Origin of the sequence: Enterobacter chinensis (assembly GCF_034008295.1) — a bacterium.
Classification (GTDB): domain Bacteria; phylum Pseudomonadota; class Gammaproteobacteria; order Enterobacterales; family Enterobacteriaceae; genus Enterobacter; species Enterobacter chinensis.
Map to the genome: position 1 here is coordinate 1 of NZ_JARDVI010000005.1, position 230686 is coordinate 230686.

Annotated in this window: 204 protein-coding genes, 1 riboswitch and 1 other annotated feature (1 of these 206 cut by a window edge); of the genes, 86 read left to right on the top strand and 118 right to left on the bottom strand. The window is 54.0% G+C overall.

Annotated features, from left to right (window positions below):
- Window positions 1–286: 286 nt before the first annotated feature.
- Window positions 287–853: a D-glycero-beta-D-manno-heptose 1,7-bisphosphate 7-phosphatase gene (gmhB, locus tag PYW49_RS15145; RefSeq protein ID WP_045907848.1), complete on the bottom strand. Its 567-nt coding sequence runs from the start codon at window positions 851–853 to the stop codon at window positions 287–289.
- Window positions 854–1041: 188 nt separating this feature from the next.
- On the opposite strand from gmhB, the gene metN reads away from it, so the two are divergent.
- The 6 genes from metN to proS all read left to right on the top strand — a co-directional run bounded on the left by metN (window position 1042) and on the right by proS (window position 6620).
- On the top strand, window positions 1042–2073 hold the full coding sequence (gene metN / locus PYW49_RS15150; protein ID WP_134349730.1) for a methionine ABC transporter ATP-binding protein MetN: 1032 nt from the start codon (window positions 1042–1044) through the stop codon (window positions 2071–2073).
- The gene (locus PYW49_RS15155) at window positions 2066–2719 is read left to right on the top strand and encodes a methionine ABC transporter permease MetI (protein ID WP_014168730.1); all 654 of its coding nucleotides are present in this window, start codon (window positions 2066–2068) and stop codon (window positions 2717–2719) included. Before metN ends, PYW49_RS15155 begins: the two co-directional genes overlap by 8 nt.
- A 40-nt stretch (window positions 2720–2759) precedes the next feature.
- A complete protein-coding gene (metQ, locus tag PYW49_RS15160) occupies window positions 2760–3575 on the top strand; it encodes a methionine ABC transporter substrate-binding lipoprotein MetQ (protein WP_134349729.1) in 816 nt (271 codons plus the stop codon).
- A 106-nt stretch (window positions 3576–3681) separates the two neighbouring features.
- Entirely contained in the window at window positions 3682–4086 is a 405-nt protein-coding gene (gene rcsF / locus PYW49_RS15165) for an Rcs stress response system protein RcsF (protein WP_032649711.1), read from the top strand.
- Window positions 4083–4790: a tRNA (N6-threonylcarbamoyladenosine(37)-N6)-methyltransferase TrmO gene (gene tsaA, locus PYW49_RS15170; RefSeq protein ID WP_320386872.1), complete on the top strand. Its 708-nt coding sequence runs from the start codon at window positions 4083–4085 to the stop codon at window positions 4788–4790. The genes rcsF and tsaA overlap by 4 nt, the downstream gene beginning before the upstream one ends.
- A 111-nt stretch (window positions 4791–4901) precedes the next feature.
- On the top strand, window positions 4902–6620 hold the full coding sequence (gene proS / locus PYW49_RS15175; RefSeq protein WP_320386873.1) for a proline--tRNA ligase: 1719 nt from the start codon (window positions 4902–4904) through the stop codon (window positions 6618–6620).
- Between the two features lie 47 nt (window positions 6621–6667).
- Here the strand turns inward: proS and nlpE are convergent, their stop codons facing one another.
- Genes nlpE through PYW49_RS15190 form a run of 3 tightly spaced genes read right to left on the bottom strand, consistent with a single transcriptional unit; the run spans window position 6668 to window position 8365 of the window.
- Window positions 6668–7366: an envelope stress response activation lipoprotein NlpE gene (nlpE, locus tag PYW49_RS15180; RefSeq protein ID WP_134349725.1), complete on the bottom strand. Its 699-nt coding sequence runs from the start codon at window positions 7364–7366 to the stop codon at window positions 6668–6670.
- 34 nt (window positions 7367–7400) lie between these two features.
- The gene (gene arfB / locus PYW49_RS15185) at window positions 7401–7823 is read right to left on the bottom strand and encodes an alternative ribosome rescue aminoacyl-tRNA hydrolase ArfB (protein WP_320387069.1); all 423 of its coding nucleotides are present in this window, start codon (window positions 7821–7823) and stop codon (window positions 7401–7403) included.
- Window positions 7820–8365 (bottom strand): YaeQ family protein, encoded by a 546-nt coding sequence (locus PYW49_RS15190; RefSeq protein ID WP_320386874.1) that lies wholly within the window; start codon window positions 8363–8365, stop codon window positions 7820–7822. Before PYW49_RS15190 ends, arfB begins: the two co-directional genes overlap by 4 nt.
- 196 nt (window positions 8366–8561) lie before the next feature.
- Between PYW49_RS15190 and PYW49_RS15195 the strand changes: the two genes are divergently transcribed.
- Window positions 8562–8762, top strand: coding sequence for a YaeP family protein (locus tag PYW49_RS15195; RefSeq protein WP_032667327.1), 201 nt, complete (start codon window positions 8562–8564; stop codon window positions 8760–8762).
- Window positions 8749–9009, top strand: coding sequence for a Rho-binding antiterminator (rof, locus tag PYW49_RS15200; protein ID WP_134349723.1), 261 nt, complete (start codon window positions 8749–8751; stop codon window positions 9007–9009). The genes PYW49_RS15195 and rof overlap by 14 nt, the downstream gene beginning before the upstream one ends.
- Before the next feature lie 28 nt (window positions 9010–9037).
- Here rof and tilS read toward each other — a convergent pair whose 3' ends face one another.
- From tilS to rpsB, 20 genes are all read right to left on the bottom strand, one after another.
- Window positions 9038–10327, bottom strand: a complete 1290-nt coding sequence (gene tilS / locus PYW49_RS15205) for a tRNA lysidine(34) synthetase TilS (RefSeq protein WP_320386875.1) — start codon at window positions 10325–10327, stop codon at window positions 9038–9040.
- Between the two features lie 58 nt (window positions 10328–10385).
- On the bottom strand, window positions 10386–10775 hold the full coding sequence (locus PYW49_RS15210; RefSeq protein ID WP_134349720.1) for a VOC family protein: 390 nt from the start codon (window positions 10773–10775) through the stop codon (window positions 10386–10388).
- 65 nt (window positions 10776–10840) lie between these two features.
- Window positions 10841–12973, bottom strand: a complete 2133-nt coding sequence (locus PYW49_RS15215) for a lysine decarboxylase LdcC (protein ID WP_320386876.1) — start codon at window positions 12971–12973, stop codon at window positions 10841–10843.
- 99 nt (window positions 12974–13072) lie between these two features.
- On the bottom strand, window positions 13073–14032 hold the full coding sequence (gene accA, locus PYW49_RS15220) for an acetyl-CoA carboxylase carboxyl transferase subunit alpha (RefSeq protein WP_008501895.1): 960 nt from the start codon (window positions 14030–14032) through the stop codon (window positions 13073–13075).
- Window positions 14033–14044: 12 nt separating this feature from the next.
- The gene (gene dnaE, locus PYW49_RS15225; RefSeq protein ID WP_320386877.1) at window positions 14045–17527 is read right to left on the bottom strand and encodes a DNA polymerase III subunit alpha; all 3483 of its coding nucleotides are present in this window, start codon (window positions 17525–17527) and stop codon (window positions 14045–14047) included.
- Between the two features lie 38 nt (window positions 17528–17565).
- Complete coding sequence (rnhB, locus tag PYW49_RS15230) at window positions 17566–18162, bottom strand: ribonuclease HII (RefSeq protein ID WP_134349716.1); 597 nt, start codon at window positions 18160–18162, stop codon at window positions 17566–17568.
- Window positions 18159–19307, bottom strand: coding sequence for a lipid-A-disaccharide synthase (lpxB, locus tag PYW49_RS15235; RefSeq protein ID WP_320386878.1), 1149 nt, complete (start codon window positions 19305–19307; stop codon window positions 18159–18161). Before lpxB ends, rnhB begins: the two co-directional genes overlap by 4 nt.
- On the bottom strand, window positions 19307–20095 hold the full coding sequence (lpxA, locus tag PYW49_RS15240; RefSeq protein WP_237425543.1) for an acyl-ACP--UDP-N-acetylglucosamine O-acyltransferase: 789 nt from the start codon (window positions 20093–20095) through the stop codon (window positions 19307–19309). The genes lpxB and lpxA overlap by 1 nt, the downstream gene beginning before the upstream one ends.
- Window positions 20096–20098: 3 nt before the next feature.
- Window positions 20099–20554: a 3-hydroxyacyl-ACP dehydratase FabZ gene (gene fabZ / locus PYW49_RS15245; RefSeq protein WP_134349713.1), complete on the bottom strand. Its 456-nt coding sequence runs from the start codon at window positions 20552–20554 to the stop codon at window positions 20099–20101.
- Between the two features lie 102 nt (window positions 20555–20656).
- Window positions 20657–21682 carry a UDP-3-O-(3-hydroxymyristoyl)glucosamine N-acyltransferase gene (gene lpxD, locus PYW49_RS15250; protein ID WP_320386879.1) on the bottom strand — a complete coding sequence of 342 codons (1026 nt, stop codon included), beginning with the start codon at window positions 21680–21682 and terminating at the stop codon, window positions 20657–20659.
- Window positions 21683–21685: 3 nt separating this feature from the next.
- Complete coding sequence (gene skp, locus PYW49_RS15255) at window positions 21686–22180, bottom strand: molecular chaperone Skp (protein WP_029741200.1); 495 nt, start codon at window positions 22178–22180, stop codon at window positions 21686–21688.
- Between the two features lie 122 nt (window positions 22181–22302).
- On the bottom strand, window positions 22303–24720 hold the full coding sequence (gene bamA / locus PYW49_RS15260) for an outer membrane protein assembly factor BamA (protein ID WP_134349711.1): 2418 nt from the start codon (window positions 24718–24720) through the stop codon (window positions 22303–22305).
- Window positions 24721–24749: 29 nt separating this feature from the next.
- Complete coding sequence (rseP, locus tag PYW49_RS15265) at window positions 24750–26102, bottom strand: sigma E protease regulator RseP (RefSeq protein WP_320386880.1); 1353 nt, start codon at window positions 26100–26102, stop codon at window positions 24750–24752.
- 11 nt (window positions 26103–26113) lie between these two features.
- A complete protein-coding gene (gene cdsA, locus PYW49_RS15270) occupies window positions 26114–26971 on the bottom strand; it encodes a phosphatidate cytidylyltransferase (protein WP_047346413.1) in 858 nt (285 codons plus the stop codon).
- A gap of 12 nt (window positions 26972–26983) precedes the next feature.
- Window positions 26984–27742: a (2E,6E)-farnesyl-diphosphate-specific ditrans,polycis-undecaprenyl-diphosphate synthase gene (ispU, locus tag PYW49_RS15275; RefSeq protein WP_048339029.1), complete on the bottom strand. Its 759-nt coding sequence runs from the start codon at window positions 27740–27742 to the stop codon at window positions 26984–26986.
- 186 nt (window positions 27743–27928) lie between these two features.
- Window positions 27929–29128, bottom strand: coding sequence for a 1-deoxy-D-xylulose-5-phosphate reductoisomerase (gene ispC / locus PYW49_RS15280; RefSeq protein ID WP_134349708.1), 1200 nt, complete (start codon window positions 29126–29128; stop codon window positions 27929–27931).
- A gap of 95 nt (window positions 29129–29223) precedes the next feature.
- Entirely contained in the window at window positions 29224–29781 is a 558-nt protein-coding gene (gene frr / locus PYW49_RS15285) for a ribosome recycling factor (RefSeq protein WP_023334573.1), read from the bottom strand.
- A 167-nt stretch (window positions 29782–29948) separates the two neighbouring features.
- Window positions 29949–30674: a UMP kinase gene (pyrH, locus tag PYW49_RS15290; RefSeq protein WP_047346409.1), complete on the bottom strand. Its 726-nt coding sequence runs from the start codon at window positions 30672–30674 to the stop codon at window positions 29949–29951.
- Between the two features lie 150 nt (window positions 30675–30824).
- A complete protein-coding gene (gene tsf, locus PYW49_RS15295; RefSeq protein ID WP_014882627.1) occupies window positions 30825–31676 on the bottom strand; it encodes a translation elongation factor Ts in 852 nt (283 codons plus the stop codon).
- Between the two features lie 117 nt (window positions 31677–31793).
- Complete coding sequence (gene rpsB / locus PYW49_RS15300) at window positions 31794–32519, bottom strand: 30S ribosomal protein S2 (RefSeq protein WP_134349707.1); 726 nt, start codon at window positions 32517–32519, stop codon at window positions 31794–31796.
- 321 nt (window positions 32520–32840) lie between these two features.
- Here rpsB and map point away from each other — a divergent pair, with 321 nt between their 5' ends.
- The 4 genes from map (at window position 32841) to PYW49_RS15320 (ending at window position 37732) form a co-directional block, all read left to right on the top strand.
- Window positions 32841–33635: a type I methionyl aminopeptidase gene (gene map, locus PYW49_RS15305; protein WP_047346408.1), complete on the top strand. Its 795-nt coding sequence runs from the start codon at window positions 32841–32843 to the stop codon at window positions 33633–33635.
- A gap of 63 nt (window positions 33636–33698) precedes the next feature.
- Window positions 33699–36374, top strand: a complete 2676-nt coding sequence (glnD, locus tag PYW49_RS15310) for a bifunctional uridylyltransferase/uridylyl-removing protein GlnD (protein WP_320386881.1) — start codon at window positions 33699–33701, stop codon at window positions 36372–36374.
- Between the two features lie 32 nt (window positions 36375–36406).
- A complete protein-coding gene (dapD, locus tag PYW49_RS15315) occupies window positions 36407–37231 on the top strand; it encodes a 2,3,4,5-tetrahydropyridine-2,6-dicarboxylate N-succinyltransferase (protein ID WP_008501915.1) in 825 nt (274 codons plus the stop codon).
- 111 nt (window positions 37232–37342) lie between these two features.
- Window positions 37343–37732 (top strand): DUF3461 family protein, encoded by a 390-nt coding sequence (locus PYW49_RS15320; protein WP_008501916.1) that lies wholly within the window; start codon window positions 37343–37345, stop codon window positions 37730–37732.
- 92 nt (window positions 37733–37824) lie between these two features.
- Here PYW49_RS15320 and cdaR read toward each other — a convergent pair whose 3' ends face one another.
- The 3 genes from cdaR to dgt form a co-directional block, all read right to left on the bottom strand.
- Window positions 37825–38982 carry a DNA-binding transcriptional regulator CdaR gene (gene cdaR, locus PYW49_RS15325; RefSeq protein ID WP_134349705.1) on the bottom strand — a complete coding sequence of 386 codons (1158 nt, stop codon included), beginning with the start codon at window positions 38980–38982 and terminating at the stop codon, window positions 37825–37827.
- 154 nt (window positions 38983–39136) lie between these two features.
- Window positions 39137–40573, bottom strand: coding sequence for a serine endoprotease DegP (degP, locus tag PYW49_RS15330; RefSeq protein WP_134349704.1), 1437 nt, complete (start codon window positions 40571–40573; stop codon window positions 39137–39139).
- Between the two features lie 131 nt (window positions 40574–40704).
- Entirely contained in the window at window positions 40705–42219 is a 1515-nt protein-coding gene (gene dgt, locus PYW49_RS15335) for a dGTPase (protein WP_320386882.1), read from the bottom strand.
- 82 nt (window positions 42220–42301) lie between these two features.
- Here dgt and mtnN point away from each other — a divergent pair, with 82 nt between their 5' ends.
- From mtnN to PYW49_RS15350, 3 genes are read left to right on the top strand one after another with little or no spacing between them, the layout of a single operon-like run.
- Window positions 42302–43000 carry a 5'-methylthioadenosine/S-adenosylhomocysteine nucleosidase gene (mtnN, locus tag PYW49_RS15340; protein ID WP_320386883.1) on the top strand — a complete coding sequence of 233 codons (699 nt, stop codon included), beginning with the start codon at window positions 42302–42304 and terminating at the stop codon, window positions 42998–43000.
- Window positions 42993–43793, top strand: coding sequence for a vitamin B12 ABC transporter substrate-binding protein BtuF (btuF, locus tag PYW49_RS15345; protein ID WP_320386884.1), 801 nt, complete (start codon window positions 42993–42995; stop codon window positions 43791–43793). Before mtnN ends, btuF begins: the two co-directional genes overlap by 8 nt.
- A 21-nt stretch (window positions 43794–43814) precedes the next feature.
- The gene (locus tag PYW49_RS15350; protein ID WP_023310447.1) at window positions 43815–44438 is read left to right on the top strand and encodes a TRIC cation channel family protein; all 624 of its coding nucleotides are present in this window, start codon (window positions 43815–43817) and stop codon (window positions 44436–44438) included.
- A 100-nt stretch (window positions 44439–44538) separates the two neighbouring features.
- Here the strand turns inward: PYW49_RS15350 and erpA are convergent, their stop codons facing one another.
- Together erpA and clcA are read right to left on the bottom strand one after the other, a co-directional pair.
- Window positions 44539–44883: an iron-sulfur cluster insertion protein ErpA gene (gene erpA / locus PYW49_RS15355; protein WP_013095643.1), complete on the bottom strand. Its 345-nt coding sequence runs from the start codon at window positions 44881–44883 to the stop codon at window positions 44539–44541.
- An 85-nt stretch (window positions 44884–44968) separates the two neighbouring features.
- Window positions 44969–46369 carry a H(+)/Cl(-) exchange transporter ClcA gene (clcA, locus tag PYW49_RS15360; protein ID WP_134349700.1) on the bottom strand — a complete coding sequence of 467 codons (1401 nt, stop codon included), beginning with the start codon at window positions 46367–46369 and terminating at the stop codon, window positions 44969–44971.
- 177 nt (window positions 46370–46546) lie between these two features.
- Between clcA and hemL the strand changes: the two genes are divergently transcribed.
- Window positions 46547–47827, top strand: coding sequence for a glutamate-1-semialdehyde 2,1-aminomutase (hemL, locus tag PYW49_RS15365; RefSeq protein ID WP_134349699.1), 1281 nt, complete (start codon window positions 46547–46549; stop codon window positions 47825–47827).
- 83 nt (window positions 47828–47910) lie between these two features.
- On the opposite strand, the gene fhuB is transcribed toward hemL, so the two are convergent.
- The 6 genes from fhuB to hrpB all read right to left on the bottom strand — a co-directional run bounded on the left by fhuB (window position 47911) and on the right by hrpB (window position 59172).
- On the bottom strand, window positions 47911–49893 hold the full coding sequence (gene fhuB, locus PYW49_RS15370; protein ID WP_320386885.1) for a Fe(3+)-hydroxamate ABC transporter permease FhuB: 1983 nt from the start codon (window positions 49891–49893) through the stop codon (window positions 47911–47913).
- Window positions 49890–50780 (bottom strand): Fe(3+)-hydroxamate ABC transporter substrate-binding protein FhuD, encoded by an 891-nt coding sequence (gene fhuD, locus PYW49_RS15375; RefSeq protein ID WP_320386886.1) that lies wholly within the window; start codon window positions 50778–50780, stop codon window positions 49890–49892. Before fhuD ends, fhuB begins: the two co-directional genes overlap by 4 nt.
- Window positions 50780–51577 (bottom strand): Fe3+-hydroxamate ABC transporter ATP-binding protein FhuC, encoded by a 798-nt coding sequence (fhuC, locus tag PYW49_RS15380; RefSeq protein ID WP_320386887.1) that lies wholly within the window; start codon window positions 51575–51577, stop codon window positions 50780–50782. The genes fhuD and fhuC overlap by 1 nt, the downstream gene beginning before the upstream one ends.
- 50 nt (window positions 51578–51627) lie before the next feature.
- Entirely contained in the window at window positions 51628–53838 is a 2211-nt protein-coding gene (gene fhuA, locus PYW49_RS15385) for a ferrichrome porin FhuA (protein ID WP_320386888.1), read from the bottom strand.
- Window positions 53839–54072: 234 nt separating this feature from the next.
- Complete coding sequence (gene mrcB / locus PYW49_RS15390) at window positions 54073–56598, bottom strand: bifunctional glycosyl transferase/transpeptidase (protein WP_134349695.1); 2526 nt, start codon at window positions 56596–56598, stop codon at window positions 54073–54075.
- Window positions 56599–56742: 144 nt separating this feature from the next.
- On the bottom strand, window positions 56743–59172 hold the full coding sequence (gene hrpB / locus PYW49_RS15395) for an ATP-dependent helicase HrpB (protein WP_320386889.1): 2430 nt from the start codon (window positions 59170–59172) through the stop codon (window positions 56743–56745).
- A gap of 73 nt (window positions 59173–59245) precedes the next feature.
- On the opposite strand from hrpB, the gene thpR reads away from it, so the two are divergent.
- From thpR to PYW49_RS15475, 16 genes are all read left to right on the top strand, one after another.
- On the top strand, window positions 59246–59800 hold the full coding sequence (gene thpR / locus PYW49_RS15400) for an RNA 2',3'-cyclic phosphodiesterase (RefSeq protein ID WP_134349693.1): 555 nt from the start codon (window positions 59246–59248) through the stop codon (window positions 59798–59800).
- Entirely contained in the window at window positions 59790–60494 is a 705-nt protein-coding gene (gene sfsA, locus PYW49_RS15405; RefSeq protein WP_134349692.1) for a DNA/RNA nuclease SfsA, read from the top strand. The genes thpR and sfsA overlap by 11 nt, the downstream gene beginning before the upstream one ends.
- A gap of 176 nt (window positions 60495–60670) precedes the next feature.
- Window positions 60671–61126: an RNA polymerase-binding protein DksA gene (dksA, locus tag PYW49_RS15410; protein ID WP_003829221.1), complete on the top strand. Its 456-nt coding sequence runs from the start codon at window positions 60671–60673 to the stop codon at window positions 61124–61126.
- Window positions 61127–61185: 59 nt separating this feature from the next.
- Window positions 61186–62076: a tRNA glutamyl-Q(34) synthetase GluQRS gene (gene gluQRS, locus PYW49_RS15415; protein WP_320386890.1), complete on the top strand. Its 891-nt coding sequence runs from the start codon at window positions 61186–61188 to the stop codon at window positions 62074–62076.
- 42 nt (window positions 62077–62118) lie between these two features.
- Window positions 62119–63516 carry a polynucleotide adenylyltransferase PcnB gene (gene pcnB / locus PYW49_RS15420; RefSeq protein WP_320387070.1) on the top strand — a complete coding sequence of 466 codons (1398 nt, stop codon included), beginning with the start codon at window positions 62119–62121 and terminating at the stop codon, window positions 63514–63516.
- A complete protein-coding gene (gene folK, locus PYW49_RS15425; protein WP_320386891.1) occupies window positions 63513–63992 on the top strand; it encodes a 2-amino-4-hydroxy-6-hydroxymethyldihydropteridine diphosphokinase in 480 nt (159 codons plus the stop codon). The genes pcnB and folK overlap by 4 nt, the downstream gene beginning before the upstream one ends.
- A 123-nt stretch (window positions 63993–64115) precedes the next feature.
- Window positions 64116–64907 (top strand): 3-methyl-2-oxobutanoate hydroxymethyltransferase, encoded by a 792-nt coding sequence (gene panB / locus PYW49_RS15430; protein ID WP_320386892.1) that lies wholly within the window; start codon window positions 64116–64118, stop codon window positions 64905–64907.
- Between the two features lie 11 nt (window positions 64908–64918).
- Window positions 64919–65770: a pantoate--beta-alanine ligase gene (gene panC / locus PYW49_RS15435; protein WP_134349688.1), complete on the top strand. Its 852-nt coding sequence runs from the start codon at window positions 64919–64921 to the stop codon at window positions 65768–65770.
- Between the two features lie 31 nt (window positions 65771–65801).
- The gene (gene panD / locus PYW49_RS15440) at window positions 65802–66182 is read left to right on the top strand and encodes an aspartate 1-decarboxylase (RefSeq protein WP_006810068.1); all 381 of its coding nucleotides are present in this window, start codon (window positions 65802–65804) and stop codon (window positions 66180–66182) included.
- A 401-nt stretch (window positions 66183–66583) separates the two neighbouring features.
- Window positions 66584–67171: a fimbrial protein gene (locus tag PYW49_RS15445; protein WP_320386893.1), complete on the top strand. Its 588-nt coding sequence runs from the start codon at window positions 66584–66586 to the stop codon at window positions 67169–67171.
- 60 nt (window positions 67172–67231) lie between these two features.
- Entirely contained in the window at window positions 67232–67969 is a 738-nt protein-coding gene (locus PYW49_RS15450; protein ID WP_320386894.1) for a fimbrial chaperone, read from the top strand.
- Between the two features lie 65 nt (window positions 67970–68034).
- Window positions 68035–70614 carry an outer membrane usher protein gene (locus PYW49_RS15455; protein WP_320386895.1) on the top strand — a complete coding sequence of 860 codons (2580 nt, stop codon included), beginning with the start codon at window positions 68035–68037 and terminating at the stop codon, window positions 70612–70614.
- A gap of 13 nt (window positions 70615–70627) precedes the next feature.
- The gene (locus tag PYW49_RS15460) at window positions 70628–71206 is read left to right on the top strand and encodes a fimbrial protein (protein WP_134349684.1); all 579 of its coding nucleotides are present in this window, start codon (window positions 70628–70630) and stop codon (window positions 71204–71206) included.
- 24 nt (window positions 71207–71230) lie between these two features.
- Complete coding sequence (locus PYW49_RS15465; RefSeq protein ID WP_320386896.1) at window positions 71231–71788, top strand: fimbrial protein; 558 nt, start codon at window positions 71231–71233, stop codon at window positions 71786–71788.
- A gap of 29 nt (window positions 71789–71817) precedes the next feature.
- Window positions 71818–72420, top strand: coding sequence for a fimbrial-like protein (locus PYW49_RS15470; RefSeq protein ID WP_134349682.1), 603 nt, complete (start codon window positions 71818–71820; stop codon window positions 72418–72420).
- Window positions 72421–72454: 34 nt separating this feature from the next.
- Complete coding sequence (locus PYW49_RS15475; RefSeq protein WP_320386897.1) at window positions 72455–73537, top strand: fimbrial protein StkG; 1083 nt, start codon at window positions 72455–72457, stop codon at window positions 73535–73537.
- Window position 73538: 1 nt separating this feature from the next.
- On the opposite strand, the gene PYW49_RS15480 is transcribed toward PYW49_RS15475, so the two are convergent.
- The 4 genes from PYW49_RS15480 to PYW49_RS15495 all read right to left on the bottom strand — a co-directional run bounded on the left by PYW49_RS15480 (window position 73539) and on the right by PYW49_RS15495 (window position 77088).
- On the bottom strand, window positions 73539–74786 hold the full coding sequence (locus PYW49_RS15480) for a polysaccharide deacetylase family protein (protein WP_320386898.1): 1248 nt from the start codon (window positions 74784–74786) through the stop codon (window positions 73539–73541).
- A 62-nt stretch (window positions 74787–74848) separates the two neighbouring features.
- Window positions 74849–75289, bottom strand: a complete 441-nt coding sequence (locus PYW49_RS15485) for a PTS sugar transporter subunit IIA (protein ID WP_320386899.1) — start codon at window positions 75287–75289, stop codon at window positions 74849–74851.
- 105 nt (window positions 75290–75394) lie between these two features.
- Window positions 75395–76165, bottom strand: a complete 771-nt coding sequence (locus tag PYW49_RS15490; protein ID WP_023334536.1) for an ABC transporter permease — start codon at window positions 76163–76165, stop codon at window positions 75395–75397.
- Window positions 76162–77088 (bottom strand): ABC transporter ATP-binding protein, encoded by a 927-nt coding sequence (locus tag PYW49_RS15495; protein ID WP_023332105.1) that lies wholly within the window; start codon window positions 77086–77088, stop codon window positions 76162–76164. The genes PYW49_RS15490 and PYW49_RS15495 overlap by 4 nt, the downstream gene beginning before the upstream one ends.
- Window positions 77089–77195: 107 nt before the next feature.
- Here PYW49_RS15495 and can point away from each other — a divergent pair, with 107 nt between their 5' ends.
- The gene (can, locus tag PYW49_RS15500) at window positions 77196–77858 is read left to right on the top strand and encodes a carbonate dehydratase (protein ID WP_134349677.1); all 663 of its coding nucleotides are present in this window, start codon (window positions 77196–77198) and stop codon (window positions 77856–77858) included.
- A gap of 100 nt (window positions 77859–77958) precedes the next feature.
- Here the strand turns inward: can and hpt are convergent, their stop codons facing one another.
- Entirely contained in the window at window positions 77959–78495 is a 537-nt protein-coding gene (hpt, locus tag PYW49_RS15505) for a hypoxanthine phosphoribosyltransferase (RefSeq protein ID WP_166790954.1), read from the bottom strand.
- 208 nt (window positions 78496–78703) lie between these two features.
- On the opposite strand from hpt, the gene PYW49_RS15510 reads away from it, so the two are divergent.
- Window positions 78704–81094, top strand: coding sequence for a glucose/quinate/shikimate family membrane-bound PQQ-dependent dehydrogenase (locus PYW49_RS15510; protein WP_320386900.1), 2391 nt, complete (start codon window positions 78704–78706; stop codon window positions 81092–81094).
- Between the two features lie 85 nt (window positions 81095–81179).
- On the opposite strand, the gene cueO is transcribed toward PYW49_RS15510, so the two are convergent.
- A complete protein-coding gene (cueO, locus tag PYW49_RS15515; protein WP_320386901.1) occupies window positions 81180–82748 on the bottom strand; it encodes a multicopper oxidase CueO in 1569 nt (522 codons plus the stop codon).
- A gap of 145 nt (window positions 82749–82893) precedes the next feature.
- On the opposite strand from cueO, the gene PYW49_RS15520 reads away from it, so the two are divergent.
- The 3 genes from PYW49_RS15520 (at window position 82894) to speD (ending at window position 85022) form a co-directional block, all read left to right on the top strand.
- Window positions 82894–83241, top strand: coding sequence for a YacC family pilotin-like protein (locus PYW49_RS15520; protein WP_014882582.1), 348 nt, complete (start codon window positions 82894–82896; stop codon window positions 83239–83241).
- Window positions 83242–83357: 116 nt separating this feature from the next.
- Window positions 83358–84227 carry a polyamine aminopropyltransferase gene (gene speE / locus PYW49_RS15525; RefSeq protein ID WP_320386902.1) on the top strand — a complete coding sequence of 290 codons (870 nt, stop codon included), beginning with the start codon at window positions 83358–83360 and terminating at the stop codon, window positions 84225–84227.
- Window positions 84228–85022 carry an adenosylmethionine decarboxylase gene (gene speD / locus PYW49_RS15530; protein WP_023334531.1) on the top strand — a complete coding sequence of 265 codons (795 nt, stop codon included), beginning with the start codon at window positions 84228–84230 and terminating at the stop codon, window positions 85020–85022. It abuts the gene before it with no gap.
- Between the two features lie 31 nt (window positions 85023–85053).
- Here speD and yacL read toward each other — a convergent pair whose 3' ends face one another.
- The gene (gene yacL, locus PYW49_RS15535; RefSeq protein ID WP_134349672.1) at window positions 85054–85416 is read right to left on the bottom strand and encodes a protein YacL; all 363 of its coding nucleotides are present in this window, start codon (window positions 85414–85416) and stop codon (window positions 85054–85056) included.
- A gap of 206 nt (window positions 85417–85622) precedes the next feature.
- On the bottom strand, window positions 85623–88220 hold the full coding sequence (gene acnB / locus PYW49_RS15540) for a bifunctional aconitate hydratase 2/2-methylisocitrate dehydratase (protein ID WP_320386903.1): 2598 nt from the start codon (window positions 88218–88220) through the stop codon (window positions 85623–85625).
- 891 nt (window positions 88221–89111) lie between these two features.
- On the opposite strand from acnB, the gene PYW49_RS15545 reads away from it, so the two are divergent.
- Window positions 89112–90671 carry a DUF3300 domain-containing protein gene (locus PYW49_RS15545; protein ID WP_134349670.1) on the top strand — a complete coding sequence of 520 codons (1560 nt, stop codon included), beginning with the start codon at window positions 89112–89114 and terminating at the stop codon, window positions 90669–90671.
- Between the two features lie 10 nt (window positions 90672–90681).
- The gene (locus PYW49_RS15550; RefSeq protein ID WP_134349749.1) at window positions 90682–91473 is read left to right on the top strand and encodes a DUF2950 domain-containing protein; all 792 of its coding nucleotides are present in this window, start codon (window positions 90682–90684) and stop codon (window positions 91471–91473) included.
- Window positions 91474–91536: 63 nt separating this feature from the next.
- On the opposite strand, the gene traT is transcribed toward PYW49_RS15550, so the two are convergent.
- From traT to pdhR, 5 genes are all read right to left on the bottom strand, one after another.
- Entirely contained in the window at window positions 91537–92268 is a 732-nt protein-coding gene (traT, locus tag PYW49_RS15555; protein ID WP_134349669.1) for a conjugal transfer complement resistance protein TraT, read from the bottom strand.
- Window positions 92269–92466: 198 nt separating this feature from the next.
- A complete protein-coding gene (gene lpdA / locus PYW49_RS15560) occupies window positions 92467–93891 on the bottom strand; it encodes a dihydrolipoyl dehydrogenase (protein ID WP_320387071.1) in 1425 nt (474 codons plus the stop codon).
- A gap of 197 nt (window positions 93892–94088) precedes the next feature.
- Entirely contained in the window at window positions 94089–95984 is a 1896-nt protein-coding gene (gene aceF, locus PYW49_RS15565; RefSeq protein WP_320386904.1) for a pyruvate dehydrogenase complex dihydrolipoyllysine-residue acetyltransferase, read from the bottom strand.
- Window positions 95985–95998: 14 nt separating this feature from the next.
- Window positions 95999–98662, bottom strand: coding sequence for a pyruvate dehydrogenase (acetyl-transferring), homodimeric type (aceE, locus tag PYW49_RS15570; protein WP_059310644.1), 2664 nt, complete (start codon window positions 98660–98662; stop codon window positions 95999–96001).
- Window positions 98663–98785: 123 nt separating this feature from the next.
- On the bottom strand, window positions 98786–99550 hold the full coding sequence (gene pdhR, locus PYW49_RS15575; protein ID WP_008501960.1) for a pyruvate dehydrogenase complex transcriptional repressor PdhR: 765 nt from the start codon (window positions 99548–99550) through the stop codon (window positions 98786–98788).
- Window positions 99551–99813: 263 nt separating this feature from the next.
- Here pdhR and PYW49_RS15580 point away from each other — a divergent pair, with 263 nt between their 5' ends.
- The 4 genes from PYW49_RS15580 (at window position 99814) to PYW49_RS15595 (ending at window position 103981) form a co-directional block, all read left to right on the top strand.
- Window positions 99814–100041, top strand: coding sequence for a hypothetical protein (locus tag PYW49_RS15580; protein ID WP_134349667.1), 228 nt, complete (start codon window positions 99814–99816; stop codon window positions 100039–100041).
- Between the two features lie 46 nt (window positions 100042–100087).
- Window positions 100088–101458 carry an aromatic amino acid transporter AroP gene (gene aroP, locus PYW49_RS15585; protein WP_134349666.1) on the top strand — a complete coding sequence of 457 codons (1371 nt, stop codon included), beginning with the start codon at window positions 100088–100090 and terminating at the stop codon, window positions 101456–101458.
- A 164-nt stretch (window positions 101459–101622) separates the two neighbouring features.
- Window positions 101623–103020: a glycoside-pentoside-hexuronide (GPH):cation symporter gene (locus tag PYW49_RS15590; protein ID WP_320386905.1), complete on the top strand. Its 1398-nt coding sequence runs from the start codon at window positions 101623–101625 to the stop codon at window positions 103018–103020.
- 10 nt (window positions 103021–103030) lie between these two features.
- Window positions 103031–103981, top strand: a complete 951-nt coding sequence (locus PYW49_RS15595) for a glycoside hydrolase family 43 protein (protein ID WP_320386906.1) — start codon at window positions 103031–103033, stop codon at window positions 103979–103981.
- Between the two features lie 18 nt (window positions 103982–103999).
- Here the strand turns inward: PYW49_RS15595 and ampE are convergent, their stop codons facing one another.
- Both ampE and ampD read right to left on the bottom strand, forming a co-directional pair.
- A complete protein-coding gene (gene ampE / locus PYW49_RS15600; RefSeq protein ID WP_320386907.1) occupies window positions 104000–104854 on the bottom strand; it encodes a beta-lactamase regulator AmpE in 855 nt (284 codons plus the stop codon).
- 9 nt (window positions 104855–104863) lie between these two features.
- Window positions 104864–105415: a 1,6-anhydro-N-acetylmuramyl-L-alanine amidase AmpD gene (gene ampD, locus PYW49_RS15605; protein ID WP_320386908.1), complete on the bottom strand. Its 552-nt coding sequence runs from the start codon at window positions 105413–105415 to the stop codon at window positions 104864–104866.
- Between the two features lie 87 nt (window positions 105416–105502).
- Between ampD and nadC the strand changes: the two genes are divergently transcribed.
- The 6 genes from nadC (at window position 105503) to PYW49_RS15630 (ending at window position 111487) form a co-directional block, all read left to right on the top strand.
- A complete protein-coding gene (gene nadC / locus PYW49_RS15610) occupies window positions 105503–106396 on the top strand; it encodes a carboxylating nicotinate-nucleotide diphosphorylase (RefSeq protein ID WP_134349662.1) in 894 nt (297 codons plus the stop codon).
- A gap of 174 nt (window positions 106397–106570) precedes the next feature.
- Window positions 106571–106633 (top strand): prepilin-type N-terminal cleavage/methylation domain-containing protein, encoded by a 63-nt coding sequence (locus PYW49_RS23390; protein WP_407057616.1) that lies wholly within the window; start codon window positions 106571–106573, stop codon window positions 106631–106633.
- A 171-nt stretch (window positions 106634–106804) separates the two neighbouring features.
- The gene (locus PYW49_RS15615; RefSeq protein WP_116773258.1) at window positions 106805–108202 is read left to right on the top strand and encodes a 3'-5' exonuclease; all 1398 of its coding nucleotides are present in this window, start codon (window positions 106805–106807) and stop codon (window positions 108200–108202) included.
- Window positions 108203–108868, top strand: a complete 666-nt coding sequence (locus tag PYW49_RS15620; RefSeq protein ID WP_099441403.1) for a DarT ssDNA thymidine ADP-ribosyltransferase family protein — start codon at window positions 108203–108205, stop codon at window positions 108866–108868.
- A gap of 9 nt (window positions 108869–108877) precedes the next feature.
- Window positions 108878–110563 (top strand): ADP-ribosylglycohydrolase family protein, encoded by a 1686-nt coding sequence (locus PYW49_RS15625; RefSeq protein WP_320386909.1) that lies wholly within the window; start codon window positions 108878–108880, stop codon window positions 110561–110563.
- A 291-nt stretch (window positions 110564–110854) separates the two neighbouring features.
- Window positions 110855–111487, top strand: a complete 633-nt coding sequence (locus tag PYW49_RS15630) for a recombinase family protein (protein ID WP_117032622.1) — start codon at window positions 110855–110857, stop codon at window positions 111485–111487.
- A 207-nt stretch (window positions 111488–111694) separates the two neighbouring features.
- Here PYW49_RS15630 and PYW49_RS15635 read toward each other — a convergent pair whose 3' ends face one another.
- The 3 genes from PYW49_RS15635 to PYW49_RS15645 form a co-directional block, all read right to left on the bottom strand.
- Complete coding sequence (locus PYW49_RS15635; protein WP_320386910.1) at window positions 111695–112111, bottom strand: lysozyme inhibitor LprI family protein; 417 nt, start codon at window positions 112109–112111, stop codon at window positions 111695–111697.
- 15 nt (window positions 112112–112126) lie between these two features.
- Window positions 112127–112987 carry a hypothetical protein gene (locus tag PYW49_RS15640; protein WP_320386911.1) on the bottom strand — a complete coding sequence of 287 codons (861 nt, stop codon included), beginning with the start codon at window positions 112985–112987 and terminating at the stop codon, window positions 112127–112129.
- Between the two features lie 186 nt (window positions 112988–113173).
- Complete coding sequence (locus PYW49_RS15645) at window positions 113174–113437, bottom strand: helix-turn-helix domain-containing protein (protein WP_099441398.1); 264 nt, start codon at window positions 113435–113437, stop codon at window positions 113174–113176.
- 99 nt (window positions 113438–113536) lie between these two features.
- Here PYW49_RS15645 and PYW49_RS15650 point away from each other — a divergent pair, with 99 nt between their 5' ends.
- Complete coding sequence (locus PYW49_RS15650; protein WP_181933235.1) at window positions 113537–114148, top strand: XRE family transcriptional regulator; 612 nt, start codon at window positions 113537–113539, stop codon at window positions 114146–114148.
- Between the two features lie 1278 nt (window positions 114149–115426).
- Here PYW49_RS15650 and PYW49_RS15655 read toward each other — a convergent pair.
- Window positions 115427–117079: a recombinase family protein gene (locus PYW49_RS15655; RefSeq protein ID WP_320386912.1), complete on the bottom strand. Its 1653-nt coding sequence runs from the start codon at window positions 117077–117079 to the stop codon at window positions 115427–115429.
- Window positions 117080–117123: 44 nt separating this feature from the next.
- Between PYW49_RS15655 and ppdD the strand changes: the two genes are divergently transcribed.
- Genes ppdD through hofC form a run of 3 tightly spaced genes read left to right on the top strand, consistent with a single transcriptional unit; the run spans window position 117124 to window position 120092 of the window.
- The gene (gene ppdD / locus PYW49_RS15660) at window positions 117124–117525 is read left to right on the top strand and encodes a prepilin peptidase-dependent pilin (protein ID WP_320386913.1); all 402 of its coding nucleotides are present in this window, start codon (window positions 117124–117126) and stop codon (window positions 117523–117525) included.
- A gap of 10 nt (window positions 117526–117535) precedes the next feature.
- Window positions 117536–118918: a type II secretion system protein GspE gene (gspE, locus tag PYW49_RS15665; protein ID WP_320386914.1), complete on the top strand. Its 1383-nt coding sequence runs from the start codon at window positions 117536–117538 to the stop codon at window positions 118916–118918.
- Window positions 118908–120092, top strand: coding sequence for a protein transport protein HofC (gene hofC, locus PYW49_RS15670; protein ID WP_320386915.1), 1185 nt, complete (start codon window positions 118908–118910; stop codon window positions 120090–120092). Before gspE ends, hofC begins: the two co-directional genes overlap by 11 nt.
- Before the next feature lie 41 nt (window positions 120093–120133).
- On the opposite strand, the gene PYW49_RS15675 is transcribed toward hofC, so the two are convergent.
- Window positions 120134–121177, bottom strand: coding sequence for a GMP reductase (locus PYW49_RS15675; protein WP_320386916.1), 1044 nt, complete (start codon window positions 121175–121177; stop codon window positions 120134–120136).
- 228 nt (window positions 121178–121405) lie between these two features.
- Between PYW49_RS15675 and coaE the strand changes: the two genes are divergently transcribed.
- The 3 genes from coaE to yacG are packed head-to-tail and all read left to right on the top strand — an operon-like array spanning window position 121406 to window position 122973.
- The gene (gene coaE / locus PYW49_RS15680) at window positions 121406–122026 is read left to right on the top strand and encodes a dephospho-CoA kinase (RefSeq protein WP_320386917.1); all 621 of its coding nucleotides are present in this window, start codon (window positions 121406–121408) and stop codon (window positions 122024–122026) included.
- On the top strand, window positions 122026–122769 hold the full coding sequence (gene zapD / locus PYW49_RS15685; RefSeq protein WP_134349656.1) for a cell division protein ZapD: 744 nt from the start codon (window positions 122026–122028) through the stop codon (window positions 122767–122769). Before coaE ends, zapD begins: the two co-directional genes overlap by 1 nt.
- A gap of 9 nt (window positions 122770–122778) precedes the next feature.
- Complete coding sequence (gene yacG, locus PYW49_RS15690; protein WP_320386918.1) at window positions 122779–122973, top strand: DNA gyrase inhibitor YacG; 195 nt, start codon at window positions 122779–122781, stop codon at window positions 122971–122973.
- Window positions 122974–123007: 34 nt separating this feature from the next.
- On the opposite strand, the gene mutT is transcribed toward yacG, so the two are convergent.
- The 23 genes from mutT to leuO form a co-directional block, all read right to left on the bottom strand.
- On the bottom strand, window positions 123008–123400 hold the full coding sequence (mutT, locus tag PYW49_RS15695; protein WP_320386919.1) for an 8-oxo-dGTP diphosphatase MutT: 393 nt from the start codon (window positions 123398–123400) through the stop codon (window positions 123008–123010).
- 57 nt (window positions 123401–123457) lie between these two features.
- On the bottom strand, window positions 123458–126163 hold the full coding sequence (secA, locus tag PYW49_RS15700; protein WP_320386920.1) for a preprotein translocase subunit SecA: 2706 nt from the start codon (window positions 126161–126163) through the stop codon (window positions 123458–123460).
- Window positions 126164–126222: 59 nt separating this feature from the next.
- Window positions 126223–126726 carry a secA translation cis-regulator SecM gene (secM, locus tag PYW49_RS15705; RefSeq protein WP_166790953.1) on the bottom strand — a complete coding sequence of 168 codons (504 nt, stop codon included), beginning with the start codon at window positions 126724–126726 and terminating at the stop codon, window positions 126223–126225.
- Between the two features lie 278 nt (window positions 126727–127004).
- Window positions 127005–127922, bottom strand: a complete 918-nt coding sequence (gene lpxC, locus PYW49_RS15710; RefSeq protein ID WP_061099229.1) for a UDP-3-O-acyl-N-acetylglucosamine deacetylase — start codon at window positions 127920–127922, stop codon at window positions 127005–127007.
- Window positions 127923–128023: 101 nt separating this feature from the next.
- A complete protein-coding gene (ftsZ, locus tag PYW49_RS15715) occupies window positions 128024–129175 on the bottom strand; it encodes a cell division protein FtsZ (RefSeq protein WP_008501978.1) in 1152 nt (383 codons plus the stop codon).
- 63 nt (window positions 129176–129238) lie between these two features.
- Complete coding sequence (gene ftsA / locus PYW49_RS15720) at window positions 129239–130495, bottom strand: cell division protein FtsA (protein ID WP_006173845.1); 1257 nt, start codon at window positions 130493–130495, stop codon at window positions 129239–129241.
- Window positions 130492–131334: a cell division protein FtsQ gene (gene ftsQ, locus PYW49_RS15725; protein ID WP_025756756.1), complete on the bottom strand. Its 843-nt coding sequence runs from the start codon at window positions 131332–131334 to the stop codon at window positions 130492–130494. Before ftsQ ends, ftsA begins: the two co-directional genes overlap by 4 nt.
- A gap of 1 nt (window position 131335) precedes the next feature.
- Window positions 131336–132256, bottom strand: a complete 921-nt coding sequence (locus PYW49_RS15730) for a D-alanine--D-alanine ligase (RefSeq protein WP_134349651.1) — start codon at window positions 132254–132256, stop codon at window positions 131336–131338.
- A complete protein-coding gene (gene murC, locus PYW49_RS15735) occupies window positions 132249–133724 on the bottom strand; it encodes a UDP-N-acetylmuramate--L-alanine ligase (protein ID WP_134349650.1) in 1476 nt (491 codons plus the stop codon). Before murC ends, PYW49_RS15730 begins: the two co-directional genes overlap by 8 nt.
- Before the next feature lie 57 nt (window positions 133725–133781).
- The gene (murG, locus tag PYW49_RS15740; RefSeq protein WP_320386921.1) at window positions 133782–134846 is read right to left on the bottom strand and encodes an undecaprenyldiphospho-muramoylpentapeptide beta-N-acetylglucosaminyltransferase; all 1065 of its coding nucleotides are present in this window, start codon (window positions 134844–134846) and stop codon (window positions 133782–133784) included.
- Entirely contained in the window at window positions 134843–136087 is a 1245-nt protein-coding gene (gene ftsW / locus PYW49_RS15745; protein ID WP_134349648.1) for a cell division protein FtsW, read from the bottom strand. Before ftsW ends, murG begins: the two co-directional genes overlap by 4 nt.
- The gene (gene murD / locus PYW49_RS15750) at window positions 136087–137403 is read right to left on the bottom strand and encodes a UDP-N-acetylmuramoyl-L-alanine--D-glutamate ligase (RefSeq protein ID WP_134349647.1); all 1317 of its coding nucleotides are present in this window, start codon (window positions 137401–137403) and stop codon (window positions 136087–136089) included. The genes ftsW and murD overlap by 1 nt, the downstream gene beginning before the upstream one ends.
- A 2-nt stretch (window positions 137404–137405) precedes the next feature.
- Window positions 137406–138488, bottom strand: coding sequence for a phospho-N-acetylmuramoyl-pentapeptide-transferase (gene mraY, locus PYW49_RS15755; protein WP_008501985.1), 1083 nt, complete (start codon window positions 138486–138488; stop codon window positions 137406–137408).
- Window positions 138482–139840: a UDP-N-acetylmuramoyl-tripeptide--D-alanyl-D-alanine ligase gene (gene murF / locus PYW49_RS15760; protein WP_320386922.1), complete on the bottom strand. Its 1359-nt coding sequence runs from the start codon at window positions 139838–139840 to the stop codon at window positions 138482–138484. The genes mraY and murF overlap by 7 nt, the downstream gene beginning before the upstream one ends.
- The gene (gene murE, locus PYW49_RS15765; protein ID WP_320386923.1) at window positions 139837–141324 is read right to left on the bottom strand and encodes a UDP-N-acetylmuramoyl-L-alanyl-D-glutamate--2,6-diaminopimelate ligase; all 1488 of its coding nucleotides are present in this window, start codon (window positions 141322–141324) and stop codon (window positions 139837–139839) included. The genes murF and murE overlap by 4 nt, the downstream gene beginning before the upstream one ends.
- Window positions 141311–143077: a peptidoglycan glycosyltransferase FtsI gene (locus tag PYW49_RS15770; RefSeq protein ID WP_029741225.1), complete on the bottom strand. Its 1767-nt coding sequence runs from the start codon at window positions 143075–143077 to the stop codon at window positions 141311–141313. Before PYW49_RS15770 ends, murE begins: the two co-directional genes overlap by 14 nt.
- 15 nt (window positions 143078–143092) lie before the next feature.
- Complete coding sequence (gene ftsL / locus PYW49_RS15775) at window positions 143093–143458, bottom strand: cell division protein FtsL (protein ID WP_014830643.1); 366 nt, start codon at window positions 143456–143458, stop codon at window positions 143093–143095.
- The gene (rsmH, locus tag PYW49_RS15780) at window positions 143455–144396 is read right to left on the bottom strand and encodes a 16S rRNA (cytosine(1402)-N(4))-methyltransferase RsmH (RefSeq protein ID WP_134349644.1); all 942 of its coding nucleotides are present in this window, start codon (window positions 144394–144396) and stop codon (window positions 143455–143457) included. The genes ftsL and rsmH overlap by 4 nt, the downstream gene beginning before the upstream one ends.
- Before the next feature lie 2 nt (window positions 144397–144398).
- Window positions 144399–144857, bottom strand: a complete 459-nt coding sequence (gene mraZ / locus PYW49_RS15785; RefSeq protein ID WP_021240528.1) for a division/cell wall cluster transcriptional repressor MraZ — start codon at window positions 144855–144857, stop codon at window positions 144399–144401.
- Window positions 144858–145457: 600 nt separating this feature from the next.
- Window positions 145458–146465 (bottom strand): catabolite repressor/activator, encoded by a 1008-nt coding sequence (gene cra, locus PYW49_RS15790; RefSeq protein ID WP_008501993.1) that lies wholly within the window; start codon window positions 146463–146465, stop codon window positions 145458–145460.
- A gap of 179 nt (window positions 146466–146644) precedes the next feature.
- Window positions 146645–147136 (bottom strand): acetolactate synthase small subunit, encoded by a 492-nt coding sequence (gene ilvN, locus PYW49_RS15795; RefSeq protein WP_008501994.1) that lies wholly within the window; start codon window positions 147134–147136, stop codon window positions 146645–146647.
- Window position 147137: 1 nt separating this feature from the next.
- Entirely contained in the window at window positions 147138–148862 is a 1725-nt protein-coding gene (ilvI, locus tag PYW49_RS15800; protein ID WP_320386924.1) for an acetolactate synthase 3 large subunit, read from the bottom strand.
- A gap of 380 nt (window positions 148863–149242) precedes the next feature.
- Complete coding sequence (gene leuO / locus PYW49_RS15805; RefSeq protein ID WP_286164376.1) at window positions 149243–150205, bottom strand: transcriptional regulator LeuO; 963 nt, start codon at window positions 150203–150205, stop codon at window positions 149243–149245.
- Between the two features lie 588 nt (window positions 150206–150793).
- Here leuO and leuL point away from each other — a divergent pair.
- The 5 genes from leuL to leuD all read left to right on the top strand — a co-directional run bounded on the left by leuL (window position 150794) and on the right by leuD (window position 155653).
- Window positions 150794–150880, top strand: a complete 87-nt coding sequence (leuL, locus tag PYW49_RS23395) for a leu operon leader peptide (protein ID WP_071530973.1) — start codon at window positions 150794–150796, stop codon at window positions 150878–150880.
- 91 nt (window positions 150881–150971) lie between these two features.
- Window positions 150972–152543, top strand: a complete 1572-nt coding sequence (gene leuA / locus PYW49_RS15810) for a 2-isopropylmalate synthase (RefSeq protein WP_134349642.1) — start codon at window positions 150972–150974, stop codon at window positions 152541–152543.
- Window positions 152543–153634, top strand: a complete 1092-nt coding sequence (gene leuB, locus PYW49_RS15815) for a 3-isopropylmalate dehydrogenase (protein ID WP_047346341.1) — start codon at window positions 152543–152545, stop codon at window positions 153632–153634. Before leuA ends, leuB begins: the two co-directional genes overlap by 1 nt.
- Before the next feature lie 2 nt (window positions 153635–153636).
- Window positions 153637–155037 carry a 3-isopropylmalate dehydratase large subunit gene (leuC, locus tag PYW49_RS15820; RefSeq protein WP_320386925.1) on the top strand — a complete coding sequence of 467 codons (1401 nt, stop codon included), beginning with the start codon at window positions 153637–153639 and terminating at the stop codon, window positions 155035–155037.
- A gap of 10 nt (window positions 155038–155047) precedes the next feature.
- Window positions 155048–155653 (top strand): 3-isopropylmalate dehydratase small subunit, encoded by a 606-nt coding sequence (leuD, locus tag PYW49_RS15825; RefSeq protein ID WP_320386926.1) that lies wholly within the window; start codon window positions 155048–155050, stop codon window positions 155651–155653.
- 92 nt (window positions 155654–155745) lie between these two features.
- On the opposite strand, the gene PYW49_RS15830 is transcribed toward leuD, so the two are convergent.
- From PYW49_RS15830 to sgrT, 3 genes are all read right to left on the bottom strand, one after another.
- Window positions 155746–155898, bottom strand: coding sequence for a Hok/Gef family protein (locus PYW49_RS15830; protein ID WP_010427008.1), 153 nt, complete (start codon window positions 155896–155898; stop codon window positions 155746–155748).
- Window positions 155899–156115: 217 nt separating this feature from the next.
- The gene (locus tag PYW49_RS15835; protein WP_134349639.1) at window positions 156116–157294 is read right to left on the bottom strand and encodes a sugar efflux transporter; all 1179 of its coding nucleotides are present in this window, start codon (window positions 157292–157294) and stop codon (window positions 156116–156118) included.
- A gap of 120 nt (window positions 157295–157414) precedes the next feature.
- A complete protein-coding gene (sgrT, locus tag PYW49_RS15840; protein ID WP_032672519.1) occupies window positions 157415–157567 on the bottom strand; it encodes a glucose uptake inhibitor SgrT in 153 nt (50 codons plus the stop codon).
- An 88-nt stretch (window positions 157568–157655) separates the two neighbouring features.
- On the opposite strand from sgrT, the gene sgrR reads away from it, so the two are divergent.
- The 4 genes from sgrR (at window position 157656) to thiQ (ending at window position 162728) form a co-directional block, all read left to right on the top strand.
- The gene (gene sgrR / locus PYW49_RS15845) at window positions 157656–159311 is read left to right on the top strand and encodes an HTH-type transcriptional regulator SgrR (protein WP_320386927.1); all 1656 of its coding nucleotides are present in this window, start codon (window positions 157656–157658) and stop codon (window positions 159309–159311) included.
- Window positions 159312–159347: 36 nt separating this feature from the next.
- A riboswitch (TPP riboswitch) is annotated at window positions 159348–159448 on the top strand.
- A gap of 31 nt (window positions 159449–159479) precedes the next feature.
- Entirely contained in the window at window positions 159480–160463 is a 984-nt protein-coding gene (gene thiB, locus PYW49_RS15850; protein ID WP_320386928.1) for a thiamine ABC transporter substrate binding subunit, read from the top strand.
- Window positions 160439–162049: a thiamine/thiamine pyrophosphate ABC transporter permease ThiP gene (gene thiP, locus PYW49_RS15855; protein WP_320386929.1), complete on the top strand. Its 1611-nt coding sequence runs from the start codon at window positions 160439–160441 to the stop codon at window positions 162047–162049. The genes thiB and thiP overlap by 25 nt, the downstream gene beginning before the upstream one ends.
- On the top strand, window positions 162033–162728 hold the full coding sequence (gene thiQ, locus PYW49_RS15860) for a thiamine ABC transporter ATP-binding protein ThiQ (protein ID WP_320386930.1): 696 nt from the start codon (window positions 162033–162035) through the stop codon (window positions 162726–162728). Before thiP ends, thiQ begins: the two co-directional genes overlap by 17 nt.
- Here thiQ and PYW49_RS15865 read toward each other — a convergent pair.
- Window positions 162725–163492 (bottom strand): DedA family protein, encoded by a 768-nt coding sequence (locus PYW49_RS15865; protein ID WP_320386931.1) that lies wholly within the window; start codon window positions 163490–163492, stop codon window positions 162725–162727. The genes thiQ and PYW49_RS15865 overlap by 4 nt on opposite strands.
- A 128-nt stretch (window positions 163493–163620) precedes the next feature.
- On the bottom strand, window positions 163621–164466 hold the full coding sequence (gene araC / locus PYW49_RS15870; protein WP_116342460.1) for an arabinose operon transcriptional regulator AraC: 846 nt from the start codon (window positions 164464–164466) through the stop codon (window positions 163621–163623).
- Between the two features lie 337 nt (window positions 164467–164803).
- On the opposite strand from araC, the gene araB reads away from it, so the two are divergent.
- The 6 genes from araB (at window position 164804) to rluA (ending at window position 174907) form a co-directional block, all read left to right on the top strand.
- Window positions 164804–166513, top strand: a complete 1710-nt coding sequence (araB, locus tag PYW49_RS15875; protein ID WP_320386932.1) for a ribulokinase — start codon at window positions 164804–164806, stop codon at window positions 166511–166513.
- A gap of 10 nt (window positions 166514–166523) precedes the next feature.
- Window positions 166524–168026, top strand: coding sequence for an L-arabinose isomerase (gene araA / locus PYW49_RS15880; protein WP_134349632.1), 1503 nt, complete (start codon window positions 166524–166526; stop codon window positions 168024–168026).
- 47 nt (window positions 168027–168073) lie between these two features.
- Window positions 168074–168769 carry an L-ribulose-5-phosphate 4-epimerase gene (araD, locus tag PYW49_RS15885; RefSeq protein ID WP_134349631.1) on the top strand — a complete coding sequence of 232 codons (696 nt, stop codon included), beginning with the start codon at window positions 168074–168076 and terminating at the stop codon, window positions 168767–168769.
- A gap of 74 nt (window positions 168770–168843) precedes the next feature.
- The gene (gene polB, locus PYW49_RS15890) at window positions 168844–171201 is read left to right on the top strand and encodes a DNA polymerase II (protein WP_320386933.1); all 2358 of its coding nucleotides are present in this window, start codon (window positions 168844–168846) and stop codon (window positions 171199–171201) included.
- A gap of 127 nt (window positions 171202–171328) precedes the next feature.
- The gene (rapA, locus tag PYW49_RS15895; RefSeq protein ID WP_320386934.1) at window positions 171329–174235 is read left to right on the top strand and encodes an RNA polymerase-associated protein RapA; all 2907 of its coding nucleotides are present in this window, start codon (window positions 171329–171331) and stop codon (window positions 174233–174235) included.
- Between the two features lie 12 nt (window positions 174236–174247).
- On the top strand, window positions 174248–174907 hold the full coding sequence (gene rluA, locus PYW49_RS15900; RefSeq protein WP_320386935.1) for a bifunctional tRNA pseudouridine(32) synthase/23S rRNA pseudouridine(746) synthase RluA: 660 nt from the start codon (window positions 174248–174250) through the stop codon (window positions 174905–174907).
- Between the two features lie 29 nt (window positions 174908–174936).
- Here rluA and djlA read toward each other — a convergent pair whose 3' ends face one another.
- A complete protein-coding gene (gene djlA, locus PYW49_RS15905) occupies window positions 174937–175752 on the bottom strand; it encodes a co-chaperone DjlA (protein WP_320386936.1) in 816 nt (271 codons plus the stop codon).
- 239 nt (window positions 175753–175991) lie between these two features.
- Here djlA and lptD point away from each other — a divergent pair, with 239 nt between their 5' ends.
- From lptD to apaH, 6 genes are read left to right on the top strand one after another with little or no spacing between them, the layout of a single operon-like run.
- Window positions 175992–178349 carry an LPS assembly protein LptD gene (lptD, locus tag PYW49_RS15910; RefSeq protein WP_320386937.1) on the top strand — a complete coding sequence of 786 codons (2358 nt, stop codon included), beginning with the start codon at window positions 175992–175994 and terminating at the stop codon, window positions 178347–178349.
- 53 nt (window positions 178350–178402) lie between these two features.
- Window positions 178403–179689 carry a peptidylprolyl isomerase SurA gene (gene surA / locus PYW49_RS15915; protein ID WP_320386938.1) on the top strand — a complete coding sequence of 429 codons (1287 nt, stop codon included), beginning with the start codon at window positions 178403–178405 and terminating at the stop codon, window positions 179687–179689.
- Window positions 179689–180675, top strand: coding sequence for a 4-hydroxythreonine-4-phosphate dehydrogenase PdxA (pdxA, locus tag PYW49_RS15920; protein WP_320386939.1), 987 nt, complete (start codon window positions 179689–179691; stop codon window positions 180673–180675). The genes surA and pdxA overlap by 1 nt, the downstream gene beginning before the upstream one ends.
- Window positions 180672–181493: a 16S rRNA (adenine(1518)-N(6)/adenine(1519)-N(6))-dimethyltransferase RsmA gene (rsmA, locus tag PYW49_RS15925; RefSeq protein WP_010427042.1), complete on the top strand. Its 822-nt coding sequence runs from the start codon at window positions 180672–180674 to the stop codon at window positions 181491–181493. Before pdxA ends, rsmA begins: the two co-directional genes overlap by 4 nt.
- A gap of 3 nt (window positions 181494–181496) precedes the next feature.
- The gene (gene apaG, locus PYW49_RS15930) at window positions 181497–181874 is read left to right on the top strand and encodes a Co2+/Mg2+ efflux protein ApaG (protein WP_134349623.1); all 378 of its coding nucleotides are present in this window, start codon (window positions 181497–181499) and stop codon (window positions 181872–181874) included.
- 4 nt (window positions 181875–181878) lie between these two features.
- Window positions 181879–182727, top strand: coding sequence for a bis(5'-nucleosyl)-tetraphosphatase (symmetrical) ApaH (apaH, locus tag PYW49_RS15935; protein WP_134349622.1), 849 nt, complete (start codon window positions 181879–181881; stop codon window positions 182725–182727).
- A 39-nt stretch (window positions 182728–182766) separates the two neighbouring features.
- Here the strand turns inward: apaH and folA are convergent, their stop codons facing one another.
- The 12 genes from folA to ribF all read right to left on the bottom strand — a co-directional run bounded on the left by folA (window position 182767) and on the right by ribF (window position 197906).
- Entirely contained in the window at window positions 182767–183246 is a 480-nt protein-coding gene (folA, locus tag PYW49_RS15940) for a type 3 dihydrofolate reductase (RefSeq protein WP_008502023.1), read from the bottom strand.
- Between the two features lie 114 nt (window positions 183247–183360).
- Window positions 183361–185226: a glutathione-regulated potassium-efflux system protein KefC gene (kefC, locus tag PYW49_RS15945; protein WP_320386940.1), complete on the bottom strand. Its 1866-nt coding sequence runs from the start codon at window positions 185224–185226 to the stop codon at window positions 183361–183363.
- Window positions 185219–185749 (bottom strand): glutathione-regulated potassium-efflux system oxidoreductase KefF, encoded by a 531-nt coding sequence (gene kefF, locus PYW49_RS15950; RefSeq protein ID WP_023310358.1) that lies wholly within the window; start codon window positions 185747–185749, stop codon window positions 185219–185221. The genes kefC and kefF overlap by 8 nt, the downstream gene beginning before the upstream one ends.
- A gap of 103 nt (window positions 185750–185852) precedes the next feature.
- Entirely contained in the window at window positions 185853–186086 is a 234-nt protein-coding gene (locus tag PYW49_RS15955) for a YgdI/YgdR family lipoprotein (RefSeq protein WP_010427047.1), read from the bottom strand.
- A gap of 139 nt (window positions 186087–186225) precedes the next feature.
- Window positions 186226–189450, bottom strand: coding sequence for a carbamoyl-phosphate synthase large subunit (gene carB / locus PYW49_RS15960; RefSeq protein WP_134349620.1), 3225 nt, complete (start codon window positions 189448–189450; stop codon window positions 186226–186228).
- Between the two features lie 18 nt (window positions 189451–189468).
- Window positions 189469–190617, bottom strand: a complete 1149-nt coding sequence (carA, locus tag PYW49_RS15965; protein WP_109845591.1) for a glutamine-hydrolyzing carbamoyl-phosphate synthase small subunit — start codon at window positions 190615–190617, stop codon at window positions 189469–189471.
- A gap of 453 nt (window positions 190618–191070) precedes the next feature.
- The gene (dapB, locus tag PYW49_RS15970; protein WP_320386941.1) at window positions 191071–191892 is read right to left on the bottom strand and encodes a 4-hydroxy-tetrahydrodipicolinate reductase; all 822 of its coding nucleotides are present in this window, start codon (window positions 191890–191892) and stop codon (window positions 191071–191073) included.
- A gap of 205 nt (window positions 191893–192097) precedes the next feature.
- A complete protein-coding gene (ispH, locus tag PYW49_RS15975) occupies window positions 192098–193048 on the bottom strand; it encodes a 4-hydroxy-3-methylbut-2-enyl diphosphate reductase (protein WP_320386942.1) in 951 nt (316 codons plus the stop codon).
- A gap of 1 nt (window position 193049) precedes the next feature.
- Window positions 193050–193499, bottom strand: a complete 450-nt coding sequence (gene fkpB / locus PYW49_RS15980) for an FKBP-type peptidyl-prolyl cis-trans isomerase (RefSeq protein ID WP_003856450.1) — start codon at window positions 193497–193499, stop codon at window positions 193050–193052.
- Between the two features lie 118 nt (window positions 193500–193617).
- Entirely contained in the window at window positions 193618–194118 is a 501-nt protein-coding gene (gene lspA / locus PYW49_RS15985; RefSeq protein ID WP_047346316.1) for a signal peptidase II, read from the bottom strand.
- A complete protein-coding gene (ileS, locus tag PYW49_RS15990) occupies window positions 194118–196934 on the bottom strand; it encodes an isoleucine--tRNA ligase (protein ID WP_320386943.1) in 2817 nt (938 codons plus the stop codon). Before ileS ends, lspA begins: the two co-directional genes overlap by 1 nt.
- A 45-nt stretch (window positions 196935–196979) precedes the next feature.
- Window positions 196980–197906 carry a bifunctional riboflavin kinase/FAD synthetase gene (gene ribF, locus PYW49_RS15995; protein ID WP_134349616.1) on the bottom strand — a complete coding sequence of 309 codons (927 nt, stop codon included), beginning with the start codon at window positions 197904–197906 and terminating at the stop codon, window positions 196980–196982.
- 327 nt (window positions 197907–198233) lie between these two features.
- Between ribF and rpsT the strand changes: the two genes are divergently transcribed.
- The gene (gene rpsT / locus PYW49_RS16005) at window positions 198234–198497 is read left to right on the top strand and encodes a 30S ribosomal protein S20 (protein ID WP_003856458.1); all 264 of its coding nucleotides are present in this window, start codon (window positions 198234–198236) and stop codon (window positions 198495–198497) included.
- Between the two features lie 57 nt (window positions 198498–198554).
- Here rpsT and nhaR read toward each other — a convergent pair whose 3' ends face one another.
- From nhaR to dnaK, 4 genes are all read right to left on the bottom strand, one after another.
- Entirely contained in the window at window positions 198555–199454 is a 900-nt protein-coding gene (nhaR, locus tag PYW49_RS16010) for a transcriptional activator NhaR (RefSeq protein WP_003856462.1), read from the bottom strand.
- A 58-nt stretch (window positions 199455–199512) separates the two neighbouring features.
- Entirely contained in the window at window positions 199513–200688 is a 1176-nt protein-coding gene (gene nhaA, locus PYW49_RS16015) for a Na+/H+ antiporter NhaA (protein ID WP_134349615.1), read from the bottom strand.
- 172 nt (window positions 200689–200860) lie between these two features.
- On the bottom strand, window positions 200861–202006 hold the full coding sequence (gene dnaJ / locus PYW49_RS16020) for a molecular chaperone DnaJ (protein WP_059312605.1): 1146 nt from the start codon (window positions 202004–202006) through the stop codon (window positions 200861–200863).
- A gap of 87 nt (window positions 202007–202093) precedes the next feature.
- Window positions 202094–204007, bottom strand: a complete 1914-nt coding sequence (gene dnaK, locus PYW49_RS16025; protein WP_134349613.1) for a molecular chaperone DnaK — start codon at window positions 204005–204007, stop codon at window positions 202094–202096.
- A gap of 296 nt (window positions 204008–204303) precedes the next feature.
- Between dnaK and satP the strand changes: the two genes are divergently transcribed.
- Window positions 204304–204870, top strand: a complete 567-nt coding sequence (satP, locus tag PYW49_RS16030; protein ID WP_023334461.1) for an acetate uptake transporter — start codon at window positions 204304–204306, stop codon at window positions 204868–204870.
- On the opposite strand, the gene PYW49_RS16035 is transcribed toward satP, so the two are convergent.
- The 3 genes from PYW49_RS16035 to tal form a co-directional block, all read right to left on the bottom strand.
- A complete protein-coding gene (locus PYW49_RS16035; RefSeq protein WP_320386944.1) occupies window positions 204847–206169 on the bottom strand; it encodes an MFS transporter in 1323 nt (440 codons plus the stop codon). The two genes, satP and PYW49_RS16035, sit on opposite strands and share 24 nt — an antisense overlap.
- Window positions 206170–206291: 122 nt before the next feature.
- On the bottom strand, window positions 206292–206879 hold the full coding sequence (gene mog / locus PYW49_RS16040) for a molybdopterin adenylyltransferase (protein ID WP_320386945.1): 588 nt from the start codon (window positions 206877–206879) through the stop codon (window positions 206292–206294).
- A gap of 110 nt (window positions 206880–206989) precedes the next feature.
- Window positions 206990–207943, bottom strand: a complete 954-nt coding sequence (gene tal, locus PYW49_RS16045) for a transaldolase (protein WP_023334458.1) — start codon at window positions 207941–207943, stop codon at window positions 206990–206992.
- A 262-nt stretch (window positions 207944–208205) separates the two neighbouring features.
- Between tal and PYW49_RS16050 the strand changes: the two genes are divergently transcribed.
- The gene (locus PYW49_RS16050; RefSeq protein WP_134349610.1) at window positions 208206–209636 is read left to right on the top strand and encodes an alanine/glycine:cation symporter family protein; all 1431 of its coding nucleotides are present in this window, start codon (window positions 208206–208208) and stop codon (window positions 209634–209636) included.
- Between the two features lie 66 nt (window positions 209637–209702).
- Window positions 209703–210476, top strand: a complete 774-nt coding sequence (yaaA, locus tag PYW49_RS16055) for a peroxide stress protein YaaA (protein WP_134349609.1) — start codon at window positions 209703–209705, stop codon at window positions 210474–210476.
- A gap of 31 nt (window positions 210477–210507) precedes the next feature.
- On the opposite strand, the gene PYW49_RS16060 is transcribed toward yaaA, so the two are convergent.
- The 7 genes from PYW49_RS16060 to yjjY all read right to left on the bottom strand — a co-directional run bounded on the left by PYW49_RS16060 (window position 210508) and on the right by yjjY (window position 217373).
- A complete protein-coding gene (locus PYW49_RS16060) occupies window positions 210508–210810 on the bottom strand; it encodes a DUF2502 domain-containing protein (protein WP_320386946.1) in 303 nt (100 codons plus the stop codon).
- A 292-nt stretch (window positions 210811–211102) separates the two neighbouring features.
- Entirely contained in the window at window positions 211103–212389 is a 1287-nt protein-coding gene (thrC, locus tag PYW49_RS16065; protein WP_320386947.1) for a threonine synthase, read from the bottom strand.
- Window positions 212390–212392: 3 nt separating this feature from the next.
- The gene (gene thrB / locus PYW49_RS16070; RefSeq protein ID WP_134349606.1) at window positions 212393–213322 is read right to left on the bottom strand and encodes a homoserine kinase; all 930 of its coding nucleotides are present in this window, start codon (window positions 213320–213322) and stop codon (window positions 212393–212395) included.
- A gap of 1 nt (window position 213323) precedes the next feature.
- Window positions 213324–215786, bottom strand: a complete 2463-nt coding sequence (gene thrA / locus PYW49_RS16075; protein WP_320386948.1) for a bifunctional aspartate kinase/homoserine dehydrogenase I — start codon at window positions 215784–215786, stop codon at window positions 213324–213326.
- A 24-nt stretch (window positions 215787–215810) separates the two neighbouring features.
- Window positions 215811–215928: a sequence feature (Thr leader region), on the bottom strand.
- Window positions 215867–215935: a thr operon leader peptide gene (gene thrL, locus PYW49_RS16080; RefSeq protein ID WP_015572623.1), complete on the bottom strand. Its 69-nt coding sequence runs from the start codon at window positions 215933–215935 to the stop codon at window positions 215867–215869. (Overlaps the previous feature by 62 nt.)
- Before the next feature lie 211 nt (window positions 215936–216146).
- Entirely contained in the window at window positions 216147–216833 is a 687-nt protein-coding gene (locus PYW49_RS16085) for a tRNA/rRNA methyltransferase (protein WP_320386949.1), read from the bottom strand.
- 399 nt (window positions 216834–217232) lie between these two features.
- The gene (gene yjjY / locus PYW49_RS16090) at window positions 217233–217373 is read right to left on the bottom strand and encodes a YjjY family protein (protein WP_085928893.1); all 141 of its coding nucleotides are present in this window, start codon (window positions 217371–217373) and stop codon (window positions 217233–217235) included.
- Window positions 217374–217468: 95 nt separating this feature from the next.
- Here yjjY and arcA point away from each other — a divergent pair, with 95 nt between their 5' ends.
- Window positions 217469–218185 (top strand): two-component system response regulator ArcA, encoded by a 717-nt coding sequence (gene arcA / locus PYW49_RS16095; RefSeq protein ID WP_003856501.1) that lies wholly within the window; start codon window positions 217469–217471, stop codon window positions 218183–218185.
- Between the two features lie 46 nt (window positions 218186–218231).
- On the opposite strand, the gene creD is transcribed toward arcA, so the two are convergent.
- From creD to creA, 4 genes are read right to left on the bottom strand one after another with little or no spacing between them, the layout of a single operon-like run.
- Entirely contained in the window at window positions 218232–219584 is a 1353-nt protein-coding gene (creD, locus tag PYW49_RS16100; RefSeq protein ID WP_320386950.1) for a cell envelope integrity protein CreD, read from the bottom strand.
- A 56-nt stretch (window positions 219585–219640) separates the two neighbouring features.
- The gene (creC, locus tag PYW49_RS16105) at window positions 219641–221065 is read right to left on the bottom strand and encodes a two-component system sensor histidine kinase CreC (RefSeq protein ID WP_320386951.1); all 1425 of its coding nucleotides are present in this window, start codon (window positions 221063–221065) and stop codon (window positions 219641–219643) included.
- On the bottom strand, window positions 221065–221754 hold the full coding sequence (gene creB, locus PYW49_RS16110; protein WP_320386952.1) for a two-component system response regulator CreB: 690 nt from the start codon (window positions 221752–221754) through the stop codon (window positions 221065–221067). Before creB ends, creC begins: the two co-directional genes overlap by 1 nt.
- Window positions 221755–221768: 14 nt before the next feature.
- Window positions 221769–222239 (bottom strand): protein CreA, encoded by a 471-nt coding sequence (creA, locus tag PYW49_RS16115; protein ID WP_134349600.1) that lies wholly within the window; start codon window positions 222237–222239, stop codon window positions 221769–221771.
- Window positions 222240–222450: 211 nt separating this feature from the next.
- On the opposite strand from creA, the gene robA reads away from it, so the two are divergent.
- A complete protein-coding gene (gene robA, locus PYW49_RS16120) occupies window positions 222451–223320 on the top strand; it encodes an MDR efflux pump AcrAB transcriptional activator RobA (protein ID WP_025758049.1) in 870 nt (289 codons plus the stop codon).
- On the opposite strand, the gene gpmB is transcribed toward robA, so the two are convergent.
- Window positions 223317–223964 (bottom strand): 2,3-diphosphoglycerate-dependent phosphoglycerate mutase GpmB, encoded by a 648-nt coding sequence (gene gpmB / locus PYW49_RS16125; protein WP_008502057.1) that lies wholly within the window; start codon window positions 223962–223964, stop codon window positions 223317–223319. The two genes, robA and gpmB, sit on opposite strands and share 4 nt — an antisense overlap.
- A 49-nt stretch (window positions 223965–224013) precedes the next feature.
- Here gpmB and yjjX point away from each other — a divergent pair, with 49 nt between their 5' ends.
- Window positions 224014–224529 carry an inosine/xanthosine triphosphatase gene (yjjX, locus tag PYW49_RS16130; protein WP_320386953.1) on the top strand — a complete coding sequence of 172 codons (516 nt, stop codon included), beginning with the start codon at window positions 224014–224016 and terminating at the stop codon, window positions 224527–224529.
- Window positions 224530–224556: 27 nt separating this feature from the next.
- On the opposite strand, the gene trpR is transcribed toward yjjX, so the two are convergent.
- Together trpR and sltY are read right to left on the bottom strand one after the other, a co-directional pair.
- Entirely contained in the window at window positions 224557–224886 is a 330-nt protein-coding gene (gene trpR, locus PYW49_RS16135; protein ID WP_047346298.1) for a trp operon repressor, read from the bottom strand.
- A 55-nt stretch (window positions 224887–224941) separates the two neighbouring features.
- Window positions 224942–226879, bottom strand: a complete 1938-nt coding sequence (gene sltY / locus PYW49_RS16140; protein WP_320386954.1) for a murein transglycosylase — start codon at window positions 226877–226879, stop codon at window positions 224942–224944.
- Between the two features lie 228 nt (window positions 226880–227107).
- Between sltY and ettA the strand changes: the two genes are divergently transcribed.
- The gene (ettA, locus tag PYW49_RS16145; RefSeq protein ID WP_063143296.1) at window positions 227108–228775 is read left to right on the top strand and encodes an energy-dependent translational throttle protein EttA; all 1668 of its coding nucleotides are present in this window, start codon (window positions 227108–227110) and stop codon (window positions 228773–228775) included.
- 92 nt (window positions 228776–228867) lie between these two features.
- Here the strand turns inward: ettA and PYW49_RS16150 are convergent, their stop codons facing one another.
- Entirely contained in the window at window positions 228868–229767 is a 900-nt protein-coding gene (locus tag PYW49_RS16150) for a LysR family transcriptional regulator (RefSeq protein WP_320386955.1), read from the bottom strand.
- Between the two features lie 108 nt (window positions 229768–229875).
- On the opposite strand from PYW49_RS16150, the gene PYW49_RS16155 reads away from it, so the two are divergent.
- Window positions 229876–230686: the 5' portion of a zinc-binding alcohol dehydrogenase family protein gene (locus tag PYW49_RS16155; RefSeq protein ID WP_320386956.1), read on the top strand. Its footprint extends 191 nt past the window's final position; the window shows 811 of its 1002 coding nt (coding positions 1–811); its start codon is at window positions 229876–229878; the stop codon falls past the right edge of the window.

Below are 230686 nucleotides of genomic sequence, written 5' to 3' on the forward strand. Positions count from 1 at the left end.
CGTTAAGAATCCATGTCACTTTGAGTGCCCACACAGATTGTCTGATAAATTGTTAAAGAGCAGTGCAACGCGGCTTTCGCTCACCGTTGCGAGGTGGCGTATATTACGCTTTCCTCTTTCAGAGTCAACCCGTTATTTCAGGATTTTTTCTCTTCAACCGACCGGGTTGTTTGTGAAGTGATTCACATCCGCCGTGTCGATGGAGGCGCATTATAGGCAGCCGCCGAGGAATGACAAGCGGAAAAATGCATTTTTATTCCAACCGCTCACCTTTTCACCAAAAAGGCTATTTTTGGTGCTTTTTAATCTCTTTTGGCAGCTCTGCCAGACTATTAATCACCCAATCTGCTGCATTCTCTGCTTCTGGCGTCACTGGCTTACCGGTACGCACTAATATTTTGGTTCCTACGCCCGCAGCCGCTGCCGCCTGCATATCTTCCAGTTTATCGCCCACCATATAAGAAGCAGCCATATCAATGTGCAGGAACTCCTGCGCAGAGATGAACATCCCCGGATGCGGCTTACGGCAATCACACGTCTGACGATACTCTTCTACTGTTCCCTGTGGGTGGTGTGGACAATAATAGATACCATCGAGATCCACACCGCGATCGGCCAGGGACCAGTCCATCCATTCCGTCAGCGTCTCGAACTGCGCTTCAGTGAATTTACCGCGTGCAATACCGGACTGGTTTGTCACAACCACCAGCGCATAACCCATCTCTTTCAGCTGGCGCATGGCATCTATTACGCCCTCGATAAACTCGAACTCATCAATCTCATGGACATAACCGTGATCCACATTAATAGTGCCATCACGATCGAGAAAAATTGCGGGTACTGATTTTGCCACCGGTTTGCTCCTGAAAAAGGCATGTTCGGCTAGTATCTCATGAATCGCAGCGCAATAAAGTGCTCATCGTACAGAGTTGGATTGATTTAGACGTCTGGATGCCTTAACATCCGTTTTGTTTACGGTCATCACCCGTATCTGGCAGAAGAAAATGCCACGGCTAACTTACATACGATAAAAATAATCTAATGATTAAACTTTCCAATATCACCAAAGTGTTCCAGCAGGGGAACCGAACCATTCAGGCGCTGAACAACGTCAGCCTGCATGTTCCTGCTGGTCAAATTTATGGCGTCATTGGCGCATCGGGTGCAGGTAAAAGTACGCTGATCCGTTGTGTTAACCTTCTTGAGCGCCCAACCCAGGGCAGCGTAGAAGTGGGTGGGCAAGAACTTACCGCCCTTTCAGAGAAAGAACTCACCAAAGCGCGTCGTCAGATTGGCATGATTTTCCAGCACTTTAACCTGCTGGCATCCCGCACCGTTTTCGGCAACGTCTCCCTGCCGCTTGAGCTGGATAATACGCCGAAAGAAGAAGTGAAGCGTCGCGTCACCGAACTGCTCGACCTTGTGGGTCTGGGCGACAAACATGATAGCTACCCGGCAAATCTGTCCGGCGGGCAAAAACAGCGTGTGGCCATTGCCCGCGCACTGGCCAGTAATCCAAAAGTACTGCTGTGCGATGAAGCCACCAGCGCATTAGACCCGGCCACCACGCGTTCTATTCTGGAACTGCTGAAGGACATCAATCGTCGTCTGGGCCTGACGATTCTTCTGATTACCCACGAGATGGATGTCGTAAAACGTATCTGTGATTGCGTCGCAGTGATCAGCAACGGCGAACTGATTGAGCAGGACACAGTAAGTGAAGTGTTCTCGCATCCGAAAACCCCGCTGGCGCAGCAGTTCATCCAGTCCACGCTGCACCTGGATATTCCGGAAGACTATCTGGAACGTCTGAAAACAGAACCGACTGCAGACAGCGTCCCGATGTTGCGCATGGAGTTCACCGGTCAGTCCGTTGATGCTCCCCTGCTTTCCGAGACCGCGCGTCGCTTTAACGTGAATAACAACATCATCAGCGCGCAGATGGATTACGCCGGTGGCGTGAAGTTCGGCATCATGCTGACAGAAATGCACGGAACACAAGAAGAAACCCAGGCTGCCATTGCCTGGCTGCAAGAACACCACGTAAAAGTAGAGGTACTGGGTTATGTCTGAGCCGATGATGTGGCTGCTGGTTCGCGGCGTTTGGGAAACGCTGGCAATGACCTTTGTCTCTGGCTTCTTTGGTTTTGTGATTGGCCTGCCGGTCGGCGTCTTGCTGTACGTGACGCGTCCGGGTCAAATCATTGAGAATGCGAAACTGTATCGGACGCTCTCTGCGCTGGTGAACATCTTCCGTTCTATCCCGTTCATTATCCTGCTGGTGTGGATGATTCCGTTTACCCGCGTGATCGTCGGTACATCTATCGGTCTGCAGGCGGCAATCGTTCCGCTGACCGTAGGCGCCGCGCCGTTTATTGCCCGTATGGTGGAAAACGCCCTGCTGGAAATCCCGACTGGCCTGATTGAAGCCTCACGCGCGATGGGAGCCACACCGATGCAGATCGTACGCAAAGTCCTGCTCCCTGAAGCACTGCCGGGGCTGGTGAACGCGGCAACCATTACGCTTATCACCCTGGTAGGGTATTCCGCGATGGGGGGTGCCGTCGGTGCCGGTGGTTTAGGTCAGATTGGTTATCAGTACGGCTATATTGGATATAACGCTACCGTGATGAATACCGTTCTGGTATTGCTGGTTGTTCTGGTTTACTTAATCCAGTTCTCTGGCGATCGCATCGTCCGGACTGTTACTCACAAATAACGTTACACACAACACAAACTCTACGAGTTAAGGATAAAACATGGCGTTTAAATTAAAGACCATTGCAGCGGTAGGCGCGCTGATCGGCTCTCTGGCACTGGTGGGTTGCGGTCAGGACGAAAAAGATCCAAACCACATTAAAGTGGGCGTTATCGTGGGTGCAGAACAACAGGTTGCTGAAGTCGCTCAGAAAGTGGCAAAAGAGAAGTACGGCCTGGACGTTGAGCTGGTGACCTTCAACGATTACGTTCTGCCAAACGAAGCGCTGAGCAAAGGCGATATCGACGCTAACGCCTTCCAGCATAAGCCTTACCTTGATCAGCAGATCAAAGATCGCGGCTATAAGCTGGTTGGTGTAGGTAACACCTTCGTTTATCCGATTGCCGGTTACTCTAAGAAAATTAAATCGCTGGACGAGCTTCAGCCGGGCTCTCAGGTTGCCGTGCCTAACGACCCAACCAACCTCGGTCGTTCCCTGCTGCTGCTGCAGAAAGTGGGCCTGATCAAACTGAAAGACGGTGTTGGTCTGCTGCCAACCGTTCTGGATGTCACTGAAAACCCGAAAAATCTGAAAATTGTTGAACTGGAAGCACCACAGCTGCCACGTTCCCTGGACGATGCCCAGATTGCCCTGGCCGTGATTAACACCACTTACGCCAGCCAGATTGGCCTGACGCCAGCCAAAGACGGTATCTTCGTTGAAGATAAAGACTCCCCGTACGTTAACCTGATTGTGACTCGCGAAGACAACAAAGACGCGGAAAACGTGAAGAAGTTCGTGCAGGCCTATCAGTCTGATGAAGTTTACCAGGAAGCCAACAAAGTGTTTAACGGCGGCGCTGTTAAAGGCTGGTAATCTCACCTCAGTGTAATATCATCAGGACGGGCTTATGCCCGTCTTGTCATTTGTGCAGTCAACTGATTCAATATCTGACGTTTTGATTATCCATTGAGGAAATATTATGCGTGCTTTACCGATCTGTCTTTTAGCACTCATGCTGAGCGGCTGTTCTATGCTAAGCAGATCTCCCGTTGAACCTGTTCAAAGCACGGCAACCCCGCCAAAAACAGAGCCTGCGAAACCGAAAGTGGTTCGCCCTGCGCCGGTTCGCATTATCACTAAAGCAGACGAACTCGTCGGTAAACCGTTCCGTGAACTGGGTGAAGTGAGCGGCGATTCCTGTCAGGCGACCAATCAGGACTCACCACCGAATATCCCGACAGCGCGTAAACGTATGCAGATTAATGCCGCAAAAATGAAAGCCAATGCGGTACTGCTGCACAGCTGCGAAGTCACCAGCGGCACACCGGGCTGCTACCGTCAGGCGGTTTGCATCGGTTCGGCGCTGAACATTACGGCAAAATGAGTGCATTTCAGTTCGAGCAGATAGGCGTTATCCACTCTCCTTATAAAGAGAAGTTTGCCGTACCTCGCCAGCCCGGTCTTGTCACCAGCGGCGGCGGTGAGCTTCACCTGATAGCGCCTTACAATCAGGCCGATGCGGTACGCGGGCTCGAGGCTTTCAGCCATTTATGGGTAGTATTCGTGTTTCACCAGACGATGGAAGGTGGCTGGCGTCCTACCGTGCGTCCTCCTCGTCTTGGCGGAAATGCAAGAATGGGCGTGTTTGCGACTCGTTCGACCTTCCGCCCAAACCCCATCGGTATGTCGCTGGTTGAACTGAAAGGCATACGTTGCCAGAAAGATCAGGTGATACTGGAGTTAGGTAGCCTGGACCTGGTAGATGGTACGCCGGTTATCGACATCAAACCCTATTTGCCCTTCGCCGAAGCACTCCCGGACGCGCGCGCCAGTTACGCTCAGGACGCACCGCAGGCAGACATGCCTGTCTATTTTACGCCTGAAATAGCCTCGCAGCTCAGTCAACTGGAGAAACGCTATCCTCGATTGCGGAATTTCATCACCGAAGTTCTGGCCCAGGACCCCCGTCCGGCCTATCGTAAAGAAGAGGAAGCAGGAAAAACGTACGCCGTCTGGCTGCTCGATTTTAACGTTCGCTGGCGCGTCACTGGGGCAGGTTTTGAAGTGTTTGCCCTTGAACCCAGGTAATTTTGTTCTCCTCTCTTTTGGCATCTTTGCCACACTGGTAAACTAAACCACTTTTTTGTGTCAGGCTGGTGTTTCAGCCTGTTCCAATCGTCGAAATGGAACCGTAACAACATGCGTACTAGCCAATATTTGCTCTCCACTCTGAAGGAGACGCCTGCCGACGCCGAAGTGATCAGCCATCAGCTGATGCTGCGCGCCGGGATGATCCGCAAGCTGGCCTCCGGGTTATATACCTGGCTGCCGACCGGCGTGCGCGTCCTGAAAAAAGTCGAAAACATCGTGCGTGAAGAGATGAACAACGCCGGTGCTATCGAGGTGTCCATGCCTGTGGTTCAGCCCGCTGACCTGTGGCAGGAGAGTGGCCGCTGGGAGCAGTATGGTCCGGAACTGCTGCGCTTCGTCGATCGCGGCGAGCGTCCGTTCGTTCTCGGCCCAACGCATGAAGAAGTCATTACCGACCTGATTCGTAATGAGCTGAGCTCATACAAACAGCTGCCGCTGAACTTCTTCCAGATCCAGACCAAGTTCCGTGACGAAGTCCGCCCACGTTTCGGCGTCATGCGCTCTCGCGAATTCCTGATGAAAGATGCTTACTCTTTCCATACTTCTCAGGAATCCCTGCAAGAGACCTACGACAAAATGTACGAGGCATACAGCAAAATCTTCTCCCGCATGGGTCTGGATTTCCGCGCTGTGCAGGCTGATACCGGTTCCATCGGCGGTAGCGCATCCCATGAATTCCAGGTGCTGGCACAGAGCGGCGAAGACGATGTGATCTTCTCTGACTCCTCTGATTACGCGGCGAATATCGAATTTGCAGAAGCGCTGGCACCAAAAGCACCGCGCGGCGCGGCAACGGAAGAGATGAAGCTGGTTGATACGCCAAACGCGAAAACCATTGCCGAGCTGGTTGAGCAGTTCAACCTGCCTGTCGAAAAAACCGTTAAAACGCTGCTGGTGAAATCCACCGAAGGGAGCGCTTACCCGCTGGTTGCCCTGCTGGTACGTGGCGATCACGAGCTTAACGAAGTCAAAGCTGAGAAGCTGCCGCAGGTCGCCAGCCCGCTGACGTTCGCAACGGAAGCGGAAATCCGTGCCGTGGTAAATGCAGGTCCAGGCTCGCTGGGTCCGGTGAATATGCCGGTTCCTGTTGTCATTGACCGCACGGTAGCCGCGATGAGCGACTTCTCCGCCGGTGCGAACATCGACGGTAAACATTACTTCGGCATTAACTGGGATCGCGACGTGGCGACGCCTGAAGTGGCAGATATCCGTAACGTGGTCGCAGGCGATCCAAGCCCGGACGGCCAGGGTACCCTGATGATTAAGCGCGGTATCGAAGTCGGTCACATCTTCCAGCTGGGAGATAAATACTCTCGTGCGCTGAACGCTGCTGTTCAGGGTGAAGATGGCCGTAACCAAATCCTGACCATGGGTTGCTACGGTATCGGGGTGACGCGTGTGGTAGCTGCAGCAATTGAGCAGAACTACGACGAGCGTGGCATCGTCTGGCCGGACAATATCGCGCCGTTCCAGGTTGCGATCCTGCCAATGAACATGCACAAGTCTTACCGCGTGCAGGAGCTGGCCGAGAAACTTTATGCCGAGCTGCGCGCGCAGGGTATCGAAGTGCTGATGGACGATCGTAAAGAGCGTCCGGGCGTGATGTTTGCCGATATGGAACTGATCGGTATCCCGCATACCGTCGTTATCGGCGACCGCAACCTCGACAGCGATGAGATTGAATACAAATACCGTCGCAGCGGTGAAAAACAGATGATCAAGACCGGCGACATTCTTGATTACCTGCTGAAAGCCATCAAAGGCTAAACAAAAAACCCCGCTCAGGCGGGGTTTTTTAATGGATAATCGTCAGCTTATTTACTGTTACAGTCTTTGCCCGCAACAAATTTCGCGTCTTTATCTGCCACCAGCGTTTTCACCATCTCACCGCTATCCGGGTTTGGCTCCAGCGTAAAGTGACCGTCAACCGTCAGCAGTACCGGCTTGCTGTCATTGCCGCGCGCAACCGCGTAATCACGCTCAAGCTGCGCATTGTTTGCTACGCTGACTTTCCTGCCGGTTGCGCAGTCGGTAAAGATCGCCGCATCAGCCATATAGAAGTACATTCCCCGCATTGCCATCGGCGTGGCAGGCAGGGCCGCTTTCACCGGGGCCAGCGTGTAGTTGAACTGCGATTCAATCGGATTGCCTTCGCGGTCAAGCATCTCCATCCCCTCGCCTTTGGCACGGAAATAGGTTTTCTCGCCAGCGGTATCCGTCAGAACCAGCTTCTCAGCCGTACGCGCCCATGTCCCGTAAGCCGCAAATGACGAAGGTTCTTTAGCGCCCTGATAACGCTGATTCATGACCCAGGTCCCGTCTTTTTGCAGGAACAGAGATGTTTCGATGCCTTCACAGTCCGCGCAAGGCAATACGCCGCGCCAGCTCTGCTGCATTGGCTTTAACTCTTCATTCTGCGCGGGCTGCATTACCTGCGTTTCAGAACGGTTGTTACACCCGAAAAGCGCAAACAGCGTACTCACTGCCAGCGCTGATAATAATGCTTTTTTCACAATGAATTCCTTATGAAAATTGTGTTCCCTTTCGTCACTCTGTCGAGCGACGAACTTTACCGCGTAGTGCTTTCACTGTGGATTTTTGGGCCTTCGAGGACAGCCGACGCTCTTTCGATGCGCGGGTTGGTCGCGTTGCCCGGCGGCTTTTTTGTACTGCCGTTAACTCTTTAATGACTGCCACCAGCCTGGCTATCGCCGCTTCCCGGTTTAACTCCTGGCTGCGGTATTCCTGAGCTTTGATCACAATCACGCCATCGCTGGTGATAAGGTGATGACTGGCGGCGAGCAGGCTTTCTTTATAATACTCTGGCAGGCTTGAGGCCCGAATGTCAAAACGCAAATGGATAGCCGTGGAAGCCTTGTTAACGTGCTGTCCGCCTGCCCCCTGAGCCCGAATGGCGGTGATCTCCAGCTCATTGTCAGGAATGCTGACGTTTCGGGACAAGACGATCATGACGCGGGTTGCCACGCCGTCAAATGAATTTCCAGATTATTCTGAGAATCAGAGAGCCAGATTGCGCCGTCCTGAATCGTCGCCTGCAACACCATGGTCCGGCCGGCAAACTCGCTCAACTGCGCCAGCTGCTCATCATCCAGATACCAGACCGTAAGATTTTTAAACTGTCCGCACTTGCTCTTGCTTTGCTGCCACCAGATCTCCGCAGCGCGCTGGTTATACGCGAATAACGCCACTTTAGCGGACTGGGTGCAGGCCTTCTTTATCCTGCGCTCGTCCGGCAGGCCGAGTTCGATCCACAAGTCGATACCCAGATGATCGTTACGCAGCCAGGCTTCAGGCTCGTCTTCCGCGCTTAACCCACGGGTAAATTGCAGACGCTCGTCAGCGTACTTTATCCACGCCAGCAGGCGCAGAATCATGCGCTCCTGGGTTTCAGAGGGGTGGCGTGCCAGAGTAAGCGACGCATCCAGGAACTGGTTGCGATCAAGATCGGCCACATTGACCACTGCTTTATAGATTGTCGCTTTCAGCGCCATGAGAGAACTCCATTCGAATCAGGCGCCCATTGTAGCGAAAACAGCGGCAAAAGGCTGTTATGGGGTGTTAAATAGACCGCTATCAAGGCTCTGATATTGCTTAAATGAGTATGGTATAGTCACCTTGCTAAACCGAGTTTATCTTCGTAGGCTTAATGATATCTCACAGTAGGTCAGTGCGCTGGCGGGAGGGGATGTGAATAATTATTGTGAGTTAATTCGCAAACGGTATGCGGAAATCGCCAGCGGAGATCTGGGGTATGTCCCGGACGCGTTGGGCTGTGTATTGAAGGTGCTTAATGAAGTGGCCTCTGATGAGGGCCTTTCGGAGTCGGTCAGGGAAAAAGCAGCGTATGCTGCGGCGAATTTACTGGTGAGCGATTATGTCGATGAATGATACTTATCAACCTATCAATTGTGATGACTATGACAACCTCGAACTCGCCTGCCAGCAGCATTTAATGCTGACGCTGGAATTAAAAGATGGCGAAGTGCTGAAGGGGAAAGCCAGCGATCTGGTTTCACGTAAGAATGTGGAATATCTGATAGTGGAAGATGCCGGCGCAACGCGTGAGTTGCGTCTGGATAAAATTGCCAGCTTCAGCCACCCGCAAATCGGCACCGTCGTGGTGAGTGAATCCTGATGACACCAACGGGCAGCAAGGCTGCCCGTTACGCTTTCTGCCATTCAAAACTGACACCCTCTTCCGACCATCCCTCTTCCGTGATGAAGACGCCCGCAGCAGCAATCAACGCTTCACCGTAGAACAGTAGCGGCGTGGTGTCGCGCAGCCACGGCGGCACGTTACTCTCCTGCCATATTTTCTTCAGCTTGCGTCCCCCCTTACGCCCGACGATATGCAGCATACCGCCAACCTTAAAGCGCACGGTTACCGGTTCGCCGGGCTTCGGCAGCCGCACATGACCAGACGGTATGAGAGAAACACGTCCCGCCTCACAAGGCAATATCAGCGGTGCCTCAGGAGAAAGCCAGTCGAGCACCACATCAGTCAGTGAGGGCGTGGATTTTATCCACCAGAGTTCCCCTTTATAGCGCCTTACGTCAAAACCATTCAGGTGTACGCACGGGGAAGCGTCATCCCGCGCCAGTGCGACTTCGTCCCAGATGCGGCTCAGCATCGTCCGCGACGGCATCGCTGCGTGATGAGAGGCCAGCCAGCGTCGTAACAGTGCGGCGCGCCGTACCGGGCTCATTTCTTTCAGCGGTGCAATCGCCAGCGCCCCGTCTTCAGAAATCAGTTCATCCAGCTCTTCACTCAGCAACTCATCCAGCAAGGATTCCTGTTCGGCGCACAGCATGGCGCTTCTTGCTGTCGCATCAGCAAAATGCGGCCAGCGTTCGGTCAACAGCGGGAGAACGCGCAGACGCAGGAAGTTACGGTCGTAGCTATCATCCTGATTGCTCTCATCTTCAATCCAGCTCAGCTGATGTTCTCGCGCCCACTCTTCCAGCGACGCACGCGTCTCGCCAAGCAGCGGACGCAGTAATGTTGTGCCGGCAAAGCCAGAACGCTCAGGCATAGCAGATAGACCCGCCGGCCCGCTGCCCCGCTTAAGCGCCAGCAAAAATGTTTCGCACTGGTCATCCAGGTGCTGGGCCGTGACAAGCACTTCGCCGGGCTGCAATGCACCGGTAAAAGCGGCATAGCGGGCTTTACGCGCCTGCGCCTCAATGCCCAACCCTTCATCCACAAGCGTGACGCGCTCAACGAGAAGCGGGATCGCCCATGCCGCACACAAGGCTTCGCAGTGCACCACCCACTCCTCTGCATAAGGACTTAATCCGTGATGGATATGCATAGCCCGAAGCTGGACGTCAGGCTCCCGGTCGCGCCAGAGTTTAAGACGATGGAGTAGAACGGTGGAATCCAGGCCACCGCTAAACCCCACCAGCAGCTGGCGGTACGGTGAAACGGCTTGTGCGATAGCGGGTAAGGTCATAGGAAATTACACATAAAAAATGCCCGAACTGAGCGGGCATTATCACACAGGACAAACATTACTGCTGGTAAAGCTCCAGCGGCAGGCCGTCCGGATCGTTGAAAAAGGTAAAACGCTTGTCGGTAAACGGATCGACACGGATCGGTTCGCACGTTACGCCGTGAGACTCCAGATGTTTTACCGCGCTATCCAGGTCATCAACGCTGAAGGCAAGATGGCGCAGTCCACAGGCTTCCGGACGGGACGGACGGGCAGGCGGAAAAGGAAAAGAGAACAGTTCAATCACATATTGCCCGTTTAATGCGAGATCCCCCTTCCAGGAGTCACGCTCCTCGCGGTACGCTTCGCTCAACAGCGTAAAGCCAAGGATGTCGCAGTAGAAGGCCTTACTTTTTGCGTAATCGGTCGCAATGATCGCAATATGGTGAACCTGTTTTAAACCCAGCATAGCTTCTCCTTTTTATGATGCCTGAACGTTACAACCGAAAACCCGCACCTTGCAAGCGGTCACCCTTATTTTAGGACTCGCACCCAGTAAACACCGTTCTCGTCGCGCTTCGCACCGTGAATATCCGTTTCAAAACCGGGGTAGTGACGCCCTACCGAACAGAGCATCAGCAGAAAATCGAGCACGGCCCGACTCTCTTCGGTAATCATCTCTCCTGGCATCAGGAGCGGCACGCCCGGCGGGTAAGGCAGGATCATATTGGCCGATACGCGCCCGACCAGATTTTCCAGCTCGACGGTCTCGACCTCCCCTTTCACCTGGCGCTGCCACGCCTTGTGCGGGGTAAACTTCATCTCCGGCAATACATCGAACGCCTGAAGCATTAGGCGCGGCAGATCGTGCTGGCGGATCAACCTGTGGATCCCCTGGGCCAGATCCTGAATACGCATATTGCGATAGAAGTCAGGATCTTCCGCGTAGAGATCCGGCAGCATGTTCTTCACCCGCAGGTTAAGATCGTAGGCGCGCTTAAACTCCATCAGGCCGCGCAACAACCCCATCGCACGGGTTTTATCGATCCCTATACTGAACAGGAACAGCAGGTTATAGGGGCCGGTTTTTTCCACCACCACACCCCGTTCATCAAGGAATTTCGCGACCAGCGCAGCCGGAATACCTTCATCGCTCATCTTGCCCAGTTCATCCATGCCCGGCGTCAGGATCGTCACTTTCACCGGGTCGAGGAACATATGATCGCTATCGGCATCCCGGAAGCCATGCCAGCCTTCCCCGGGCGAGACCGGCCAGCACTCCGCTTCATCAATCTCTTCCGGCTGCCAGATATCAAAGAACCAGCCGTCGGCTTCATCTTTTAGCCGCTGAACCTCTTTGCGGAAATGCAGCGCCCGCTCTACCGAACGATTGATGAGGCGTTTGCCGGGGTTGCCGCGCAGCATTGCCGCAGCTGTTTCAATGGAGGCCACCAGCGGATAGCTCGGTGAGGTAGTGGTATGCATCATAAAGGCTTCGTTAAAAGTCTCTTCGTCGTACTCGCCTTTGATGTGAATAAGCGAAGCCTGGGAAAAGGCGGCCAGCATTTTGTGCGTCGACTGCGTTTCGAAGAACACTTTACCCGGCACGCGTTCACCGCTCATGCCGCTTTTACCGGCGTAAATCGGGTGGAAGTTGGTATACGGCACCCACGCGGAATCGAAGTGGATCGACGGCACGTCCAGCGTTTCTTTAATCCAGTTAGTGTTGTACAGCAGACCGTCATAGGTCGAGTTGGTGATCACCGCATGGACAGGCCAGCTTGCGCCGGGCACTGCCGCGACCTTGCTTTCAATGGCTTCATGCGTAAACTCCCGGCGCGGAATGCCGCCAAGAATACCGAGCGCGTTACGCGTGGGTGACAGCCAGAGCGGTACGACGTCGCTCATCATGAGCAAGTGGGCCAGCGATTTATGGCAGTTACGGTCAATCAGTAAGGTACTGCCAGCAGGGGCAGCATACATACCGACGATTTTGTTCGAGGTCGAGGTGCCGTTGGTCACCATATAGCTCTGCTCGGCACCAAAAGTGCGGGCAATATACTCTTCGGCTTCGAGGTGCGGACCGGTGTGGTCGAGCAGAGAGCCTAGCTCAGTGACCGAAATTGACACGTCCGCTTTCAGCGTGTTGCCACCGAAGAAATCATAGAACAGGCAGCCCACCGGGCTTTTTTGGTAGGCCGTCCCCGCCATATGCCCTGGCGTACAGAAGGTATATTTGCCCTCCTTCACGTAAGTGAAGAGCGCGCGGGTAAACGGTGGCGTAATGTTATCGAGATATTCACCGGTGTATTGCTGAATGCGGGTCGCAATATCTTCCGCCACACCGAGCGAATATTCAAAGAACCACAGCGCCATACGCATATCATTGGCACTGACGTCCATGGTCGAGTGGGTATTAATAAACGCGTACAGTGGGAGATATTCGTTCAGCTTGTTGATATCGCTGCACAGTTCGAGGTCATATTCATCCCAGTCGAAGATCACGCCGCAGATACGCGGATTATGCTCGATGAACTTCAGCAGGTCGGCGCTATTGTGCGGCCAGATCAGCTGATACCCGCGCGACTGCAGGGCGTGTTCCAGCTCCTTGATGGGCTCGTCTTTATAGAAGACGCCGTGCGGCCCCATAATGGCAATGATATTCACGGTTACCTCCTTGAAAAACATTAGCTAAGCATAGTTAAGGTAAACGGCAGGTATAAAAAAAGCCGCAACATTGTGCGGCTTTTCAGATAATTGTGAAGCTTACGCGTAACCGTAGGTCATCAGACGCTGGTAACGGCGGTTGAGCAGATCTTCTTTGCTCAGCACGTCCAGATCCGCCAGGTCAGCCAGCAGCTGCGCTTTCAGGGAAGCAGCCATCACTTCCGGCTTACGATGCGCACCGCCCAACGGTTCCGGGATGATGGAATCGATTAGCTTAAGCTCTTTCAGGCGCGGCGCAATGATGCCCATCGCTTCTGCGGCCAGAGGTGCTTTGTCGGCACTTTTCCACAGAATAGACGCACAGCCTTCCGGGGAGATAACGGAATAGGTGCTGTACTGCAGCATATTCACTTTATCGCCCACGCCAATCGCCAGCGCACCGCCGGAACCACCCTCACCGATAACGGTACAGATGACCGGCACCTTCAGGCGAGACATTTCACGCAGGTTACGCGCGATAGCTTCAGACTGACCGCGCTCTTCCGCACCCACACCTGGGTATGCACCCGGAGTGTCGATGAAGGTGATGATGGGCATGTTGAAACGCTCAGCCATCTCCATCAGACGCAGGGCTTTACGGTAGCCTTCTGGTGCTGGCATACCGAAGTTACGACGGATTTTCTCTTTGGTTTCACGGCCTTTCTGATGACCAATGATCATCACCGGGCGTCCGTCCAGACGCGCGATACCACCAACGATAGCTTTATCGTCAGCGTATGCGCGATCGCCTGCCAGTTCGTCAAATTCGTCAAACGCCAGGCGGACATAATCCAGGGTGTACGGACGCTGTGGATGGCGAGCCAACTGGGCTACCTGCCATGCGCCGAGATCGGCAAAGATTTTGCGCGTCAGTTCTACGCTTTTCTCGCGCAGACGATGCACTTCTTCGTCGATGTTAATATCCAGTTTTTCATCCTGACGGCTTACCGCTGTCAGAGAATCGATTTTCGCTTCCAGCTCAGCAATCGGCTGTTCGAAATCAAGGAAATTCAGACTCATAGTATTCCTGTATTAGTCAAACTCCAGTTCCACCTGCTCCGAACCAATGAGGCCACGGAGATCGTTAAGTAAACGATCGCTCGGAGAGACACGCCACGTTGCACCAAAGCGCAACCGCGCACGTGCATCCGCCCTCTGATAGTAGAGATGTACTGGAATTGTCCCCGAGCGGTGGGGTTCCAGAGACTGACGGAGTCGGTTTAAAAGCTGGTCATCAATTTGCCTGTCCGTCAGCGAGATAGCAAGCCCGCGAGCATATTTTTCCCGGGCTTCGTCAATGTCCATCACTTCGCGGGCGGTCATTTTAAGCCCCCCGCTGAAGTCATCAAAGCTGACCTGTCCGCTGACGATAAGTATGCGGTCTTTTTCCAGCAAGTGCTGGTATTTATCCAGCGCGTCGGTGAACAACATCACCTCCAGACGCCCGGAACGGTCATCCAACGTACAGATGCCGATACGATTGCCGCGCTTGGTGACCATAACCCTTGCAGCAATCACGAGCCCCGCAGCCGTGGTGATTTTACCACGTTCTGTCGGATGCATGTCTTTCAGCCGATAGCCTCCGACATAGCGCTCAATTTCTTTAATGTACTGGTTGATCGGGTGACCCGTCAGGTACAGTCCCAACGTTTCACGCTCGCCATCCAGCACCACTTGTTCTGGCCACGGCTGGCAGCTGGCATAAGACTGCTCGATCTGCTCCGGTTCTTCCGCCAGTACGCCGAACATATCCGCCTGACCAATGGCTTCCGCTTTTGCGTGCTGATCCGCCGCTTTCAGGGCGTCGCCGAGAGAGTTCATTAGCGCGGCCCGGTGCGGGCCCAGCCTGTCGAACGCGCCGGACATGATCAGCTTTTCAAGCACGCGGCGGTTTAGTTTTTTGGTATCGGTACGGGCGCAAAGATCGAACAGCTCGCGGAAATAACCGCCGTTGTTACGCGCTTCGAGGATCGCCTCGATTGGCCCCTCGCCCACGCCTTTGATCGCGCCGATCCCGTAGACAATTTCCCCATGCTCATTGACGTGGAAATGGTAAAGACCCGAGTTAATATCCGGCGGCAGGATCTTCAGTCCCATGCGCCAGCATTCATCTACCAGCCCCACCACCTTCTCGGTGTTGTCCATATCGGCGGTCATTACCGCCGCCATAAATTCAGCAGGATAGTGCGCTTTCAGCCACAGCGTCTGATACGAGACCAAAGCATAGGCGGCAGAGTGGGATTTGTTAAACCCGTACCCGGCGAATTTTTCAACCAGGTCAAAGATCTTGATCGCCAGTTCGCCATCAATGCCGTTTTTTCTCGCGCCTTCCTCGAAGGTGCCGCGCTGCTTGGCCATCTCTTCCGGCTTTTTCTTACCCATTGCTCGACGCAGCATATCCGCACCACCAAGGGTATAGCCAGAGAGCACCTGAGCAATCTGCATAACCTGTTCCTGATACAGGATAATGCCGTAGGTTGGCTCCAGTACCGGTTTCAGACTTTCATGCTGCCACTGCACGTCCGGGTAGGAAATCTCTTCGCGCCCGTGCTTACGGTCGATAAAGTTATCAACCATCCCAGACTGCAGCGGGCCCGGACGGAACAGGGCTACCAGGGCGATCATATCTTCGAAACAGTCAGGCTGCAGGCGCTTAATCAGATCTTTCATGCCGCGGGATTCAAGCTGGAAGACGGCGGTAGTCTCCGAGCGCTGCAGCATGTCGAAACTTTTCTTGTCATCCAGCGGGATGGCTGCAATGTCTATCGGCTCAAGGCCCTGCTTTTCCCGGCGCGGGTTGATCATCTTCAGCGCCCAGTCGATGATCGTCAGCGTACGCAGGCCGAGGAAGTCAAACTTCACCAGCCCGGCGTATTCCACGTCGTTCTTATCAAACTGAGTAACCGGATGCTCACCCGCTTCATCGCAGTAGAGCGGCGCGAAATCGGTAATTTTGGTCGGCGCGATAACCACGCCCCCCGCATGCTTACCGGCATTACGCGTGACGCCTTCCAGCTTACGCGCCATGTCGATCAGCGCTTTAACTTCTTCGTCGGCTTCGTAGATTTCCGGCAGCTGCGGCTCGGCTTCAAACGCTTTTGCCAGCGTCATGCCCGGATCGGGCGGCACCAGCTTAGAAATACGATCGACAAACCCGTAAGGGTGGCCCAGCACGCGTCCAACATCACGGATAACCGCTTTCGCCGCCATCGTACCGAACGTAATAATCTGCGATACCGCATCACGGCCGTACATATCGGCGACGTGCTCGATCACCTGATCACGTTTCTCCATGCAGAAGTCGACGTCGAAGTCGGGCATCGAGACACGTTCCGGGTTGAGGAAACGTTCAAACAACAGATCAAATTCCAGCGGATCGAGGTCGGTAATTTTTAGCGCATAGGCCACAAGCGATCCCGCACCGGAGCCACGCCCCGGTCCAACCGGTACGCCGTTATCCTTTGACCACTGGATGAACTCCATTACGATCAGGAAGTAGCCCGGGAAACCCATCTGGTTGATCACCTGGAGTTCAATATCCAGGCGTTCATCGTACGGCGGACGCTTCTCTTTGCGAACGGCTTCATCCGGGAACAGGAATTCCAGACGCTCTTCCAGGCCCTCTTTCGATTTCACAACCAGGAAATCTTCCGTGGTCATGTCTCCTGTCGGGAACTGCGGCAGGAAATACTCGCCGAGGCGGACGGTAACGTTACAGCGCTTGGCAATCTCTACGCTGTTTTCCAGCGCTTCCGGGATATCGGAGAAAAGCTCACACATCTCCTCTTCGCTGCGCATGTACTGCTGCGAAGAGTAATTGCGCGGTCGTTTGGGATCGTCCAGCGTGAAGCCATCATGGATCGCCACGCGAATTTCGTGAGCGTCAAAATCACCCGCTTCAAGGAACCGCACATCGTTGGTTGCCACCACGGGCAAGCCGCGCTCTTCTGCCAGAGCCACAGCGGCATGGAGATAGCTCTCTTCGTCCTGGCGCCCGGTGCGGATCAACTCCAGATAATAACGATCCGGGAAATACTCTTCATAGAATGACACGCACTGATCCACCAGCACGCTATTACCACGCAGCAGGCATTTGCCGACATCGCCCATACGGCCGCCGGAGATCAGCAGCAGCCCCTCGTTAAGCTCAGCCAGCCAGTCGCGGTCGATCCACGGCCCCAGCGCGCCATACCCGCGTTGGTAGGCTTTTGAGATAAGCAGAGTGAGGTTTTGATAGCCCGTGTTGTTCATCGCCAGCACGGAGATTTGCGTCATTTCATCGCCGATGAGATCGCTCTGCACGTGAAAATCTGCGCCGACGATAGGCTTCATCCCCGCGCCATGCGCCGTTCCGTAGAACTTCACCAGGCCACACAGGTTGGTAAAATCGGTGATCGCCAGCGCGGGCATGCCAAGGGAGGCCGCCTTTTTTACCAGCAGCCCGGTCTTCGCCAGCCCATCGATCATGGAGTAGTCGCTATGCACCCGCAGGTGTACGAAACGTGGTTCAGCCATCTTCAGATTCCGCGTTACTTAATTGCTTGCGTATTGATTCAGGACACCAGTCCCAGCGCGCGTTTCACCGGGCCAAAGCTGCGCCGGTGATGTTCGGTTGCGCCATGTTCAGCCAGTCTTTCCAGATGGAAAGCGGTGGGATACCCCTTATGCTGGGCGAAACCGTACTGAGGATAAGTCAGGTCCAGCGCGGCCATTTCGGCGTCGCGTGACACTTTGGCAATAATAGAAGCTGCGCTGATTTCTGCGACCCGGCTATCGCCTTTGACGACCGCCATTGAAGGCATTGGCAATGCCGGACAGCGGTTGCCGTCAATCAGGACATATTCAGGGGAAATTTTCAAACCCGCAACCGCACGCTGCATCGCCAGCATCGTGGCATGCAAAATATTCAACTCGTCTATTTCATGCGGCTCAGCGCGCCCCAGGCTCCAGGCCAGCGCCTTCTCCTGAATCTCACTAAACAGCGCCAGCCGGCGCTTTTCGGACAATTTTTTAGAGTCGTTCAGCCCGATAATCGGGCGAGCCGGATCGAGGATCACCGCAGCGGTCACCACTGCCCCCACTAACGGGCCACGACCCACTTCGTCCACGCCCGCCACAAGGTGGGTATGAGGATAAACAAATTCCATCATTTTGCTAACTCCAGCACCGCATCAGCCGCTTGCTCATCGGCGTTACAGCGGATCTGCAAATGCAGCTCGCGGAACGTATCATGCATCTGGTGACTGGTCTTACCGTTTGCAAGCAGTGGGAGCAACGCATCGGCAAGCAGCCGCGGCTGGCACTCATCCTGCAACAGCTCTTTTACCAGCTCGCGCCCGGCAAGCAGGTTTGGCAGGGAGACATAATCCGTTTTCACCAGACGTTTTGCCAGCCAGAAAGTGAACGGCTTCATGCGATAACCGACCACCATCGGACATTTCGCCAGCATACATTCCAGCGCCGCCGTGCCGGAGGCCAGCAGTGCGGCATCGCTCGCATACATCGCTTCCCGCCCTTTCCCGTCCAGAAGACGAACGTGAAGATCCGGGGCGACTTCCGCCTTGATGCGCTCAAACTGCTCGCGGCGTTTGGCATTGACCAGGGGCACCACGACTTCCAGATCGGGATAGGTCTGGCGAAGAATTTGCGCGGTCTTGAGGAAATCTGCGCTCAGCATCTCAACTTCTGCGCCACGGCTGCCCGGCAGCAATGCCAGACAGTGCACATCATGAGGGATGCCCAGCACGTCGCGCGCCGCGTTTTTATCCGGCTCAAGCGGCATCGCATCCGCCATGGTATGACCGATAAAACGGCACGGAACATTGAATTTGTCGTAAAACGCTTTTTCGAAAGGCAGGAAAGCCAGCACCAGGTTGGTGGACCGCCCAATTTTGAAAACACGTTTCTGTCGCCACGCCCAGACGGACGGACTGACATAGTGAATGGTTTTAATGCCCTGCTTTTTCAGATTCCCTTCGAGGGTAATGTTGAAATCAGGTGCATCGATACCGACAAACACGTCGGGTTTGAGTTCGGTAAAGCGGCGGGTGAGATCGGCACGGATGTGCAGCAAACGGCGTAGCCGTCCCAGCACCTCCACGATACCCATCACGGCCAGCTCTTCCATTTCATACCAGGCTTCACAGCCTTCGGCCTGCATCAGCGGGCCAGCAACGCCCACAAAGCGTGCGTTAGGTACACGCGCCTTAAGCGCGCGGATGAGACCGGCACCAAGAATATCGCCGGAGGTTTCTCCGGCGACCAGGGCTATCGTAAGCGGACGACTGTCGACCATTAACGAATCAGACCCCTTGTTGAACGGTCAAAGAATTCCATGAACGCGTTCACTTCCGGGTGCTTATTCGCCAGCTCGGCAATGTCCGGCTTCGCCTCTTCCAGCGTTTTGCCGCTACGGTACAGCAATTTGTACGCGTTGCGGATGGCAGTAATCGCTTCGCGGCTAAAACCACGACGCTTGAGGCCTTCGATGTTCACGCCAAACGGCGTGGCATGGTTGCCCTGCGCAATCACATACGGTGGGACGTCCTGCGCCACACCGGAGCATCCGCCGACCATCACGTGTGCACCAATGATGCAGAACTGATGGACTGCGGTCATGCCGCCAATAATTGCGAAGTCATCAACCGATACGTGTCCTGCCAGCGTTGCATTGTTGGCAAGAATACAGCGGTCACCCACGGTACAGTCATGCGCGATATGCGCATTAACCATAAACAGGTTATCGCTGCCCACCTTCGTCAACCCACCACCCTGTACTGTTCCACGATGAATGGTAACGCTTTCGCGAATACGGTTACGATCGCCAATTTCCAGACGGGTCGACTCACCAGCATATTTAAGATCCTGGTTAACTTCGCCGATGGAGGCGAACTGATAGATCTCGTTATTGCAGCCAATGGTCGTATGACCATTCACGACAACGTGAGATTTCAGTACTGTACCCTCACCAATTTCGACATGGGGTCCAACAATACAAAACGGGCCAATGTGAACGTTAGCACCAATGATGGCACCGGTTTCCACAATCGCGGTAGGATGAATAAAGGCGGATTTATCAATCACGTATCAGGACTCCCGGCTACGAGCACACATCATCGTCGCTTCGCAAACAACTTTGCCGTCAACCATAGCTACGCCTTTGAAGCGAGTCAGGCCGCGACGCGTTTTTTCAAAAGTGACTTCCATGATCATCTGATCACCAGGCACGACAGGGCGCTTGAAGCGCGCTTCATCAATACCCGCGAAGTAATACAGCTCACCTGGCTCCAGTTTGCCGACGCTTTTAAACGCCAGAATACCGGTAGCCTGTGCCATAGCTTCCAGGATCAACACACCCGGGAAGATAGGTTTTCCCGGGAAATGTCCCTGGAAGAACGGCTCATTCACGGAAACATTTTTCACTGCGCGCAGAAAACGACCTTCTTCAAAATCCAGCACACGGTCTACCAGCAGAAACGGGTAGCGGTGCGGCAGAAGTTCTAAAATCTCTTCAATATGCAGAGTATGAGTGTCAGTAGTCAAAATACTCTTCCTGTCAAAATGTACTGATAACAATAATAACACGGCCTGCCGGTTTATTAGAAAGCCGACAGGCCGGGAAAAATAGCGTTAAACGGATGACGTTTAGTCTTGTTGATCGATTTTGCGCTCAAGAGACTTGAGACGCTTGCTCATATCATCAATGTTCATCACCAGAGCTGCTGTTTTACGCCATACCTTGTTGGGCTGGAGCGGAATGCCTGAGGAATAGACGCCAGGTTCAGTGATAGGACGCATTACCATGCCCATTCCCGTCACCGTCACCTTGTCGCATATTTCCATATGGCCATTAATCACGCTCGCACCGCCAATCATGCAATAACGGCCAATTTTCAGGCTGCCTGCCATGATGACGCCACCCGCAACCGCGGTATTGTCGCCAATCACGACGTTATGCGCAATCTGGCACTGGTTATCGATGATAACACCATTGCCAATGATCGTGTCGTCAAGTGCGCCACGGTCAATAGTGGTACAGGCGCCAATTTCCACGCGATCGCCAATAATAACGCGACCAAGTTGCGGAATTTTAACCCAATTACCACGATCGTTAGCGTAACCAAAACCATCAGAACCAATCACGGTACTGGACTGGACGAGGCAGTTTTCGCCAATGTCGACTTCATGGTAAACGGTCACATTGGCCCATAAACGGGTCCCGGCGCCGATTTTGGTATTTTTCCCAACGAAGCAACCCGGGCCAATAACGACGTTATCGCCCAGCACCACGCCGGATTCGATAACCGCATTTGCGCCAACGGCGACGTTGTTACCCAGCTTAGCCGTCGGATCAATCGCTGCACTGGCAGCAATGTTCTGGGCCGGCTGCGGCGTGGTATCAAGAATTTGAGCCATGCGTGCATACGTCAGGTAGGGGTTTTTCACTACCAGTGCGCTTACAGTGGCAAATGGAAGATCGTCCTGCGTCAGAACAACAGCTGACGCCTGGCATTGAGCCAGTTGCTCACGGTACTTAGGGCTTACCATGAAGGTAATCGTGCCAGCTTTAGCAGATTGCATGGACGCAACAGCGGTGATGACGATATCGCCATCACCGTGTAATTCTGCATCCAACTGCTGAGCTAAATCAGCCAGTCGAATTGAAGGCATTACTTATTTAACCTGTTTCAGAACATCAGCGGTGATGTCTTTAACATCGCTGCCGTTGAAAGCTACAGCGTTCGCATCAACAACCAGATCGATGTTCTGATCGGCAGCTACTGATTTAACAGCGGTCTGAATGCGAGTCACCAGCTTGCCGCGTTCTTCGTTAGAACGACGCTGACGATCCTGCTCGAAAGCCTGCGCTTTCTGAGAGAACGCCTGGCGCTGAGCCATTACGTCTTTTTCCAGCTTGCTGCGGTCGCTTGCTTTCATGGTAGAACCATCACGCTGCAGACGCTGCATTTTGGACTGAAGATCGTTTTCCATACCCTGCAGTTCGCTTGCACGGCCTTTGAATTCGTTTTCCAGAGTCGCAGAAACACCTGTTTTCTGTGCAACCTGCTGGAACAAATTACCCATGTTGACGATTGCAATTTTGTCTGCTGCCTGAGCAGAAGTTGCCATCGCTAAACCGAGACCTGCAGCTAATAACCACTTTTTCACAATTAACTCCTTACCATCCCATTGGCACCAGAAGGTACCGTTCTTTGCGTGGCAAGGCGACCGTGTTACCGATCGCCAGTTGTCAGCGCTACACTGCCAACGCATTCCTTTGCAGCGGATTATTACCAGGTTTTACCAATGTTAAACTGGAATTGCTCCGACTTATCTCCATCATATTTCTTAAACGGCTGGGCGTAAGAGAAGACCAACGGCCCCAGCGGTGACATCCATTGTAATGCGATACCGGCAGACATGCGAATATTGCTCGGATCGCTGTAGTCTGGAACGCCAGCTGCACGCATCTGGGCAGTGTTCTCCCAGTTGGTATCCCACACCGTACCCGCATCCCAGAAGAAGGATGTACGGACGGAGTTCGCATATTTATCACTGATAAACGGCGTTGGCGTGATGAACTCAAGGCTCGCCACGGCCATGGCGTTACCGCCTACAGCATCATCAGAGCTACATACATCTTTTGGATCTCGGCTTTCGCAGTTGTCTTTGTCGTTTCCGCCGTAGTAAACCGCTTTCGGACCAATGTTGTTGGACTGGAAGCCACGCACGGTACTGGAACCACCGGCATAGAAGTTCTCATAGAATGGCAGTTCTTTGCCACCTAACCCATCACCATAGCCCCAACGGGTACGACCCAGAACCACCCACTTATGATCGTCATCGATCGGGAAGTAGGACGCGGTATCCAGCGTCACCTTGTAGAACTCGTTATCGGAACCTGGGACAGTGACTTTACCGTTCAGGTTGACGCGAGAACCTTCCGTTGGGAAGTAGCCACGGTCGAGACGGTTATAGGTCCAGCCGTAGTTGAAGGTGAAGTCATCCGCAGCGAAACCGTTGTTATCGCTGTTTTTGCTTGCCGACTGACCGATAGAGTCCAGATAACGCCACATCGCCACCTGCGGTTGCATGTTAGACAGGTCGTTGTGCACGTAACCTAAGCCAGCACGCAGGGTGTTGTATTCGTTAACCGGGAAGCCAAGCGTACCGTCCACACCGTAACTCTTGTTGGTGTACGAGGACAGATCCGCATCGTCCGCTTTAAAGTCGTTATAGAAGATACGACCGCCCAGGCTCACACCATCAACGGTGAAGTATGGGTTAGTAACAGAGAACTCAGAGTAGGTCTGGTAGTCGTTTTTGGTGCCGTTAATGCCGACAGAGTAACCTGTACCCAGCCAGTTATCCTGCTGCACACCAACCTGGAAGCTGACGCCGCTTTCAGTACCGTAGCCCACACCGAAGTTGAAGCTACCGGTGTTACGTTCTTTCACTTTGTAGACGACATCAACCTGATCCGGGCTGCCCGGTACGCGCTGCGTATCGGTATCAACCGTTTCAAAATAGCCCAGACGGTTCAGACGCTCTTTACCCTGATCGACGAGGTCGCTACCTAACCATGCGCCTTCCATCTGACGCATTTCGCGACGCAGAACGGAATCTTTGGAGGTGTCGTTACCGACGAAGCGAATCTTACGTACGTAGAAACGGTTGCCCGCGTCGACGTTAACGTGCAGCTTAACGGTTTTATCTGCATCGTTGATTTCAGGCTGCGTTTGTACGCGCGGATAGGCATAGCCATAACGTCCGAGCAGCTTCTTAATGCTGTCTTCCATTTTGGTGACTTTGGAGCCGCTGTACAGATCGCCTGGCTGAATTTTGGTCAACGATTCGATTTCAGCTGAATGCCCCGCCAGGTTACCACTCACTTCAACACCAGAAAGCTTGTACTGATCGCCTTCAGTGATGTTAACCGTGATGTAGATACCTTTCTTGTCCGGAGTCAGACTCACCTGAGTCGAGTCGATATTGAAACGCGCGTAGCCACGATCCAGATAGTAGCTGCGCAGGGTTTCGAGGTCGCCCGCCAGTTTTTGTTTCTGGTATTTGCGATCGCCTACCACGTTCCACCACGGCACTTCATCGCGCAGTTGGAAAGTGGAGATCAGTTCGTCGGTGCTAAAGGCGTGGTTGCCGACAATGTTGATCTGCTGGATCTTCGCAGAAACACCTTCCTGGAAGACCAGCTTCAGGTCAACACGGTTACGTGGCAGTGGGGTCACCACCGCTTTCACGCTGGCGCTGTATTTACCGACGCTGTAGTAGAAGTCTTCCAGACCTTTTTCAATGTCCGAAAGGGTTGTGCGGTCCAGGGACTCGCCCACACGAACACCCGATGCTTCAAGGTTCTGCTTGAGCATGTCATCTTTCACCGACTTGTTACCGGAGAAAGTGATACTGGCGATCGTCGGACGTTCTTTTACCTGTACCAGCAGCGTATCACCATCGCGCAGAACGCGAACGTCCTCAAAGTTGCCGGTGGCAAACAGAGCACGGATGGTGTTACTGATATCATCATCATTAACCGTATCGCCGGGGCGTACAGGCATACTGAGGAGGGCCGCACCAACGGCGACACGCTGGAGGCCTTCGAAATGAATGTCTTTCACTACGAACCCGTCAGCACCGTATACGGTGGCGCTGCTAAACAGCAGCGACGCTATGAGCAACTTTTTCATCGCCATCGTTATTATGCGTTCTTCCTAACACTCTCTTACAACCGAGAGAAATCATTGAAAAGTGCAAGCCCCATTAACAGCACCAGCAAAATCGAGCCAATGCGATAACTAAAGTCTTGAACTCGCTCGGATACCGGTCCGCCTTTTAGCTTTTCAATCGCTAAAAACAGCAGATGACCCCCGTCTAAAACGGGAAGCGGGAACAGGTTGATTATCCCAAGGTTCACGCTAATGAGCGCGAGGAACATGAAATAGTAAATCACCCCGAATTCCGCTGACATCCCAGCCCCCTGGGCAATCGAAATTGGCCCACTGAGGTTGTTCAGTTTCACATCACCGGTTATCAATTTCCCCAACATGTTGACCGTCAGCTTCATCAGTTGCCATGTTTTATCCGTGGCTTCAAGGATGGCGCTGAACGGCCCATACTGGCGTATTGTCTTGTACTCATCTGGCAGCGGGATCACTTTTGGCACTACGCCTGCAAACCCTTCTGCCTTTTTGCCGACCGACTTCGTATCCGGGATCAGCGTCAGCGAAAGCGGACTGCCTTGCCTTTCAACTTCCAGCGCGAGAGACGTTCCCGGATTATCGCGCACCAGAGTAACAAAGGTCATCCACTCTGTTAATGGTTGACCATCGACTTTAACGATCCTGTCGCCTGCTTGCAAACCCGCTTTGCTCGCTGCCGAATTTGCCTGTACTTCGGCTAATACCGGCTCAATCTGTGCGCCGCGTGGACGAATGCCCAGCGCAGCAACGGGATCCTCTTTGTCTGGCTCGAAACGCCAGTCACGTAAATCGAGCACTTTGTTCTGGCGCACGTCTGAGCCAAACGGCGATACGCTGATGGTTGTCTGCGGATCGCCAATTTTGGCTACCAGCTGCAGTCGCACAGCATCCCAATCAGGGGTTTCGATGCCATCAATCGCTTTAAGTTCCATCCCGGATGTAATTTGCGCACTTGCCGCGATGGAGTTGGGGGCAATTTCACCCACCACCGGACGCACGCCGGGAACGCCGATGATAAACACCAGCCAGTAAGCGAAAATAGCAAAGATGAAGTTGGCTACCGGTCCGGCAGCAATGATGGCGGCGCGTTGTCCAACGGTTTTATTGTTGAATGCGCTGTGTCGTAGCTCAGGAGCGACAGGCTCAACGCGTTCGTCGAGCATTTTGACGTAGCCGCCCAGCGGGATAAGGGCAATGACAAATTCAGTGCCGTGACGGTCGGTGCGCGTCCAGAGTGATTTGCCAAAACCGATGGAAAACCGCTCTACCCGCACACCACAACGGCGAGCAACCCAGAAATGGCCAAATTCATGCACGGTAATCAGTACACCCAGTGCAACAATGAACGCCGCCAGATTCCAGAGAATGCTCAGCATAAAACCTTCCGTTAAATCGTCCCGAATACCAGTAAAAGCAAACAAGCAAACACTGGAACAGCCGCTGTGAGGCTATCAATGCGATCCAGTATACCGCCATGTCCTGGAATCAGGTGTCCGCTGTCCTTAATCCCTGCTTCACGCTTAAACATACTCTCGGTTAAATCACCGAGCACTGAGGCAAGCGCAGCAAAAATCGAGCACACCAGCAGTATTGACGGTGCCACTTCCAGATTCGCCCAAACGCCATAGCCCCAGGAAATGATCGCTGCCGTAAACAAGCCGCCGATGAATCCTTGCCAGGTTTTACCCGGAGACACTTTCGGTGCCAGTTTATGTTTGCCAAACAGTTTACCAAACATATAGGCCCCGGAGTCAGCCCCCCAGACGAGAATCATCACATAAAGCAGCCAGATCGCACCGCTGTAGTGGTTTTCGTCGTAGTGCCAGGCCCTCAGCGCCACCATACCCCAGAAAAATGGAACAATAGTGAGCAAGCCAAAAATCAGTCGCAGCACTTTTGAATTACGCCATAACGCCGCAGAGCCTGGATAAAAAAGCACCAGCAGCAGTGCACCAACCCACCAGGCCAGCGATACCCACAGGGAACCGGCAACCAGCGGTTGATGAATATCATGGTGATATTCAGGCAACGTAAACAGCATTATGGCCAGGATAAAGCCACAGAGTACCGCAAGCCATACTCGCTGACTGCGCGAGGTAAAGCCGCTAAACTGTCCCCATTCCCACGCGGCAAGCATGCACACCACCAGCGTAACAATAGCGAATCCCACCGGGGGCAGTAAAAACAGCGCCGCAATGACAATGGGTATTAATACAAAAGCGGAAATCAGGCGATACTTCAGCAAAAGCTACCCCCATCAGGCTTTGTCGCCACCAGGCTCGGTGCCGCCGAAACGACGCTCTCGATTGGCAAAGGCATGCAGCGCACCTTCAAAGTCTTGTTCATCAAAATCGGGCCAAAGAACATCCGTAAAGTAAAGTTCGGCATAGGCAATTTGCCATATCAAAAAGTTACTTATGCGATGTTCCCCCCCTGTCCTAATTACCAAATCCACAGGCGCCTGTTCATTCATGCAGATTTGCTTGCTCAGCGCCTCTTCATCAATTTGGTCGGGTCTCAACAGCCCTTCCTGAACCTGCTCGGCCAGATGCCGAACGCCCTGGATAATATCCCAGCGTCCGCCGTAATTCGCCGCAATATTAAGCGTCAGACCGGTATTATTTTCAGTCAACGCTTCTGCTTTACGAATCCGTTCCTGCAAACGTGAGTTAAAACGACTGGTATCGCCAATGATACGCAGGCGGACGTTGTGGCGGTGCAGGCTTTTTACTTCGCTGTCTAGCGCCCACACAAACAATTCCATCAACGCGGTCACTTCCTGCGGAGGTCGATTCCAGTTTTCACTGCTAAAAGCATAGAGCGTTAACGCATCAATGCCGTTATTGGCGGCAAAAGAAACGGCGCGGCGAACAGATTTCGCCCCAGCTTTATGCCCAAAGGCTCGTATCTTCCCTTGTCTTTTCGCCCAGCGGCCATTGCCATCCATAATGATTGCTACATGACGGCAGCCATGAGCTGGCAAGTTTTCGCTTATTGGTTGATTCGCAGACAACATAACGCGTTTTTTGTCCCTGAAAAGGATTTAACGGTACTCAGGAATACTGAAGCCTATACATAAAAAAGCCGTGTCAAACCACGGCTTACCTGACCACATAAAGTCAAATTCCTGCGATCAGGTGGCGCAGACTATATCACTGAAGCCCAACGCTAACAAATAGCACGACGACTAGTGCTTGCTTTATCACCAGCTTGCGAGACGTGTCACCTGTTGGCGCGCAATATCACGCGCAGCCGCATCCACCGCCAGCACCTCTTCCACGCTCTGTGGTTCGCGCAAATCCATCATTTCCAGTACCGATAAATTTAACGACGCGATATCGGTAAAACGAATCTGCTGATTCAGAAATGCTTCAACGGTAATTTCATTAGCTGCATTGAGTGCCGTCGTCGCCGCTTGCCCCTGGTCAAAGGCATTCATCGCAAGCTTCAGACAAGGATAGCGGTCATAGTCTGGTTCGCTGAACGTCAGGGAACTTAACTTGCAGAAATCAAGCGGCTTCACGCCGGATTTCACTCGATTCGGCCACGCCATTGAATGGGCAATAGGCGTACGCATATCTGGCTCGCCCAGCTGCGCCAGCACGCTGCCATCCTGATAACGCACCATCGAGTGAATCACCGATTGCGGGTGAATCAGTACTTCCATCTGTTTCGCTGACGCATTAAACAGCCAGCGCGCTTCAATGTATTCCAGACCTTTGTTCATCATGGTGGCAGAGTCAACGGAGATTTTACGCCCCATCGACCAGTTCGGATGACGGCACGCCTGGTCCGGCGTCATAGCGCTCAGTTCAGACAGTGGCGTTTCACGGAACGGGCCACCAGACCCGGTAAGCAGAATAGATACCACGCCATTCTGCTCCAGGTCAGCGTACCCCAGGTTCTGTTGAAAAGGTTGCGGTAAACTCTGAAAAATCGCGTTGTGTTCGCTGTCGACCGGTAAAAGACGCGTGCCGCGCTGCTTCACCGCATCCATAAACAGGCGTCCACAGGTGACCAGTGACTCTTTATTGGCCAGCAGAACATCCTTACCGGCATCAATCGCGGCAAGCGTCGGCAATAATCCTGCCGCCCCGACGATGGCTGCCATAACCTGATCGACTTCATCCAGCGCCGCCATCTCGCAGGCCGCCTGTTGGCCACTCAGAACTTCGGTTCGACAGCCCTTTTCAAGCAGTTGCACTTTCAGCAGACGCGCGCTCTCTTCGTCATCCATCACCGCATAGCGGGGCGCAAACTCCAGGCACTGCTCGACCATTCGCTGCACATTCTTACCGGCCACCAGCGCTGTCACGGTGTAAAGTTCAGGATTATGGCGAACAACATCGAGAGTGCTGCAACCGATAGAGCCGGTTGAGCCAAGGAGAGTTAAATGCTTCATGGGATGCCCGAAAAAAGTTAGACCAGATAAAAGCAAAACGCCGCCAGCAAGACCCGAAGTCCCTCTGAACGGCGTTTATCAGTGTACGACAGAAATCAGAACTGCATCAGTTCTGCTTCTTTATCTGCCAGCGCCGCATCAATTTTCTTGATGGCAGCGTCGGTCATTTTCTGAATGTCGTCCTGAGAACGACGATCGTCATCTTCACTGATCTCTTTTTCTTTCAGCAGCGCTTTTACTTTGTCGTTCGCGTCGCGACGGACGTTACGCACGGAAACACGACCCTGCTCAGCTTCACCACGAACCACTTTGATCAGATCTTTACGACGTTCTTCGGTCAGCGGAGGCAGTGGAACGCGGATATCAGCACCCGCAGAGCTTGGGTTCAGGCCGAGGTCAGAGGCCATGATCGCTTTCTCAACGGCCGGGCTCATTGAGCGATCGAACACGTTGATTTTCAGCGTACGGGTATCTTCTACCGTCACGCTCGCCAACTGGCGCAGAGGAGTTGGCGTACCGTAGTATTCTACGATAATGCCATCCAGCAGGCTTGGAGAAGCACGGCCAGTACGGATTTTGCTGATTTGGGTTTTGAACGCTTCTACGCATTTTTCCATGCGTACTTCAGCATCTTTTCTGATGTCGTTAATCACGTTACGAATCCTTGAAAACTTGTCTCAGGCAGACTATCCGCCAGCACAGCGCTAGAGGTGTGCTAAGTATAGTCGCGTTTAATTCATGACAACGCCAAAGGCGCGCCCGGGTAAGATACCACTACAAAATAAAGCGGAATCTTACCTGTATTTATCGTCAACGGAAATTATTCCGTGATCAAAGTGCCTTCTTTTTCGCCCATGACCACGCGACGCAATGCGCCAGGTTTGTTCATGTTGAAGACACGGATCGGCAGTTTGTGGTCGCGAGCCAGCGTGAAGGCGGCAAGATCCATCACTTTCAGCTCTTTATCCAGTACTTCATTATAGGACAGCTGATCGTACATGGTCGCAGAAGGATCTTTTGCCGGATCGGCAGTAAACACGCCATCGACTTTGGTCGCTTTCAGTACCACATCGGCTTCAATCTCGATACCGCGCAGGCAGGCAGCAGAATCGGTAGTAAAGAACGGGTTACCCGTACCGGCGGAGAGGATCACCACGCGGTTGTTGCGCAGCAGGCTGATGGCTTCTGCCCAGCTGTAATTATCGCATACGCCATTCAGTGGAATCGCGGACATCAGGCGGGCATTCACATAGGCACGATGCAGTGCATCACGCATTGCCAGACCATTCATAACTGTTGCCAGCATACCCATGTGGTCGCCTACAACGCGGTTCATCCCCGCTTTCGCCAGACCAGCACCACGGAAAAGGTTGCCACCGCCAATGACCACGCCAACCTGGATACCCAGTTCGACCAGTTCTTTGATTTCCTGTGCCATGCGATCAAGGATGCTTGCGTCAATACCGAAGCCTTCCGATCCCTGCAGCGCTTCGCCACTCAGCTTAAGCAGAATGCGTTTGTACACGGGTTTTGCATTGGTAGCCATGTTTCTTTCCTGAGACTGTCAACGATTAAGATGGGGGTTAATTCTGGCGACATGATATGCCGCAAATCAGCACAGCGATACTGGAGCCTGTCTGATTTCATATGACGGGTGACAAAAAGAAGCCGCCCTCAGGCGGCTCCTTTTCAATCATTAAGACTGCTTGGACATTGCAGCAACTTCTGCTGCGAAGTCAGTCTCAACTTTCTCGATGCCTTCGCCCACTTCGAAGCGGATGAAGCCAGTTACGTCAGCGTTGTGCTCTTTCAGCAGCTGAGCAACAGACTTGCTTGGATCCATAACGAATGGCTGGCCAGTCAGAGAAACTTCGCCGGTGAATTTCTTCATGCGGCCTTCAACCATTTTCTCTGCGATTTCTTTTGGCTTACCAGACTGCATCGCGATGTCCAGCTGAACCTGGTACTCTTTCTCTACCACTTCAGCAGACACGTCTTCTGGCTTAACGAATTCTGGTTTGCTTGCAGCGATGTGCATCGCCAGCTGTTTAACCAGCTCTTCGTCAGCGCCTTTAGCCGCAACCAGAACACCGATACGTGCACCGTGCTGGTAAGAGCCCAGAACGTCGCCTTCCAGAGAAGAAACGCGACGGATGTTGATGTTCTCACCGATTTTAGCAACCAGCGCAACACGTTCTTCTTCGAACTGTGCTTTCAGAACTTCAACGTCAGTGATTTTGCCAGCAACAGCTGCGTCCAGAACTTTGTTAGCAAATGCCTGGAAACCACCATCTTTAGCAACGAAGTCAGTCTGGCAGTTAACTTCCAGAATGATGCCGTAGTTGCCGTCGATCTTAGTGATGATCACGCCGTCAGCAGCAACGTTGCCTGCTTTTTTAGCTGCTTTGATCGCACCGGATTTACGCATGTTTTCGATTGCCAGCTCGATGTCGCCGTTCGCTTCAGTCAGCGCTTTTTTGCAATCCATCATGCCTGCGCCAGTACGCTCGCGCAGCTCTTTTACCAGGGATGCGGTAATTTCAGCCATTCTTAAATCCTCGGGAGATGTGAACTGCCCGGCCAGAGGCCAAACAGTGTAAATTGAAAAAAGGGGCCGGTAATGGGCCCCTATTCATACACGGTACTAATAAGGGGTAAAACCTTATTATTCAGCTTCTACGAAGCTTTCTTCCGCCTGAGAAGCCAGATCCTGGGAACGGCCTTCACGAACGGTAGCAGCTACAGCGCCCAGGTACAGGCTGATAGCACGGATTGCATCGTCGTTACCCGGGATAACGAAGTCAACACCGTCCGGATCGGAGTTGGTATCAACGATAGCAAATACCGGGATACCCAGGTTGTTAGCTTCTTTGATTGCGATGTGCTCGTGGTCTGCATCGATTACGAACAGCGCGTCTGGCAGGCCGCCCATATCTTTGATACCGCCCAGGCTGTTTTCCAGCTTGTCCAGTTCACGAGTACGCATCAGCGCTTCTTTCTTAGTCAGCTTGTCGAAAGTACCGTCCTGAGACTGGGTTTCCAGATCTTTCAGGCGTTTGATTGACTGACGAACGGTTTTCCAGTTGGTCAGCATGCCGCCCAACCAGCGATGGTTCACGAAGAACTGGTCGCAGCTGTTAGCAGCTTCTTTCACAGCTTCGCTTGCAGCGCGTTTAGTACCAACCATCAGAATCTTACCTTTACGGGAAGAGATCTTGTTCAGCTCAGCCAGGGCTTCGTTGAACATTGGTACAGTTTTCTCAAGGTTGATGATGTGAACTTTGTTACGCGCGCCGAAGATGAAAGGCTTCATTTTCGGGTTCCAGTAACGGGTCTGGTGACCAAAGTGAACACCAGCCTTGAGCATGTCGCGCATGGAAACAGTTGCCATGTTTAAAACCTCTATATTAAAAGTTGGGGTTATGCCTCCACGTATCCCATATTACCGACCCCAAAGGGCACCCCGGAATATGTGCCGATACGTGTGTGTTGTTACACAAAGTGAGATTTGTCGCTTCCGTCCAGCCTGTGTATCTGAAATGGATCGGAAGTCCGGCGCGCTTTATACCACAAAACGCCACCATAAACCAACTGTTGTTGGCGTAGAGTGCTGTTAATGATTCTCAATTTGGCACGGGGTGTGCCTGACTGATACCATTGACAACACTTAGACTAGTATTGTCGAAAAAATCGACACCGATGGACAGATTACATGGCTATCTCTATTAAGACACCTGAAGAAATTGAAAAGATGCGCGTCGCCGGTCGTCTGGCCGCGGAAGTGCTGGAAATGATCGAGCCGTTCGTGAAGCCGGGCGTCAGCACCGGTGAGCTGGACCGCATCTGTAATGACTATATCGTTAATGAGCAGCACGCGGTTTCCGCCTGCCTCGGCTACCACGGTTTCCCGAAATCCGTCTGCATTTCTATTAATGAAGTGGTGTGCCACGGTATCCCGGACAACGAAAAACTGCTGAAAGATGGTGACATCGTCAACATCGACGTCACAGTCATTAAAGACGAGTACCACGGTGACACCTCAAAAATGTTCATCGTTGGCAAGCCAACCATCCTGGGCGAGCGTCTGTGCAAAGTGACGCAAGAGAGCCTCTACCTGGCCCTGAAAATGGTTAAACCGGGTATTCGCCTGCGTACTATTGGTGCCGCCATTCAAAAGTTCGTCGAAGCGGAAGGTTTCTCCGTGGTACGCGAATACTGCGGTCACGGTATTGGCCGCGTCTTCCACGAAGAACCGCAGGTCCTGCACTATGATGCAGATGACGGCGGCGTGGTGCTGCAAAAAGGCATGACCTTTACCATCGAACCGATGGTTAACGCGGGTGACTACCGCATCCGTACCATGAAAGATGGCTGGACGGTCAAAACCAAAGACAGAAGCTTGTCTGCGCAGTACGAGCATACTATTGTGGTAACAGACAACGGCTGCGAAATTATGACGTTGCGCAAGGATGACACCATCCCGGCGATACTGACGCACGATGAATGATAAAAAAGCCGGCAAATGCCGGCTTTTTTAATGGCTATAGTTTTTTCTTATGGGTGGCGCACGATGAGTAATCTTTTACCCGAACAGTATGCTAACACAGCACTTCCCACCCTCCCCGACCAGCCCGATAACCCGGGCGTCTGGCCGCAACACGAGCTGACCTGTGCCGGCATCAAGGCGCACATGGACGTCTTTCACCGTTGGCTTGGAAGCGCATTTGATGCCGGTATTTCCGCAGAGCAGCTGATTGAAGCGCGTACCGAATTTATCGACCAGCTCCTGCAGCGTCTGTGGATCGATTACGGGTTTGGGCAGATCAGTGATGTCGCGCTGGTTGCCGTTGGGGGCTATGGCCGCGGAGAGCTGCATCCGCTTTCTGATATCGATCTCCTCATCTTAAGCCGCAAAAAGCTGCCGGACGAACAGGCACAAAAAATTGGCGAACTGCTGACCCTGCTCTGGGATGTGAAGCTGGAAGTGGGTCATAGCGTGCGCACCCTGGAAGAGTGTCTGCTGGAAGGGTTATCCGACCTGACCGTCGCCACCAACCTGATCGAAACCCGCCTGCTGATTGGTGATGTCGCGCTGTTCCTGGAACTGCAAAAACATATCTTCAGCGACGGCTTCTGGCCGTCAGAAAAGTTCTTCGCCGCGAAGGTCGAAGAGCAAAATCAGCGCCACCAGCGCTATCACGGCACCAGCTATAATCTTGAACCCGATATTAAAAGCAGCCCCGGCGGCCTGCGCGATATCCACACGTTACAGTGGGTCGCCCGTCGCCATTTTGGCGCCACCTCCATGGACGAGATGGTCGGCTTTGGCTTCTTAACCGAGGCCGAGCGTAACGAGCTCAACGAGTGTCTGCACCTGCTCTGGCGCATTCGCTTTGCCCTGCATCTGGAAGTGACGCGCTACGATAACCGTCTGCTGTTTGACCGTCAGCTCAGCGTTGCCCAGCGCCTCAACTACAGCGGCGAGGGGAACGAACCGGTTGAGCATATGATGAAGGATTTCTTCCGCGTCACCCGCCGGGTCACGGAGCTGAACCAGATGCTGTTGCAGCTGTTCGACGAGGCCATCCTGGCCCTGACGGCGGACGAAAAACCGCGTCCGATTGATGACGAATTCCAGCTACGCGGCACGCTTATCGATCTGCGCGACGAAACGCTGTTTATCCGCGAGCCGGAAGCGATTCTACGAATGTTCTATACCATGGTGCGTAACAGCACCATCACCGGGATCTACTCCACCACTCTGCGACATTTACGTCATGCGCGCCGCCATTTGACGCAGCCGCTGTGCTATATCCCGGAAGCACGCTCGCTGTTCCTCAGCATGCTCCGCCACCCGGGGGCCGTCAGCCGTGGGCTGCTGCCGATGCACCGCCACAGCGTGCTGTGGGCCTATATGCCGCAGTGGTCGCACATTGTCGGGCAAATGCAGTTTGATCTGTTCCACGCCTACACGGTGGATGAACACACCATCCGCGTCATGCTCAAGCTGGAAAGTTTTGCCAGAGAAGATACGCGATCCCGCCACCCGCTGTGCGTGGAGTTATGGCCGCGCCTTAGCCATCCGGAATTGATCCTGATTGCCGCCCTGTTCCACGACATTGCGAAAGGTCGCGGCGGTGACCATTCGGTGCTGGGCGCGCAGGACGTGCTTAAATTTGCCGAACTGCACGGCCTGAACTCACGTGAAACGCAGCTTGTGGCCTGGCTGGTGCGCCATCACCTGCTGATGTCGGTCACCGCACAGCGTCGTGATATTCAGGATCCTGAAGTGATCAAGCAGTTTGCGGAAGAGGTTCAGACGGAAAACCGTCTGCGCTATCTGGTCTGCCTGACGGTGGCCGATATCTGCGCCACCAACGAAACGCTGTGGAACAGCTGGAAACAAAGCCTGCTGCGCGAGCTCTATTTCGCCACTGAAAAACAGCTGCGCCGCGGCATGCAAAACGCGCCGGACATGCGCGAGCGCGTGCGCCACCACCAGCTGCAGGCGCTCGCGCTGCTGCGGATGGATAACATCAATGAAGAAGCTCTGCATCAGATTTGGGCCCGCTGCCGTGCCAACTATTTTGTCCGCCACAGCCCAAACCAGCTTGCCTGGCACGCGCGGCATCTGCTCAAGCACGATCTGACGCAGCCGATGATCCTGCTGAGCCCACAGGCCACGCGCGGCGGGACGGAGATTTTCATCTGGAGCCCGGACCGGCCTTATCTGTTTGCTGCGGTCTGTGCCGAGCTGGACAGGCGTAATCTGAGCGTTCACGACGCGCAAATTTTCACCACCCGCGACGGCATGGCGATGGATACCTTTATTGTGCTTGAGCCGGACGGCAGCCCGCTGTCGTCGGACAGACATGAGGGAATACGCTTCGGGCTTGAACAGGCGATCACCCAGCGCAGCTGGCAGCCGCCGCAGCCGCGTCGCCAGCCTGCAAAATTGCGTCATTTTACCGTCGATACCGAAGTCAACTTCCTGCCGACCCACACCGACAGGAAATCGTTCCTGGAGCTGATCGCACTGGACCAGCCAGGGCTACTCGCCCGCGTCGGCCAGGTGTTTGCCGATCTGGGAATTTCGCTTCATGGGGCAAGAATTACAACCATTGGCGAGCGAGTAGAAGATTTATTTATAATCGCAACAGCGGACCGGCGTGCCCTTAATAATGACCTGCAGCTTGAAGTACAACAACGGTTGACAGCAGCCCTCAATCCAAACGATAAAGGGTGACGTGTTTTTTAGTGAAATGGAAAGAGTAAACCATGCAGCAGTTACAGAACGTTATTGAGTCCGCCTTTGAGCGTCGCGCCGAGATTACCCCGGCAAATGTGGATACCGTGACCCGTGAAGCGGTAAACCAGGTGATTTCCCTGCTGGATTCCGGCGCATTGCGCGTGGCAGAAAAAATCGACGGTCAGTGGGTCACTCATCAATGGCTGAAGAAAGCGGTGCTGCTCTCTTTCCGCATTAATGATAACCAGGTTATCGACGGAGCAGAAAGCCGCTACTTCGATAAAGTGCCAATGAAATTCGCTGACTACGATGAAGCGCGTTTCCAGAAAGAAGGCTTCCGCGTGGTACCACCTGCGGCAGTGCGTCAGGGCGCCTTTATCGCGCGCAATACCGTTCTGATGCCTTCCTACGTGAACATCGGTGCTTACGTTGACGAAGGCACCATGGTGGATACCTGGGCAACCGTCGGTTCTTGCGCGCAGATCGGTAAAAACGTTCACCTCTCAGGCGGCGTCGGCATCGGTGGTGTTCTGGAACCACTACAGGCTAACCCGACCATCATCGAAGACAACTGCTTTATCGGCGCACGTTCTGAAGTTGTTGAAGGCGTGATCGTTGAAGAAGGCTCCGTGATCTCCATGGGCGTTTACATCGGTCAGAGCACCCGTATTTACGATCGCGAAACCGGTGAAGTACATTACGGTCGCGTGCCGGCGGGCTCCGTGGTGGTTTCCGGCAACCTGCCGTCAAAAGATGGCAAATACAGCCTGTACTGTGCGGTTATCGTGAAGAAAGTGGATGCGAAAACGCGCGGTAAAGTTGGCATCAACGAATTGCTGCGCACCATCGATTAATCGGGTATAACAAAAAGCGGGGGCAACCCCGCTTTTTTTATATCTGAGGGTGGCGAAAATAGATTTTTTCGTTAATTATTCAAAGGTTATGTTGAGATCAAGGGTACCGCTATGTACGATAATCTGAAAAGTCTGGGCATTACCAATCCTGATGAAATTGATCGTTACAGCCTCCGTCAGGAAGCCAATAACGATATTCTGAAAATCTATTTTCACAAGGACAAAGGAGAGTTTTTCGCCAAAAGCGTGAAGTTTAAATATCCACGCCAGCGTAAGACCGTTGTTGCTGACGGTGTAGGACAGGGATACAAAGAAGTACAGGAAATCAGCCCTAACCTGCGCTATGTGATCGATGAACTCGATCAGATCTGCCAGCGCGACCGCACCGAAGTCGATCTCAAGCGTAAGATCCTTGACGATCTGCGTCACCTTGAAAGCGTTGTGACCAACAAGATCAGCGAGATTGAAGCGGATCTTGAGAAATTAACCCGCAACAAATAAGTTGAGTACGGCCTGATGCCCTCTCCCACACGGAGAGGGAGAAAACCATCATGTAGGCCGGGTAAGGCGAAGCCGCCACCCGGCAAACAGCATCATCTCTGCTCATCCAGCTGCAGCGCCACATACAGCAGCAGCCTGTCGTCAAAATTCCCCAGATCCAGCCCCGTCAGCTCCGAAATCCGATTTAACCGATACTCCAGGGTATTGCGATGAATAAACAGCGCTTTCGACGTCGCCAGCGGCTGCACGTTATGACGGAACCACGCCTGTAGCGTCCGGCGCAGCAGGCCGTTGTTGTCCATGGCTTTCAGACGCGCTAATGGCCGTGCCAGCTCATTGGCCTGCCAGCCGCCGCGCAGGCTGTCGAGCAGCACCGGCAGCATCAGATCCTGATAGAAATAACTTCGGCTCTCCGGCATGCGCTGCTTGCCCACCATCATGGTGGTACGCGCGGTACGCCAGGAGCGGGCGATACTGCCCGGCCCGGTAAAGTAGTTGCCCAGCGCTACGCGAAAACGCAGTTGACCATTCTCCTTCATTCGTGCGATCAGCAGCTCTACGCGACGACGGTGATCTTCTGCATCCCAGCGACCAAACTGATTGAGCGCCGGTTTGAGCACCACCATTTCCGTCAGAGAGACTATCGCCACCAGATTGTCGCGCTCCGGCGTCGCCAGCGCATTTTGCAGCTGCTGCAACTCGGCCATCGCACTGTCGACCCCAAGCTGGCCGCTATCGACCTCAATCACCGCCACGACGCGCGGCTGGTTTAGATCGATCCCCAGACGCTGCGCCCATTCGCTGAGTGCAGGGGTATGCTCTTCCGCCTGAATAAGATTCATCACCAGCTCTTCTCGCAAGCGGCTGTCCTGGGCGAGCAGGTGCATCAGGCGCGACTGCTCCAGCATCATTTCCGCCGTCATACAGACCAGCTCGCCGTATTTTCGCAGGGACTCCGGTTCGCCGGTCAGGCCAATGACGCCAACAATTTCCCCTTCAAGACGCAGCGGTAAATTAATCCCCTGCCGCACACCGTGAAGATGTTTCGCTACCGCGTCGTCGATATCCACGACCCGCCCCTGGGAAAGCACCAGCAGCGCGCCTTCGTGCAATTCACCAATACGCTCGCGATCGCCGCTGCCAATAATGCGCCCGCGGGCATCCATTACGTTGATATTGGTATCAATGATGCGCATGGTGCGCGCCACGATATCCTGCGCCATTTTGGTATCAAGATGCCAGCCAGCCATGCAACCCTCCTGTGAGCAGAGCTCAAGCATAGGGAAGTTCAGCTACGGCTGCATTGTGCAAATGCACAAAGAGAGAGGGAGAAGTATGGACTTGTGGAAAGGGTCACAGAAACAAGAAAAGCCCCTGCCTGTTACAAACAGGGGCTTACAGAAATTACTGCATCAGCAGGTAGATAGAGGAGTCACCACGCTGGATATTCAGCGCCAGCACGGAAGGCTTGCTGTCGAGAATTTTGCGCAGTTCAGCGATGTTTTTCACCGGCTGCTGGTTAGCACCCATGATCACATCCCCTTTTTTCAGGCCAATACGGGCTGCCGGTGAATTCGCTTTCACGTTGTTCACCACCACGCCTTTATCTGCCCCTTTGTTGCTCATCTCTGCGCCTTCAATACCGCTGAAGATGGTGCTGGAATCAACCTGATTCTGGCTGCTCTGCTGCAGCTCCAGGCTCACGTTAACCGGCTTACCGTCGCGCAGCAGGCCGAGGGTGACTTTACTGCCAATCGGCATGGACCCCACTTCGGCACGCAGGGCAGCAAAGCTGCTGATCGGTTTACCGTTCAGGGAGGTGATCACATCACCCGCTTTAATACCCGCTTTCGCCGCAGAGGAGTTCGGCATCACCTGGCTGACGAATGCCCCGCGCTGAGCGTCGACTTTCATTGCCTTAGCCAGTTCGGAGTTCAGTTCCGTACCGAGGATACCCAGCTCACCGCGTTTCACCTGGCCGTACTGCACCATCTGCGCGGTCAGGTTTTTCACCATGTTACTTGGGATAGCAAAGCCGATACCGATGTTGCCGCCGTCCGGTGCCAGGATAGCGGTGTTGATACCGATCAGCTCACCGTTCAGGTTCACCAGCGCACCGCCGGAGTTACCGCGGTTGATCGCCGCATCCGTCTGGATGAAGTTTTCATAGTTTTCGGCATTGAGGCCGCTGCGACCCAGCGCAGAGACGATACCGGAAGTCACGGTTTCACCCAGACCGAACGGGTTACCGATTGCCACGGTATAGTCACCCACGCGCAGCGCGTCGGAGTCGGCAATTTTAATCGCCGTCAGGTTTTTCGGATCCTGAATCTGGATAAGCGCGATGTCGGAGCGCGGGTCTTTACCCACCACTTTGGCGTCGAACTTACGGCCATCACTCAGCTGCACCTTAATGCTGTTAGCGTTATCAACAACGTGGTTGTTGGTGACGACGTAGCCTTTCGCTGCATCAATAATCACCCCCGAGCCAAGCGCCATGAATTTCTGCTGCTGGGCGCCGCCCTGGCTGTCATCCCCTGCGCCACCGCCCTGACAGAACGGAGAGCTCTGGAATGGCGAACCGTCCTGGCAGAACGGCGAGTTGTCACCAAAGAACTGCTGGAAGTTACGCGGCATGCGCGGCGTATTGACGGTCGTGCTTCCCTCAACGTTAATACTCACCACCGATGGCATCACCTTTTCGAGCATCGGTGCCAGGCTTGGCATCTGCTGCGCGGTTGCTGCCGATGACGCGGTCTCGGCTGCAGTAGCAGTCAGAGGAGACAGCGCTAAACCTAAACTCAGAGCCAGTGCACTCATTGCTAATGTGGTTTTTTTCATGTTTCTCAATCTCGATTTACAGATAACGCAAAATTGCTGTGTAACTCAGATTCATTTTATACCGCTTAGTTCCGGCGATAAGTTTATGGAAAAGGTAAAAATTTATTGGCCGTCTTTACAAAACTCAGAAATTATTCCACCGCCATAAGCTTGCGGTATTCATCCCAGGCGTACAAATCTGTCATGCCGCTGATATAGTCCTGGATAAGACGGCAGCGATAATAATATTCCAGCACTGGCCACTGGGGAGAATGGCGATCCAGCTTGCCAATCGCTTCGACATACGCCAGACGATGACGGGTAGAAAGTTTCTGATAAAGCCGGGATTCGATAGGAATTCGGCGCACGCGCTCGTGTTCCACCAGCTCGCTGAAATCGTTGACCGACAGCTGAAGCAATGGGGAATAAATTTCAAGTAACCCACTGATTACCCGATAGCCCTGCAGCTCTAACTGTTCGACATCCGGATGGCTGAATACATGCCGCATCGCCACATGTTTATAAAGCTCAAGGAGCTGGCTGAAACTGCTGTCATCTTCCAGCAGCGCATGATTGAATTCCCCGCTGAAAATCAGCGGTAAATTATCAATAAAGCGCGATGCCGCATACGGCACCAGTTTATTTAATGTATTGACCCGTAAATACATAAAGAACTGGTCTTCCGTACTGCGGCTTAATGTATTTGAGCGCGATTTTTCCCAGGCATTTTCGACAACCTGAGCAAACAGTGAACCTTTTTCATGGCTGCCCCACGCCGCATAAAGATGCTGATAAAGCTCCTCGACGCTGAAGATTCTTTTCTCAACGGCGTCTTCCAGATCGGCCACACAATAGGAAATATCATCGGCTGCTTCCATAATCCAGGTTAATGGAAAGCGGCCGTTTGGCGTCAGTGAAAGTTCTTTACGCAGCCGTTCAATATAGGCCTCTTCAGAAAGGTAATAGCCCGGTTTTTTCATGAGATAACTGTGGGATGCGGGTGTATCCCCCATCCACCACGCGGGGCGGGTATATTTCAGTATGCAGCCGACCTGCGCCCAGGTCAGGTTCATGCGCATCAGAGAATGGACCAGCCGGATCCCCTGCGCGTTACCCTCGAAGTGACACAAATCCTGGCGCACTTTACGACGCAGATCGTTCAGCCCCTCTTCACCTTCACGCAGGCGCAAATCGCGTACGATACAGCGGTCATCGCTGAGAGGCTGGCTGACAGCATCCGAAGGGTAAAGCCGTTGTTTAAACCAGTCGTTAATTGCCGCCTCACCAAAGTGACCGAAAGGCGGGTTGCCGATGTCATGCATCAGGCAGGCCATCTCAACGATGCTCTCGAAAGGCCCGGTCAGTTCGTCCAGGCCATAGGTTTCCAGTAAACGTTGTTCTTTGAGACGGCTCAAAATCTCTTTGGCAATGTAGCGCCCGACCTGCTGCACTTCCATGGAGTGGGTTAAGCGCGTGCGCACCGCGGCGTTACGCTCGAGCGGAAACACCTGCGTCTTTTGCTGCAAACGACGGATAGCTGGCGAGTTAATGATCCTCCCGCGATCGCTTTCGAAGATACGCAGGATCTCATGTTCGCTCTTGTCGCCCTGCGGCGAACGGAAACGCCGGTGCCAGTTAATTTTGGTGCGAAAATCGATTGGTGACATGTGCTCCCCCACCTGAGAATGCGTTTCCCCTTAACCGCATGATAGACTATGCATCTTAACAAGGCACATCGCGAGTAAATCTATGAAAATCGGCATTATTGGTGCAATGGAAGAAGAAGTTACGCTGCTGCGTGACAAAATTGAGAACCGTCAGACGCTCTCTCTGGGAGGCTGTGAGATCTACACCGGTCAGTTGAACGGTGTTGACGTGGCTCTGCTGAAATCAGGCATCGGTAAAGTGGCTGCTGCACTGGGTGCAACCCTGTTGCTTGAGCGCTGCAAGCCGGACTTGATCGTTAATACCGGCTCTGCGGGCGGCCTGGCACCGACGCTGAAAGTGGGTGATATCGTTGTCTCCGACGAAGCGCGTTACCACGATGCTGACGTGACCGCGTTCGGTTACGAGTACGGTCAACTCCCGGGTTGTCCGGCTGGGTTTAAGGCTGACGACAAACTGATTGCAGCAGCAGAAACCTGCATTGCTGAACTCAATCTCAACGCGGTGCGTGGTCTGATTGTCAGCGGTGATGCCTTTATCAATGGCTCCGTTGGCCTGGCGAAAATCCGTCATAACTTCCCTCAGGCGGTAGCCGTTGAGATGGAAGCGACCGCGATCGCTCACGTTTGCCATAACTTCAACGTACCGTTCGTGGTGGTTCGCGCCATCTCTGACGTGGCAGACCAGCAGTCTCACATCAGCTTCGACGAGTTCCTGACCGTTGCGGCAAAACAGTCCACCGTGATGGTGGAACGCCTGGTGCAGAATCTGGCACGTGGCTAAACATAGCGTCAGGGCGCTGGCCGCCCTGCTTCTGTTCGCACCGCTGTGGCTCTATGCTGTCCCGCGTGTGATTACACTCTCCCCCGCTAACACGGAACTGGCATTTGCCGCAGGGATCACACCCGTTGGCGTGAGTAGCTTTTCCGATTACCCACCGCAGGCCGCGGACATTGAACAGGTAGCAACCTGGCAAGGGATGAACCTTGAGCGCATTGTGGCGCTTAAACCGGATCTCGTGCTGGCCTGGCGTGGCGGCAACGCTGAGCGGCAGGTCAACCAGCTGACCTCGCTTGGCATCAAGGTCATGTGGATTGATGCCGTGAGCATTGAACAAGTCGCTCTGGCGCTACGCGCCCTGGCACCCTATAGCCCTACCCCCAAAAAAGCCGAAGCCGCGGCGAAACAGATGCTCAGCGACTATGCTGCGCTGAAATCCCGATACGATACGCCCGTTAAAAAGCGCATTTTCCTGCAGTTTGGCAGCCAGCCGCTGTTTACCACCGGAAAAGGGTCAATTCAGAACCAGGTGCTGGAAGTCTGTGGTGGTGAAAATATTTTCGCTGCCAGCCGGGTGCCATGGCCTCAGGTTAGCCGTGAACAGGTCCTGGCGCGCCAGCCACAGGCTATCGTCGTGGTCGGAAATGCGAGCGAGATTCCTAAAATTGAACAATTCTGGCAAAGACAGCTAAAAATACCGGTGATCCCGCTCAACAGCGACTGGTTTGAACGCGCCAGCCCGCGTATTATCCTCGCCGCAAAACAGCTCTGTGCCGCACTGGCAGAGAGTCACTAACATTGGTTCGAGGATTTAACGATGCTCGTTTATTGGCTGGATATTCTTGGCACAGCCGTTTTTGCTATCTCCGGCGTCCTGCTCGCCGGAAAACTACGCATGGATCCGTTTGGCGTGCTGGTGCTTGGCGTGGTGACCGCTGTTGGCGGCGGGACTATCCGCGACATGGCGCTGGCGAATGGCCCGGTGTTTTGGGTGAAAGATCCGACCGATCTGGTGGTCGCGATGGTCACCTGTCTGTTAACCATTGTGCTGGTTCGCCAGCCGCGCAGATTACCAAAATGGATACTGCCGGTGCTGGATGCCGTGGGTCTGGCCGTGTTTGTCGGTATTGGCGTAAACAAGGCGTTTAATGCAGGTACCGGTCCGATGGTGGCGATCTGCATGGGCGTATTAACCGGCGTGGGCGGTGGGATCATTCGCGACATTCTGGCACGTGAAGTGCCGATGATCCTGCGTACTGAAATTTACGCAACGGCCTGTATTGTTGGCGGGATTGTTCACGCGACCGCGTACTACACCTTTGCGCTCCCACTGGAAAATGCAGCGATGCTGGGGATGGTCGTGACGCTGGTGATACGTTTAGCCGCGATACGCTGGCACCTGAAGCTGCCGACGTTTGCGCTGGATGATAACGGAAGGTAAAAAGCAAAACGGTAACCTGGAGGTTACCGTTTTTAGCGTTTTCGCCCTCTCCCGTGGGAGAGAGACGGGGTGGGGGCATCAGACCACACCGCCCGAAACATCAGATGCTGAACGAAGAACCACACCCGCAGGTGCTTGTTGCGTTCGGGTTTGTCACCACAAAACGCGATCCTTCCAGACCTTCGGTGTAATCCACCGAACCGCCCACCAGATATTGCAGGCTCATCGGGTCAACCACCAGCGCGACGCCCTGTTTCTCGATAGTCATATCGCCATCGTTAACCTGATCGTCAAAGGTAAAACCATACTGGAAGCCGCTGCAGCCGCCACCGGTAATATAGACGCGCAGTTTCAGATCCGGATTGTCTTCGTCGGCAATCAGGGTTTTCACTTTGTTGGCTGCTGCTTCGGTAAATTCCAGCGGCAACGCTACATCATCACTCATCTTATGCTCCCATGAATACTGCTACTGCCATTGGGTAAAATTCACCCAATTCTTTGTGTCATTATCTAATACCCTGGTAATTCATTCAAGTATTCTGCGTTGCGGCCCGCTCAGCCTCTTGTTTTGCCAGAGTACGCGCAAGGATGGTGGAGTATAGCGGCTTTCCACCCAGGAATTGGGCTAATAGTGTCGCGCCGAGACAGGTAATGATCATTGGCAAAATGAGCTGGTAATTATCCGTCATCTCCAGCACCAGCACGATGCCGGTTAGCGGCGCGCGCAGGGATGCGGCCAGTAGCGCCCCCATTCCGGCCACCGCAAAGGTCCCGGCATCAAGGTGATAAGCGGGAAAGCCCGCTTGCGCCGCCATACCAAACGCGGTGCCCAGCAGCGTTCCCAGCGCCAGCATCGGTGCGAATATCCCCCCTGGCGCACCGGACGAGAAGCACAGCACCGTCGTGATGACTCTCGAAAGAAACATAAACAACAGCAGACCCACGCTGAAATTCCCGGCCGCCGCAATGGGAATCAGGCCGAACCCGCCACCTGCGGCATTCGGTTCAATGAATCCGAGTACCCCGCACATCCCGCCCAGCAGGCCACCAATCAGCACCCATTTGGTTGTATTCCCGCCGTGAATACGCTGGAACATATCCTGAGCACGTAAGATGAAGGTATTAAAGAGCGGGCCAACCACGCCAAAAATCATACCGAGGACCAGATACAGCCACAGGGTGTTGACCGGTGCGTTGGTCAGTTTACCCACCTCAATGACCGCCCCTTCGCCATTAACTATGCGAAAGACAATGCTCGACATAATGACGCCGGTAAACACCGCTTTAATGGAGATCAGGTTGTAGCGAAACTGCGCGCGCATCTCTTCGATGATGAACAAAATCCCCGCCAGCGGCGCGTTAAACGCCGCCGACAGCCCCGCCGCCGCACCGGTAGCCAGCAGCGTATGGCGCGCTTCGGCGCTTCGCATCCGAAAAAGATCGCCCACCATACGACCGACGTTGCCCCCCAGCTGTACCGTGGGCCCTTCCCTGCCGAGCACCATCCCCGCGCCCAGCGTCCCCATGCCACCGATGAATTTAACCGGCATCACCCGCCACCAGCGCACAGGACGCAACTCCTCCAGCGCACCTTCAATTTCCGGGATGCCCGATCCGCCCGCCTCCGGCGCGAATTTACGCACCAGAAAATACCCCACCATGGCAAACAGCGCAGACAGTCCGAATGCCCCCACCCAGACCAGCCATCTGCTATCGGCGAAACCGGCTACGGTCCCCACTCGCCAGTTGAGTACGGCATTAACCGCTTTTTCAAAAGCCACGCCAACCAGACCCGTGAGGGTACCCACCACGGCAGCGGCCAGCAGGATCGCCAGCGGCGTTTTATCGCGATTGAGCAGCCGCCGAATACTGATTCGGTGCTGGGCGCGCGTAAACTGTTGTTCTTCAAAAGACGGAGAATCTGATTTCATGTCCTGTTCTTATTCGTCATACAAAAAGCCGCGAGGATTTTACCAGAGACTGTGGCACCGTCCCGTGAAAAATCCTTAACAATTGTTTTTGCATTAGTGGGGCAAACATTTCATAACCTTCCGCGAATCACTTAGAATAGTGTGCTTAATCATTTTATACGAACCAGGAACGACGCCATGAGCAAGTCTGAAAACCTCTACAGTGCAGCCCGCGAGCTTATTCCGGGTGGCGTGAACTCACCTGTGCGCGCCTTTACCGGCGTGGGCGGCACGCCGCTGTTTATCGAACGTGCTGACGGCGCGTATCTGTATGATGTCGATGGCAAAGCCTATATCGATTATGTCGGCTCCTGGGGCCCGATGGTGCTGGGCCACAACCACCCGGCTATCCGTAACGCGGTGATTGAAGCCGCCCAGCGCGGCCTGAGCTTCGGCGCGCCAACCGAAATGGAAGTGAAAATGGCGGCGCTGGTCACCGAACTGGTGCCGACAATGGACATGGTGCGTATGGTGAACTCCGGTACCGAAGCCACCATGAGCGCCATCCGCCTTGCGCGTGGCTTCACTGGCCGCGATAAAATCATCAAGTTTGAAGGCTGCTACCACGGCCATGCGGACTGCCTGCTGGTGAAAGCGGGCTCCGGCGCGCTAACGCTCGGCCAGCCAAACTCGCCTGGCGTACCGGCAGATTTCGCTAAGCATACCCTGACCTGCACCTACAACGATCTGGCCACCGTTCGCGCGGCATTCGAGCAGTATCCGCAGGAGATCGCCTGCATCATCGTTGAGCCTGTTGCGGGTAACATGAACTGTATCCCACCGCAGCCTGATTTCCTGCCGGGCCTGCGTGCCCTGTGCGACGAATTCGGTGCCCTGCTGATCATCGACGAAGTGATGACCGGATTCCGCGTGGCGCTGGCGGGTGCCCAGTCTTATTATGGCGTTGAGCCGGACCTTACCTGCCTTGGCAAAATCATCGGCGGCGGCATGCCGGTCGGGGCCTTTGGTGGCCGTAAGGACGTCATGGAAGCCCTGGCGCCAACCGGCCCGGTTTACCAGGCGGGCACGCTCTCCGGTAACCCAATCGCCATGGCGGCGGGCTTCGCCTGCCTGAACGAAGTGGCTCAGCCCGGTATTCATGAAACCCTGACCGACCTGACGACGCAGCTGGCAAACGGACTGCTTGAAGCGGCAGAGGAAGCCGGTATTCCGCTGGTCGTTAACCACGTGGGCGGGATGTTCGGGATTTTCTTCACCGATGCGAAAACCGTGACCTGCTATCAGGACGTGGTGAAGTGCGACGTTGAACGCTTCAAGCGCTTCTTCCACCTGATGCTGGAAGAAGGCGTGTACCTGGCACCGTCAGCGTTCGAAGCGGGCTTTATGTCCGTGGCGCACAGCGAAGAAGATATCAATAACACCATCGACGCGGCGCGTAAGGTGTTTGCGAAGCTCTAAGGGCATTGCCGGGTGGCGCTAACGCTTACCCGGCCTACGCTGTTCTCCCTCTCCCGTGGGAGAGGGCATCAGGCCGCACCTGACTATCGGCTCTGCTTTCTCAACAGATAAATAAAATACGGCGCGCCAATGAAGGTCGACAGCAGCCCCGCCGGGATCTGATACGGGAACAGCACCATTCTTCCGCACCAGTCCGCAAACACCAGCATGACCCCGCCCGTGAGAGCAGACATCACAATATGCGGCATCGTCCGGCGGAACCCCATCATTCTGGCAATGTGCGGCGCCATCAACCCGACAAAACTCAGTGGTCCAATAGTCATGGTTGCCACCGCCGTCAGGCACGCCGCCAGCAGCAGCAGAGCCACGCGCGCTGGCGTCAGCGCCATACCCACCGCACGCGCCGTTTCACCACCGAGCGGCAGGATGGTCAGCCACCGACGGCACAGCGGCACAATCGCCAGTAGCGCGATCATCACGATCCCGGACCAGACAACCTGACTGCCGGTGGCACCGTAGGTTGAGCCAGAAATCCAGGTCAGGATCTTCGCCATGCGCGGATCGCCGCTCGCCTGTAGCATCATCAACAGCATCGTAAATGCGGTACTGAGCGCCATCCCGGCCAGCAGCATCCGGTGCGGGGAAAATCCACCGCGACCGGCGGCCATCAGGATAATCATCAGCGTGGCCGCCGCACCGATACTCCCGGCCGGCATCAGCCAGCCAAACGCATTGCCCGGCACAAAGAACAGCATCAGCACCACGCCAAAGGCGGCGCCAGAGCTGATCCCGAGCACTTCCGGGCTTGCCATCGGGTTTCCGGTCAGACGCTGAATGATACACCCCGCCACCGCCAGCATTACGCCGGCGATCAGCGCAGCGAAGATACGCGGCCAGCGCCACTGCAGCAGGTCGTTGAGTAAATCGCCCGTTGCCCAGTGCCAGCCCGCCGCATCACGCCCAAACGCGAGCGCCGTAAACGAGACGATAACCAGCACCGCCAGGCCGGCAAGGCTAAACCACAGCACCGACTGGCGTTCCGCGTAGACTTTATCGCCCGCATCCATCGCCGGTGCGCTCATGCTGCGCAGGCGCGGCAGCAGCCAAAGCAGCAGCGGCGCACCGATAAGCGCCGTGACCGACCCGGTGGACACCTCTCTCCAGACCCGCGCCAGCCACAGAATGAGCTGATCGGAAAGCCAGAGGATCAGCGCCCCAATCAGCGAGGCCAGCAGCAGACGCGCCAGCAAACGACGCGCTCCGAGCATTTTCGCCAGCAGCGGCGCGAACAGGCCGATAAACCCGATGATGCCGACCGCGTTCACCAGCAGAGCGCTCAATACAATTGCCAGCGTCAGCGCCGCCAGGCGAGCCAGCGACAGCGCCAGCCCCAGGTTACGCGCCACGCCATCATCCAGCCCCATGAGCGTCAGGGGACGCAGGAGCAGCAGCGTCAGCACGACGCCGCCGGCCAGCTGCGGCCACAGGTGCGCCACCACGCTCCAGTCGGTCTGGGTGAGCGTGCCGGTACTCCACAGGAACATGCTTTGCAGCCGATCGTGGTGGAACAGCACCAGCAGCTGGTTAATCGCCCCGCAGTACAGGCTGACCACCAGCCCGGCCAGAATAAGCGTCACAGGGGAAAGACGTTTGCCCCATGCCACGCCAAAGACCAGCGCGCCCACCACGCACGCTCCCACGAGAGCGGCAAACTGCGAGGTCAACGCCCCCGGCAGCGACCACAGCGTGATGACCGTGATCCCAAGCTGCGCACCGGTCGCGACGCCGAGCGTGGTCGGTTCCGCCAGGGGATTGCGTAAAACCTGCTGAAACAGTACGCCCACCAGCCCTAAACCAGCACCGACCAAGAGGGAGATCGCCAGACGCGGCAGCAGGCTGTAGTGGAACAGCATCTGCTGGATATTATCGATATCCGGCGCGGCCAGGGCGGCCCTCCACTGTCCACGCGGTAGTGCCGTCGAGAGGTTGAACCAGGTTAATACCAGCGCGGCAAGGAAAAGTAAGGACAACAACAGCGCCGGGAAGCGGGCGATACGCATGCTCATGCTTTTCCTCCCAATGCGTTATCCAGCACCCGGGCGAAATGCATGGCCGACAGCGTCGCGCCGTAGAACCAGACCGCCGGGGCGCGCTGGAAGCGCTGCTCGCGCACAAACGGCATCGCCTGCCAGAGCGGGGTCGCCATCAGGGCCTGCATGTCACGCTCGTTCCCGTGGTCGAAACAGATCACATCTACATCGCGAAACGCCGCCAGACGATCGATACCCACGGCGGTACTGCCCCAGAAGGTCATCTCCCCTTCCCAGGCATTACGAATGCCAAAGCTGTCGAGCACGTCCTGGAACAGACAGTTTTTACCAAAGACCAGCATATGGCGGGCATCCAGCAGCGTCACCATCAGCAGCGGGCGATCGCCCCGGTGAGCAAAACGCGGCTTTAATGCGTCAATCAGGGCATCAAATTCCTCGAGATGCCGTTTGGCCTCCGCTTCACGGTTGAGGAAATGCGCCATCTCGTTAATCGAGTTTTTCGCCACGATCAGCGGCTTTTTACCGTCGCTGAAAGAGAATCCGCGTCCTGGCGCAATGCGCGCCATCACCTCCTCTGACGGACCGTAACCCGCGGACCAGAAGAGGAACGACGGCTTCATCTGGGTGAGCAGTTCGAGGTTTGGCTCCGTGCGCAGACCGACGTCGATCACCGAGTCCGGCAGCTTCGGCTCGTTCACCCAGAGGTTATAGTTAGGAATGTCCGCCACGCCATAGGGCGTTACGCCGAGCGCCATCATCAGTTCAACTGGCAGCCACTCCAGGGCCACAATACGGTGCGGATCCACGGCGGCAGCGCGCGCCGTATTCATTTTTAACAGCAGCGGTGAGAGTGCCATAGCCGTCAGCAGGCGACGGCGGCTGATAAGCATGTTGTCCAGCATCAGTACACAAAGCTCACCGGTGCAGCCCCGGCAGGGTGAGGCAGAATACCCATCGGAATACCGTAAATGTGTTCCAGCGTTTCGCTGCGCATCAGCTCAGACGGCGTGCCCTGGGCAATCATTTCACCACCGCGCAGCGCCACCAGATAATCGCAGTAACGCGCCGCCATGTTGATATCATGCAGGACCGCAATCACCGTCAGCCCGCGCTGCTGGCTTAAGCGATGCACCAGCGCCAGCACGTCGACCTGGTGGGCAATATCCAGCGCGGAGGTGGGTTCGTCGAGTAGCAGGCAGCGGCTGTCCTGTGCCACCAGCATTGCAATCCACGCGCGCTGACGTTCACCGCCGGACAGGCTATCCACCAGACGGTGCGCCAGCGGTTTTAGCCCCACCAGCGCAATCGCCTCTTCCACCTTCTCTCTGTCGGCGACGCCGAAGCGCCCCAGCGCCCCGTGCCACGGATAACGCCCAATGGCCACCAGCTCGCGTACCGTCATCCCTTCCGCCTGCGGCAGCTGCTGCGGCAGATAGGCGACTTTGCGGGCAAAGGCTTTACTGCTCCAGCTCTCCAGCGGTTGGTCGTCCAGCAAAATATCACCCTCTGAAGGCGGCTGGTGGCGTCCCAGCATTTTGAGCAGCGTGGATTTACCGGAGCCGTTGTGGCCAATCAGCCCCGTCACTTTACCTGCCGGGAACGTCAGAGAGAGCGGATGCAGCAGCGTGCGCCCGGGGACGCGAAAGGAGAGGTGGTTGAGCGTAAAGGTGGTGTAGGGTTGCGTTTGATTATCCTGCATATCAGCCAACTTAAATAAAAAGGGCACGGCGAACCGTGCCCGAAGAGCGGTTAGAAGCGGAAGGTCGCGGTGGCAACAACCTGACGTCCTGCTCCCCAATAGCATGCATATTCGCTGTAGCAGCTGGAGACGTATTCACGGTCGAAGATGTTGTTCACGTTGACGCCGACAGAAGAGCCCGGCAGTCCAAAGCGTGCCAGGTCGTATTTCACGGTCGCATCCGCCAGGGCGTAGCCCGCAACGTTGAACGACTGATAGGCTTTTGGCGACGAGGCAGAGTAGTAGGAAACGGTGTTACCGATGTAACGGGTTCCCACCCCTACCGTCAGACCGCTCAGCGCCGTCTCGTGGAAGGTGTAATCGGCCCACAGAGACGCCATGTTACGCGGCACTTCCGCCGGACGACGGCCTTCATACCAAGTATCGTGCGTGTATTCCGCATCAGTAAAGCTATAGGAAGCCGTCACGTTCACGTTGGCAGAGACTGCGGCTTTCGCTTCCAGTTCGAACCCGCGGGAACGAATTTCTCCGCCCTGCACGCTAAAGCCGCTGGTCGGGTTCGCCGGATCGGCCGTCAGGTTGTTGTTTTTGGTCAGCTGGTATACCGCTGCAGTCACAACCACAGGCAGAACTTTCGGTACATACTTCACGCCCGCTTCATACTGTTTGCCGCGAGCCGGATCGAACGGTTTGCCGCCCTGGGTTGCGCCGGAAATAGGCTCGAAGGATTCGCTGTAGCTGAAGTACGGCGTAATACCGTTATCAAACAGGTAGTTGATCCCGCCACGCCAGGTGAACGCCCGATCGTTGATTTCAGCCGTCGTGTCAGAGGAACGCGTCAGTGTGGACGTTTTAGCGAAATCATAGCGTCCGCCAAGGGTCAGTACCCACTTATCCCACTCAGCCTGATCCTGCGCGTACAGGCCCGTTTGCTCCTGACGATTGAGCACGGCATACGGGAAGTTCACGTTGATATTGGCATTGTTGTGCTGCGGATTCGTCATGCTGATAGGATCAGCGCTGCCGTAATCAGCATCAATATCGTTACGCATGCGCAGGTAGTCAACGCCCGTTAACAGAGTATGATCCACTGCACCTGTCGCAAATTTGGACTGCAGCTGGGTATCGACCGTGAACGAGTTCAGATCCTCATCAGAGCGCACATACGCGCGGCTGATCTGAGCTGGTGCAATATAGCCGTTACCGTAGACGGAACGGTAAAGCGTGTTGATTTTGGTGTAGCGCAGGTTTTGACGCACGGTAAAGGTGTCATCAAACTGATGCGAGAAGCTGTAGCCCAACATCTTCTGACGGCGGGAGATCTTGTTGTCTTCATCACCTTCGTTGAAATCGGTCGGCAGCTTGTGAGCGTTGCCATTGGCGTCATAGTAAGGCACAACAGTACCTTCCCGCGGCAGCCAGCCGTAATAGCCTGCATCCGGATCGCTCTGGAAATTGCTCAGGAAGGTGAAATCCGTCTTATCGTCAGGTCGCCAGCTGAAAACAGGCGCAATGGCGTAACGGGTGGACTTAACCATTTCCTGCTGCGCATTTTCACTGCGCCCCAGACCGGTCAGGCGGTATGACCACACGCCGTCATCATCAATCGCATCGCTGAAATCAAACCCGGTCTGCCATAGGTTATCGGTACCCATTTTGAACTGGACTTCTTTCAGTGGCTCGGTGGTTGGACGCTTGCTGACCATGCTGACCACGCCGCCCGGGTGACTTTTACCGTACAGAACGGACGTTGGGCCACGCAGCAGTTCGACGCGCTCAAGGAAATACGGATCCATGGACGCTTCAGAATAGTTATCTCCCTGCAGCTTCATCCCATCCAGATACTGGTTAGTATTCACGGTACTGGAGGTGGTGAACCCACGGATAGAAACAACATCATACGTTGTTGATGCACCGCGAGTCGCAAAAACGCTCGGCGTATAGGCCAGCGCTTGCTTCACCGTCCCCGGCTGCTTCATGTCCATCTCTTCACGCGTGACCACGGAAATAGACTGCGGGGTTTTCTCAATCGGGGTATCGGTCTTGGTGGCCGTGGCGGTGCGCTTGGCCGCAATCGTTGGTGCCGGCCCCCACGCACTTTCCTGCGCAGCAGGCGCGGCAGTAACCGTAATGGTCTCTTCTTTTTTCGGGGTTTCGGCAGCATGTGCATAAGCCGACATGCCGGCAACCGCTGTGGCTACGACAACCGCGATTTTACGCAGCGACGTGTTAATTGGCTGAGCAGTATTGGAAAGCGCCATGTTGAATCTCTGATATGAAAGTGAATGATAACGTAAACGAGAATTATTATTATGAGCGCCAGAATAATATGCGAAACGCTGGTTGCATAGCAAGCAGTAAGCTGCCCTATGAGAATTAAGGGTTTAAGAAATAGACAAGAGAAAACGAAGGGTTAATCAGAGTTAAAGCGAGGGTTAACGAAATGAGGTTTACGGGTAAAAAAGCCCCCTTCCAGGGAAGAGGGCTTCAAAAGGTTAGTTACCGCCGAACATATCTTTGATCCAGCCCGCGACACCGTCGCTGTCTTTCTTCTCATTCTGCTGCTGCGGCTGTTGCTGCTGCGGCTGCTGTGGTTGAGAAGACTGGTCGAACGGGTTACCCGTTGGCTGTTCTGGCTGGCTTTGCTGGCACAGCGAGTCCGGGTTTGCGGTCCAGACAGGCAGCGTACGCATCCCGCCGCCGCAGACAAAGTTACCGGAACTGTCCACGCCCATATCGACGATGTCTTCCGGCGCAACCAGATTCAGCGGCACAGGAGACTGATTTGCCAGATAGCGCTGGTAAATCGACATCGCCCCGCTCGCGCCGTACAGCTTGGTCGGCTGGTTGTTGTCACGGCCTACCCAGGTGATCACCACTTCACGGCCATCAATACCAGCGAACCAGGTATCGACGTTGTTGTTGGTGGTCCCGGTTTTACCCGCCAGATGCAGACCCGGATACTTCGCACCCAGCTGACGACCGGTACCGCGCTGCACAACCTGCTGCATCGTCCACAGCGTCATATAGGCTGCCTGAGCGGGAACGGCACGTTCTGCCTGCGGGAAGCTCTGATACAGTACGGAGCCATCTTCGGCAATCACCGAACGCAGGGCAGACAGCGGTGCGCGGTTCCCTCCGCTGGCAATGGTCTGGAATGCCTGTGCCACTTCGATCGGCGTCAGGTTAAGCGCACCGAGGATCATCGCAGGCACCGGATGCAGCTGATCTTTCGACACGCCGAGTTTCTGCCAGGTATCAACGATGGCCGGCAGGCCCAGCGACATCCCCAGGTTAACCGTTGGCACGTTCATGGAGCGCGTTAAGGCATCCACCAGCATCACCTGGCCGCTGAACTGTTTATCATCGTTCTGCGGTGACCAGACCTGGCCGTTAGGCTGACGCAGGGAAATCGGCGCATCCGCAATCCAGGTATTCAGGCGATACTGATTTGGCTGGCTCAGGGCAGTCAGATAGGTCGCCGGTTTTGCCAGAGAACCGATCGAGCGACGTGCCTGCATAGCACGGTTGTAGCCTGCAAACTGCGGCTCAGCACCGCCCACCATCGCGCGAACTTCGCCGGTGTTACGGTCAACCACCACCATCGCGGTTTCCAGATCGCTCAGCTTACGCTGTTTCTTCAGCGCCGGAATGCCTTCCACTGCCGCTTTTTCTGCCGCATCCTGCGCCACGGAGTCAAAGGTGGTGAAGATCTTCACGCCGGAGAGATCTTTGACCTTATCACCGAGCTTGCTCTGCAGCTCCTGACGCACCAGCTGCATAAACGCAGGCTGAGGCGAAATCACGCCACCGCGCGGCTGAACGCCGAGTGGACGCGCGCTCAGCATGTCGTACAGCTCCTGGTCAATCACCTGCTGTTGTTGCAGCAGGCGCAGCACCAGGTTACGACGCTCAAGCGCCAGTTTCGGGTTACGCCACGGGTTATAAATGGACGCCCCTTTCACCATACCCACCAGCAGTGCCTGCTGATCCAGGCTCAGCTCTTCCACCGGACGACCAAAGTAGTACAGGCTCGCCAGCGGGAAGCCGCGGATTTCGTTATCGCCACTCTGACCGAGGTATACCTCGTTCATGTACAGCTCAAGGATACGATCCTTGCTGTAACGCGCATCCATCAGCACGGCCATGTACGCTTCGTTAGCTTTACGCCAGTAAGAGCGTTCGCTGGAGAGGAACAGGTTCTTCACCAGCTGCTGAGTAAGGGTACTCGCCCCCTGCACGGTACGTCCCGCAGTGAGGTTAGCCAGTACCGCACGACCAATCGAGTAGAGGCTGATGCCATCGTGCTCGTAGAAGTGACGGTCTTCGGTTGCCAGCAGGGTGTCCACCAGCAGATCCGGGAAACCGTTACGCGCCACGAACAGTCGCTGTTCGCCGTTTGCCGAGGAGAGCATGGTGATCAGACGGGGATCGAGACGGAAGAAACCGAACTGACGGTTGTTATCCATGTTCTCAATAATATCCAGACGATCGCCGTCAAAGGTCAGACGCGCGCGCACCTGCCCCTCTTTGCTGTCCGGGAAATCAAACGGACGGCGGATCATCTCAATGCTGTTCGCCTGCACGGTAAATTCGCCAGGCCGCGTCATTTTAGATACCTGACGATACTGGGTGGCTTCCAGCAGTTTCACCATCTCGTTCTTACTGATGGACATATCTGGCTCAAGGTTCACCATACGGCCATACACTGCCGCAGGTAGCTGCCAGACTTTACCGTCGATACGGCTGCGGATCTTTTGATCCAGATACACGCCGTAAATCGCCATCAGCACAACAAAAACAATAAACAGCTTCAGCAGCAGCCAGAACCAGCCGCGTTTGCCCCGAGGCTTACGCCCTTTGCCTTTCCCTTTACGCGGCATCGGTTCTTCATCCTCATAATCGTCTTCATAGTCATCGTCATAGTCCTCATCTCTGAGGCGACGACGGCTTACCTTTTCTTTCGCCGGACGCGTTGGTTTTCCCTTACGTCCTATTGGCTCGCGGTCATTCCCCGCCATGCTTTTTCTCCGCAACTTTCAGGCGCAAAGGCCCGATTCTCTTTTCTTCCACATCATCGTGAAAGAAGAAATCTCTCAAAATGGGTTTTCTCCCTCTCCCCGTGGGAGAGGGCTGGGGTGAGGGCATCAGACCGCACTCCCCTTTCACGAATATTTCTTCGTCCGCCTCGTCGGCGCCGTATTCGCCGGATCGTCCGGCCAGACGTGTTTGGGATAACGCCCCTTCATCTCTTTTTGCACTTCTCGGTAGCTCCCCGCCCAGAACGCTCCCAGATCGCGGGTGATCTGCAGCGGACGATGTGCAGGCGACAAGAGCTCAAGCACCATCGGAACGCGCCCTTCGGCGATGGACGGCGTGGTCGCCTCCCCAAACATCTCCTGCATCCGTACCGCCAGCGCAGGCGGATTATCCTCGTGATAACGAACGGCAATCCGGCTTCCGGTCGGCACAGTGTAATGCTCTGGCAGTTCACTATCCAGACGTTGACGTAATGACCAGTCGAGTAAATTCTGTAACGCGACCTTAACATCGATCGCTTTCAGCGCCCGGAGCGAGTGAACACCGTGCATTTGCGGCAATAACCAGCGCTCCAGAGAGCCCAACAATGTTTCATCATCCACCGCGGGCCAGGCATACTCCGGCAGCCAGCGCGCGGCACAGTGCAGGCGAAGACGGTACTGTTCAGCCTCTGGCGACCAGTTCAGTACGCCGAGCCCTTTTTCCCGGATACCGTTCAGCATGGCCTGATGCAGCTCCTCTTCCGACGGCTTCGCCAGCGGCTTCGTCCCGAGGGTCAGCTTACCTATCTGGCTACGACGAAATGCCTTCAGCGTACCCTGCGCATCATCCCACTCGACGGTGTCGGACTGCTGGAGCAGCTGCGGGCACGCGCGCGTCAGGGCGTCGATATCCACGGCAATCGCCTGCAAAATACGGGCATCCGGGGAGTGGCTCCCCTGCAGCAACAGCGGCGCGATCAGCCACTCATAACGCGTCAGGGCGTCATCGCTGTCCAGCATCGCCCCCATGCCGTTTGCCAGCTGATAGCGTCCGTCCAGCCCGCGCCGACGCGCAATCCGGTCCGGAAATGCCCGCGCTAACAGCCGTGGGATACTCTCACCGTCTGGCACGCCGCCGCGGCTGCTAAGCCGCTTACACAGCTGCTGCGCCCGCTGCTGCCAGTTCCCCTGACTGCGCGAAAAGGCCTGGGCCAGATCGCTACTGCCACCGCGTGGCGGCTCCTCAAGGATAGCCGCCAGTTTCGCGGCCGTAGCTATTTCATCGTCTCCCTGCGCTGACACCAGCATGGCGGCCAGCCGTGGCTCGTTCCCCAGTGCGGCCATTTTTTGTCCTCGGGAGGACAACCGCTCACCGTCAAGCGCACCGAGCTGGGTCAGTAAAGCAAGCGCAGCGGCAAGGTTCACGACAGGAGGGGGGTTAAGCCAGGTGAGCTGGGCGGGTTCCAGGCAGCCCCATTGCAGCAGTTCCATCACCAGGCCAGACAAATCGCTTTGTAAAATTTCCGGTGTGCTTTGCTGTGCCGCGCGTTCAGCCTGCTCCGCGCTGGTCAAATGCAGACAAATACCCGGCTCAAGGCGTCCCGCACGGCCCGCGCGCTGCACCATCGACGCCTGGCTAATGCGTTGCGTAAGCAGTCTGGTTAGCCCGGTACGCGGGTCAAAGCTTGCCACCCTCTCCTGCGCGCTATCCACCACCAGGCGAATACCTTCGATGGTCAAGCTGGTTTCAGCAATATTGGTTGCCAACACCACCTTGCGCTGTCCCGCAGGTGCGGGAAGGATCGCTTTACGCTGATCGGCCAGCGACAGCGCACCGTAGAGCGGGCACAGCAGCACGTCGCTGTCTACGCGGGAGGCCAGCTGCTCCTGCACGCGTTGGATCTCGCCCACGCCGGGTAAAAACAGCAGCAGCGAACCAGATTCCTGACGCAACAGTTCTGCGGTTGCGATGGCGACCGCTTCGTCAAAGCGCTGATGGGCTGGCAGCGGTTGATAGCGCCGTTCGACCGGGAACGCGCGCCCCTCTGAGCTAATTACCGGTGCGTGTGGCAACACCTGCTGCAGCCGCTCGTTGTCCAGCGTAGCGGACATGATAAGTAGCCGAAGATCGTCGCGCAGGCCCTGCTGCACGTCCAGCAAGAGCGCCAGGGCCAGATCCGCCTGCAGGCTGCGCTCGTGAAATTCATCCAGGATCACCAGCCCGACGCCGGTCAGCTCCGGATCGTTTTGCAGCATGCGGGTGAGGATCCCCTCGGTCACCACCTCAAGCCGCGTGGAAGGCCCCACGCAGGTTTCCGCGCGCATGCGGTACCCTACCGTCTCTCCCGGCTTTTCATTCAGCAGTTCCGCCAGGCGCTGCGCCACGTTGCGCGCGGCCAGCCTGCGCGGCTCCAGCAGGATAATTTTTCCACCGATATTGCCGTTTTTCAGAATTTGTAGCGGCAGCCAGGTGGATTTACCGGCCCCCGTAGGCGCGTTTAGCAAAACCTGCGGGGCACGGTGTAAGGCAGCGAGAAGCTCAGGAAGGACAACGGCGACCGGCAATGAGGACACTAACAGCTCCAGAGGGTTAACATTAGTCGGCGTACATTGTAGCATCGGCGCATATCATTACCGAGCCTCCCGTATGTCTGAGTCGAAACGGCTGTTTTTTGCCATTGAATTGCCCGCCACAATACAGCGTCAAATTGTTCGCTGGCGCGCTGAACACTTCCCGCCAGAAGCAGGCCGCCCCGTTGCGGCGGCGAATCTGCACCTGACGCTGGCCTTTTTGGGCGACGTTAGTGCCGAAAAACAGCGGGCGTTAGCCGCAATGGCCGGGCGTATTACCCAGCCGGAATTTACGCTGCACCTCGATGACGCGGGTCAGTGGCTACGTTCTCGCGTGCTCTGGCTGGGGACGCGCCAGCCGCCGCGCGGATTATTGCAGCTGGCGAATATGCTGCGCGCGCAGGCGGCACGCAGCGGCTGTTATCAGAGCCCGCAGCCGTTTCATCCGCATATCACGTTGCTGCGCGATGCAGGTCAGGCCGTTGCCATCCCGCCACCGGGTTTTCACTGGGCTTTTCCGGTCAATGAATTCGCGCTTTATGAATCTGTCTTTGCACAGGGACGCACCCGCTATACGCCGCTCCAGCGCTGGACGCTGGGCAACACCGAAAGGAATTCTGATGAAGTTTGATCCTCCCCTGCAGCACGCCACGCTGATCCAACGCTACAAACGCTTCCTTGCCGACGTGATCACGCCCGAAGGCGTACAGCTCACCCTGCACTGCCCCAACACGGGAGCCATGACGGGGTGTGCGACGCCGGGTGACAGAGTCTGGTATTCCACTTCAGAAAATACTAAACGCAAATATGCTCATACCTGGGAAATGACCGAAACGCAAAACGGGGCATTTATTTGCGTTAACACCCTGCGCGCGAATCAATTAGTTAAGGAAGCCCTGACCTTTGGTGCCCTTCCCGAACTGGTGGGTTATGGCACGCATAAAAGCGAAGTGAAGTATGGCGATGAAAGCAGCAGAATTGACTTCATGTTACAGGCGGAAGACAGGCCTGAGTGCTATATTGAAGTAAAATCAGTGACGTTAGCGGAACAGGAAAATGGCTACTTCCCGGATGCGGTAACGCTACGTGGCCAGAAGCATCTGCGAGAGCTAATGAGTGTTGCGGCGGCGGGCAAACGCGCCGTATTGCTGTTTGCGGTATTGCATTCAGCCATTGAACGTTTCTCCCCTGCCCGCCATATTGATCCTAAATACGCGCAATTGTTGAATGAGGCACAAAAGCAGGGGGTAGAGGTTTTAGCTTATAAAGCGGAACTTTCTGCCGATAATATGACTCTGAGATCCTCTCTTCCCATTGTCTTATAAGGGATTAGACGATTGATGATTAAGTGTTCTGGCCGCGTGCGCAAATACGCTTTTCCTCACAGGCTTGTCAAGTGTTACGTTTAGATAATTGCCATCCGGAAAAGCATCTGCTATTTATAGCGACCTGATTTTTCCCCCAACACGGGGATCGATAGTGCGTGTTAAGGAGAAGCAACATGCAAGAAGGGCAAAACCGTAAAACATCGTCCCTGAGTATTCTCGCCATCGCTGGGGTGGAGCCGTATCAAGAGAAGCCGGGCGAAGAGTATATGAACGAAGCCCAGCTGTCGCACTTCAGGCGTATTCTTGAAGCATGGCGTAATCAACTCAGGGATGAAGTCGATCGCACCGTTACTCATATGCAGGATGAAGCTGCTAACTTCCCGGATCCGGTAGACCGTGCCGCTCAGGAAGAAGAGTTCAGTCTCGAACTGCGTAACCGTGACCGCGAACGCAAACTGATCAAAAAAATCGAGAAAACGCTGAAAAAAGTCGAAGACGAAGATTTTGGCTACTGCGAATCCTGCGGTGTTGAAATTGGTATTCGTCGCCTGGAAGCGCGTCCAACCGCCGATCTGTGCATCGACTGTAAAACGCTGGCCGAAATCCGCGAAAAACAGATGGCCGGTTAACACCAGCGCTGTTTACACACTCCAAAGGCGGGAGTTTCTCCCGCCTTGTTACTGTTGATATGTCTGAATCACACTATATTGGGCGCTTCGCGCCATCTCCTTCCGGTGAATTACACTTCGGCTCATTAATTGCCGCGCTCGGCAGCTACCTGCAGGCTCGCGCCCGCCAGGGCAAATGGCTCGTTCGCATTGAAGATATTGACCCTCCGCGTGAAGTTCCCGGTGCAGCAGCATCCATTCTGCGTCAGCTGGAACATTACGGTCTTCACTGGGATGACGACGTTCTGTGGCAGTCAAAACGTCACGACGCTTATAGGGAACGTCTGGCCTGGCTTAGCACTCAGGGACTTTCCTATAACTGCACCTGCACCCGCGCGCGTATCCAGAGCGTGGGAGGGGTCTATGACGGTCACTGCCGCACGCTTAATCTTCCTCCGGAAAATGCCGCCGTACGTATCAAGCAGCGCTCCCCTGTGACGCGCTTTAACGATTTACTCTCCGGTGAAATCCTTGCCGATGAGCGTCTTGCACGTGAGGATTTTATTATTCACCGTCGTGACGGCCTGTTTGCCTATAACCTGGCCGTGGTGGTGGACGATCATTTTCAGGGCGTGACGGAAATCGTGCGCGGGGCGGACCTGGTTGAACCTACCGTGCGACAAATCTCCCTTTATCACCAGTTTGGCTGGACGGCACCGGATTACATTCATCTGCCGCTGGCGGTCAATGCACAGGGCTGTAAGCTGTCAAAGCAAAATCACGCCCCGGCCCTGCCAGAGGGCGATCCGCGTCCTGTTTTGATCGACGCGCTGCGATTTCTCAACCAGAATGTAACCAACGAATGGCAGGATCTGCGAATTGACGAACTGCTGAAAATGGCAACGGCTCACTGGACGCTCACAGCAGTGCCAAAAATCCAGCATTCTCAAATGCGTTGCGCTGAGCTATGATTAGCCGCTTTTTTCATAACAAAACACACTACGAGGTGTACCATTTTTACCCGAGTCGCTAATTTTTGCCGTAAAGTGCTAAGCCGCGAAGAGAGCATGGCGAACGATGCTATTGCACAGCCACACATGTCGGTTATTCCGCGTGAGCAGCACAATATTTCCCGCAAAGATATCAGTGAAAATGCCCTCAAGGTGCTCTATCGTCTGAATAAAGCGGGCTACGAGGCCTATCTCGTGGGCGGTGGGGTGCGTGATTTACTGCTGGGCAAAAAACCGAAAGATTTCGACGTGACGACCAGCGCCACGCCTGAGCAGGTGCGCAAATTATTCCGTAACTGCCGTCTTGTTGGCCGCCGTTTCCGCCTTGCTCACGTGATGTTTGGACCCGAGATTATCGAAGTGGCGACCTTCCGCGGCCACCACGAAGCGGGCGCATCCGATCGCACCACGTCGCAGCGCGGTCAGAACGGTATGCTGCTGCGCGATAATATCTTTGGCTCTATCGAAGAAGATGCCCAGCGTCGCGACTTCACCATCAACAGCCTTTATTACAGCGTGGCGGATTTCACCGTACGCGATTACGTCGGCGGCATGCAGGACCTGAAAGAAGGTCTGATCCGCCTGATTGGCACGCCGGAAACGCGCTACCGTGAAGATCCCGTGCGCATGCTGCGCGCCGTGCGTTTCGCCGCCAAGCTGAATATGCGCATCAGCCCGGAAACGGCAGAGCCGATTCCGCGTCTGGCGACGCTTATCAACGACGTGCCGCCTGCCCGCCTGTTTGAAGAGGCGCTGAAGCTGCTGCAGGCTGGCCACGGCTTTGAAACCTATAATCTGCTGCGTGAATATAACCTGTTCCAGCCGCTGTTCCCGACCATTACCCGCTACTTCACCGAAAGCGGTGACAGCCCAATGGAACGGATGATTGCGCAGGTGCTGAAAAATACCGATACCCGCATTCGCAACGACATGCGCGTGAACCCGGCGTTCCTGTTTGCGGCCATGTTCTGGTACCCGCTGCTGGAAACAGCCCAGCGAATTACCCAGGAGAGCGGGCTCGCCTATTATGATGCCTTCGCGCTGGCTGCAAACGATGTGCTCGACGAAGGATGCCGTACGCTGGCGATCCCGAAACGGATTACCACGCTGGTACGCGATATCTGGCAGCTTCAGCTGCGCATGTCCCGTCGTCAGGGTAAACGCGCCTGGAAGCTGATGGAGCATCCGAAGTTCCGCGCCGCATTCGATCTGCTGTCGCTGCGTGCTGAGATTGAAAGGAACCAGGAGCTGCAGCGTCTGACGCAGTGGTGGGCCGAATTCCAGGTTTCCGCACCGCCAGAGCAGAAAGATATGCTTACCGGGCTGGATGAAGAGCCGGAACCGCGTCGCCGTCATCGTCGTCCGCGCAAGCGCGCGCCGCGTCGTGAAGGTACGGCATGACCCTCGCGTATATCGCCATCGGCAGCAATTTAGCCTCTCCGCTGGAGCAGGTGAATGCTGCCGTTCAGGCGCTGGGTGAGATTCCGCAAAGCAAGATCGTGGCGGTCTCCTCTTTCTACCGCACGCCGCCGCTGGGTCCTCAGGATCAGCCTGATTATCTTAATGCCGCCGTGGTGCTGGAAACCGCTCTGGATGCCGAAACGCTGCTGGACAATACCCAGCGCATCGAACTGCAGCAGGGCCGAGTACGCAAAGCCGAACGCTGGGGACCGCGCACGCTGGACCTCGACATTATGCTGTTTGGTTACGAGACCATTAACACTGAACGGCTCACCGTTCCGCATTACGATATGAAAAACCGCGGGTTTATGCTCTGGCCGCTGTTTGAAGTCGCCCCCGATCTCATCTTCCCGGACGGCATTCCGCTCAGGGACATTCTGGATCAACTCCACGCGGAAAAACCCGCTCGCTGGTAAGCCAGTTCCCCTGCCCATTAGCCATAAAATAATTGTGGCTAATCGACTATCTAAAATCATTGTTCCCTCGAATGTTACTGTTAGAATGCGCAAAGATTCGCTTTTGGGCTATCAGGAAACAGTATGAAACCAACCACCATCTCCTTACTGCAGAAATGCAAACAGGAAAAAAAACGCTTCGCCACTATCACCGCGTATGACTACAGCTTTGCCAAACTCTTTGCCGAAGAGGGTATCAACGTCATGCTGGTTGGGGATTCGTTAGGGATGACGGTACAAGGACATGATTCCACCCTGCCGGTTACGGTCGAAGACATCGCCTACCATACCCGCGCAGTGCGCCGTGGCGCACCTGCCTGCCTGCTCCTTTCCGATCTACCGTTTATGGCCTATGCCACCCCAGAGCAAACCTTTGAAAATGCTGCCGCAGTCATGCGTGCCGGGGCCAATATGGTTAAAATCGAGGGCGGAGCCTGGCTCGTTGAGACGGTAAAAATGCTCACCGAGCGCGCCGTACCGGTGTGCGGCCATTTGGGCCTGACGCCGCAATCCGTCAACATCTTTGGCGGGTATAAGGTGCAGGGCCGCGGTGACGCAGCCCAGACGCTGTTTGATGATGCCCTGGCGCTGGAAGCCGCAGGCGCGCAGCTGCTGGTGCTGGAGTGCGTTCCGGTTGAACTGGCGAAACGCATCACCGACGCGCTGTCGATTCCGGTTATCGGGATTGGTGCAGGAAACGTGACCGATGGTCAAATTCTGGTCATGCACGACGCCTTCGGTATTACCGGTGGACACATCCCTAAATTTGCCAAAAATTTCCTCACGGAAGCGGGCGACATGCGCGCCGCGGTCAGGCAATATATTGCCGACGTTGAATCCGGTGTTTACCCGGCTGAAGAACACAGTTTCCATTAAGGAGTCTCGTTGTGCTAATCATTGAAACCCTGCCGCTGCTTCGCCAGCATATTCGTCGCGCACGACAGGAAGGTAAACGTATCGCACTGGTCCCAACCATGGGAAACCTGCATGACGGCCATATGAAACTGGTCGACGAAGCGCGTGCGCGGGCAGATATCGTGGTGGTCAGTATCTTCGTTAACCCCATGCAGTTTGACCGCGCCGATGACCTGGCGCGCTATCCGCGCACCCTGCAGGAAGATTGTGAGAAGCTGAAAAAACGCCATGCGGACATCGTCTTCTCTCCGGCACCGGCTGACGTCTATCCTCAGGGTACGGAAGAGGCAACTTACGTTGACGTACCGGGCATTTCCACCATGCTCGAAGGCGCCAGCCGCCCGGGTCATTTCCGTGGCGTATCGACCATCGTCAGCAAACTGTTCAACCTGGTACAACCCGACGTTGCCTGCTTCGGCGAGAAAGATTTCCAGCAGCTGGCTCTGATCCGCAAGATGGTCGCGGATATGGGTTACGATATTGAGATCGTCGGCGTACCGATTGTACGCGCCAAAGACGGTCTGGCCCTTAGCTCCCGTAACGGCTATCTGACCGCGGAGCAGCGTAAAATCGCGCCAGGCTTAAGCAAGGTTATGAATACGATGGCGGAGCAGGTTCTGGCCAAAGAGCTGACCGCCGAAGAGATCGTCGCCCTCGCCGAACAGGCGCTGAACGATAAAGGCCTTCGCGCTGACGACGTACAAATTCGTGATGCTGATACGCTGCTGGAATTTACTGAAACCAGCAAACGTGCAGTGATCCTGGTAGCGGCATGGCTTGGCCAGGCTCGTCTGATTGATAATAAAGTGGTTGAGCTGGCGTAGTTTTCGCCCTTGATAATGAAAGGTAAACGTAATGATTCGCAAAATGCTGCAAGGTAAGCTTCACCGTGTGAAAGTCACCCAGGCCGACCTGCACTATGAAGGCTCCTGCGCCATTGATCAGGATTTCCTTGATGCCGCAGGCATCCTTGAAAACGAAGCGATTGATATCTGGAACGTAAACAATGGCAAACGTTTCTCAACCTACGCCATTGCTGCCGAGCGTGGGTCTAAAATCATCTCCGTTAACGGCGCAGCTGCCCACTGCGCGGACGTGGGTGACATTGTGATTATCGCCAGCTTTGTGATGATGTCTGACGAAGAAGCACGCCGCTGGCAGCCTAAAGTGGCCTATTTCGAAGGCGATAACGACATGAAACGTACCGCGAAAGCGATCCCGGTTCAGGTTGCCTGACTCCGGCGAGGAGCGGATTTCTCAGGATCCGCTCCTTAAATGGCGAAAAGTCCTTCATACTTTTATCGTTAATTAAATCATTCCTCATTTATTTATCCTATTCCCGCTCTCTCATCACGTCTGTTTTTTTGAAAAACACATTCCTCTAAAAAATATAATAAAGGAAATGATCTTTACCATTTATAATTTATATCGTGCCAGAATGAGATCGGATGAAATTACCCTTCCTCTTCTGCATTCTTTTAAAGAATTTTCAAGATCATTTTCAGTAACTTATCCGGATAATTATTTTTTCTAATGATGGTTTTAAGCAATTTTAAATACCCAATGTATTCAGAGATCCCTATCATCACTTTGCTTGAATTACATCAGTGAAATGTTTTTTAAATGGAATTTTAATCATGTTAAAAAAAACGTTATTAGCTTCAGTTGTAACTTTATTCGTAACAGGTTCTTTTTCAGCAATTGCAGATACAGATCTGGGTTTAATCACCTTTGATGGTGCGGTAACTGATACCACATGTAATATTTCCACCTCTAATGGTGAATCACAAAATAATATTACTATCACCCTACCGGTTGTTAAAAAGTCTGAGGTTGAATCCACCACCGTCGATACCGGCGTCGGCTCTAAGAATTTTGAACTGCTGCTCACCAACTGCCCTGAGACATTAGATACTGCTTCTGCAAGCTTCATGTCTAAAAATATGGGTGCAATTGCAAACGGTACCATTGAACCTGACGCCAATGTAGCAGGCGCAGCAACGAACGTTACACTTGCCCTGTATAACAATGCCCCAACCGTCTCTTCTCGTATTATGGTAGGCCAGCCTGACAATAATACGCAGAAAGCCGACCTGAATGCGGGTTCCGGTAAACTGTTCTACCGCGTTGCTTATGTCCCAGGCTCCAACTGGGTGAAAGGCACGAATCCTGTGCAGTCAGGTAAAGTCAGCGCCAACGCTTACTTCACCATGAGCTACGAATAATTTATCCCTGCCGTTAATGTGCCCCGCTGGGCACATTTTTCGTATTTTTTGAGATTATACATGTACGTACTGAATATTAAGAGCGGATTAAAAGCCCTGCTGCTGGCCTCGGTGAGCGTTTTTGCTCTTAACGCCAGTGCAGATATTGTGATTTCTGGCACCCGTGTCATTTATCCTGAATCGGCAAAAGACGTAACGGTGTCGATGGATAACCGTGGCACCCGGCCTTTACTGGTACAAACTTGGCTCGACGATGGAAGAGATACCACCAATCCTCAGGAGCTGAAACTTCCCTTTATTGTTACGCCCCCCGTTTCGCGTGTTGAACCGCAAAAAGGGCAAACCGTCAGAATCACCTGGCTTGGTCAGGCATTGCCAAAAGATAAAGAGTCCCTGTTCTGGTTTAACGTTCTGGAAGTTCCCCCTAAAGCAAAGGAGAGCGACAACCAAAGCATGCTTCAGCTTGCTTTCCGCACCCGTATTAAACTCTTTTTCCGTCCTACAGGGTTGAAAGGGGAACCGACAGACGCGGCCAAAAATCTTAAATGGTCTCAAACCCGGCAAGGGCAAAAAATCGTTTTAAGTGCGAAAAATGACTCGCCTTATTATGTTTCGCTGGCGAGTGCAACGCTTATTTCAGGCGTTAAACGTTACGAGGTCGAAACGCATTATATTGAACCGTTCTCGAGCCAGATGATGAATGTGAAAAACTACACCCCGGCCGGAAATAGCAAAATAATCTGGCAAGCCATCAATGATTTCGGTGGAATTGATAAGTATGAGTTTATACAGAATTGATTCTGTATCAGCTTCATATCATTCGCAAGAACTATAATTGGCTTTGCTCTGGGACAGAGTTCATCATGCACTTCAGACGTTCGCTACTATGTTTATCGATAAGCGCGGTATTGCCGTTATGTGCATTTGCTGCTGAAAATAATAAAGAAGAAAACGTGCAGTTTAATGAGCAGTTTCTTTATAACACCGGCGCATCCATTGATGTCAGTCGATTTTCAAAAGGCAACCCTGTTATTGCCGGAACGTATAAAGTGAAGGTGATTATTAACGGGAAACCTTCCGTTACCACGGATCTTCTCTTTGAGGAGAATGGCACTCCGCGCGCCACGCCCTGTATCACATCTAAACTGCTCATCCAGGCAAATGTAACAACCGAACAGCTTAAACAAGCGGGGGAAGATTCTGATGACACGTGTATCTCTGTGTCGAACGCCTACCCAGGCTCGCGCGTGGCTTACGATCCTTCCACCCAGGAGTTAGATCTTTCTGTTCCACAGGCTTTCGTTATTCAGCGTCCGTCGGGGTTTGTCGATCCTTCACTTTGGGAAGATGGCATCCCGGTGGCAATGCTCTCCTGGGATCTCAACGGCTGGCATGCAGACACACCAGATTCCAGCACTGATACGGCCTATGCAGGCTTACGCTATGGGGCAAATCTGGGGCCGTGGCGACTCCGGGCACGCGGCAACCTGAACTGGGATCAGGACTCCGGTACCCATTACGCCAGCCAGGACATTTATCTTCAGCGTGATATAACCCCCCTTAAAGCGCAGTTTATCGCAGGAGATTCCTATACCCGTGGTGACGCCTTCGATTCCATCAGCCTGCGCGGGGCGCGTTTATATAACGATGATCGTATGCTTCCTAACGGGATATCTACCTATGCGCCGGTGATCCGGGGGGTAGCAAACAGCAACGCCAAAGTCACAATCGCTCAAAGTGGAAATACGATTTACGAAACGTCCGTACCGCCAGGACCATTTGAAATTACGGATCTCAGTACAACAGGTTACGGAAGCGATCTCATCGTCACTGTAGAAGAAACGGATGGTAGCAAACGTTCCTTCTCAGTCGCATATTCTTCAGTCGCGCAAATGCTTCGCCCTGGTTACTCCCGATGGGATGTCGGCGTAGGTGAGCTGCGTGACGACAGCCTGCGCGACAAACCAATGGTCGGATATGCCACGGGCTATTATGGCTTAACCAATACCTTCACCGGGTATACGGGGCTGGAATACACCGATAGCGATTTCTACGCCGCATTGCTGGGTATTGCGATGAACACCAGAGTGGGCGCATTCGCCTTTGATGTCACGCATTCTGATGCCCGAATCGACGGCTTACGACATCTCACAGGCGAAAGTTATCGCATCTCCTACAGTAAACTCATGGAAGCGACGAATACCTCTTTCAACGTCGCAGCTTACCGGTTTTCAACGTCTGACTACCTCAGCCTGAACGATGCGGCCTCGTTAACCGATGAGATCAAATATCGTGACAGGGAGCGTAACCCTGAACGTAATAACCGCGATGTGTATCAGACCTTCCAGCGCATGAAAAACCAGATCCAGGTAAATATCAGCCAGCCGTTGAAAATGGGCGACCTTGATTTGGGATCGATGTATGTCAACTCAACCTGGCAGGACTACTGGAATGAAAGTAGTTCGTCAGCGCAATACTCCGTCGGTCACAGTCATTCGTTAAGCTGGGGAAGTTATAGCCTCTCCGTGCAGCGCACCTACGACGAGTTCGGGGAAAAAGATGACAGTGTCTATCTGAACCTCACAATTCCATTCGACACGCTGATGGGCAACGGTAAGCGTGCGGGCGGATTCTCCTCACTCACGACGGGTATCGGCAGCGATTTAAAAGGTGGTGGGAGTTTTAACGCCAGCGCCAACGGCAGCACTGAAGATAATCGCTTCAGTTATAGCATTACCGAAAGCACCACGCGTAACGACGATACATTAAACCAGCTCAGCGGTTATGGCAGTTACAACGGCCCGCATGGACCACTGAGCCTTTCCGTCTCAGCATCAGATGACGATTCGCGACAATATTCTGCCAGCTATAGTGGCGGGATGGTTCTGCACTCTGGTGGCGTAACACTTGCACCAGGCAGCATCAGCGAAAGCGATACGCTTGCGTTGATTAAAGCAGAGGGAGCAGAAGGAGCCCGCGTCTCTATTGGTAACGGTGAAATCGGTGCTTCAGGCTATGCCCTTATGCCTTATCTGTCTGCCTACCGTGAAAATAGCGTAGGTCTTGATATCAGTGATATGCGTTCTGACGTCGAAGTGAAAAATACCCGTACCACCACGGTGCCCCGTAGCGGTGCCGTTGTGCTGGTTAACTTTGAGACCGATCAAGGGCGTTCCGTGTTAATGGAACTGGCACGTGACGATAACGGGTTTATTCCGCTGGGTGCAGATGTTCAAACCGAGAAAGGCGTATCCGTGGGTAGCGTCGGCCAGGCTGGACAAGCCTGGATCCGCGGAATTGAAGATAAAGGAATGCTAAACATTATCTGGGGAAGTGGGCCTGGCACATCCTGCACCGTCTCCTACCAGATCACACCTGATGCGAAAAAGATTGGGCCGACAACACTGTTGACAGGTCAGACCTGCCGCATCACAGCATTATAAAAGGAGTTAAAACATGCTTATTGAAGCTGGGAAAAAAACAGGATTACTTATTTTAAGTTCAGGGCTGATGGCGCTGTCCCTGGGCACATACGCTGATAACCTCGATATTACCTTTACCGCTAATATTCGTGACACTACCTGCGATATGAAAATTGAAGGCGGCACCGGCGATGGCACCAGCAATGTTATCCCCATCGGCGCTAACGGTAAGGTACGCCTGGATTACATCATTTTGAAAAATGCGAAAGCGACGACCAGTTTTAAGCTCAAAATGGTCTCTTGCCCTTCCAGCCTCGCGGCGCTGAAAACGACCATTAGCGGCAACGCCAGTCCTGTAGTGACGGCCATTGAGAACTCACTCTCTGGTGAGGGCAGCGCGGAGCATATTGGCGTCGCGATTTCCCGCACTGCCACCCCGGATGCCCCATTTACCATCAACTCCACAACCGATAGTCAGCGTCTCACCTGGTCGAGCGGAGAGATAAGTTCTGGAGAGGTTTCGCTCCTGGCGACGCTAGTTGAAACCGCAAGCGGGCAAGGCACGACCGGCAACTTTAGCGGTATCGCTACGTTTAATTTCACCTATGAATAACTGGCAGTAATACGGAGCGTTGATTTGAAAATGAAAATGACATTACTGGTGCTTGCGATAACTGCCACCCTGCCTTCCGTTGCGTTAAGCGCCATTACGGGTACGACGAGCGTTCAGGCAACCTTTACCTCCGCCATTGAGGCGGGAACCTGTAACGCGGAAATTCAGAATGCCAGCGGGGCCCCGATTAGCATTCTGCCGTTTGGCGATGTGTTTAAGTCTGACCTGGTTAGCCAGAGCCGGGAAGAAGCGTTCAAAATTGCCTTCACCAACTGTGCCGGGGTAAAAAATGCCACCATCCAGGCCACGCCGGGTGCTGGCGGTTCGTGTACCGGAAATGCCAAAAATGGTACTTCGTATGCAGCCGGGCATAACGTAGGTTTTGAAATCTGGAAAGGTTCTGTCGACTCAGGTTCCATTATGAACTGCGGCACCGCCCCCAGTTCTGTCCTTAACCTGTCTAACGGGGCGGGCGATTTTGAAATGGATGCGCGAATCGTCATCGCCAAAGATAAAACCATTTCTGACGTGACCACGGGTTCGGTCAGTGCGCCAGTGACGTTTATCGTGACCTATCAATAATGTTTCTTCAGACAGGTAGCTTATACAGGATGTTCAAGTCCCGCGTAATCATTAAAAATATGATGTCCTGGCTAGCCCTTTGTCTAGGTTTTCCAGCAGCAGGTTTTGCCTCAAGCCTGGAAATGGATATGACGGCAAACATTATTAATAATACATGCCAAGTCAGTATTCCGAATGATGGGAAAGTCAACTTACCGATCGTGGGCAGCAGTTGGTTTTATAACTCAGATGGTAGCCCACGATTACAACCCGGAGACGCAGCCGGAGGAACACGATTTGTAGTACAAGTGAAAAGCTGTGCGGAAAGTGAGTCTGGACTGGCAAAAACCCTGCATTTTGAATTTAAACCACAAAGTGGAAAATTTGCCGGAAGTAGTCAGCAAGTGTTTGCCAATGACATTCCCGCCTCAGCAGGCGGGGCAGAAAATGTCGGCATTGTTATTTTCTCAGAAAAACACAATACCAATGTAGTAAATACAACGGGAACGTCAGATGTTATTTTTGATATATCTGACCAAAACAGCAATGAATATTTAACAAATTATAATTTCTATGCCCGTTATCAAAGCACAGGAAACATTAGTGTGGGTAAGGTTACCACAAGCGCGCTAATCAGCGTTATTTATAATTAATATTGAATCAACTGTCGGGTATAAGGAATTATCAATGTTTTATACAGCAGGGACCAGGCAAAAACAATTTTTCACAAAAGGTGCAGGCCTTGCTTTGTCACTTCTTGCAATCAGTTTTTCCGCATCAGCGGATTTATATGAATGTAAATTTAATGCATTTTCTGTTCAGCCTATATCAGATGTCAGCGGTGTGAAACCGACACTCGTTCCTCTGGATAACGTCAGCGTACCGACAAAGATAAGTAGTCTTATTGATTTGCAGGTCAGTCCGGGTCTGTTCTCCTGGTGTACAACAGGTAATGACGGAGAACGCGTCTATCAGAAAACGGACAGCTCACTGGTCGTCGGTAGCGTGGACGGAAAAGCACTCTTTAAAACTAACGTCACGGGGATTGCCTACACGCTGGCCATGTACCCCAACAGCAATGCCTTTAATGCCTTTTTCCCGGCGAAGACAGGGAGTTATGAAGAAACGGCCAATCAGGCAGATAACTCAGACGTGGTGAAAACAAAATGGTGGTATGCCCGCATGGAGTTTTATCAATTACCTTCCTATGCTGGCATACCCGAAAGCGTCACAATGATTGGCCCGGTAGCTGGAAATATTGGCAATATTGTATTGGGTGACCCCTATACTTCAGATGAAAGCGACCACCCGCGTCCGTTAATTACGGTACCCAATATGGGTTTCAATGTTCCTGTTGCAAAACCAACCTGCACCCTTACGGCCCCCAAAACCGTGGATTTGGGGGATTATGGTGTATCCGATCTCGAAAACGATCACACGCAAAACGTATTTGTACAGGTGTCCGGGAATTGTACCAACACACGTAAAATCACCATGAAGTTGACCACCAGTAAGACAACCGGGACTGATAGCACATTACTCGCCAACACTGCGTCCTCGAATGCGGCAAAAGGCGTGGGCGTGTTACTGAAGTGGCCAGACAACAGCCAGGTGGTACCTAACTCAACGAACAGCTATAGCGCGAGCGAGAACACCACTATTTTGTTATTCAGCCGGTTACTTACGGCGCAGCTGGTTAAGTCTGACACAGAAAAAGTCACCTCTGGCACATTCAGCGCCATCGGTACCCTGCAGTTTACCTACGAGTAATTTACCCCTGCGGCTGGTTGCTGATCAGCCGCGACATCGTCTCCAGCGAATCCGTTCTTAATATATACAGACGTTTCAGTAAGAACGGATTATCCCCCGGCTTGACCTTCCCTTTTACCGTTGTCACCGCCAGGTGGAAACCGGCATCGTTTGCTGCTTTTATTGCTTTGTTGTCGTAGCCGCCAAAGGGATAAGAGAGATACAGCACGCGCGGATTAAACTGTGCCAGCGCCCGGCGAGAACGCTCAAAATCGAAGAGGATCACGTGGTAGCTGCGGCTCAGTAAAATCGGATGTTTGTTGCCATCAACGCGGTGCAGGAAGTGCGTGTGGGACTGAATATCAAAAACGCTCTGAATGCTCTTCAGCTCCTGGACACTCATAAACTGCAGCGATTTTGGGTCCCACTTCTGCGGATGTCCCTTAATACGGGATGAAATGATAAACGCGGTGGCGTTAAAGCCGTACTCTTTCAGGATCGGAAAAGCATAGCGGCTTACCGATTTGAGCCCGTCATCAAAGGTAATCACCACCGATTTGGCAGGTAAATTCAGTTTGTTACGCACATACCCTTCCAGCTGATACATCGTCAGGGTGGTATACCCCTGATCGCGCAGCCAGGCCATCTGGTTATTGAACGCACGCACGCTGGTCGTGGTGGAGGTATGTCGAAAACGGGTGTTCTCTTCATCACGCAGAATATGATGGTAGGTCAGAATCGGGATCCCGTTATCTTCTTGTGCATCCAGGCTACTCACCCACGCCAGGCGGTTGCCGATGCGGATCTGGAACCAGGTCTGATTCAGACGGTCTTTAAGTTTGTTCAGGATCGGATAGCGAAGATTCGCGCTTAATGTGCCGAACGGTGCACTCCCGCTGGAAGGCGCGTTATACACCGGCGTGTCTTTCCAGGTAATGAGGTTCTGATTGCTCAGGGGCTTATTGAGATCCCCAAGGCTGTCCTCGACGCGCTGTTTCCCCTGAACCACCTCAAGGTGCTCCTTGTCGATAAATCCCGTACCAAAACCGAAGCGAAACTCGTAGTAGTCCGCCGCCGCGGGCACAACGGCCAGGATCTGCCCGGCGCGCACATTGCCAACGTTGATCACGCTGTTTCCCACCTGCGCCCAGATGGCCGCATCTTCAGTGGTTTGCATATACTGGGCAGGCAGCGTTTGCTGGCTGAGTAAACTGGCCGAGCTGACGCCGGAAATGAGCATCAAAAGCAAGAAAAGAATACGCGGTAACATGGTGTCTTAATCGGTGCGGGAAACTGCCGCTATTGTAACAAATGAGACATCAATACCAATGTTTAATTCTTATACAAGTCATGGAGCAGGACGAAGGGAGGATTTTTCTGCTGCTGATGCCACAAGCTGCTGACGCCCGGAATGCCCTGCGCCACGATGGCATGGCGAAACTCAGTGCTGCTTAATAATTCACGCTGTGGATACATTAACGCCAGCAGAGCGAAGTTGATGCCCGAGATCACTTCACAGCACGCATGCTTATGGCTCAGCAACGCGGCTGAGCGGTAAGGTGGCGCGCCCGATTTATCGGTAAGAAAAATAACGCCATCACCCGTGTCAGTTTCATGCAGGGCATCGCACATCATTCGGCTCAGCATGTTGGTGCTCAACCCACGCCAGTAATTTACCGCCCGGCATTGCACCAGCGGGCCAAATCTGGCTTCAAGCTTGTCCAGCATATCCTGCGCGTGTTCATCGTGGCAGGTGATAACCCATCCCAGCATAACTCTCTCCTTAGCAGGCAAGTAGTTTAGCGGAGTGAAGGTTAGCTTTCGGTGATAACTGTCAAAGAAAAGTGCCCGGCAAACAGAATGTCGCCGGGCAGAAGGTTAGCTGCGCAGACCGCGCCCGCGCTGGATCAGATACCAGCACAGCAGGTAGAAAGCGATGATGAACACCACCAGCACCGCCACCGTGGTAAACAGCGGCACATCGGTAATCCCGAGGAAGCCAAAGCGGAAACCGCTGATCATGTAGACAATCGGGTTCAGGTGCGACAGCGCCTGCCAGAACGGCGGCAGCAGCGTCAGGGAGTAGAACACCCCGCCCAGATAGGTCAGCGGCGTCAGCACGAAGGTCGGGATGAGGCTAATATCGTCAAACGTTTTGGCGAACACGGCGTTAAGCAGACCGGCCAGTGAGAACAGAATTGCCGTCAGGAGCAGCGTCAGCGCGACAAACAGCCACGAATGCACCTGGAACGGGACAAAGAACAGCGAAATCGCCGTGACCAGGATCCCCACGCACAGCCCGCGCGCCACGCCGCCGCCAACATAGCCGGCAATAATGACGTGCGTCGGTACAGGCGCGACCAGCAGCTCTTCAATATTGCGCTGGAACTTGGCGCTAAAGAATGACGACGCCACGTTGGCATAGGCGTTGGTGATCACCGCCATCATGATCAGGCCCGGCACGATAAACTGCATATAGGTAAAGCCGTGCATTTCACCAATCCGGGAACCAATCAGGTTACCGAAGATGATGAAGTAGAGCGTCATCGTGATAACCGGCGGCACCAGGGTTTGCACCCAGATACGCATAAAACGGTTAATCTCTTTTGCCCAGATACTTTTCAGCGCGACCCAGTAAAGATGCGTCATGCCTTGTCTCCTTGTTTATCCTGCACCAGAGAGACAAACAGCTCTTCCAGTCGGTTCGCTTTGTTACGCATACTTAAAACCTGAATACCCTGCGCGCTCAGCTGCGAGAACACGCTGTTAATCCCCTGCTCGCGCAGCACTTCCACTTCAAGCGTCGAGGTATCAACGAGACGATACTGATACCCTTCGAGCTTCGGTAGCGGGCTTTTTGCCGCCAGATCGAGAATGAAGGTTTCTGATTTCAGCTTGGAGAGCAGATTCTTCATTGAGGTGTTTTCCACCAGCTCGCCGTGCTGAATGATGCCGATGTTGCGGCACAGCATTTCAGCCTCTTCAAGATAGTGAGTGGTCAGAATAATGGTGGTGCCTTTGTCGTTGAGGTCTTTCAGGAAGCCCCACATGGAACGACGCAGTTCAATATCCACGCCCGCAGTCGGCTCATCGAGGATCAGCAGTTTTGGCTCGTGCATCAGCGCACGGGCAATCATCAGGCGGCGCTTCATCCCACCGGACAACATGCGCGCACGCTCGTTGCGTTTTTCCCACAGATCGAGCTGTTTTAGGTACTTTTCGCTCCGCTCCAGGGCCTCTTTACGCTCAACGCCGTAATAACCCGCCTGGTTAACGACAATTTGCTGCACCGTCTCGAACGGGTTGAAGTTGAACTCCTGCGGTACCAGCCCCAGCTGGCGCTTGGCGTTCACCACATCTTTTTGCAGGTCGTACCCAAAAACGCTCACCCTGCCGGACGTTTTATTGACCAGCGAGCTGATAATACCAATGGTGGTCGATTTCCCCGCCCCGTTCGGCCCCAGAAGCGCATAAAAATCGCCGGCCTCTACTTTAAGATCTATCCCGCGTAGCGCCTGAACGCCACCCGAATAGGTTTTTTTAAGCTGCTCAAGCTCCAGTGCAATTGCCATGAAATTCACTTACCTTCAGTTCTTACACGCGTTGTGTGGTTTCATTAAAAGTCGGGTTACCCTATAGTAGCGCAACGCAATTACTCGGTTACAGGTCGCTAACCTCCATGAACAACATAGATACACTCATCAGCAACAATGCACTATGGTCAAAAATGCTGGTGGAGGAAGACCCCGGATTTTTTGGAAAACTCTCGCAGGCTCAGAACCCACGCTTTCTCTGGATTGGATGTTCCGACAGCCGCGTACCGGCAGAGCGTCTGACCGGCCTCGAGCCCGGCGAACTGTTTGTTCACCGTAATGTCGCCAACCTGGTAATTCACACCGATCTTAACTGTCTTTCAGTTGTTCAGTATGCCGTTGACGTTCTGGAAGTCGAGCACATCATTATTTGCGGCCATTATGGCTGCGGCGGCGTGCAGGCAGCGGTCGAAAATACGGAGCTGGGATTAATCGATAACTGGCTGCTGCACATCCGCGATATCTGGTTCAAACATAGCTCACTGTTGGGCGAAATGCCGCAGGAGCGTCGCATGGATACCCTTTGCGAACTCAACGTGATGGAGCAGGTGTATAACCTGGGCCACTCAACGATCATGCAGTCAGCGTGGAAGCGCGGGCAGAAGGTCACCATCCACGGCTGGGCGTACGGTATTCACGATGGTCTGCTGCGCAATCTGGAAGTCACCGCCACCAACCGCGAAACGCTGGAGCAGCGTTACCGTTCGGGCATTGCCAACCTCAAGCTTAAGCATGTGAACCATAAATAAGTGCACGTTAAAAAGCCGGGTGGCGGCTGCGCCTTACCCGGCCTACATGTGCCCATTCGTAGGCCCGGTAAGCGTAGCGCCACCGGGCAACAAACCGCAACTACTCGTCCAGCAATACCACTTTCCCGACATACGGCAGATGACGATAACGCTGCGCGTAGTCAATGCCGTAACCGACGACGAATTCGTCCGGAATGGAGAAGCCCACGAACTCAACCGGCACCTGCACTTCACGGCGGGTCGGCTTATCCAGCAGGGTGCAGATAGCCAGAGATTTTGGCTCACGCAGGCTCAGGATCTCGCGCACTTTTGAGAGCGTGTTGCCGGAGTCGATAATATCCTCAACGATCAACACATCTTTGCCACGAATATCTTCGTCCAGATCTTTCAGGATTTTCACATCACGGGTTGTGGACATGCCGCTGCCGTAGCTGGAGGCGGTCATAAAATCGACCTCATGTGACACATGCACTTCACGGCACAGGTCTGCCATGAACATGAAAGAGCCACGTAACAGACCAACCAGCACCATTTCGCTGCCGCTGTCCTTGTAATGTTCGGTGATTTGACGACCCAGTTCGGCGATACGCGCTTTGATCTCGGCTTCCGGGATCATCACTTCAACAGTATGTTTCATATTACTAACCATATGATTTTAATGAAAATCTCTCAATGCGGATATGTGTTATTCCGGCATCGATACGCAAGCCAGCCATTATATCAGCAAATGGCTAAGCCTGGCGCATGAGTTATAAAAAGCAAATATTGTGATTCCGATCACACTTGTTAATACCTATAATTAGTTGCTAGCAAATTATTAACAAAAACTGACGAGTACACTTTCTATGGCTGAAACAAACTCTAAACAGCCGCGTCTACTGGTGACACTAACAGCGTTATTCGCCGCCTTCTGCGGCCTGTACCTGTTAATCGGTGGCGTCTGGCTGGTCGCAATTGGCGGCTCCTGGTACTACCCCGTTGCGGGTCTGGTTATGCTTGGCGTAACCGTCCTGCTCTGGCGTAGAAAACAATCCGCACTGTGGCTATATGCCGCATTACTCCTCGCAACCATGATCTGGGGCGTCTGGGAAGTCGGTTTCGACTTCTGGGCACTGACGCCGCGCAGCGACATTCTGGTCTTCTTTGGTATCTGGCTGATCCTGCCATTCGTCTGGCGTCGCCTGATTGTGCCGTCCAGCGGTGCCGTTGCGGCGCTGGTGGTGGCCCTGTTAATCAGCGGCGGTATTCTCACCTGGGCCGGCTTTAACGACCCGCAGGAGATCAACGGTACGCTGAACGCGGAATCCACGCCTGCGGCCGCTATCTCCCAGGTCGCTGACGGCGACTGGCCGGCCTATGGTCGTAACCAGGAAGGCCAACGTTACTCCCCGCTGAAACAGATCAACGCGGACAACGTTAAAAACCTGAAAGAAGCCTGGGTATTCCGTACCGGCGATGTGAAGATGCCGAACGATCCGGGTGAACTGACCAACGAAGTGACGCCAATTAAAGTCGGCAATATGCTTTACCTGTGTACGGCGCACCAGCGTCTGTTCGCGCTCGACGCGGCCACCGGTAAAGAGAAATGGCACTTCGATCCTCAGCTGAACTCCAACCCGTCCTTCCAGCATGTCACCTGCCGTGGCGTCTCTTACCACGAAGCGCGTGCGGATAACGCAAGTCCGGAAGTGATTGCCGACTGTCCTCGCCGCATTATGCTGCCGGTGAACGACGGCCGTCTGTTCGCGATTAACGCCGAAACGGGCAAGCTGTGCGAAACCTTTGCTAATAAAGGTATCCTGAACCTGCAGACCAACATGCCGGACACCACGCCGGGTCTGTATGAGCCAACCTCTCCGCCGATCATCACCGATAAAACTATCGTGATTGCCGGTTCGGTAACGGATAACTTCTCCACCCGTGAAACCTCTGGCGTCATCCGTGGTTTCGATGTGAACACCGGTAAACTGCTGTGGGCCTTCGACCCGGGCGCGAAAGATCCAAACGCGATCCCTTCGGATGAACACACCTTTACCTTTAACTCGCCAAACTCCTGGGCGCCAGCGGCGTATGACGCGAAGCTGGACCTGGTCTACCTGCCGATGGGTGTAACCACGCCAGATATCTGGGGCGGTAACCGCACACCGGAGCAGGAACGCTATGCGAGTGCTATCGTGGCGCTGAATGCGACCACCGGTAAGCTGGCATGGAGCTACCAGACCGTTCACCACGATCTGTGGGATATGGATATGCCGTCCCAGCCGACGCTGGCGGACATTACCGTTGATGGCAAAACCGTACCGGTGATTTACGCGCCGGCGAAGACGGGTAACATCTTCGTACTGGATCGCAGCAACGGTAAACTGGTTGTGCCAGCACCGGAAAAACCGGTTCCGCAGGGCGCTGCTAAAGGCGATTACGTCAGCAAAACCCAGCCGTTCTCCAATCTGAGCTTCCGTCCGAAGAAAGACCTCAGCGGTGCAGACATGTGGGGCGCCACCATGTTTGACCAGCTGGTGTGCCGCGTGATGTTCCACCAGCTGCGTTATGAAGGCATCTTCACACCACCTTCTGAGCAGGGCACGCTGGTCTTCCCGGGTAACCTGGGGATGTTCGAATGGGGCGGCATTTCCGTTGACCCGAACCGTCAGGTCGCGATTGCCAACCCAATGGCTCTGCCGTTTGTATCCCGCCTGATCCCACGTGGTCCAGGTAACCCAATGGAGCAGCCGAAAGATGCGAAAGGCAGCGGTACCGAAGCCGGCATTCAGCCGCAGTACGGTGTACCGTTTGGCGTGACGCTGAACCCGTTCCTGTCTCCGTTTGGTCTGCCGTGTAAACAGCCTGCCTGGGGTTATATCTCCGGTCTGGATCTGAAAACTAACCAGGTCGTGTGGAAAAAACGTATTGGTACCCCGCAGGACAGCATGCCGTTCCCGATGCCAGTTCCAGTGCCGTTTAATATGGGTATGCCAATGCTGGGTGGCCCGATTTCCACCGCCGGTAACGTGCTGTTCATCGCGGCAACCGCAGATAACTACCTGCGCGCGTACAACATGACCAACGGTGAAAAACTGTGGCAAGGCCGTCTGCCAGCCGGTGGACAAGCCACACCGATGACCTATGAAGTGAATGGCAAGCAGTACGTTGTCATCTCTGCCGGTGGTCATGGTTCGTTTGGCACGAAGATGGGCGACTATATTGTCGCGTATGCACTGCCGGATGAAGGAAAGTAACTGAAAAGCCCGGTGGCGCTACGCTTACCGGGCCTACGGGTGCCATATGTAGGCCGGGTAAGGCGAAGCCGCCACCCGGCTTTTTTTATACGGTAAAACCAAGCATCATCCCCGTATCCTCATGCTCCAGCAGATGGCAGTGCGCCATGTAGGCAAACTCCTTCGGCGCGTCGTGGTCAAACTTCACCAGCACCTCGCTGACGCCACCTTCCACTCTCACCGTATCCTTCCAGCCCGCGCGATGGGCATCAGGGGTCTTACCGTTCTCGGAGAGAATGCGGAACTGAGTACCGTGGATATGGAACGGATGCAGCATCATGTCCCCTTCGCCTGAAATCACCCAGCGTTCAAACTGCCCTTTTGCGGCAGCAAACATCGGCGTGTTCATGTCGAACGCTTTGCCGTTGATCATATTGGCGTTGTGGAAATCAAAGCCATGCTCGCCGTGATTCATGTTCCCCATGCCGCCCATTTTGCCGTGGTCCATATTCATATGGCCCATCATCTGCCCGTGGTGCATCCCCGCCATCGCCTTATCGCCATATTTCGCCATCAGCGCCTGCATGCCCATCATGTCGAGCATCGGGTTCATGGAGAGCTGCAGTTTGCGTTGCGTAAGCCCGTCAAGCGAAGGGAGTGCTGGCAGGGTGGTTAAGCTATCCGGCAACGTGCCGGAAGCGGTCACCAGCAACGGCTGAATGCGGAGCACCGGGTGTGCCTTATCAAAGGGCGCAACCGCCATCCCCATCTGACTGACCGGCAGCGTCACCAGGTCAAACGCTTTGCCGTCGCTGATATCCACCAGCACTTCAAAACGTTCCCCCATCAGCATCGGTAACTCGTTTACCTTCACCGGCTCGGGCAGCAGACCTCCGTCGCTGGCAACCACGTACAGAGGACGTTTATCACTGGCGGCGAAATTGAGTGAGCGTGCGTTACAGCCGTTGAGCAGGCGCAGGCGCAACCAGCCTTTCGGTGCGGCATGCTGAGGGTAAAGGGCACCGTTGGTCAGCAACGTGTCGCCAAACCAGCCGACCGCCGCGCTCATAACGTCCAGCTGGTAGTCAATTTGCCCGTCAGCGGTGAATTTCTTGTCCTGCACAATCACCGGCACGTCGTCGATGCCCCACTGTTTAGGCAGGCGCAGAAGGCGGCTTTCGTCGTCTTCAATCAGCACCAGCCCCGCCAGCCCCATCGCTACCTGATGGCCGGTTTTGCCATGCTGATGCGGATGAAACCAACAGGTGGCTGCACGCTGATCGGGCGTAAAGGTGACGCTGCGTTTGCCGCCCGCTTTTATGACTCCCTGCGGCCCGCCGTCCACCTCGCCCGGCACTTCCAGCCCGTGCCAGTGCAGCGTCGTCTCTTCAGCGAGCGTATTGTATATATCCACCGTCACCGCTTTCCCTTTACGTAACTGAAGCGCCGGACCGAGCAGATTGCCGTTATAGCCCCACGTGGTGGCATTGTGCTCACCGAACGTCGTTTTGCCGGACTGAACAACAAGCTGGATACGGCTGCGGGCGTCAGCGGTCAGTAAATCAGGGATAGGCAAGGCAGGTCTGTCAGCGGCGAAAACCGCGCGGCTCCAGAGTGGTAATGCGCTGGCAGCCCCCAGCGCAACGGAGTATTTCAAAAAATCACGACGTTGCATGTTCATTTCCTTATTTCCAGCAGGCGATCTTTTGAGCATAAACCCTCCCCTTACCGGAAGGTCAAGCACGGCGGCAATAATAAAGATCGTCGCGCTGGCATCAAGTATGCTAACGTTAATTTTCCGTGAAGATGTGGTAGAAGCAATGAAGACGTTTTTCAGGACAATTTTGTTCGGTAGCCTGATGGCAATGTGTGCGAACAGCTATGCGCTAAGTGAAAATGAAGCGGAAGATATGGCCGATTTAACGGCGGTTTTTGTATTCCTGAAAAATGATTGTGGCTACCAGAATTTACCCAACGGGCAAATTCGCCGCGCACTGGTCTTTTTTGCCCAGCAGAACCAGTGGGATCTCAGCAACTACGACAGCTTCGACATGAAGGCGCTCGGTGAAGACAGCTACCGTGACTTAAGCGGCATTGGTATCCCCACTGCAAAAAAATGCAAAGCGCTGGCTCGTGATTCACTCAGCCTTCTCGCCTACGTGAAATAACCTTCCCGACGCCCCTTGTTGAGCCTATAGCCGTGCAACCACGGTTATAGTTAGCTATCATGTTTCGCTCATTTTTTGATGAGTGTAACGGATGTTAACACAGGAGGAGTCCGCATATGGCCGACCACACGTTGTGGCATGAAACACTGCATGACCAGTTTGGTCAGTACTTTGCCGTTGATAACGTGCTCTATCATGAGAAAACCGATCACCAGGATTTAATCATCTTCGAGAATGCCGCCTTTGGCCGCGTAATGGCGCTGGACGGCGTCGTGCAAACGACCGAGCGGGATGAGTTTATCTATCATGAGATGATGACCCACGTCCCGCTGCTGGCGCACGGTCATGCGAAGCATGTCCTGATTATCGGCGGTGGCGACGGTGCTATGCTGCGTGAGGTTTCCCGCCATCGGTCTATTGAAACCATCACCATGGTGGAAATCGATGCAGGTGTGGTCTCTTTCTGCCGCCAGTACCTGCCCAACCACAATGCCGGTAGCTATGACGATCCGCGCTTTAGTCTGGTGATTGACGATGGCGTGAGCTTCGTTAACCAGACGACCCAGACCTTTGACGTCATTATCTCCGACTGTACCGACCCGATCGGCCCCGGCGCATCGCTGTTTACCTCCTCCTTCTACGAAGGCTGCAAGCGCTGCCTGAACCCTGGCGGGATCTTTGTCGCACAAAATGGCGTCTGCTTCCTGCAGCAGGATGAAGCGATCGACAGCCATCGCAAGCTGAGCACCTACTTCGGCGATGTCAGCTTCTATCAGGCCGCTATTCCGACGTACTACGGCGGGATCATGACCTTCGCCTGGGCAACGGATAACGACGTATTGCGCCATCTCTCCACCGAAATTATCCAGGCCCGCTTCCACCAGGCTGGTCTTCAATGCCGATACTACAATCCGGCCGTGCATACTGCTGCGTTTGCGTTGCCGCAGTACCTGCAAGATGCATTATCCACAAAGGGGGTGAGCTAATTGAAAAAGCTTAAACTGCATGGCTTTAACAACCTGACCAAAAGCCTGAGTTTTTGTATTTACGATATCTGCTATGCCAAAACAGCGGAAGAACGCGATGGTTACATCGCCTATATCGATGAACTCTACAACGCCAACCGTCTGACCGAGATCCTGTCAGAAACCTGTTCGATTATCGGCGCAAACATTCTGAATATCGCCCGCCAGGATTATGAACCCCAGGGCGCCAGCGTGACCATACTGGTCAGCGAAGAGCCGGTCGATCCGAAGCTTATCGACAAAACTGAACATCCGGGCCCGCTGCCGGAAGTGGTTGTCGCGCACCTTGATAAAAGCCATATCTGCGTTCACACCTACCCGGAAAGCCACCCGGAAGGCGGGCTGTGTACGTTCCGCGCGGATATCGAAGTGTCGACCTGCGGCGTGATTTCCCCGCTGAACGCGCTGAACTATTTAATCCACCAGCTGGAATCGGACATCGTTACGATTGATTATCGCGTCCGTGGTTTTACCCGTGATATCAACGGCATGAAGCACTTCATCGACCACGAGATCAATTCTATTCAGAACTTTATGTCCGACGACATGAAATCGTTGTACGACATGATGGACGTGAACGTATATCAGGAAAACATCTTCCATACCAAGATGTTACTGAAGGAATTCGACCTTAAACACTATATGTTCCACACGAAGCCGGAAGATTTGAGCGAAGAAGAGCGTAAGGCCATCACTGACCTGCTCTGGAAAGAGATGCGCGAGATCTACTACGGCCGCAATATTCCGGCCGTGTAAGTGTTGCCCGGAGCAAGGACGCTTCGGGAAGTTACTTCTGTTTCATAAATTCACGGTAGGCATTCACCACCTGAAGGAAGTCTTCCACGCCGCACATCGACAGACTTTCTTCGTCATAGTAGTTCATCCCCTCTTCCATCTCGTCACCTGAAAACTCGAGCTGATTGGCACGCACCATGACTTCTTCGCCATCCATCCACAGCGTGTATTCATGTCCGGCACGTTGCCAGGAGCGTTCACTGCCTTTCACCGTATCTGCCGCCTGTTCAACTTCATCAAGAAGTGCGAGATTTTCTTTCACCTCTTCGTTAAACCAGTGTCCAACGGCTTCGTGGCCCATCGACATACGCACTTTCACCACTCCGGTGATGTCGCGCAGAAATTCGTAATCCATAGTATTTTCCTCTGCAAAGCCATTAGGGTAATTATCGCAGCAGAGAGGAAGAAAAAAAGCGTGAGAGGTGGGAGGAATGAAAATAAAAACCCACCGCAGTTGCGATGGGTTTTGTAGGCCCGGTAAGCGTAGCGCCACCGGGCAATGGGTCAGGTGCGGTCTGGTGCCCTCACCCCCAGCTCCTCTCCCACGGGAGAGGGTAGCTTTTATACTGCCGTCTGGAAGATAACCCCGTCAGCCTTCTCGGTGTACTGAGAGAGCTGGTCGAAGTTCAGATAGCGATAGGTATCCACCGCCGTCTTATCAACCTGAGCCACAAAGGTCTGGTACTCTTCCGGCGTTGGCAGTTTGCCAATCAGCGCCGCAACCGCCGCCAGCTCCGCAGAAGCCAGGAAGACGTTTGCACCGGTACCTAAACGGTTCGGGAAGTTACGGGTAGAGGTGGACACCACCGTCGCACCGTCAGCTACGCGCGCCTGGTTACCCATACACAGGGAACAGCCAGGAATTTCGATACGCGCCCCGCTCTTACCAAACACGCTGTAGTAGCCCTCTTCAGTCAGCTGAGCCGCATCCATACGGGTTGGCGGCGCCACCCACAGACGGGTTGGCAGCTGGCCTTTATGGGTATCCAGCAGTTTACCGGCAGCACGGAAGTGACCGATGTTGGTCATACAGGATCCGATGAACACTTCGTCGATCTTCTCGCCCTGAACCTCAGACAGCGGACGCGCGTCGTCCGGATCGTTCGGTGCACACAGGATTGGCTCTTTGATATCCGCCAGATCGATGTCGATCACTGCCGCGTACTCTGCGTCAGCATCGGCTTCCAGCAGTTGCGGATCGGCCAACCATTTTTCCATGCCCTGGATACGACGCTCCAGCGTACGACGGTCGCCGTAGCCTTCCGCAATCATCCACTTCAGGAGCACGATGTTAGAGCTCAGATACTCAATAATCGGCTCTTTGTTCAGCTTGATGGTACAGCCAGCAGCAGAACGCTCAGCGGAGGCATCGGTCAGCTCGAACGCCTGCTCAACTTTCAGATCCGGCAGACCTTCAATTTCCAGGATGCGGCCAGAGAAGATGTTTTTCTTACCTTTCTTCTCAACGGTCAGCAGGCCCTGTTTAATCGCATACAGCGGGATCGCGTGAACCAGGTCGCGCAGGGTGATACCCGGCTGCATTTTACCTTTGAAGCGGACCAGCACGGACTCCGGCATATCCAGCGGCATCACACCGGTCGCCGCAGCAAAGGCCACCAGACCTGAGCCCGCCGGGAAAGAGATACCGATTGGGAAACGGGTATGGGAGTCACCGCCGGTGCCCACGGTATCCGGCAGCAGCATACGGTTCAGCCAGGAGTGGATGACGCCGTCACCCGGACGCAGGGAAACACCGCCACGGTTCATGATGAAGTCTGGCAGTGTGTGGTGCGTGGTCACGTCAACCGGCTTCGGATACGCCGCGGTGTGGCAGAAGGACTGCATCACCAGATCGGAAGAGAAGCCCAGGCACGCCAGATCTTTCAGTTCGTCACGGGTCATTGGGCCGGTGGTGTCCTGAGAACCCACGGAGGTCATCTTCGGCTCACAATACGCGCCTGGGCGAACACCGGCTACGCCGCATGCGCGACCAACCATCTTCTGCGCCAGAGAGTAACCACGGTCGCTCTCAGCCACATCTTTCGCCTGACGGAAAACGTCTGAATGCGGCAGGCCCAGCGCTTCACGCGCTTTGGTGGTCAGGCCACGACCGATAATCAGCGGAATACGACCACCGGCACGCACTTCGTCAACCAACACGTCGGTTTTCAGCTCGAAGCTTGCCAGCAGCTCGTTTGTCTCGTGGTTACGCACTTCACCTTTGAACGGATAAACGTCAATCACGTCGCCCATGTTCAGGTTACTTACGTCCACTTCGATTGGCAGTGCGCCAGCATCTTCCATGGTGTTGAAGAAGATAGGGGCAATTTTGCCACCGAGGCACAGGCCACCGCCGCGCTTGTTCGGTACATGAGGAATGTCATCACCCATGAACCACAGCACGGAGTTGGTTGCGGATTTACGAGAAGAGCCCGTACCCACAACGTCACCCACGTAAGCCAGCGGGAAACCTTTCTCCTGCAGGGCTTCGATCTGTTTGATCGGGCCGACGCTGCCTGGCTGATCCGGCTCAATACCTTCACGGGCATTTTTCAGCATTGCCAGAGCGTGCAGAGGGATATCCGGGCGAGACCATGCATCCGGCGCCGGAGAGAGGTCATCGGTGTTGGTTTCACCGGTCACTTTGAAAACAGTAACGGTAATTTTTTCAGCCAGCGCTGGACGGTTCAGGAACCATTCGGCGTCAGCCCAGGACTGCATCACCTGCTTCGCATAGACGTTGCCTGCTTTGGCTTTTTCTTCCACATCGTAGAAGTTATCGAACATCAGCAGCGTGGAAGAGAGCGCTTTAGCGGCAATCCGTGCCAGCTTGTCGTTATCCAGCGCGTCAATCAGCGGATGAATGTTGTAACCACCCTGCATGGTGCCGAGCAGTTCAATAGCTTTTTCAGGAGTAACCAGTGGGGAGGTGGCTTCGCCTTTGGCGATAGCAGCAAGGAATCCGGCTTTTACGTAGGCAGCTTCATCTACGCCAGGCGGTACGCGGTTGATCAACAGATCTAACAGGAATTCTTCTTCGCCCTTAGGCGGGTTCTTCAGCAGCTCGACGAGCGCGGCCATTTGGGTTGCATCTAAAGGTTTGGGTACAATTCCCTCGGCGGCACGTTCTGCTACGTGCTTACGGTATTCTTCTAGCACGACGGTTCTCCTCGCTCTCATTGTCATATGCGGCGGGCGTTCTCTTCACGCTCCTGTGAGACAGCAGTTTGTAGGGTAAATGCCCGATACCGCGTCGGGCAGCATAGCAGGATTTCTGCACAGTGTTAATCCGTTTACAAAAAAGCAACATTAAAAAATTTGCTGAATCGTTAAGCATGGTGTAGCGGGGAGACAAGACGAATTTTGGGTACAAAAAAACCGCCTGGTAGCGGTTAATTTGTTGCCTTGCGGTGGTAGCACACCGGGCTGGCAGATTTGCGGCAACACCAACGTGAAATATTGTGCATCACCGCCTGTTGGCTTGCAAGCCGCTATCACGATTTTGCGTAGCGCCTTCCCATTTCGTATGAAAGCCCATGTAACTGCATTTTTTGCCTTCTTCAGATCCATTGAATTGACTATTCTTCTCCGCGGCCTGCTCCGCTGGTGTAGCAACCAGTCACCGGGCCCGGGAGCAGTTCCGTCATCTACGCGGCAACATCAACTTGCCTGGTTCTGCCTTTCCCGGTGAAGAATGAACCCGCGTAGCCTGTACAGGAACGCACGCAATGGAGATGCGAATCACTGCGCTGATCGTTGCGCTCGGTTTACTGCTTACGGCACTGCACGGTGGCTGGAACATATCCGACATCACGGTGCTGTTTGTTGTTAACCTCGGCAACTAGCTGCTGGCCGCTCGCAAGAGCGGCCTTCTGAAATCCCAGCGGCTTTGCAACTATCCGATATAATTGTGTAATAAATACTCACACTCTTTATCCGGACGTACCGGATGCTTCCCAATAAAAGTCAAAACAGTAAAAGACGGGTGAATAATACTCACGCCAACCGTAACGCCTCACGGCACAGCGCTTGTCTCGTTGGAGTCATTTTATGAAGTTGCCCTTTAAGCCACATCTGCTCGTCCTTCTGTGCAGTGCCGGGCTGCTTGCCGCCTCAGGCGTCATGTTTGTCAAAAGCCGCGCAACGGAGCCCGCTGCGCCGGCCCCCGTCGCACAACAACCGGCAGCACCGGCGACGCCTGCCGCGGCACAGCCCGCCCCCGTTGTCGCGCCAGCGTATACTGCCGCGCAAATCGATCAGTGGGTTGCCCCCATCGCGCTCTACCCTGATGCCCTGCTGTCACAAATTTTGATGGCCTCTACCTACCCGGCCAATGTTATCCAGGCGGCGCAGTGGTCCAAAGACAACCCTAAAATGGAAGGGGACGCCGCTATCCAGGCCGTTGCCAGCCAGCCTTGGGATCCCAGCGTAAAATCGCTGGTCGCGTTTCCTCAGCTCATGTCGCTGATGGGAGAAAACCCTCCGTGGGTGCAAAACCTGGGCGATGCGTTTCTCGCGCAACCGAAAGACGTGATGGATTCCGTGCAGCGCCTGCGCGCGCTGGCGCAGAAAACCGGCGCCTTACAATCAACGCCACAGCAGACGGTCACCACCGTGACAAAACCGACACCGGCGAAAACCAGCACCACCGAGTCAACGACAGCCACAACGTCCGCGCCAGCCCCTACGGTTATCAAAATTGAATCTGCCGATCCGCAGGTTGTGTACGTTCCCACCTATAACCCCAATACGGTTTACGGGACCTGGCCAAACACCGCCTATCCGCCAACCTATCTCCCGCCGTCACCCGGCGAGCAGTTTGGCAACAGCTTCGTCAACGGTTTAGGTTTCAGCCTGGGTGTCGCCACAACCTATGCCATCTTCAGCAACATCGACTGGGATGATGATGATGACTGGGATCATCACCATGACGACTGGGATAATCACGGCGGCTATAACCGCAACGGTGATAACAACATCAATATTAACGTTGAGAACTTTAATAAAATCAGCGGACAGCGTCTGACGGATGCCAACCGCACCTGGCAGCACAACCCGGCCTACCGGGAAGGCGTGCCCTATCCCACTAACCAGCTCAACAATCGCTTCCACTCCACCAGCACGGCCACAGGGTTAAGCTCAACGCAGCAAAAGCCGGCTAACCGCGATAGCCAGCGTCAGGCTGCCCTCAGCCAGATGGAGAAATCAACGGGTAAAACCTTCCCGCAAACCGCCCGCCCCGGAACGAAAGAGGGGCAGCGTCAGGCCTCAAGTGAACAGCTGAAGCAGATTTCACAGCGCAATAACTACCGGGGCTACGACACCAAACCGCAGACGGCGAAGCGGACCAGTACGCAGCAGCGAGAAAACCGCCAGAGCACAGCCCAAAGACAAGAGAAACGGGTTTCGCAACCTGCGCAGCAACGCACTCTCCAGCAGCGAAACAGTCAGCCCCGGGCTAATGCGCTGAGCGGCAACGACAGCCGCTCCGCGAACTGGCAGGCGCAGCAGCAGCGTGGTGCGCAAAGCAGACAGCACGCTGCTCGTCAGCAGCAGCCACGCCAGGCGTCTGGTGGACGCGCTGAACGCCGTGAAATTCGACATCGCTAAGGGAACCGACATGAAAAGTAAACTACTCAGTGGAATGGTGTTGTTCCTGCTTTCTGCCTCGGCGATGGCGCAGCAATCCTTTAGCACGCCCGACCAGGCGACCGATGCGCTGGCCAACGCCATTAGCGAGCATAATGAGGGCGCGATGACCAACCTGCTTGGAGAAAACTGGCGCGATTTTCTGCCGCCTGAAGGCGTTGATCCGGATGCCGTCGATCGTTTCCTGCGCGACTGGAAATTGCGTCATAACACCGTTGTCGAAGGGGATACGGCGCATCTTGTTGTCGGAGATAGCGGCTGGCAGCTCCCCATCCCGGTTGTCAAAACCACAACAGGCTGGCAGTTCGATATCAAAGAAGGCGCTGAAGAGATCCTGACCCGCGAGATTGGGCGTAACGAGCTTGCCGCCATCGAAGCATTACATGCCTATGTCGATGCGCAGCAAAGCTACTTTGCGATGACTCAAAAATACGCGCAGAAAATTGTCAGCTCGGAAGGGAAAAAAGATGGTTTGTACTGGCCAGCCTCACCCGGTGAAGCGCCCAGCCCACTCGGCCCGGCATTTAGCCCGAAAGAGCCAGGTACCGGCTATCACGGCTATCGCTTCCGGATCCTGCCAGATAATAACGGATTCGCGATGGTTGCCTGGCCGGTCAGCTATGGTCAGACAGGCGTAATGAGCTTTGTGATAAATCAGGACGACAAGGTTTACCAGTCAGATCTGGGTAGCGATTCGGAGCAAAAAGCCCGGGCGTTAACCTCATATAGCCCTGATAAAAGCTGGCAGCCCGTCGCGCCCTGAATAACGTCAACGGACCACGTTTTATAAGCCGGGTATGGCAAAGCCGCCACCCGGCTTTTTAACTTACAGAATATTTGCGACCGACTTCGCCAGCTGCGCTTCCAGGGCCGGTTTCGCTTCTTCGAATTTCAAATTGACCTTGTTAGCATTCGATACCACGCGGGTCTGATATTTCGCGCGATCGCCCTGCTCGCTGCTGGTTTGCAGTTTCACGCCAGACGTACCCTGACGCAGCGCCGCAATGTTATCGGTGGTGACTTTCGCTTTGCTACGCTCGGAGATCTGCAGGTCGGTTACCATGGTGTAGTTCACATCTTCTACCATCGCATCTGCAGCCATGCCGATCAGGCCAGCCGCCAGCCCTACGCCCAGCGCCGCACCCGAAGAATTACTGTTATAGGCAGTGATACCGGCACCCAGCGCAGCGCCAACGGCGGCACCTTCATAGCCAGTTTTTAAATAGCCCTGGGCTTCGCGCAGGTCCATTTTGTCTGCTTTAAGGACGTTAGCCTGAACCCAGTAGTATGCGCTGTCAGGAGAGGACGTTACCTTATACCCTTTAGCGCTCAGATCGTTTGCAAGCAACGTCTGGAGGTTGCTCATGTCTTTATCAGAGGTGTTTTTTACCTGAATGTAGACCGTTTTTTCACTGGATGGCTCAAGCCAGATGGTCTCACTCATCTGCGTTTTCACTTCCAGGTTACGTTTTTTCACCGCCGTCGTCATCGCACCGCACCCGGTCAACGTCATGACTGCCGCCAGTAAGCCAATCCCCATCACTTTCTTCAAAGACATGTTATTTCCTTTTTGCGTGTAATCAAAAATCCAGAACCTCGAACCGTGCGGCCAGTAGCTACACAATGGTGAAAAAAGTATCGGCAGATAAGCGCAAATTTTTAGGGGAAATAACAATAAGTTACCTACTATAATGGGTAGTTTTCAGCCAAAAAAAACGCCTCCGAAGGAGGCGTTTAGAAAAAAGCAGAAATAAACTTATTTCTTCTTCGCTTTCGCGTTTGGCAGGTCGGTGATGCTGCCTTCAAACACTTCTGCCGCCAGGCCAACAGACTCGTGCAGAGTCGGGTGAGCGTGGATGGTCAGCGCGATGTCTTCAGCGTCGCAGCCCATTTCGATAGCCAGACCGATTTCACCCAGCAGCTCGCCGCCGTTGGTACCGACAATCGCACCACCGATGACGCGGTGAGTTTCTTTGTCGAAGATCAGTTTGGTCATACCGTCTGCGCAGTCGGACGCGATAGCACGGCCAGAAGCAGCCCACGGGAAGGTGGCGGTTTCGTAGCTGATGCCTTTCTCTTTCGCTTCTTTCTCAGTCAGACCAACCCATGCAACTTCTGGCTCGGTATAGGCGATAGATGGGATCACTTTCGGATCGAAGTAGTGTTTCATGCCGGCGATAACTTCAGCGGCAACGTGACCTTCGTGAACACCTTTGTGCGCCAGCATAGGCTGGCCGACGATATCGCCGATAGCAAAGATGTGCGGCACGTTGGTGCGCAGCTGCTTATCAACGCGGATAAAGCCACGGTCGTCCACTTCCACGCCGGCTTTGCCCGCGTCGAGGTTTTTACCGTTCGGCACACGACCGATCGCCACCAGCACGGCGTCGTAACGCTGCGCTTCTGCAGGGGCTTTTTTGCCTTCCATGGAAACGTAAATACCGTCTTCTTTCGCTTCAACGGCAGTCACTTTGGTTTCCAGCATCAGGTTGAATTTCTTGCTGATACGTTTGGTGAAGACTTTAACGATGTCTTTGTCTGCTGCCGGGATAACCTGGTCGAACATTTCAACCACGTCGATCTCTGAACCCAGCGCATGGTACACGGTACCCATTTCCAGACCGATGATACCGCCGCCCATAACCAGCAGACGCTTAGGAACGGTTTTCAGCTCCAGGGCATCGGTGGAATCCCACACGCGTGGATCTTCATGCGGAATAAATGGCAGTTCGATTGGGCGAGAGCCTGCCGCGATGATCGCGTTGTCGAAGTTGATCACGGTTTTACCGTTTTCGCCTTCCACTTCCAGGGTGTTCGCACCGGTGAATTTACCCAGACCGTTTACCACTTTCACTTTACGGCCTTTGGCCATACCCGCCAGACCGCCGGTCAGCTGAGTGATAACTTTCTCTTTCCAGGTACGAATTTTGTCGATATCGGTTTTCGGCTCGCCGAAGACGATACCGTGTTCAGCCAGCGCTTTGGCTTCTTCGATAACTTTCGCTACGTGCAGCAGCGCTTTAGAAGGGATACAACCTACGTTCAGACAAACACCGCCGAGGGTGTTGTAGCGTTCAACGATGACGGTTTCCAGACCTAAATCAGCGCAACGGAAGGCTGCAGAGTAACCTGCGGGACCTGCCCCAAGTACCACGACCTGAGTTTTGATTTCAGTACTCATCATGACCTCTTATTGATTTCCGGCGGTCCAGGTACTTGTCGCCCTTCATCCACCGGGACGTTCTATCCGCCCGCAGTTTACAAAATTGTTAACAATTTTGAAACAACAAACGGCTCACGAATTGTCGCTTTCGCCAATAACCTCACAGACTTCATGAGATTAACAGAAAAAAGCCGGCCGACTGGCCGGCTTTTCACTTACATCACCAGGCGGCGAATGTCGCTCAGGGTGTTGTTGATGATGGTGATGAAACGCGCACCATCAGCACCGTCGATCACGCGGTGGTCGAAGGACAGAGAGATTGGCATCATCAGACGCGGCACAAACTCTTTGCCATTCCATACCGGTTCCATCGCGGACTTAGACACACCGAGGATAGCCACTTCCGGCGCGTTCACAATCGGCGCGAAGTGGGTGGTACCCAGGCCGCCGATGCTGGAGATAGTGAAGCAACCGCCCTGCATTTCGCCGGCAGTCAGCTTACCATCACGCGCTTTCTTGGAGATCACGGTCAGTTCACGGGACAGCTCAGTGATGCTCTTCTTGTTCACGTCTTTGAAGACCGGAACAACCAGACCATTTGGCGTATCAACCGCAACACCGATGTTGATGTATTTCTTCAGCGTCAGCTTCTGGCCGTCTTCGGACAGGGAGCTGTTGAAGCGAGGCATTTGCTCAAGGGCAGCGGCAACGGCTTTCATGATGAAGACCACTGGGGTGAATTTCACGTCCAGCTTACGCTTCTCAGCTTCAGCGTTCTGCTGCTTACGGAACGCTTCCAGATCGGTGATATCGGTTTTGTCGAAGTGCGTAACGTGCGGGATCATCACCCAGTTACGGCTCAGGTTCGCACCAGAGATTTTCTGGATACGGCCCAGTTCCACTTCTTCGATTTCGCCGAACTTGCTGAAGTCCACTTTCGGCCATGGCAGCATGCCCGGGATACCGCCGCCAGCGGCTGCAGCAGGTGCAGCTTCGGCGCGTTTCACCGCGTCTTTCACGTAGGTCTGAACGTCTTCGCGCAGGATACGACCTTTACGGCCGGTGCCTTTCACTTTCGCCAGGTTCACACCGAATTCGCGCGCCAGGCGACGAATCAGCGGGGTAGCGTGGACGTAAGCGTCGTTTTCAGCGAACTCAGATTTGCCTTCCGCTTTAGCAGCAGGGGCAGCAGCGGGTTTAGCCGCCTGAGCCGGTGCAGCAGCAGGTGCTGGAACCGCAGCCGGAGCCGCGGCAGGCGCAGCGCCTTCCACTTCGAAGACCATGATCAGAGAGCCGGTAGACACTTTGTCGCCGGTGCTGATTTTGATCTCTTTAACGGTACCCGCGAACGGCGCAGGGACTTCCATAGAAGCCTTGTCGCCTTCAACGGTGATCAGTGACTGTTCAGCAGCAACTTTGTCGCCCACTTTTACCATCACTTCGGTCACTTCAACTTCGTCACCGCCGATGTCCGGTACGTTCACGTCTTTCGCGCCACCGGCAGCGGCTGGTGCTGCGGCCGGAGCCGGAGCAGCTGCCTGTGCAGGCGCGGCAGCAGGTGCAGCACCCGCCACTTCGAAGACCATGATCAGGGAGCCAGTGGACACTTTGTCACCGGTGTTGATCTTGATCTCTTTAACAGTACCGGCGAACGGAGCTGGAACTTCCATAGAGGCTTTGTCGCCTTCTACGGTGATCAGAGACTGCTCAGCCGCAACGGTATCGCCCACTTTCACCAGGATTTCAGTGACTTCAACTTCGTCACCGCCGATGTCAGGCACGTTGACTTCTTTCGCGCTCGCGGCAGCTGCTGGAGCAGCAGAGGCCACAGCGGCTTCTTTCTTCTCTTCCTGCGCAGGTGCAGCTGCTGCTGCACCGTCGGCGGAATCGAAAATCATGATCAGTTTGCCGGTCTCGGTTTTATCGCCAACAGAGACTTTGATCTCTTTAACGATGCCAGCCTGAGGAGACGGGACTTCCATAGAGGCTTTGTCGCCTTCTACGGTGATCAGCGACTGTTCAGCTTCAACTTTGTCGCCTACTTTGACCAGGATCTCGGTGATTTCAACTTCATCAGCCCCGATGTCCGGTACATTGATTTCGATAGCCATTATTCTTTTACCTCTTACGCCAGACGCGGGTTAACTTTTTCTGCATCGATGTTGAATTTGGTAATTGCGTCCGCAACCACTTTCTTATCGATTTCGCCACGTTTAGCCAGTTCGCCCAGTGCTGCTACAACCACGTAAGAAGCATCAACTTCGAAGTGGTGACGCAGGTTTTCGCGGCTGTCAGAACGACCGAAGCCGTCAGTACCCAGAACGCGATAATCATCAGCTGGAACGTAAGTACGAACCTGCTCAGCGAACAGTTTCATATAGTCAGTAGACGCCACCGCTGGTGCATCGTTCATCACCTGAGCGATGTACGGAACGCGTGGAGTTTCCATTGGGTGCAGCATGTTCCAACGCTCACAATCCTGGCCATCACGCGCCAGTTCAGTGAAGGAGGTCACGCTGTACACGTCGGAGCCCACACCGTAATCTTTCGCCAGGATCTGAGCTGCTTCACGTACGTGACGCAGGATAGAACCGGAGCCCAGCAGCTGAACTTTACCTTTGCTACCTTCGAGAGTTTCGAGTTTGTAGATACCTTTACGGATACCTTCCTCGGCACCTGCTGGCATGGCCGGCATGTGGTAGTTTTCGTTCAGGGTGGTGATGTAGTAGTAAATGTTCTCTTGCGCTTCACCGTACATGCGCTGCAGACCGTCATGCATGATGACTGCCACTTCGTACGCGTAAGATGGGTCGTAAGAGATACAGTTAGGGATAGTCAGAGACTGAATGTGGCTGTGGCCATCTTCGTGCTGCAGACCTTCACCGTTCAGGGTCGTACGACCGGAAGTACCGCCTACCAGGAAGCCGCGAGCCTGTTGGTCGCCAGCCTGCCAGCACAGATCACCGATACGCTGGAAACCGAACATCGAGTAGTAGATGTAGAACGGGATCATCGGCAGGTTGTTGGTGCTGTAAGAGGTCGCAGCAGCCAGCCAGGATGCGCCTGCGCCCAGCTCGTTGATACCTTCCTGCAGGATCTGGCCTTTCTCGTCTTCTTTATAGTATGCAACCTGCTCACGGTCCTGCGGGGTGTACTGCTGGCCGTTCGGGCTGTAGATACCGATCTGACGGAACAGACCTTCCATACCGAAAGTACGCGCTTCATCGGCGATGATTGGAACCAGACGATCTTTGATCGACTTGTTCTTCAGCATCACGTTCAGGGCACGAACGAAAGCGATAGTGGTAGAGATCTCTTTATTCTGCTCTTCCAGCAGCTGAGAGAAGTCTTCCAGCGCTGGCAGTTCCAGTTTCTCGGTAAAGTTAGGCTGACGAGCTGGCAGGTAGCCTTTCAGCGCCTGACGACGTTCGTGCAGGTACTTGTGCTCTTCAGAACCTTCCGGGAAGGTGATGTAAGACAGGTTTTCTACCTGCTCATCGGTCACTGGAACGTTGAAACGGTCGCGGATATAACGCACGCCGTCCATGTTCATTTTCTTAACCTGGTGAGCGATGTTTTTACCTTCTGCGGTATCACCCATGCCGTAACCTTTGATGGTGTGGGCCAGGATTACAGTCGCTTTACCTTTGGTTTCCTGCGCTTTTTTCAGTGCAGCGTAGACTTTCTTCGGATCGTGACCACCACGGTTCAGGGCCCAGATCTGCTCATCAGTCCAGTCTGCAACCAGTGCTGCGGTTTCAGGATATTTGCCGAAGAAGTGCTCGCGAACGTAGGCACCGTCTTTGGATTTGAAGGTCTGATAGTCACCGTCAACGGTTTCGTTCATCAGCTGGATCAGTTTACCGCTGGTGTCTTTACGCAGCAGCTCATCCCAACGACCGCCCCACATGACTTTAATCACGTTCCAGCCAGCACCTGCGAAGATGCCTTCCAGTTCGTTGATGATCTTGCCGTTGCCGGTTACCGGACCATCCAGACGCTGCAGGTTACAGTTGATGATGAAGCACAGGTTGTCCAGCTTCTCACGGGTCGCGATGGTGATCGCGCCTTTAGATTCTGGCTCATCCATTTCGCCATCGCCCAGGAAGGCGTAAACGGTTTGCTCAGAGGTGTCTTTCAGACCACGGTGTTCCAGATATTTCAGGAACTTAGCCTGATAGATCGCACCGATTGGGCCCAGACCCATAGATACGGTCGGGAACTGCCAGAATTCAGGCATCAGTTTAGGGTGCGGGTAAGAAGACAGACCTTTACCGTGAACTTCCTGACGGAAGTTGTTCATCTGCTCTTCAGTCAGACGACCTTCCAGGAATGCACGTGCATAGATGCCCGGAGAGATGTGGCCCTGGAAGTACACCAGATCGCCGCCGTCTTTCTCGTTAGCTGCACGGAAGAAGTGGTTGAAGCACACTTCGTAAACGGTAGCAGAAGACTGGAAGGACGCCATGTGGCCACCCAGTTCCAGGTCTTTCTTGGATGCGCGCAGAACGGTCATGATGGCGTTCCAGCGGATTGCAGAACGGATACGACGTTCCAGATCCAGATTGCCCGGGTATTCCGGTTCGTCTTCGACGGCAATCGTGTTTACGTAGTTGCTAGCCCCTGCACCTGAAGCAACCTTCACGCCGCCTTTGCGGGCTTCAGAAAGCAGCTGATCAATCAGATACTGAGCGCGCTCAACACCTTCTTCACGGATGACCGATTCGATCGCCTGTAGCCAGTCGCGAGTTTCGATCGGATCCACGTCATTTTGGAGACGTTCTGACATGGGGGTATTCCTTATCTATCTAATACGTTGATTTGTCTGGAACCTGTCCCATTGTATTTTCGCCAGAAAACACAATAAGACAGGTTCTGCGTTTAGTTGCCGCGCTCTAAAAGTACCTGGCGCTTAATCCTTTCGTTGCTGTATGCGGCGTAATGAACGTTCGCGACGCGATTGTTCACGGCTGCGGTCCAGCAAGATTTCCTCAATGAAAGCCAGATGTCGGTGCGACGCTTCGCGCGCCTGCTCCGGTTCCCCGGCCATTATCGCCTCGAATACTCGGGTGCGATGGTTGCTTACCAGTGGGAGCATGTCCCGACGGGCATACAACAATTCAAAATTCTGACGAACGTTCTGGGCCAGCATCGGCTCCATGCAGCGTAGCAGATGGAGGAGCACCACATTGTGGGCAGCTTCGGTGACGGCGATTTGATACTGGACAACGGCGCTGGACTCGGCGTCTAAGTCGCCGGACTGCTGTGCCCGTTCAATGGCCTGATGCAGTTCGCGGATACGCACGCGATCTTCATCAGTGCTGCGAAGGGCGGCGTAATAGGCCGCAATACCTTCAAGCGCGTGACGGGTCTCAAGCAGGTCAAATTGGGATTCTGGGTGGTCAGAGAGAAGTTCTACCAGCGGATCGCTGAAGCTCTGCCACAGGCTGTTTTGTACAAAAGTTCCGCCGCCCTGGCGACGAAGCAGCAAGCCCTTTGCTTCGAGACGTTGAATTGCCTCACGCAGAGAGGGACGTGAAACGTCGAACTGTTTTGCCAGCTCGCGTTCTGGCGGAAGTTTCTCACCCGGGCGCAGAGTCCCTTCGAGGATCAAAAACTCCAGCTGCTGCTCAATCACATCAGATAGTTTTGGTTGGCGAATTTTGCTGTAGGCCATATTCCCTGTCTTACGCCTTTTTGCCCGGAGTCAATTGGTCTTACCAATTTCTATTTCGTATCGCTAAAGTAACAAAGTATTCACCTTCTGTCCATATTGGTTTTGATTGAAATCAGTAAACCCTGCACATTTTAACAACCTTACAGAAATAACGTTTCAGAAATGTAACTTTGCACAAATGAGTTGATTACTACTAAAGAGGGAGTTTTAACCATAATGAAACGAGGGTTTTTGCAATCTGAAGCGATTCAACAAAGCAAATAATGAAATTTCGCCCACTTATGGCGCATTTCTATTCTATAGGTTGGGATAAGAAGGGTGAGCGGAGCGATTTACAAATGCTTTCTTTTTATTCAACTCGTCATCCGTACGTCATAAAGCAGGTGCATTCGCAGGCACTTACCACTATTCTGGCGCTTACGGAAGTCACCTCCGCTTTTTTCGGTCTTATTGACCGTAAAGAAATAAATACAGAAAACGGATATTCATAATTACACACGCTCAGCGTGAACATAACAACCACACACGAGGTTTCAAATGGAAGCTCAACAGCACGGCGATCAGCTAAAGCGCGGGCTAAAAAACCGCCATATTCAGCTCATCGCACTGGGCGGTGCTATCGGAACCGGCCTCTTTCTGGGCAGCGCATCCGTTATCCAGTCAGCCGGTCCGGGTATTATTCTGGGGTACGCAATCGCGGGCTTTATCGCGTTTCTGATTATGCGTCAGTTAGGTGAAATGGTCGTTGAAGAGCCGGTGGCAGGTTCCTTTAGCCATTTTGCCTATAAATACTGGGGCAGTTTCGCCGGTTTCGCCTCGGGCTGGAACTACTGGGTACTGTATGTTCTGGTTGCCATGGCCGAGCTTACCGCCGTCGGGAAATACATTCAGTTCTGGTATCCCGAGATCCCAACCTGGGCCTCCGCTGCGGCCTTCTTCGTCATTATTAACGCCATTAACCTGACCAACGTAAAAGTGTTCGGTGAAATGGAGTTCTGGTTCGCCATCATCAAGGTCATTGCCGTTGTGGCGATGATTATCTTTGGCGGCTGGCTGCTGTTCAGCGGCAACGGCGGCCCGCAGGCAACCGTTCGCAACCTCTGGGAACAGGGTGGCTTCCTGCCTCACGGCATGACGGGCCTGGTGATGATGATGGCAATTATCATGTTCTCCTTCGGCGGTCTGGAGCTGGTGGGCATTACGGCCGCTGAAGCTGACAACCCGGAGCAGAGCATTCCGAAAGCCACTAACCAGGTTATCTACCGTATCCTGATCTTCTATGTGGGTTCACTGGCCGTGCTGCTCTCCCTGCTGCCGTGGACGCGCGTCACCGCTGACACCAGCCCGTTTGTGCTGATCTTCCACGAACTGGGTGATACCGTCGTAGCGAATGCACTCAACGTTGTCGTACTGACGGCGGCACTGTCCGTTTACAACAGCTGCGTATATTGCAACAGCCGTATGCTGTTCGGTCTGGCGCAGCAGGGTAACGCGCCGAAAGCGTTGCTCAACGTCGATAAACGCGGCGTGCCGGTAAACACCATTATCGTTTCGGCGATCGTGACCGCGCTGTGTGTCCTCATTAACTACATGGCACCGGAATCGGCGTTTGGCCTGCTGATGGCGCTGGTGGTCTCTGCCCTTGTCATCAACTGGGCGATGATCAGCCTGGCACACATCAAGTTCCGCCGTGCGAAACAGCAGCAGGGCGTCACCACGCGCTTCCCTGCTCTGCTCTATCCGCTGGGTAACTGGATTTGCCTGCTGTTCATGGCGGCCGTGCTGGTGATCATGCTGATCACCCCGGGTATGGCGATTTCTGTGTACCTGATCCCGGTCTGGGTTGCCGTGCTTGGCGTCGGCTATCTGTTCAGCCAGAAAAGCCGTAATGCGATGAAGGCCCACTAAGCCTCCCTCCGCGGTACCTGCTTTTGCGGGTACCGCACGTTGTTACCTCCCTCACACTTTCACGTCCACAGCGCTTTTATCCATATCACCGCCCTGATACTGCAACGCATATATTCCTTTGCCAGCAAATAATTCTCTCCATACCGTAACCCGGAGAGCAGTCTATGGATAACGCTAAACTGTCAGTAAAAGAAAAGATCGGCTATGGGATGGGCGATGCAGGTTGCAACATCATCTTTGGCGCCATCATGCTGTTTGTTAACTATTTTTACACCGATATTTTTGGTCTGGCACCTGCGCTGGTGGGCGTACTGCTGCTCTCTGTGCGCGTGATAGATGCCGTAACCGACCCTATCATGGGCGCGATCGCCGACCGAACCCGCAGCAAATATGGCCGGTTTCGTCCATGGCTACTGTGGATCGCGCTCCCCTACGCGCTGTTCAGCATCCTGATGTTCACTACGCCTGACTGGAGCTATAACAGCAAAGTTATCTATGCATTTGTTACCTATTTCCTGCTGTCGCTGACCTACACGGCTATCAACATTCCCTACTGCTCGCTGGGCGGGGTGATTACCAACGATCCTAAAGAACGCGTCGCCTGCCAGTCATATCGCTTCGTGTTGGTCGGTATCGCCACGCTGCTGCTGTCGCTGACGCTGCTGCCGATGGCCGACTGGTTCGGGGGTGATGACAAAGCCAAAGGCTACCAGATGGCGATGACCGTACTGGCGCTAATTGGGACCTGTATGTTCCTGTTCTGCTTCGCCACCGTGCGCGAGCGTGTGCGCCCGGCGGTCCAGACTAATGACCAGCTGAAAAACGACCTGAAAGACGTGTGGAAAAACGATCAGTGGGTGCGCATTCTGCTTCTGACCCTGTGCAACGTCTGCCCCGGCTTTATCCGCATGGCGGCCACCATGTATTACGTGACATGGGTGATGGGCCAGAGCACCCACTTCGCTACCCTGTTTATCAGCCTGGGCGTGGTGGGCATGATGCTCGGCAGCATGCTGGCAAAAGTGCTGACAGACCGCTGGTGTAAGCTGAAGGTTTTCTTCTGGACCAACATCGTGCTGGCAGTCTTCTCAACCGCCTTTTACTTCTTCGACCCGAAAGCCACCGTCACCATTATGGTGCTCTACTTCCTGCTGAATATCCTGCACCAAATCCCATCTCCGCTGCACTGGTCGCTGATGGCCGACGTGGATGACTACGGCGAGTGGAAAACCGGGAAACGCATCACCGGGATCAGCTTCTCCGGCAATATCTTCTTCCTGAAGCTAGGGCTGGCGATTGCCGGTGCAATGGTCGGCTTCCTGCTCTCGTGGTACGGCTACGACGCCGGGGCAAAAGCGCAAAGCGCGGACGCCATCAACGGCATTGTCCTGCTGTTTACCGTGATCCCGGGCGTGGGGTACCTCATTACCGCGGGCGTGGTGCGTCTGCTGAAAGTTGACCGTGAGACGATGAAGCGGATCCAGGAAGACCTGGAGAAGCGTCGCAATAACTATCGCGAGCTGAACGCGTATCAGGAACTCAGCGCCGCTGAGACAAAATAAGGAAAGCCGAATGCAAACCTGGCCAAACCCGTTTATTGAACAACGCGCCGATCCGTATATTTTGCATCACGAGGGGCAATACTTTTTTATTGCCTCCGTACCGCAGTACGACAGACTCGAAATTCGCCGTGCGGACTCGCTGGAAGGGCTACGCAGCGCTGAAGAGGTGGTGGTCTGGCGAAAACCCGAAACCGGCCCGATGAGTCAGCTTATCTGGGCACCGGAACTGCATCATATCGACGGCAAGTGGTATATCTATTTTGCGGCCACGCATACGCAGGTGCTCGATAAGCTGGGGATGTTCCAGCACCGCATGTTCGCGCTGGAATGTAACGATCGCGATCCGCTCACCGGAATCTGGCTCGAAAAAGGGCAAATAAAAACGCCGTTCGACACCTTCGCCCTGGACGCCACCACCTTTGTTCATCAGGGGAAACGCTGGTATCTGTGGGCGCAAAAAGCGCCGGATATCGCCGGAAACTCCAACCTGTATCTGTGTGAAATGGAGAACCCGTGGACGCTCAAGGGCGAGCCGGTCATGCTCAGTCAACCTGAGTATGACTGGGAATGTCGAGGGTTCCGGGTCAATGAAGGCCCGGCGGTGCTGGTCCACGACGATAAACTGTTCATCAGCTATTCTGCCAGCGCCACCGATGAGAACTACTGCATGGGGCTGCTGTGGATAGACATCAAAGCGGATCCGCAAAACCCGGAGAACTGGCACAAATCTCCGCGTCCGGTATTCGCCACCAGCTATGGAAACCGCCAGTATGGGCCCGGGCATAACAGCTTCACAAAGACGCCAGAAGGGGAAGATGTGCTGGTGTATCACGCAAGAAATTACGCCGAAATCGAGGGCGATCCGCTATACGACCCCAATCGCCATACCCGCCTGAAGTGGGTTCGCTGGGATGAAAACGGGATGCCTGATTTCGGCATCCCGCCTGCGGATACGCTTTAACCGCTGCGGCGCGCTGGCTTACACCAGCGTGCCGTAAATCGTCAGCAGCGCCACCACAACCACCACGACAAACGAGGTTTTCTTGGCCATTGAGACGGCGGCTTTCGGCGTTTCAATCTTGTCGGTATGCGGCTCGCGCGCCAGAGAGAACTGGGCCAGGCGCGTTAACACCTGGTACTGCGAGGTATGGCGGTCGGCAAGAGAAGCGAACCATGCGGGCAGCGCTTTTTCACCATGACCAATTAATGCATACACCACGCCCACCAGGCGAACCGGGAGCCAGTCGAGCACATGCAGAATGGCATCAATGCCGGACAGCAAACGTTCATGCGGCGTCAGATAACGGGCAAGCCAGGTCTGCCAGGCACGAAGAAAAGCATACCCCATCAGCAGTACCGGCCCCCAAGGACCGCCCACCACAAACCAGAACAGCGGTGCCAGGTAGTAGCGGAAGTTAATCCACAGCAGCGCGTTTTGCAGCTCGCGCAGGAACTCGCGCTCATCGCAATCCGGCGGCACGCCGTGAATCATCGTCAGCTCGCTTGCCATGGCTCCGCGCGCATGGGCATCGTCACGGGAGGCGGCTTTAAGATAAGCGTGATAGTGCAAACGCACCTTCCCCGCGCCAATGCAAAGGACACCGAGCAGGATCCACACCACCAGCAGCGGCACGTTGAAAAACAGGCCATACAGCGAGCGCAGCAGAAGGAACGTAACGACCATCACCCCTGCCATCATCAGCAGCGTACGCAGCATAGAAAAGTGCTTAATCCGACGGAAAATCACCTCCAGCCGGTGATCCAGATGCCAGTGCTCGCCGAGTTTGAACAGGCGTTCAGCGATGATAACCAGCAGCATGGTAAACAACGTCATGGTATCTCCTTATTCTGACGACGCGTTGAGCATGGCGCGAAACCGTGGCCAGTCAAAGGCCGGGCCGGGATCGGTTTTTCTCGCCGGAGCAATATCACTGTGTCCCGTAATATTGTCGGCGATGGCCGGATAGCGTCCGATAAGCGTGCGGGTCACAGCCGCTAGCTGTTGATACTGTGAATCGGTGTAGGGCGTGGTATCCGTGCCTTCCAGTTCGATCCCAATGGAGAAGTCGTTGCACCGTTCGCGCCCGTGATACAACGACACCCCGGCATGCCAGGCGCGCTTATCAAAAGGCACGTACTGAACGATCTCGCCATCACGCCGTATCAGGCAGTGAGCCGACACACGCAGATGCGCAATCTCAGCGAAGAAAGGATGCGCATTGGGATCTATCGTTCCCGTGAATAACGCATCAATCCACGGACCGCCAAACTCACCCGGCGGGAGACTAATATTATGAACAACCAGCAGTGTGGGCTTTTCATCCTCCGGGCGGCAATCGTGGTGCGGCGAGGGCACGTGCCGCGCATCCACCAGCCATCCGTTTTCTAACGACATGCTGGAACTCCTTATGTATGGTGCTGTTACTCGGTTCAGAGTAGCATGTTTCAATATTATGATTCGTTACCAATTTGGAGTTTTATCATGCCGCCTCGCCGCTACAACCCCGACCACCGACGTGAAGCGCTTCTGGAACGTATTAACATGGATATCCCGGCAAGCGTCGCCCATGCTTTGAAAGAAGACCTGGGCGGTGACGTTAATGCCGAAAAGGATATTACCGCACAATTATTGCCAAAAGAGTCACGCTCTCACGCGGTCATTATCACCCGTGAAGATGGTGTTTTTTGTGGCAAGCGGTGGGTTGAAGAGGTCTTTACCCAGCTGGCGGGTGATGATGTGCAGATCGTCTGGCACGTTGAAGACGGCGATGCGATTACGGCAAACCAGCCGCTGTTTGAGCTGGACGGCCCGTCCCGCGTGCTGCTTACCGGTGAACGAACCGCGCTCAACTTCGTCCAGACCTTGTCCGGGGTGGCAAGTGAGGTACGTCGCTACGTTGACCTGCTTGCCGGCACCCGTACCCAACTGCTGGACACCCGCAAAACGCTGCCGGGCCTGCGTACGGCGCTGAAATACGCGGTACTCTGCGGCGGTGGCGCAAACCATCGTCTGGGCTTATCCGACGCCTTCCTGATTAAAGAGAACCACATTATTGCCTCCGGCTCCGTTCGTCAGGCGGTTGAGAAAGCCTTCTGGCTGCACCCGGATGTGCCCGTTGAAGTGGAAGTTGAAAGCCTGGAAGAGCTGGAGCAGGCAATTAAGGCCGGTGCCGATATCATCATGCTCGATAATTTCGAAACGGAGCAGATGCGCGAGGCGGTTAAGCTGACCAACGGCCAGGCACAGCTCGAAGTGTCCGGGAACGTCACCTTCGAAACGATCCGTGAATTCGCCGAGACGGGCGTGGATTACATTTCCGTCGGGGCGCTGACCAAACACGTTCGCGCCCTCGACCTCTCAATGCGCTTTAAATAATGATTCCTCCCCTCTCCGCACGGAGAGGGGAATTTCACCCCCGCTCGCAATTCCGTTGTCCTTCCCTGCAACGCTCAATGAATTTTCTGAAGCCCCCTTCCCGTTCCCTTTTTTGCCCCTCGTTTCTGCCCTTTCGCGCTGACAGAGTAGCGCTACTTAACGTAAGGAGCAGATATGGACAGACAACATGGATTCACTCTCATCGAGCTGATGGTGATTAGTGCAGTTATTATATAGTAAAATTTGTGATCACTAACCGTTTGAAAGATAAGTTATATCCACCTCTTGAAGGCTTCATCCATGAGGTATATAAGATTAATACTAATTAGACATTACTAAATGATGTCTTCTCTATAACACCTTCAGTTGAAGGTAAAAAACGGAAAAAGAAACTTTAAGGAGATAAGTTTGAAAATTCTTTCGAACCATCGTGCTACACCTGAACAGCTGCCAATAGTCAGTCGGAATACAGCAGGCATAGTCGTTATCAGGGGTGCCGCAGGTAGTGGTAAAACCACAAGTGCTTTACTTAGACTCACAGCAATAGTCAATGCGTTAACATATCGAAGAAATCTTAACAATGACAATACACCTATCAAAACATTAGTGCTGTCATTTAACCGAACCCTTGCCGGATATATTGAGGGGCTAATTGATGACAGCATCCAAGCTAAAGCTATCCCAGTAGAAGTTGAAAATGATACATTTTCTAATTGGGCTCGAAGGCACCTCAATACACCTTTGATTAAGGATACAACTCGAGATTCTTATCTTTTAAATAAATGTTTAACACTTGGGCTTGATTTAAACTTTGTACTCGATGAAATAGACTATTTTCGAGGCAGATTCCGCCATCACGAATTAGATAATTACCTAACAGTTGAGAGAACTGGTAGAGGATTGTCGCCACAAGTAACAAGACAAACTCGCCAGCGTTTAATTGATATTGTTCGCTCCTATGTACAATATCTTGAAGAGCATCAGTTAGACGATTGGCATACTCAGTGCGAGAAAATGATCTCTCATGAATGTCTGGGGTATGACATAATTGTCGTTGATGAAACGCAAGATTTTTCAGCCAATCAAATTAGAGCAATATTAAATCACCTTACGGATGATTATTACTTAACGTTTGTAATTGATACTATACAGCGATTATACCCGCGAGGCTTCACATGGGTAGAAACTGGATTAGATATGCGTAATGCTGCCTATTTCAGATTAGGTGAAAATCATAGAAACACAGTAGAAATTGCTGCATTTGCTGCGTCTATTACCCATGGATTAACAATCGATGATGATGGAAGCATTAGCGACTTTACAAGAGCTACAAGGCATGGGCCAAAACCAGTTGTGTGCAAAGGGCTATACTCGCAACAAGTAAGATATGCCATTGATTACATTCAAAGGAATGTTAATCTTGCAAATGAATCTGTCGCATTTCTTAAACCTAAAGGTGGGCAATGGTTTGAAGAAATTCAAAAACAGCTTACACGTCATGGACTTCCTTATGTAACCATAACTAAAAATAAAGTTTGGTCAAGAGGACCTGAAAATATTGCATTGTCCACAATGAATTCAGCTAAAGGTCTTGAATTTGATCATGTTATAATTTTAGGCCTAAGCGATGCAAATATGCAGCATCAACAAGATGAAAATGATGATAAATTACAGCAATTAAGAAGATTGCTTGCAATGGCTATCAGTCGAGCCAGAGAGTCTGTAGTTATCGGATATAAAGAATCGGAAAAATCAGATTTGGTTGACTATTTTACCCGTGGTACTTTCGATGAGGTAGATTTATAAATGGACATTGAACAATTTATACTTGAGAAAGGGATCTCAGAAATCCTGCACTTTACGACTGAAAGAGGTTTAACGGGTTGTGCAGGCACAGGTTTAGTTTTATCTCGCAAAGCATTAAACGAAGAACAATTTCTTAGTTATATTGCATCACCTGTATCAAGTGAGAGAAAAGAAGCACAGGATACATTCAACAAAGATGAAGATTGGTTAGATTATATAAACCTTTCCATAAGTGAAATAAACACAAGTTATTTTAATGCAGCCAGAAATTGGTTTCGAGGTGAAGACAGATGGTGGTGTATAATGGCTTTTGATCCCATTATCCTAACTCACCCAAAGGTATATTTTACAACTACTAATAATATCTATACTTCCGTAATACGAACACCTGGTTGTGCAGGACTTCAATCTATGTTTGTTGAAACAATCACTCGATGGAGAGGAAAGACAGTTAGTAGAAATGGAAGACAGCAAAGATTAACCACCTGCGAACAGGCTGAAGTTCTGTATCCTAATCCTCTTGATATGAAATTCCTTAGAAGCGTTTACGTACAAAACCAAGAGCAGGCTGCATCTATACATGGGACACTGAGGAGCTTTGGTTTTCTTTCTGTAAATGTTATTATTTGTCCAGAAAAATTTTTAGGTGTGCCTAACACATTCTAAGAGGGAAAAATGAACTCACTCAGAAAACAAAAAGTCATAAATTCCGCACTGTGGGCCGCCGCTGGTGATGCTATTGGCTGGATTTCTGAACTTACCGACGAAAGTGGCTTAAAGCGAAGGATTAATGATTCCTACCTCCTCAAGCCTGTCAGCTGGAACAGAAAAATTGGAGGTTACTCAGGAGTAACTGTAAGCCTCCCAGCAGGGACATACTCAGATGATACACAATTAAGATTAGCCGTATCGAGATCTATAAGGAGTAATGGTGAATTTGACACGGAGTCATTTGCAAAAATAGAACTTCCTGTGTGGTTATCTTATGCTTTAGGTGCTGGCAGAGCAACCAAATTAGCCGCTACAAACCTCATGCGTAAAGATACAAATTGGTTTTCTAATTTCTATAAAGTTAACGGGATTGATTACACAAACTCAGGTGGAAATGGAACCGCCATGAGAATACAACCTCATGTATGGAGTTGTAAAAACCTCTTAGAAAGAAAATATGTTGCATCAGTAATCAAAGATTCGTTAGTGACTCATGGTCATGTATTAGCAGTGTGTGGAGCCCTATTACATGCTGATACTTTACAGTACGCTTTAATAAATGGAAAACCTGCTGGCCCTACAGAAATCAATGGTTTTATTGATAACTTCACTGCTATCCCTCAAATTATTAACGAGATCTACGAGTTAAATAATTTCTGGCTTCCTAACTGGGAGATTATTTCAGGGAAAAAACTGCAAGAAGAAGTAGAGAGAGTTCGCATTGAATCAAAAGCATATCTATCAAAATCTCTGAATGCAGCTAAAGAATATAATGACCTCTCTGATAAATACAAATCGGTAATTGATGCACTTGAATGCAACAAAGAATCAAGGAGAGGTACTGCAACTAATACAGCAATTGCAAGTGCCTTGCTTTGTCATTTATATAAAAATGCAAACCCATACGAAGCAATTATTTCATGTGTCAATTTATTAGGCACTGATACAGATTCAATTGGAAGTATGGCAGGAGCTATATTGGGATGTTACAGTAGCCTTCCTGAATGGGACATTCAAGATAGCAAATATATTATTAGCGAAGCCAGTAGATTAAGTGATATAGCGGAAGGAATTCCAACTGTAAACTTTGACTACCCTAATATAAACAAATGGCAATCGCCACAAACGCAAAGCGATACATTAGTCAAAAATAAGGATGGCATTTACCATATTATTGGATTGGGTAAAGTCACCTTATCAAAATCTGGTGGTTGGAAGAATAAAAATTATGAGTGGCAGTGGATGCAACTCGAATATGGTCAGACTATTTTAGTAAAGAGTAAAATAGGCGATATCAAATTCGCTGAACCTACTCAACTTCGCCAAAATGATTTGACTCTAAAAAATGATATTCAGTCAGAACAAATGGCTATATCAAAAGAGCCTGAACAACAAACAGAGGTCAAAAAAGTTGTACAACCTGTTACAAGTTCATATAAGTATGAACAAAACCGTTTTAATTATGATTATGCCGACTCTGATAATTTAGATCTCGATGAGATAACTACAAACTTAATCAAAAAAGGTTTTAGTGAACGTGAAGTAGGTCATTATCTTATAAGGCTTGCTGATAAAAAAGGTCTCGATTCCTGTATAGCATTTGCAGCAATTATTGGTAAGGCTTTTATCACAAGAAAGAAAAAGCAATAGTCTATATAACGGCCTAAAACAACAAGTTTTGGGCCTTTTTCTATAAGCAATGATTAATATCTTACATTAGTTTTATCAATTCCTTTAAAAGACACATGCATTTCTGCTAATACATACTTGGAATGAATCTATTTAAATGAGTATGTTTCTTACACTTCCCTATGGTTCCCGACATGTATACCCCAAGCAGACTTACAATTTACCTTTGTATATTGGTTCACTAAATCGATTTTACAACTTAAAAAGGACCAAATATAATGAACCATGTAAAACGAACTGAAGGAAGATACAATGCGTATTTGGGGCTATTTAAGGGCTTCAACCCAAGAACAAAATGCTTTACGAGGGAAAGTGGAACTTGATGAATTCGTAAGCACACATGGTATGAAAGTCTCAAAATACTTTATCGAGAATGTATCTGGTGCAACGTTGCAACGTCCTCAACTATTTCAATTACTCGATATTGCAGAATCGGGCGATGTACTTCTATGTGAACAGGTAGACCGCCTGGCCAGGCTGACTACCAATGATTGGAAAACTCTTCGCACTCTCATCGAGTCAAAAGGAATTCGAGTAGTATCGTTAGATCTTCCAACCAGCCACCAATTATTGAAAGGAAGTACTGATTCACTAACTTCTCGAATGTTCGAATCAATGAATACGATGATGTTAGATTTTCTGGCAGCATTCGCCCGTAAGGATTATGAAGATCGCAGACGTCGCCAAAAACAAGGAATTGAGAAAGCTAAAAGTGAAGGAAAGTACAAAGGCCGTCCTGTAGATGAAGATCTCAGAAAGAAGGTTAAGGAATTGCTTTCAGATGGTAAAAGCTGGAATAGAATTCAGGAGTTGTTGGGTTGTTCAAGAGCTACTATTTCTAAAGTTTCAAAGCTACAAACAGATGAAATAAGAGATAAGTTATGATTCATAGTTATTTCAGTGAGACCGAACGCTTACTCCATAGAGTAATGCACATGTACTTTGATGAAAAAACGGATGATTATTTTATATTTGGTGTACTTCTTTGTGAATGGAACGATGAAAGTACTGCAAGAATTATTAATAGCGGGTTCCCACCAGCCCTGACGCATCGATGGCAATAAAAAAGGTAGCCTACGCTACCTTTTAACATCAACCACCAAGATTTGTACTATTCCTTAGTCGATAAAGATCTAATGTTTTATCGCGGATGATATTCATTTTGCTTTCAGCCGCAATTAAACTCCAGATAGTACCCTCTTCTTTTTGATAAAAAGCCTCAATTCCTTTATTATACGAATCTCTGTATTTTATCCATTGCCTTTGTGAATCTCTTAGGGTGGTACGCACATTTTCAGGCTGATCTTTCATTAGCAGTTTGTACTGATTCCCAAGCTCAGTATCCCAAGCTGTAGTAGCTTTGATATAGCAATTCTTTGAATCAATAGTACTAACGGCATCCTTTTTGCATTTTTGTAATGTACTATCAATATTTTGCTTCAGTTCTTCACCAGAGGCTGATAAACAAAATAGTAAGCTTGCACTTATAACCACCGCTTTGAAATACATAATACTGAACCCATTTCAATTATCAGTTTGTACTGTAACACGATGTTCTATCTCGTTAAGATGAGCTATACCACAATTTTCTAATTGAGAACGGGCAAATCTAATATCATTGCTGGTTCTCTGGATATCTGGATCGGTTGTAGGACTCCTCCCCCCTGCAAATGGCGAAATACCCGACCGGTTTAAAGAATTAGAGGTTTCATTCCAGTACTCAATGGCCTGCTCAGACGCTGCATTAGCAGCTAACAGTCGATTGAATTCACGTGAGCATGACTTCTTTTGAACAGCAATGTAATCATCGACCCAAACACCATGTTGTTTGTAGATATTTTCAGCTACTAAGTACTTACCACTACTCTTTTCGAGACTATTAATCTTACTTTCGATGTAGTCTTTGTTCTTTTTTTCTAATGCTACAGCGGCGGTATGTTTATCGGCTAATTTCATTGACTCATCTTGCTTAGCTTTAACTTCAATCCACTTTTCTCTGTTAAAGATCCCGGCACTCTTCGCTTCAGAGAATTGATCTTCGATCATAAAACCAAGATTCTTTCCTTGCAGATTCACCATATGAACATTAGCTTGCCCAGCTATTAATAATAAAATTACAATGATGATAGGTAGAAAAAAGTTATTAAAAAGCTTGGGAAGTTTTTGCATTAATGCGGGGTAGTTTTCTTGCACAGATGGTATGGCTATAATTGACCACAAAAATGAGATGATCATAGCCATACTCCAAAATGCTAAAGTAACTAATGCAAGTAATACTGTAGAAAATGACATCCCTGGTTCATTGAATGTACTAAAATAACTATAAACCATGAACACCATGATTAAGCCGAATCCCATATAAACAAAAAACTGTATTTTCTTCATTTTTATTTTCCCTTGTTATTTTAATACTCGTTTTATATTACCGAGAGAGTCAACTTCTACTCTGACAAGTTTTCTACATGCTCCGCACGAACCTACACCTGTACCACTGCTTTTTATTCCGGTGTTAACTGTCGTAGTACTTCCACAATGCGGACAAACCACTGTATATGTTGCGTATGCCACAATTTATTCCTCACTATTGCTGTAACGTTCTGGCCAGATTTCTTCTCGAGTCACCCCAATATAATCGGCAATAATCTGCTCACCTTTTGGCCAATGCCTCTCAAGGGCGTTGTATAGCGTTCGTTCATGCAAGCCGTTGTCTCGGGACAACTTAGCCAACGAGCTACCTCTTTTGCGTATAGCTGCAAGCACATCGGCCCGATGCCAGTTTCGAATACTGGCATTTGATTCCTTTTTTTGAGATCCTTCTTGTTTATGATTCTTCATTATGATCACTCATTACTTAATCATGAACATGATTGATCAATAAAATGAACAAGTCAAATCGAATTAGGAATACAATTCCTTAAGTTGAATGGCGATAGAATGATCAATAAAAAGCAAAGTACTAAAGAGTTCAGTGAACGTTTAAAGCACGTCATAGCAGCACTTGGAACAACGGGTAGAGAGTTCTCAAAACGTGCGGGTATTGGCTATAGCACTGTTCACAACTACATGCACGGTTCATCAAGCCCTACACTGGATAACTTAGTACTCTTGGCAAAAGCAGGCAATGTATCTATTGAGTGGCTGGCAACAGGCCAACAATCGAGCATGGGCAGTATTGATTCAGATGTCACATATGTACCTTTTATTGATCACGCCGATGAAATGCTGAAACTTGATGTTCAATTGATTGATGTGAAGGATTTACACTCTCTGCGTGCTATCAAGGTCAATACCGATGTAATGACCCCTACTTTTCTTACGGGAGGAGTAATCATAATTGATACTAATGATATAAATTTAACCGATAACAAACTTGTTGTATTAAAACAGAGTGGGAATTATTTGTTTAAGAGAGTACAGGTGCTCATAGATGGAGTACGCTTATTGAGTGATAATGATAGCTATCCACCAATCGCAGTACCTTTTGAAGATATGAAAAGTATTAATGTCGTTGGTAATGTCGTGATGATTATTAACAAAATTAATTAGCATAATTAGTACTTCCACCAATCACCGTTAACAAACCTACCCAAGGTAGTGAAAGGTGGAAGTTGTAACTATTATAGTACATGACACAATTAATTAGGAGATCATAGCAAGAGGTCGCTACAAGCCGGGATCATTACCTTCAATCCTAACGATATCTAATTGAATTAATATTTCCATTTAATGTTATTTTTGACTGTCCCGCTTTACAAGCGAGCCAGGAATTTCATTCGATTGAATCTCACGGCGTTCGCTTCAACTCGAATATCAATTCATTGGATATTAATTTTTTGATAGGGCATTTATCAAATATTGATTAGCTTTAACAGCGTTACCCCTTGACGGGATTTCTTGGATACATTTCGCTCCCCCAGTGCGGGGGGAAGATATTCAATATATACAATTAATTTGTACTTCTTGACGCTGATACTCATCAACATTTCATACAGCGAATTTTGGATACAACTATATTGTACTCAAGCGGAAGCGGGTTGCCCTGTTTCTTCCTATCGCCATTCTTTGCAACGGTCGTAGCTCATCACTACTCTTCTTATAAAAGCTGTATGAATAACTCCTATAAGTGTCTAAGTACATCTCAAATTCAGGACGGATCTATATTGTATAAATTCGCCACTGAATCAATTAGAAGTAATAGACTCCCTTATACCATTTGGTAAGGATTGGCCTTATATGTCTATCAAGGGAATCTACGGGGTATTATCCGATTCCTTTATAGTGCCACATTGCCGTGACTCCTGCGTTTTCGTCTTTTGTGTCTGGAATTTACGCTCGGGAAATTTGCACGGGTTTCATTTGCACTGCGTTCTGTTGAACAACTCATCTGCCATCTACTTGTCGATAGGATCAGGTTTTAATTTATTATACCAAGGATAATGAGGCTCTTATCATTACTCCACGACTAACGGGTACACCAACAGGATTTTAACTATACATATAGTATAGGACATAATTTAAATTCATTTCATTTTTTTCTTCTCTCCCTATAAATATCTACCGATATTTATAGGTTAGAAAAAACAAATCTAAATCATTAGTTTTTGATGCTTAAAAAGCCATATTATAAGACAAGCTTCACTAAAGAACCCGCCTTTAGGTTTGTAATAATAATCATATGTGGACTATTACTTCTTCAATAACAAAATTAAGGTTCCATTCAACAGTAAAAAAAATGAGCCTTTTTTTTTACTGAGTAAAAATTATTCCAATCTAAAAGATACTTCAACTACGCTCAAAAAAAACCACGGTGCATTCCTAACTAAGTCAATCAAATAATGCATACGCATCTTCATTACTAATCGGTTTAGAATTTAAATAATACTGTTTACTTTCAATATCGTATGTCATTATTTCATTGCCAAGTGTAACTACTAAAATTTTGTTTTCTACATATGTATTACTTAATAAAAGCCCTTCTTTAAGACTAATGGTTATCCATTGTACATCATTGCTAACATAAAATGACACCGATACTAAAACAATGTTTTTCTGTATTTTCAGTATTTGAATCTCTCTAATGATCTTTCTTATTTTTATGTTAAAATCTTGCCTAACCTCAATATTACTAACATCCATCAACTCATTATTAATTTTTTTTACTATCTCTTCATAACTAACACTAACATTCTCTAATGCTTTTATATCATCAATTTTACCTTGTAATTCCCTAACTTTTGCCTCAAGATTTTTTAGTACCTTATAATCAGTTTCACTTGGAATATCCACAGAGTCTACTGTTCTTTGGACATTTGCCAAATAGTTAGAGTAATGAATTAATTCACTGCTCAAATTTTCAAGTTCTACCGCATGAGATGAATTGTTAAGACTGCCAAAATCTAAATGCCTCAAATACTTTATTAGTGTATTCTCAACGACATTAAACTTGAACCCGTTAGCAACACATCGTTTGTTCCCCGCGATAGCATGAGAACATCGACCAAAGCGATTTCCATTTTCATTATTAATTAAAATATGGCCTGCCTTGCATAATCCGCAAATTAACAACCCTGAAAATAGCGTATTAGCTCTACGGTTTATTTTTTTATCACGACCTGGCTTTGTTAATCTCTGCTCAGCTCTTTTGAATTGAAGCTCAGTAATAATAGCAGGATACATCATAATCCCATCAAAATTATTGCGTAGTATTGATTGAGTTCTATGTTTACCTGTGACTCTCTCATCTTTTAGTACTCTATGTACGCTCCAATTACTCCAGGTTTTTCCATTGTATTTGTATCCTTCACTATTAAGTCTATCTCGGATATATGCCTGACCATAACCATTATTATACCATTCAAAAATGAGACGAATTGGTGCAACTCTTTCTGGTATTTCTTGGTATAGGTCATTTTCAACTTTTAACCAACCTGGGCAACGACCTGTTAAAGGAACATGTTTTTTTACTGTTTTTTCAAAACGTTCATCCCAATTTTTAATTGAAAGCTTTTGCTTTCTGAGTGATTCTTTATGGCTACGAGTTAATCCTGCTGATATTTGATTTAAGTCACTACATCTATGATGTACTGTCTCTGTATCAATTTCATGTACATCACACCCTTTATTAATCAAACCTAAAAAGAGTTCAGCTGCTTCATTGGGATTTGCTCTTGAAAACCGATCTATATTTTCAATAATCAATACAGCATTTTTGATCTTTCCGCTTTTATAATCAGCTATAAAGGAATGAAGTACGGATCCTTTTTCAATATTTTTCCCACTAAAACCACTAACTCCTTCAGCTTTTAAGAATACTATATTGTCAACATTTAATTCGTACCCTAAACCATCCTTGTCCTCATATTCTTCGACATAAGTCGTTAGCAAGGCTTGCTGACGACTCATACCAAATCCACCTTTCTCAGTCTTTTGGCGTCCTGAACTTACACGGCAATAGCAGAAGGCTGTTTTGATACCCATGATGTAAAATCCTTCAAATTTTTTACTATATAATAACACGCATAATGGTGGTCATTGGCATTATTGCGATTCTGAGCGCCATCGGCGTACCCGCCTATCAGAACTACCTGCGCAAAGCGGCGCTGACCGATATGCTGCAAACGTTCGTGCCGTATCGTACGGCTATTGAGCTTTGCGCGCTGGATCACGGCGGCGTGACAAGCTGTGACGGCGGCAGTAACGGCATCCCCTCTCCGACGACAACGCGTTATATCTCGGGAATGAGCGTGACCCAGGGCGTCGTGTCATTAACGGGCCAGGAGAGTCTTAACGGGCTGGAGGTGGTTATGACACCACAATGGAGCAGCGGCAACGGGATGACGGGCTGGAAACGTAGCTGCAATATCAGTAGCGACGGCGAGCTCAAACAGGCCTGCGAAGACGTTTTCCGCTTCGACAATAACTGAGGAGCGGCTAATGAATACCGATCGGCTTATGGCACTTTGTCTGCGCCATCATGCTCTGCTGCTCACCAGCGACAGTGACATGATAAGCATCGCCGTCGTGGGAAACCCCGCGACTGAACTCATGGAGGCCCTGCGTTTCGCGACTCAGAAACGGATTGATATCGAATGCTGGAGCGCTGAACGCATGGAAAAACACCGGCAGCTCATGTCGCAATCGCATCTGCCCGTTGTTTCGCAAACACACTCGACGGTGGATATGCTCAACCACACGCTGCAGCAGGCAATAAACCAGCGCGCATCCGACATTCATATCGAACCGATGGAACATGCGTGCCAGATCCGTTTACGTATCGACGGCGTGCTCTGCCCGCAGCCTCCCCTTTCCGCCTTACTGGCAAGCCAGTTCAGCGCACGCTTAAAGGTGCTGGGTAACCTGGATATTGCAGAACGCCGCTTACCCCAGGACGGTCAGTTTACGATTGAGCTGGCCAACGAGCCGGTCTCCTTTCGGATTGCCACGCTTCCCTGCAGCGGCGGCGAGAAAATTGTGCTGCGTCTTCTGCATCAGGTTCAGCAGGCTCTTGAACCGAAAGCGCTCGGAATGAGCGCTGAACAACTGGCCTGTTTTAATGAAGTGCTCCACCAGCCGCAGGGGCTGATTCTGGTCACCGGCCCTACCGGCAGCGGTAAAACCGTGACGCTCTACAGCGCGCTGCAGGCGCGTAACACTCCTGAGGTCAACATTTGCAGCGTGGAGGATCCAATTGAAATCCCCCTTGCGGGATTAAACCAGACGCAGATTAACCCCCGGGCGGGTTTAACATTCCAGAGCGTGCTAAGGGCGCTGCTGCGCCAGGATCCTGACATCATTATGGTCGGCGAAATTCGTGACGGTGAAACAGCCGGGATTGCTATTAATGCCGCACAGACCGGGCATCTGGTGTTATCGACGCTGCACACCAACTCGACAACGGAAGCCCTGACGCGCCTGGAGCAGATGGGCGTAGCACGTTGGATGATATCTTCCGCACTCTCGATGGTGATTGCCCAGCGGCTGGTCCGGCGTCTGTGTCCACACTGTCGCCGGGAAGCCAGCGAGCACGCTCAGTTACCTCGCTCAGTATGGCGCAGGCCGCTCCCCCGCTGGCAACCCACCGGCTGCGATCGTTGTTATCACGGTTTTTATGGCCGGGTGGCCATTTTTGAAGTGCTCACGATCGACAATACTTTGCGGCAGGCCATTGCCAGCGGGGCGGGAACAGAAGTGATAGAGGCGAGCGCCCGGCAGGCGGGTATGGTTTCTCTGTTTGAGCACGGCTGCATGGCCGTTGAACAAGGGCTGACTACGATTGAAGAGTTGCTTCGCGTCCTGGGCATGCCCGATGGCAGCTAATCAGCTCTGGCGCTGGCGAGCGCTCACCAAAGAAGGAGAACCCCGAAGCGGGACACTCTGGGCTACAGACCGCAATGCGGCCTTCGTCAGGTTGATGCGTAACGACCCTCACCCTCTGACGCTGACCCGAAGCGCGCAGCGACACCGCTGGCGGCCACATCACTGCTATGAGATGTTTCGCCAGCTTGCCACGCTTCTGCAGGCTGGGCTGACATTATCCCACAGCCTGCAAATGCTGGCAGACCAGCATCCGCTAAAACCATGGCAGGCGCTGCTGCAAAGCATTGCCGATGAGCTCAGTGAAGGATGTCCCTTTTCTGAGTCGCTAAAAAAGTGGCCAGCGGTTTTTAGCCCACTGCATGTCTCGATGGTGAAGACCGGTGAGCTGACCGGAAAGCTGGAGGAGTGCTGTCGCCAGCTTGCTCAGCAACAAAAAGCACAGCAGCAGCTCAGTGCGAAAGTGAAAAAAGCGCTGCGCTACCCGGCGATCGTTCTGACGCTTGCAATACTCGTCGTGCTGGCGATGGTTACCCTGGTCTTGCCCGAGTTTGCCGCGATCTACAAAACGTTTAACGCCCCGCTCCCGTGGCTGACACAAAAGGTCATGGGGATGGCGGCATTTATGCAGTCATATGCCCTCGTGCTGTTCGCCATGTTATTGCTGCCCTTCATTGCCGCCTGGGCTCTGCGGCAAAACCCTCGCTGGCAGCGCATCCTGCTGCATACGCCAGTGATGGGGGCGCTGGCAAAAGGCCAAAAACTGGGGCAAATTTTTACCGTGCTGTCGCTTACGCAGCAGGCGGGTATCGCCTTTTTACAGGGCCTGGAGAGCGCAGAAGAGACCGTTGAAAGTCAGTACTGGCAGGGAATACTCCGCAGCGTTCGGGAGGACATTGAAAAAGGACTCCCCGTCTGGTCATCCTTTCAGAGAGCGACCATCTTTACCCCGCTGTGTATCCAGCTTTTACGAACCGGCGAAATGTCAGGTGCGCTGGACGTCATGCTGGCAAACCTTGCCCGGCATCACACGGAACAAACATTTCAAAGGGCAGATAACCTGGCGGCACTTCTGGAGCCAATGCTTCTGATTGTGACAGGCGTCATCATTGGCACGCTGGTAGTGGCAATGTACCTGCCGATTTTCCATCTGGGGGATGCGATGAGCGCGGGATAGTGCTGAAGGGCTGGCGCACGGGCATGCGCCAGCGAAAGCCATTACAGGCTATTGAATACGCGGTTTTCCTGTTCCTGAACACGGATAAACGTCGTGCGTTTCGTGAGTTCTTTCAGGCGGGATGCCCCAACGTAGGTACAGGCTGAACGCAGGCCGCCGAGGATATCGCGCGCGGTGTATTCAACCGGGCCGCGCAGGGGCAGTTTCACGGTTTTGCCTTCTGCCGCACGATATTTTGCCACACCACCGACATGGCGGGTCATCGCAGACTCAGAGCTCATTCCGTAGAACAGCATAAATTTCTCACCGTTCTCTTCAACCACGGTACCACCGCTCTCTTCGTGACCTGCCAGCATACCACCGAGCATCACAAAGTCCGCGCCGCCGCCGAAGGCCTTGGCGACATCGCCCGGCATGGTGCAACCGCCGTCGCTGATAATCTGACCGCCCAGCCCGTGCGCCGCATCGGCACATTCAATAACCGCGGAGAGCTGCGGATAACCGACACCGGTTTTGACGCGCGTGGTGCACACGGAACCCGGGCCAATGCCCACTTTCACGATATCTGCACCGGACAGGATCAGCTCTTCACACATTTCACCGGTCACCACGTTGCCCGCGATGATGGTTTTCGTCGGCCAGGCCTCACGCGCCTTGCTGACAAACTGCACGAAGTGCTCGGAGTAACCATTCGCCACATCAATACAAATGAAGTTAAGAGCCGGGTTAGCATTCAGGATCTGTTTGGTCTTCTCGAAGTCCGCATCGGAGGTACCGGTGGAGACCATCACATGCTTCACCACGTCAGCAGATGCGGATACAACAAACGCATTCCACTCTTCAGGGCTGTAATGTTTGTGCACGGCAGTGAGAATGTCGAACCGTGCCAGGGAAGTTGCCATCTCAAAGGTTCCCACAGTATCCATGTTGGCAGCGATGATCGGCACGCCAGACCAGGTCTGACCGGAATGCTTAAAGGTAAATTGACGTTCGAGTTCAACGTCTGAGCGACTTTTCAGTGTAGAGCGTTTAGGGCGGATAAGAACGTCTTTGAAACCTAACTTCAGATCTTCTTCGATACGCATGTGGGGATTCCTGGGGTTAGAGGCAAAAATGTTAAAAGCACAACTCCAGTGACGTTATCATACGCACTAATACCTGCTCTGCAAGACTGCGAAATTCTCTTTTTTTACGCTACAATCCTATAAATTTACCTGGTAAAAAGCCGGTAAAGAGAGCTAAACATTTGCGGTAGCATGTTTGAATTTTAAGCAACTGATTTTAAAAATGAATAATTCCCAGGATTTAAGTTAATGGGGTATATCGTCGCATTAACCGGCGGCATCGGTAGTGGAAAAAGTACCGTTGCGGACGCATTTGCTCGTCTGGGCATCACGATTATCGATGCCGATATCATTGCCCGTCAGGTGGTAGAGCCCAATACACCCGCATTAAAGGCCATAAAAGCACATTTTGGCCAGGCCATTATCAATCCGGACGGTACGCTCGATCGCCGCCAGCTTCGCGAATGCATTTTTTCTGATTCTTCAGAAAAGGTATGGCTTAATGCCCTGCTCCATCCCATTATTCACCAGGAAACTCAGCGTCAGATTAACGCTGCCCGCTCGCCCTATGTTCTGTGGGTCGTTCCGTTGTTGGTAGAAAATCAGCTTCAGAGTAAAGCCGATCGGGTGCTGGTGATTGATGTTTCGCCCGAAACGCAGATCCAGCGAACCATGGCGCGCGACCATGTCTCACGCGAACATGCTGAAAAAATTCTTGCCGCACAGGCCACGCGCGCTCAGCGTCTTGCCGTTGCGGATGATGTTATTGATAATAACGGCGCACCAGATGCCATTGCATCGGATGTTGCCCGTCTGCACGCGCAGTATCTCACGTTTGCCGCGCAGGCCGTTGCACAGGAAAAACCATAATGTCGACACACATCCTTTTTGAGCATCCACTCAATGAAAAAATGCGTACCTGGCTGCGCATAGAATTTCTCATTCAACAGCTTTCGCACCATCTGCCCGTGAACGATCATGCGGCTGCACTGCATTTCTTCCGCAACGTAGGCGATTTGCTGGATGTGATTGAACGTGGCGATGTCCGCACCGAGCTGCTGAAAGAGCTGGAGCGCCAACAGCGTAAATTACAGGCCTGGACAGAGGTGCCTGGCGTCGACCAAAGCCGTATCGACTCCCTACGCCAGCAGTTGAAAAACAGCAGCGGCATTCTGATGGCTGCGCCACGCGTTGGGCAGTTTTTACGTGAAGACCGCTTAATCGCCCTGGTGCGCCAGCGCTTGAGTATTCCCGGCGGCTGCTGCAGCTTTGATCTGCCAACGCTCCATATGTGGCTGCATATGCCGCAATCTCAGCGTGATGCTCAGGTGAACAGCTGGCTGGCAAGCCTGGAGCCGATGCACCAGACGCTGTCGCTGATCCTCGATCTGATCCGTAACTCAGCGCCTTTCCGCAAGCAAACCAGCCTGAACGGTTTCTACCAGGACAACGGTGATGATGCCGATCTTCTGCGCCTGAACCTGTCCCTTGGCGAGCAGCTTTATCCACAAATTTCAGGGCATAAGAGCCGCTTTGCGATTCGCTTTATGCCGCTGGACAGTGAAAATGGCACCGTGCCGGAACGTCTCGATTTTGAACTGGCCTGTTGTTAAGGAGTACCGATGTCTGATGTCACCACCGTAAACTGCCCAACCTGCGGCAAAACCGTTGTCTGGGGCGAAATCAGCCCGTTCCGCCCGTTCTGCTGCAAACGCTGTCAGCTCATTGACCTGGGCGAATGGGCGGCGGAAGAGAAACGCATTCCAAGCGAAGGCGATCTCTCGGATAGCGATGACTGGAGTGAGAGCCAGCAGTAATCTGTAAAGCCTGCTGGCGCTTCGCTTAGCAGGCCTACGGTTGTGCGACTAATCTCAGGATCACAGGCTCATTGGCCGGAGGGAATTTTTCGGCATCACTTGCCTGAAGTTCAACCCAGTTGCCCGGTTGTCCCTCTTTTCCCCAGGGTTCGCCTTCCCAGTTTTCCACCAGCCAGAACCACAGCGTGATGTGCCTGTCCGGAAACTGGTATTCGAGCTTATCAAATAGCGTTGCACCAAGCGGGGTAATTCCTACCTCTTCCTGAAGTTCACGAACCAGCGCCTCTTCCGGCGTTTCACCTGACTCGATCTTTCCGCCAGGAAACTCCCATTTGTTCGCCATATGGGCGTCGGCGGCGCGCTGGGTAATGAAGATTTGATTTTGCGGGTTGCGAATAATCCCGACGGCAATTTGCAGCATTTTCATATTGTCACGTCCATAAAAAAGGCGCAGATTTCTGCGCCTTTTCGATTTGTTAACGTCTTAGCTCAGACGGCCGTGGCACGCCTTATATTTTTTACCGGAACCGCATGGGCACGGATCGTTACGCCCTACTTTACGATCGCCGGTCTGTGCGGCGATCGCCGCTGCGGCTTCGATGTCGTCAGTCTGGTGGCTCAGCTGTTGCATCTGCGCCAGACGCTCAGCCTCTTCACGACGCTGCTGCTCCATCTCTTCCACTTCTTCCGGCATACGCACCTGAACTTTGCTCAGGGTGCTGATCACTTCATATTTCAGCGACTCCAGCATAGCAGCAAACATGGAGAAGGATTCACGCTTGTATTCCTGCTTCGGATCTTTCTGCGCATAGCCACGCAGGTGGATCCCCTGACGCAGGTAGTCCATCGCCGCCAGGTGCTCTTTCCACAGGGAATCCAGCGTCTGCAGCATCACGCCTTTTTCGAAGTGACGCATCATCTCAGCGCCAACGACCTCTTCTTTACGCTTATAAACTTCAAGAGCGTTTTCAAAGATACGTTCGCGCAGAGTTTCTTCGTGCAGCTCAGGCTCTTTATCCAGCCACTCTTTGATTGGCAGCTCAAGGTCGAAGTCATTTTTCAGACGTTCCTGCAGACCTTCGATATCCCACATTTCTTCCAGAGACTGAGGAGGAATATGCGCGTCAATTGTCGCTTTAAACACATCTTCGCGGATGCTGTTGATGGTTTCGCTTACGTCGGACACATCCAGCAGTTCATTACGCTGGGTGTAAATTGCGCGGCGCTGATCGTTAGCCACATCATCATATTCCAGCAGCTGCTTACGAATATCAAAGTTGCGGCTTTCCACTTTACGCTGTGCGTTAGCGATCGCTTTGGTGACCCACGGGTGTTCAATGGCTTCGCCTGGTTTCATCCCCAGCTTACGCATCATGCCTGATACACGGTCGGAGGCGAAAATACGCATCAGCGCATCTTCCATCGACAGGTAGAAGCGGGAGGAACCAGCATCACCCTGACGACCCGCACGACCGCGCAGCTGGTTATCAATACGACGAGATTCGTGGCGCTCGGTACCAATGATGTGCAGACCGCCCGATGCCAGTACCGCATCGTGACGAACCTGCCAGTCCGCTTTGATCTGTGCAATCTGTTCCGGGGTTGGGTTTTCCAGCTCTGCCACTTCGGCCTGCCAGCTACCACCCAGCATAATATCGGTACCACGACCCGCCATGTTGGTGGCGATGGTCACGGCACCCGGATAACCTGCCTGCGCAACAATGTCCGCTTCTTTGGCGTGGAATTTGGCGTTCAGAACGTTGTGTTTGATACCCGCTTTGGTCAGCTCGTTAGAAACCACTTCGGATTTCTCGATGGAGATCGTCCCCACCAGCACCGGCTGGCCGTTCGCAGTACGTTCGCGGATATCTTCGATGATCGCCTGAATTTTTTCCGCTTCGGTCATATACACCAGGTCCGGCATATCCTTACGAATCATCGGACGGTTGGTTGGAACGACCACGGTATCCAGCTTGTAGATGGAGCTGAATTCAAACGCTTCGGTATCTGCCGTACCGGTCATACCCGCCAGCTTCTCGTACAGACGGAAGTAGTTCTGGAAGGTGATAGACGCCAGCGTCTGGTTTTCGTTTTGAATATCAACGCCTTCTTTGGCTTCAACCGCCTGGTGCAGACCATCAGACCAGCGACGTCCCTGCATGGTACGGCCGGTGTGTTCATCGACGATGATCACTTCGCCGTCTTTCACAATGTAGTCAACATCACGGGTAAACAGCGCATGAGCACGCAGCGCAGCGGTCACGTGGTGCATCAGCATGATGTTGCTCGGAGAGTACAGAGACTCGCCCTCTTCCATGATGCCCTGAGCAACCAGCAGTTCTTCAATCTGAACCAGACCGCGTTCAGTCAGGTTCACCTGGCGCGCTTTTTCATCTACGGAGAAGTGACCTTCACCCTGGAAGGTGTCGGAGTCTTCTTTCTCCTGGCGCAGCAGGTGCGGAATGATTTTGTCGACTTTGCGGTACATCTCGGAGCTGTCTTCAGCAGGGCCGGAGATAATCAGCGGAGTACGTGCTTCATCGATCAGGATGGAGTCCACCTCATCCACCAGCGCATAGTGCAGTTTACGCTGTACACGCTCTTCAGGGCTGAACGCCATGTTGTCACGCAGGTAGTCGAAGCCGTATTCGTTGTTAGTGCCGTAGGTGATATCCGCGTTATACGCGTCACGTTTGGCTGGCGCAGGCAGACCGGACATGTTGATGCCCACGGTCATCCCCAGGAATTCGAACAGTGGACGGTTGTTTTCGGCGTCACGCTGTGCCAGATAGTCGTTGACGGTAACCACGTGAACGCCTTTACCGGTCAGGGCGTTCAGGTATGCCGGCAGCGTTGCAGTCAGGGTTTTACCTTCACCGGTACGCATTTCCGCGATGCAGCGCTCGTTGAGCACCATACCACCCAGCAGCTGAACGTCGAAGTGACGCATGCCAAATACGCGCTTACTCGCTTCACGCACTACGGCGAATGCTTCAGGAATCAGGCTTTCTAGGGTTTCACCTTTTTCCAGGCGAGCACGGAATTCGCCCGTCTTGGCCTTCAGCTCGTCATCAGAGAGCTTTTCCATCGCCGGTTCCATACCATTGATGACGGTGACGGCTTTACGCATACGGCGCAGGGTACGATCGTTACGACTACCAAAAACTTTGGTTAATAATTTGATTAGCATAATAAATTCTCAAACGCCCCATCGTGGGCAGATAAATTAAGGTATTGAAAAAAGTTAATTTAGCTGAGGCGTTGAGGCCCGGCACGAATGCCGTGAGCCTGGCTAATCCATGTTGAAACAGAGAATGAGGCAGGAGGAACAAGCGCACGTTGCGCTGTCTGGCGAACCATGACCGGCGGCTGACTGTCCTGCGTGAGCAGCGCGTTGAGCGTGTCCAGCAGGGCAAGATGCTGCGCCTGCACCGGCAGCGTCTCTTCCGCAACAGGCATGGCCTGCGGTGCCATCGCAAATGACAGATGGCGAATAACCGTGCGGATAGCGTGCTGGTGCCAGTAATCAACGGAGAAATTCGGGCGGCGATTGGCTTCAAGCCACGCGAGGTTAGTAAAGTTAACCCGCGTGTTGAGATCGTGTTTGGTTGTGGAGGTCTTCGCCGGTGTTGCCGCTTCGGCACTGTTGCTGAGCGCAGGCAAGCCGAAACTCGCCGCGACCATCCCTAATAAGAGATGCGGCCAGAAGTAACGTCTGCCAAATTGTCGCCAGCGCGTCAGTATTCCGCTCACTTGCTCCACCACATAAGCCAGCCTGGTACAGGCTGAATTCAGTTATTCTTTTAAGCGCCCAGATATTACCACTAAAGCCAATACACATCAGCAGGAATGAAGTGTTGCCGCGGGGAAAAACGGTCAAGAATGCAGCTAACGCACACATTTTCTGTGCAAGACAAACAAGAGATAACGCTGGGGCAAACAAAGAAGGGTAAAAATAAAAACGACTGGTCTCCCTGGTCGGAGAGAGTACCAGGTTAACCAGTCGATTTTTTACGAAACGGAGTGAACCGTTACGCCAGAACCATGGTTGGCGCTTTGAAAGCCAGCGGCAGTTCAGCTTCGTCTTCGAAGGTCACATATTCCCAGGCTTCCTGTTTTGCCAGGACGGCCTGCAACAGTTTGTTGTTCAGTGCATGACCGGATTTGAACGCGGTAAATGCACCAATGATGTTGTGACCACACATGAACAGGTCGCCGATAGCGTCCAGCATTTTGTGACGAACGAATTCATCTTCGAAACGGAGGCCGTCTTCGTTCAGTACGCGATAATCGTCAACAACGATGGCACAATCGAAGCTGCCGCCCAGGCACAGACCACGGGACTGCAGATATTCAATATCACGCATGAAGCCAAATGTACGGGCTCGGCTAATCTGACGCATAAACGCATCAGCAGAGAAGTTCATCGCATAGCGTTGGGTGCTTGCATCAATCGCCGGATGGTTAAAGTCGATGGTAAAGTCCAACGAGAAACCATTGTACGGTTTGAATTCAGCCCACTTGTCGCCATCTTCGACGCGAACGGTCTCTTTGATGCGAACAAATTTCTTCGCACAGTTCAGTTCTTCGATGCCGGCATCCAGCAACAGATAAACGAACGGAGCAGCACTGCCATCCATAATCGGGATTTCTGGCGCATCGACTTCAACAATAATGTTGTCGATACCCAGACCCGCCAGGGCGGCGTTCAGGTGCTCTACGGTAGAAATCCGCACGTCATGCTCGTTCACCAGACAAGTACAGAGCATAGTATCACGCACAGATTTGGCATCGGCCGGAAAATCTACCGGTGGATTCAAGTCGGTGCGACGATAGATGACCCCGGTATTGGCCGGCGCAGGGCGTAACGTCAGTGTGACTTTCTTGCCGGTATGTAAACCGACACCTGTCGCCTGAACGATACGTTTAAGTGTCCTTTGTTTGATCATCGTATAATCTCGCCAAATTAACTATCCAACCGAGAGTGTATATCACTAACGGTGGGCCAGTTTAGCACAAAGAGCGCAAATCCCCAAATTCCAGCCAATTCTTAGTCAGCTTGCTTACGCAGGAACGCCGGGATATCCAGATAATCTGGCTCTTTTGCCGTTTGCGGCGTTGGGTCATTCACCACTTTCGCGGCCGGTTTCTGCTCCTGAGTCAGAGGAGACATACCGTGCTGCTGGTAACGATCCATTACCGGTTGCTGAGTCTGTTTGTTGGTCACCAGAGTGATCTCAGGACGTTTGTCCATGCCGATACCGGTCGCAACAACAGTCACACGCAGTTCGTCGTTCATTTCAGGGTCAAGAGAAGTACCGATTACCACGGTAGCGTTGTCAGAGGCGAACGCACGGATGGTATTACCCACGGTTTCGAACTCATCCAGACGCAGATCAAAGCCAGCGGTAATGTTGACCAGCACGCCGCGCGCACCAGACAGATCGATATCTTCCAGCAGTGGAGAAGAGATAGCCATTTCAGCCGCTTCTTCTGCACGGTCTTCACCGCTCGCCACACCAGAGCCCATCATCGCGTAGCCCATTTCGGACATCACGGTGCGAACGTCTGCAAAGTCAACGTTCATCAGGCCAGGACGGGTAATCAGTTCAGCGATACCCTGCACCGCGCCTTTCAGCACGTCGTTTGCTGCACCGAACGCGTCCAGCAGAGAGATACCGCGACCCAGAACTTTCAACAGCTTGTCGTTCGGGATGGTAATCAGCGAGTCCACATGCTTGGACAGCTCGGTGATACCCTGCTCCGCGAAGGCCATACGCTTCTTGCCTTCAAAATTGAAAGGCTTGGTCACGACAGCAACGGTCAGGATACCTAAATCTTTAGCCACTTCAGCCACAACAGGTGCAGCGCCGGTACCCGTACCGCCACCCATACCTGCTGCGATGAAGACCATGTCCGCACCTTCCAGCGCAGCGCGCAGCGCTTCACGATCTTCTTCAGCCGCGTTGCGACCCACTTCCGGGTTAGCCCCGGCTCCCAGCCCTTTGGTGATACCACCGCCGATCTGGATAGTCTGGCCTACAGCCGTCTTACGCAGTGCCTGCGCATCGGTGTTAACTGCAAAGAATTCAACACCTTCGATGCGTTCACGCACCATATGCTCTACGGCGTTACCGCCGCCGCCACCGACGCCGATGACTTTAATCACCGCGTCGTTGGTCAGTTCCATAGGTTCAAACATAATTTCTCTCTCCGTTGTGCCTGTCGCCCGAGACCGCTAATTCTCTCCGGTCTCTTAAAAAAATTAAAACTCTTTTCGCAACCAGTTGTTCAGTCGTTTGACCCACGACCCCACTGAGACGCGTTTTTCCACTTCTGCTTCACCACTGAGATGAGATTCCTTCCCGTAGTGGAGCAGGCCCACAGCCGTTGAATAATACGGCTCCTGAGCATAATCCGTTAAACCGGTGATATTCAGCGGCGCGCCAATACGCACTTGCGTATGGAACACGCGCTGTGCACAGGCCGCAAGACCTTCAATTTGCGCTGCACCGCCGGTTAATACAATCCCCGCCGCAAGATGATGTTTAACACCCTGCTGACGAAGCTGTTCCTGTAACTGTAAAATCTCTTCGTTGACCAGGTTGAGCAGCTCGGTATAGCGAGGCTCAATCACCTCTGCCAACGTCTGGCGCTGCAGGCTACGCGGTGGACGACCACCGACGCTTGGCACTTCAACGCTCTCATCTTTGCCGACGATAGAGCCCAGCGCACAGCCGTGGCGCACTTTAATCGCTTCTGCATCGCTCGGTGGCGTACCAAAAGCGTAAGCGATATCGCTGGTCACAACGTTCCCTGCATAAGGGATCACTTTGGTGTGGCGCAGAGCACCGCCGGTATATACGGCCATGTCCATTGTACCACCACCAATATCGACCACACAGACACCCAGTTCACGTTCGTCTTCGGTCAGCACGGAATAACTTGCCGCCAGACCGGCGAAAATAAGTTGGTCAACTTTCAGGCCACAACGTTCAACGGCTTTTACAATGTTCTTCGCCATATCGTTGTGACATGTGATCAGGTGCACTTTTGCCTGCATACGTACGCCGGAAAGACCGACCGGGTTCTTAATCCCTTCCTGGTAGTCAATCGCATATTCCTGCGGGATCACATGCAGCACGCGATGCTCATCGCGGACACGCACGGACTTCGCCGTATGCACAACGTTTTCGACGTCTTCCTGCGTCACTTCTTCTTCGGAAATCGGCACCATACCGATTTCGTTCTGGCAGCTAATATGCTTTCCAGAAAGGGCTAGATAGACAGAAGAAATCTGGCAATCTGCCATCAATTCAGCCTGATCGATAGCGCGCTGGACGCATTTCACTACCGATTCAAGATCGTTTACCCCACCTTTATCCATACCACGTGACGGGCAACTGCCTACGCCAATGATATTGACCATACCGTCGGGCAGAACTTCCCCTACTAAAGCGGCAACCTTCGCGGTGCCAATCTCCAGTCCAACTACCAGTTTTCTGTCCGTCGCCTTGATCATTGTTGTTCTGCCTGTACCTGTGCCTGATTCTGTTGCTGATTAGGTTCCTCGACCGGAGCCGGTACCCAACCGACTGCTGCGCCTGAGTCATAGCGCAAATCAACGTAGCTTATCCGTTTGCCGTCCGTCTGCGCCTGCTGCTGTAAAACCGGGTAAAGTTCTACAAAACGCGCCAGACGCTTCATTGTGTCCCCGCGCCCCAGGTTGAGCTTAATGCCGTTCGTTAACGTCAACTGCCAGGAACGGCGCGCCGTCATTGCCGCATCTTTTAACGTAAACCTGTCCTTCGCCAGCACCTGACCCATTTCGCGAAAACCCTGTAATACTTCATTTTCGCTGCCTTCAGGGCCATACAACATCGGTAAATTTTGCTTGTTGACACGATCGGCCGGGACGCTGAAGGAATTTCCGTCTACGTCAACCATGTGCTGATCATTCCAACGCGCAATGGGCACATATTCAACCAGATGAATCTTCAATTCATCAGGCCATTGCTTTCTTACACTCGCCTGTTTTATCCATGGCAGACGTTCAATCTGGCTCTGGATAATATTGACGTCCTGAGTCATAAAGGTGCCAGGCGATCCCAGCGCCAGAATTGACTGGCGAATATCATCGTTACGCGTGTAGTGGCGCTCACCGGTAACAACCAGCTTAGAAAGTGGCAACCGCTGCGCATCTTCCATCCAGCCCAGCACCATCCAGCCGCTGATAAACACGGTGCACAGCACCCCGAGCAGGAAAATAATGCCTGCAAGACGCGTTCCATTACTCCGGCGCGAAGAAGCGTACTCTTCCTCGTCATCGCGGTTGCGCGTGTTCAATGCAGCCTGAGACATATCAGCCCGCCTGATCCAGAATGCGTACGACTAACTGCGAGAAACTCATCCCCGCCTGACGTGCGGCCATCGGCACAAGGCTATGGCTGGTCATTCCCGGCGATGTATTCGCTTCCAGCAAATAAAATTGTCCATCACTGTCTTGCATCACGTCGATGCGTCCCCAGCCGCGGCAACCCAGAATATGCCAGGCTTTAAGCACCAGGGACTGTAAATCTGCTTCACGCTCAGCATCAAGACCACAAGGGCAGAAATATTGCGTCTCATCAGAGAGATACTTTGCCTCATAATCATAGAAGGTTCCGGCCGGTTGGATACGGATTGACGGTAAAATTTCTTCACCAAGCATCGCAACGGTAAATTCCGGCCCGCTGAGCCATTTTTCAATCAGAACTTCTTCATCATGTTGAAATGCCAGTGCTAAAGCGGAGGATAAATCGTCAGCTTTGTCGACTTTTGACATGCCCACGCTCGACCCTTCCCGGCTCGGCTTTACAATAACCGGTAAGCCCAGTTCAGCAATGCGTGTATTAACGCTATCCGACAGCCCCAATTCAAATTCGCGACGCGTCAGTGCCACCCACGGTGCAACCGGTAATCCCGCGCCCTGCCACAGCAGCTTACTGCGCAGTTTATCCATAGAGATGGCGGATGCCATCACGCCGCTACCGGTGTACGGCATGCCAGTCAAATCCAGAAGTCCCTGCAGGGTTCCGTCTTCACCGCCACGACCATGTAAAGCGATAAAGACTTTATCGAAGCCCAGCGCTTTTAATTGCGTCACGTCGACCTCTTTTGGATCGACCAGGTGCGCATTGACGCCCCCTTCACGCAGGCCCGCCAGCACCGCAGCGCCGGAATGCAGGGAAACCTCACGCTCTGCGGAGGTGCCGCCAGACAGGACAGCAATCTTATCAACCATGATGCTCATCCTCCTGGGTTTGCGGCTTCAGTTTGATTTCAGCCAGGGTACGGGCGATTTTGCCGATATTTCCCGCCCCCTGAATCAGAATCAAATCGTTACCGGTGAGCACTGGAGCCAGAATTTCCGCCACCTGTGCCGGGTCAGAAACCAGAATAGGGTCAACTTTACCGCGTCCACGAATGGTACGACACAGGGAACGGCTGTCTGCTCCCGGAATCGGCGTTTCGCCCGCTGAATACACATCCAGCATCAGCAGCGTATCCACCTGAGACAGGACGCTGGCGAAATCGTCATACAGATCGCGGGTACGCGTAAAGCGGTGCGGCTGGAAGATCATCACCAGATTCTTGTCAGGCCAGCCTGCGCGCGCGGCTTTAATAGTGGCGTCCACTTCGGTTGGATGGTGACCGTAGTCGTCCACCAGCATAGCGGTGCCAGCTTTACCGTTTACGGCGTCCAGCGGGAATTCACCGAGGAAGTCGAAACGACGCCCGGTCCCCTGGAAGCTTTCCAGCGCACGCAGGATTGCGTCGTCATCAATGCCTTCTTCCGTCGCAACGGCCACTGCCGCTGCCGCATTGAGGGCGTTATGACGCCCTGGCGCATTTAGCGTCACCTGCAGCAGTTCTTTGTCCTGACGCGCCAGCGTGAAATGCCCCTGTGCGCCAATCTGTTTGTACTCTTCCACGCGGACGTCAGCGTCTTCACTGAAGCCGTAAGTGGTGATTTGACGCCCTACGCGCGGCAGCAGTTCGCGGATCACCGGATCGTCTACGCACATTACCGCGCGTCCATAAAACGGCAGGTTGTGCAGGAAGTTGATAAAGGTCTGCTTTAAGTTCTCGAAGTCACCCTGGTAAGTATCCATATGGTCAGCTTCGATGTTAGTGACAATCGCCACCATCGGCTGCAGATGCAGGAACGACGCATCGCTTTCATCCGCTTCAGCAATCAGGTAACGACTGTGGCCCAGACGTGCATGGACGCCCGCGGCTTTTACCAGACCGCCGTTGACGAACGTCGGGTCAAGACCCGCTTCTGCGTAAATACTTGAGACCATCGCCGTGGTCGTGGTTTTACCGTGGGTCCCGGCAACGGCGATGCCGTGGCGGAAACGCATCAGTTCCGCCAGCATTTCTGCACGGCGGATTACCGGAATGCGCGCTTCATGCGCGGCAACGATTTCCGGGTTGTCAGAGGCGATGGCGCTCGATACCACCACCACGCTCGCATCGCGCACGTTTTCCGGGCGATGGTTGAAATAGATAGTCGCCCCGAGCGACGCCAGCTGCTGCGTAACAGGGTTTGGCGCCAGGTCAGACCCGCTGATCTGATAACCTTCGTTAGCTAACACTTCGGCAATACCGCCCATGCCAGCACCACCGATGCCAACAAAGTGAATGTGCCGGACGCGACGCATCTCGGGCACGATTGAACGCAGTTTTGCCAGTTGTTGTGTATTCATTCTCTAAACGCCATCGACTACTTAAAAATTCGTGCCGCGCTTCACGCGCTGCGAGGGTTAAGCCTGGGCTGCCAGGCTCACTTCTTTTGCCACCCGTTCCGTCGCATCAGGAATAGCGGTCGCGCGAGCGCGTTCTGCCATCTCCAGTAATACGTCTCTGTTCCAGCCCGCCAGGGTGGTGGCGACCGCATCGGCGGTAAATTGTGGCTGCTCAAAAATTTTCGCCGCGCCAGCTTTCTCAAGCGGCAGCGCATTCCAGTACTGCTGTCTGTCTTTGTGCTGGAACGGCACAAACAGGGCGGGTAAACCGGCGGCGGCGATTTCGCTTACCGTCAGCGCACCTGAGCGACAGACCACGACATCGGCCCAGGCGTACGCTGCGGCCATGTCATCAATAAATTCGGTAACTCTATGCTGCGGCTGCCCCGCCTCGGCGTAAGCCTGCTCAACGATCTGCTGAGCACCTTTTCCGCTCTGATGCCAGAGGGTTACGGCATCCCCCAGCTTCGCAGCAACCAGCGGCATCGTCTGGTTTAAAATGCGTGCGCCCTGAGAACCGCCGACGACCAGCACGCGAACCGGCCCTTCACGGCCCATCAGGCGAGCATCCGGCAGCGGTAGCGCCAGCACGTCAACACGTACCGGGTTACCGACCACGTCCGCTTTCGGGAACGCCCCGGGAAACGCCTGCATGACTTTGGTAGCGATTTTCGCCAGCCACTTGTTGGTCAGACCGGCAATACCGTTCTGCTCATGCAGCACGACGGGAATACCTAACGACCATGCTGCCAGCCCACCAGGACCGGAGACATAACCACCCATGCCCAGCACTACATCGGGCTTAAAGCGCTTCATGATGGCGCGCGCCTGACGCCAGGCGTTAAAAATCCGCACCGGAGCCAGCAGCAGCGCCTTAACGCCTTTGCCACGAAGGCCAGAAATACGGATAAAGTCGATCTCGATACCGTGCTTCGGTACCAGGTCGGCTTCCATGCGGTCTGCGGTTCCCAGCCAGCGCACCTGCCAGCCCTGATCCATTAAATGGTGCGCAACCGCCAGTCCCGGGAACACATGTCCGCCGGTACCGCCTGCCATCACCATTAACCGCTTCGGTTGATTCATCGTGAACCTCGAGTAAACGCCTGAGCTTTTTGCAAACGCGTTTCATAATCTATGCGTAACAAGAACATGATGGCCGTCGACATAATCAACAGACTGGAACCACCATAACTGATCAACGGCAACGTCAGACCTTTGGTCGGCAGCATACCCGCTGCGGCCCCGACGTTTACCAATGCCTGGAAGCTAAACCAGATACCTATTGAACAGGCCAGGAAACCTGAGAAGCGGTGATCGATCTCCAGCGCTTTCCGGCCGATGGACATGGCGCGGAAAGCGACGAAGAATACCATTAATAACGCTAATACCACACCGATATAACCCAGTTCTTCCGCAATAATGGAGAAGATGAAGTCAGTGTGCGCTTCCGGTAAATACTCCAGTTTCTGTACCGAATTACCCAGCCCCTGCCCCCAGACTTCACCGCGGCCAAAGGCCATCAGCGACTGCGTCAGCTGATAACCGCTGCCGAATGGGTCTTCCCACGGGTTCCAGAATGAGGTGACACGGCGAATACGGTAAGGCTCGGCGAGGATCAGCAGCACAACCGCCGAAATGCCCATCCCGATGATGGCGATGAACTGCCACAGCTTCGCACCCGCCAGGAACAGCATGGCCAGAGTGGTGACAAACAGTACGACAACGGTACCCAGGTCAGGCTGCGCCAGCAGTAACACCGCCAGCACCAGAATCACGCCCATCGGTTTTAAGAAGCCGCGCAGGTTATTACGCACTTCATCCACTTTACGCACCAGGTAGTTAGCCAGGTAGCAGAACAGAGAGAGCTTTGTAAATTCCGCAGGCTGAATACGCAGCGGACCAAAGGCAATCCAGCGTGATGCCCCGTTCACGGAGCTCCCCACCACCAGTACGATCAGCAGCATAATGATCGAGGCAATCAACATCGCCGTACTGTGCCGCTGCCAGAACTCCATTGGCAGACGCAAGGTGACCAACGCCAGACAGAACGCCAGGATGATGTACAGGCCATCACGCTTGGCAAACAGGAAAGGATCGTTCGCCAGACGCTGCCCGACAGGCATTGAGGCTGACGTCACCATAATAAAGCCGACCGCCGCCAGCCCCATGGTGAGCCAGAACAGCGTGCGGTCGTACATGATCAGGCTGTCGTTATCTTTTTGACGAGAGCCCATCACCCAGCCTTTGAGTGCCGCAAACAGCCATGCCAGGATCCCAAATCCTGGCAGGCGGGGCATTTTCAGGCGAGGGAGAGATAAACGCATTAGCCTAACTCCTTCGCCAGGCGGGTAAAGACATCACCACGCTGTTCGAAATTCTTGAATTGATCGAGGCTGGCACACGCCGGAGAGAGCAGCACCATATCGCCTGGCTTCACGCGAGGGGCAATCAGCCGCATCGCCTGTTCCATGGTTTCGGTTTGCTCTGCAACGTCAGGACGCAGTTCAGCCAGCTCGCTGCCGTCACGGCCGAAGCAGTACAGGCGGATGTTATCTCCCAGGAGATACGGCTTCAGGGAGGAGAAATCGGCTGATTTACCGTCGCCGCCCAGCAGTAAATGCAGAGTACCTTCAACGTGCAGGCCGTTCAGCGCGGCCTCCGTGCTTCCCACGTTGGTGGCTTTGGAGTCGTTGATCCAGCGCACGCCGTTGTGCTCCAGCGCCAGCTGGAAACGGTGTGCCAGACCAGAAAACGTGGTTAATGCTTTCAGGCTGGAGGAGCGCGGCAGCCCTACTGCATCCGCCAGCGCCAGCGCCGCCAGGGCATTGGTATAGTTGTGCTGACCAGAGAGCTTCATCTCTTTCACATTCAGCACTTTCTCACCCTTCACGCGCAGCCAGGTTTCGCCCAGCTGGCGGTTCAGGTGGTAATCACCCATGGTGATACCGAAGCTAATACAGCGATCGTCTGCACCACGCACCGGCATGGTCAGCGCGTCATCGGCGTTAACAACGCAGACTTTGGCATTTTCATAAACGCGCAGCTTAGCGGCACGGTACTGCTGCAGGCCAAATGGATACCTGTCCATATGATCTTCGGTCACGTTAAGGATCGTCGCAGCGGCAGCATGCAGGCTGGAGGTCGTTTCCAGCTGGAAGCTCGAAAGTTCAAGGACATACAGCTCACAGCCTTTGTCCAGCAGCATCAGAGCAGGTAAACCAATGTTACCGCCAACGCCGACGTTCATGCCCGCCGCTTTCGCCATTTCTCCCACCAGGGTGGTGACGGTGCTTTTACCGTTAGAACCGGTAATCGCAACAACGGGTGCCTGCACTTCGCGGCAGAACAGCTCGATATCACCGACAATCTCAACGCCTGCATCCGCGGCAGCGCTCAGTGAAGGATGCGCCAGCGCCATACCCGGGCTTGCGACAATCAGATCGGCTGCCAGCAGCCAGTCATCATTCAGACCACCAAGGTGGCGTTCAACCTGTTCCGGCAGTTTGTCCAGGCCCGGCGGAGAGACACGCGTATCCATCACGCGCGGCGTTACGCCACGTGCGAGGAAAAAGTCCACGCAGGAAAGCCCCGTGAGGCCTAACCCGATGATAACGACTTTTTTACCCTGGTAATCTGCCATGATTAACGTACCTTCAGCGTTGCCAGGCCAATCAGGACCAGCATCAGCGAAATAATCCAGAAGCGCACAATCACGCGCGGCTCCGGCCAGCCTTTCAGTTCATAGTGGTGGTGAATGGGCGCCATACGGAAGATGCGCTGACCGCGCAGCTTGAAGGAGCCGACCTGCAAAATCACCGACAGGGTCTCAACCACAAACACGCCACCCATGATCACCAGCAGGAACTCCTGACGCAGCAGCACGGCAATGATGCCGAGCGCACCGCCCAAAGCCAGTGAACCAACGTCACCCATAAACACCTGAGCCGGATAGGTGTTGAACCACAGGAAGCCCAGCCCCGCACCGACAATCGCCGTACAGACGATCACCAGTTCACCCGCGTGACGCAGATAAGGGATGTGCAGATAGTTAGCAAAGTTCATGTTACCGGTCGCCCACGCCACCAGTGCAAAACCGGCGGCCACAAAGACGGTTGGCATAATGGCCAGGCCATCCAGACCGTCAGTCAGGTTGACGGCATTACCGGTGCCCACAATCACAAAATACGCCAGCAGGATGTAGAACAGCCCCAGCTGTGGCATTACGTCTTTAAAGAACGGCACGACCAGCTCGGTAGCTGGGGTGTCTTTACCTGCCAGATACAGCGCAAAGGCCACGCCCAGCGCAATGACCGACATCCAGAAATATTTCCAGCGTGCGATCAGGCCTTTGGTGTCTTTGCGCACGACTTTGCGGTAATCATCAACAAAACCGATGATCCCGTACCCCACCAGTACCGTCAGCACACACCAGACGTACGGGTTGGACGGATATGCCCACAACAACACGGAAACGACAATTGCGGTCAGGATCATGATCCCGCCCATAGTCGGCGTACCGCGCTTGCTGAAGTGCGATTCCGGACCGTCGTTACGCACAACCTGACCGAAAGAGAGTTTTTGCAGACGGGCAATCATGCGCGGGCCCATCCACAACGAGATGAACAGCGCAGTCAGCAGGCTGACGATGGCGCGAAACGTCAGATACGAAAAGACGTTAAAGCCTGAATAATATTTGACCAAATGTTCGGCCAGCCAAACTAACATGTCCCGTTCTCCTGTAATGCGTGCACAACCTCTTCCATGGCGGCACTACGTGAACCTTTCACTAACACTGTCACAATTTGTTTTTCTGTAATTAATGCCTTAAGACGCTCAATCAACGCGCCTTTATCGGCAAAATGTTCGCCTACGCCGCTGGCCTGGCTAATCGCCTGGCTCAGTTTTCCTGCGCTCAGTACACAGTCCAGCCCCGCCGCTTTCGCCGCTTCACCGACCTGGGTATGACAGGCTTCACTTTCGTCGCCCAGCTCGGCCATATCACCGACCACCATGATGCGGTAGCCCGGCATTTCAGATAACACCTGCACCGCCGCCGTCATTGAGCCAACGTTCGCGTTGTAGGAGTCATCCAGCAGCAGTTTGTTTTCAGCAAGGTGGATTGGGAACAGGCGCCCCGGCACGGCTTTTAAATTTTCCAGGCCGTTTTTAATCGCCTCATGCGACGCGCCCACCGCCGTCGACAGTGCCGCCGCCGCAAGGGCATTGGCAATGTTATGGCGGCCCGGAAGCGGTAACAGCACATCTACGCCACCCGTTGGGGTAGTGAGCGTGAATTCCGTACCCTGCGACGTCACATGAATATTGGTCGCGGTAAAATCACTGTTGGCTGCATTCGGCGAGAAGCGCCAGGTTTTACGCGAGCCAATGATGCTCTGCCAGTTCAGCCAGTCATTGTTATCGGCATTCATAATGGCAATACCGTCAGCGGGGAGACCGGTGTAGATCTCACCTTTCGCTTTCGCCACGCCTGCCAGCGAGCCAAAACCTTCCAGATGCGCAGCCGCAAGGTTATTCACCAGCGCCGCTTCAGGGCGAGTCAGGCTTACGGTCCAGGCGATTTCGCCCTGGTGGTTTGCCCCTAACTCAATCACAGCGAATTCATGCTCTTTGGTCAGGCGAAGTAATGTCATCGGCACGCCGATATCATTATTGAGGTTGCCCGCGGTATAAAGCGTATTACCGCACTGGCTAAGGATCGCCGCCGTCATCTCTTTCACAGACGTTTTGCCTGATGACCCGGTCAGGGCGACGACACGCGCAGGCACCTGCTGGCGAACCCAGGCGGCCAGCTCACCGAACGCGAGACGCGTATCTTTCACCACAATTTGCGGCAGTTCGGTATCGAGCTTGCGGCTGACCAGCAGCGCACCGGCGCCGTTTTCTTTGGCGTTATCCGCAAAATCGTGCGCATCAAAACGCTCGCCTTTTAGCGCCACAAACAGACAGCCGGCAGTCACTTTGCGGGTGTCCGTCGTCACCGCATCAATGGTCAGATCCTGACCGTGCAGCTCACCCTGCAGGATTTCAGCGGCCTGGCTTAACGAGAGGCTAATCATGCCACGACTCCCAGCAGACGTGCTGCCGTTACGCGGTCCGAGTAGTCCAGACGGCGATTGCCAACGATCTGATAATCTTCATGGCCTTTACCCGCCAGCAGGACAACATCATTCTCCCGCGCCTGCATGATGGTGTTAGTCACGGCTTCCGCACGGCCTTCCACCACGCGAGCGCGGCCCGCGTCCAGCATGCCCGCCAGAATGTCATTAATGATGGCGCGCGGCTCTTCCGTACGCGGGTTGTCATCGGTGACAACCGGAATATCCGCGAACTGCTCCGCAATGCCCCCCATCAACGGGCGCTTTCCTTTGTCGCGATCGCCGCCACAGCCAAACACGCACCAGAGCTTGCCGGTGCAGTGCAGACGCGCCGCTTCCAGCGCTTTTTCCAGCGCATCCGGCGTGTGGGCGTAATCGACGACAACGGTCGGTTTGCCCGGCGCGCTAAACACTTCCATACGGCCACAAACCGGCTGCAAACGCGCAGCGGTTTTTAGCAGCTCGGCCATCGGATAACCCAGTGCCAGCAGCGTCGCCAGCGCCAGCAGCAGGTTGCTGACGTTAAACGCGCCCATCAGGCGGCTTTCAATTTCGCCTTCCCCCCAGGAAGAGGCAAAGCGGATTGTCGCCCCGCTGTCGTGATAATTAACGTCAACGGCCTTCAGCCAGCGACCGTGGCAGTTCGGATTGATATGTTCTTCCATCGACACCGCAACCGCATCCGGCAGCTTAGCAAGCCAGCGGCGACCGACTTCGTCGTCGGCATTGATGATGGCTTGCCCGTAATGGTGAGTAGAGAACAACAGCCATTTCGCGGCTTCGTACTGTTCCATATCACCATGATAATCAAGATGATCGCGGCTCAGGTTTGTAAACACAGAGGCGGCAAATTTAAGGGCCGCTACGCGATGCTGAACCAGACCGTGCGAAGAAACCTCCATCGCCGCAAAGGTTGCCCCCTGCCCTGCCAGACCGGCAAGCACGTGCTGTACGTCAACCGCTGAGCCGGTGGTGTTTTCCGTCGGGCTCACTTTGCCCAGCAGGCCGTTACCCACGGTACCCATGACCGCGCCGGTTTCCCCCAGCAGCTGGGCCCATTGCGCCATCAACTGCGTGGTGGTCGTTTTTCCGTTTGTCCCTGTCACGCCAACCAGACGCAGCTGGTCAGAAGGTTCGTGATAGAAACGTCCCGCCAGTGCGGAAAGACGCTCGTTTAACTGGCTGAGATAGATGACCGGTACGCCGTGCATTTCACGGATCTCACCGTCGGTTGCCTCATCTTTGGCCTCAGCAATAATGGCAGCAACACCTTGCGCAATCGCCTGCGGGATATAACGACGCCCGTCCGCCTGATGACCGACCACCGCCACAAAAAGATCGCCAGAAGCAGCCACGCGGCTGTCCAGTACCATCTCTCGCAGTGCTCGCTCCGGTGCATTTGGCACCCACGGAGCGAGAAGGTCGCGCAAATTACGATCTGCCACCTGTACCCTCGCCTTGATTAATTACAAATTCACTTTTTTCGCCCGTCGCCAGCGCATCCGGTTCAATGTTCATGGTACGTAACACGCCGCCCATGATAGCCCCGAACACAGGCGCGGAGACGGCGCCGCCGTAGTATTTACCCGCCTGTGGATCGTTTATCACAACCACCAGCGCAAAACGCGGATTGCTTGCAGGCGCAACGCCTGCGGTATAGGCAATGTATTTGTTGATATAGCGGCCGTCCGGCCCAACTTTTTTCGCCGTACCGGTCTTGATGGCGATGCGATAACCTTTGATTGCCGCCTTCACGCCGCCGCCGCCGGGCAGCGCCACGCTTTCCATCATATGAACAACAGTACGGACGGTCGATTCCGGGAAGATACGCTCACCGGGAACCGGTGGATCAACTTTGGTAATCGACAGCGGACGATAAACGCCATAACTGCCGATCGTTGCGTAGACTCGCGCTAACTGTAACGGTGTCACCATTAGCCCGTAGCCGAAAGAGAAGGTGGCCCTCTCTATGTCAGACCACCGTTGTTTTTGAGGATATAAGCCACTGCGTTCTCCGACCAACCCCAAATTGGTCGCCTTTCCAAGCCCAAAACGTGAGTAAGTCTCTACTAACGCTGAGGACGGCATCGCTAACGCCAGCTTTGAAACACCGACGTTACTCGACTTCTGTAACACCCCGGTCAGGGTCAATTCGCTGTAGCGCGCCACGTCTTTGATTTCGTGGCCGTTAATTCGGTAAGGAATGGTATTCAGTACGGTGTTTTCATTGACGATACCGCGCTGAAGTGCAGTCATTACCACCATCGGCTTCACGGTCGAACCCGGTTCGAACACGTCGGTGATGGTACGGTTACGCATAACATCCTTCTGCGTGCCGGTAAGATTGTTAGGGTTGTAGGACGGGCTATTGGCCATCGCCAGCACTTCACCCGTGTTGACATCGACTAACACGGCACTGCCCGATTCCGCTTTGTTGAAAGCCACGGCATTGTTCAGTTCGCGGTAAACCAGCGCCTGTAACCGCTCATCAATACTCAGTGCAAGGTTGTGTGCGGCCTGGCTGTCCGTTGAGGAAATATCCTCGATCACACGACCATAGCGGTCTTTACGCACAATGCGCTCACCGGGCTGGCCGGTGAGCCATTTATCAAAGCTTTTTTCAACGCCTTCAATCCCCTGGCTATCAACGTTTGTAAAGCCAATGAGGTGAGCAGTCACTTCGCCGGATGGATAGTAACGACGTGATTCCTCACGCAGATGGATCCCCGGTAGCTTCAATTTTTTGATGTAATCCGCCATGTCAGGGTTCACCTGACGTGCCAGATAGATAAAACGCCCTCTCGGGTTCGTATTCACGCGTGAAGCCAACTGATCCAGCGGCATCTTCAGCGCATCCGCAAGCGCCTTCCAGCGGTTATCAAGCGTGATTCCGCCAGCATCATGCAGTTCTTTAGGATCGGCCCAGATAGCCTTCACCGGCACGCTCACCGCCAGCGGACGACCAGAGCGGTCGGTGATCATCCCACGGGATGTCGACACTTCCTGGACGCGCAGAGAGCGCATATCGCCCTGGCGCACCAGCATGTCAGGGGCGACGATTTGTAGCCAGGCCACGCGTCCCAGCAGGAAACCCAGCGCCAGTAAAATGCAGCCGCAAAGCAACGCAAAACGCCAACTGATAAAGTTGGCCTGTTCTTCCTGACGTTTTGGTTTAAGCGTTTTTGCCGCTGCTTTCATGCGTCGCGATTTTCCTTATTTTTGTACTACGATATTTTCCTGGGAAGGATCAACATGCTGCAGTTGCAGCTTTTCCGTTGCGATCCGTTCAACCCGGCTGTGATCGCCGAGCGCGTTTTCTTCAAGGATCAGATTTCGCCATTCAATATCCAGCGCATCGCGTTCCAGTACCATCTGCTCGCGTTGCGCAGTCAATAAACGTGTATGGTGGGCTGTCGTCACCACCGTTACTGCCGTCACAATGATGCAAATGAACAAGCAGAGTGGCAGCTTCCCAAACCGCAAAAGATCGTCGCCGATCACGCCAGGCAAGGCATGGCGCTCGTTGCTTCCTAACGAATCCTTAACTTTGCTTAGGGTCTCTGTCACTCTGCTGATCATGCGTTCGTCCTCTCTGCAACACGCAGCACTGAACTACGGGCGCGTGGATTCTCTGCCACCTCTTCTTCGCCCGGCATCAACTTGCCTAATGCTCGCAACTGACGGCCCCCCAGCTTCCTGAGTTGTTCTTCCGTCATCGGCAGCCCCGCTGGCACCTGTGGACCGCGGCTTTGTTCACGCATAAAGCGTTTCACAATGCGGTCTTCCAGCGAATGGAAGCTGATGATGGATAACCGCCCACCCGGGGCCAGCACGTCGAGCGAGCTTTTTAGCGCCAGCTCTATTTCCTCCAGTTCACTGTTTACCCAGATGCGAACCGCCTGGAAGGTACGGGTCGCGGGATGTTTGTGCTTATCCTTCACCGGCGTCGCCGCCGCGATCACCTCGGCTAACTCTTTGGTACGGGTCATTGGCTCAATGCGGTTGCGCTCAACGATGGCGCGCGCAATACGTTTGCCAAAGCGCTCTTCGCCGAACGTTTTAATAACCCATGCAATATCCGCTTCGTCTGCGGTCTGTAACCACTCGGCGGCAGATTGACCGCGCGTTGGATCCATGCGCATGTCCAGCGGACCATCACGCATAAAGGAGAAGCCACGCTCTGCATCATCAAGCTGCGGTGAAGAGACGCCAAGATCGAGAAGAATCCCGTCGATCTTGCCCGTCAGATCGCGCTCAGCAACATATTCCGCGAGCGCAGAGAAAGGTCCATGCACAATGGAAAAGCGTGGGTCATTGATGGTCTGTGCAACGGCAATCGCCTGCGGATCGCGATCGATTGCCAGCAGACGTCCTTCCTCTCCAAGCTGGGAGAGAATCAAACGCGAGTGGCCACCGCGACCAAAAGTGCCATCAATGTAGATGCCATCCGGACGAATATTCAGGCCGTTAACGGCCTCGTCCAGTAACACCGTCTTATGTTTATAATTTTCCATCATATTTATAGAGACAAGTCCTGCAGCCGTTCCGATAATGTCGCGGAATCAGACTGCTCAGCGTCGATATCTTCCTTGACCTGTTGATACCAGGTCGTTTCATCCCACAGTTCAAACTTGTTGAACTGCCCGACCAGCATCACTTCTTTGGTCAGACCGGCATGTTGCCGTAACACAGGTGCAATCAGTAATCGCCCTGCGTTATCCATCTGACATTCACTGGCATGTCCCAATAACAACCGCTGCACGCGGCGTTCCTGCGGGTTCATGCTCGACAGTCGCGACAGCTTTTGCTCAATAATTTCCCATTCAGGCAAGGGGTAAAGCAGCAGGCAGGGGGAGTTAATGTCAATGGTGCAAACCATTTGACCCGCAGCGTTCTCAATCAGCTGGTCGCGGTATCGGGTTGGTACCGATAAGCGCCCTTTGCTGTCGAGATTGACTAACGTAGCTCCACGGAACATGCCAGTCTCACCCCCCTCACCACTTTAACCCACAAATTCCCACCTAAAGGAGTTTACGGAGCGAGGGAAAAGCTTGTCAAGCCAGGACTCTCCCTGTAGGGACCCGAAAGCCCTCTATTTACAGAGATAAACAGTCCTGGTTAATAACTGCACAACTGGCGAGGCAAAATTAACGTTATGAATATTTGTAAGAAAAAAACCGAATATGCACACTAGCGTTAAAGCTCACTCAATTTCATCGCAGATAAATATAAAGTGTCAGTTTGCGACGCGGGCAGCATTTTATGACAGATCCTCAGGGGATAACAGCGCCAGATTCACTCAGGCCCCCGGTAAACGCGGCGGTTGCCATGTTAGCTATCAAAGGAGGAGGAAAAACGTCTGAATATTCATCGACCGGAGAGGGTTTGTAACAAAACAATACAAAAATAGCTGTTTTAAATTGCTCAGACGTTCTTTAAAGGACAATTTAGAAGACAAAATGAATTAAGGAAAATAGGTGATTATGAGCCCTAAGGAATTATCCTAATTTCTCTCCGGGAATTATCTACACGAATTATCGCGACAAAATGGGGGCAGATTTCGCCGCCCCGGTCATTTTCATTTTTGACGGCTTAAAATTCCGCGATGGTAGAGATTACGTTTGATGCGCGTCAGGCCTGGCTTCGGTTTACGGGGTTCATCCAGACTCGCCAACACAATCTCCAGTACGCGTTCAGCCACATCACGGTGACGCTGTGCTACCGCCAGCACCGGACACTGAAGGAAGTCGAGCAGCTCGTTATCCCCGAAAGTGGCAATGGCCAGGTCGGAGGGGAGTTTACCTTCACGACGCAAGGTCACATCCATCACACCCTGCAGAAGTGCAAACGAGGTGGTGAACAGTGCCTGAGGCATCGGGTGCGTTTCCAGCCATTTCTCGAACAGCTGAGCAGCGGCTTCACGTTCGTAGCTGTTGGCATAGAGGTAGTGAACCTCGCGCGGATCGTCTTTCCAGGCGGTTCTGAATCCCTGCTCACGCAGGAAGCTCACAGAGAGTTCAGGCAATGCGCCAAGATAAAGCACAGTTTCCGCCGGGAACGTTCTTAGCTCCGCGGCCAGCATTTCTGCATCATCCTGATCGGCACCCACGACGCTGGTGAAATGCTCGCGATCCAGCGCGCGATCCAGCGCAACGATAGGGAACGGGTCGTTCGCCCATCGTTGATAGAACGGATGCTCTGGCGGTAAGGAGGTTGACACGATAATGGCATCCACCTGACGCTGGAGCAGATGCTCAATGCAGCGCATCTCGTTGTCCGGCTGATCTTCCGAGCAGGCAATCAGCAATTGATAGCCGCGCTGGCGCGCCTGACGTTCAAGATAGTTGGCGATACGGGTATAGCTGGTGTTTTCCAGGTCCGGGATCACCAGACCAATAGAGCGGGTGCGCCCGGCACGCAGGCCGGCTGCGACAGCATTCGGATGGTAGTTATGTTCACGAACCACCGCCATAACTTTTTCAACGGTCTTATCGCTGACACGGTACTGCTTTGCTTTACCGTTAATCACATAGCTGGCCGTTGTTCGTGACACGCCGGCTAGCCGGGCGATTTCATCCAGTTTCACAATTGCCCCTTAAAAAAAGAAAAGAGTCCATGGCCCTGTCAAGGTTATGGTTAAATCTTTTAACATCTAAACGCAGAAAAGCCTCCGCGGCAACCGCTTTTATCTGCGTTGTCGGCTGATTACACAAAAAAAAGCCCGGCTTTGGTGACCGGGCAGAAAGAGGCGAACCTTTTTGACAACTAACGCATGATTTTCTCGCCGCGTGACAGACCGACTACCCCCGATCTCGCCACCTCAACAATTTTTGCTACATCCCTCACGGACGCCAGGAAAGCATCCAGCTTGTCGCTCGTTCCGACCAGTTGAACGGTATAGAGAGAAGGCGTGACGTCGATAATCTGTCCGCGGAAAATATCCGCATTGCGTTTGACTTCTTCACGCCCGTAGCCGCTGGCCTGAATTTTTACCAGCATGACCTCACGTTCAACGTAGGCACCCTGCCCCAGCTCGCTCACGCGCAGCACGTCGACCAGCTTATGCAGCTGTTTCTCAATTTGCTCAAGCACTTTGGCATCGCCGACGGTTTGGATCGTCATACGCGACAGCGTTGGGTCTTCCGTCGGGGCGACGGTCAGGCTCTCAATGTTATAGCCGCGCTGTGCAAAAAGCCCAATGACGCGCGACAATGCGCCAGACTCGTTTTCCAGTAAAACAGACAATATCCGGCGCATATCAGGTTCTCTCCGTTTTGCTTAACCACATTTCATCCATACCACCACCACGAATATGCATCGGATAAACGTGCTCGGTCCCATCAACAATCACATCCATAAAGACGAGGCGGTTGTTTTTAACGTGCTCAAGCGCTTCAGCGAGCTTCGTTTCCAGCTCAGCAGGGTCGGTCACACGCATGCCAACATGGCCGTAAGCTTCAGCAAGACGAACAAAATCCGGCAGCGATTTCATATATGACTGAGAATGACGGCCAGAATAGATCATATCCTGCCACTGCTTCACCATCCCGAGGTAGCCGTTATTCAGGTTCAGCACGAGAACCGGCAGTTCATACTGCAGTGCGGTAGACAGCTCCTGAATGTTCATCTGGATACTGCCGTCTCCGGTTACGCAGACGACGGTTTCATTCGGCAGTGCCAGCTTTACGCCAAGCGCGGCGGGCAGACCAAAGCCCATTGTTCCTAAACCACCTGAGTTGATCCAGTGTCGCGGTTTATCAAACGGGTAATACAGGGCGGCAAACATCTGGTGCTGACCCACGTCTGAGGTCACATACGCTTCACCTTTCGTCAGTCGCCACACCGCTTCGATGACCGCCTGCGGCTTAATGTTTTCGCTTTGCGTGTCATATTTCAGACACTGACGCGCGCGCCACCGATCAATCTGCTGCCACCAGTCGCGAATATCATCCAGCGGCTGGGTTGCGCTCTCCTGGGTCAACAGTTCCAGCATTTGCTCCAGAACCTGTCGGGCATCACCGACGATCGGCACATCGGCCGACACCGTTTTTGAAATGGACGTCGGATCGATATCAATATGCAGCACGGTGGCGTTCGGGCAATACTTCGCCAGGTTGTTGGTAGTACGATCGTCAAAGCGCACGCCAACGGCAAAGATCACATCGGAATGGTGCATCGTCATATTGGCTTCATAGGTACCGTGCATACCCAGCATACCCAACGCCTGACGGTGGGTGGCGGGAAACGCCCCCAGCCCCATCAGCGACGACGCAACTGGAAGATTGAGCTTTTCAATCAGTTCACGAAGCTGGACTTCACAGGCCGAATTGATCGCCCCGCCACCGACATAGACGACCGGTTTTTTGGCTGCCATAAGTGTTTGCAACGCTCGCTTGATCTGACCTTTATGGCCCTGCGTTGTTGGGTTGTAAGAACGCATGCTCACCGATTCCGGCCAGACATAAGGCAGCTTGTTTGCCGGGTTCAGTATATCTTTAGGTAGATCGACCACCACCGGTCCCGGACGCCCGCTTGCCGCAAGCCAGAAGGCTTTTTTCAGTACGCCAGGAATGTCTTCGGTTTGCTTGACCAGAAAACTGTGCTTCACAACGGGACGCGAAATCCCGACCATGTCGCACTCCTGAAACGCATCGTAGCCAATCAGTGAGGTTGCCACCTGCCCGGAGAGGATCACCAGCGGGATAGAGTCCATATACGCCGTTGCAATGCCGGTAATAGCGTTTGTCGCGCCGGGACCGGAGGTGACTAAGACCACGCCCACTTCACCCGTCGCACGCGCCAGGCCGTCAGCCATGTGAACCGCCGCCTGCTCATGACGTACCAGCACATGGTCAATGCCCCCTACCGTATGAAGCGCATCATAAATATCGAGGACCGCTCCGCCAGGGTAGCCGAACACTTGCTTCACGCCCTGATCGATCAGCGACCGAACGACCATTTCCGCGCCAGACAACATCTCCATGCTTTGCCTCCAGGCATTTTGTTATAGACGGACTGCCGAATTCATTTCCGCACCGTCTTACGATTGGGATGAGCCAATCTTATATTTTGCAGAGTGTTCTTTACCTTAACCGCTCGTTATGAGGCAGGCAATTAGCAAACTCGGGGAGATAAACGGTGCGTAAAGCAGAAAAAGCAGCGGTTAACAGAAGATATGGTTAATTCATCTGGTAATAGAGGATGGGATGATTAATCATCGCTGAAAAGCACGACAATGCAGGAAATCATCTATTTTTGCGCACCGGACAGCAGCCCGAAAAAAATCGCAACAGAATAAAATAGCAATTATCTAAAAAAACCCAGGATAAACCACACAAACCGGTGCAGTTTATCCTGATGTGTTTATCGGCGACAGATGCCAACCAGCAACTCTTCCATCCACTGGTGCCCTTTATCCCGACCCGCCGCTTCATGCCAGGAAAGGTAGCAGGTACGGCTATTTAGCTTGAGCGGCAGAGGCAGAATTTGCAGATTTAAGGATTCAGAAAACTCTTCTGCCAGCCAGCGCGGTGCAATCGCCACCAGTTGGGTCTGGGAGACAACGTTTAATACGCTGACCATTGCCATTCCCTGATACGCCACACACGCCTGTTTATCCGCAGTGTCATACCACGGCAGGCTAAAGGAAGCATATCTGTCGAGTGCAACAACAGCGTGCTGCTCGCTATAAACATCACCTTCTCGTAGCGGAGAAGTCAGGCGAGGATGTTTTTTACTGGCGACCAAAACCATTTCATCCTTAAAAACCGGCACGCAGGAAAACTCAGGTCGACGGAACTCTTCATATCCCAGGACAAATTCGATCTCCTGGTAGCGCAACTGATGTTCCGTGTTTTGATTGAGGGATGATTTAAAAACCAGATTGATATTTGGTGCGATCTCTTCAACTTTATTATAAATAATCGACGTTAAATAATTATCTAATGGGCTGCAGACGCAAAGATGAAAGACTCTCTCGCTGCTTAAGGGTTCAAAACCTGACCCCGGCAGCTCATTTTGTACCAGCTGCAGCGCCTGGCGGATTGAGCCGAATAACTGGAATGCACGCGCCGTGGGCTGGATCCCTCTCCCATAACGAACGAACAATTCATCGTTAAACATGACCTTAAGTCTCGCGACAGCATTACTGACGGCGGGTTGTGACATCCCCAACGTTTGTGCCGCACGGGTGATGTTCTGTTCCTGCATGACAGCATCAAACACCGTCAGAAGATTAAGGTCCACCGTACGTAACTGCGGTTTAATTCCATCAGCAGCTTGAGCTTGTTTAATATTATTTTCTGACACTTCAGACTCCACCGTCACGCTACACTCCCTTTGCCAACGTACTGTAATAATCGCGAAATATATGATTTATCATGCAAATATGACCAGCGAAAGAGAATTGTTTAAAATTCGGAATATATAAAGATGATAAAATAATGAAAATAAAAAGGCGTAAATTATATGCTTAACTTTAGGATTAAGATGAAACCATAAACCAAGCAAATATACAATTCGTCTCTGGTTAATGATGACTTAAGTATTATTAAACTGTTATTGCTGACGCTCTACATTAAGTTAACAACCTGTTATCTCGATTCATTTTTTAGAGCGTCTAAAATGATTCATTGAACTTATAACTTAATGATATTAAAACCCTTTAAGCCTAAAGCATCTATGGCTACGTACATTGTTCAATTTAAACAAATTATATTTATTTATTTCTGCAACCTTTTTCCCAGTCCAAAATTAGACAATTCGTCGGGTCGCAAAAGAGAAAACCAGCACAATTAGCTAAAGCCAAAAGTCTGCCTGTTCAGCCTGTCTGAGGCGTTTTTATCCTCAGGGGTTGACATGAACGGCCGTATCCAGTACCACTAAAAGCATATTGAATTTAACGGAGCACGATTCATGATTCGCACCATTCGTTTCACCGGTCTACTACTACTAAACGCATCCACTGTGCGCGGTAGACTGGCGGGCGAAATTCAGCGTTGAATCGTCACCAGTAAGACTAGAAACCCGCGCCACTGCGCGGGTTTTTTTATGCTCGTAGCAAGGCGCCCTAAGACTGACAAGGACCTAACCCATGAGCCAGCAAGTCATTATTTTCGATACAACTTTACGTGACGGTGAACAGGCATTACAGGCAAGCCTGAGTGTAAAAGAGAAACTGCAGATCGCGCTGGCTCTCGAACGTATGGGTGTCGACGTGATGGAAGTCGGTTTCCCGGTCTCGTCTCCGGGTGATTTCGAATCCGTCCAGACTATCGCCCGTACCATCAAAAACAGCCGCGTTTGTGGTCTGGCGCGCTGTGTAGAGAAAGATATCGACGTCGCGGCCGAATCGCTGAAAGTCGCCGAAGCCTTCCGTATTCATACCTTTATTGCCACCTCGCCGATGCATATCGCAACCAAATTGCGCAGCACACTGGATGAGGTTATTGAACGCGCGGTGTACATGGTTAAGCGTGCACGCAACTACACCGATGACGTTGAATTCTCCTGTGAAGATGCGGGCCGTACGCCAATTGACGATCTGGCGCGTGTCGTGGAAGCCGCTATCAACGCGGGCGCGAAAACTATCAACATTCCGGACACCGTTGGCTACACCATGCCGTTTGAGTTCTCCAATATCATTACCGGTCTGTATGAGCGCGTACCGAATATTGATAAAGCGATTATCTCTGTGCATACCCATGATGATTTGGGCCTGGCCGTTGGCAACGCCATCGCCGCGGTACACGCTGGCGCACGTCAGGTAGAAGGCGCGATGAATGGCATCGGCGAGCGCGCGGGTAACTGCTCGCTGGAAGAAGTGATCATGGCGATCAAAGTGCGCAAAGACATTATGAACGTGCACACCCGTATCAATCACAACGAAATCTGGCGTACCAGCCAGACCGTCAGCCAGATTTGCAACATGCCTATTCCTGCCAACAAAGCCATTGTCGGCACCGGCGCCTTCGCGCACTCCTCCGGTATTCACCAGGATGGCGTGCTGAAGAACCGCGAAAACTACGAAATTATGACCCCGGAATCCATTGGTCTGAACCAGGTGCAGCTGAATCTGACCTCTCGCTCAGGCCGTGCGGCCGTGAAGCACCGTATGGAAGAGATGGGTTACAAAGACAGCGAATACAACATGGATCAGCTGTACGACGCATTCGTGAAGCTGGCCGACAAAAAAGGTCAGGTGTTCGACTACGACCTGGAAGCGCTGGCCTTTATTAACAAGCAGCAGGAAGAGCCAGAGCACTTCCGTCTCGATTATTTTAACGTGCAGTCCGGCTCCAGCAATATTGCTACCGCCTCGGTCAAACTGGCCTGCGGTGATGAAATTAAAGCAGAAGCCGCTAACGGTAACGGCCCTGTCGATGCCATCTACCAGGCGATTAATCGCGTCACCGAGTACGACGTTGAGCTGGTGAAGTATGACCTGACGGCCAAAGGCCACGGTAAAGATGCACTGGGTCAGGTCGACATTGTTGTTACCCACAATGGCCGCCGTTTCCATGGCGTGGGTCTGGCGACCGATATCGTCGAATCCTCCGCGAAAGCGATGGTGCATGTTCTGAATAACATCTGGCGCGCCGCCGAAGTCGAAAAAGAGTTGCAACGCAAAGCTCAGAATAAAGAGAACAACAAGGAAACCGTGTAATGTCGAAGAATTACCATATTGCTGTGTTACCGGGCGACGGTATTGGCCCGGAAGTGATGGCACAGGCGCTGAAAGTACTGGAAGCCGTTCGCTCGCGTTTTGCGATGAAAATCACCACCAGCCACTACGATGTAGGCGGTATTGCGATTGATAACCACGGTACGCCATTGCCGAAAGCCACCGTTGAAGGCTGCGAAAATGCCGATGCCGTCCTGTTTGGTTCCGTAGGTGGCCCGAAATGGGAGCACCTGCCACCAGCAGAGCAGCCAGAACGCGGCGCGCTGCTGCCACTGCGTAAACATTTCAAGCTGTTCAGCAACCTGCGTCCGGCGAAGCTGTATCAGGGTCTGGAAGAGTTCTGCCCGCTGCGTGCTGATATTGCCGCCAACGGTTTTGATATTCTGTGCGTGCGTGAACTGACCGGTGGTATCTATTTCGGTCAGCCAAAAGGACGCGAAGGCAGCGGCCAGCATGAAAAAGCGTTTGATACCGAGGTGTATCACCGTTTCGAAATTGAACGTATTGCCCATATCGCGTTTGAGTCTGCGCGCAAGCGCCGCCATAAAGTGACCTCTATTGATAAAGCGAACGTGCTTCAGTCTTCCATTTTGTGGCGCGAAATCGTCAGCGAAGTCGCTAAGCAGTACCCGGACGTTGAGCTGTCGCACATGTACATCGACAACGCGACGATGCAGCTGATTAAAGATCCGTCCCAGTTTGATGTCCTGCTGTGTTCCAACCTGTTCGGGGATATTCTCTCGGACGAGTGCGCAATGATTACCGGCTCCATGGGCATGCTGCCATCCGCAAGCCTGAATGAAGAAGGCTTTGGCCTGTACGAGCCGGCAGGCGGCTCCGCGCCGGATATCGCAGGTAAAAACATTGCTAACCCGATTGCGCAGATCCTCTCTCTGGCCCTGCTGCTGCGTTACAGCCTGGATGCAGGCGATGCCGCAACCGCAATTGAAAACGCCATTAACCGGGCGTTAGAGGAAGGCGTCCGTACCGGCGATTTAGCACGCGGCACGGCGGCAGTCAGTACTGATGAAATGGGCGACATTATTGCCCGCTATGTTGCGCAAGGGGTGTAATCATGGCCAAAACGTTATATGAAAAATTGTTTGATGCGCACGTTGTCTACGAGGCCCAAAACGAAACCCCGCTGCTGTATATCGACAGACATCTGGTACACGAGGTGACCTCCCCTCAGGCGTTTGATGGCCTGCGCGCGCACAAGCGCCCGGTACGTCAGCCGGGAAAAACCTTCGCAACGATGGATCACAACGTTTCCACCCAAACCAAAGACATTAATGCGTCGGGTGAGATGGCGCGTATCCAGATGCAGGAGCTGATTAAGAACTGCAACGAGTTTGGCGTTGAGCTGTACGACCTGAACCACCCTTATCAGGGCATCGTCCACGTGATGGGGCCGGAGCAAGGAATTACCCTGCCGGGCATGACCATCGTCTGCGGTGATTCCCATACCGCGACGCACGGCGCGTTTGGCGCCCTGGCGTTCGGGATTGGTACCTCTGAAGTCGAACACGTTCTGGCAACGCAAACCCTGAAGCAGGGCCGCGCCAAAACCATGAAGATTGAAGTGAATGGTAAAGCCGCACCGGGGATCACCGCAAAAGATATCGTGCTGGCGATCATTGGTAAAACCGGCAGCGCAGGCGGTACCGGCCACGTGGTGGAATTCTGCGGTGAGGCCATTCAGGCCCTGAGCATGGAAGGCCGTATGACCTTGTGCAATATGGCCATCGAGATGGGCGCAAAAGCCGGGCTGGTCGCACCAGACGACACCACTTTTGACTATGTTAAGGGCCGTCTGCACGCGCCGAAAGGCCAGGATTTTGACGATGCGGTCGCGTACTGGAAAACCCTGAAAACCGATGATGGTGCCAGCTTCGATACCGTGGTTACCCTGCAGGCAGAAGAGATTGCCCCGCAGGTGACCTGGGGCACCAACCCGGGTCAGGTCATCTCCGTCAACGACAGCATCCCTGACCCGGCCTCGTTCACCGATCCGGTCGAGCGCGCCAGTGCGGAAAAAGCGCTGGCCTATATGGGGCTGAAACCTGGCGTTCCGTTGACCGACGTCGCCATTGATAAAGTCTTCATCGGCTCGTGCACTAACTCCCGTATTGAGGATTTACGTGCGGCTGCCGAGATTGCTAAAGGCCGTAAAGTCGCGCCAGGCGTACAGGCTCTGGTAGTTCCAGGCTCCGGTCCGGTGAAAGCTCAGGCGGAAGCCGAAGGTCTGGATAAGATCTTTATCGACGCGGGCTTCGAGTGGCGCCTGCCTGGCTGCTCCATGTGTCTGGCCATGAACAACGATCGTCTGAACCCGGGCGAACGCTGCGCCTCCACCAGTAACCGTAACTTTGAAGGCCGTCAGGGCCGCGGTGGGCGTACCCACCTGGTCAGCCCGGCCATGGCCGCCGCTGCAGCAGTCACCGGCCATTTCGCCGATATTCGCAGCCTGAAATAAGGAGACAATCATGGCAGAGAAATTTACCCAACATACGGGCCTGGTTGTCCCCCTGGACGCCGCTAACGTCGATACTGACGCCATCATTCCGAAACAGTTTCTGCAGAAAGTCACCCGCACCGGCTTTGGCGCACATCTGTTTAACGACTGGCGTTTCCTGGATGAGAAAGGTGAAGTGCCTAATCCGGAGTTCGTCCTGAACTTCCCGGAATACAAAGGCGCATCCATTTTGCTGGCGCGGGAAAACTTTGGCTGCGGTTCATCCCGTGAACACGCGCCGTGGGCCCTGACCGACTACGGTTTTAAAGTGGTTATCGCTCCGAGCTTTGCGGATATCTTCTACGGCAACAGCTTCAATAACCAGCTGCTGCCGGTGACGCTGAGCGATGCGCAGGTCGATGAACTGTTCGCACTGGTTCAGGCGAATCCGGGCATTTCATTTGAGGTGGATCTGGAAGCGGGCGTGGTGAAAGCCGGGGAGAAAACCTACAGCTTCAGCATTGACGCTTTCCGTCGTCACTGCATGTTGAACGGTCTGGACGGTATTGGCCTGACGCTCCAGCACGAAGACGCCATCTCAGCGTATGAGAAAAAACAGCCTGCGTTTATGGGCTAAAGGCAATGGCCCGCAGCGTGCGGGCCATTGATAAGGGTGCGTTGAGGCTCAACCGCCCTGGAGAGGCGGGGCAACGTCTCCCGCCAATACCGCTAACGTTTTGCTTCGTAAGCCAACACCGCCGCCAGCTCCGTTTTCTCCTGTCTGAAGTGCAGCTCACACAGCGAGTCGCGCACCATCCAGGTGAAGATCAATAGCGTCGTACAGATCAGAAACAAACCTAACAGCAGAGTACGTTTTGGCATTCCAGCCTCCTTATTGCTTTTCGGCAACGAAGAGACTAACCTCGCAATGTGGGTTGTGAAGTTGGTCTCCTCATCAGTTTTAATGATGTGGGACTCTCCACTGTTTGCCTCTTGCGAAAGCCTGAGGCAAACAGCCTCAAGCACCCGCCACGCACTCTATTCCCCTTCTTCATACCTGTCAGAAAGTCGTTTCATTTCGTGAAGCCGCCTTCCAGAATCACACATCCTTGACCCGGCAGGTCAACCCAAGCGTCACCACCGAAATCGCAGCAATCATCCAGTAAACCGAAGCATGGCCATAGCTTTGCGCCAGCGCCCCCTGAATCACCCCAGCCAAAATGACGCCCGTCGAAATGCTGTTGGTAAAAAGCGTGGTCGCCGAGCCAGCGCGGCCTGGCATTAAGTCCTGGAACCAGAGCATGCCGATTCCGGCGACAATGCCAATAAACACGGCGTTGAACAGCTGCAGCGCCAGTAACGCTTCGCGCGAATGGAAAAGGATCAGCCCCGCGTAAAACAGCACCCCAGCTGCCACCGCGACGATCATCATCCGACGCTTTCCGAAGCGCTTCACGTAGTAACCCGCCAGAATCATCGCCGGAATCTCCAGCCCGGCAGCGGTCCCCATTAAGATCCCGGCGAGCTTGTCCGGCAAGCCCAGATCGCTGCTGATCCACAGCGGCATGTCGATGATGTACATGGTGTTGCAGGTCCACATCAGCGTGGAGGCAATAAACAGCATGCGGACGTTTTTGTCCTGCCAGCCGCTCACCTGAGTAATCGGTTTATCAGTAGTTTGCTCGACCCGAGCCACGGACGGTAGCGCAAAAGCAATCAGCGCCAGGCTAATGACAAAAATCCCTGCCGCAATGGAAAACATGGCGGTAAAGCCATAGTTCAGCGCCAGCATGAAGGCCAGCGGCGGACCAATGACCCACGCCAGCGACAGCTGGGCACGCATCACCGAGCTGAACATCACCACTTCCCGCGCGGAGTTATCCGCATATTCACGGGCCAGGGCAAAAAGCTGCGGCATGGCGGTGTTCGCCAGCGACGCCAGCAGCACGCCACAGGTAATGAGCGTCAGGTAATCACGATTGAAAGCAAAAAGCAGCGCGTTACCCACGGCCATAGCGCAGCAAAAGAGGATCAACTTTCGACGATCGCCCTGGCTGTCCGATCGTTTCGCCAGCGCGAGGCTGACGAGGATCCCGGCAATCGCGTTGACGGTATAAAACAGACCTACCCAAAACGGCTGCGCGCCCACCTCGCGGCTGAGGAACAGGCTCAGCGTCGGCGCCTGTAGCGCCCCCGCCACGCCCATCATAAAGGCCACCAGCATAAAAGCGGCATAGACGCCGTTCAGGCGTCGCCCCATCGTCATCAACCAGAGCATGCGCAAGTCCTTGTGAAAGCGAATCGAAACCGGGTGAAAGAATAAACGAAAAAAGCCAGCAAAAACATTTTGCTGGCGGGTGATAAGCACCAATACTCAGTCACACATGATCGAGGCGAGTTAGCGAGAAGAGGTCGGTTTCGTAACGTCCCACTGCATCAGGTCTTCCAGAATTTTCAGCCGTTGCTCTGCACACTGACGGGCCAGCCAGGACGTTCCTTTTGTCGCTGAAAAATAGTGCTGATAAAACTGACGTGCGGTAGACCTCTTCATAATTTACCTCCTCACTTCATCGGTAAGGATTATTGGCTTAATATAGGGATTAATAAATTGCTGATTTTTTATCAGGAGTTCCCCTTTTATGCCTTCCGGTCGACTGCAACAACAATTTATCCGCCTCTGGCAGTGCTGTGAGGGGCAATCGCAGGAGACCACGCTGAACGAGCTGGCCGACCTGCTTAGCTGTTCCCGCCGTCATATGCGCACGCTACTCAATACCATGCAGCAGCAGGGCTGGTTAAGCTGGGAAGCGGAGGCGGGGCGCGGCAAACGCTCGCGCCTGACCTTCCTCTACACCGGGCTGGCGTTGCAGCAGCAGCGTGCTGAAGACCTGCTGGAGCAGGACCGAATTGACCAGCTGGTACAGCTGGTGGGCGACAAAGCCGCCGTGCGCCAGATGCTGGTTTCGCATCTCGGACGCAGTTTCCGCCAGGGCCGTCACATCCTGCGGGTCCTCTACTATCGGCCAATGAAAAATCTTTTGCCCGGCACGGCCTTACGCCGCTCAGAAACCCATATGGCCCGGCAAATCTTCAGCGGCCTGACGCGCATAAATGAGGAAAATGGGGAACTGGAAGCGGATATCGCGCACCACTGGCAGCAACTTTCCCCGTTTCACTGGCGCTTCTTCTTACGCCCCGGCATCCATTTTCACCATGGGCGAGAGCTGGAAATGCGCGACGTCATCGCCTCTCTGGAACGTGTCCGTAAACTACCGCTGTATTCGCATATTTCACGTGTTCACTCCCCAACGGCATGGACGCTCGATATTGAGCTGTCGCAGCAGGACAAGTGGCTTCCCTGGCTGCTGGGCTATGTGCCGTCGATGATTTTGCCTGGCGAGTGGGAATCAATGAACAATTTTGCCAGCCAGCCGATTGGCACCGGCCCCTACTCCGTATCCCGCAATAACAACAATCAGCTGAAAATCCGCGCGTTCGATGACTACTTTGGCTATCGGGCGCTTATCGATGAAGTGAACGTGTGGGTATTACCGGATCTCAATGAAGAGCTGAGCGCCGGCCTGACGCTGGAAGGCCCTACCACGGGAGAAAAAGCCGTGGAGAGCCGCCTGGAGGAGGGATGCTACTACCTGCTGTTTGACGGCCGCACCCATCGAGGGGCAAACCAGGCCGTCCGCAAGTGGATCAGCCACGTTTTGTCTCCCTCCAACCTGATTTACCATGCGGAAGAGCAGTACCAGACATACTGGTTCCCGGCGTACGGCCTGCTTCCGCGCTGGCACCACGCCCGCCCGGCGCACTGCGACAAACCCGCAGGGCTGGAGTCCATCACCCTGACCTACTACCGCGAACATGTTGAGCATCGTTTTATCGCCAGGATCATGACCAGACTGCTGGCAGCGGAGGGGGTCAGGCTGGACATCCGGGAAGTGGACTATGACGAATGGCACCAGGGGGAGCTTACCAGCGATATCTGGCTGAACAGCGCCAACTTCACCCTGCCGCTCGATTTTTCATTATTCTCACACCTGTATGAAGTTCCGCTGATCCAGCACTGCATCCAGCGTGACTGGCAGCAGGATGCAGCCCTGTGGCGTGCGGGCGAAATGAATCTTGCCGTGTGGTGCCAGCAGCTGCTGGCTGAACAGGCGATCGTCCCCTTGATCCACCACTGGTTGATGATCCAGGGACAGCGCAGTATGCGCGGTCTGCGGATGAACACTCTAGGATGGTTTGATTTCAAATCGGCCTGGTTTGCGCCGCCGGAACCATAACGCTTTCGTAATATTCACCAAATCATTACAATACCGCCGTTCTCAACGGGGTGCTGCATCACAGATGTGCGCTGAGATAATACCCGTCGAACCTGATCCGGATAACGCCGGCGAAGGGATTTGAGGCTGTCGCTCAAAATCCTTTGCCACTCAACTTTGAGGTGCAAAGTGTTAAAAAAAGCTCTTCCCCTGTTGGCGCTGTTTGCGCTGCCTGCTTTTGCTAAGCCCGTTCTGACGGTCTACACCTACGACTCCTTTTCTGCCGACTGGGGCCCTGGCCCGGTAGTCAAAAAAGCCTTTGAAGCTGACTGTAACTGCGAACTGAAGTTCGTGGCGCTGGAAGATGGCGTCTCGCTGCTCAACCGTCTGCGCATGGAAGGTAAAAACAGTAAAGCCGATGTGGTGCTCGGGCTGGATAACAACCTGCTGGACGCCGCCTCGCAAACCAAACTGTTTGCCAAAAGCGGCGTAGCGGCAGATACCGTCAACGTGCCGGGCGGCTGGAAAAACGACACCTTTGTGCCGTTCGACTACGGCTACTTTGCCTTTGTGTACGACAAAAACAAGCTGAAAAACCCGCCGAAGAGCCTGAAAGAGCTGGTGGAAAGTGACCAGAAATGGCGCGTAATTTATGAAGACCCTCGCACCAGTACGCCGGGTCTGGGCCTGCTGCTGTGGATGCAGAAAGTCTACGGGGACAAAGCGCCGCAAGCGTGGCAGAAGCTGGCCGCCAAAACCGTGACGGTGACCAAGGGCTGGAGCGAAGCCTATGGTCTGTTCCTGAAAGGCGAAAGCGACCTGGTGTTGAGCTACACCACCTCCCCGGCCTATCACATTATCGCCGAGAAGAAAGATAACTACGCTGCTGCTGATTTTGCTGAAGGGCATTATCTGCAGGTTGAGGTGGCCGCGCGCACCGTCGCCAGCAAGCAGCCGGAACTCGCTGAAAAGTTCCTGAAATTTATGGTTTCACCCGCGTTCCAGAACGCCATCCCGTCAGGAAACTGGATGTATCCCGTCACGAACGTTGCGCTGCCAGCAGGTTTCGAGCAACTGACCAAACCAAAAACCTCGCTGGAATTTACGCCGCAGCAGGTCGCCGCGCAGCGTGCGGCATGGGTAAGTGAATGGCAACGCGCCGTCAGCCGTTAATTCCCGGCTGGTTACTGCCCGGGCTGCTCGCCGCCGTAGTCATGGTGGCGGTCAGCCTGGGGGCCTTTCTTGCATTGTGGTTTAACGCGCCAGAGAGTGACCTGCCCGCGCTCTGGCACGACAGCTATCTCTGGCACGTCATTCGTTTCTCTTTCTGGCAGGCGTTTCTTTCTGCCCTGCTGTCGGTGATCCCGGCCATTTTCCTGGCGCGGGCGCTCTACCGCAGGCGTTTCCCCGGCAGGCAGGCGCTTTTACGACTGTGTGCCATGACGCTGATCCTGCCCGTTCTGGTGGCGGTATTCGGCATTCTGAGCGTGTATGGTCGCCAGGGCTGGCTGGCGTCACTCTTTGCGGCTCTCGGCCTGGAGTGGACCTTCTCCCCTTACGGGCTCAAGGGCATTCTGCTGGCGCACGTGTTTTTCAATATGCCGATGGCGACACGCCTCTTTTTGCAGGCGCTGGAGAACATTCCCGGCGAACAGCGTCAGATTGCCGCCCAGCTAGGCATGCGCGGCATGTCATTCTTCCGCTTTGTCGAATGGCCGTGGCTGCGCCGCCAGCTTCCCCCTGTAGCGGCATTAATCTTCATGCTCTGCTTTGCCAGCTTTGCCACCGTGCTTTCACTCGGCGGCGGACCGCAGGCCACAACCATTGAGCTGGCGATTTATCAGGCGCTGAGTTACGACTACGATCCCGGTCGTGCCGCACTGCTGGCGATGGTACAGATGGGATGCTGCCTTGCGCTGGTGCTGCTGAGCCAGCGTCTGAGTAGAGCCATTCCCCCCGGCACTCATCAGGTGACCGGCTGGCGCGACCCGCAGGACAGCCTGCACAGCCGCATCACCGATTTTCTCCTGATCGCGCTGGCACTTCTGCTGCTGCTGCCGCCGCTGATGGCCGTTATCGTTGACGGTCTTAACCTCAATCTCATGTCCGTCCTGCAACAGCCCATCCTCTGGCGGGCCACCGGGACCTCGCTTCGTATCGCCCTGGCGGCAGGTCTGCTGTGCGTCATGCTGACCATGATGCTGCTGTGGAGCAGCCGCGAACTCTATGCCCGTCAGGCCCAAAAAGCCGGACACGCGCTGGAACTGACAGGCATGCTGATTCTGGCAATGCCGGGGATCGTGCTGGCGACGGGCTTCTTCTTGCTGTTCAACAGTACCATCGGCCTGCCGGAAAACGCCGACGGTATTGTGATTTTTACCAACGCACTGATGGCTATTCCTTACGCGCTCAAGGTGCTGGAAAATCCGATGCGCGACGTCAACAGCCGCTACAGTTTGCTCTGTCAGTCGCTGGGGATGCAGGGATGGCGGCGATTGAAAATAGTCGAACTGCGTGCCCTGAAACGCCCGCTGGCTCAGGCGTTAGCCTTCGCCTGCGTGCTTTCAATTGGTGATTTTGGCGTGGTAGCACTCTTCGGCAATGACGATTTCCGCACGCTGCCCTACTGGCTGTATCAGCAGATCGGCTCTTATCGAAGTCAGGACGGTGCTGTCACCGCGCTGCTGCTGCTGCTGCTGTGCTTTGCGTTATTTACCGTTATCGAAAAAATCCCGGGGCGTGATGTTAAAACTGATTGATGTAACCTGGCTCTACCAGCACCTGCCCATGCGCTTCACTCTTTCGGTACGTCAGGGTGAGATGATTGCGGTGCTCGGCCCAAGCGGTGCAGGAAAGAGTACCTTGCTTAATCTGATCGCCGGTTTTCTGCAGCCGGCAAGCGGATCGATAGAGATTGAAAACCGCGACCATACCCATACTCCACCGGCAAAGCGCCCGGTGTCGATGCTGTTCCAGGAAAATAACCTGTTTACCCATCTGACGGTACGGCAAAACATCGGGCTGGGTATGGATCCGGGGCTAAAGCTCAACGACGCGCAGCGTCAAAAGCTGGAAAGGATTGCCGACCAGATGGGCATTACCGCTTTTCTTGACCGCTTGCCCGGCGAGCTTTCCGGAGGGCAGCGTCAGCGCGTGGCGCTGGCGCGTTGTCTGGTACGCGAGCAGCCGGTGCTGCTTCTGGATGAACCCTTCTCCGCACTCGATCCCGCGCTGAGGCAGGAGATGCTTGCCCTGGTGCAGGACGTCTGCCAGCGCCAGCAGCTGACCATGCTGATGGTGTCACATAGCATTGAAGATGCTGTACGCATTGCGCCGCGATCGGTGGTGATCGCGGAGGGACGTATTTTATGGGATGGCGAAACTGAAGCGCTGATGAGCGGAAAAACAAGCGCGTCGCACCTGCTGGGAATTCATTAGCGGCTCACCACCTTCAACAGGATCTCACCGTACACCGGCATCAGCGGATGGCGAATCAATGCCACCAGCGCCACCACCGCAACGCCCAGCGTCAACGGTGCCAGCCACAACAGGCGAGCGCGGGGAAGATAGCGCGTCAGGCGATCGATATTCGCTTTCGCGCTGCGCCACAGCCGCCAGCACAGCCATGCCGCCAGCCACAGCAGCACTGCCGTCCCCAAAAGCAGCCACTTAAACTCACCGCTTTGCATACCGTCAGGAATATCGATGGCTGCACCCGCGAGGATCCCCGGCAGGAAGTAGAACGGCGGCCAGAAGACGCAGCCGATGATATTCGGTACCACAAACTTGGCGACGGGCAGATCCAGCATCCCGGCGACCATAGGAACCAGCGGACGCGTAGGCCCGACAAAGCGACCGACGAGGATGGTAAACATACTGTGCTGATGCAGCGCATGCTCGGTTTTATCCAGCAAGGCTTTGTTCTTTTTCATAAACGACCAGCGGTGCAGCGGCTTCTTAAAGCGCCAGCCCAGCCAGAAGGAGATCCAGTCGCCCAGCAGGCAGCCGATAATCCCGGCCAGCCAAGCCTGCCAGAAATTAACCTCACCGCTGCCAATCAGCGCGCCAAGCCCTGCCATCATCACGGTACCGGGCAGGATTAACCCCACAAGTGCCAGCGATTCCAGAAACGCCACCAGCGCCACGGCGATGAGCGAATACATAACGGACTGGGTAATAAAGTGTTCCAGCAATGCCTGCATAACTATTCCGGTCAGAAAACGAATCAGCGATTCTGCTTAGCGCCCCGCACCGCGTCAAGGCAACAATTGTCTGAATAGTTTACAGGCTGCTTTCCGCATTCACCTGTTTGTTTATCTTTTTTTACCGTTTATTCACATCCCGCGCGGAATTCACTCGGGCTGGCTCCGGTGCATTTTTTAAATACGCGAGAAAAATAGAGCTGATCTTCAAAGCCTACGTTACGTCCCACGGTGGCAATCGGCATCCGGGTGGTGCTGAGCAGAAGCTTCGCCTGGCTGATGCGCTGATCCTCACGCCAGCTCAACACGCTAACGCCAAGCTGCTGACGAAACAGATGCGACAGCCGCGACGGCGACAGACAAACATGCTGGGCAACGCTGGCGATATCAAACTGGCTATCGGCGAGGTGGTCGCTGATGTACTGACAGGCGTCGCGCACGCGGTTATCCAGCGGCGGGTTAAGCGATTCGTTGATTGCCTCCATCCGACGCAGCAGCACCTGCTCGAGCAGGTTAATGGCCAGCAGTTCGGCATAACGCCCTCCTGCCTGCCCCGCCTCAATAATCTGGGCAAAAAGCTCGCGAAACTGAGCCAGATGAACCTCATCCGGACGATAAAAACCGGTATGCGCAAAAATAGCCGGCCACGAAAGCCACTCCTGCCAGTAGGCGCGTGGACGGAAGTAGACCCACTGGTGATACCACTCTTTGGCATCAGGGTGGCGTCCGTAATGGTGGATCTCCCCTGGCGGGAACAGCAGGATATCGCCGGGGCGGCAGACGAACTGCTGGTCACCGTTCTTGATGATCCCTTCCCCTCGCACGGTCAGGTTAAGAATATATCCTTTCATCCCGAGCGGTCGGTCGACGTAAAAATCGAGATATCCCTCAGCCTCGATAGGGGTCAGCCCCGCCACAAGGTGTGCGTTAAACGAGTATCCCGGCAGGAGGGGATCGTTTTGCGTTTCGGCCATAGATTCAGTTCTCCCAAGGGTCCTGAAGGAAACCAATTGTCCATATCATTAAAAGCAGGTTAAAAATGGCCCGCGAAAAGATCCAAAAATCATCACGCCGCTTTTACGTCCGCCATGTTTCAGCCTTTCCCCCTGATTTCTCCGCCAGAGCAGGCAGATAAGCAGTAACAAAAGTGTCTATAAGTGCGGCAGAAATGTCCACATTGAATATTTGCACAGCGTCACACTTTCCGTTGTAACAGCAATTTAGTCCATAAGATTAGCGGATCCTGCCTGACGATTTTCGCCCCCAGTCTCTAATGTTCTTCCATACCTGTTTTTCCGATGGAGCAACACCATGGCAATTGCGATTGGCCTCGATTTTGGCAGCGATTCGGTTCGCGCGCTGGCAGTGGACTGTATGTCCGGCCAGGAGATAGCAACCAGCGTTGAGTGGTACCCGCGCTGGCAAGAGGGGCGCTACTGCGATGCGCCAAACAACCAGTTCCGTCACCACCCGCGTGACTACATTGAATCGATGGAAGCGGCAATCAAAACCGTGCTCGCTGAACTGACTGACGTCCAACGGGCGGAAATTGTCGGCATTGGCGTCGACAGCACCGGCTCCACGCCTGCCCCCGTGGATGCCGAAGGCCGCGTGCTGGCGCTGCGCCCTGAGTTTGCCGACAACCCGAACGCCATGTTCGTGCTGTGGAAAGACCATACCGCGGTGGAAGAGGCCGAAGCCATCACCCGCCTGTGCCATCAGCCGGGCAAAACAGACTACTCCCGCTACATCGGCGGGATTTACTCCAGCGAATGGTTCTGGGCCAAGATCCTGCACGTTACCCGCGAGGATGCATCGGTTGCCCAGGCGGCCGTCTCCTGGATTGAACTGTGCGACTGGGTTCCCGCTCTGCTCTCCGGCACTACGCGGCCGCAGGATATCCGCCGCGGCCGCTGCAGCGCCGGGCATAAATCACTCTGGCACGAAAGCTGGGGAGGTCTGCCACCGGCAACCTTCTTCGATGAACTCGACCCAATCATTAACAAAAATCTGAAATACCCGCTGTTTACCGACACCTTCACCGCCGATATTCCCGTCGGCACGCTCTGTGAAGAGTGGGCGAAGCGCCTCGGCCTGCCGCAGAACGTGGCGATCTCCGGCGGCGCGTTTGACTGCCATATGGGGGCCGTGGGCGCCGGTGCACAGCCTAATACGCTGGTGAAAGTGATCGGCACCTCCACCTGCGACATCCTGACGGCAGATAAAGCCAGCGTCGGCGACCGCGCGGTGAAAGGCATCTGCGGCCAGGTTGACGGCAGCGTAGTGCCAGATTTTATCGGCCTCGAAGCTGGCCAGTCCGCCTTTGGCGATATCTACGCCTGGTTTGGGCGCGTGCTGGGCTGGCCGCTGGATCGGCTGGCGGCGGCGCATCCAGAACTGAAAACGCAGATTGCTGAGAGTAAAAAACAGCTCCTGCCTCAGCTCACCGATGCCTGGGCAAAAAATCCGTCCCTCGATCATCTCCCGGTGGTGCTGGACTGGTTCAACGGCCGTCGTACACCCGGTGCTAACCAGCGCCTGAAAGGCGTCATTACCGATCTCAACCTCGCGACCGACGCACCCGCGCTGTTTGGTGGCCTGATTGCAGCCACCGCCTTCGGTGCCCGCGCGATTATGGAGTGCTTCACCGAACAGGGCATCGACGTGAATAACGTGATGGCGCTGGGCGGCATCGCCCGCAAAAACCCGGTCATCATGCAGGCCTGCTGCGACGTGCTGAACCGTCCGCTGCAAATTGTCGCTTCCGATCAGTGCTGCGCGCTGGGCGCGGCGATTTTCGCTGCGGTTGCCGCAGGCGTCCATGCGGATATCCCGACCGCGCAGCAGCATATGGCAAGCGCCGTTGAAAACACGCTCCAGCCGCGAGCCCAGCAGGCACAACGCTTTGAACAACTTTATCAGCGCTACCAGCAATGGGCAAAAAGCGCCGAACTTCACTATCTCCCTGTCGCCGCCCCGTCAAAACACACCGCGGACACGACGGCAACCCTGACCCATTAAGGACACGACGATGACCATTTTTAATCATTATGAAGTATGGTTTGTGATTGGCAGCCAGCACCTGTACGGACCGGAAGCGCTGCAACAGGTGACGAAACACGCGGAGCACGTCGTTAACGCCCTGAACGCAGAAGCCAAACTGCCGTGCAAACTGGTGCTGAAACCGCTGGGCACGACGCCGGATGAGATCACCCATATCTGCCGCGACGCGAACTACGACGATAAATGCGCAGGTCTGGTGGTGTGGCTGCACACCTTCTCACCGGCCAAAATGTGGATCAACGGCCTGTCTATTCTCAACAAGCCGCTGCTGCAGTTCCATACCCAGTTCAACGCCTCCCTGCCGTGGGACAGCATCGACATGGACTTCATGAACCTGAACCAGACCGCGCACGGCGGCCGCGAGTTCGGCTTCATCGGCGCGCGCATGCGTCAGCAGCACGCAGTGGTAACCGGCCACTGGCAGGACGGCCAGGCACAGAAGCGTATTGGCTCCTGGATGCGTCAGGCGGTCTCTAAACAGGATACCCGCCACCTGAAAGTGGTGCGCTTTGGCGACAACATGCGTGAAGTGGCCGTGACCGACGGCGACAAAGTGGCCGCGCAGATCAAGTTTGGCTTCTCTGTGAATACCTGGGCCGTGGGCGACCTGGTACAGGTAGTCAATGAAATCAGCGACGGCGACGTAAGCGCGCTGGTGGATGAGTACGAAAGCAGCTACCGCCTTACACCTGCGGCACAAATCAACGGCGATAAGCGCCAGAACGTGCTGGATGCGGCGCGCATCGAGCTGGGCATGAAGCGCTTCCTGGAACAGGGCGGTTTCCACGCCTTTACCACGACGTTTGAAGATCTCCACGGTCTGAAACAGCTGCCAGGTCTGGCAGTACAACGTCTGATGCAGCAGGGCTACGGCTTTGCCGGCGAAGGCGACTGGAAAACTGCCGCTCTGCTTCGCATCATGAAGGTGATGTCGACCGGTCTGCAGGGCGGCACCTCCTTTATGGAGGACTACACCTACCACTTCGAAAACGGCAACGACCTGGTGCTCGGCTCACACATGCTGGAAGTGTGCCCGTCTATTGCTGTTGAAGAGAAACCGATCCTCGACGTGCAGTACCTCGGAATTGGCGGAAAAGCCGATCCGGCTCGTCTGATCTTCAATACCCGCACCGGCCCGGCCATCAACGCCAGCCTGATCGATCTGGGCGATCGTTTCCGCCTGCTGGTGAACTGCGTCGATGCCGTTGAAACGCCACACTCTCTGCCAAAACTGCCGGTCGCCAACGCCCTGTGGAAAGCACAGCCTGACCTGCCTACCGCGTCAGAAGCCTGGATCGTCGCAGGTGGCGCGCACCACACCGTGTTTAGCCATGCGCTGGATCTGAACGATATGCGTCAGTTCGCCGAGCTGCACGACATCGAACTGACCGTGATTGATAACGATACCCGCCTGCCAGCCTTCAAAGATTCGCTGCGCTGGAATGAAGTCTATTACGGTTCAAAACGCTAAAGCACGGAATGCCCGGCGGTGCTGCGCCGCCGGGCAGGGAGACAACAATGTTAGAAGATCTCAAACGACAGGTACTTGAAGCCAATCTGGCGCTTCCAAAGCATAACCTGGTGACGCTGACCTGGGGCAACGTGAGCGCCGTCGACCGCGAAATGGGCGTGTTCGTCATCAAGCCTTCCGGCGTGGATTACACGGTGATGGCCGCAGAAGATATGGTGGTCGTCAGCATTGAGACCGGCGAAGTTGTGGAAGGTAAGAAAAAACCCTCCTCCGATACGCCAACCCATCGCCTGCTGTACCAGTCGTTCCCGACCATCGGCGGCATTGTGCATACCCATTCGCGCCATGCCACCATCTGGGCGCAGGCGGGCCAGTCCATCCCGGCGACCGGCACCACCCACGCGGACTACTTTTACGGCACCATTCCCTGCACCCGCCTCATGACCGATGCGGAGATTAACGGCGAGTATGAGTGGGAAACGGGCAACGTGATTGTCGAAACCTTTGAGAAACAGGGAATCGACGCGGCACAAATGCCCGGCGTGCTGGTGCACTCCCACGGTCCCTTTGCCTGGGGCAAAAACGCGGAAGATGCGGTGCATAACGCGATTGTGCTGGAAGAAGTCGCCTACATGGGGATCTTCTGTAGACAGCTGGCGCCACAGCTCCCGGACATGCAGCAAACCCTGCTGGACAAGCATTACCTGCGCAAGCACGGTGCAAAAGCCTATTACGGGCAGTAAACTGTATATATACCCAGCATAAAATATTCAACCAGGCTATAATCAGGCCTGGTGTTGTTTTATGGGATAACGGTGTGGCGCAGGCGCAAGAAGGCTTTTTACTGACCCGACACTGGCGGGATACACCTCAGGGCACCGAGGTTGAATTCTGGCTGGCAACGGACCACGGCCCGCTACAGGTGACGCTTCCGCCGCAGGAATCCGTGGCTTTTATTCCAGAACCTCACGTCGAAAAAGTGAAACAGCTGCTGCGCGGTGAAAATGGCTGGCGCATCACTCCCCTTGAACTGAAAGACTTCCACCGCAATCCGGTTTATGGCCTCTACTGTCGCGCCCACCGCCAGCTGATGCGCTATGAAAAACTGCTCCGCGAAGCAGGCGTGACGCTGTACGAAGCGGATATTCGCCCACCCGAACGCTTTCTGATGGAGCGGTTTATTACCGCTCCCGTCTGGGTCGATGGCTCCCCGCAAAACGGCAAAATTATCAACGCGCGCCTGAAGCCAAATCCGCACTATCGTCCGCCGCTAAAATGGGTGTCGCTGGATATCGAAACCACCCGCCACGGTGAGCTGTACTGTATTGGGCTGGAAGGGTGCGGCGATCGGGTTGTCTATATGCTTGGGCCGCCGAAAGGTGATGCGTCCGCGCTGGATTTCCGACTTGAGTATGTCAACAGCCGGCCACAGCTGCTGGAGAAGCTGAACCAGTGGTTTGCCGACTACGATCCCGATGTCCTTATCGGCTGGAACGTGGTGCAATTCGACCTGCGCGTGCTGCAAAAACACGCCGAGCGGTATCGCATCCCGCTGATACTCGGGCGCGGTAACAGCGAGCTGGAATGGCGCGAACACGGTTTTAAGAACGGCGTCTTCTTCGCGCAGGCCAACGGCCGCCTGATTATCGACGGCATCGAGGCGCTGAAATCCGCCTTCTGGAGCTTCTCTTCCTTCTCCCTCGAAGCGGTCGCGCAGGAGCTGCTTGGCGAGGGTAAATCCATCGACAACCCCTGGGACAGAATGGATGAGATTGACCGGCGCTTTAACGAAGACAAGCCGGCGCTCGCCACCTATAACCTGAAAGATTGCGAACTGGTTACGCAGATTTTCCACAAAACCGAGATCATGCCGTTCCTGCTGGAGCGCGCAACCGTAAACGGCCTTGCTGCTGACAGGCACGGCGGCTCCGTAGCGGCCTTTAGCCATCTTTATTTCCCCCGGATGCACCGGGCAGGGTATGTCGCCCCCAACCTCGGGAACGTGCCGCCGCAGGCCAGCCCCGGCGGCTACGTCATGGATTCCCGGCCAGGATTGTATGACTCCGTTCTGGTTCTTGATTACAAAAGCCTCTACCCGTCGATTATCCGCACATTTCTGATCGATCCCGTCGGGCTGATTGAGGGCATGGCGCAGCCGGATGATGAGCACAGCACGGAAGGCTTCCTCGGCGCCCGCTTCTCGCGTGAAAAACACTGTCTGCCAGAAATTGTGGGGAACATCTGGCACGGCCGCGACGAGGCAAAGCGCCACGGCAACAAGCCGCTTTCACAGGCGCTGAAAATCATTATGAATGCCTTTTACGGCGTGCTGGGCACCAGCGCCTGCCGCTTCTTTGATCCACGGCTGGCCTCCTCGATCACCATGCGCGGGCACGAGATTATGCGCCAGACCAAAGCGCTGATTGAATCCCAGGGCTATGACGTCATCTACGGCGACACGGACTCCACGTTTGTGTGGCTTAAGGGGGCACATTCAGACGAGGACGCCGCGCAAATCGGCAACGCGCTGGTCGCCTTTGTGAACGGCTGGTGGCAGGAACATTTGCAAAAAGAGCGGTTAACCAGCGCGCTGGAGCTGGAATTTGAAACCCACTTCAGCCGTTTTTTAATGCCTACCATTCGCGGTACCGATCAGGGCAGCAAAAAGCGCTACGCCGGGCTGATTCAGGAAGGCGACACGCAGCGGATGGTCTTTAAAGGGCTTGAAACAGTGCGTACGGACTGGACCCCGCTGGCGCAGCAGTTCCAGCAAACGCTCTATCTGCGGGTGTTTCGCAATGAGCCGTATCAGGACTATGTGCGCGAGACGATAGCCAGCCTGATGGCGGGTGAACTTGACGCGCAGCTGGTGTATCGCAAACGCCTGCGCCGCCCGCTCGCAGAGTACCAGCGCAACGTTCCTCCGCACGTACGCGCCGCGCGCCTTGCGGATGAAGAAAACGTCCGCCGTGGCCGCGCACCGCAGTATCAGAACCGGGGAACCATCAAATACGTCTGGACCATTAACGGCCCGGAACCCGTGGATTATCAACATTCTCCTCTGGATTACGAACACTATCTGACGCGTCAGCTTCAGCCGGTGGCAGACGGAATTTTGCCCTTCATCGACGACGACTTTGCTACACTAGTGACAGGGCAACTTGGCCTATTTTGACGCGTGACGAAATGGCTGCCATCCAGTACCATAGCGCCCTTTCCATTCCCGGACCCATTTTTCGATGACCGCCTTTTTTGACGGGGTCGAACTATTGCCTGCAATTAAAGATTAGAGCCGAACAACTATGCCTTTTACACTTGGTCAACGCTGGATCAGCGATACAGAAAGCGAACTTGGATTAGGAACCGTCGTTGCAGTCGATGCGCGCATGGTAACCCTCCTTTTCCCTGCCACCGGTGAAAACCGCCTGTACGCTCGCAATGACTCCCCTGTGACCCGCGTAATGTTTAATCCGGGTGACACCGTGACCAGCCATGACGGCTGGCAGCTCAAGATTGAAGACGTAAAAGAAGAGAATGGACTGCTCGCCTACATTGGGACTCGCCTGGACACCGACGAGTCCGATGTCATCCTGCGTGAAGTGCTGCTCGACAGCAAACTGGTATTCAGCAAGCCGCAGGATCGCCTGTTTGCCGGGCAAATCGATCGTATGGATCGCTTCTCCCTGCGCTATCGCGCACGCAAGTTTCAGAGTGAACAGTACCGCATGCCGTGGAGCGGCCTGCGCGGTCAACGTACCAGCCTGATCCCGCACCAGCTGAATATCGCCCATGACGTGGGCCGTCGTCACGCCCCGCGCGTGCTGCTGGCTGATGAAGTGGGACTGGGTAAAACCATTGAAGCGGGCATGATCCTGCATCAACAGCTGCTTTCCGGCGCTGCCGAGCGCGTGCTGATTGTGGTTCCGGAAACCCTGCAGCACCAGTGGCTGGTCGAAATGCTGCGCCGTTTTAACCTGCGCTTCTCCCTGTTTGACGATGAACGTTATGCTGAAGCCCAGCATGACGCCGATAACCCGTTCGAAACCGAACAGCTGGTGATCTGCTCCCTGGACTTCGTCCGCCGCAGCAAACAGCGTCTTGAGCATCTGTGCGATGCCGAATGGGACCTGATGGTCGTCGACGAAGCTCATCACCTGGTTTGGAGCGAAGACGCGCCGAGCCGCGAATATATGGCAATCGAGCAGCTTGCCGAGCGCGTACCGGGCGTCCTGCTGCTGACCGCAACGCCGGAGCAGCTGGGTCTGGAGAGCCACTTCGCCCGTCTGCGTCTGCTCGACCCAAATCGTTTCCACGATTTCGAGCAGTTTGTAGAAGAACAGAATAACTACCGTCCGGTCGCGGATGCCGTCGCCATGCTGCTGGCGGGCAAACGTCTTTCAAATGACGAACTCAACACCCTGAGCGATCTGATTGGCGAGCAGGATATTGAACCGCTGCTGCAGGCTGCCAACAGTGAAGGCGATAACGCGGACTCGGCGCGTAAAGAGCTTATCGACATGCTGATGGACCGCCACGGCACCAGCCGCGTCCTGTTCCGTAACACCCGTAACGGCGTGAAAGGCTTCCCGAAACGCGAACTGCATACCATCAAACTGCCGCTGCCGACGCAGTACCAGACGGCGATTAAAGTCTCCGGCATTATGGGCGCGCGCAAAACCCAGGAAGAGCGCGCTCGCGACATGCTCTACCCGGAACAAATCTACCAGGAATTTGAAGGTGATACCGGCACCTGGTGGAACTTCGATCCGCGCGTGGAGTGGCTGATGGGCTACCTGACCGCGCACCGCGCCCAGAAAGTGCTGGTGATCTGCGCCAAAGCGGCTACTGCGCTGCAGCTGGAGCAGGTCCTGCGTGAACGCGAAGGTATTCGTGCCGCCGTGTTCCACGAAGGCATGTCCATCGTTGAGCGCGACCGCGCCGCGGCGTGGTTCGGGGAAGAGGACAGCGGCGCACAGGTTCTGCTGTGTTCTGAGATCGGTTCTGAAGGCCGTAACTTCCAGTTCGCCAGCAACCTGGTGATGTTCGATCTGCCGTTTAACCCGGATCTGCTGGAGCAGCGTATCGGTCGTCTTGATCGTATCGGCCAGGCGCATGATATTCAGATCCACGTACCTTATCTGGAAAAAACCGCCCAGTCCGTGCTGGTTCGCTGGTTCCATGAAGGTCTGGATGCGTTTGAACATACCTGCCCGACGGGCCGCACGATTTACGATCAGGTGCATGGCGATCTGATCGGCTACCTGGCCGCGCCGGAAAACGCGGAAGGGTTCGATGAGCTGATCAAGTCCTGCCGTGAGAAGCACGACGCGCTGAAAACGCAGCTGGAGCAGGGCCGCGATCGCCTGCTGGAGATCCACTCCAACGGCGGTGAAAAAGCGCAGGCGCTTGCCGAGAGCATTGAAGAACAAGATGATGACACCAGCCTGATCAGCTTCTCCATGAATCTGTTCGACATCGTTGGCATTAACCAGGACGACCGCGGCGAGAACCTGATTGTCCTGACCCCGTCCGATCACATGCTGGTTCCGGATTTCCCGGGCCTGCCAGAGGATGGCTGCACCATCACCTTCGAGCGTGATGTGGCGCTGTCCCGTGAAGACGCTCAGTTCATCACCTGGGAACATCCGCTGATCCGCAACGGCCTGGACCTGATCCTGTCTGGCGATACCGGCAGCAGCACTATCTCCCTGTTGAAAAACAAGGCGTTGCCTGTGGGTACCCTGCTGGTGGAACTGATTTATGTTGTGGAAGCGCAGGCGCCGAAACAGCTTCAGCTCACCCGCTTCCTGCCGCCGACGCCCGTCCGCCTGCTGCTGGACAAAAACGGCACTAACCTGGCGGGACAGGTTGAATTCGAGAGCTTCAACCGACAGCTGAGCGCGGTGAACCGCCATACGGGCAGTAAACTGGTCAACGCGGTACAACAGGATGTGCATGCCATTCTGCAACTGGGCGAAACCCAGATTGAAAAAGCAGCCAGAGCGCTAATTGATGCCGCGCGCAGTGAAGCCGACGAGAAACTGTCTGCGGAGCTGTCACGTCTGGAAGCCTTAAAAGCAGTCAATCCTAACATCCGTGACGACGAACTGGCGGCGATTGAAAGCAACCGCCAGCAGGTACTGGAAAGTCTGAATCAGGCGAGCTGGCGTCTGGATGCCTTGCGTCTTATCGTTGTGACGCATCAGTAAACGGAGCGCAAGATGGTGATGGAGCCTTACAATCCGCCGCAGGATCCCTGGCTGGTCATTCTGTATCAGGATGAGCACATTATGGTGGTCAATAAGCCCAGCGGCTTGTTGTCCGTGCCGGGGCGTCTGGATGAGCACAAAGACAGCGTGATGACGCGTATTCAGCGTGATTATCCTCAGGCGGAGTCCGTCCATCGCCTGGACATGGCCACCAGCGGCGTGATTGTGGTGGCGCTGAATAAAGCCGCGGAACGCGAATTAAAACGTCAGTTCCGCGAGCGCGAGCCGAAAAAGCAGTATGTCGCCCGCGTCTGGGGTCATCCCGCGCAGGCGGAAGGTCTGGTGGATTTACCGCTGATTTGCGACTGGCCGAACCGGCCAAAGCAGAAGGTGTGTTATGAAACCGGCAAGGCCGCGCAGACCGAGTATGAAGTGCTGGAGTACGCGCCGGATAACACCGCGCGCGTCCTGCTTAAGCCGATTACCGGACGCTCACACCAGCTGCGCGTGCATATGCTCGCGCTGGGCCATCCGATTCTGGGCGACCGGTTTTACGCCCCGCCTGAAGCGCTGGCGTTAGCGCCACGTCTGCAGCTTCACGCGCAGATGCTCACCATCACCCATCCGGCCTTCGGTAACGCGATGACGTTTAAAGCCCCGGTGGACTTCTAAAAAAAAGCCCGACAGCGTCGGGCTTTTTCTTATTTGAAACCTTTCTTCTCTTTGATGAGCTCGTAGGCCTTCTGGATTTCCTGCGCCTTTTGCTTCGCCATCTCCATCATTTCCGGCGGTAGGCCTTTCGCGACCAGTTTGTCCGGATGATGCTCGCTCATGAGCTTACGATAGGCACGTTTAATCGTGGTCTGATCGTCAGAGGGCTTTACGCCAAGCACGTTGCAGGCATCTTCCAGCGTCGGACCACGCTGCGCCTGCTGCCAGGAACCGCCAGACGACTGCTGATGATAGCCACCGCCAAACTGCGCGCCGCCCTGCATCATGCGCAGGAACTGATCGAACTGCATACGGGAGATGCCCAGCTCTTCCGCAATGACGTACAGCACATCACGTTCATTGGGATGAAGCGAACCGTCGGCGAAGGCCGCCTGGATCTGAATTTCCAGAAACATCCGAATTAAATCAAAACGTCCGAAGCAGATGCTGCGGAACTGACGCATTTTTTCGCGAAGCGGATAGTTATCCGATTTACCGATGCGAAATGCATTTTGCGCTGCCAGACGGGAGTCACCGTGCAGGTTCATGCGATCCATAAAGACGCTGGCAATCTGAATATCGGCTTCTGTTACACGCCCTTTGGATTTGGTTAAATGCCCCATGACCTCAAAGGTGGTGGAGAAAAAGAGGGACTGACGCTCGCGCTGATTGGCAAACCAGGCCATTTTGCGGCTGCGCGCCTTATCAAACATATGGCCGATAATAAGCCCAAGCACAATTCCCCAGAACCCGGCACCCATGATGATGGCGAACGCAACGCCGATTATTTTACCCCAATACTGCATATACTCCCCGGATAGTCATATTCCTGGCCGACGCAACGTCATCATCACTGTGTTCAAGTCACGGTCAATTGAAGGACATCGCCTATAATTTGCTTTATCATACTCGTCATTCGATAGCGAGCCTAACACTCTGGCACGCAAACGGGCAGGATTAACGCTGGTACTGCGCAGATGAGTAAGATAGTCTCTGAGCGTTTGTAAGCCGTAGCCACTGATGACGGAACAATAAAATACAACGTATGAAAAAACGTATCCCCACCCTCCTGGCCACAATGATTGGCACCGCCCTGTACAGTCAACAGGGGCTGGCGGCCGATCTCGCCTCGCAGTGTATGCTTGGCGTCCCAAGTTATAATCGCCCACTGGTGAGTGGCGATACAAATAACTTGCCGGTAACCATTACTGCAGACAGTTCTAAAGGTACCTATCCTGACAATGCCACGTTTACGGGCAATGTGGATATTAACCAGGGCAATAGCCGCCTGCAGGCAGATGAAGTGCAGTTGCACCAGAAGCAGCCGGAAGGTGCGGCCGAGCCGGTACGAACGGTGGATGCGCTGGGTAATGTGCACTATGACGACAATCAGGTCATCCTGAAAGGTCCGAAAGCCTGGTCAAACCTGAATACTAAAGATACTAACGTCTGGAAAGGTGATTACCAGATGGTGGGTCGCCAGGGGCGCGGTGACGCAGACCTGATGAAACAGCGTGGTGAAAACCGCTATACGATCCTGGAAAATGGCACGTTCACGTCGTGTCTGCCGGGTTCAAATACCTGGAGTGTAGTGGGCAGCGAAGTGATCCATGACCGCGAGGAGCAGGTCGCGGAGATCTGGAACGCCCGCTTTAAGCTCGGTCCTGTACCTATTTTCTATAGCCCTTATCTGCAGCTTCCCGTAGGTGATAAACGTCGTTCCGGCTTCCTGATCCCGAATGCCAAATACAGCACCACGAACTATTTTGAGTTCTACCTGCCGTATTACTGGAACATCGCGCCCAACATGGATGCGACGATCACGCCGCACTATATCCATAAGCGCGGCAACATCATGTGGGAAAACGAATTCCGCTATCTGACACATGCTGGCGCAGGTCTGATGGAGCTGGATTACCTGCCGTCGGATAAAGTCTTCCAGGACGAGCATCCGACCGAAGGCAATAAACACCGCTGGATGTATTTCTGGCAGCATTCCGGGGTGATGGATCAGGTCTGGCGTTTCAACGTCAACTACACCAAGGTCAGTGACCCGAGCTACTTCAACGATTTCTCATCAAAATACGGTTCGAGTACTGATGGTTATGCCACGCAGATCTTCAGCGCTGGCTATGCGGTGCAGAACTTCGATGCGACGGTAACAAGCAAGCAGTTCCAGGTGTTCTCCAGCCAGACGGCGAGTACCTATGGTGCTGAACCTCAGTTGGACGTTAACTGGTACCAAAATGACGTAGGTCCATTCGATACCCGTATTTATGGCCAGGCAGTGCATTTTGTAAACACGAATTCCAATATGCCGGAAGCAACCCGTGTTCACCTGGAGCCCGTCATCAACTTGCCATGGTCTAACGACTGGGCGAGCCTGAACACTGAAGCCAAGCTGATGGCAACACACTATCAGCAGAAAAACATTGATGATTACAACGCTAATCCGAACAATACCGGTCACCTGGAAGAATCTGTAAACCGTACGCTTCCGCAGTTCAAAATGGACGGTAAGCTGATCTTCGAACGCAATATGGGTCTTCTGGCGGATGGCTATACCCAGACGCTGGAGCCACGTATGCAGTATCTGTACGTGCCTTATCGCGATCAGAGCAACATCAATAACTACGACTCCTCTTTACTGCAGTCTGACTATAGCGGCCTGTTCCGCGACCGTACCTACGGTGGCCTTGACCGCATCGCATCAGCGAATCAGCTAACGACCGGGGTCACATCACGCGTTTATGATGATGCTGCCGTTGAACGTTTTAACGTTTCTGTTGGTCAAATCTACTACTTCACCGAGTCACGCACTGGCGATGACAATATTAAGTGGGAGAAAGATAACAAGACAGGTTCGCTGATTTGGGCTGGCGATACATACTGGCGTATGACCGATCGTTGGGGCCTGCGTGGCGGCGTTCAGTATGACACCCGTCTCGACAATATTGCCAACAGCACAGCGGCCATTGAATATCGCCGGGATGAAGATCGTATGGTGCAGTTTACCTATCGTTATGCCAGCCCGGAATATATTCAGGCCACATTGCCTAACTATGGCACTGGAGAACAGTATAAAGACGGTATTTCTCAGGTGGGTGGCGCAGCGAGTTGGCCAATCGCCGACCGTTGGTCAATCGTAGGGGCTTACTACTTTGACACCAACACCAGTAAAGCAGCTGACCAGATGGTAGGCCTGCAATATAACTCCTGCTGTTACGCGCTGCGCGTCGGTTACGAACGTAAGCTTAACGGCTGGGATACCAACAACAATCAGAGCAAATACGATAACGTGATTGGCTTTAACTTCGAGTTACGCGGCCTGAGTTCCAACTACGGTCTGGGTACGCAGAAAATGCTGCGCTCGAACATTCTGCCGTACCGTAGCTCCTTGTAATGTGCTTGATTTGCAACGTAATCCGCTTTGCGGTTAATTGAAATGGAAAAAGTATGAAGAACTGGAAAACGCTGCTGCTCGGTGTCGCTATGGTTGCGAATACCAGCTTCGCGGCCCCCCAGGTTGTTGATAAAGTCGCTGCTGTAGTTAACAACGGCGTCGTGCTCGAAAGTGACGTTGACGGTCTGATGAAATCGGTGAAGCTCAATTCGGGCGAAGCAGGTCAGCAGCTTCCGGATGACGCCACGCTGCGCCACCAGATCCTGGAGCGTCTGATCATGGATCAGATCGTTCTCCAGATGGGGCAGAAAATGGGTGTGAAGGTCACTGACGAGCAGCTCGATCAGGCGATCGCTAACATCGCGAAGCAGAACAATATGTCTTTAGACCAGATGCGCAGCCGTCTGGCCTATGACGGCATCAGCTACGCCACCTACCGTAACCAGATCCGTAAAGAGATGCTGATTTCGGAAGTACGTAACAACGAAGTACGCCGTCGCGTGACTATCCTGCCTCAGGAAGTGGACGCGCTGGCAAAACAGGTGGGTAACCAGAACGATGCCAGCACTGAGCTGAATCTGAGCCACATTCTGATCCCGCTGCCAGAGAACCCAACGTCCGACCAGGCTGCGGAAGCAGAAAGCCAGGCGCGTTCTATTGTTGAACAGGCGCGCAACGGCGGCGACTTTGGCAAGCTGGCTATCACCTACTCCGCGGACCAACAGGCGCTGAAAGGCGGCCAGATGGGCTGGGGACGTATTCAGGAACTGCCATCCATCTTCGCTCAGGCACTGAGTACGGCCAAGAAAGGCGATATCGTCGGTCCAATCCGTTCCGGTGTGGGCTTCCACATTCTGAAAGTGAACGATCTGCGCGGTCAGAGCCAGAATATTTCCGTCACCGAAGTTCACGCTCGCCACATCCTTCTGAAACCGTCACCGATCATGACTGACGATCAGGCGCGGGCGAAGCTGGAACAGATTGCTGCTGACATTAAGAGCGGTAAAACCTCGTTCGCAAATGCAGCAAAAGAGTTCTCTCAGGATCCAGGCTCTGCTAACCAGGGCGGCGATCTGGGCTGGGCAGCGGCGGATATTTACGATCCGGCATTCCGCGATGCATTGATGAAGCTGAACAAAGGCCAACTCAGTGCGCCGGTACACTCTTCGTTTGGCTGGCATCTGATTGAACTGATGGACACCCGTAACGTTGATAAAACCGATGCGGCGCAGAAAGACAGAGCCTACCGTATGCTGTTTAACCGTAAGTTCTCTGAAGAAGCGGCAACCTGGATGCAGGAACAACGCGCCAGCGCTTACGTGAAAGTCCTGAGCAACTAATGAAACACCATCGTGTTGTTATCACTCCCGGCGAACCCGCCGGGATTGGGCCTGACCTCGTTGTCCAGCTCGCCCAGCGCAGCTGGCCGGTAGAACTGGTCGTCTGCGCTGATGCAACACTGTTACAAGACCGGGCCGCGCTGCTCGGTCTGCCTTTAACGCTCATCCCTTACGTTGAAGGTCAACAGCCTGCACCGCAGCAAGCCGGTACGCTCACGCTTCTCTCTGTTCCCCTTCGTACGCCTGTCATTCCGGGCCAGCTCAGCACGGAAAACGGTCATTACGTCGTTGATACGCTGGCGCGCGCCTGCGACGGCTGCCTGAACGGTGAGTTCGCCGCTTTGATCACCGGCCCCGTACACAAAGGTGTGATTAACGAAGCCGGTATTCCGTTTACCGGGCACACGGAGTTCTTTGAAGAACGCTCGCGCAGCCCGAAAGTGGTGATGATGCTGGCGACGGAGGAGATGCGCGTTGCTCTGGTGACAACCCATCTGCCCATTAAGGCCATTCCAGATGCCATCACCCCGGAACTGCTGCGGGAGATCATCGGGATCCTGCATCATGACCTGCAAACTAAATTCGGCATCAAGCAGCCGCACGTTCTGGTTTGCGGCCTGAATCCGCACGCTGGCGAAGGCGGGCATATGGGAACCGAAGAGATCGACACCATTATTCCGGTACTTGAAGAGATGCGCGCAAAAGGGATGCACTTAAGCGGGCCGCTGCCTGCGGATACCCTTTTCCAGCCGAAATACCTGGATAATGCCGACGCCGTGCTCGCGATGTACCACGATCAGGGCCTGCCCGTGCTAAAATACCAGGGCTTTGGCCGCGGGGTGAATATCACCCTCGGTTTACCTTTTATTCGAACGTCCGTTGACCACGGTACTGCGCTGGATCTGGCAGGCCAGGGGAAAGCGGATGTCGGCAGTTTTATTACGGCGCTTAATCTCGCCATCAAAATGATTGTTAATACTCAATGACTAATCGAGTCCATCAGGGCCACTTAGCCCGTAAACGCTTCGGGCAAAACTTCCTCAACGATCAGTTCGTGATCGAAAGCATCGTGTCTGCCATTAATCCGCAGAAAGGGCAGGCTATGGTCGAAATCGGCCCGGGTCTTGCTGCACTGACCGAGCCGGTCGGCGAGCGTCTTGACGAACTGACCGTAATCGAACTTGACCGCGATCTGGCCGCACGCCTGCAAACGCACCCGTTCCTCGGGCCGAAGCTGACTATCTATCAGCAGGATGCGATGACCATGAACTTTGGCGAGCTGTCAGAGAAAATGGGCCAGCCGCTGCGCGTGTTCGGTAACCTGCCGTACAATATCTCCACGCCGCTGATGTTCCATCTGTTTAGCTATACTGATGCCATTGCCGACATGCACTTCATGTTGCAAAAAGAGGTTGTTAACCGTCTGGTTGCAGGCCCGAACAGTAAAGCGTATGGTCGTTTAAGCGTGATGGCGCAATATTACTGCAACGTGATCCCGGTACTCGAAGTTCCGCCATCCGCCTTTACGCCGCCACCGAAAGTGGATTCTGCGGTTGTACGCCTGGTACCGCACAAAACGAAACCGTACCCGGTGAAAGATCTGCGTGTACTGAGCCGCGTCACCACGGAAGCCTTTAACCAGCGCCGAAAAACGATCCGTAACAGCCTGAGCAATTCGTTCACCGTTGAGGTGTTAGCTGAGCTTGGAATCGACCCGGCAATGCGTGCGGAGAACATTTCCGTAGAGCAGTACTGCAAGCTGGCTAATTACATCAGCGAAAATGCGCCGCCGAAGGAGAGTTAAGCCATGATTGATTCGCCCCGCGTATGTGTCCATGTACAAAGCGTCTATGTTGAATCGCAATCCTCACCGGATGAAGAACGTTTTGTCTTTGCTTACACCGTGACCATTCGCAACCTGGGGCGGATGCCTGTGCAGCTGCTTGGGCGTTACTGGCTTATTACTAACGGCAATGGCCGTGAAATCGAAGTACAGGGTGAAGGTGTGGTCGGTGAGCAGCCCCACATCGATCCTGGAGAAGAGTTCCAATATACCAGCGGCGCGGTTATTGAAACGCCAATGGGTACCATGCAAGGCCATTATGAAATGGTCGACGTCGATGGCAATAGTTTCCGCGTTGCCATTCCTGTGTTCCGTCTCGCCGTTACAACACTCATTCATTAATCTAATGTCTACATATCTGATTGGCGACGTTCACGGTTGCTACGATGAACTGATCGCATTATTAAAGCAGGTCGACTTTACGCCAGGACAGGACACGCTCTGGCTGACGGGCGATTTAGTCGCGCGTGGCCCCGGCTCTCTTGAAGTACTACGTTTCGTCAAATCGCTGGGCGACAGCGTACGCATGGTCCTGGGCAATCACGATCTGCATCTGCTGGCGGTTTTCGCCGGGATCAGCCGTAACAAACCTAAAGATCGCCTCACCCCACTGCTGGATGCGCCGGACGCCGACGAGCTGATCAACTGGCTGCGCCGTCAGCCACTTCTGCAGATCGACGAAGAGAAAAAGCTGGTCATGGCGCATGCCGGGATTACCCCGCAGTGGGATCTTGAGACGGCGAAAACCTGCGCGCGTGACGTAGAGGCGGTGTTGGCGAGCGACTCGTATCCTTTCTTCCTTGATGCCATGTATGGCGATATGCCAAACCACTGGAGCGAGGAGCTCAGCGGTCTGGCTCGTCTGCGCTTTATCACCAACGCCTTCACCCGCATGCGTTTCTGCTTTCCGAACGGACAGCTGGACATGTATTCCAAAGAGACACCGGAAAGCGCGCCCGCCCCGCTCAAACCGTGGTTTGCCATTCCGGGGCCGGTGACAAGCGAGTACAGCGTGGTATTTGGTCACTGGGCTGCACTGGAAGGAAAAGGGACACCGGAAGGGATCTACGGTCTTGATACCGGATGCTGCTGGGGCGGGGAGTTAACCTGCTTACGCTGGGAAGATAAAGCTTACTTTATTCAGCCGTCCAACCGACAGCTGGACTTAGGAGAAGGCGAGGCCGTTGCCTCCTGATACATTATTCCCTCTCCCGGGCGGGAGAGGGAAAATCACTTAACGACGTTCCAGAATCTCGAAGCAGTAGCTGTGGGAGTTCTGTGCATCCGCGTCGTGGAATTCGCTGAATACCGACTCCCACTCATCCGGATCGTAGTCCGGGAAATGGGTATCCCCTTCCACTTCAGCATCAATGTGGGTCAGATACAGCTTCTGCGCTTTTGGGAGGAACTGCTCATACACACGCCCGCCACCAATCACCATAATCTCTTCGGCATTGCCGCACGCTGCAATCGCCTCGTCTACTGATTTTACCCATTCGACGCGATCGTCAGTGCCTGGCTGGCTACTGATAACGATATTCTTACGACCCGGCAATGGACGACCAATCGACTCCCAGGTCAGGCGGCCCATCACTACCGGCTTGTTTAACGTAGTACGTTTAAACCATGCGAGATCGGCAGGCAGGTTCCACGGCATGGCATTTTCCATACCGATAACGCGGTCCACCGCCAGCGCTGCAATCAGACTGATCATTGAAAATTTCCCGGATGCAAAAAATTGCCGCCACTATACGGAAAGCTTAATCTTTCGTCGACTGGCGGCAGGGTAAAGATAAAGAAATTTTTTAATATTGCTGGCAACTCCACTTCACGCGGAAGGTTTACTCTCGGGCTCGTCAGACGGATCCCCGGTATGCTTGCCCTCTTCCGTGCCTTGCCAGCCATGACGCTGGATCAGTGACAGGTGATTACGATCCTCGTTAATGATTTCCGTCAGCATCGCGCTGGTGCGTTTAAACACTGCTGCACGCTCCGTAGCCGTGCTGCCGGCCATCGCCGCCATCTCTTCCACCATCTCGGTATTAAAGCGGCGGAACAGGTCCGCACGCTCGCGCGCTTCATACGCGCCGAGCCCCAGATTTTCCAGCGCCGTACGGCCAGATTTCAGCGCACCTTCGAACGTTTCACGCTCCGGTGCTTCTACACCCGCCTGTCGCAGCCGGATATAGTGATCGACATCGCGCGCGCGGGAGATAATCGTCAGCGACGGGAAATGCTCTTTAACCAGTTCCACCATCTGCATGCTGGTCTCTGGATCGTCAATGGCGTTAATCAACACCTCGGCTTTTGCCGCCCCCGCGGATTCCAGCAGATCGACGCGGGTCGCATCTCCGTAAAAGACTTTCATATCAAATTTACGCAGGGTATCGACATGGTCGGGGTCGTGATCGAGGATGACCATTTTCACCCCGCTCGACAACAGTAAACGCCCCACGATCTGCCCATAGCGGCCAAATCCGGCGATGATGACGCGCGGCTGCTCCTCGTCGATTTCATCGGCTTCGCGCTCCTGTTCGCTGCCCGATTTTTCAAGGCGTGTCAGCAGCACCAGCAGAACAGGCGTCGCTGCCATCGACAGTGCCACCGCCAGCGTCAGCGCTTTCGCCCACTCCGGATCGAGTACGTTTGCCATCTGCGCTGCGCCAAAGACCACGAACGCAAATTCGCTCCCCTGCCCCAGCAGCACGGCAAACCAGCGACGCTGACGGGTCGGCACATTCAGTGGACGTGCAATCAGCCACAGCATCACCATTTTAATGACCAGGAAGCCGACAAGCAGGATGACAATCCGCAGCGGATGCGTCACCAGCGTGCCGAAGTCAACGGACATCCCGACACCGATGAAAAACAGCCCCAGCAGCAACCCTTTGAACGGCTCGATATCGCTTTCCAGCGCGTGGCGGTATTCAGAGCTCGCCAGCAGAACGCCTGCGAGGAACGCCCCCATCGCCATTGAAAGCCCGGCCTCTTCCAGCAGCAGACCAAAGCCAAACACCAGGAATAGCGCCACGGCGCTGAACACTTCGCGCAGGCCTGAGCGGGCAACAAACCGCAGTAGCGGACGGGTAACGTAGCGTCCAAGCAGAACCACCAGAGCCAGCGCGCCCGCTACCTTCAGCGCGGACAGCGCAAAAGCGCCCAGCGTCGTCGAGGAACCACTTGCCGCCAGCAGCGGGATCATCGCCACCAGCGGGATAGCGGCAATGTCCTGAAACAGCAGCACGGAGAACGCACTGCGTCCCATCTGCGAGACCGTCAGATTTCGCTCGTTCATCGCCTGCATGGCAATGGCCGTTGAGGAGAGCGCCAGCGTCATGCCGATAAGCTCAGCGACTTTCCAGTCCATTCCCAACAGGATACAGAACCCACCCAGCAGCAGGCCGCAGGCAACCATTTGCAACGCACCACCGCCAAATACCGAGGCGCGAAGCTTCCACAAGCGCTGCGGATCGAGTTCCAGACCAATCACAAAGAGCATCAGCACAACGCCAATTTCGGCGAAATGAAGAATCGCCTCGGCATCCGTGACCAGGCGAAGGCCCCATGGCCCGATGACGCAGCCAGCAATCAGATAACCGAGAACAGAGCCCAGCCCCAGGCGTACCGCAACGGGTACAATCAGCGCCGCCGCGCCGAGGTAAATCAGCGCCTGTATTAGCGTATGGCTATCCATGGTGCGTCTCCTGCCACTCGAGTAAGCGTTGTTTATAATGGCGAGCCTGCGCCTGCAGCGTTTCATCGTCGCAGACAAACGTACAGTGCATAGCAAAAGGCGGGAGCCAGTTCAGACCACAATAGAGCGCGGTTGCCTGCAGCGGCTGCGCCAGGACGTCAAACCCCGGGAAGGAACCAATATCAAAGTGGCTTTCCCCTCCGCCGGTGGTGACCGCCCACATCAGGCTTTTACCCTTTAGCGCATTGCCATTGTGGCCATACGCCCAGCCGTGGGAGAAGACTTTATCAATCCACAGTTTCAGCAGCGGAGGCGTGCTGTACCACTGCATGGGATGCTGCCAGATAATCAGATCGGCGCGGGAAAGTGCCTCCTGTTCGGCGGCGATATCAATATTAAAATCGGGATAGAGTTGATAGAGGGAACGTATCTCTACGTTATCAAGCGTCCTTACCTGCTCAAGCATCCGCTTATTCGCATGCGAGTGCTGCGGATAAGGATGGGCATAAATTATCAGAATCATTGATTAGCCTGTTATTACTGCTTTCTTTTAACAAAAGAGTGTAGTCAGTAATTCAACAGGCTAATAGTGAATATTATTGACGGGCTTACGTCAGAATTCTGAATTAGTTATCCAGCTCGCCCATGGATTTCACCTGGTCGCGGTTAATCTGCTCGGTTTGACCGGTCTCGGCATTTTTGTAGGACACCAGTCCGGTATCGTCATCCACCTGCGGTTTGCCGTCGGTGACGATGGTGCGGCCGTCTGTGGTTTTAACTGCCTGATTAGACGAACAGCCCGCAACGGTAAACATTGCAGTGGCAGCCAGAACGGAAGCAATCAGTAATTTATTTTGCATGGTGTTTTCCCCTGCTCTCAGTTGAATTTCGTTATCGACCTAACCATTTTAGGCTAACTGACTGAATGCGGATGGAAAACCAGAAGGTTCTGAAGGTGGGGATAATGCCCGGCAATCGTTGATTGCCGGGCATTAAGGCTTACTTGTTAATCTGTGCGTGCATTTCCTGCACCGAAATCACCTTCTCGGTCGCGTCCGCGTTCAGCGCCATGGCTGTAGCGAAACCGCCGTTCAGGGTGGTGTCGTAGTGCACTTTGTACTGCAGCGCGCTGCGGCGAATCAGCTTGGAGTCTTCAATCGCCTGGCGGCCCGCAGTGGTGTTGATAATGTAGGTGTATTCGCCATTCTTGATACGATCCTGAATGTGCGGACGACCTTCATGCACCTTGTTCACCAGACGCGGGTTGATACCGGCTTCACCCAGCACAATTGCCGTACCGTGGGTCGCATCCAGCTCGAAGCCCTGTTTCAGCAGCTTGGCCGCCAGGTCAACCACGCGTTCTTTGTCGCCTTCACGAACGGAGAGCAGCGCACGGCCTGATTTTTTCATGGTGGAGCTACTGCCCAGCTGCGCCTTCGCGAACGCTTCAGCAAAGGTGCGGCCCACGCCCATCACTTCCCCGGTAGAGCGCATTTCTGGCCCCAGCAGCGGGTCAACGCCCGGGAATTTGTTGAACGGCAGCACCACTTCTTTCACCGAGTAGTACGGTGGGATGATCTCTTTGGTTACGCCCTGCTGAGCCAGCGTCTGGCCTGCCATCACGCGCGCCGCCACTTTCGCCAGCGGGACGCCGGTGGCTTTGGAGACGAACGGGACGGTACGCGCCGCGCGCGGGTTCACTTCAATCAGGTAGACTTCGTTGTCTTTCACCGCAAACTGCACGTTCATCAGACCGCGAACCTGCAGCTCGAAGGCCAGCTTCTGCACCTGCTGGCGCATCACATCCTGTATTTCCTGGCTCAGGGTGTACGCTGGCAGAGAACAGGCGGAGTCACCGGAGTGCACGCCCGCCTGCTCGATATGCTCCATGATGCCGCCAATCAGCACCATTTCGCCGTCGCAGATGGCGTCAACGTCCACTTCTACCGCATCGTCAAGGAAGCGGTCGAGCAGCACTGGCGCATCGTTGGAGACGCTGACAGCAGTCTGGAAGTAGCGGCGCAGGTCGGCTTCGTCGTAGACGATTTCCATCGCGCGGCCGCCCAGTACGTACGATGGACGCACCACCAGCGGGTAGCCGATATCCTTCGCTTTCTCTACAGCCATCTCAATGGCGGTGACGGTGGCGTTTGCCGGTTGTTTCAGCTTCAGACGGTCAACCGCCTGCTGGAAACGCTCGCGGTCTTCTGCACGGTCAATCGCATCCGGGCTGGTACCGATAACCGGCACACCTGCCGCTTCCAGCGCGCGCGCCAGCTTCAGCGGGGTCTGGCCGCCGTACTGCACGATAACGCCTTTTGGCTTCTCGATGCGCACGATTTCCAGCACATCTTCCAGCGTTACCGGCTCGAAGTAGAGACGGTCGGAGGTATCGTAGTCAGTAGACACGGTTTCCGGGTTACAGTTGACCATGATGGTCTCGTAACCGTCTTCGCGCAGCGCCAGTGAAGCGTGTACGCAGCAGTAGTCGAACTCGATGCCCTGGCCGATACGGTTTGGACCGCCGCCCAGCACCATAATCTTGTCGCGGTCGACGGACGGGTTCGCTTCGCACTCGTCTTCATAGGTGGAGTACATGTACGCGGTATCGGTAGAGAACTCTGCCGCACAGGTGTCCACGCGCTTGTAAACCGGGTGCAGGTCATACTGGTCGCGCAGCTTGCGGATTTCCGCTTCACGCACGCCCGCCAGTTTTGCCAGACGCGCATCGGCGAAGCCTTTACGCTTCAGCACGCGCAGGAAGTCAGCATCCAGGCCGGTAATGCCCAGTTCCGCCACCTGTTCTTCCAGACGTACCAGCTCTTCAATCTGCACCAGGAACCAGCGGTCAATGTTGGTCAGGTTGAACACGCCGTCCACGGACAGGCCAGCACGGAAGGCATCAGCGATGTACCAGATACGCTCGGCGCCCGCGTCTTTCAGCTCACGGCGGATTTTGGTCAGTGCTTCCGGGTCGTCCAGGCTTACTTTCGGGTCGAAACCGGTCGCGCCGACTTCCAGACCGCGCAGCGCTTTCTGCAGGGATTCCTGCTGCGTGCGGCCAATCGCCATCACTTCACCGACAGATTTCATCTGGGTGGTCAGACGGTCGTTCGCGCCTGCGAATTTCTCGAAGTTGAAGCGTGGAATTTTCGTCACAACGTAGTCGATGGACGGCTCGAAGGACGCAGGGGTGCGGCCACCGGTGATGTCGTTCATCAGCTCGTCAAGGGTGTAACCCACCGCCAGTTTCGCCGCCACTTTGGCAATCGGGAAGCCGGTCGCTTTGGAGGCCAGCGCAGAAGAACGGGACACGCGCGGGTTCATTTCGATAACAATCAGACGACCGGTTTTCGGGTTCACGGAGAACTGCACGTTAGAGCCGCCGGTTTCCACGCCGATTTCACGCAGTACCGCCATCGAGGCGTTACGCATGATTTGATACTCTTTGTCGGTCAGCGTTTGCGCTGGCGCAACGGTGATGGAGTCGCCGGTGTGGATCCCCATCGCATCGAAGTTTTCGATGGAGCAGACGATGATGCAGTTGTCGTTTTTATCACGCACCACTTCCATCTCGTACTCTTTCCAGCCAATCAGCGATTCATCAATCAGCAGCTCTTTGGTTGGGGAGAGATCCAGACCGCGTTCGCAAATCTCTTCGAACTCTTCGCGGTTGTAGGCGATACCGCCGCCGGTTCCGCCCATGGTGAACGATGGACGGATAATGCACGGATAGCCCACGTCAGCCGCGACGGCCAGCGCTTCTTCCATGTTGTGTGCGATACCGGAACGCGCGGTGTCGAGGCCGATTTTCTTCATTGCCACGTCGAAGCGGCGACGGTCTTCTGCTTTATCAATCGCGTCGGCTGTCGCGCCAATCATGGTCACGCCGAACTCGGCCAGCACGCCCTGACGTTCCAGCTCCAGCGCGCAGTTCAGCGCAGTCTGGCCGCCCATGGTTGGCAGCACCGCGTCCGGGCGCTCTTTTTCGATGATTTTGCGCACGACTTCCCAGTGAATCGGCTCGATGTAGGTTGCATCAGCCATTTCCGGGTCGGTCATGATGGTTGCCGGGTTAGAGTTGACCAGGATAACGCGGTAACCCTCTTCGCGCAGGGCTTTACACGCCTGCGCACCGGAGTAGTCGAATTCGCAGGCCTGGCCGATGACGATCGGGCCAGCGCCAAGGATCAGGATGCTTTTTATGTCTGTACGTTTTGGCATTGTCTTCTCGGCTCCTGATTATTTAGCGGTCTTACGGTATTGCTCGATAAGTTCGATGAAGTGATCGAACAGCGGCGCGGCATCGTGTGGGCCCGGGCTGGCTTCCGGGTGTCCCTGGAAGCTGAATGCTGGCTTATCGGTGCGATGAATCCCCTGCAGGGTGCCATCAAACAGTGATTTATGCGTGACGCGCAGGTTCGCCGGCATGGACGCTTCGTCCACCGCGAAACCGTGGTTCTGCGCGGTAATCATCACCGTGTTGTTGTCGATGTCTTTCACCGGATGGTTACCACCGTGGTGACCGAATTTCATCTTAACGGTGTTCGCACCGCTCGCCAGAGCCAGCAGCTGATGGCCGAGGCAGATGCCGAATACCGGAATGTCGGTTTCCAGGAAGGACTTGATGGCATCGATGGCGTAGTCACATGGAGCCGGGTCGCCTGGGCCGTTAGAGAGGAAGATGCCGTCCGGGTTCATCTTCAGTACGTCTTCGGCAGAGGTCTGCGCTGGCACCACCGTCAGGCGGCAGCCGCGGTCGACCAGCATGCGCAGGATGTTGCGCTTGGCGCCGAAATCATAAGCCACCACGTGGAACGGCAGCTCGCTCTCTTTTTTCGCTTCCGGCAGGTCGCCTTCCAGCGTCCAGCTCCCCTGCGTCCAGCTATAAGCTTCAGCGGTGGTCACTTCTTTCGCCAGGTCCATGCCGTTAAGGCCCGGGAAGGCTTTCGCTTTTTCCAGCGCCAGGGTCGCATCGAGGTTATCACCCGCGATGATGCAGCCGTTTTGTGCACCCTTCTCGCGCAGCAGACGCGTTAACTTACGGGTATCGATATCTGCAATCGCCACGATGTTATGGCGCTTCAGGTAGGAAGACAGGTCTTCGGTGTTACGGAAGTTGCTGGCAATCAGAGGCAGGTCGCGAATGACCAGACCTTGCGCATGTACCTGAGAAGATTCTTCGTCAGCAGCGTTGGTGCCGACATTGCCGATATGAGGATAAGTAAGAGTAACGATTTGGCGAGAATAGGAAGGATCAGTGAGGATTTCTTGATAACCGGTCATTGAAGTATTGAAAACGACTTCCCCAACCGCCGAACCTGTTGCCCCTATGGCCCGACCGATAAACTGGGTTCCGTCTTCCAGAACCAATAGCGCTGACTTAATCAAAACACCCTCCAGAGAATATTCACTCACTTTATTTGCATATTAATTCACAACAACGTTATGAGCAACGCAAATTTGCTGCCGGCGGATTTTCGGCAAACGGCGGCATTCTGGGGATTTGGTAGGTGAAAGTCAACTGAAAACGGATATTTTGTTTAGTCTTTTGCAGGCCTGGCGAGAGGAATGCAACTTAAGCGACAAAAAGATCAGGTAAATCACTGCGGAAAACGCTTGCGTGCCTGGTTTTATGAAAATCGTGGCAGTGAAACATAATAAAGTGGACCAAATGGTCAAAATTTACATTTCAGCAACGAAAAAACAGGGGAATACCAATGTTTTTAAAGCTCATACCCATAAAAACTAATGAGATATATAAAATAAAAGGGCAATAAAATATTGCCCTATGCAATCAATCAATTACGACTGCAATAACCACATCACGATGGGTAATAATGCTTACAAATTGTTGAGATCAAGCACGTCTCGCATATCAAAAAGACCATCTTCCTTGTTTTTCAGCCACAAAGCGGAACGTACGGCGCCGTTGGCGAAGGTCATTCGGCTGGAGGCTTTATGCGTGATTTCGACACGTTCACCAATATCGGCGAACATCGCCGTATGTTCGCCGACGATGTCACCCGCTCGCACGGTTGCGAAACCAATGGTGCCTGGCACACGTTCGCCGGTGTGACCTTCGCGGGTATAGACCGAGCAGTCTTTTAAATCTTTATCAAGTGCATGAGCAATCGCTTCGCCCATCGCCAGCGCCGTACCAGATGGCGCATCAACTTTATAGCGATGGTGGGCTTCTACGATCTCAATGTCGGTATAGTTGCCCATCACCTTCGCTGCCTTCTCCAGCAGCTTCAGCATGACGTTAACGCCCACGCTAAAGTTTGCAGCGAAGACAATCGCAATCTCTTTTGATGCATCCTGGATAGCCTGCTTACCCGCGTCGTCAAAACCGGTGGTGCCGATCACCATCCCCTTGCCGTGCTGACGGCAAAACGCCAGATGCGTGAGCGTTCCTTCCGGACGAGTAAAATCGATGAACACATCGAAGTCGTCTTTTACCGCATCCAGACTGCTTTGTACGGTGACGCCAGTCTTTCCCGCGCCCGCCAGTTCACCTGCATCGGTCCCCAGGAGCGATGAACCTTCACGCTCCAGCGCCGCGCCAAGTGCTACGCCATCCATCTGAAGTGCCGCCTGAATAAGCTGACGGCCCATACGTCCACCCGCGCCCGCAATAGCGACGCGGATCTGTGCATCATGCATAGTTATTCTCTTACGTTAATATGATGTAAACCGTTTTCAGATTAACCAGCCTTTAGAAGCACTGCCAACTGAAAACACCGATAATTAGAATTTAACGTGAAACCGACTTAAATATCAGTAAAAGACATGATTTTGTCGTCACGATAAAGTAACGGATAAAAAAAAGGCCAGCACAGGAGGTGCTGGCCTTTCATCAGAAAAGGGACTATTCGACTTCGCGGGCATCAATTCGCAGTTCTTTCGGGACTTCGAAAACGATGTTCTCTTCACGTCCTTCCAGCGGCACCGCTTCGCCACCGCCCAGCTCCTGCAGACGGGTAATGACGTTCTGTACCAGAATATCCGGCGCGGAAGCTCCTGCCGTCACGCCCACGCAGGCTGCGTTTTTAACCCACGCTTCCTGAATATCCGACGCGTCATCAATCAGGAAAGCCGTTTTCCCCATGCGTTGTGCCAGTTCAGCCAGACGGTTGGAGTTAGACGAGTTTTTTGAACCCACCACCAGCACCACATCCGCCTGTTCAGCCAGGGCACGCACCGCTTCCTGACGGTTAGTGGTCGCGTAGCAGATGTCATCCTTACGCGGACCGACGATTTTCGGGAAGCGCTGACGCAGAGCGTCAATCACGTCCGAGGTATCGTCTACGGAGAGCGTTGTCTGGGTCATAAACGACAGGCGGGATTCATTCTTCACGTTCAGCGTCAGAACGTCTTCTGGCGACTCAACCAGGTACATGCCCCCTTCCGGGTTGCTGTACTGGCCCATGGTGCCTTCGACTTCCGGATGCCCGGCATGGCCAATCAGAATCGACTCTTCACCGCGCCGGCTGGCGCGCGCCACTTCCATATGCACTTTCGTCACTAATGGACAAGTGGCATCGAATACCGTCAAATCGCGGCTTTTCGCTTCGTTCCGTACCGCCTGCGAGACGCCGTGCGCGGAGAAGATCAGGATCGCACCGTCCGGCACTTCGCTGATTTGCTCAATAAAGATGGCGCCGCGCTCGCGCAGACTGTCGACCACGTAACGGTTATGCACCACTTCGTGACGCACATAAATCGGCGCGCCGTAAATTTCCAGCGCGTTTTCAACAATGCTGATAGCGCGGTCTACACCGGCGCAGAAGCCGCGCGGGTTAGCCAACAGGATCTGCATTTCAGGCCTCCAGTGCTGGGTCAATCTCCAGCACTTCAACATCAAAATGAACGGTACGCCCGGCAAGCGGATGGTTGAAGTCAACGGTAATAGAGTCGCCGTTGATTTCACGGATCACGCCAGGCATTTCGCTGCCGTCCATAGCGGTAAAGAGCATAATCGCCCCAATTTCCGGTTCCCCCGCATCCATAAACTCGCGGCGCGAGAAATACTGGATCAGGTCCGGGCTTGGCACGCCAAACGCTGCATCCGGCTCCAGCGAAAAGGCTTTTTTCTCACCCTCTTTCAGACCCAGAAGCTGCTGCTCAAGACCTTCAGACAGGGAAGTATCGCCAAGACGAAACAGGGCCGGTTTGCCGTTGTTGCGGGTGGATTCGGCCGTGGAGCCGTCATCCAGCTTCAGCGTGAAGTGAACGAGAACCGCGCTATTGCTCTGTACGGATTTAGACATACACATTGCTCTTTAATGTTGTCTCGCCTGTGTGCCGGGTGGCGCTTCGCTTACCCGGCCTACAAGTGTCGGCATATTCGGTAGGCCGGGATGGCTATGCGCCACCCGGCATTGATGCTTACGCCTGCTCTTTCGCCGCCGGTTTAGGCAAGAAGCCTTCCAGCACGATTAATGCCGCACCGATGCAAATTGCGCTATCGGCGAGGTTAAAGGTCGCGAAGTGCCAGTCGCCGACGTAGAAGTCGATCATATCGACCACAAAGCCGTGCCACAGGCGGTCAAACAGGTTGCCCAGCGCGCCGCCAATGATCAGCGCGTAGGCAATGTTATTCAGCTTTTGCGTCGCCTTCGAGCGGTACATCAGCACTGCCAGGATCACGCAGATACCGAGAGCGATACCCGCAAAGAACCAGCGCTGCCAGCCACCGCTGTCGGCAAGGAAACTGAACGCCGCGCCGTAGTTACGTGCATAGTGCAGGTTAAGCGACGGGAACAGCGGGACCGTATCCCCCAGAGCAAAATTCTGGAGGATCAGGAACTTACTGCCCAGATCGATAATCAGCACTACCACAACCAGCCACAGCCAGCGCAGTCCTGTTGAACAGAGAGTTTTACTCATCAGGCAAACTTACGTTTTTCGCCGTCACCGGCGACGTTGCTTACACAGCGTCCGCAGATGTCTGCGTGTTCCGCCACCTGACCGACATCGGTAGTGTAATGCCAGCAGCGCGGGCATTTCTCACCGTCGGCTTTGCTCAGCGCGACTTTCAGTCCTTTGAGCAGCTCGCTCTGCTGAGCATCAGCAGAAGCATCCGCATAATCCTCAACTTTCGCGCCGGAGGTCAACAGGACAAATCGTAATTCATCGCCGAGCGCCGTCAGCTTAGCCGCCAGCTCCGGTTCTGCGTACAGGGTCACTGCCGCTTCCAGAGAGCCACCCACTTTCTTGTCAGCACGCGCCTGCTCGATAACCTTGTTCACTTCACCACGCACTTTCAGCAGCTCGTCCCAGAAGGCATCGTTCATCGCTTCGGTGCTGGAGAGATCGAACAGACCTTCGTACCACTCGCCGGTGAAGACATACTTCTCACGGTCGCCCGGCAGATAGCCCCAGATTTCATCCGCGGTGAAGGACATGATCGGCGCCATCCAGCGCACCAGCGCTTCTGCGATGTGGAACAGCGCGGTCTGACAGCTACGACGCGCTACGCTGTCCGCTTTCGCGGTGTACTGGCGGTCTTTGATGATGTCGAGGTAGAACGAGCCCATCTCGATGGAGCAGAAGCGCATCAGGCGCTGTACCACTTCATGGAAGTCGTAAGACTCATAGGCCTTCAGGATATCGTCCTGCGCCGCTTTCGCGCAGCCTACCGCCCAGCGGTCCAGCACCACCATCTCTTCCGGTTTCACCATGTCTTTTACCGGATCAAACCCGTTCAGGTTCGCCAGCAGGAAGCGCGCGGTGTTACGGATACGACGATAGCTGTCGGCAGCACGTTTCAGGATCTCGTCTGACACCGCCATTTCGCCGGTGTAATCGGTAGAAGCCACCCACAGACGCAGAATGTCTGCGCCCAGCTTGTTCATCACATCCTGCGGAGAAACGGTGTTACCGATAGATTTGGACATCTTGCGGCCCTGACCATCCACGGTGAAGCCGTGAGTCAGAACCTGACGGTAAGGCGCTTTACCCTTCATGGCGGTGGAGATCATCAGGGATGACATGAACCAGCCACGGTGTTGGTCAGAACCTTCCAGATACATATCGGCAGCATGACCCGCAAACTCAGGACGCACATCCACTACGGAAGAGTGGGTTGAACCGGAGTCGAACCATACGTCCAGGGTATCGGGTACTTTTTCGTAGTTATCAGCATCAGCGCCCAGGATGTCGCGGGAGTCGAGATCCCACCACGCCTGAATACCGTCAACTTCAACACGCTTAGCGACTTCTTCCATCAGTTCCAGCGTGTTCGGGTGCAGTTCCTGCGTCTCTTTATGCACGAACAGAGACATCGGTACGCCCCAGGTACGCTGACGGGAGATACACCAGTCAGGACGGTTAGCGACCATGGATTCGATACGCGCCTGGCCCCAGTCCGGGATCCACTGCACGCCTTTGATCTCTTTCAGAGACTGCGCACGCAGGCCTTTCTGATCCATGCTGACGAACCACTGCGGGGTCGCACGGAAGATGATCGGGGTCTTATGACGCCAGCAGCACGGATAGCTGTGCTGCATTTTTTCTACGTGCAGCAGCGCGCCGCTGGTGCGCAGCATGTCGACGATGATGTCGTTGGCTTTAAAGACGTTGATACCGTCCAGCGCCGGGTAGGTGCCAGGCAGGTAAGATCCGTCCGGCCCCACCGGGTTAGCGATTTCCAGACCGTACTTCAGGCTGATGTTGTAGTCGTCCGGACCGTGGCCACCGGCGGTATGTACCGCACCGGTACCCGCTTCCAGCGTCACGTGGTCGCCCAGGATCGCCGGAACATCGAAGTCCAGGAACGGGTGTTTGAAGCGCATCAGCTCCAGCGCATCGCCTTTTACGGTGCCCAGCACGGTGTAATCCGCGATGTGCGCGCGTTTCAGCACGCTTTCAACCAGATCTTTCGCCAGGATTACTGCCTGACCGTCAACCTGTACCAGCGCATATTCAAACTCACCGGACAGAGAGATCGCACGGTTGGCTGGCAGCGTCCACGGAGTAGTGGTCCAGATAACCAGAGAGATCGGGCCGTTAACGGAGGAGACGCCAAATTTGGCTTTCACCGCGTCCTGATCCACCGCCTGGAACGCCACATCGATAGACGGAGAGGTTTTGTCGTAATACTCCACTTCCGCTTCTGCCAGCGCAGAGCGGCAGTCTACGCACCAGTGCACCGGCTTAGCGCCTTTATGCAGGTGGCCGTTGCCGATGATTTTCCCCAGCGCACGGATGATGTTGGCTTCGGTTTTGAAGTCCATGGTCAGATACGGGTGCGACCAGTCGCCCAGCACGCCCAGGCGGATGAAGTCAGCGCGCTGACCGTCAACCTGCGTCGCGGCGTATTCGCGGCATTTCGCACGGAACTCGGCGGCGGTGAATTTCTCACCCGGCTTGCCAAACTCTTGCTCAACTTTGAGTTCGATTGGCAGACCGTGGCAGTCCCAGCCCGGAACGTAAGGCGAGTCATATCCCGTGAGGCCTTTTGACTTCACGATAATGTCTTTCAGAATCTTGTTAACCGAGTGACCAATATGAATGCTGCCATTCGCATATGGAGGGCCATCATGCAGAATGAAGGTTTTTTTGCCTTTTTTGGCTGCACGAATGATGCCGTACAGGTCATCATCGGTCCAACGCGCCAGCATTCCCGGTTCGCGCTTGGCGAGATCGCCGCGCATCGGGAACCCTGTTTCCGGCAAATTCAGGGTTGATTTATAGTCACTCATCAGATTCTCGGTTCCGTATTTATCACGTAGGCAGTTAAGCCGGGTTCAAAGCCCAAAAAACTCGCGGGCCGTCAATTCATCTCGCGCAATTTGCGCTTTGAGTTCGTCCAGCGAACCAAATCGCTGTTCATTGCGTATTTTTTTACGCAGTATCACATCTATATGGCGACCATAAAGGTCCATTACAACGTCCAGCAGGTGCACTTCTAACTGTTGACGTACACCGGCGACGGTAGGACGTGTGCCAATGTTGGCGACACCGTAGAACGGTTTATCGCCCAGTCCTGCCACTTCTACCGCATAGACCCCTTTAACCGGGGAAACCTGACGACGTAGCGGTATATTCGCCGTCGGGAAACCAATAGTGCGTCCGAGCGCATCACCGTGGACCACGCGACCTGAAATAGTGAATGGATGCCCCAGCAGGTTTTCTGCCGTATCCAGTTCATCATTGGCCAGCGCCTGACGTACCGCCGTGCTACTGACGCGAACGCCGCCTTCACAGAAGGTCATCGCACTGGTGACGTCAAAGCCGTACTCCAGACCAGCCTTCTGTAATAGCAAGAAATCGCCCTGACGACCAGCGCCAAAGCGGAAATCATCCCCTACGGCAAGAAACTGTACGCCAAGACGATTGACCAGCAGGTCGCTGACAAAATTTTGTGCTGTCAGCGCGGCAAAGCGACGATCAAAACGCAGGCACAAGACGTAGTCCACACCGGACTCAGCCAGATAGCGCAACTTCTCGCGCAGGCGGGTGAGGCGGGCAGGCGATTTATCGCCGGCAAACAGCTCCAGCGGCTGAGGCTCGAAAATCATCACTACAACGGGCAGGCCACGGGCCTCCCCTTCTTTACGCAATCCCTGCAACAGCGCCTGATGACCACGATGCACGCCGTCGAAATTACCAATGGTCAGCACGCACCCGTGCGGTGCTCTGCTGAGATTATGTATGCCGCGTATCAGCTTCATGTCTGGCTCAAAACAGTGAAAATCGCCAAAGTATACCCTGTACAGCGGTTAAGGTTAACCGGCGATTGTTCGCACAAAACAGAAAGCCGTAATGATTTCATCAGGCTGACCTTTCACAGCGAAAAAATCTGCTCGTAAACTGCGATTTTTATGCCGAAAGGCTGTATTCAGGGAAGACAAGCTGGTAGAATCCTGCGCCATCACTACGTAACGTAGCGTCGCTAATTAACGGCGCTTATTTGCACAAATCCATTGACAAAAGAAGGCAAAGAGGGCATATTCCTCGGCCTTTGAATTGTCCACATAGATCATATTTGGGAGTTGGACTTGGCTAATATCAAATCAGCTAAGAAACGTGCCGTTCAGTCTGAAAAGGCTCGTAAGCACAACGCAAGCCGTCGCTCTATGATGCGTACTTTCATCAAGAAAGTATACGCAGCAATCGAAGCAGGCGACAAAGCTGCAGCGCAGAACGCATTTAACGAAATGCAACCAATCGTGGATCGTCAGGCTGCTAAAGGTCTGATCCACAAAAACAAAGCAGCGCGTCATAAAGCAAACCTGACCGCGCAGATCAACAAACTGGCTTAATCGCTACTTGTTGTTGCTTGTTTAAAGAACCCGCTTAACGCGGGTTTTTTTATGCCTTCAGATTGCTGGTGGAGTAAACAGCGCCGAGTAGTCACGGTTACAGATTCGCTGCACCGCCGGGTGTTGAATCATCCTTTCGGCAAATATGGCGTGATACTCCTCCATCACATTATCCACTCTGCCTATCTCCGTAATCTTGTCGTCCGAATAGAGATCGTGCGCATACAGCGTCGGCGCAACGAAGATCGCATTGTGCGCTTCGCCAAAGGCTTTCATCAGCGCCGCGTCGTCGAACTCACCGAGGATTTCAACGTTTAGCCCCTGTGAGTTAAACCAGTTCAACAGCTTGCGTCCCAGCATGGAACGCCTTCCCGGCACCAGCAGGCGACGCTCTTCAAGGCACGCGGGGAACGGTTTTTCCGGCGGCGGGTTAATACACCAGAAGCTTACGCCGCATTCACCAATTTTCACCGAGAACAGGCCTTCCTGCTGCGTGGAGTCGATCGGACAATCCGAGATAATCATGTCCAGCTTGTGCTGGCTCAGCTGTTCCAGCAGCATCTCGTGGGTGGATTCAAAGCACCGCAGGTGGATTTGCTCATCTTCGACCACGGCCGCATCCAGCACGCCGCTCACCAGCCGTTTGGACAGCGCATCCGCCACGCCGACATCAAAGAGCAGGTTCGACTCTTTGCGGTAGTTGACGATATCCAGCATCTCCTGGCTCAGGGTGAACATCTTATCCGCATAGCGAAAAACCAGCTCACCCAGTTCACTGGGTTCAATCCCACGCCCCTTACGCTTGAACAGCTTGCCCTGCAGACGTTCTTCCAGCGCCTTGATTTGCCCGGTGATGGTTTGCGGCGTCAGGTAAAGCGCCTCTGCCGCCCCGACCACCGAGCCCTGTTTGTAGACGTGCCAGAAGTAGTAAAGATGGTTGTAATTCAAATGAGACATCGCGTCTTCTCTCCCTGAGTATGTATCGGGAGAAGGCTCGCCTCCTCCCTGTGTTCCGTTATGCCTGGACGGCCTGTCCGGACAATTTCACCTTCAACAAGGTATAACCGATCACCGCGGCCAGTAATGACCCGATGAGAATGCCGAGTTTAGCCCAGACGATAAGCTCAGGCGCATGCGCACCAAACGCCAGCGTCGAGATAAAGATCGACATCGTAAACCCGATTCCACACAGCACGCCGACGGCCATAATCTGCGTAAACGTGGTGCCATGGGGCAATGACGCCAGCTTCAGCTTCGTTGCCAGCCAGCAGAAGAGGCTAATGCCCAGCGGCTTGCCGATAAACAGCCCAGCAATAATGCCCAGCGGCAGCACGGACGTCAGCCCGTCCAGCGTCACGCCGCCGAGGGAAACGCCCGCGTTGGCAAACGCAAAAAGCGGCAGGATCATAAAGGCGACCCACGGGTGCAGCACATGTTCCAGCTGTTTGGCAGGCGACTTGCCCTCCTGCGGCTTAAGCGGCACGAAGAAGCCCACAATCACACCTGCCAGCGTGGCATGCACGCCCGATTTCAGCACCGCGGTCCACAACACCATCCCCACGAGGATGTAGATACCGATGCGGCGAACATTAAAGATGTTCAGCAGCGCCAGTACCGCAATCGCGCCTGCGGCCACGCTCAGAGACAGGATCGACAGGTCGCTGGTGTAGAACAGCGCGATAATCACAATGGCGCCCAGGTCATCGATGATCGCCAGCGCCATCAGGAAGATTTTCAGGGCAACCGGCACGCGGCTTCCCAGCAATGCCAGCACCCCGAGCGCAAAAGCGATATCCGTCGCAGCCGGGATCGCCCACCCGTGACGAGCAATAGGATCCTGCCAGGTGAATGCCAGGAAGAGCAGCGCCGGAACGACCATCCCACCGAGCGCGGCAATCACCGGAAACGCCGCACGCTGGCGGCTGGCAAGCGAGCCCAGTACCAGCTCACGCTTAACCTCAAGCCCGACCAGCAGGAAGAACACTGCCATGAGCGCATCGTTGATCCACAGCAGCATGTTCTTATTGATTTCCAGCGCCCCAACCTTCAGCTCGACGGGCGTTTCCAGAAAAGCATGATACAGATCGCGGGTAAAACCGACGTTTGCCAGCACCATCGCGGCCGCAGCGGCAATAATCAGGATCACGCCACCGGATGCTTCACTGCTAAAAAAACGGTGTAGTAATTTCACTTTAATTCTCTCTGTAACAACAATACCTCGATAAAACCATAATACCAAGCCATATAGCTCGGCAAAAACAGATTAATATTGAGTATAGATTCAGTTTTACCGAGCAATACCCACAAATAGAAAAAGCCCGGAATCACTTCCGGGCTTTTGCGAATCGAAACCTGCTAACAGATTAACGGGTCAAATCATCGAAGAATTTTTTGACGCCATCGAAGAAGCTTTTGGAGCGCGGGCTGTTTTTCTCACCCGTCGGGCCGCCAAAACTCTCCTGCAACTCTTTCAGCAGCTGTTTCTGCTTGTCGTTCAGGCCAACCGGCGTTTCCACGACGACGCGGCACAGCAGGTCGCCCTGCGCACCACCGCGAACGGATTTAACGCCTTTCCCGCGCATGCGGAACAGCTTACCGGTCTGGGTTTCGCCCGGGATCTTCAGATTGACGCGGCCATCCAGCGTCGGGACTTCGATTTCGCCACCGAGTGCCGCCATCGCGAAGTTGATCGGCACTTCACAGTACAGGTTGTTCCCTTCGCGCTCGAAGATAGCATGCTGTTTCACCTGCACCTGAACGTACAAATCGCCTGCCGGTGCGCCGTGTTCGCCGGCCTCGCCTTCGCCAGCCAGACGGATGCGGTCGCCCGTATCCACGCCAGCCGGGATTTTAACGGACAGGGTCTTGGTTTTCTCAACGCGACCGTGACCGTGGCATTTGGTGCACGGATCTTTAATCAGCGTACCGCGACCGTGACAGTGAGGACAGGCCTGCTGTACCGCGAAGAAGCCCTGGCGCATCTGTACCTGACCAGAACCGTGACAGGTTGGACAGGTCTGCGGCTGGGTGCCCGCTTTCGCGCCGCTGCCGTGGCAAACGTCACACTCTTCCAGCGTCGGAATGCGGATCTCTTTGGTGACACCGCGAACGGCCTCTTCCAGCGACAGCTCCATGTTATAGCGCAGGTCCGCGCCGCGCGCTGCGCGTTGACGACCACGGCCACCGCCGAAGATATCGCCAAACACATCGCCAAAGATATCGCTAAAGTCAGCGCCGCCGCCAAAGCCGCCGCCGCCAAATCCACCGCCGCCCATGCCGCCCTGTTCAAAGGCTGCGTGACCGTACTGGTCATAGGCTGCACGTTTTTGTGCATCGGTCAGGACTTCGTAGGCTTCTTTGATCTCTTTAAATTTAGCTTCAGCCTCTTTGTCACCCTGGTTACGGTCCGGGTGGAATTTCATGGCCAGGCGCTTATACGCCTTTTTGATTTCACGCTCTTCCGCAGTTTTCGGAACGCCTAAAATCTCGTAATAGTCTTGCTTTGCCATTGGTTTTTTTAAGCCCCTTAACATGCGAGCACGGGCGTGGAGAGTTCTCCTACGCCCGTGCCGATTAATTACCCTGCATCAGGGCGATTATTTTTTATCTTTAACTTCTTCGAACTCAGCGTCGACAACGTCGTCGTCTTTCGCGTTGTTCGCTGACGCGTCAGCGCCCGCCTGCTGTTGAGCGTGCTGCTGCTGAGCGATTTCCATCAGCTTCTGGGAAGCCTGCGCCAGCTCCTGCATCTTCGCTTCGATATCCGCTTTGTCTTCGCCTTTCAGAGACGTTTCCAGCGCGTTCAGTGCAGCTTCGATAGCAGTCTTGTCTTCCGCTGGCAGTTTATCGCCTGCTTCTTCAACCTGCTTACGGGTGCTGTGCAGCAGATGGTCACCCTGGTTACGGGTCTGAACCAGCTCTTCGAACTTACGGTCGGATTCAGCGTTAGCTTCTGCATCGCGAACCATTTTTTCGATTTCCGCTTCGTTCAGGCCAGAAGATGCCTTGATGGTGATCTTCTGCTCTTTACCGCTGTTTTTGTCTTTCGCAGACACGTGCAGGATACCGTCAGCATCGATATCGAAGGTTACTTCGATCTGCGGCATGCCGCGCGGTGCCGGGTTAATACCGTCCAGGTTGAACTGACCCAGAGATTTGTTATCCGCCGCACGCTTACGCTCACCCTGAATCACATGGATGGTTACCGCAGACTGGTTGTCTTCAGCGGTAGAGAACACCTGGCTGTGCTTCGTCGGGATGGTGGTGTTTTTGTTGATGAGCGCAGTCATCACACCGCCCATGGTTTCGATACCCAGAGACAGCGGGGTAACGTCCAGCAGCAGTACGTCTTTCACTTCACCGGTCAGTACGCCACCCTGAACCGCAGCACCGATAGCAACCGCTTCGTCCGGGTTAACGTCTTTACGTGGCTCTTTACCGAAGAACTCAGCCACTTTCTTCTGAACCATTGGCATACGCGTCTGACCACCAACCAGGATAACGTCCTGGATGTCAGAGACGGACAGACCAGCGTCCTGCAGGGCAACTTTCAGCGGCTCGATAGAACGGTTTACCAGGTCTTCTACCAGGCTTTCCAGTTTCGCACGGGTCACTTTGATGTTCATGTGTTTAGGACCGGTCGCGTCTGCAGTGATGTACGGCAGGTTCACGTCGGTCTGCTGAGCGGAAGACAGTTCGATCTTCGCTTTCTCAGCGGCTTCTTTCAGGCGCTGCATGGCCAGCGGGTCGTTACGCAGGTCAATGCCCTGATCTTTCTTGAACTCGTCAACGAGGTAGTTGATCAGACGGGTATCGAAGTCTTCACCACCCAGGTGGGTATCGCCGTTGGTTGCCAGAACTTCGAAGGTTTTTTCGCCGTCAACTTCGTCGATTTCGATAATTGAGATATCGAAGGTACCACCACCGAGGTCGTAAACCGCGATAGTGCGGTTGCCCACTTCTTTATCCAGACCGTAAGCCAGTGCAGCAGCGGTAGGTTCGTTGATGATACGTTTTACTTCCAGACCTGCGATACGGCCAGCATCTTTAGTAGCCTGACGCTGAGCATCGTTGAAGTATGCAGGAACGGTGATAACAGCTTCAGTTACCGGTTCACCCAGGTAATCTTCAGCGGTTTTCTTCATTTTTTTCAGCACTTCAGCAGAAATCTGCGGTGGTGCAGTTTTGGTGCCTTTCACATCAAGCCATGCATCGCCGTTATCTGCCGCGATGATTTTGTAAGGCATGATAGAAACGTCACGCTGAACTTCTTCGTCCTGGAAGCGGCGGCCGATCAGGCGTTTAATCGCAAACAGGGTGTTTTGCGGGTTTGTCACTGCCTGACGTTTAGCCGGCTGACCAACCAGAGTTTCACCATCCTGGGTATAAGCAATGATAGAAGGCGTGGTGCGATCGCCCTCGGCGTTCTCCAGCACGCGTGCAGTAGTGCCATCCATAATCGCTACACAAGAGTTGGTAGTACCCAGGTCGATACCAATAATTTTACCCATCTAAACGTCTCCACTAAAAATTCAGTCAACATGTGGTTGTGTACCTGTAATAAGGGCAGAACGTGCTTTTTCAACTGCCCAGATTTGATTTTTTTCAGGTCCACACACTGCGGTTGCTTACAAGATGGGGTCGCAACGTCATCCATCAAGGGGGAAGGATAAAAAAATTTTTAATTTCACCCTGATGAGATCATAGACGCCATCGATTGCGCCCATTATGATGCCGCGCCCCGTCAGGGAGAACTGACGCGGGTTTAACCATTTCACCATATTAATGATGATTTTTTTGAGGACTTATGGGCAACACTAAGTTGGCTAATCCGGCTCCGCTGGGCCTGATGGGTTTTGGCATGACCACTATCCTGCTGAACCTGCACAATATCGGGATGTTCCCGATGGATGGCATCATCCTGGCGATGGGCATTTTTTACGGCGGTATCGCGCAAATCTTCGCGGGCCTGCTGGAATATAAGAAAGGCAATACCTTCGGCTTAACCGCCTTCACCTCTTACGGCTCTTTCTGGCTGACCCTGGTCGCTATTCTGCTGCTGCCTAAAATGGGCATGGCAGACGCGGCAAACGCCCACTTCCTGGGCGTGTACCTGGGCCTGTGGGGCGTCTTCACCCTGTTTATGTTCTTCGGTACCCTGAAAGGTAACCGCATGCTGCAGTTCGTCTTCCTGAGCCTGACCGTGCTGTTCGCCCTGCTGGCGATTGGCCACCTGGTGGATAACGAAGGCATCGTTCATGTGGCAGGCTGGATTGGTCTGGTCTGCGGCGCAAGCGCTATCTACCTCGCAATGGGTGAAGTGCTGAACGAGCAGTTTGACCGCACCATTCTACCGATTGGTGAAAAACACTGATCCCTCTGTCGTGTCCGCCTCGCGGGCACGACTTCCTCGCATCTGTCCCAGCCAAATCCCTAATCCCAGCCCCATCAACGATAGCGCCAGCACGTACCAGGCCGGAGCCATGGGAGACACGCCCATTAATACCGTCACCGCAATCGGCGTCAGTCCGCCAAAAATGGCATACGACACGTTGTAGGAAAATGAGATCCCGGTGAAGCGTACCTCTGGCGGGAACGCGCGGACCATCACGTACGGTACCGCCCCGACAACGCCCACGCACAGCCCTACCACGCCGTACAGCAGGAACAGCTGTTCAGGATGGCTGCCTGCCAGATGGTAAAACGCCCAGCTTGATGCGGCCAGTAACAGGCTACCGACGATAAAGGTTACGCTGGCACCGAAACGATCTGCCGCCAGCCCGGCGGCGAGACAGCCAAAGCAGAGCATAATGGTCGCGATACTGTTTGCCTGCAGCGTCACCGCCGGGGCGAATCCGTACTGTTTCTGCAGCCAGACTGGCGACATCAATATCACCACTACAATGCCCGCCGAAAGCAGCCAGGTGAGCAGCATCGACACCACTACCGCTTTTTTATGGCGCACCACGACGGCTTTCACCGGTAGCTCCTGCGCCAGCGCTTTGCGCTGCTGCATCTCAAGGAAAATCGGTGTCTCCTGCAGCCAGCGACGCAGATACATCGCTACCAGACCAAACGCCCCGCCCAGCAGGAACGGAATACGCCAGCCCCAGTCATGCACGGCCTGCTGCGTCATGCTGGTGTTTACAATCGTCGCGACCACCGACCCCAGCAAGATCCCGACGGTCAGGCCCGCCGTTAAGGTTCCACAGGCGATACCAATGCGGCGCGCCGGAACATGCTCCGCCACAAACACCCACGCGCCCGGCACTTCACCGCCTATCGCCGCGCCCTGAAGCACGCGCATCAGCAACAGCAGCAGCGGAGCAAGAATGCCTAAAGAGACATAGGTAGGCAGCAGACCTATGGCCAGCGTGGGTACGGCCATCAGCAGGATGCTGAGGGTAAACATCTTTTTACGGCCAACCAGATCGCCAAAGTGCGCCATGACAATGCCGCCAAGCGGACGCGCCAGATACCCTGCGGCAAAAATGCCGAAGGTTTGTACCTGACGCAGCCACTCGGGGATATCCGCCGGGAAGAAGAGCTCCCCCACCACGGCGGCGAAGAAGACGAAGATGATGAAATCGTAAAACTCCAGCGCACCGCCTAAGGCCGCGAGCGTGAGGGTTTTATAGTCCTGTCGATTCAGAGGTCGGGTGTTATGTGACATAGCGAACCATTTAGCTTTTGTTGTGGATTTATTTTTACAGTAGTCGTAAAGAAAAAATTACTATACCGTAAAACCCTTACCACGCCATCGCCGCTTCAGCTAATGTCACATAATGATTATTTTCAGGAGATTGTGTCGCGACGCGCGCTTTTAGGACGAAATGCTGCTACCACTTTCTCATCGGTTTCCACATAGGGACCGTCAAGCAACTGTATACAATACGGTACACTGGCGAAAACACCGTGCACGATGACGCTGCCGTTTTCCGCTTTCAGCCCTTCCAGCGTCTCTTTGATTGACTTCGGTTGGCCCGGCAGATTCAGAATCAATGCCTGTTTGCGGATGACGCCCACCTGGCGGGAGAGAATGGCTGTCGGAACAAAGTGTAGACCGATCTGGCGCATCTGTTCACCGAAGCCCGGCATTTCGCGATCGGCGATTGCCAGCGTCGCGTCAGGCGTCACATCGCGGCGGGCAGGCCCCGTTCCCCCGGTGGTCAGCACCAGATGGCAGCTCATCTCATCCACCAGCTCACAGAGCGTCTGCTCAATGATCGGCTGTTCGTCAGGGATCAGGCGGGTCTGAATTTCAAAGGGGGTAGTCAGTGCGTTGCCAAGCCACTCTTCCAGAGCGGGGATGCCTTTATCCTGGTAAACACCGCTGGAGGCGCGGTCAGAAATCGACACTAAGCCGATGCGTAAGGTATTCATATCCATTCCATTCAAAGAGTACTGATTAAAGGGAATGATACACGCAGAGAGGAGATTCAGACAGGGTACGAAAGAAGTCGCGTGACCGGGAGCCCGGTCACGCAGGATGATTACAGCAGGTCGCCGATCATTTTTTCCAGTTTGCCCTGGTCAACAGCAAACTTACGGATACCGTCCGCCAGTTTGTCTACCGCCATTGGGTCCTGGTTGTGCTGCCACAGGAACTCGGATTCCGTGATGCGCTCTGGGCGTGCTTTCACTTCACCGGTGTAGGACAGTTTACGCTCCAGAGTACCTTCGCTTTCAGCCAGCTCTTTCAGCAGCGCAGGGGCGATGGTCAGGCGGTCACAGCCAGCCAGCTCAATGATTTCGCCGACGTTACGGAAGCTTGCGCCCATAACCACAGTCTCATAGCCGTGCTGTTTGTAGTATTCGTAGATTTCAGTCACGGAAACCACGCCTGGATCTTCAGCTGGTGCGTACTCTTTCTTGTCAGTGTTGGCTTTGTACCAGTCCAGAATACGGCCCACGAACGGAGAAATCAGGTATACGCCCGCTTCTGCACATGCACGCGCCTGCGCGAAGGAGAACAGCAGAGTCAGGTTACAGTTGATGCCGTCTTTTTCCAGCTGCTCTGCAGCGCGGATGCCCTGCCAGGTAGAAGCCAGTTTGATCAGGATACGGTCGTTGCTGATGCCCGCATCGTTGTACATTTTGATCAGACGTTTTGCTTTCGCGATGGACGCTTCGGTGTCGTAGGACAGACGTGCATCCACTTCGGTAGAGATACGGCCAGGAACCAGCTTCAGGATTTCCAGACCGATGTTTACTGCCAGTTTATCAGTGGCATCCACAACCTGCTGCGCGCGGTCGTTGCTCTGTGCTTTCGCCCAGGTCACTGCGTCGTCAATCAGTTTGCGATACTCAGGGATCTGTGCGGCGTTAAGGATCAGAGAAGGGTTAGTTGTGGCATCCTGCGGCTGGTACAGCTTCATTGCCGCGATATCTCCGGTGTCAGCTACGACAGTGGTGAACTGACGAAGGGAGGTCAATTTATCCGTCATGATAGTGTTTCTCTTTTAACGTGCCCTGGATAATTCACGCTACCGACAGCATGCCTGCAGCGGAAAAATGACAGGTTTACTTGTTAGGGGGATGTAACCGGTCTGCCCTGATGATAACACGACGGAGGGGTAGCGCAACCGCAGACAGTGCGCTTAGGTAGAGTATGATAAACTCGGAATATTAACAGGCTGCTAAGCAACAGCATGCCCAATCAGTGGTAACGCTTACATATTCACTTTGGCATCAACAAGAGGGACGTTAATGCCTGATTTCTTTTTCTTTATTAACGAAGTCCTGTGGGGTTCGATAATGATTTACCTGCTTCTGGGAGCAGGTATTTGGTTTACGTTACGCAGCGGTTTTATCCAGTTTCGCTATATTCGCAAGTTTGGCAGAAGTCTGAAAAACAGCGTTACGCCCCAGCCGGGCGGATTAACGTCGTTCCAGGCGCTCTGTACCAGCCTTGCAGCACGCCTCGGCAGTGGGAATCTGGCGGGAGTTGCGCTGGCCATCAGTGCCGGTGGGCCCGGCGCCGTTTTCTGGATGTGGGTGACGGCGCTTCTCGGTATGGCCACCTCCTTTGCCGAAAGTTCGCTCGCGCAGCTTTACAAAGAGAAAGATAAGCACGGCCAGTTTCGCGGCGGTCCTGCCTGGTACATGGCGCGTGGCTTAGGGATGCGCTGGATGGGCGTTCTGTTCTCGCTTTTTTTACTGCTCGCCTACGGTCTTATTTTTAATACCGTTCAGGCGAACTCTGTCGCCAATGCCCTGCGCTACGCCTTCGCGTGTCCGGAGTGGATCGCCGGTACCGTTTTAGCCCTCGTGGTTCTGCTCACCATTTCTGCCGGTCTCAAAGGCATCGCCCGTCTCATGCAGTGGCTGGTTCCCCTTATGGCGCTGCTCTGGATTGTCGCGAGCTTGTTCGTCACCGCACTGCACTTCGACCAGGTTCCGGGCGTGATAGTCACCATCGTCAAAAGCGCTTTTGGCTGGCGTGAGGTCGCATCCGGCGCGCTGGGCTACACCTTCAGCCAGGCGTTGATGGCGGGTTTTCAGCGAGGCATGTTTTCCAATGAAGCCGGTATGGGGTCAACCCCCAACGCGGCAGCCGCCGCCTCGTCGTGGCCGCCGCACCCGGCCGCGCAAGGCATTGTGCAGATGATTGGCGTGTTTACCGATACCATTATTATCTGTTCCGCCAGCGCTATGATTTTGCTGCTGGCAGGCCCCGTACCACATTCGTCGGAAACCGCCGGAATACAGCTTCTCCAGCAGGCTCTGATGAGCCTGACCGGCGGATGGGGAGCCGGATTTGTCTCGCTCATCCTGATCTTATTTGCCTTCAGCTCGATTGTGGTGAATTACCTCTACGCCGAAAATAACCTTATTTTCCTGAAGCTCGACTCCCGCGCCGCAATCGGGGCGCTACGCCTGGGAGTCATACTGATGGTCATAGCAGGCTCCCTGCTCAGCATGCCGCTGGTCTGGCAACTGGCCGATATCATTATGGCGCTGATGGCGATCACGAACCTCACGGCGATCCTGCTGCTCTCGCCGGTTGTTACCCTGATTGCCAGAGACTACCTTCGTCAGCGCAAACTGGGTATTCCGCCGGTATTTGATCCCGCACGCTATCCCGACGTTAAGGCGCAGCTGGCCCCCGGCACGTGGGATGATTTGCCGCGGCAATAACAGCTATCGATCAATTCAGAGCGATTTTTTGCTAAAGTCGCTCTAAATTTCCTGCAAGGACTGGATATGCTGATTCTGATTTCACCTGCAAAAACGCTCGACTACCAGAGCCCGCTCGCCACTGAACGCTATACCCAGCCTGAACTGCTGGATTACTCCCAACAGCTGATCCGCGAAGCGCGTAAACTCTCTGCGCCGCAAATCGCCTCGCTGATGAGCATCAGCGACAAACTGGCAGACCTTAACGCAACCCGCTTTCACGAGTGGCATCCGGATTTCACCCCAGCTAACGCTCGCCAGGCCATTCTGGCCTTTAAAGGCGATGTCTATACCGGCCTGCAGGCGGAAGATTTTAGCGAAGCCGACTTCGATTTTGCCCAGCAGCATCTGCGCATGCTGTCGGGTCTGTATGGCGTACTGCGCCCGCTGGACCTGATGCAGCCGTATCGTCTGGAGATGGGGATCCGCCTGGCAAATGCCAAAGGCAAAGATCTGTATCATTTCTGGGGCGATATCATCACCGACAAGCTGAATGCGGCGCTGCACGCTCAGGGCGATAACGTGGTGGTTAACCTCGCGTCCGATGAATACTACAAGTCGGTGAAGCCGAAAAAACTGGATGCGGAAATTATCAAGCCGGTGTTCCTCGACGAGAAGAACGGTAAGTTCAAAGTGATCAGCTTCTACGCCAAGAAAGCACGCGGTCTGATGAGCCGCTACATCATTCAGAACCGCCTGACGAAGCCGGAACAGTTGACCACCTTTAACAGCGAAGGCTATTTCTTTGACGAGGCGTCGTCAGGGAAAGGTGAGCTGGTGTTTAAGCGCCACGAGCAGTAAAACAAACCCCGCCATCTGGCGGGGTTTTGCATTAATGATGTTTCCAGTCCGGGCCTGGACGATGATCGTCATGTCGGTCATCGTGACGGTCGTGGTGATTATCACGATTGCGATGCTCATCATGCGGACGCCAGTGGTCATTGCGCCAGTCATAATGCGCTTTCCACCAGTCATGATCGCGCCAGCGGCCGCCGTCCCAGTAGTGCCCGTTATTATCCCGATCGCCAATCTGCAATTTGACCGCAGGTACGAGGGTAATTTCGGATGCCTGTACCGCCATGGGAGCGACCAGCATCAGTGAAAGCGCGATGAGCGCAGGTTTCATTTTAGACATCGGTGACTCCTTATTCTTCTTGCCCAACGTGGGCCGATGTAAGGAGATTACGTGAGGGGAACCGGGGATGTTATTCTCTGCAATCCTAAACGCTAAGTGACCGCATTTATTGGGAATTTCTGCTTTTTTCCTGCTTACTTTCTCCTTAATTTCTCCATAAAAAAGCCGGGTGGCGGCTTCGCCTTGCCCGGCCCCGGTACAGTGCTGCTGTTGCCGGGTGACGCTGCGCTTACCCGGCCTACGTTCTGAGCCGTTGTAGGTCGGGTAAGGCGTAGCCGCCACCCGACAAACATCACGCGCGGGTCATCATCAGCTTACGCAGCGCGGCAAAATCCGCCGGCAGCTCATGAGACAGCAGCGGCAGGTCAGCACGCTCGGCCAGCTCTTTCGGCAGCGGCAGCGTTTCACCGAGGATCGCTTCCACGCTCTCTTTGAACTTCGCCGGATGCGCGGTGCCCAGGAACAGGCCATATTCACCCGGGTTAAGCTGGTCACGCAGCGCGCGGTACGCAATCGCCGCGTGCGGTTCAGAGGTGTATCCCACCGCTTTTAACTCACGCATGGTGGCTTTGGTGGTTTCATCCGTCACCGTAGCGTAGCCCAGGTCGCCCAGACGCCAGATCTTACGGCGGAACAGCTCTTCCACGCGCGGCCAGTTGTTTGGCTGGGACACATCCATCGCGTTGGAGAGCGTCGCCTGCGTGGCGTTTGGCGCCCATTTCCCGTCTTTCAGGAAGCGCGGCACGGTATCGTTGGCATTGGTGGCAGCGATAAAGCGCTTCACCGGCAGCCCCAGAGATTTTGCCAGCAGACCTGCCGTCAGGTCACCAAAGTTACCGCTAGGCACGGAGACCACCAGCTGATTGCGTGCTTCCTGCGGCAGTTGCGCCACCGCCTCGAAGTAGTAGCAGATTTGCGCCAGCAGGCGGCTGATGTTGATGGAGTTGGCGGAGTTCAGACCCAGCGCTACCTTCAGTTCTTCGTCGTCGAAAGCCTGTTTAACCAGCGCCTGACAGGCATCGAAGTCACCGTCGATCGCCACGGTTTCAATATTGCCGCCGAGCGTACAGAACAGTTTTTCCTGCAGCGGACTAATTTTACCTTTAGGATAGAGGATCACCACGCGCACATTCTTCAGCCCATAAAAGGCATGAGCCACTGCCGCACCGGTATCGCCGGAGGTCGCAGTCAGGATGGTCACCGGTTTGTCGCCGCTGATGTGGGTCAGCATCTGGGCCATAAAGCGGCCACCGAAGTCTTTGAACGCCAGGGTTGGGCCGTGGAACAGCTCCAGACAGCCGACGTCAGGCTCAACCTGCTGAACGGGTGCAGGGAAAGCAAACGCCGCACGCACGCGCTCTTCCAGCAGCTCCTGCGGAATTTCATCGCCGATAAACGCAGACAGAATTTTGGTGCTGCGGGTGACAAAGTCCTGCTTCAGCAGTTCATCAATCTCGGTCAGCTGAAATTCCGGCAGGTCATGCGGGAAGAACAGGCCCTGATTTTTGCCCAGTCCCTGAGTCACCGCCTGCGCGAAGCTGACCTGCTCGTTATGATCTTTAAGGTTATAGAGTTTCATTGATTATCCCAGTACTCGTGCGCCAGCCGTGTCCAGACGGCAAATATGAACAAAGCCTTCCTGATTTTGCAGGTAGTGTTTAGAGAGCCAGTCCGCCACGCGCTGTGCGGTGTCGGGCTTATCGCATAAGGCGAACAGCGTCGGGCCGGAACCGGAAATGCCGCACGCCTGCGCGCCAATATCCATTGATGCCTGTCGCGCCTCGTTAAAGCCGGGCAGCAGCTTCGTGCGATACGGCTCGGCAATGACGTCCTTCATCAGCTTCGCCGCCAGCTGTGGCTGACGGGTGTAGCAGGCGTGGATAAAGCCCGCCAGATGGCGTCCGTGGGCGATACAATCCTGACGACGATACTGCGCGGGCAGGATCGCACGCGCTTCGGCAGTAGACACTTTAATGCCCGGATAGGCCAGCACCCACAGCCACTCATCAAACCCTGGCACCTGCTGGCTGATGATGCCATTTTCTTCGATCATCAGCTGCATGCCGCCGAGGAAGCACGGCGCGACGTTGTCATAATGAATGCTGCCGGAGATACGACCTTCCAGCTCGCCCATTAAGCCGAGCAGGCGGTTGTTGTTCAGGGGCTTGCCGCAATGCTCGTTCATCGCTACCAGGGCAGCCACCACCGAGCAGGCGCTGGAACCCAGCCCGGAGCCAATCGGCATACTTTTTTCCAGCGTCATGGCGACCGGCACGTTTTTGCCGATCTCCTGACAGAAGCGTTCCCAGCACTGATAGACGATATTCTCGCGCGGGTCAGACGGCAGCTTGCTGGCGAAACGACCCACGTTATTCAGGCTGAAGCTCTCTGCCGCTTCAACCGTGACCGTATCGCCCAGTAGCGAACCGTCTACCGGCGTGACCGCCGCACCCAGCACATCAAATCCGACGCTCATATTGGCGCTGGAAGCCGGGGCATAAACTTTGACCATGTTAAACTCCTAACTTCCATGACAGGGTACGCAGCAGATCGGCAAACACACCCGCCGCTGTAACATCGTTCCCTGCGCCATAGCCGCGAAGCACCAGCGGCAATGGCTGATAATAGTGGCTGTAAAACGCGAGGGCGTTTTCGCCGTTTTTGACTTTGTACAGCGGGTCGTTGCCATCGACTTCGGCAATCTTCACCCGGCACACGCCATCTTCTTCAATGTTGCCAACATAGCGCAATACCTTACCTTCATCACGGGCTTTCGCAACACGCGCGGCAAAAGCGTCGTCAAGCTGCGGTAACCTGGCCATAAAGGCGCTGACATCACCGCTGCTGTCAAATTCTGCCGGCAGTACCGGCTCAATCACAATATCGGAAAGCTCAAGCTCACGGCCCGTTTCACGTACGAGGATTAGCAGCTTGCGCGCCACGTCCATACCGGAAAGATCGTCACGCGGGTCCGGCTCGGTGTAGCCCAGCTCACGCGCGGCACGGGTCGCTTCTGACAGGCTCATGCCTTCATCCAGCTTGCCAAAAATAAACGACAGCGAGCCGGAGAGAATGCCGGAGAAACGCTGCAGTTCATCGCCTGCATTCAGCAGGTTCTGCAGGTTCTCAATAACCGGCAGGCCAGCACCCACGTTGGTGTCGTACAGGAACTTGCGGCGCGACTTGCTCGCCGCCAGACGTAACTGGTGATAGTAATCCATCGACGAGGTGTTGGCCTTTTTGTTCGGCGTCACCACGTGGAAACCTTCGCGCAGGAAGTCCGCGTACTGGTCGGCAACCGCCTGGTTCGACGTACAGTCTACGATTACCGGGTTAAGCAGGTGATACTCTTTCACCAGACGGATCAAGCGTCCCAGGTTGAACGGCTCTTTTGCCTCGTTCATCTCGGCCTGCCAGTTTTCCAGGTTCAGCCCGTGAACGTTGGTCAGCAGCGCTTTTGAGTTCGCAATCCCGCAGACGCGCAGATCGATATGTTTCTTCTTCAGCCACGCCTGCTGACGCTTCACCTGTTCCAGCAGCGCACCGCCCACGCCTCCGACGCCAATCAGGAACAGCTCAATGACCTGATCGGTGTTGAACAACATCTGGTGAACCACGCGTACGCCGGTGGTGGCGTCATCGTTGTCCACGACAACAGAAATTGAACGCTCTGACGAGCCCTGGGCAATTGCTACGATATTGATATTGGCGCGCGCCAGCGCGGCAAAGAACTTGGCGGAGATACCGCGCAGCGTGCGCATACCGTCGCCGACCACAGAGATAATCGCCAGACGCTCCTGAATGGAGAGCGGCTCCAGCAACTCTTCTTTCAGCTCCAGATAGAACTCTTCTTCCAGCGCGCGACGGGCGCGCAGACAGTCACCCTGCGGCACGCAGAAGCTGATGCTGTACTCGGAAGAGGACTGGGTGATCAGCACCACAGAAATTCCGTTGCGGGACATGGCCGCAAACACGCGAGCCGCCATGCCGACCATCCCTTTCATTCCCGGACCGGAGACGCTGAACATCGCCATGTTGTTCAGGTTGGAGATGCCTTTCACCGGCAGGCCGTCCTCATCGGTACTGGCGCCAATCAGCGTACCCGGCGCCTGCGGGTTACCGGTATTTTTAATCAGGCAAGGGATTTGGAACTGGGCTATCGGGGAGATGGTACGCGGGTGAAGCACTTTGGCGCCGAAGTAGGAGAGCTCCATCGCTTCCTGGTATGACATCGACTTCAGCAGTCTGGCATCGGGTACCTGGCGCGGGTCGCAGGTATAGACGCCGTCAACGTCAGTCCAGATCTCACAACAGTCCGCGCGTAAACAGGCGGCCAGCACGGCGGCGGAGTAGTCGGAGCCGTTACGGCCCAGCACCACCAGCTCACCTTTCTCGTTACCGGCGGTGAAACCGGCCATCAGGATCATATGGTCAGACGGGATCTTACTTGCGGCGATACGGCGGGTTGATTCGGTAATATCAACGGTGGATTCGAGGTAGTGGCCCACCGCCAGCAGTTTTTCAACCGGATCGATCACGCTCACGTTATGGCCGCGCGCTTCCAGCACGCCGGCCATGATGGCGATAGAGAGTTTTTCGCCTCGGCAGATCAATGCCGCGTTAATGCTGTCCGGGCATTGCCCCAGCAGGCTGATACCGTGCAAAACGTGTTTAATTTGCGCGAATTCTTGCTCTACAAAGGACTTCAACTGTGCAAGCGGGAAGCCAGGCTGTGCCTCCGCCAGCCCCTGCAGTAGCTCAGCGAAGATACGCTCGGCGTCGCTAATGTTCGGGAGTGCATCCTGGCCACCGATGGTTTTTTCAATCATTGCCACCAGATGGTTAGTGATTTTCGCCGGGGCAGAGAGCACGGTTGCAACCTGCCCCTGCCTGGCGTTGCTCTCCAGGATATCGGCAACACGCAGAAAACGTTCTGCATTTGCCACTGATGTACCGCCGAACTTCAACACTCGCATGGTTCTACCTCGTTTCCTTTAGCCGAAAAAAAAGCCCGCACTGTTCAGGTGCGGGCTTTTTTTTGTTTTTCCTGTACGCGTCAGCCCGCATCGTTACCTGTGGTAATGATGATGGTTGTAGTAATGGTGGTGATGCTGATGCGTTTCATGGATGTTGTGTACTCTGTCATTATTATCTGTCTGTGCTGTATTCTTTTAGGGTTAAAGGATCGGGCACCTTAAGTCAATGGATTTTTAATTTGATCACATTTCGGGAGGCTCTCACGTCCCGCTGCTTGCAGATTTATTTTCATCCGATTCCCCCAAATGCAACCCTTCCGGACAGACTTATCCGCCATAGTAAAAACTTATGGCAGTATTTTACTCGGCCAATTTTTTTTCAATATCGTGCAGCAAACGATGCAGCATTGCAGTGTCTCGCTGCTCAAGACGCCCAAGACGCTGCTGCAGCCAGTCAGCCATTTTTTGATCGTCCGCCACTCCCAGTTGGGATAACAAATGCTCAACGCGAGCGCGCAGCGCAGCCAGCTGATTTTCGTTTGCCCCTTGTGCCTGAGGTTGGGGTATTTGTATTAGGGAGGCTAATTGATAGCAGTAAACCATTACCGCCTGGCCTAAATTCAGGGACGGGTAATCAGCCACCATAGGCGCACCGGTGAGCACGTCAGCCAGCTCCAGTTCTTCGTTTGTTAATCCGGAATCTTCACGGCCAAACACCAGAGCCGCTTTCTCCAGCCACTGGCTTTTCTCGCTCAGCATCGGCACCAGCTCCGCTGGCGTGGCATAATAGTGGAACTTTGCCCGGCTGCGCGCTGTGGTGGCGACGGTGAAGGAAATATCGTGTAACGCAGCGGCGAGCGTATCGTAAGTGGTTATATTATCAAGAATATCACCTGATCCGTGCGCCACCCAACGTGCCGCAGGCTCCAGGTGGGCAGTGCTGTCCACGATACGTAAATCGGTAAATCCCATGGTCTTCATGGCGCGCGCGGCAGCGCCTATATTTTCTGCTCTGGCTGGGGCGACCAGTACAATCGACAGATGCATTTATGCTCTCTTTTTAATCAGTTAGCGGGTAAAAATGTGATGCGCTTCAACATATTACGCAGCGCGAATTTACAAAATTGCAACACAAATCACCGAAATAGCGTTTCATAACAAATTAAAAACGCTAAACTATTCCTTGTCTGAACAATCAGTTAGAATGTTAACAGAACACTATTATCCCCATGTTTTATAATGATAATAGCGTCATGAATACCCTATTCTGATTGGATTCACTTCGTTTATAAATCAATGTCCGCAACTAGTTGGTTTATTGAAAAATTGTGACAAAGGCTAGCATTCGGCTACGATGATTTCATCAAACTGTTAACGTGCTACAATTGAACTTGATATATGTCAACGAAGCGTAGTTTTATTGGGTGTCTGGTGTCACTTAGCCTGTTATGTTGCTGTTAAAATGGTTAGGATGACAGCCGTTTTTGACACTGTCGGGTCCAAAGGGAAAGTACCCAAGACCAAGCTAATGATGTTGTTGACGTTGATGGAAAGTGCATCAAGAACGCAATTACGTACTTTAGTCACGTTAAGCCGATCATGTTAATTTGCGACATGCATCAGGCAGGTCAGGGACTTTTGTACTTCCTGTTTCGATTTAGTTGGCAATTTAGGTAGCAAACATGCAGACCCCGCACATTCTTATCGTTGAAGACGAGTTGGTAACACGCAACACGTTAAAGAGCATTTTCGAAGCAGAAGGCTACGATGTCTTTGAAGCGACCGATGGCGCAGAGATGCATCAGATCCTTTCTGAAAATGATATCAACCTGGTGATCATGGATATTAACCTGCCGGGCAAAAACGGTCTTCTTCTGGCGCGCGAACTGCGCGAGCAGGCGAACGTCGCGTTAATGTTCCTGACGGGCCGTGACAACGAAGTTGATAAAATTCTTGGCCTGGAAATCGGTGCGGATGACTACATCACCAAGCCGTTCAATCCTCGCGAGTTAACCATTCGTGCACGCAACCTGCTGTCCCGCACCATGAACCTGGGTACGGTCAGCGAAGAGCGTCGTAGCGTAGACAGCTACAAATTCAACGGCTGGGAACTTGATATCAATAGCCGTTCGCTGATTAGCCCGAACGGTGAGCAGTATAAACTGCCGCGCAGTGAATTCCGCGCGATGCTGCACTTCTGCGAAAACCCGGGCAAAATTCAGTCCCGTGCAGAACTGCTGAAGAAAATGACCGGCCGTGAGCTGAAACCGCACGACCGTACCGTAGACGTCACCATCCGTCGTATTCGTAAGCACTTCGAATCTACGCCTGATACGCCGGAAATCATCGCCACTATTCACGGCGAAGGGTATCGTTTCTGCGGTGACCTGCAGGAGTAATCCCGCAGTTAACGCATTAAAAAACGGCGCTTATGCGCCGTTTTTTTTATTTCCAGATCCGCATCGTGTCGTTATCAGACTTTGCAGGAGGTTCAGGGCGCTTCGGCTGAGAGAGCGAGTACCAGTCAAAATGACGGGTCAGATACATCACCGCGAACAGCGCCAGGGCGAGAACAGCCGAGCCCAGCAGCAATGCGCTGTCCTCCGAACGCAGCAGGAACCACATCACCACATCCAGTCCGAGGAGTGCCAGCACAAACATTCCGCTGCGCTTCCAGCTTTTCAACACCGCCTGCAGGTACATCCCGTTCATCACCGCCCCAACAAGGCTTGCGATAATCCATGCGGGCGTAAACCCAACGTGTTCAGACAGCGCCAGCAACACCAGATAGAACAGTACCAGCGACAGCCCCACCAGCAGATATTGCATCGGGTGAAGGCGTAATCCAGTTAAGGTTTCAAAGACAAAGAAGGCCATAAACGTCAGCGCAATCAGCAATATAGCGTATTTAATTGCCCGGTCCGTCAGTTGATACTGGTCGGCTGGCGTCGCTACCGTCACGCTAAAGGCCGGGAGCGCCTGCCACTCCGGCGATTCCTTATCGTAGAACCAACTCTCAAGGTTATTGGCAAACCAGCTGCTCTGCCAGTTCGCCTGGAAACCGGACTCGCCTATCTGGTGCTTAACAGGGAGATAATCGCCCATAAAACCCGGATGCGGCCAGTTGCTGTTGAGCGTCATTTCGCTATTACGCCCTACCGGCACCACCGCAAAACTGCCGGTTCCCGCCAGAGTGAGTGACATCTCAAGTGGAAACGTTTTGGCTTCCAGCGCTTTGTCGGTTAGCGGGATGTGGATCCCAGCAAGCGCCCCGTAGACACCGGAACCGGGTTCCACGCTTAGCGTCTCACCATTGATTTTAGAGATGCTGACCGTGCCAATACCCCGCGCGTCGCCAACGCCCGTCACGATAAACGGCTGCCCTGTTGTTATCGTTTCCCCTCTCAACTGCTTCAGTTCTTCGGTATTAAACTGCGCTTTTATCTTCAGGTCCGTGTTCCAGATTTGCCCGTCATAGATGCCAATATTTCTCGACTCAACGTGCTGGTTCCCTTCAACAACCAGAGATTCCGGCAGAATGAAATGCATGTAGCTTTTCTTAAATTCGACCTTCTTCTCGTCCTCTATCTTGTAAAAGATCTCCGTCACCGGAATCGCAATCATCGGACCGACCAGTTTTTGCGGTCCGCTGGTACTTTGGCGCAGCGTATTTTCGACATCGTTGCGATAGCTCTCCCGCTCTGATATCAGGTTACTGACCATAAAAAGCGGGACTAACAGCAGCAGGATGCACCCCAGAAGGGTGCAAATTTTCCAGAACAGGGGGGATTTCATCATTACGTCTCCTTTGTGATGAGAAGAGCGTAACCGTGCTGTGTGGGGCCAGTTTGAAGTTATGTGAAGGGACGGTGAAGTGTTAGCGTGGCCACTACGCCCCCTTCATCACGATTGTGCAAACCGATCTCTCCCTGATGCAAACGCGCGACCTCCTGGACAAACGCCAGCCCGAGTCCACTGCTCTTCAACCCGTTCTCACGAGGAAGGGAATAGAAACGTTCAAAAATACGATCCCGAGCATAATCCGGGATCCCGCTTCCGCTGTCGGTGACGATCAGCTGTACCTGCTTGCGATCTTCCCGGGCCGCGAGTGTGATGGCCCCGCCCTGCGGTGTGAAATCGATAGCGTTATCCAGCAAGTTGCCTAGCGCCTGATCGAGAAGGTCGGGATCGCCCGCAACATTAAGCGAAGTCGGCTCAAGGGTCAGTACAATCTCTTTCGCTGCCACCAGTGCCGCTCGCGCGTCGGCAAGCCGGGTGAACAGCGAGTCGACGCTGACGACCTCAGGCGTAATCTCGACCCGATTTTCAAGCCGCGCCTGAGTGAGCAGCTTTTCAACCAGCGACTGCATACGTGCGTTTTGCACCAGAATATTATCGATAAACCGCGTGGCTACCTGCGGTGGTGGCTGTTCGGAGAGAATTTCTGCCGCACCGCGAATGGCCGCGATCGGGCTTTTCAGCTCGTGGGTAAGCGCATGGACATAATGCTCAATATAGTTTTTCCCTTCCAGGCGAATGCGCATATTTTCCAGCGCCTGCGCCAGCTTGTGCAGTTCACTACTGCCAGGATTAGGCAGCGGGAGAGGTGTATCCGTGGTCACCGAGTCGGCATAGCGCGATAACGTACCGATGGATCGATTGATCCACCACGCCACGGCAAGGCCAATCAGCAGGGCAATGCCGAGCAGCGCCCCGCCTGCCCACAGGATCCGACGCTCGCTGCGGTGAATCACCGGAGCCATCGCGCTGTTCGGTTTTCCTACCGAGAGCACGCCGATAATCTTGCCCTGCTCTACAACCGGCGCGGCAACATACATCACCGTACTCTCCGGATCGTCGGGATGGATCTGGGTACTGCGCGCGCCGTATTCACCGCGAAGCGTTAGCCAGACATCGTTCCAGCGCGAGTAATCTTTTCCTACGGCCAGAGCGGTGGAATCAAACACGACCCTGCCCTGTGCATCGGTCATGTAGACGTGATACTCGTTACGCACTTTATGAATCCCGCCGATATTGGCACGCAAAGGGCGCTCATGGAGTTGTGAAAAGGCCTGCGCCAGCTTGCCCTGCTGCGCATGACCCGAAAGCAAATCGTCACGTCCAATTTCGGCCAACAGGGTCGCGGTGTCGATTAACGTGCCCTCGGTTGCTCTGCGCACGCCGGGCTTCACTTCCTGAACAAAGATCGACAACACGAACCACGCGGCGATGGCCACGATCAGGAAATACCCCAGCAGCAAACGCATCCCAATGCGCATTAATAAAGCCCCAGGCTATAGCCCATACCGCGATGGGTGCTGATGGGTGACAGTTCCTCGTTCACCGCCCGCAGCTTGGCGCGCAGGGTTTTGATATGGGTATCCACGGTACGATCGAAACTGTCGCCGTCTTCGCCCCACACCTTGTCCATTAACTGCTGACGGGAGAACACCCGTCCAGGAGCCTGCAGTAAGGTTTTGAGCAGCAAAAACTCATAGCGCGTGAGCGGTAATGCTTCACCGCACCAGCTGATTCGCGCGGCAGGTTCGTTCAGTTCAAACTGGCCGATGCGCACAATCTCTGAAGGCGCAGCGGATTTTTGCATACGCCGTAAAATTGTCCGCACCCGCGCACAGACTTCGCGGGGGGAGAAAGGTTTAGCAACGTAGTCATCGGCCCCCATTTCGAGGCCAAGCAGCTTGTCCACCTCATCACTGCGCGCCGTCAGAAACAGCACCGGCAGCGAGGGATGCTGCGCCAGCAGCCGGCGACAAAGTTCAAACCCACTGATGTCCGGCAGCCCGACATCCAGAATGGCGAGCGCCGGAGCCTGCCGACTCGCCTCCTCCAGCACCGGCAAACCCCGTTCAAACGCCTTTACTGCAAACCCCTCCTGCTGGAGCATGTAGATAAGCGTATCGGCGATACTGATTTCGTCTTCAACCAGCCAGACCACAGGTTGTTGCATGGTTCATCCCTGAATTAATGCCACGGCATAATCGGCACCGCGCTGATCGCGTTTTTCGGTGAGCCTTCCACCACTTTGTCGGAATAGGCCAGGTAAGCCAGCGTATTGCGTTTCGCATCGTAGAAACGCACAACCTGCAGCTTTTTGAATACCAGCGAGGTCCGTTTCTGGAACACCACGTCGCCCTGCGCTTTACCGTTTTTAATTTTATCGCTCAATTCAACCGGGCCCACCTGCTGGCAGGAGATCGCCGCATCGGAGGTATCTTCCGCCAGCCCCAGGCCGCCTTTGATACCGCCCGTTTTCGCGCGACTGACATAGCAGGTGACGTTTTTCACGTCCGGATCGTCAAACGCTTCCACCACAATTTTGTGGTCCGGGCCGAACATTTTGAACACGGTATCGACGGAACCAATCTGTTCCGCCTGCGCGACGCGCGCGACCATCAACATCAATGCGGTGAAGATCAAAGTCTTGTATTTCATATTGTTACCATTCTTTAAAATTACACTGAGCGATTATTCAACACTTTAGACAAAAATGTAGCAAGATCACAGGATTAGAATATATCTGCCTGTAATGTGCTCTAAAAAGCATGAATGCGCAAAAAAAACACTGAATGCTAAAACATCAAAAAATGCTATTATCCGCTAACCTGTTATCAGGCACCTGCTGTTTTAAGGATGAGGATAGTATATGGATCAGGCTGGAATTATTCGCGACCTGCTCACCTGGCTGGAAGGTCATCTCGACCAGCCTTTGTCACTGGATAATGTGGCGGCTAAAGCAGGCTATTCCAAGTGGCATCTGCAAAGGATGTTCAAGGATGTCACCGGTCATGCTATCGGGGCCTATATCCGCGCACGTCGTCTGTCAAAATCTGCGGTGGCATTGCGCCTGACCGCGCGACCGATTCTGGATATTGCCCTGCAATATCGTTTCGATTCGCAGCAGACCTTCACCCGCGCCTTTAAAAAACAGTTCTCGTTGACGCCAGCGCTTTATCGTCGCTCGCCAGACTGGAGCTCGTTTGGCATGCGTCCGCCGCTGCGTCTGGGCGAGTTCGCGATGCCGAAATACGAAATTGTCACGTTGCCTGAAACCCATCTGATCGGCACGACGCAGAGTTACTCGTGCTCCCTGGAGCAGATTTCTGAATTCCGTCATCAGATGCGCGTCCAGTTCTGGCGCGACTTCCTGAGCCACGCGCCGGCGATCCCGCCGATTCTGTATGGTCTCAACGAAACGCACCCGAGCCAGGAAAAAGACGACGAGCAGGAGGTGTTCTACACCACCGCGCTGACGCCAGATATGGCCAATGGCTACATTCAGGGTTCGAAGCCTGTCGTGCTGGAAGGCGGCGAGTACGTCATGTTCGCCTATGAAGGGCTGGGAACGGGGGTTCAGGAGTTCATCCTGACCGTTTACGGGACCTGCATGCCGATGCTGAATCTGAATCGCCGTAAAGGTCAGGACATTGAGCGCTACTACCCGGCGCAGGATGCTAAACCGGAAGAAGGCCCAATCAATCTGCGTATGGAATTCTTGATTCCAATACGTCGTTAACGCTGCAGTTCGTCAAGCGCAGGGGCATCGAGATGCGAAATGTCCCCTGCCATCTCCACTACCCAGCCCGACGCCAGCCACGCGCTCTCCTGGTAATCAATCCGGGAAATCGAGCAGTTGCGCAGACGCAAACGACGCTCAGCATAAGCCGGTAACCCCAGAATGGTGCTCACCAGGCAACCCAACGCAATCCCGTGACTCACCAGCAGCGGACGGCTTCCTGCCGGAAGCTTCAGACACTCCGCCAGGGCAGCATGCATACGTACGCTGAGCTCCTGCATGGATTCCCCCTCAGGGATACGGCCATCTTCGGTGCCGTTCACCAGCGTGCGACGCCAGCCCTCTTCCGTTTCCGTCAGCGTATCGATATGGCGTTTTTCCAGCACGCCCATATCCAGCTCGCGCAGGCGCGGCTCAAGCATGACGTCACAGCCGCAGGCGTCTGCGATGATGCGCGCCGTCTGCTGTGTGCGACCTAAATCGCTGGTAATGACGTGGGTAATGCCCAGCGTTCTGGCACGCTCTGCCACCTGCCACGCTTGCTGCACACCCTTCTCAGTGAGAGGACTGTCTGACTGGCCTTGAATACGTCGCTCGGCGTTCCACTGCGTTTCACCGTGGCGAACAAGGTATACCTGTAACATGCTTTTTTTCCGTTATACTGCGATGAGTTTTTTTGAATCGAGCTTAATTATGCACCATGTTGTCTCTGCTACCACTAATCCTGCCAAAATTCAGGCAATTCTAAGGGCATTTGAAGAGATCTTCGGCGCAGGATCCTGCCATATTGAGGCCATCGGCGTCGAGAGTGGCGTTCCTGAACAGCCGTTTGGCAGTGAGGAAACGCGCGCTGGCGCACGAAATCGCGTGACAAATGCCAGGGTTGCCGCACCGGATGCTGACTTTTGGGTAGCCATTGAAGCCGGTATCGACGAAGGCGCAACCTTTAGCTGGGTGGTGATCGAAAGCCGTGAACAGCGTGGTGAAGCGCGTTCGGCCACCCTGCCGCTGCCGGAGATCATTCTGGATAAAGTCCGTGCGGGTGAAGCGCTCGGGCCGGTGATGTCGCAGTACACCGGCATTGATGAGATTGGCCGTAAAGAAGGGGCCATTGGCGTCTTTACCGCAGGCGCGCTGACGCGTTCTGGTGTTTATCACCAGGCGGTGATCCTGGCGTTAAGCCCGTTCCATAACGCGATTTATCGGTAAGCGTGTAGGCCGGAACGGGCGAAGCCGTTATCCGGCGTTTTTCAGCAATACCGCTTCCAGCCACTGGCGCAGCTCAACCGGTGCCGACTTCAGGCTGTTCGACCCACGGGTAATCGTTGCGATACCCGCGCCGAGCTCATTTTTCAGCTCGCGCTGGCTCATCTCACCGCGCAGCAACTCTTCAATGATCCGCACGCGTGTGCCGAGCGCCTCACGCTCATCCGGCGTGAGCATCAGCTGCATCAGGGGTAAATGCAAATCCTGATCGTAAGACTGGCGAAGCAACTCCACAAAACGAAGCCACTCCTGATGACGTTGTTCGGCCATTGCCGAGGAATACGGGGAATGCTGGGTCATGTTATGCTGCCTCTTGTACTCATTAGCGAGTACAGCATAACACAACCCACGCCGATCAGTAACGTCTCTGCCACTCGGCATCGCTCATCAGGGTATCTTTCTGCCCCATGAAGTAGCGATAGTAGGCATCATACGCCAGCACGTTTTTCACGTATCCGCGCGTTTCCGAGAAGGGGATGCTCTCGACAAACGCCACGGCATCGATGCGCCCGGCGCTGTTGCCAAGCCAGGTACGCACGCGCCCAGGACCCGCGTTATACGCCGCCGAAGAGAAGATGCGGTTATTGCCGAACTGCTGATACACATACTGGAGATAGCTGGTACCGATGTTGATGTTGGTATCCGGATCCAGGAGCTGTGACGGGCTGCTGTACCCAGGAATATTAAACATCTTCACCGTGTGCGTCGCCGTACCCGGCATGATCTGCATCAGACCGCTGGCACCCACCGGGGAACGGACTTTCGGGTTCCACGCACTCTCCTGACGGGCAATCGCCATCGCGTAGCTTTGCGGGATATCTTTGCCGCTGGTGTAGCGATCGAAAAGATCTTTATAAGCCAGCGGGAAACGCTCTTCGAGATGATCCCACAGCTTACCGGCGATCGTTGCCTGCACGCTCAGATCCCACCAGTGATTATCAAACGCATAGCGGGCAAGCTGGGCTTTCTCGTCGGTGGTGCGGCTGGTCACCAGATTCGCCCACTCGCTGCGCGCGGTGTTGTCCATGTTCCAGTACATTAGCTCGCGAACGCGCGCCATTTCTGGACCCTGGGTCAGCGCCGGGTTCGCGTTCGCGGGCGCTTTATCAATGCGGAAGGTGTACTCCTCGCCCAGGCGCTGCGCGGCCGCCATCGGGTAGAACCCGCGCTGCTGCATCAGCGTATGGAGGATCTCTTTGGCTTCATCATCACGACCGCGCTCCATCAGCAGGTCGGCCTGCCAGTAGCGCCATTCGTCCTTCTCTTTGGCTTCCATAGGCAACCGCGCCAGCCAGGTATTCAGCCCCCGGCGATCGCCCGTACCCAGCGCCATTCGCACGCGGCGTTCCACCAGCGAGGTGGAGTTTGAACGCATAATGGCATCGTCTCGCCAGCGCGCCTGTTCATCGGTCACATCGGTGCCCATCAGTCGCCACGCCACGATGTCGCGCAGCTCCTGGGTTTGCTCCTCATTGAGCTGCTGCGCCTGCACCAGCTGCGGGATCATCAGCCGCGCGTTTTCCACATCGTCGCGCGCCACGCTGGCAAAGGCCACCGCCGCCATCTGGCGGGTAAAATCGGTCGCCCCCGTACTGCGGGCAAAGGTCAGCACGCTGTTCGGATCGTTAGCCAGCGAGATAACCGCGGTGGAGATCGTCTGGTAATCGGACGGCATTTGCCCCGCCAGCGTGGTTACCAGCCGCGTGTTGCCGGCTTTCATCGCCAGACGGATGCGCTCAAGGTAGGCCAGCGGGTCTTGCTTGCCGGAAGCACGCCATGCGCCAAACAGGGAATCACAGGCGTTTGGCTGGCTTTTCCCGGTGAGCCAGAGCTCTTTCGCCCCGGCCCAGGCCTCTTCCTGCTGACCGGTGGCCCATTTCGCATAGTAATAGTTACACTGGGCTTCGGTGGCGTTTGGCTTTTCAGGGCTAAACGCCAGCAGTCCGCGCCAGTCTTCACGACGCGCCAGTTCGTTAACGAAACGAGACTGCAGATTCCGTGCCGGCGGCAGAGTTGGGTTCGCCTGAATGAAATTATTCACGGTGACGGTGGGTTGGTTCATGAGATCGTCCGTGATCTGGCGATACTCCAGATACGGATACAGCGGATAATCCTTTAGCGTCGGCATCAGCGCCTGTACGGTATCCATCTGCTTGTTGTCCCACGCCTGTTTAATTTGGGCGTAGCGGTTACGTTGTTCATCCAGTGAATCGGCATGCACCGCCTGGCTTACCGCCATTACGCATATGCTGGCAGCCAGCAGACGCCAGACCACCCGTTTGGCTTTTTCCACAAGCTCTTCCTCATTGTTTTTTCATCAATTGCAGCGTCTTGCCACATCAAAGCTTAATTAACTTATGCTAACCAGGCATCCCGCAACGCGCCACGTCGTGGACACTTTTTTACCTTTCTTGCGCGTTTTAACACTCCCGACGTTCCTGGCTGGGATTAGGCCGTGAAAAAGGCTACACTTCGAGGCTGAAATTCCATACTCATCACGATAAAAGAGGCGAAGTCCAACGTGGCTCAATTCGTTTATACCATGCATCGTGTCGGCAAAGTGGTCCCGCCGAAACGTCATATTCTTAAAAATATCTCGCTGAGCTTCTTCCCGGGCGCAAAAATCGGTGTTCTGGGTCTCAACGGTGCCGGTAAGTCCACCCTGCTGCGCATCATGGCCGGCATTGATACAGACATCGAAGGTGAAGCCCGTCCGCAACCAGGTATCAAGATTGGCTACCTGCCGCAGGAACCTCAGCTGAACCCGGAACACACCGTGCGTGAGTCCGTCGAAGAAGCGGTATCCGAAGTGGTTAACGCGCTGAAAGGTCTGGATGAAGTGTATGCCAAATACGCCGAGCCGGATGCGGATTTCGACAAGCTTGCCGCGCAACAGGGCAAGTATGAAGAGATTATCCAGGCGCATGATGGTCACAACCTGAACGTGCAGCTGGAGCGCGCGGCGGATGCCCTGCGTCTGCCGGACTGGGATGCAAAAGTTGAGAAGCTCTCCGGGGGTGAACGCCGCCGCGTGGCACTGTGCCGCCTGCTGCTGGAAAAACCAGACATGCTGCTGCTTGACGAACCAACCAACCACCTGGATGCAGAATCCGTGGCGTGGCTGGAACGCTTCCTGCACGACTTCGAAGGCACCGTGGTGGCGATTACCCACGACCGTTACTTCCTCGACAACGTCGCAGGCTGGATCCTGGAGCTGGACCGTGGCGAAGGCATTCCATGGGAAGGCAACTACTCCTCCTGGCTGGAGCAGAAAGATCAGCGTCTGGCGCAGGAAGCGTCTCAGGAAGCGGCGCGTCGTAAGTCTATCGAGAAAGAGCTGGAGTGGGTTCGTCAGGGCGCGAAAGGCCGTCAGTCTAAGGGCAAAGCCCGTCTGGCACGCTTTGAAGAGCTTAACAACACCGAATACCAGAAACGTAACGAAACCAACGAACTGTTTATTCCACCTGGAGCACGTCTGGGGGATAAAGTGGTTGAAGTGACCAACCTGCGTAAGTCCTACGGCGACCGTCTGCTGATCGACGACCTGACCTTCTCCGTACCGAAAGGCGCTATCGTTGGCATCATCGGTCCGAACGGCGCGGGTAAATCGACCCTGTTCCGCATGATGTCCGGTCAGGAGCAGCCAGACAGCGGTTCTATCACCCTGGGTGAAACCGTGAAGCTGGCGTCCGTTGACCAGTTCCGTGACGCGATGGATAACAGCAAAACCGTGTGGGAAGAAGTTTCCGGCGGTCTGGATATCATGCGTATCGGCAACACCGAGATGCCAAGCCGCGCCTATGTTGGCCGCTTTAACTTCAAAGGCACCGACCAGGGCAAACGCGTGGGCGAGCTGTCCGGCGGTGAGCGTGGTCGTCTGCACCTGGCGAAGCTGCTGCAGGTGGGCGGTAACGTACTGCTGCTCGATGAACCAACCAACGACCTGGATATCGAAACCCTGCGCGCGCTGGAAAACGCCCTGCTGGAGTTCCCGGGCTGTGCGATGGTTATCTCGCACGACCGCTGGTTCCTCGACCGTATCGCGACCCACATTCTGGACTACCAGGACGAAGGTAAAGTGGAGTTCTTCGAAGGTAACTTCACCGAATACGAAGAGTACAAGAAACGCACGCTGGGCGCAGACGCTCTGGAGCCGAAGCGTATTAAGTACAAGCGTATTGCTAAGTAAGTGCCAACAAGCCGGGTGGCGCTAGCGCTTACCCGGCCTACGATTCTGTGCAGTTTGTAGGCCGGGTAAGGTGAAGCCGCCACCCGGCAATTTCACCTCCCCACGTAATACCGCTTCACCTCATCAAACTGCATTGCAAAGTCGATATAACTCATCAGTGCGGGCGAGTTGAGCTTACGGCTCGGATAGGCTAGCCACAGATCGTTTCCTTCGACGTTCCACTCCGGCAGCACCTGCACCAGCGCCCCTTTCTCGATCTTATCTTCCAGCAAAAAAGCCGGAAGCAGCGTGATCCCCGCGCCGGCCATCGCGCACTCACGGGCGTAGACCAGGTTATCCGTCAGATGGGCGTTATCCGGCAGGTAGCGGTAATCCTCGCTCTCGCTTCGCAGAAGCCACTCAGACCAGGCTTTGTGGGTAATGCAGCGGTGCTCCACCAGCTGACGGGGATGCGTTAGCGGTTCCCGACGGGCCAGGTACGCCGGCGAGGCCATCATATAGCGCGGGCAGTGGCCAATCATACGGCCAATCAGAGAGGAGTCCTGCGGCTTACCGGTACGCAGCGCCACGTCAAAGCCAGACTCGACCAGATCGAGCACGTCGTCAGAAATGGAAACGTCGAGCGAAACGTCGGGATAGCGAAGCTGGAACTCGGCATTCATATGCGCCAGCAGCGTGGCCCCAATCCCTGCCGGGCAGGTGATACGAAGCCGTCCGCTGGGATTTTCGCGCAGGCGCTGAATCGCGTACTCCGCCCGCTCGCTGGCCGCCAGCATTTCACGACAGTGCACCAGATAGTGCTCGCCCGCAAACGTCAGGTTCAACCTGCGCGTGGTGCGGTTAAGCAGGCGAATACCCACCTGCTGCTCCAGCTGGCTAATCCGCTGGCTCACGCTGGATTTCGGCAGTTCCGCTTTGTGTGCCGCAGCGGTAAAGCTGCCCATCTCTGCAACCAGCGCAAACAGCGCCATGTCCTGCAGCTGTTTAAACATGATTGTTCATCCTGTACGAACGCTGAGTTCTTGATTGTCCATCTTATCATGCAGCTGACCAGTAAATAGACTAGCCTCAACAAAACGCATTCCATTGAGGAGCACACCATGTCAGTTAAAGCCATCGCCGTTAACCCAGAAAATCCCTCCACGTTTATTGAAATCACCCTGCCGATGCCACAGCCTGGTGAGCACGATCTGTTGGTGGAGGTGAAAGCCGTCTCCGTAAACCCGGTAGACACCAAGGTGCATGCGAACATTGCCAAAAACGGACTGAAAGCGCCGCGCGTGCTGGGGTGGGATGCCAGCGGGATCGTCAAAGCCGTTGGAACGGGCGTCACCGGATTCAAGCCGGGAGATGAAGTGTGGTACGCGGGCGATATCACCCGCCCGGGCAGTAACACCACGCATCAGCTGATTGATGCGCGTATTGTCGGGCGCAAGCCTGCCAGCCTCGGCTGGGCGGCTGCCGCTGCACTGCCCTTGACTGCACTCACCGCATGGGAAGGCCTGTTTGAACGGCTTAACATTCAGGATGCCGGCGCGGAAAAAACGCTGCTGATCATCGGCGGTGCGGGTGGGGTTGGCTCGCTGGCGATCCCGTTTGCGAAGCACAACAGCAAGGTGAAGATCGTCGCGACGGCTTCCCGGGAAGATTCTGCCCGGTGGTGCCGCGACCGCGGTGCAGACGTGGTGGTGAACTACCGCGACCTGAAAGGCGAGCTGGCGAAAGAGGGGCTCACCTTTGTGGATTACATTTTCATCCTCAATGACACCGACGGGCACTGGGATGCGGTCAGCGAACTGATTGCTCCTCAGGGGCATATCTGTTCCATCGTTGAGAACGCGCATCCGCTGAACCAGGACAAGCTGAAATCCAAATCCGCCGCCCTGCACTGGGAGTTTATGTACACCCGCA

Excerpts from the sequence above, each read along its gene's own strand:
- cueO (WP_320386901.1), bottom strand. The coding sequence starts at position 82,748 with ATGCAACGTCGTGATTTTTTGAAATACTCCGTTGCGCTGGGGGCTGCC.
- thrA (WP_320386948.1), bottom strand. The coding sequence starts at position 215,786 with ATGCGAGTGTTGAAGTTCGGCGGTACATCAGTGGCAAATGCAGAACGT.
- carB (WP_134349620.1), bottom strand. The coding sequence starts at position 189,450 with ATGCCAAAACGTACAGACATAAAAAGCATCCTGATCCTTGGCGCTGGC.
- thrC (WP_320386947.1), bottom strand. The coding sequence starts at position 212,389 with ATGAAACTCTATAACCTTAAAGATCATAACGAGCAGGTCAGCTTCGCG.
- hemL (WP_134349699.1), top strand. The coding sequence starts at position 46,547 with ATGAGCAAGTCTGAAAACCTCTACAGTGCAGCCCGCGAGCTTATTCCG.
- araC (WP_116342460.1), bottom strand. The coding sequence starts at position 164,466 with ATGGCCGAAACGCAAAACGATCCCCTCCTGCCGGGATACTCGTTTAAC.
- ilvI (WP_320386924.1), bottom strand. The coding sequence starts at position 148,862 with ATGGAGATGTTGTCTGGCGCGGAAATGGTCGTTCGGTCGCTGATCGAT.
- panB (WP_320386892.1), top strand. The coding sequence starts at position 64,116 with ATGAAACCAACCACCATCTCCTTACTGCAGAAATGCAAACAGGAAAAA.
- dnaK (WP_134349613.1), bottom strand. The coding sequence starts at position 204,007 with ATGGGTAAAATTATTGGTATCGACCTGGGTACTACCAACTCTTGTGTA.
- fkpB (WP_003856450.1), bottom strand. The coding sequence starts at position 193,499 with ATGTCTAAATCCGTACAGAGCAATAGCGCGGTTCTCGTTCACTTCACG.
- leuB (WP_047346341.1), top strand. The coding sequence starts at position 152,543 with ATGTCGAAGAATTACCATATTGCTGTGTTACCGGGCGACGGTATTGGC.
- PYW49_RS15655 (WP_320386912.1), bottom strand. The coding sequence starts at position 117,079 with ATGGGTATCAAAACAGCCTTCTGCTATTGCCGTGTAAGTTCAGGACGC.
- lpdA (WP_320387071.1), bottom strand. The coding sequence starts at position 93,891 with ATGAGTACTGAAATCAAAACTCAGGTCGTGGTACTTGGGGCAGGTCCC.
- clcA (WP_134349700.1), bottom strand. The coding sequence starts at position 46,369 with ATGAAATCAGATTCTCCGTCTTTTGAAGAACAACAGTTTACGCGCGCC.
- folK (WP_320386891.1), top strand. The coding sequence starts at position 63,513 with ATGACCCTCGCGTATATCGCCATCGGCAGCAATTTAGCCTCTCCGCTG.
- mog (WP_320386945.1), bottom strand. The coding sequence starts at position 206,879 with ATGAATACCTTACGCATCGGCTTAGTGTCGATTTCTGACCGCGCCTCC.
- rof (WP_134349723.1), top strand. The coding sequence starts at position 8,749 with ATGTCGATGAATGATACTTATCAACCTATCAATTGTGATGACTATGAC.
- PYW49_RS16085 (WP_320386949.1), bottom strand. The coding sequence starts at position 216,833 with ATGCATCTGTCGATTGTACTGGTCGCCCCAGCCAGAGCAGAAAATATA.
- yaaA (WP_134349609.1), top strand. The coding sequence starts at position 209,703 with ATGCTGATTCTGATTTCACCTGCAAAAACGCTCGACTACCAGAGCCCG.
- creC (WP_320386951.1), bottom strand. The coding sequence starts at position 221,065 with ATGCGCATTGGGATGCGTTTGCTGCTGGGGTATTTCCTGATCGTGGCC.
- apaG (WP_134349623.1), top strand. The coding sequence starts at position 181,497 with ATGATTGATTCGCCCCGCGTATGTGTCCATGTACAAAGCGTCTATGTT.
- PYW49_RS15455 (WP_320386895.1), top strand. The coding sequence starts at position 68,035 with ATGCACTTCAGACGTTCGCTACTATGTTTATCGATAAGCGCGGTATTG.
- satP (WP_023334461.1), top strand. The coding sequence starts at position 204,304 with ATGGGCAACACTAAGTTGGCTAATCCGGCTCCGCTGGGCCTGATGGGT.
- murC (WP_134349650.1), bottom strand. The coding sequence starts at position 133,724 with ATGAATACACAACAACTGGCAAAACTGCGTTCAATCGTGCCCGAGATG.
- aceE (WP_059310644.1), bottom strand. The coding sequence starts at position 98,662 with ATGTCAGAACGTCTCCAAAATGACGTGGATCCGATCGAAACTCGCGAC.
- gluQRS (WP_320386890.1), top strand. The coding sequence starts at position 61,186 with ATGTCTGAATCACACTATATTGGGCGCTTCGCGCCATCTCCTTCCGGT.
- kefC (WP_320386940.1), bottom strand. The coding sequence starts at position 185,226 with ATGGATAGCCATACGCTAATACAGGCGCTGATTTACCTCGGCGCGGCG.
- ileS (WP_320386943.1), bottom strand. The coding sequence starts at position 196,934 with ATGAGTGACTATAAATCAACCCTGAATTTGCCGGAAACAGGGTTCCCG.
- PYW49_RS15490 (WP_023334536.1), bottom strand. The coding sequence starts at position 76,165 with ATGACGCATCTTTACTGGGTCGCGCTGAAAAGTATCTGGGCAAAAGAG.
- araD (WP_134349631.1), top strand. The coding sequence starts at position 168,074 with ATGTTAGAAGATCTCAAACGACAGGTACTTGAAGCCAATCTGGCGCTT.
- trpR (WP_047346298.1), bottom strand. The coding sequence starts at position 224,886 with ATGACCCAGCATTCCCCGTATTCCTCGGCAATGGCCGAACAACGTCAT.
- PYW49_RS15475 (WP_320386897.1), top strand. The coding sequence starts at position 72,455 with ATGTTTTATACAGCAGGGACCAGGCAAAAACAATTTTTCACAAAAGGT.
- kefF (WP_023310358.1), bottom strand. The coding sequence starts at position 185,749 with ATGATTCTGATAATTTATGCCCATCCTTATCCGCAGCACTCGCATGCG.
- yacG (WP_320386918.1), top strand. The coding sequence starts at position 122,779 with ATGTCTGATGTCACCACCGTAAACTGCCCAACCTGCGGCAAAACCGTT.
- PYW49_RS15485 (WP_320386899.1), bottom strand. The coding sequence starts at position 75,289 with ATGCTGGGATGGGTTATCACCTGCCACGATGAACACGCGCAGGATATG.
- hpt (WP_166790954.1), bottom strand. The coding sequence starts at position 78,495 with ATGAAACATACTGTTGAAGTGATGATCCCGGAAGCCGAGATCAAAGCG.
- panD (WP_006810068.1), top strand. The coding sequence starts at position 65,802 with ATGATTCGCAAAATGCTGCAAGGTAAGCTTCACCGTGTGAAAGTCACC.
- PYW49_RS15495 (WP_023332105.1), bottom strand. The coding sequence starts at position 77,088 with ATGGCAATTGCACTGGAGCTTGAGCAGCTTAAAAAAACCTATTCGGGT.
- lpxC (WP_061099229.1), bottom strand. The coding sequence starts at position 127,922 with ATGATCAAACAAAGGACACTTAAACGTATCGTTCAGGCGACAGGTGTC.
- gpmB (WP_008502057.1), bottom strand. The coding sequence starts at position 223,964 with ATGTTACAGGTATACCTTGTTCGCCACGGTGAAACGCAGTGGAACGCC.
- rsmH (WP_134349644.1), bottom strand. The coding sequence starts at position 144,396 with ATGATGGAAAATTATAAACATAAGACGGTGTTACTGGACGAGGCCGTT.
- fhuD (WP_320386886.1), bottom strand. The coding sequence starts at position 50,780 with ATGCTGGACAACATGCTTATCAGCCGCCGTCGCCTGCTGACGGCTATG.
- PYW49_RS15630 (WP_117032622.1), top strand. The coding sequence starts at position 110,855 with ATGCGTATTTGGGGCTATTTAAGGGCTTCAACCCAAGAACAAAATGCT.
- aceF (WP_320386904.1), bottom strand. The coding sequence starts at position 95,984 with ATGGCTATCGAAATCAATGTACCGGACATCGGGGCTGATGAAGTTGAA.
- surA (WP_320386938.1), top strand. The coding sequence starts at position 178,403 with ATGAAGAACTGGAAAACGCTGCTGCTCGGTGTCGCTATGGTTGCGAAT.
- creA (WP_134349600.1), bottom strand. The coding sequence starts at position 222,239 with ATGAAATACAAGACTTTGATCTTCACCGCATTGATGTTGATGGTCGCG.
- thrB (WP_134349606.1), bottom strand. The coding sequence starts at position 213,322 with ATGGTCAAAGTTTATGCCCCGGCTTCCAGCGCCAATATGAGCGTCGGA.
- speE (WP_320386902.1), top strand. The coding sequence starts at position 83,358 with ATGGCCGACCACACGTTGTGGCATGAAACACTGCATGACCAGTTTGGT.
- mraY (WP_008501985.1), bottom strand. The coding sequence starts at position 138,488 with ATGTTAGTTTGGCTGGCCGAACATTTGGTCAAATATTATTCAGGCTTT.
- PYW49_RS15450 (WP_320386894.1), top strand. The coding sequence starts at position 67,232 with ATGTACGTACTGAATATTAAGAGCGGATTAAAAGCCCTGCTGCTGGCC.
- PYW49_RS16035 (WP_320386944.1), bottom strand. The coding sequence starts at position 206,169 with ATGTCACATAACACCCGACCTCTGAATCGACAGGACTATAAAACCCTC.
- PYW49_RS15640 (WP_320386911.1), bottom strand. The coding sequence starts at position 112,987 with ATGAAGAAAATACAGTTTTTTGTTTATATGGGATTCGGCTTAATCATG.
- rapA (WP_320386934.1), top strand. The coding sequence starts at position 171,329 with ATGCCTTTTACACTTGGTCAACGCTGGATCAGCGATACAGAAAGCGAA.
- PYW49_RS15480 (WP_320386898.1), bottom strand. The coding sequence starts at position 74,786 with ATGTTACCGCGTATTCTTTTCTTGCTTTTGATGCTCATTTCCGGCGTC.
- murD (WP_134349647.1), bottom strand. The coding sequence starts at position 137,403 with ATGGCAGATTACCAGGGTAAAAAAGTCGTTATCATCGGGTTAGGCCTC.
- ispH (WP_320386942.1), bottom strand. The coding sequence starts at position 193,048 with ATGCAGATCCTGTTGGCTAACCCGCGCGGCTTCTGCGCCGGTGTAGAC.
- djlA (WP_320386936.1), bottom strand. The coding sequence starts at position 175,752 with ATGCAGTATTGGGGTAAAATAATCGGCGTTGCGTTCGCCATCATCATG.
- apaH (WP_134349622.1), top strand. The coding sequence starts at position 181,879 with ATGTCTACATATCTGATTGGCGACGTTCACGGTTGCTACGATGAACTG.
- glnD (WP_320386881.1), top strand. The coding sequence starts at position 33,699 with ATGAGTAATCTTTTACCCGAACAGTATGCTAACACAGCACTTCCCACC.
- dksA (WP_003829221.1), top strand. The coding sequence starts at position 60,671 with ATGCAAGAAGGGCAAAACCGTAAAACATCGTCCCTGAGTATTCTCGCC.
- PYW49_RS15470 (WP_134349682.1), top strand. The coding sequence starts at position 71,818 with ATGTTCAAGTCCCGCGTAATCATTAAAAATATGATGTCCTGGCTAGCC.
- lpxD (WP_320386879.1), bottom strand. The coding sequence starts at position 21,682 with ATGCCTTCAATTCGACTGGCTGATTTAGCTCAGCAGTTGGATGCAGAA.
- metQ (WP_134349729.1), top strand. The coding sequence starts at position 2,760 with ATGGCGTTTAAATTAAAGACCATTGCAGCGGTAGGCGCGCTGATCGGC.
- map (WP_047346408.1), top strand. The coding sequence starts at position 32,841 with ATGGCTATCTCTATTAAGACACCTGAAGAAATTGAAAAGATGCGCGTC.
- PYW49_RS15350 (WP_023310447.1), top strand. The coding sequence starts at position 43,815 with ATGCTCGTTTATTGGCTGGATATTCTTGGCACAGCCGTTTTTGCTATC.
- secA (WP_320386920.1), bottom strand. The coding sequence starts at position 126,163 with ATGCTAATCAAATTATTAACCAAAGTTTTTGGTAGTCGTAACGATCGT.
- PYW49_RS16050 (WP_134349610.1), top strand. The coding sequence starts at position 208,206 with ATGCCTGATTTCTTTTTCTTTATTAACGAAGTCCTGTGGGGTTCGATA.
- PYW49_RS15675 (WP_320386916.1), bottom strand. The coding sequence starts at position 121,177 with ATGCGTATCGAAGAAGATCTGAAGTTAGGTTTCAAAGACGTTCTTATC.
- mrcB (WP_134349695.1), bottom strand. The coding sequence starts at position 56,598 with ATGGCGGGGAATGACCGCGAGCCAATAGGACGTAAGGGAAAACCAACG.
- rcsF (WP_032649711.1), top strand. The coding sequence starts at position 3,682 with ATGCGTGCTTTACCGATCTGTCTTTTAGCACTCATGCTGAGCGGCTGT.
- PYW49_RS15635 (WP_320386910.1), bottom strand. The coding sequence starts at position 112,111 with ATGTATTTCAAAGCGGTGGTTATAAGTGCAAGCTTACTATTTTGTTTA.
- zapD (WP_134349656.1), top strand. The coding sequence starts at position 122,026 with ATGTCGACACACATCCTTTTTGAGCATCCACTCAATGAAAAAATGCGT.
- PYW49_RS15595 (WP_320386906.1), top strand. The coding sequence starts at position 103,031 with ATGCAAACCTGGCCAAACCCGTTTATTGAACAACGCGCCGATCCGTAT.
- PYW49_RS15520 (WP_014882582.1), top strand. The coding sequence starts at position 82,894 with ATGAAGACGTTTTTCAGGACAATTTTGTTCGGTAGCCTGATGGCAATG.
- PYW49_RS15320 (WP_008501916.1), top strand. The coding sequence starts at position 37,343 with ATGTACGATAATCTGAAAAGTCTGGGCATTACCAATCCTGATGAAATT.
- can (WP_134349677.1), top strand. The coding sequence starts at position 77,196 with ATGAACAACATAGATACACTCATCAGCAACAATGCACTATGGTCAAAA.
- leuD (WP_320386926.1), top strand. The coding sequence starts at position 155,048 with ATGGCAGAGAAATTTACCCAACATACGGGCCTGGTTGTCCCCCTGGAC.
- erpA (WP_013095643.1), bottom strand. The coding sequence starts at position 44,883 with ATGAGTGATGATGTAGCGTTGCCGCTGGAATTTACCGAAGCAGCAGCC.
- robA (WP_025758049.1), top strand. The coding sequence starts at position 222,451 with ATGGATCAGGCTGGAATTATTCGCGACCTGCTCACCTGGCTGGAAGGT.
- leuC (WP_320386925.1), top strand. The coding sequence starts at position 153,637 with ATGGCCAAAACGTTATATGAAAAATTGTTTGATGCGCACGTTGTCTAC.
- accA (WP_008501895.1), bottom strand. The coding sequence starts at position 14,032 with ATGAGTCTGAATTTCCTTGATTTCGAACAGCCGATTGCTGAGCTGGAA.
- araA (WP_134349632.1), top strand. The coding sequence starts at position 166,524 with ATGACCATTTTTAATCATTATGAAGTATGGTTTGTGATTGGCAGCCAG.
- nadC (WP_134349662.1), top strand. The coding sequence starts at position 105,503 with ATGCCGCCTCGCCGCTACAACCCCGACCACCGACGTGAAGCGCTTCTG.
- sgrT (WP_032672519.1), bottom strand. The coding sequence starts at position 157,567 with ATGAAGAGGTCTACCGCACGTCAGTTTTATCAGCACTATTTTTCAGCG.
- PYW49_RS15955 (WP_010427047.1), bottom strand. The coding sequence starts at position 186,086 with ATGCAAAATAAATTACTGATTGCTTCCGTTCTGGCTGCCACTGCAATG.
- PYW49_RS15645 (WP_099441398.1), bottom strand. The coding sequence starts at position 113,437 with ATGAAGAATCATAAACAAGAAGGATCTCAAAAAAAGGAATCAAATGCC.
- ilvN (WP_008501994.1), bottom strand. The coding sequence starts at position 147,136 with ATGCGCCGGATATTGTCTGTTTTACTGGAAAACGAGTCTGGCGCATTG.
- PYW49_RS15580 (WP_134349667.1), top strand. The coding sequence starts at position 99,814 with ATGAAATTTCGCCCACTTATGGCGCATTTCTATTCTATAGGTTGGGAT.
- yacL (WP_134349672.1), bottom strand. The coding sequence starts at position 85,416 with ATGGATTACGAATTTCTGCGCGACATCACCGGAGTGGTGAAAGTGCGT.
- hofC (WP_320386915.1), top strand. The coding sequence starts at position 118,908 with ATGGCAGCTAATCAGCTCTGGCGCTGGCGAGCGCTCACCAAAGAAGGA.
- PYW49_RS15445 (WP_320386893.1), top strand. The coding sequence starts at position 66,584 with ATGTTAAAAAAAACGTTATTAGCTTCAGTTGTAACTTTATTCGTAACA.
- PYW49_RS15550 (WP_134349749.1), top strand. The coding sequence starts at position 90,682 with ATGAAAAGTAAACTACTCAGTGGAATGGTGTTGTTCCTGCTTTCTGCC.
- PYW49_RS15460 (WP_134349684.1), top strand. The coding sequence starts at position 70,628 with ATGCTTATTGAAGCTGGGAAAAAAACAGGATTACTTATTTTAAGTTCA.
- yjjX (WP_320386953.1), top strand. The coding sequence starts at position 224,014 with ATGCACCATGTTGTCTCTGCTACCACTAATCCTGCCAAAATTCAGGCA.
- creB (WP_320386952.1), bottom strand. The coding sequence starts at position 221,754 with ATGCAACAACCTGTGGTCTGGCTGGTTGAAGACGAAATCAGTATCGCC.
- tsaA (WP_320386872.1), top strand. The coding sequence starts at position 4,083 with ATGAGTGCATTTCAGTTCGAGCAGATAGGCGTTATCCACTCTCCTTAT.
- PYW49_RS15155 (WP_014168730.1), top strand. The coding sequence starts at position 2,066 with ATGTCTGAGCCGATGATGTGGCTGCTGGTTCGCGGCGTTTGGGAAACG.
- murF (WP_320386922.1), bottom strand. The coding sequence starts at position 139,840 with ATGATTAGCCTCTCGTTAAGCCAGGCCGCTGAAATCCTGCAGGGTGAG.
- thpR (WP_134349693.1), top strand. The coding sequence starts at position 59,246 with ATGTCTGAGTCGAAACGGCTGTTTTTTGCCATTGAATTGCCCGCCACA.
- PYW49_RS15590 (WP_320386905.1), top strand. The coding sequence starts at position 101,623 with ATGGATAACGCTAAACTGTCAGTAAAAGAAAAGATCGGCTATGGGATG.
- lptD (WP_320386937.1), top strand. The coding sequence starts at position 175,992 with ATGAAAAAACGTATCCCCACCCTCCTGGCCACAATGATTGGCACCGCC.
- PYW49_RS16060 (WP_320386946.1), bottom strand. The coding sequence starts at position 210,810 with ATGTCTAAAATGAAACCTGCGCTCATCGCGCTTTCACTGATGCTGGTC.
- PYW49_RS15830 (WP_010427008.1), bottom strand. The coding sequence starts at position 155,898 with ATGCCAAAACGTACTCTGCTGTTAGGTTTGTTTCTGATCTGTACGACG.
- coaE (WP_320386917.1), top strand. The coding sequence starts at position 121,406 with ATGGGGTATATCGTCGCATTAACCGGCGGCATCGGTAGTGGAAAAAGT.
- rpsB (WP_134349707.1), bottom strand. The coding sequence starts at position 32,519 with ATGGCAACTGTTTCCATGCGCGACATGCTCAAGGCTGGTGTTCACTTT.
- rseP (WP_320386880.1), bottom strand. The coding sequence starts at position 26,102 with ATGCTGAGCATTCTCTGGAATCTGGCGGCGTTCATTGTTGCACTGGGT.
- rsmA (WP_010427042.1), top strand. The coding sequence starts at position 180,672 with ATGACTAATCGAGTCCATCAGGGCCACTTAGCCCGTAAACGCTTCGGG.
- fhuA (WP_320386888.1), bottom strand. The coding sequence starts at position 53,838 with ATGGCGCTTTCCAATACTGCTCAGCCAATTAACACGTCGCTGCGTAAA.
- creD (WP_320386950.1), bottom strand. The coding sequence starts at position 219,584 with ATGATGAAATCCCCCCTGTTCTGGAAAATTTGCACCCTTCTGGGGTGC.
- dapD (WP_008501915.1), top strand. The coding sequence starts at position 36,407 with ATGCAGCAGTTACAGAACGTTATTGAGTCCGCCTTTGAGCGTCGCGCC.
- ispC (WP_134349708.1), bottom strand. The coding sequence starts at position 29,128 with ATGAAGCATTTAACTCTCCTTGGCTCAACCGGCTCTATCGGTTGCAGC.
- ftsQ (WP_025756756.1), bottom strand. The coding sequence starts at position 131,334 with ATGTCTCAGGCTGCATTGAACACGCGCAACCGCGATGACGAGGAAGAG.
- tal (WP_023334458.1), bottom strand. The coding sequence starts at position 207,943 with ATGACGGATAAATTGACCTCCCTTCGTCAGTTCACCACTGTCGTAGCT.
- traT (WP_134349669.1), bottom strand. The coding sequence starts at position 92,268 with ATGTCTTTGAAGAAAGTGATGGGGATTGGCTTACTGGCGGCAGTCATG.
- PYW49_RS16150 (WP_320386955.1), bottom strand. The coding sequence starts at position 229,767 with ATGTTTAAACAGCTGCAGGACATGGCGCTGTTTGCGCTGGTTGCAGAG.
- PYW49_RS15545 (WP_134349670.1), top strand. The coding sequence starts at position 89,112 with ATGAAGTTGCCCTTTAAGCCACATCTGCTCGTCCTTCTGTGCAGTGCC.
- sgrR (WP_320386927.1), top strand. The coding sequence starts at position 157,656 with ATGCCTTCCGGTCGACTGCAACAACAATTTATCCGCCTCTGGCAGTGC.
- ispU (WP_048339029.1), bottom strand. The coding sequence starts at position 27,742 with ATGTTGTCTGCGAATCAACCAATAAGCGAAAACTTGCCAGCTCATGGC.
- murG (WP_320386921.1), bottom strand. The coding sequence starts at position 134,846 with ATGAATCAACCGAAGCGGTTAATGGTGATGGCAGGCGGTACCGGCGGA.
- ribF (WP_134349616.1), bottom strand. The coding sequence starts at position 197,906 with ATGAAGCTGATACGCGGCATACATAATCTCAGCAGAGCACCGCACGGG.
- rluA (WP_320386935.1), top strand. The coding sequence starts at position 174,248 with ATGGTGATGGAGCCTTACAATCCGCCGCAGGATCCCTGGCTGGTCATT.
- cdaR (WP_134349705.1), bottom strand. The coding sequence starts at position 38,982 with ATGGCTGGCTGGCATCTTGATACCAAAATGGCGCAGGATATCGTGGCG.
- pyrH (WP_047346409.1), bottom strand. The coding sequence starts at position 30,674 with ATGGCTACCAATGCAAAACCCGTGTACAAACGCATTCTGCTTAAGCTG.
- folA (WP_008502023.1), bottom strand. The coding sequence starts at position 183,246 with ATGATCAGTCTGATTGCAGCGCTGGCGGTGGACCGCGTTATCGGTATG.
- dgt (WP_320386882.1), bottom strand. The coding sequence starts at position 42,219 with ATGTCACCAATCGATTTTCGCACCAAAATTAACTGGCACCGGCGTTTC.
- PYW49_RS15620 (WP_099441403.1), top strand. The coding sequence starts at position 108,203 with ATGGACATTGAACAATTTATACTTGAGAAAGGGATCTCAGAAATCCTG.
- dapB (WP_320386941.1), bottom strand. The coding sequence starts at position 191,892 with ATGCATGATGCACAGATCCGCGTCGCTATTGCGGGCGCGGGTGGACGT.
- leuL (WP_071530973.1), top strand. The coding sequence starts at position 150,794 with ATGATTCGCACCATTCGTTTCACCGGTCTACTACTACTAAACGCATCC.
- dnaE (WP_320386877.1), bottom strand. The coding sequence starts at position 17,527 with ATGGCTGAACCACGTTTCGTACACCTGCGGGTGCATAGCGACTACTCC.
- PYW49_RS15835 (WP_134349639.1), bottom strand. The coding sequence starts at position 157,294 with ATGCTCTGGTTGATGACGATGGGGCGACGCCTGAACGGCGTCTATGCC.
- tsf (WP_014882627.1), bottom strand. The coding sequence starts at position 31,676 with ATGGCTGAAATTACCGCATCCCTGGTAAAAGAGCTGCGCGAGCGTACT.
- degP (WP_134349704.1), bottom strand. The coding sequence starts at position 40,573 with ATGAAAAAAACCACATTAGCAATGAGTGCACTGGCTCTGAGTTTAGGT.
- arcA (WP_003856501.1), top strand. The coding sequence starts at position 217,469 with ATGCAGACCCCGCACATTCTTATCGTTGAAGACGAGTTGGTAACACGC.
- rnhB (WP_134349716.1), bottom strand. The coding sequence starts at position 18,162 with ATGATGGAATTTGTTTATCCTCATACCCACCTTGTGGCGGGCGTGGAC.
- PYW49_RS15210 (WP_134349720.1), bottom strand. The coding sequence starts at position 10,775 with ATGCTGGGTTTAAAACAGGTTCACCATATTGCGATCATTGCGACCGAT.
- aroP (WP_134349666.1), top strand. The coding sequence starts at position 100,088 with ATGGAAGCTCAACAGCACGGCGATCAGCTAAAGCGCGGGCTAAAAAAC.
- sfsA (WP_134349692.1), top strand. The coding sequence starts at position 59,790 with ATGAAGTTTGATCCTCCCCTGCAGCACGCCACGCTGATCCAACGCTAC.
- fhuB (WP_320386885.1), bottom strand. The coding sequence starts at position 49,893 with ATGAGCATGCGTATCGCCCGCTTCCCGGCGCTGTTGTTGTCCTTACTT.
- lpxB (WP_320386878.1), bottom strand. The coding sequence starts at position 19,307 with ATGGTCGACAGTCGTCCGCTTACGATAGCCCTGGTCGCCGGAGAAACC.
- PYW49_RS15650 (WP_181933235.1), top strand. The coding sequence starts at position 113,537 with ATGATCAATAAAAAGCAAAGTACTAAAGAGTTCAGTGAACGTTTAAAG.
- ampD (WP_320386908.1), bottom strand. The coding sequence starts at position 105,415 with ATGTCGTTAGAAAACGGATGGCTGGTGGATGCGCGGCACGTGCCCTCG.
- nhaR (WP_003856462.1), bottom strand. The coding sequence starts at position 199,454 with ATGTCTCATTTGAATTACAACCATCTTTACTACTTCTGGCACGTCTAC.
- pdhR (WP_008501960.1), bottom strand. The coding sequence starts at position 99,550 with ATGGCCTACAGCAAAATTCGCCAACCAAAACTATCTGATGTGATTGAG.
- PYW49_RS15770 (WP_029741225.1), bottom strand. The coding sequence starts at position 143,077 with ATGAAAGCAGCGGCAAAAACGCTTAAACCAAAACGTCAGGAAGAACAG.
- metN (WP_134349730.1), top strand. The coding sequence starts at position 1,042 with ATGATTAAACTTTCCAATATCACCAAAGTGTTCCAGCAGGGGAACCGA.
- bamA (WP_134349711.1), bottom strand. The coding sequence starts at position 24,720 with ATGGCGATGAAAAAGTTGCTCATAGCGTCGCTGCTGTTTAGCAGCGCC.
- ampE (WP_320386907.1), bottom strand. The coding sequence starts at position 104,854 with ATGACGTTGTTTACCATGCTGCTGGTTATCATCGCTGAACGCCTGTTC.
- pdxA (WP_320386939.1), top strand. The coding sequence starts at position 179,689 with ATGAAACACCATCGTGTTGTTATCACTCCCGGCGAACCCGCCGGGATT.
- lspA (WP_047346316.1), bottom strand. The coding sequence starts at position 194,118 with ATGAGTAAAACTCTCTGTTCAACAGGACTGCGCTGGCTGTGGCTGGTT.
- tilS (WP_320386875.1), bottom strand. The coding sequence starts at position 10,327 with ATGACCTTACCCGCTATCGCACAAGCCGTTTCACCGTACCGCCAGCTG.
- mutT (WP_320386919.1), bottom strand. The coding sequence starts at position 123,400 with ATGAAAATGCTGCAAATTGCCGTCGGGATTATTCGCAACCCGCAAAAT.
- thiP (WP_320386929.1), top strand. The coding sequence starts at position 160,439 with ATGGCAACGCGCCGTCAGCCGTTAATTCCCGGCTGGTTACTGCCCGGG.
- proS (WP_320386873.1), top strand. The coding sequence starts at position 4,902 with ATGCGTACTAGCCAATATTTGCTCTCCACTCTGAAGGAGACGCCTGCC.
- dnaJ (WP_059312605.1), bottom strand. The coding sequence starts at position 202,006 with ATGGCAAAGCAAGACTATTACGAGATTTTAGGCGTTCCGAAAACTGCG.
- leuA (WP_134349642.1), top strand. The coding sequence starts at position 150,972 with ATGAGCCAGCAAGTCATTATTTTCGATACAACTTTACGTGACGGTGAA.
- PYW49_RS15865 (WP_320386931.1), bottom strand. The coding sequence starts at position 163,492 with ATGCAGGCATTGCTGGAACACTTTATTACCCAGTCCGTTATGTATTCG.
- ftsL (WP_014830643.1), bottom strand. The coding sequence starts at position 143,458 with ATGATCAGCAGAGTGACAGAGACCCTAAGCAAAGTTAAGGATTCGTTA.
- PYW49_RS15730 (WP_134349651.1), bottom strand. The coding sequence starts at position 132,256 with ATGGTTGATAAGATTGCTGTCCTGTCTGGCGGCACCTCCGCAGAGCGT.
- gspE (WP_320386914.1), top strand. The coding sequence starts at position 117,536 with ATGAATACCGATCGGCTTATGGCACTTTGTCTGCGCCATCATGCTCTG.
- araB (WP_320386932.1), top strand. The coding sequence starts at position 164,804 with ATGGCAATTGCGATTGGCCTCGATTTTGGCAGCGATTCGGTTCGCGCG.
- ftsW (WP_134349648.1), bottom strand. The coding sequence starts at position 136,087 with ATGCGTTTATCTCTCCCTCGCCTGAAAATGCCCCGCCTGCCAGGATTT.
- mraZ (WP_021240528.1), bottom strand. The coding sequence starts at position 144,857 with ATGTTCCGTGGAGCTACGTTAGTCAATCTCGACAGCAAAGGGCGCTTA.
- ppdD (WP_320386913.1), top strand. The coding sequence starts at position 117,124 with ATGGTGGTCATTGGCATTATTGCGATTCTGAGCGCCATCGGCGTACCC.
- arfB (WP_320387069.1), bottom strand. The coding sequence starts at position 7,823 with ATGATCGTCTTGTCCCGAAACGTCAGCATTCCTGACAATGAGCTGGAG.
- PYW49_RS15625 (WP_320386909.1), top strand. The coding sequence starts at position 108,878 with ATGAACTCACTCAGAAAACAAAAAGTCATAAATTCCGCACTGTGGGCC.
- fhuC (WP_320386887.1), bottom strand. The coding sequence starts at position 51,577 with ATGCAGGATAATCAAACGCAACCCTACACCACCTTTACGCTCAACCAC.
- ftsZ (WP_008501978.1), bottom strand. The coding sequence starts at position 129,175 with ATGTTTGAACCTATGGAACTGACCAACGACGCGGTGATTAAAGTCATC.
- ftsA (WP_006173845.1), bottom strand. The coding sequence starts at position 130,495 with ATGATCAAGGCGACGGACAGAAAACTGGTAGTTGGACTGGAGATTGGC.
- mtnN (WP_320386883.1), top strand. The coding sequence starts at position 42,302 with ATGAAAATCGGCATTATTGGTGCAATGGAAGAAGAAGTTACGCTGCTG.
- PYW49_RS15190 (WP_320386874.1), bottom strand. The coding sequence starts at position 8,365 with ATGGCGCTGAAAGCGACAATCTATAAAGCAGTGGTCAATGTGGCCGAT.
- PYW49_RS15510 (WP_320386900.1), top strand. The coding sequence starts at position 78,704 with ATGGCTGAAACAAACTCTAAACAGCCGCGTCTACTGGTGACACTAACA.
- thiQ (WP_320386930.1), top strand. The coding sequence starts at position 162,033 with ATGTTAAAACTGATTGATGTAACCTGGCTCTACCAGCACCTGCCCATG.